Source organism: Geoalkalibacter ferrihydriticus DSM 17813 (assembly GCF_000820505.1).
In the GTDB taxonomy this organism is placed as follows: Bacteria; Desulfobacterota; Desulfuromonadia; order Desulfuromonadales; family Geoalkalibacteraceae; genus Geoalkalibacter; species Geoalkalibacter ferrihydriticus.
On the sequence record NZ_JWJD01000003.1, the window covers coordinates 115,344 to 345,506 of the forward strand.

204 protein-coding genes, 5 tRNA genes, 2 pseudogenes and 1 riboswitch (2 of these 212 running past the window's edge) are annotated in these 230,163 nt (G+C 58.5%); of the genes and pseudogenes, 155 read left to right on the forward strand and 56 right to left on the reverse strand.

The genetic code is table 11. The features are described from left to right. The 22 genes from lon to GFER_RS09625 form a co-directional block, all read left to right on the forward strand. On the forward strand, positions 1-1,448 hold the 3' portion of the coding sequence (gene lon / locus GFER_RS09520; RefSeq protein ID WP_074669515.1) for an endopeptidase La. It extends 970 nt beyond the left edge of the window; the window shows 1,448 of its 2,418 coding nt (coding positions 971-2,418); its start codon lies beyond the left edge, outside the window; its stop codon occupies positions 1,446-1,448. A 106-nt stretch (positions 1,449-1,554) separates the two neighbouring features. Continuing rightward, on the forward strand, positions 1,555-1,827 hold the full coding sequence (locus GFER_RS09525; protein ID WP_040098954.1) for an HU family DNA-binding protein: 273 nt from the start codon (positions 1,555-1,557) through the stop codon (positions 1,825-1,827). Positions 1,828-1,943: 116 nt separating this feature from the next. After that, positions 1,944-2,020 (forward strand) — tRNA-Asp (locus GFER_RS09530). 26 nt (positions 2,021-2,046) lie between these two features. After that, positions 2,047-2,122, forward strand: a tRNA-Val gene (locus GFER_RS09535). Between the two features lie 9 nt (positions 2,123-2,131). Beyond that, positions 2,132-2,208: transfer RNA gene (locus GFER_RS09540), tRNA-Asp, on the forward strand. A gap of 208 nt (positions 2,209-2,416) precedes the next feature. Then, positions 2,417-3,529 carry an SMP-30/gluconolactonase/LRE family protein gene (locus tag GFER_RS17705; RefSeq protein ID WP_052446252.1) on the forward strand — a complete coding sequence of 371 codons (1,113 nt, stop codon included), beginning with the start codon at positions 2,417-2,419 and terminating at the stop codon, positions 3,527-3,529. 118 nt (positions 3,530-3,647) lie between these two features. Further along, complete coding sequence (locus GFER_RS17710) at positions 3,648-4,469, forward strand: hypothetical protein (RefSeq protein ID WP_139172051.1); 822 nt, start codon at positions 3,648-3,650, stop codon at positions 4,467-4,469. 8 nt (positions 4,470-4,477) lie between these two features. Beyond that, positions 4,478-5,590, forward strand: a complete 1,113-nt coding sequence (locus GFER_RS09555; protein WP_052446254.1) for a cytochrome c3 family protein — start codon at positions 4,478-4,480, stop codon at positions 5,588-5,590. Positions 5,591-5,708: 118 nt separating this feature from the next. Beyond that, complete coding sequence (locus GFER_RS09560) at positions 5,709-6,917, forward strand: type II secretion system F family protein (RefSeq protein ID WP_040098963.1); 1,209 nt, start codon at positions 5,709-5,711, stop codon at positions 6,915-6,917. A gap of 54 nt (positions 6,918-6,971) precedes the next feature. After that, entirely contained in the window at positions 6,972-8,651 is a 1,680-nt protein-coding gene (locus GFER_RS09565) for a GspE/PulE family protein (protein ID WP_052446304.1), read from the forward strand. 4 nt (positions 8,652-8,655) lie between these two features. Continuing rightward, the gene (gene pilM / locus GFER_RS09570) at positions 8,656-9,582 is read left to right on the forward strand and encodes a type IV pilus biogenesis protein PilM (protein WP_040098968.1); all 927 of its coding nucleotides are present in this window, start codon (positions 8,656-8,658) and stop codon (positions 9,580-9,582) included. Next, positions 9,579-10,139 carry a PilN domain-containing protein gene (locus GFER_RS09575; RefSeq protein WP_040098970.1) on the forward strand — a complete coding sequence of 187 codons (561 nt, stop codon included), beginning with the start codon at positions 9,579-9,581 and terminating at the stop codon, positions 10,137-10,139. The genes pilM and GFER_RS09575 overlap by 4 nt, the downstream gene beginning before the upstream one ends. A gap of 1 nt (position 10,140) precedes the next feature. After that, on the forward strand, positions 10,141-10,710 hold the full coding sequence (gene pilO / locus GFER_RS09580; protein ID WP_040098972.1) for a type 4a pilus biogenesis protein PilO: 570 nt from the start codon (positions 10,141-10,143) through the stop codon (positions 10,708-10,710). Further along, positions 10,707-11,369 (forward strand): hypothetical protein, encoded by a 663-nt coding sequence (locus GFER_RS18915; RefSeq protein ID WP_052446255.1) that lies wholly within the window; start codon positions 10,707-10,709, stop codon positions 11,367-11,369. The genes pilO and GFER_RS18915 overlap by 4 nt, the downstream gene beginning before the upstream one ends. A gap of 79 nt (positions 11,370-11,448) precedes the next feature. After that, positions 11,449-14,007, forward strand: a complete 2,559-nt coding sequence (locus tag GFER_RS09590) for a cohesin domain-containing protein (RefSeq protein WP_052446256.1) — start codon at positions 11,449-11,451, stop codon at positions 14,005-14,007. Between the two features lie 14 nt (positions 14,008-14,021). After that, a complete protein-coding gene (locus GFER_RS09595) occupies positions 14,022-14,504 on the forward strand; it encodes a type IV pilin protein (RefSeq protein WP_279615529.1) in 483 nt (160 codons plus the stop codon). Between the two features lie 7 nt (positions 14,505-14,511). Beyond that, entirely contained in the window at positions 14,512-14,928 is a 417-nt protein-coding gene (locus GFER_RS09600; RefSeq protein WP_040098976.1) for a type IV pilin protein, read from the forward strand. 1 nt (position 14,929) lies between these two features. Then, complete coding sequence (ftsE, locus tag GFER_RS09605) at positions 14,930-15,595, forward strand: cell division ATP-binding protein FtsE (RefSeq protein WP_040098979.1); 666 nt, start codon at positions 14,930-14,932, stop codon at positions 15,593-15,595. Next, positions 15,588-16,484: a permease-like cell division protein FtsX gene (gene ftsX, locus GFER_RS09610; RefSeq protein WP_040098981.1), complete on the forward strand. Its 897-nt coding sequence runs from the start codon at positions 15,588-15,590 to the stop codon at positions 16,482-16,484. Before ftsE ends, ftsX begins: the two co-directional genes overlap by 8 nt. A gap of 6 nt (positions 16,485-16,490) precedes the next feature. Further along, entirely contained in the window at positions 16,491-17,633 is a 1,143-nt protein-coding gene (locus GFER_RS17715) for a murein hydrolase activator EnvC family protein (protein WP_082048005.1), read from the forward strand. A gap of 39 nt (positions 17,634-17,672) precedes the next feature. Next, positions 17,673-18,977, forward strand: coding sequence for a S41 family peptidase (locus GFER_RS09620; protein WP_040098983.1), 1,305 nt, complete (start codon positions 17,673-17,675; stop codon positions 18,975-18,977). 61 nt (positions 18,978-19,038) lie between these two features. Then, complete coding sequence (locus GFER_RS09625) at positions 19,039-20,025, forward strand: divergent polysaccharide deacetylase family protein (RefSeq protein ID WP_052446258.1); 987 nt, start codon at positions 19,039-19,041, stop codon at positions 20,023-20,025. A gap of 7 nt (positions 20,026-20,032) precedes the next feature. On the opposite strand, the gene GFER_RS09630 is transcribed toward GFER_RS09625, so the two are convergent. Next, positions 20,033-20,896, reverse strand: coding sequence for a ParA family protein (locus GFER_RS09630; protein WP_052446259.1), 864 nt, complete (start codon positions 20,894-20,896; stop codon positions 20,033-20,035). Positions 20,897-20,979: 83 nt separating this feature from the next. Here GFER_RS09630 and xseA point away from each other — a divergent pair, with 83 nt between their 5' ends. The 6 genes from xseA (at position 20,980) to GFER_RS09660 (ending at position 27,370) form a co-directional block, all read left to right on the forward strand. Next, positions 20,980-22,179, forward strand: a complete 1,200-nt coding sequence (gene xseA, locus GFER_RS09635) for an exodeoxyribonuclease VII large subunit (protein ID WP_040098985.1) — start codon at positions 20,980-20,982, stop codon at positions 22,177-22,179. Further along, on the forward strand, positions 22,176-23,033 hold the full coding sequence (locus GFER_RS17720) for a M23 family metallopeptidase (RefSeq protein ID WP_052446260.1): 858 nt from the start codon (positions 22,176-22,178) through the stop codon (positions 23,031-23,033). Before xseA ends, GFER_RS17720 begins: the two co-directional genes overlap by 4 nt. Before the next feature lie 87 nt (positions 23,034-23,120). After that, the gene (xseB, locus tag GFER_RS09645; protein ID WP_040098988.1) at positions 23,121-23,351 is read left to right on the forward strand and encodes an exodeoxyribonuclease VII small subunit; all 231 of its coding nucleotides are present in this window, start codon (positions 23,121-23,123) and stop codon (positions 23,349-23,351) included. A 46-nt stretch (positions 23,352-23,397) separates the two neighbouring features. Then, positions 23,398-24,288 (forward strand): polyprenyl synthetase family protein, encoded by an 891-nt coding sequence (locus tag GFER_RS09650; protein ID WP_040098990.1) that lies wholly within the window; start codon positions 23,398-23,400, stop codon positions 24,286-24,288. A 73-nt stretch (positions 24,289-24,361) separates the two neighbouring features. Further along, a complete protein-coding gene (gene dxs / locus GFER_RS09655; protein WP_040099514.1) occupies positions 24,362-26,254 on the forward strand; it encodes a 1-deoxy-D-xylulose-5-phosphate synthase in 1,893 nt (630 codons plus the stop codon). A gap of 270 nt (positions 26,255-26,524) precedes the next feature. After that, positions 26,525-27,370 (forward strand): ion transporter, encoded by an 846-nt coding sequence (locus GFER_RS09660; protein ID WP_082048006.1) that lies wholly within the window; start codon positions 26,525-26,527, stop codon positions 27,368-27,370. 81 nt (positions 27,371-27,451) lie between these two features. Here GFER_RS09660 and GFER_RS09665 read toward each other — a convergent pair whose 3' ends face one another. Beyond that, the gene (locus tag GFER_RS09665) at positions 27,452-27,640 is read right to left on the reverse strand and encodes a PLDc N-terminal domain-containing protein (protein ID WP_040099516.1); all 189 of its coding nucleotides are present in this window, start codon (positions 27,638-27,640) and stop codon (positions 27,452-27,454) included. 377 nt (positions 27,641-28,017) lie between these two features. Between GFER_RS09665 and sbtA the strand changes: the two genes are divergently transcribed. From sbtA to crcB, 4 genes are all read left to right on the forward strand, one after another. Continuing rightward, positions 28,018-28,329, forward strand: coding sequence for an SbtA family thio(seleno)oxazole RiPP natural product precursor (sbtA, locus tag GFER_RS19115; RefSeq protein ID WP_167334949.1), 312 nt, complete (start codon positions 28,018-28,020; stop codon positions 28,327-28,329). Between the two features lie 202 nt (positions 28,330-28,531). Beyond that, a complete protein-coding gene (sbtM, locus tag GFER_RS09670) occupies positions 28,532-30,112 on the forward strand; it encodes a thio(seleno)oxazole modification radical SAM maturase SbtM (protein WP_052446261.1) in 1,581 nt (526 codons plus the stop codon). Between the two features lie 189 nt (positions 30,113-30,301). Beyond that, positions 30,302-31,117, forward strand: coding sequence for a hypothetical protein (locus GFER_RS09675; protein ID WP_040098995.1), 816 nt, complete (start codon positions 30,302-30,304; stop codon positions 31,115-31,117). A gap of 187 nt (positions 31,118-31,304) precedes the next feature. Further along, complete coding sequence (gene crcB, locus GFER_RS09680) at positions 31,305-31,676, forward strand: fluoride efflux transporter CrcB (protein WP_040098997.1); 372 nt, start codon at positions 31,305-31,307, stop codon at positions 31,674-31,676. Positions 31,677-31,806: 130 nt separating this feature from the next. Here the strand turns inward: crcB and GFER_RS09685 are convergent, their stop codons facing one another. Further along, positions 31,807-32,922, reverse strand: a complete 1,116-nt coding sequence (locus GFER_RS09685; protein WP_040099001.1) for an OmpA family protein — start codon at positions 32,920-32,922, stop codon at positions 31,807-31,809. Positions 32,923-33,130: 208 nt separating this feature from the next. After that, complete coding sequence (locus GFER_RS09690; RefSeq protein WP_052446262.1) at positions 33,131-34,294, reverse strand: ATP-binding protein; 1,164 nt, start codon at positions 34,292-34,294, stop codon at positions 33,131-33,133. 167 nt (positions 34,295-34,461) lie between these two features. Here GFER_RS09690 and GFER_RS09695 point away from each other — a divergent pair, with 167 nt between their 5' ends. Then, entirely contained in the window at positions 34,462-36,156 is a 1,695-nt protein-coding gene (locus GFER_RS09695; protein WP_074669518.1) for a cation:proton antiporter domain-containing protein, read from the forward strand. 83 nt (positions 36,157-36,239) lie between these two features. After that, positions 36,240-37,940 carry a DUF6178 family protein gene (locus GFER_RS09700; protein ID WP_040099002.1) on the forward strand — a complete coding sequence of 567 codons (1,701 nt, stop codon included), beginning with the start codon at positions 36,240-36,242 and terminating at the stop codon, positions 37,938-37,940. 15 nt (positions 37,941-37,955) lie between these two features. Here GFER_RS09700 and GFER_RS17725 read toward each other — a convergent pair whose 3' ends face one another. From GFER_RS17725 to GFER_RS09715, 3 genes are all read right to left on the reverse strand, one after another. Beyond that, positions 37,956-39,632, reverse strand: coding sequence for a sensor domain-containing diguanylate cyclase (locus GFER_RS17725; RefSeq protein ID WP_052446263.1), 1,677 nt, complete (start codon positions 39,630-39,632; stop codon positions 37,956-37,958). An 88-nt stretch (positions 39,633-39,720) separates the two neighbouring features. After that, positions 39,721-41,442, reverse strand: a complete 1,722-nt coding sequence (locus GFER_RS09710) for a methyl-accepting chemotaxis protein (protein ID WP_040099005.1) — start codon at positions 41,440-41,442, stop codon at positions 39,721-39,723. A gap of 151 nt (positions 41,443-41,593) precedes the next feature. Beyond that, complete coding sequence (locus GFER_RS09715; protein ID WP_040099528.1) at positions 41,594-43,288, reverse strand: B12-binding domain-containing radical SAM protein; 1,695 nt, start codon at positions 43,286-43,288, stop codon at positions 41,594-41,596. 130 nt (positions 43,289-43,418) lie between these two features. On the opposite strand from GFER_RS09715, the gene GFER_RS09720 reads away from it, so the two are divergent. The 5 genes from GFER_RS09720 (at position 43,419) to GFER_RS09740 (ending at position 49,562) form a co-directional block, all read left to right on the forward strand. Then, positions 43,419-44,747: a radical SAM protein gene (locus tag GFER_RS09720; protein WP_040099006.1), complete on the forward strand. Its 1,329-nt coding sequence runs from the start codon at positions 43,419-43,421 to the stop codon at positions 44,745-44,747. Between the two features lie 37 nt (positions 44,748-44,784). After that, the gene (locus tag GFER_RS09725; protein WP_040099009.1) at positions 44,785-46,206 is read left to right on the forward strand and encodes a HAMP domain-containing sensor histidine kinase; all 1,422 of its coding nucleotides are present in this window, start codon (positions 44,785-44,787) and stop codon (positions 46,204-46,206) included. After that, the gene (locus GFER_RS09730) at positions 46,203-46,784 is read left to right on the forward strand and encodes a hypothetical protein (protein WP_040099011.1); all 582 of its coding nucleotides are present in this window, start codon (positions 46,203-46,205) and stop codon (positions 46,782-46,784) included. The genes GFER_RS09725 and GFER_RS09730 overlap by 4 nt, the downstream gene beginning before the upstream one ends. An 11-nt stretch (positions 46,785-46,795) precedes the next feature. Beyond that, positions 46,796-48,139 carry a sigma 54-interacting transcriptional regulator gene (locus tag GFER_RS09735; RefSeq protein WP_040099013.1) on the forward strand — a complete coding sequence of 448 codons (1,344 nt, stop codon included), beginning with the start codon at positions 46,796-46,798 and terminating at the stop codon, positions 48,137-48,139. Positions 48,140-48,713: 574 nt separating this feature from the next. Then, entirely contained in the window at positions 48,714-49,562 is an 849-nt protein-coding gene (locus tag GFER_RS09740) for a rhodanese-like domain-containing protein (protein ID WP_040099015.1), read from the forward strand. Positions 49,563-49,643: 81 nt separating this feature from the next. On the opposite strand, the gene GFER_RS09745 is transcribed toward GFER_RS09740, so the two are convergent. The 3 genes from GFER_RS09745 to GFER_RS09755 are packed head-to-tail and all read right to left on the reverse strand — an operon-like array spanning position 49,644 to position 53,022. Then, positions 49,644-50,423: a succinate dehydrogenase/fumarate reductase iron-sulfur subunit gene (locus tag GFER_RS09745; protein ID WP_040099016.1), complete on the reverse strand. Its 780-nt coding sequence runs from the start codon at positions 50,421-50,423 to the stop codon at positions 49,644-49,646. Then, positions 50,423-52,339: a fumarate reductase/succinate dehydrogenase flavoprotein subunit gene (locus GFER_RS09750; RefSeq protein WP_040099019.1), complete on the reverse strand. Its 1,917-nt coding sequence runs from the start codon at positions 52,337-52,339 to the stop codon at positions 50,423-50,425. The genes GFER_RS09745 and GFER_RS09750 overlap by 1 nt, the downstream gene beginning before the upstream one ends. Positions 52,340-52,350: 11 nt before the next feature. Continuing rightward, positions 52,351-53,022, reverse strand: coding sequence for a succinate dehydrogenase cytochrome b subunit (locus GFER_RS09755; protein ID WP_082048010.1), 672 nt, complete (start codon positions 53,020-53,022; stop codon positions 52,351-52,353). A 600-nt stretch (positions 53,023-53,622) separates the two neighbouring features. Here GFER_RS09755 and GFER_RS09760 point away from each other — a divergent pair. After that, on the forward strand, positions 53,623-53,955 hold the full coding sequence (locus tag GFER_RS09760; protein ID WP_040099021.1) for a hypothetical protein: 333 nt from the start codon (positions 53,623-53,625) through the stop codon (positions 53,953-53,955). A 34-nt stretch (positions 53,956-53,989) separates the two neighbouring features. Here the strand turns inward: GFER_RS09760 and GFER_RS09765 are convergent, their stop codons facing one another. Then, positions 53,990-54,928, reverse strand: coding sequence for a rhomboid family intramembrane serine protease (locus GFER_RS09765; RefSeq protein WP_074669519.1), 939 nt, complete (start codon positions 54,926-54,928; stop codon positions 53,990-53,992). A gap of 79 nt (positions 54,929-55,007) precedes the next feature. Between GFER_RS09765 and GFER_RS09770 the strand changes: the two genes are divergently transcribed. After that, the gene (locus GFER_RS09770) at positions 55,008-57,443 is read left to right on the forward strand and encodes a response regulator (protein ID WP_052446265.1); all 2,436 of its coding nucleotides are present in this window, start codon (positions 55,008-55,010) and stop codon (positions 57,441-57,443) included. Between the two features lie 16 nt (positions 57,444-57,459). Further along, a complete protein-coding gene (locus GFER_RS09775; protein WP_040099023.1) occupies positions 57,460-60,582 on the forward strand; it encodes an LVIVD repeat-containing protein in 3,123 nt (1,040 codons plus the stop codon). Here the strand turns inward: GFER_RS09775 and GFER_RS09780 are convergent. The 9 genes from GFER_RS09780 to GFER_RS09820 all read right to left on the reverse strand — a co-directional run bounded on the left by GFER_RS09780 (position 60,570) and on the right by GFER_RS09820 (position 72,881). Further along, a complete protein-coding gene (locus GFER_RS09780) occupies positions 60,570-63,089 on the reverse strand; it encodes a TonB-dependent receptor plug domain-containing protein (protein ID WP_040099025.1) in 2,520 nt (839 codons plus the stop codon). The two genes, GFER_RS09775 and GFER_RS09780, sit on opposite strands and share 13 nt — an antisense overlap. Before the next feature lie 47 nt (positions 63,090-63,136). Continuing rightward, a complete protein-coding gene (locus GFER_RS09785) occupies positions 63,137-66,352 on the reverse strand; it encodes a tetratricopeptide repeat protein (RefSeq protein ID WP_040099027.1) in 3,216 nt (1,071 codons plus the stop codon). Positions 66,353-66,811: 459 nt separating this feature from the next. Beyond that, complete coding sequence (locus GFER_RS17730; protein WP_052446266.1) at positions 66,812-67,720, reverse strand: hypothetical protein; 909 nt, start codon at positions 67,718-67,720, stop codon at positions 66,812-66,814. After that, positions 67,710-68,084 carry a cupin domain-containing protein gene (locus tag GFER_RS09795; protein ID WP_052446267.1) on the reverse strand — a complete coding sequence of 125 codons (375 nt, stop codon included), beginning with the start codon at positions 68,082-68,084 and terminating at the stop codon, positions 67,710-67,712. Before GFER_RS09795 ends, GFER_RS17730 begins: the two co-directional genes overlap by 11 nt. 144 nt (positions 68,085-68,228) lie before the next feature. After that, entirely contained in the window at positions 68,229-68,582 is a 354-nt protein-coding gene (locus GFER_RS09800; protein ID WP_040099030.1) for a hypothetical protein, read from the reverse strand. A 101-nt stretch (positions 68,583-68,683) separates the two neighbouring features. Continuing rightward, positions 68,684-69,697, reverse strand: a complete 1,014-nt coding sequence (locus tag GFER_RS09805; RefSeq protein WP_040099032.1) for a DUF481 domain-containing protein — start codon at positions 69,695-69,697, stop codon at positions 68,684-68,686. Between the two features lie 123 nt (positions 69,698-69,820). After that, positions 69,821-70,393: an acyl carrier protein phosphodiesterase gene (locus tag GFER_RS09810; protein WP_040099033.1), complete on the reverse strand. Its 573-nt coding sequence runs from the start codon at positions 70,391-70,393 to the stop codon at positions 69,821-69,823. Position 70,394: 1 nt separating this feature from the next. Next, positions 70,395-71,450 (reverse strand): GspE/PulE/PilB domain-containing protein, encoded by a 1,056-nt coding sequence (locus GFER_RS09815; protein ID WP_040099034.1) that lies wholly within the window; start codon positions 71,448-71,450, stop codon positions 70,395-70,397. Positions 71,451-71,537: 87 nt separating this feature from the next. Next, positions 71,538-72,881 (reverse strand): M23 family metallopeptidase, encoded by a 1,344-nt coding sequence (locus GFER_RS09820; RefSeq protein WP_139172059.1) that lies wholly within the window; start codon positions 72,879-72,881, stop codon positions 71,538-71,540. A 453-nt stretch (positions 72,882-73,334) separates the two neighbouring features. On the opposite strand from GFER_RS09820, the gene GFER_RS09825 reads away from it, so the two are divergent. Both GFER_RS09825 and GFER_RS09830 read left to right on the forward strand, forming a co-directional pair. Then, positions 73,335-74,471 carry a M20/M25/M40 family metallo-hydrolase gene (locus GFER_RS09825; RefSeq protein WP_040099036.1) on the forward strand — a complete coding sequence of 379 codons (1,137 nt, stop codon included), beginning with the start codon at positions 73,335-73,337 and terminating at the stop codon, positions 74,469-74,471. Beyond that, on the forward strand, positions 74,468-75,643 hold the full coding sequence (locus GFER_RS09830) for an aminotransferase (RefSeq protein ID WP_040099039.1): 1,176 nt from the start codon (positions 74,468-74,470) through the stop codon (positions 75,641-75,643). Before GFER_RS09825 ends, GFER_RS09830 begins: the two co-directional genes overlap by 4 nt. A gap of 9 nt (positions 75,644-75,652) precedes the next feature. Here GFER_RS09830 and GFER_RS09835 read toward each other — a convergent pair whose 3' ends face one another. After that, positions 75,653-76,960, reverse strand: a complete 1,308-nt coding sequence (locus GFER_RS09835) for a hypothetical protein (RefSeq protein ID WP_139172061.1) — start codon at positions 76,958-76,960, stop codon at positions 75,653-75,655. Between the two features lie 133 nt (positions 76,961-77,093). On the opposite strand from GFER_RS09835, the gene hrpB reads away from it, so the two are divergent. Then, entirely contained in the window at positions 77,094-79,613 is a 2,520-nt protein-coding gene (gene hrpB / locus GFER_RS09840; RefSeq protein ID WP_040099041.1) for an ATP-dependent helicase HrpB, read from the forward strand. 57 nt (positions 79,614-79,670) lie between these two features. On the opposite strand, the gene GFER_RS09845 is transcribed toward hrpB, so the two are convergent. Genes GFER_RS09845 through GFER_RS09855 form a run of 3 tightly spaced genes read right to left on the reverse strand, consistent with a single transcriptional unit; the run spans position 79,671 to position 84,372 of the window. Then, positions 79,671-82,622 (reverse strand): insulinase family protein, encoded by a 2,952-nt coding sequence (locus GFER_RS09845; RefSeq protein ID WP_040099044.1) that lies wholly within the window; start codon positions 82,620-82,622, stop codon positions 79,671-79,673. A 59-nt stretch (positions 82,623-82,681) separates the two neighbouring features. Continuing rightward, positions 82,682-83,182, reverse strand: a complete 501-nt coding sequence (gene purE / locus GFER_RS09850; protein ID WP_040099045.1) for a 5-(carboxyamino)imidazole ribonucleotide mutase — start codon at positions 83,180-83,182, stop codon at positions 82,682-82,684. Continuing rightward, a complete protein-coding gene (locus tag GFER_RS09855; protein ID WP_200889311.1) occupies positions 83,179-84,372 on the reverse strand; it encodes a 5-(carboxyamino)imidazole ribonucleotide synthase in 1,194 nt (397 codons plus the stop codon). The genes purE and GFER_RS09855 overlap by 4 nt, the downstream gene beginning before the upstream one ends. 231 nt (positions 84,373-84,603) lie before the next feature. On the opposite strand from GFER_RS09855, the gene can reads away from it, so the two are divergent. Next, positions 84,604-85,248 (forward strand): carbonate dehydratase, encoded by a 645-nt coding sequence (gene can / locus GFER_RS09860; protein WP_040099048.1) that lies wholly within the window; start codon positions 84,604-84,606, stop codon positions 85,246-85,248. Positions 85,249-85,324: 76 nt separating this feature from the next. Here the strand turns inward: can and wrbA are convergent, their stop codons facing one another. Together wrbA and GFER_RS19120 are read right to left on the reverse strand one after the other, a co-directional pair. Further along, positions 85,325-85,942 carry an NAD(P)H:quinone oxidoreductase gene (gene wrbA / locus GFER_RS09865; RefSeq protein ID WP_040099049.1) on the reverse strand — a complete coding sequence of 206 codons (618 nt, stop codon included), beginning with the start codon at positions 85,940-85,942 and terminating at the stop codon, positions 85,325-85,327. A gap of 77 nt (positions 85,943-86,019) precedes the next feature. Then, the gene (locus GFER_RS19120) at positions 86,020-86,235 is read right to left on the reverse strand and encodes a hypothetical protein (RefSeq protein WP_040099051.1); all 216 of its coding nucleotides are present in this window, start codon (positions 86,233-86,235) and stop codon (positions 86,020-86,022) included. 240 nt (positions 86,236-86,475) lie between these two features. On the opposite strand from GFER_RS19120, the gene GFER_RS09875 reads away from it, so the two are divergent. After that, the gene (locus tag GFER_RS09875; RefSeq protein ID WP_040099052.1) at positions 86,476-88,356 is read left to right on the forward strand and encodes an ATP-binding cassette domain-containing protein; all 1,881 of its coding nucleotides are present in this window, start codon (positions 86,476-86,478) and stop codon (positions 88,354-88,356) included. Positions 88,357-88,442: 86 nt separating this feature from the next. Continuing rightward, positions 88,443-88,901: a hypothetical protein gene (locus tag GFER_RS09880; RefSeq protein ID WP_040099054.1), complete on the forward strand. Its 459-nt coding sequence runs from the start codon at positions 88,443-88,445 to the stop codon at positions 88,899-88,901. A gap of 30 nt (positions 88,902-88,931) precedes the next feature. Here GFER_RS09880 and GFER_RS09885 read toward each other — a convergent pair whose 3' ends face one another. Further along, entirely contained in the window at positions 88,932-89,261 is a 330-nt protein-coding gene (locus tag GFER_RS09885; RefSeq protein ID WP_040099056.1) for a transcriptional regulator, read from the reverse strand. 63 nt (positions 89,262-89,324) lie between these two features. Further along, entirely contained in the window at positions 89,325-90,275 is a 951-nt protein-coding gene (locus GFER_RS09890; RefSeq protein ID WP_040099059.1) for an RsmB/NOP family class I SAM-dependent RNA methyltransferase, read from the reverse strand. A gap of 154 nt (positions 90,276-90,429) precedes the next feature. On the opposite strand from GFER_RS09890, the gene GFER_RS09895 reads away from it, so the two are divergent. Both GFER_RS09895 and GFER_RS18255 read left to right on the forward strand, forming a co-directional pair. Continuing rightward, positions 90,430-90,855: a TraR/DksA family transcriptional regulator gene (locus GFER_RS09895; RefSeq protein WP_200889312.1), complete on the forward strand. Its 426-nt coding sequence runs from the start codon at positions 90,430-90,432 to the stop codon at positions 90,853-90,855. 55 nt (positions 90,856-90,910) lie between these two features. After that, on the forward strand, positions 90,911-91,147 hold the full coding sequence (locus tag GFER_RS18255; protein WP_040099062.1) for a hypothetical protein: 237 nt from the start codon (positions 90,911-90,913) through the stop codon (positions 91,145-91,147). Here GFER_RS18255 and GFER_RS17735 read toward each other — a convergent pair. Then, complete coding sequence (locus GFER_RS17735) at positions 91,077-93,818, reverse strand: EAL domain-containing protein (RefSeq protein WP_052446269.1); 2,742 nt, start codon at positions 93,816-93,818, stop codon at positions 91,077-91,079. The two genes, GFER_RS18255 and GFER_RS17735, sit on opposite strands and share 71 nt — an antisense overlap. Before the next feature lie 145 nt (positions 93,819-93,963). Between GFER_RS17735 and GFER_RS09910 the strand changes: the two genes are divergently transcribed. Next, complete coding sequence (locus GFER_RS09910; RefSeq protein ID WP_139172065.1) at positions 93,964-94,866, forward strand: hypothetical protein; 903 nt, start codon at positions 93,964-93,966, stop codon at positions 94,864-94,866. Between the two features lie 5 nt (positions 94,867-94,871). Here the strand turns inward: GFER_RS09910 and GFER_RS09915 are convergent, their stop codons facing one another. From GFER_RS09915 to GFER_RS09925, 3 genes are all read right to left on the reverse strand, one after another. Continuing rightward, positions 94,872-95,384 (reverse strand): YcxB family protein, encoded by a 513-nt coding sequence (locus GFER_RS09915; RefSeq protein WP_040099067.1) that lies wholly within the window; start codon positions 95,382-95,384, stop codon positions 94,872-94,874. Beyond that, positions 95,381-98,380, reverse strand: coding sequence for a proline dehydrogenase family protein (locus GFER_RS09920; RefSeq protein ID WP_040099547.1), 3,000 nt, complete (start codon positions 98,378-98,380; stop codon positions 95,381-95,383). Before GFER_RS09920 ends, GFER_RS09915 begins: the two co-directional genes overlap by 4 nt. 80 nt (positions 98,381-98,460) lie before the next feature. Continuing rightward, positions 98,461-99,153 carry a pirin family protein gene (locus GFER_RS09925; RefSeq protein WP_040099070.1) on the reverse strand — a complete coding sequence of 231 codons (693 nt, stop codon included), beginning with the start codon at positions 99,151-99,153 and terminating at the stop codon, positions 98,461-98,463. Between the two features lie 201 nt (positions 99,154-99,354). Here GFER_RS09925 and GFER_RS09930 point away from each other — a divergent pair, with 201 nt between their 5' ends. The 5 genes from GFER_RS09930 to GFER_RS09950 all read left to right on the forward strand — a co-directional run bounded on the left by GFER_RS09930 (position 99,355) and on the right by GFER_RS09950 (position 107,266). Continuing rightward, entirely contained in the window at positions 99,355-99,867 is a 513-nt protein-coding gene (locus GFER_RS09930) for a nitroreductase family protein (RefSeq protein WP_040099072.1), read from the forward strand. Positions 99,868-99,965: 98 nt separating this feature from the next. Then, the gene (locus tag GFER_RS09935; RefSeq protein WP_040099074.1) at positions 99,966-100,967 is read left to right on the forward strand and encodes a YhdH/YhfP family quinone oxidoreductase; all 1,002 of its coding nucleotides are present in this window, start codon (positions 99,966-99,968) and stop codon (positions 100,965-100,967) included. A gap of 249 nt (positions 100,968-101,216) precedes the next feature. Continuing rightward, positions 101,217-101,996 (forward strand): enoyl-CoA hydratase-related protein, encoded by a 780-nt coding sequence (locus GFER_RS09940; RefSeq protein WP_040099077.1) that lies wholly within the window; start codon positions 101,217-101,219, stop codon positions 101,994-101,996. Between the two features lie 510 nt (positions 101,997-102,506). Continuing rightward, the gene (locus GFER_RS09945) at positions 102,507-103,766 is read left to right on the forward strand and encodes a metallophosphoesterase family protein (RefSeq protein WP_040099079.1); all 1,260 of its coding nucleotides are present in this window, start codon (positions 102,507-102,509) and stop codon (positions 103,764-103,766) included. Then, a complete protein-coding gene (locus GFER_RS09950) occupies positions 103,763-107,266 on the forward strand; it encodes a YhaN family protein (protein WP_040099081.1) in 3,504 nt (1,167 codons plus the stop codon). Before GFER_RS09945 ends, GFER_RS09950 begins: the two co-directional genes overlap by 4 nt. A 26-nt stretch (positions 107,267-107,292) precedes the next feature. Here GFER_RS09950 and GFER_RS09955 read toward each other — a convergent pair whose 3' ends face one another. From GFER_RS09955 to GFER_RS17740, 3 genes are all read right to left on the reverse strand, one after another. Next, entirely contained in the window at positions 107,293-107,946 is a 654-nt protein-coding gene (locus GFER_RS09955; RefSeq protein WP_040099084.1) for a DUF3793 family protein, read from the reverse strand. Positions 107,947-108,130: 184 nt separating this feature from the next. Continuing rightward, positions 108,131-108,544 carry a hypothetical protein gene (locus tag GFER_RS09960; protein WP_139172067.1) on the reverse strand — a complete coding sequence of 138 codons (414 nt, stop codon included), beginning with the start codon at positions 108,542-108,544 and terminating at the stop codon, positions 108,131-108,133. A 487-nt stretch (positions 108,545-109,031) separates the two neighbouring features. After that, positions 109,032-110,045, reverse strand: coding sequence for a SprT family zinc-dependent metalloprotease (locus GFER_RS17740; RefSeq protein WP_052446270.1), 1,014 nt, complete (start codon positions 110,043-110,045; stop codon positions 109,032-109,034). A gap of 475 nt (positions 110,046-110,520) precedes the next feature. Here GFER_RS17740 and GFER_RS18675 point away from each other — a divergent pair. The 4 genes and pseudogenes from GFER_RS18675 to GFER_RS09980 all read left to right on the forward strand — a co-directional run. Further along, positions 110,521-110,685 (forward strand): annotated as a pseudogene (locus GFER_RS18675) (IS5/IS1182 family transposase); the annotation flags it as partial. 93 nt (positions 110,686-110,778) lie between these two features. Continuing rightward, complete coding sequence (hemG, locus tag GFER_RS09970; RefSeq protein ID WP_040099090.1) at positions 110,779-111,318, forward strand: menaquinone-dependent protoporphyrinogen IX dehydrogenase; 540 nt, start codon at positions 110,779-110,781, stop codon at positions 111,316-111,318. Positions 111,319-111,329: 11 nt separating this feature from the next. After that, positions 111,330-111,776: a macro domain-containing protein gene (locus GFER_RS09975; protein WP_040099092.1), complete on the forward strand. Its 447-nt coding sequence runs from the start codon at positions 111,330-111,332 to the stop codon at positions 111,774-111,776. 78 nt (positions 111,777-111,854) lie between these two features. Continuing rightward, positions 111,855-112,367 (forward strand): O-acetyl-ADP-ribose deacetylase, encoded by a 513-nt coding sequence (locus GFER_RS09980; RefSeq protein ID WP_040099094.1) that lies wholly within the window; start codon positions 111,855-111,857, stop codon positions 112,365-112,367. 139 nt (positions 112,368-112,506) lie between these two features. On the opposite strand, the gene GFER_RS09985 is transcribed toward GFER_RS09980, so the two are convergent. Continuing rightward, positions 112,507-113,406, reverse strand: a complete 900-nt coding sequence (locus tag GFER_RS09985; protein WP_040099097.1) for an NAD(P)H-binding protein — start codon at positions 113,404-113,406, stop codon at positions 112,507-112,509. Positions 113,407-113,636: 230 nt separating this feature from the next. Between GFER_RS09985 and gloA the strand changes: the two genes are divergently transcribed. After that, complete coding sequence (gene gloA / locus GFER_RS09990; RefSeq protein WP_040099099.1) at positions 113,637-114,041, forward strand: lactoylglutathione lyase; 405 nt, start codon at positions 113,637-113,639, stop codon at positions 114,039-114,041. Between the two features lie 119 nt (positions 114,042-114,160). Here gloA and GFER_RS09995 read toward each other — a convergent pair whose 3' ends face one another. Beyond that, entirely contained in the window at positions 114,161-114,496 is a 336-nt protein-coding gene (locus GFER_RS09995) for a GGDEF domain-containing protein (RefSeq protein ID WP_040099102.1), read from the reverse strand. 105 nt (positions 114,497-114,601) lie between these two features. Between GFER_RS09995 and GFER_RS10000 the strand changes: the two genes are divergently transcribed. Genes GFER_RS10000 through GFER_RS10015 form a run of 4 tightly spaced genes read left to right on the forward strand, consistent with a single transcriptional unit; the run spans position 114,602 to position 121,429 of the window. Next, on the forward strand, positions 114,602-117,493 hold the full coding sequence (locus tag GFER_RS10000; protein WP_040099104.1) for a type I restriction endonuclease subunit R: 2,892 nt from the start codon (positions 114,602-114,604) through the stop codon (positions 117,491-117,493). Continuing rightward, the gene (locus GFER_RS10005) at positions 117,490-118,965 is read left to right on the forward strand and encodes a restriction endonuclease subunit S (protein WP_074669520.1); all 1,476 of its coding nucleotides are present in this window, start codon (positions 117,490-117,492) and stop codon (positions 118,963-118,965) included. The genes GFER_RS10000 and GFER_RS10005 overlap by 4 nt, the downstream gene beginning before the upstream one ends. Further along, the gene (gene rhuM / locus GFER_RS10010; protein ID WP_040099106.1) at positions 118,962-119,927 is read left to right on the forward strand and encodes a virulence protein RhuM/Fic/DOC family protein; all 966 of its coding nucleotides are present in this window, start codon (positions 118,962-118,964) and stop codon (positions 119,925-119,927) included. Before GFER_RS10005 ends, rhuM begins: the two co-directional genes overlap by 4 nt. 5 nt (positions 119,928-119,932) lie before the next feature. Next, a complete protein-coding gene (locus GFER_RS10015; RefSeq protein WP_040099108.1) occupies positions 119,933-121,429 on the forward strand; it encodes a type I restriction-modification system subunit M in 1,497 nt (498 codons plus the stop codon). A 421-nt stretch (positions 121,430-121,850) separates the two neighbouring features. Here the strand turns inward: GFER_RS10015 and GFER_RS19520 are convergent, their stop codons facing one another. The 4 genes from GFER_RS19520 to GFER_RS10030 all read right to left on the reverse strand — a co-directional run bounded on the left by GFER_RS19520 (position 121,851) and on the right by GFER_RS10030 (position 124,504). Then, a complete protein-coding gene (locus tag GFER_RS19520) occupies positions 121,851-121,979 on the reverse strand; it encodes a hypothetical protein (RefSeq protein ID WP_268746202.1) in 129 nt (42 codons plus the stop codon). A gap of 192 nt (positions 121,980-122,171) precedes the next feature. Next, positions 122,172-122,258 (reverse strand) — tRNA-Leu (locus tag GFER_RS10020). Between the two features lie 48 nt (positions 122,259-122,306). Then, complete coding sequence (locus GFER_RS10025) at positions 122,307-123,140, reverse strand: aminotransferase class IV (protein ID WP_040099111.1); 834 nt, start codon at positions 123,138-123,140, stop codon at positions 122,307-122,309. Continuing rightward, positions 123,137-124,504, reverse strand: coding sequence for an anthranilate synthase component I family protein (locus tag GFER_RS10030; RefSeq protein WP_040099113.1), 1,368 nt, complete (start codon positions 124,502-124,504; stop codon positions 123,137-123,139). The genes GFER_RS10025 and GFER_RS10030 overlap by 4 nt, the downstream gene beginning before the upstream one ends. Before the next feature lie 199 nt (positions 124,505-124,703). Between GFER_RS10030 and aroC the strand changes: the two genes are divergently transcribed. From aroC to GFER_RS10060, 6 genes are all read left to right on the forward strand, one after another. After that, positions 124,704-125,792, forward strand: a complete 1,089-nt coding sequence (aroC, locus tag GFER_RS10035; protein ID WP_040099116.1) for a chorismate synthase — start codon at positions 124,704-124,706, stop codon at positions 125,790-125,792. Beyond that, on the forward strand, positions 125,789-127,021 hold the full coding sequence (locus tag GFER_RS10040; protein ID WP_040099119.1) for an MFS transporter: 1,233 nt from the start codon (positions 125,789-125,791) through the stop codon (positions 127,019-127,021). The genes aroC and GFER_RS10040 overlap by 4 nt, the downstream gene beginning before the upstream one ends. Positions 127,022-127,088: 67 nt before the next feature. Continuing rightward, the gene (locus GFER_RS10045; protein ID WP_412171527.1) at positions 127,089-128,531 is read left to right on the forward strand and encodes a helicase HerA-like domain-containing protein; all 1,443 of its coding nucleotides are present in this window, start codon (positions 127,089-127,091) and stop codon (positions 128,529-128,531) included. A gap of 301 nt (positions 128,532-128,832) precedes the next feature. Further along, complete coding sequence (locus GFER_RS10050) at positions 128,833-129,588, forward strand: class I SAM-dependent methyltransferase (protein WP_040099123.1); 756 nt, start codon at positions 128,833-128,835, stop codon at positions 129,586-129,588. A 123-nt stretch (positions 129,589-129,711) separates the two neighbouring features. Then, positions 129,712-129,966, forward strand: coding sequence for a hypothetical protein (locus GFER_RS10055; protein ID WP_040099551.1), 255 nt, complete (start codon positions 129,712-129,714; stop codon positions 129,964-129,966). Between the two features lie 27 nt (positions 129,967-129,993). Then, positions 129,994-132,078, forward strand: coding sequence for a BCCT family transporter (locus GFER_RS10060; protein WP_040099126.1), 2,085 nt, complete (start codon positions 129,994-129,996; stop codon positions 132,076-132,078). Positions 132,079-132,130: 52 nt separating this feature from the next. Here GFER_RS10060 and GFER_RS10065 read toward each other — a convergent pair whose 3' ends face one another. Genes GFER_RS10065 through GFER_RS10080 form a run of 4 tightly spaced genes read right to left on the reverse strand, consistent with a single transcriptional unit; the run spans position 132,131 to position 136,560 of the window. Beyond that, positions 132,131-132,901 (reverse strand): ABC transporter ATP-binding protein, encoded by a 771-nt coding sequence (locus GFER_RS10065; protein ID WP_052446272.1) that lies wholly within the window; start codon positions 132,899-132,901, stop codon positions 132,131-132,133. Continuing rightward, complete coding sequence (locus GFER_RS10070; protein WP_040099128.1) at positions 132,891-133,847, reverse strand: FecCD family ABC transporter permease; 957 nt, start codon at positions 133,845-133,847, stop codon at positions 132,891-132,893. Before GFER_RS10070 ends, GFER_RS10065 begins: the two co-directional genes overlap by 11 nt. After that, positions 133,844-134,734: an ABC transporter substrate-binding protein gene (locus GFER_RS10075; RefSeq protein WP_040099130.1), complete on the reverse strand. Its 891-nt coding sequence runs from the start codon at positions 134,732-134,734 to the stop codon at positions 133,844-133,846. The genes GFER_RS10070 and GFER_RS10075 overlap by 4 nt, the downstream gene beginning before the upstream one ends. Then, entirely contained in the window at positions 134,734-136,560 is a 1,827-nt protein-coding gene (locus tag GFER_RS10080; RefSeq protein WP_040099133.1) for a TonB-dependent receptor plug domain-containing protein, read from the reverse strand. Before GFER_RS10080 ends, GFER_RS10075 begins: the two co-directional genes overlap by 1 nt. 34 nt (positions 136,561-136,594) lie before the next feature. Continuing rightward, a riboswitch (cobalamin riboswitch) is annotated at positions 136,595-136,731 on the reverse strand. Between the two features lie 502 nt (positions 136,732-137,233). Here GFER_RS10080 and GFER_RS10085 point away from each other — a divergent pair. Both GFER_RS10085 and GFER_RS10090 read left to right on the forward strand, forming a co-directional pair. After that, positions 137,234-138,565: an MFS transporter gene (locus GFER_RS10085; RefSeq protein WP_040099135.1), complete on the forward strand. Its 1,332-nt coding sequence runs from the start codon at positions 137,234-137,236 to the stop codon at positions 138,563-138,565. A 119-nt stretch (positions 138,566-138,684) separates the two neighbouring features. Beyond that, the gene (locus GFER_RS10090) at positions 138,685-139,584 is read left to right on the forward strand and encodes a DMT family transporter (protein WP_200889313.1); all 900 of its coding nucleotides are present in this window, start codon (positions 138,685-138,687) and stop codon (positions 139,582-139,584) included. A gap of 126 nt (positions 139,585-139,710) precedes the next feature. Here the strand turns inward: GFER_RS10090 and GFER_RS10095 are convergent, their stop codons facing one another. Continuing rightward, complete coding sequence (locus GFER_RS10095) at positions 139,711-140,418, reverse strand: MliC family protein (protein ID WP_052446273.1); 708 nt, start codon at positions 140,416-140,418, stop codon at positions 139,711-139,713. A gap of 138 nt (positions 140,419-140,556) precedes the next feature. On the opposite strand from GFER_RS10095, the gene GFER_RS17745 reads away from it, so the two are divergent. Further along, the gene (locus tag GFER_RS17745) at positions 140,557-141,258 is read left to right on the forward strand and encodes a PEP-CTERM sorting domain-containing protein (protein WP_052446274.1); all 702 of its coding nucleotides are present in this window, start codon (positions 140,557-140,559) and stop codon (positions 141,256-141,258) included. A gap of 145 nt (positions 141,259-141,403) precedes the next feature. On the opposite strand, the gene GFER_RS10105 is transcribed toward GFER_RS17745, so the two are convergent. Next, a tRNA-Ala gene (locus tag GFER_RS10105) sits at positions 141,404-141,479 on the reverse strand. A gap of 475 nt (positions 141,480-141,954) precedes the next feature. On the opposite strand from GFER_RS10105, the gene GFER_RS10110 reads away from it, so the two are divergent. The 28 genes from GFER_RS10110 to GFER_RS10245 all read left to right on the forward strand — a co-directional run bounded on the left by GFER_RS10110 (position 141,955) and on the right by GFER_RS10245 (position 175,095). Then, positions 141,955-142,551, forward strand: a complete 597-nt coding sequence (locus tag GFER_RS10110) for a type VI secretion system-associated FHA domain protein (RefSeq protein WP_139172071.1) — start codon at positions 141,955-141,957, stop codon at positions 142,549-142,551. A 4-nt stretch (positions 142,552-142,555) separates the two neighbouring features. Continuing rightward, positions 142,556-143,017: a type VI secretion system lipoprotein TssJ gene (gene tssJ / locus GFER_RS10115; RefSeq protein ID WP_040099139.1), complete on the forward strand. Its 462-nt coding sequence runs from the start codon at positions 142,556-142,558 to the stop codon at positions 143,015-143,017. A gap of 7 nt (positions 143,018-143,024) precedes the next feature. Beyond that, positions 143,025-144,359 carry a type VI secretion system baseplate subunit TssK gene (gene tssK / locus GFER_RS10120; RefSeq protein WP_161807402.1) on the forward strand — a complete coding sequence of 445 codons (1,335 nt, stop codon included), beginning with the start codon at positions 143,025-143,027 and terminating at the stop codon, positions 144,357-144,359. 6 nt (positions 144,360-144,365) lie between these two features. Beyond that, complete coding sequence (icmH, locus tag GFER_RS10125; RefSeq protein ID WP_052446275.1) at positions 144,366-145,124, forward strand: type IVB secretion system protein IcmH/DotU; 759 nt, start codon at positions 144,366-144,368, stop codon at positions 145,122-145,124. After that, positions 145,121-148,747, forward strand: coding sequence for a type VI secretion system membrane subunit TssM (tssM, locus tag GFER_RS10130; RefSeq protein WP_040099143.1), 3,627 nt, complete (start codon positions 145,121-145,123; stop codon positions 148,745-148,747). The genes icmH and tssM overlap by 4 nt, the downstream gene beginning before the upstream one ends. Positions 148,748-148,839: 92 nt before the next feature. Next, a complete protein-coding gene (tagF, locus tag GFER_RS10135) occupies positions 148,840-149,859 on the forward strand; it encodes a type VI secretion system-associated protein TagF (protein WP_040099145.1) in 1,020 nt (339 codons plus the stop codon). After that, positions 149,856-151,400 carry a type VI secretion system protein TssA gene (gene tssA / locus GFER_RS10140; RefSeq protein ID WP_040099146.1) on the forward strand — a complete coding sequence of 515 codons (1,545 nt, stop codon included), beginning with the start codon at positions 149,856-149,858 and terminating at the stop codon, positions 151,398-151,400. The genes tagF and tssA overlap by 4 nt, the downstream gene beginning before the upstream one ends. 82 nt (positions 151,401-151,482) lie before the next feature. Continuing rightward, positions 151,483-151,995 (forward strand): type VI secretion system contractile sheath small subunit, encoded by a 513-nt coding sequence (tssB, locus tag GFER_RS10145; RefSeq protein WP_040099147.1) that lies wholly within the window; start codon positions 151,483-151,485, stop codon positions 151,993-151,995. 16 nt (positions 151,996-152,011) lie between these two features. Beyond that, positions 152,012-153,547, forward strand: a complete 1,536-nt coding sequence (tssC, locus tag GFER_RS10150) for a type VI secretion system contractile sheath large subunit (RefSeq protein WP_040099149.1) — start codon at positions 152,012-152,014, stop codon at positions 153,545-153,547. Positions 153,548-153,689: 142 nt separating this feature from the next. Further along, complete coding sequence (locus tag GFER_RS10155; RefSeq protein WP_040099150.1) at positions 153,690-154,175, forward strand: Hcp family type VI secretion system effector; 486 nt, start codon at positions 153,690-153,692, stop codon at positions 154,173-154,175. Between the two features lie 34 nt (positions 154,176-154,209). Next, positions 154,210-154,671 carry a type VI secretion system baseplate subunit TssE gene (tssE, locus tag GFER_RS10160; RefSeq protein ID WP_052446276.1) on the forward strand — a complete coding sequence of 154 codons (462 nt, stop codon included), beginning with the start codon at positions 154,210-154,212 and terminating at the stop codon, positions 154,669-154,671. Next, positions 154,664-156,397 (forward strand): type VI secretion system baseplate subunit TssF, encoded by a 1,734-nt coding sequence (tssF, locus tag GFER_RS10165; protein ID WP_040099151.1) that lies wholly within the window; start codon positions 154,664-154,666, stop codon positions 156,395-156,397. The genes tssE and tssF overlap by 8 nt, the downstream gene beginning before the upstream one ends. Further along, positions 156,361-157,329, forward strand: a complete 969-nt coding sequence (tssG, locus tag GFER_RS10170) for a type VI secretion system baseplate subunit TssG (RefSeq protein WP_040099153.1) — start codon at positions 156,361-156,363, stop codon at positions 157,327-157,329. Before tssF ends, tssG begins: the two co-directional genes overlap by 37 nt. Positions 157,330-157,335: 6 nt before the next feature. Next, a complete protein-coding gene (gene tssH / locus GFER_RS10175) occupies positions 157,336-160,092 on the forward strand; it encodes a type VI secretion system ATPase TssH (RefSeq protein WP_052446277.1) in 2,757 nt (918 codons plus the stop codon). A gap of 67 nt (positions 160,093-160,159) precedes the next feature. Then, complete coding sequence (locus tag GFER_RS10180; protein WP_040099155.1) at positions 160,160-162,223, forward strand: type VI secretion system Vgr family protein; 2,064 nt, start codon at positions 160,160-160,162, stop codon at positions 162,221-162,223. Between the two features lie 26 nt (positions 162,224-162,249). Next, on the forward strand, positions 162,250-162,684 hold the full coding sequence (locus tag GFER_RS10185; protein WP_040099157.1) for a hypothetical protein: 435 nt from the start codon (positions 162,250-162,252) through the stop codon (positions 162,682-162,684). Positions 162,685-162,720: 36 nt separating this feature from the next. Then, positions 162,721-163,254 carry a DUF4150 domain-containing protein gene (locus GFER_RS10190; protein ID WP_040099159.1) on the forward strand — a complete coding sequence of 178 codons (534 nt, stop codon included), beginning with the start codon at positions 162,721-162,723 and terminating at the stop codon, positions 163,252-163,254. After that, positions 163,251-165,995: a toxin VasX gene (locus tag GFER_RS10195; RefSeq protein ID WP_040099161.1), complete on the forward strand. Its 2,745-nt coding sequence runs from the start codon at positions 163,251-163,253 to the stop codon at positions 165,993-165,995. The genes GFER_RS10190 and GFER_RS10195 overlap by 4 nt, the downstream gene beginning before the upstream one ends. Then, the gene (locus GFER_RS10200) at positions 165,992-166,780 is read left to right on the forward strand and encodes a hypothetical protein (protein WP_040099164.1); all 789 of its coding nucleotides are present in this window, start codon (positions 165,992-165,994) and stop codon (positions 166,778-166,780) included. Before GFER_RS10195 ends, GFER_RS10200 begins: the two co-directional genes overlap by 4 nt. Before the next feature lie 66 nt (positions 166,781-166,846). After that, complete coding sequence (locus GFER_RS18680; RefSeq protein WP_139172073.1) at positions 166,847-167,638, forward strand: hypothetical protein; 792 nt, start codon at positions 166,847-166,849, stop codon at positions 167,636-167,638. A 215-nt stretch (positions 167,639-167,853) separates the two neighbouring features. Beyond that, positions 167,854-168,708: a DNA ligase gene (locus GFER_RS10210; RefSeq protein WP_082048018.1), complete on the forward strand. Its 855-nt coding sequence runs from the start codon at positions 167,854-167,856 to the stop codon at positions 168,706-168,708. Between the two features lie 14 nt (positions 168,709-168,722). Next, on the forward strand, positions 168,723-169,964 hold the full coding sequence (locus GFER_RS10215) for a hypothetical protein (protein WP_040099170.1): 1,242 nt from the start codon (positions 168,723-168,725) through the stop codon (positions 169,962-169,964). A 14-nt stretch (positions 169,965-169,978) separates the two neighbouring features. Continuing rightward, on the forward strand, positions 169,979-171,034 hold the full coding sequence (locus tag GFER_RS10220) for a DUF2169 family type VI secretion system accessory protein (RefSeq protein WP_040099171.1): 1,056 nt from the start codon (positions 169,979-169,981) through the stop codon (positions 171,032-171,034). Continuing rightward, the gene (locus GFER_RS10225; protein ID WP_040099172.1) at positions 171,031-172,128 is read left to right on the forward strand and encodes a hypothetical protein; all 1,098 of its coding nucleotides are present in this window, start codon (positions 171,031-171,033) and stop codon (positions 172,126-172,128) included. Before GFER_RS10220 ends, GFER_RS10225 begins: the two co-directional genes overlap by 4 nt. A 189-nt stretch (positions 172,129-172,317) precedes the next feature. Continuing rightward, positions 172,318-173,454: a YedE family putative selenium transporter gene (gene yedE / locus GFER_RS10230; protein ID WP_074669521.1), complete on the forward strand. Its 1,137-nt coding sequence runs from the start codon at positions 172,318-172,320 to the stop codon at positions 173,452-173,454. Between the two features lie 26 nt (positions 173,455-173,480). Continuing rightward, entirely contained in the window at positions 173,481-173,693 is a 213-nt protein-coding gene (locus tag GFER_RS10235) for a sulfurtransferase TusA family protein (protein WP_040099175.1), read from the forward strand. Beyond that, the gene (locus GFER_RS10240; RefSeq protein WP_052446278.1) at positions 173,662-174,855 is read left to right on the forward strand and encodes an aminotransferase class V-fold PLP-dependent enzyme; all 1,194 of its coding nucleotides are present in this window, start codon (positions 173,662-173,664) and stop codon (positions 174,853-174,855) included. Before GFER_RS10235 ends, GFER_RS10240 begins: the two co-directional genes overlap by 32 nt. 12 nt (positions 174,856-174,867) lie before the next feature. Next, a complete protein-coding gene (locus GFER_RS10245) occupies positions 174,868-175,095 on the forward strand; it encodes a DUF3343 domain-containing protein (RefSeq protein WP_040099177.1) in 228 nt (75 codons plus the stop codon). Positions 175,096-175,233: 138 nt separating this feature from the next. Here the strand turns inward: GFER_RS10245 and GFER_RS10250 are convergent, their stop codons facing one another. Together GFER_RS10250 and GFER_RS10255 are read right to left on the reverse strand one after the other, a co-directional pair. After that, the gene (locus GFER_RS10250) at positions 175,234-175,623 is read right to left on the reverse strand and encodes a pyridoxamine 5'-phosphate oxidase family protein (RefSeq protein WP_040099179.1); all 390 of its coding nucleotides are present in this window, start codon (positions 175,621-175,623) and stop codon (positions 175,234-175,236) included. 24 nt (positions 175,624-175,647) lie between these two features. After that, entirely contained in the window at positions 175,648-176,523 is an 876-nt protein-coding gene (locus tag GFER_RS10255) for a MerR family transcriptional regulator (RefSeq protein WP_040099181.1), read from the reverse strand. 103 nt (positions 176,524-176,626) lie between these two features. On the opposite strand from GFER_RS10255, the gene GFER_RS10260 reads away from it, so the two are divergent. From GFER_RS10260 to GFER_RS10305, 10 genes are all read left to right on the forward strand, one after another. Then, positions 176,627-176,902: a hypothetical protein gene (locus GFER_RS10260; protein WP_040099183.1), complete on the forward strand. Its 276-nt coding sequence runs from the start codon at positions 176,627-176,629 to the stop codon at positions 176,900-176,902. A 1-nt stretch (position 176,903) separates the two neighbouring features. Then, positions 176,904-178,475 carry an ABC1 kinase family protein gene (locus tag GFER_RS10265; RefSeq protein ID WP_235264056.1) on the forward strand — a complete coding sequence of 524 codons (1,572 nt, stop codon included), beginning with the start codon at positions 176,904-176,906 and terminating at the stop codon, positions 178,473-178,475. Positions 178,476-178,481: 6 nt separating this feature from the next. Further along, entirely contained in the window at positions 178,482-178,853 is a 372-nt protein-coding gene (locus GFER_RS10270; RefSeq protein ID WP_040099185.1) for an SRPBCC family protein, read from the forward strand. A gap of 69 nt (positions 178,854-178,922) precedes the next feature. Continuing rightward, entirely contained in the window at positions 178,923-179,327 is a 405-nt protein-coding gene (locus GFER_RS10275) for a DUF2177 family protein (RefSeq protein WP_235264058.1), read from the forward strand. Positions 179,328-179,521: 194 nt separating this feature from the next. After that, positions 179,522-180,304 carry a DUF1295 domain-containing protein gene (locus GFER_RS10280; RefSeq protein WP_052446279.1) on the forward strand — a complete coding sequence of 261 codons (783 nt, stop codon included), beginning with the start codon at positions 179,522-179,524 and terminating at the stop codon, positions 180,302-180,304. 1 nt (position 180,305) lies between these two features. Then, a complete protein-coding gene (locus tag GFER_RS10285) occupies positions 180,306-181,586 on the forward strand; it encodes an NAD(P)/FAD-dependent oxidoreductase (RefSeq protein ID WP_052446280.1) in 1,281 nt (426 codons plus the stop codon). Next, complete coding sequence (locus tag GFER_RS10290) at positions 181,583-183,568, forward strand: DUF1365 family protein (protein WP_040099190.1); 1,986 nt, start codon at positions 181,583-181,585, stop codon at positions 183,566-183,568. Before GFER_RS10285 ends, GFER_RS10290 begins: the two co-directional genes overlap by 4 nt. After that, positions 183,565-184,134 (forward strand): DUF2878 domain-containing protein, encoded by a 570-nt coding sequence (locus tag GFER_RS10295; protein WP_052446281.1) that lies wholly within the window; start codon positions 183,565-183,567, stop codon positions 184,132-184,134. Before GFER_RS10290 ends, GFER_RS10295 begins: the two co-directional genes overlap by 4 nt. Positions 184,135-184,144: 10 nt before the next feature. Next, the gene (locus GFER_RS10300) at positions 184,145-184,717 is read left to right on the forward strand and encodes a chalcone isomerase family protein (protein WP_040099192.1); all 573 of its coding nucleotides are present in this window, start codon (positions 184,145-184,147) and stop codon (positions 184,715-184,717) included. A 2-nt stretch (positions 184,718-184,719) separates the two neighbouring features. Then, positions 184,720-185,193 carry a peroxiredoxin gene (locus GFER_RS10305; RefSeq protein ID WP_040099194.1) on the forward strand — a complete coding sequence of 158 codons (474 nt, stop codon included), beginning with the start codon at positions 184,720-184,722 and terminating at the stop codon, positions 185,191-185,193. Here the strand turns inward: GFER_RS10305 and GFER_RS10310 are convergent. Together GFER_RS10310 and GFER_RS10315 are read right to left on the reverse strand one after the other, a co-directional pair. Beyond that, positions 185,190-187,376 carry a PEP/pyruvate-binding domain-containing protein gene (locus GFER_RS10310; RefSeq protein WP_052446282.1) on the reverse strand — a complete coding sequence of 729 codons (2,187 nt, stop codon included), beginning with the start codon at positions 187,374-187,376 and terminating at the stop codon, positions 185,190-185,192. The genes GFER_RS10305 and GFER_RS10310 overlap by 4 nt on opposite strands. Next, a complete protein-coding gene (locus GFER_RS10315; RefSeq protein WP_040099195.1) occupies positions 187,354-187,815 on the reverse strand; it encodes a pyridoxamine 5'-phosphate oxidase family protein in 462 nt (153 codons plus the stop codon). The genes GFER_RS10310 and GFER_RS10315 overlap by 23 nt, the downstream gene beginning before the upstream one ends. Positions 187,816-188,199: 384 nt before the next feature. Here GFER_RS10315 and GFER_RS10320 point away from each other — a divergent pair, with 384 nt between their 5' ends. After that, on the forward strand, positions 188,200-189,519 hold the full coding sequence (locus GFER_RS10320; protein WP_082048021.1) for an erythromycin esterase family protein: 1,320 nt from the start codon (positions 188,200-188,202) through the stop codon (positions 189,517-189,519). 96 nt (positions 189,520-189,615) lie between these two features. Here GFER_RS10320 and GFER_RS10325 read toward each other — a convergent pair whose 3' ends face one another. Continuing rightward, on the reverse strand, positions 189,616-190,047 hold the full coding sequence (locus GFER_RS10325; RefSeq protein WP_040099197.1) for a hypothetical protein: 432 nt from the start codon (positions 190,045-190,047) through the stop codon (positions 189,616-189,618). Positions 190,048-190,265: 218 nt separating this feature from the next. On the opposite strand from GFER_RS10325, the gene GFER_RS10330 reads away from it, so the two are divergent. From GFER_RS10330 to GFER_RS10340, 3 genes are all read left to right on the forward strand, one after another. Further along, positions 190,266-190,541 (forward strand): rhodanese-like domain-containing protein, encoded by a 276-nt coding sequence (locus GFER_RS10330; protein ID WP_139172075.1) that lies wholly within the window; start codon positions 190,266-190,268, stop codon positions 190,539-190,541. 281 nt (positions 190,542-190,822) lie between these two features. Beyond that, positions 190,823-191,062 (forward strand): hypothetical protein, encoded by a 240-nt coding sequence (locus GFER_RS18685; RefSeq protein WP_139172077.1) that lies wholly within the window; start codon positions 190,823-190,825, stop codon positions 191,060-191,062. Between the two features lie 193 nt (positions 191,063-191,255). Continuing rightward, the gene (locus GFER_RS10340; protein WP_040099203.1) at positions 191,256-192,437 is read left to right on the forward strand and encodes a YbfB/YjiJ family MFS transporter; all 1,182 of its coding nucleotides are present in this window, start codon (positions 191,256-191,258) and stop codon (positions 192,435-192,437) included. On the opposite strand, the gene GFER_RS10345 is transcribed toward GFER_RS10340, so the two are convergent. Beyond that, positions 192,420-192,959, reverse strand: coding sequence for a TrmH family RNA methyltransferase (locus GFER_RS10345; RefSeq protein ID WP_040099205.1), 540 nt, complete (start codon positions 192,957-192,959; stop codon positions 192,420-192,422). The genes GFER_RS10340 and GFER_RS10345 overlap by 18 nt on opposite strands. Positions 192,960-193,298: 339 nt before the next feature. Between GFER_RS10345 and GFER_RS17750 the strand changes: the two genes are divergently transcribed. The 30 genes from GFER_RS17750 (at position 193,299) to ahcY (ending at position 219,331) form a co-directional block, all read left to right on the forward strand. After that, a complete protein-coding gene (locus GFER_RS17750) occupies positions 193,299-194,135 on the forward strand; it encodes a cation transporter (protein WP_052446284.1) in 837 nt (278 codons plus the stop codon). Positions 194,136-194,210: 75 nt separating this feature from the next. Next, positions 194,211-194,729 carry a DUF2318 domain-containing protein gene (locus GFER_RS10355; RefSeq protein ID WP_052446285.1) on the forward strand — a complete coding sequence of 173 codons (519 nt, stop codon included), beginning with the start codon at positions 194,211-194,213 and terminating at the stop codon, positions 194,727-194,729. A gap of 10 nt (positions 194,730-194,739) precedes the next feature. Continuing rightward, positions 194,740-195,897, forward strand: coding sequence for an ABC transporter permease (locus tag GFER_RS10360; protein WP_040099207.1), 1,158 nt, complete (start codon positions 194,740-194,742; stop codon positions 195,895-195,897). Between the two features lie 131 nt (positions 195,898-196,028). Continuing rightward, the gene (locus GFER_RS10365; protein ID WP_040099210.1) at positions 196,029-196,736 is read left to right on the forward strand and encodes an ABC transporter ATP-binding protein; all 708 of its coding nucleotides are present in this window, start codon (positions 196,029-196,031) and stop codon (positions 196,734-196,736) included. 13 nt (positions 196,737-196,749) lie between these two features. Then, positions 196,750-197,016 (forward strand): double zinc ribbon domain-containing protein, encoded by a 267-nt coding sequence (locus GFER_RS10370; RefSeq protein ID WP_040099212.1) that lies wholly within the window; start codon positions 196,750-196,752, stop codon positions 197,014-197,016. Beyond that, on the forward strand, positions 197,013-197,306 hold the full coding sequence (locus tag GFER_RS10375; RefSeq protein WP_139172079.1) for a zinc ribbon domain-containing protein: 294 nt from the start codon (positions 197,013-197,015) through the stop codon (positions 197,304-197,306). The genes GFER_RS10370 and GFER_RS10375 overlap by 4 nt, the downstream gene beginning before the upstream one ends. A 65-nt stretch (positions 197,307-197,371) precedes the next feature. Further along, on the forward strand, positions 197,372-198,121 hold the full coding sequence (gene kdsB, locus GFER_RS10380) for a 3-deoxy-manno-octulosonate cytidylyltransferase (RefSeq protein WP_040099216.1): 750 nt from the start codon (positions 197,372-197,374) through the stop codon (positions 198,119-198,121). A gap of 194 nt (positions 198,122-198,315) precedes the next feature. Then, complete coding sequence (locus GFER_RS10385) at positions 198,316-199,920, forward strand: CTP synthase (protein WP_040099218.1); 1,605 nt, start codon at positions 198,316-198,318, stop codon at positions 199,918-199,920. A gap of 1 nt (position 199,921) precedes the next feature. Beyond that, positions 199,922-200,752 (forward strand): 3-deoxy-8-phosphooctulonate synthase, encoded by an 831-nt coding sequence (kdsA, locus tag GFER_RS10390; protein WP_040099220.1) that lies wholly within the window; start codon positions 199,922-199,924, stop codon positions 200,750-200,752. A gap of 1 nt (position 200,753) precedes the next feature. Next, positions 200,754-201,725, forward strand: a complete 972-nt coding sequence (locus GFER_RS10395; protein WP_040099222.1) for a KpsF/GutQ family sugar-phosphate isomerase — start codon at positions 200,754-200,756, stop codon at positions 201,723-201,725. Further along, entirely contained in the window at positions 201,725-202,252 is a 528-nt protein-coding gene (locus tag GFER_RS10400) for a KdsC family phosphatase (RefSeq protein ID WP_040099224.1), read from the forward strand. The genes GFER_RS10395 and GFER_RS10400 overlap by 1 nt, the downstream gene beginning before the upstream one ends. A gap of 81 nt (positions 202,253-202,333) precedes the next feature. Then, positions 202,334-202,921, forward strand: coding sequence for an LPS export ABC transporter periplasmic protein LptC (gene lptC, locus GFER_RS10405; RefSeq protein ID WP_082048024.1), 588 nt, complete (start codon positions 202,334-202,336; stop codon positions 202,919-202,921). Next, positions 202,918-203,406 (forward strand): LptA/OstA family protein, encoded by a 489-nt coding sequence (locus GFER_RS17755; protein WP_052446286.1) that lies wholly within the window; start codon positions 202,918-202,920, stop codon positions 203,404-203,406. The genes lptC and GFER_RS17755 overlap by 4 nt, the downstream gene beginning before the upstream one ends. Further along, complete coding sequence (gene lptB, locus GFER_RS10415) at positions 203,403-204,128, forward strand: LPS export ABC transporter ATP-binding protein (RefSeq protein WP_040099228.1); 726 nt, start codon at positions 203,403-203,405, stop codon at positions 204,126-204,128. Before GFER_RS17755 ends, lptB begins: the two co-directional genes overlap by 4 nt. 110 nt (positions 204,129-204,238) lie before the next feature. After that, entirely contained in the window at positions 204,239-205,696 is a 1,458-nt protein-coding gene (gene rpoN / locus GFER_RS10420; RefSeq protein WP_040099230.1) for an RNA polymerase factor sigma-54, read from the forward strand. Between the two features lie 130 nt (positions 205,697-205,826). Then, on the forward strand, positions 205,827-206,375 hold the full coding sequence (gene hpf, locus GFER_RS10425; protein ID WP_040099232.1) for a ribosome hibernation-promoting factor, HPF/YfiA family: 549 nt from the start codon (positions 205,827-205,829) through the stop codon (positions 206,373-206,375). A gap of 88 nt (positions 206,376-206,463) precedes the next feature. Continuing rightward, positions 206,464-206,925, forward strand: a complete 462-nt coding sequence (locus GFER_RS10430; RefSeq protein WP_040099234.1) for a PTS sugar transporter subunit IIA — start codon at positions 206,464-206,466, stop codon at positions 206,923-206,925. Between the two features lie 12 nt (positions 206,926-206,937). Continuing rightward, on the forward strand, positions 206,938-207,912 hold the full coding sequence (gene hprK / locus GFER_RS10435; protein WP_040099236.1) for an HPr(Ser) kinase/phosphatase: 975 nt from the start codon (positions 206,938-206,940) through the stop codon (positions 207,910-207,912). Further along, positions 207,909-208,775, forward strand: a complete 867-nt coding sequence (gene rapZ, locus GFER_RS10440) for an RNase adapter RapZ (protein WP_040099238.1) — start codon at positions 207,909-207,911, stop codon at positions 208,773-208,775. Before hprK ends, rapZ begins: the two co-directional genes overlap by 4 nt. 3 nt (positions 208,776-208,778) lie before the next feature. Then, positions 208,779-209,180: a PTS sugar transporter subunit IIA gene (locus tag GFER_RS10445; protein ID WP_040099241.1), complete on the forward strand. Its 402-nt coding sequence runs from the start codon at positions 208,779-208,781 to the stop codon at positions 209,178-209,180. 72 nt (positions 209,181-209,252) lie between these two features. Next, a complete protein-coding gene (locus tag GFER_RS10450; RefSeq protein ID WP_040099243.1) occupies positions 209,253-209,741 on the forward strand; it encodes a PTS system mannose/fructose/N-acetylgalactosamine-transporter subunit IIB in 489 nt (162 codons plus the stop codon). A 1-nt stretch (position 209,742) separates the two neighbouring features. After that, positions 209,743-210,435, forward strand: coding sequence for a PTS sugar transporter subunit IIC (locus tag GFER_RS10455; protein WP_040099245.1), 693 nt, complete (start codon positions 209,743-209,745; stop codon positions 210,433-210,435). A gap of 7 nt (positions 210,436-210,442) precedes the next feature. Then, positions 210,443-211,195 carry a PTS system mannose/fructose/sorbose family transporter subunit IID gene (locus GFER_RS10460; RefSeq protein ID WP_052446287.1) on the forward strand — a complete coding sequence of 251 codons (753 nt, stop codon included), beginning with the start codon at positions 210,443-210,445 and terminating at the stop codon, positions 211,193-211,195. 16 nt (positions 211,196-211,211) lie between these two features. Further along, the gene (locus tag GFER_RS10465; protein ID WP_040099247.1) at positions 211,212-211,478 is read left to right on the forward strand and encodes an HPr family phosphocarrier protein; all 267 of its coding nucleotides are present in this window, start codon (positions 211,212-211,214) and stop codon (positions 211,476-211,478) included. Then, a complete protein-coding gene (ptsP, locus tag GFER_RS10470) occupies positions 211,456-213,243 on the forward strand; it encodes a phosphoenolpyruvate--protein phosphotransferase (RefSeq protein WP_040099248.1) in 1,788 nt (595 codons plus the stop codon). Before GFER_RS10465 ends, ptsP begins: the two co-directional genes overlap by 23 nt. 90 nt (positions 213,244-213,333) lie before the next feature. Continuing rightward, on the forward strand, positions 213,334-214,503 hold the full coding sequence (metK, locus tag GFER_RS10475; RefSeq protein ID WP_040099250.1) for a methionine adenosyltransferase: 1,170 nt from the start codon (positions 213,334-213,336) through the stop codon (positions 214,501-214,503). A 198-nt stretch (positions 214,504-214,701) separates the two neighbouring features. Continuing rightward, complete coding sequence (locus GFER_RS18265; protein WP_235264061.1) at positions 214,702-215,802, forward strand: mechanosensitive ion channel family protein; 1,101 nt, start codon at positions 214,702-214,704, stop codon at positions 215,800-215,802. Further along, on the forward strand, positions 215,799-216,854 hold the full coding sequence (locus GFER_RS10485) for a TIGR04283 family arsenosugar biosynthesis glycosyltransferase (RefSeq protein WP_235264062.1): 1,056 nt from the start codon (positions 215,799-215,801) through the stop codon (positions 216,852-216,854). Before GFER_RS18265 ends, GFER_RS10485 begins: the two co-directional genes overlap by 4 nt. A 168-nt stretch (positions 216,855-217,022) precedes the next feature. Next, positions 217,023-217,754 carry a hypothetical protein gene (locus tag GFER_RS10490; protein ID WP_040099254.1) on the forward strand — a complete coding sequence of 244 codons (732 nt, stop codon included), beginning with the start codon at positions 217,023-217,025 and terminating at the stop codon, positions 217,752-217,754. A gap of 164 nt (positions 217,755-217,918) precedes the next feature. Continuing rightward, the gene (gene ahcY, locus GFER_RS10495; RefSeq protein WP_040099256.1) at positions 217,919-219,331 is read left to right on the forward strand and encodes an adenosylhomocysteinase; all 1,413 of its coding nucleotides are present in this window, start codon (positions 217,919-217,921) and stop codon (positions 219,329-219,331) included. A 75-nt stretch (positions 219,332-219,406) separates the two neighbouring features. Here ahcY and GFER_RS10500 read toward each other — a convergent pair whose 3' ends face one another. From GFER_RS10500 to lptF, 3 genes are all read right to left on the reverse strand, one after another. Then, the gene (locus GFER_RS10500; RefSeq protein ID WP_040099258.1) at positions 219,407-220,261 is read right to left on the reverse strand and encodes an IPT/TIG domain-containing protein; all 855 of its coding nucleotides are present in this window, start codon (positions 220,259-220,261) and stop codon (positions 219,407-219,409) included. 186 nt (positions 220,262-220,447) lie between these two features. Then, on the reverse strand, positions 220,448-221,533 hold the full coding sequence (gene lptG / locus GFER_RS10505) for an LPS export ABC transporter permease LptG (protein WP_040099260.1): 1,086 nt from the start codon (positions 221,531-221,533) through the stop codon (positions 220,448-220,450). Further along, on the reverse strand, positions 221,530-222,714 hold the full coding sequence (gene lptF / locus GFER_RS10510) for an LPS export ABC transporter permease LptF (RefSeq protein ID WP_052446289.1): 1,185 nt from the start codon (positions 222,712-222,714) through the stop codon (positions 221,530-221,532). The genes lptG and lptF overlap by 4 nt, the downstream gene beginning before the upstream one ends. A gap of 205 nt (positions 222,715-222,919) precedes the next feature. Between lptF and rpsB the strand changes: the two genes are divergently transcribed. From rpsB to rseP, 9 genes and pseudogenes are all read left to right on the forward strand, one after another. Next, the gene (gene rpsB, locus GFER_RS10515; protein ID WP_040099262.1) at positions 222,920-223,711 is read left to right on the forward strand and encodes a 30S ribosomal protein S2; all 792 of its coding nucleotides are present in this window, start codon (positions 222,920-222,922) and stop codon (positions 223,709-223,711) included. A gap of 129 nt (positions 223,712-223,840) precedes the next feature. Continuing rightward, positions 223,841-224,752, forward strand: a complete 912-nt coding sequence (tsf, locus tag GFER_RS10520) for a translation elongation factor Ts (RefSeq protein WP_040099264.1) — start codon at positions 223,841-223,843, stop codon at positions 224,750-224,752. Between the two features lie 26 nt (positions 224,753-224,778). Next, on the forward strand, positions 224,779-225,504 hold the full coding sequence (gene pyrH / locus GFER_RS10525) for a UMP kinase (RefSeq protein ID WP_040099266.1): 726 nt from the start codon (positions 224,779-224,781) through the stop codon (positions 225,502-225,504). Positions 225,505-225,508: 4 nt separating this feature from the next. Next, positions 225,509-226,066 (forward strand): ribosome recycling factor, encoded by a 558-nt coding sequence (gene frr, locus GFER_RS10530; protein ID WP_040099268.1) that lies wholly within the window; start codon positions 225,509-225,511, stop codon positions 226,064-226,066. A gap of 33 nt (positions 226,067-226,099) precedes the next feature. Next, positions 226,100-226,282 (forward strand): annotated as a pseudogene (locus GFER_RS10535) (4Fe-4S binding protein); the annotation flags it as partial. Between the two features lie 149 nt (positions 226,283-226,431). Then, positions 226,432-227,178: an isoprenyl transferase gene (locus GFER_RS10540; protein WP_040099272.1), complete on the forward strand. Its 747-nt coding sequence runs from the start codon at positions 226,432-226,434 to the stop codon at positions 227,176-227,178. 7 nt (positions 227,179-227,185) lie between these two features. Continuing rightward, a complete protein-coding gene (locus tag GFER_RS10545; RefSeq protein WP_268746204.1) occupies positions 227,186-227,974 on the forward strand; it encodes a phosphatidate cytidylyltransferase in 789 nt (262 codons plus the stop codon). Between the two features lie 13 nt (positions 227,975-227,987). Next, positions 227,988-229,145: a 1-deoxy-D-xylulose-5-phosphate reductoisomerase gene (locus GFER_RS10550; RefSeq protein ID WP_040099276.1), complete on the forward strand. Its 1,158-nt coding sequence runs from the start codon at positions 227,988-227,990 to the stop codon at positions 229,143-229,145. Between the two features lie 11 nt (positions 229,146-229,156). Beyond that, positions 229,157-230,163, forward strand: the 5' portion of a protein-coding gene (gene rseP / locus GFER_RS10555) for an RIP metalloprotease RseP (protein ID WP_040099279.1). It continues 322 nt past the right edge of the window; 1,007 of the gene's 1,329 nt are visible here — the first part of the coding sequence; it begins with the start codon at positions 229,157-229,159; the stop codon falls past the right edge of the window.

Consider the following 230,163-nt stretch of genomic DNA (forward strand, 5'->3'; position numbering starts at 1 on the left):
AGGACGTGCTTGACGCTGATCACTATGGACTGAAGAAGGTCAAGGAGCGGATTCTCGAATATTTGGCGGTGCAGGCCCTGGTGAAAAAAATCAAGGGGCCCATTCTCTGCCTGGTAGGACCGCCGGGGGTCGGAAAGACCTCCTTGGGTCGGTCCATAGCGCGCAGCCTGGGGCGCGAATTTGTCCGCATTTCCCTTGGGGGGGTGCGCGATGAAGCCGAAATCCGCGGGCATCGCCGCACCTACATCGGTGCCATGCCGGGCAAGATCATTCAGAGTCTGCGTAAGTCGGGCTCACGCAACCCCGTGTTTCTTCTCGACGAAATCGACAAAATGAGCACTGATTTTCGGGGCGATCCTTCCTCGGCACTGCTTGAGGTTCTTGATCCTGAGCAGAACAATACCTTCAGTGATCACTTTCTCGATGTCGATTACGATCTCTCCAGTGTGCTGTTCGTGGCGACGGCCAACAACCTGTTTGCCATTCCACGCCCCTTGCAGGATCGCATGGAGATTATTCGCATTGAAGGTTACACGGAAGAAGAAAAACTCAATATCGCTGTCAAATATTTGATCCCCAAGCAGGTCGAGGCGCATGGACTGGTCGCCCAGCGGGTACGCTTCAGCGAAGGGGCGCTGCTCGAAATTGTGCGGCGCTACACCCGTGAGGCCGGAGTGCGGGGTCTGGAGCGTGAAATCGCCGCCATTTGCCGCAAGATAGCCCGCGAAACAGTCAAAAGCCGTGATAAGCGCAAGACTTTCAGCGTCTCACAACAACGTCTCAAGCATTATCTCGGCCCACAGCGTTTTGCCTATGGTCGGCGGGAGCAGGAAAGCCGGGTCGGCCTGGCAACGGGTCTGGCCTGGACCGAGGTCGGCGGCGAGCTGTTGACCATTGAAACCACGGTGTTGCCCGGACAGGGAAAGCTTACCGTGACGGGCAAACTCGGCGAGGTCATGCGCGAGTCGGCTCAGGCCGCCCTGAGTTATGTGCGTTCGCGCTGGGATGAACTGGAGCTGGAACGCAACTTTTACCACAAACTTGATTTGCACATTCATGTGCCCGAGGGCGCTATTCCCAAGGATGGTCCTTCAGCGGGCATCACTATGGCCACCGCTCTCGCTTCTGCCTTGACTGGACGGCCAATTGATCGTAGTCTCGCCATGACCGGTGAAATCACCTTGCGCGGCAGGGTGCTGGCCATCGGAGGGCTCAAGGAAAAACTTCTGGCTGCAAGGCGGGCCGGAATAACGCGGGTGCTGATTCCCGAGGACAACCGCAAGGACCTCGCTGAAGTCCCCGCAGGGGTGCTCAAGGCACTTGAAGTTATACCTGTGGCCCACATGGACCAGGTTCTGGAAATGGCTCTTCTGGAAAAGGTCGTGGAACATTCCGATGCGTCGACTGAAGAGCCTCTGGCAGGCGGTGCCGAAGCTCTTCACCATTAATCCCCCGGTGCTCCGAAAATTCTCTTGACACTGTTTTCGGACATCTGTTATATCTATCGCGTTTTGTCGGGGGGTTTAAATATCCTTAATGCATGGAGGTATTATTGTGACTAAAGCGGATCTCGTCAATGCGATGGCGGAAAAGTCAGGTTTGACCAAGGCGGAAGCCGAGCGCGCTCTCAAGGCTTTTACCGATGCCGTCGAAGACGCTCTGAAAGCCGGTGAAAAAGTGGCCCTGGTTGGTTTCGGCACTTTTGCCGTCGGTGAGCGTGCTGCTCGAACCGGTCAGAACCCCCAGACTGGTAAAAAGATCGAAATTGCTGCTGCCAAGGTGCCCAAGTTCAAGGCCGGTAAAGCACTGAAGGATGCGGTTAACTAGGTTTGGAGCTCTCCGATGTTCCTCCGACGTGGGGAATGCGGTTATGCTGAATGCGGCGAGTACACGCCTTTATTTCTTTCGAAGGCTCGCCGGGATGTGTTTTTGATGTTGGATACGGGGCTGTAGTAGAGTCGGTTACAACGCCGGCCTGTCACGCCGGAGGTCGCGGGTTCGAGTCCCGTCAGCCCCGCCACTAAAATAAAGCATTTCCAAAAATCAGGGCGAATAGCTCAGCTGGGAGAGCATCGGTCTTACAAACCGAGGGTCACAGGTTCGAGCCCTGTTTCGCCCACCATTTAATTCAGGGGCTGTAGTAGAGTCGGTTACAACGCCGGCCTGTCACGCCGGAGGTCGCGGGTTCGAGTCCCGTCAGCCCCGCCATTTATCAACAATAAGGCGATTTCCCCCCAGGGAGATCGCCTTATTGCTTTTCTGGCCCTTGACCTTCCTTGTAAGAATGTGATAATTAAAAAGAACTTGTAAAAATTCAGCTTCAACGTCAGGTCGCGCTGCGGGGTGTTGTGGCTGAGTGCTGGGGTGAATTTCTGCACCGCAGGTGAGTTTTTATCGGCAATGGTGCTTCGACCGCTTGGCTGTTGAACGCTATCAACTTTTCTTTGAGGGCAATTCCGTGGTGCCACGTTGGTTTTTCGCCGTGCTGGGGTGGGTGGGTTTGTTGCTGATTTTGCCGACACTCGGCTGCGGTCCGGTGTCGCACACGACCCAGTCCTGGACCCTGCCCGCCGCCACGGGCCCGCGGTGGCCCGCGCCACCCGCGCAGGAACGCATTCGCTTTCTGACCGCTGTTTCCGGCGCGGCCGATCTGGCCGGCGATCCGGGGCCTACGCAGCGGGCTTTCCGTTTTATTGCCGGCGAGACGAAGAATCAGATACCCCTGGTTAGCCCCTTTGCCGTGGCCGCCGATGGCAAGGGAGGCGTTTGGGTTTCTGACACGGGTGCGGCGGTGGTTCATTTTTTTGACTTGCTCGCGCGCCGGGCGAATCATTTTAGCCGTGTCGGTGAATTGGCGTTGGCGTCGCCTAGCGGCATTGCCTTCGACGGCCAGCGCAATCGTCTTTACCTTGCCGATGCGCAACTGGGGCGGGTGTTTCTGCTGGATCGCCAGGGACGTTCACAGGGCGAACTCAGGGCGCCCCAGGGCTTTGGTCGTCCGGGAGGACTGGCTCTGGACGCCGTTGGTAATGTCTATGTGACGGATGTGCTCAATGGCGTTGTGCAAATCTTTTCCCCCGAGGGGGTGCATATCCGTGCTCTTGGTAGCGCGCATGGCAGTGCCCGTCGTTTCAGCCGGCCGGTCGCGGTTGCGGTGAGTCGACAGGGGCATGTCGCGGTATTGGATGCCATGAATTTCCGCGTCGAAATGTTCACGCCTGACTGGCGCCCGCAAGCTTTGATTGGAGGGCTCGGCGATGGTCCCGGACGTTTTGCCCGGCCGCGGGGACTGGCCTTTGATTCACATGGGCATTTGTATGTCGCCGATGCGGCATTTGACAACATTCAGGTTTTTGACCTATCCGGTGAGCTGCTGCTGCATTTCGGCGGGCCGGGGAGTGAGCCGGGCCGATTTTGTCTGCCCGCCGGACTTGCAGTCGACGCCGAGGACCGTATATACGCTGTTGACTCCTGCAATTTCCGCATCCAAATCTTTGCTTATGTCGGCCCCGGGGATGAAGCTCGGTGAGATTTTTAGGGAAGGCTTGTTTTTTGCAGTGTTCTCTTTTTCAAGATTCCTGTTTGCGACCGGAGCATGGGGTTTCGGTACGCGGCATATTCTGCGCACTTGGGATGGACTTGGCGTCATGACACGAATCCTGTTCGGCGGCGGAGCCCTACTGATGCTTCTGGTGATGTCTGCCGCTACTGTGGCTCAGGCCGCCGCCGTCGACCCCAAAAGCCTGGGCTATCAAGGCGGTGCCAATTCCCATCCGCATAATCTTTCAAGCCTCAACACGAACGCCGACGGTATTCATGCGCCGCCGGGCGGCGAGGATCAGATCTGCAAGTTCTGCCATACCCCCCACGGGGCTTCCAGCAAGGGTCCCTTGTGGAATCGTCCCGACCCTGTGGGCCCCAGCGGTGACGGCAGTTTTCCCCTCTATGGGCAGAATTCAGGGCGTCTCGGCGAAATCGAGATCAATGAAATTCCCGCCGCCAAATACGGTGGAGAGGATTATCCTAACGGTTCCACGCGGCTGTGCCTGTCCTGCCACGATGGGGTAACCGCCATCGGCGAAGTTCTCAACGGTCCGCCGCTGGCTAGCCTCAGCATGTCGGAGCGCGGAACCATCGATCTTGATACCTCTCATCCGGTGTCTTTTGTTTACAATGAGGAGGTGTTGGCGGCGATCATGACCGTACCCAAGAAAGCCGACCAGTATACCTTGCCCGATCCGGCCCTGGGGATGCTCGATCGGCAGAATCGCATGCAGTGCACCACCTGTCATGATCCCCATTTTCACACTAAGGCGGGCTCGTACACCCTGCCCATGTGGCGCAATTACAGCACCTTTGAGAACGTTGATTACGAGGGGACCTGTTCCGCCTGCCATGTGGGAGGATCGAGCAGTTCCGGGCTGTTTCGCACGCCGGGTATCGGCGACAACCACTTTACTGCGCCATGAGTAAACTCTTGGGAATTTCCAGCCTCTTTTTTGCAGTCCTCGCAGGTGCGCTTCTTGTGCTGGCCGCCGGAGCGGATGCCGCACCCAACCGCGGCAGTCGCTTGAGTGGTGTGCATGGTGAAGAGGGGCTGCTGCCCAAATCCTGCCGCGCCTGCCACCGCGGCATGTCCATGGCCATTCGCGGCGAGGAAGAGGTTTGTCTCACCTGTCATGGCAGCGAAGTTGACCGGCAGCAGATGATAGCGGCTGATTTCCTGCGCGCCGGCGGCATTCGAGGGCGCATGGCCGATATCGGCGCTGAATTGCGCAAGACCTATAACCACCCGGTGTTGACCGTGCGCGGGGTGCATCGCAGTAGCGAAACCCTGCCTGAAACAAATCCCTCCGCACCGCGTCATTCAGAGTGCGTCGATTGTCACGCTCCCCACGACCTGACCCGCGAGGAGCCGTTTCGCGGCATCCCCGGCAAGCGGGTCGGCAGCTTTACCACCGATGTGACCCACGAGTATGAGTTGTGCTATCGCTGTCACGCTGAAAGTGCCAACCGCCCGGCGCGCTCGAGCAACAAACATGCGCTGTTTCGCACCACCAATCCTTCCTTCCATCCAGTGGAAGGCGAGGGCGCCAACGCTTATGTGATCAGCCTGCGCGAGCCCTATAAGGCACGCAAAACCCGTCCCGGCGAAATTTCCACCATCAGTTGTTCCAGTTGCCACGGCAGCGACGATCCGCAAGGGCCGCGCGGGCCCCACGGCAGCCGTTTCCGCGGCCTGCTGAAGCGCAATTACGAAATGGAGACCGGCCGCCCCGAATCCGATTACGCCTATGCTCTGTGTTACGGCTGCCACAGTCGCGGCAGCATCCTCGGCAACGAGAGCTTTCCCTACCATGCCCAGCATATCCAGGGTCGACCCGGAGTGCGCGATTCCGGCACGTCCTGCTATACTTGCCACGATTCCCATGGCAGCACCCGTTATCCGCATCTGATCCGTTTCAATGAGGATGTGGTGCGTCCCAACGCCTCCGGGCAACTGCGCTTCGATTCTCGCGGCGTTGCCTCGCGCCATGGCAGCTGCCTGCTTAACTGCCACGGCGTGGAGCATGCTCCGAAGTCCTATTGAGAGCGATTTGTTGAGAGTTCTCGGCCCGTTCACGCGTATGTCGCGGGTTCTGGCGCGGGCACTCGCCGGGCAGGATTTCGGTTTTCCTTTATCACGGTCTGTGGTACTTTTACGGACTATGCCTACCTTCAAATGTAAAATCGGCATGAGCGACGGACGGGTGGTCGAGAAGGAGTTCGAATCACCCAGCCGTCAGCTGCTTGCGGAAAGTCTGCAAGAGCAGGGATTTCACGTTTTTTCCCTGCGCAAAATTCCGTTCCAGTCCCTGCGACAGGCCGGCGCCATGGGTCCGCGCTTTTCCGGGCAACGTTTTCTTTCCTTTAACCAGGAGTTTCTGGTTTTGTTGCGCTCGGGCCTGCCGATCTTGCAAGTCCTTGACACGCTCATGGAAAAAATGGAAGTCGGCGCCGTGCTGGCGGTCTTGCGTGAAGTGCGCGAGGACATCAAGGGGGGCGGGTCTCTGTCGGACGCTTTTGAGAAATTTCCGCGCTACTTTCCCTACCTCTATGTGGCTTCCATCCGTGCCGGTGAGCGCACCGGCGACCTGCCGGTGACCCTGGCGCGCTATCTGGACTATCAGCGCCGCATGGAGGCGATCAAGGCGCGGATCCGCAGTGCCTCCTTTTACCCGGTCTTTCTCTCGGTGGTGGTAACGGCTGTGGTGTTGCTGCTGATGGTCTATGTGGTGCCGCGCTTCACGCAGATTTATGCCGACGCCCAGGTTGACTTGCCTCTTCTTACCCGGGTGGTAATCGCCCTGGCCGAGGGCCTTGGGCGCTACCTGCCCCTGGTTGTTTTGGCATCAATTGTGGCGTTTGTGGCTGGTCGAATTTTCGTGCGCTCGGAGCAGGGCGGCTATTTGCTGGATCGCCTCAAGCTGCGTGTGCCGTTTTTCGGGGCTTTGTTGGCCGATTATTCTATTTCGAGTTTTTGTCGCACTCTGAGCACGACCATTGCCGGGGGCATTCCGGCGGTGGAGGCCATGCGCATGTCGCGGGCGACCCTTAACAATCGCGTGCTTGAAGAGCGTCTGCTGGCCGCTACCCGCCGCGTTGAGGAGGGTATGGCCATTTCCGAGAGCTTTGAAAAAGCTGCGTTTTTCCCCAACATCGCGCTGCGCATGATCGGCGTCGGTGAAAGTACCGGGGCTCTGGCCGAAATGCTCAACGAGGTGGCCGATTACTATGAACAGCAGGTCGGAGTGCGCCTCGATCGACTTACCACGCTGATCGAGCCGGTGATGATGCTGGTCATGGGGCTGCTTATCGGTGGTATCGTGGTGGCGATGTATTTCCCTATTTTTCAACTGGCCGGCACGGTCCAATAGCAAGGTTCTCACGTGAAGTTCGAGCGAAAAAAAATCGGCGAGATCCTGGTGGAGATGGGAGCCTTGGCCCCCGCCCAGACGGAACTGATTCTGCAAAGAATGCAGACTTCGGGAAAAACCTTCGGCGAGACCGGAATGGAGGAAGGTTTATTCACCGACGAAACTCTCGCACAAGCACTGGCTCGCCAGTTTCATCTCGAATATATCGATCTTGTCGGTTTTACCCCCGATCCCGAGTTGCAGGCAACGCTGCCCCCGGGACTTGCCAATCGTTACCAGGTTCTGCCCCTGGAGCGGCGCGACGAGGGGCTGGTGGTCGCCATCAGCAACCCGACCGATGTCGGCACTCTCGATAGTCTCGAACTGATTCTCAATACCGGCCTGATCCTCAAGGTGGCCTCGCGCACCCGCATCAAACGGTTGCTTGAGCGCAACGCCGGCAGCCAGCGGGTGCTTCAGGAGGCTTCGGAAGATTTCAAGCTGCAACTGGTCAAGGAAACGGACAAGGGCGAAGAGGTGCTCTCTCTGGAGAAGCTCACCGCCGATACCAGCCCCATCATCCGCCTTATCGACTCGACTCTCTACGATGCCCTCAATCGGCGTGCCAGCGACATTCACATCGAATCCAATCTCGACGGGGTGGTCATCAAATTTCGCGTCGACGGCGTGCTTTACCAGGCGACCGAGCCCCTTGACGGGCGTTTTCAAAGTCCCATCATCTCACGTCTCAAAGTCATGAGTGAGCTCGACATCTCCGAGCGGCGCATCCCCCAGGACGGCCGTTTCAAAGTGCGGGTCGGTGGACGCTCCATAGATTTTCGCGTGTCCATCATGCCTAGCATTTTTGGCGAAGACGCGGTTATCCGGATTCTCGACAAGGAAACCATTGCCGCCGATTTCAAGGGGCTGACCCTGGAGATCCTGGGTGTTTCCGAGCGCGAAATCCAACGTTTCCGGCGTAAGATTCGCGAACCCTACGGGATGGTTCTGGTCACCGGACCCACCGGCAGCGGCAAGACCACCACTCTGTATGCCGCGCTGACTGAAATCAACACCCAGGAAGATAAAATCATCACCATTGAAGACCCTGTTGAATATCAACTCAAGGGCGTGGTACAGATTCCCGTCAACGAAAAAAAAGGACTGACCTTCGCTCGCGGGTTGCGCTCCATCCTGCGCCACGATCCCGACAAGATCATGGTCGGCGAAATACGCGACCCGGAAACCGCCCAGATTGCCGTGCAATCGGCGCTTACCGGCCATCTGGTGTTCACCACGGTGCATGCCAACAACGTCTTCGATGTGCTCGGGCGGTTTCTGCACATGGGCATCGACCCCTATAATTTCGTCAGCTGCCTCAACGTGGTCCTCGCGCAGCGTTTGGTGCGCAAAATCTGCCCTCACTGTCGTAAGGCGGTGGCTGCCGATCGCGAAGCCATCGAAGAGGCGGGGCTTGAATGGGAGAAATACAAGGGCGTGACATTTTACGAAGGCGAAGGCTGTAAGGAGTGCCGCGGCATGGGATTTCTCGGGCGCAGCGCCATTGTCGAGATGCTGGAACTCAACGACGAGCTGCGCGATTTGATTTTGAGCAAGGCGCCTGTGTCGCAACTCAAGCGCGCCGCAGCAAGCTTTGGTACGGTTTTTCTGCGCGAAGGAGCGGTGGAGAAGGTGCTTGAAGGCACCACCACCCTCAAGGAGATCAACCGCGTGACCTTTGTGGAAAGGAACTGAGTTCGTGTTGCGTCGCTGCTATCTCGGACTCAGCATCAATGCCGCGCGATTGCAGGCCGTAGCTCTGCGTCGGCAGGGTAAGGGGGTGCAGTTGCAAGGGGCGCGTGCCTTTGACCTCAAGCCTGGTGCCCTGGTCCCCTCCCTGCGCGAGGCCAATCTGAAGGATCCCGGCGCCCTGACAGAGGCCCTGGGAGAGGTGCTCGCGCCTCTTGCGGGACGTGAGGATCGTCTCGCAGTGTCTCTGCCCGATCAGGCCGGACGCGTGATGCTGGTGGAGATGGAAACGCCCTTTAAGACCAAGCAGGAGGGCCTTGAGATTCTGCGCTGGCAGCTCAAGAAGAGCCTGCCAAGCGAACTCAACGACATCTGCCTCGATTTTCAGGTGCTCAGCCGCAGCGAAACGGGTCGCCGGCGGGTGGTGGCTTCGCTGATGGAGCGCGCCGTTCTTGACCAGTATCAGGACGTGGTGGAGCGGGCTGGCTACCATGCGGTGCTGGTTGATTTTCACGCCTTCAATCTTTACAACTACTATCGCACCCGGGTCGATATGGGTGAGGATTTTGTTTTTATCGGTATCGAGGGCAAGGTGCTCAACGTGGAAATTTTTCAGGGCCGGAGCCTGGTGTTTCATCGCGTGCGCGACATTGCTGAAAATGCCGAGCAGGTGTTTCAGGAACTGAACCGGACGCTGGTCGGATTCCAGGGCGGATTGCAGGCGCTGCGTCGTTCCGCGGCCTATCTGCACACCGACTGGGAGACACGCGAGGTGCTGCGTGACGTTTTGACCTCGCTATTTGAAAAAGAGCCGCAATTGCTCTCTCCCCACCTCGAGCGGTTGCTGCCCGCGGCAGCGGATAAGTCGAAACTGCCCGAGGCGAGCATCGTGGATGCCGTTGGCGCCGGTGAGCGTCTGTTGTGGGGGACGGCATGAAGCTCAATCTTAATCTCGCCGACCGCGTCTACATCAACCGGCGCGCCCTGCATGGCGCCTATGTTGCCATCGGTGCTCTGCTCCTGGTGTTGTTGGTGGTCAATCTGCTGTTTTTCTCGCGCACCCGCGACGAGATCGTCGAGCTTGAGCAGCGCTTGAGCGAATTGCGTGAACGTGCCGGGGCGCGCGATGATGAGGGCGTGATTGACATCAGTCCGGCGGCGCAGCGGCAACTGCTCAGCGATATCGCCTTTGCCAACAGCATTCTCGAAAAAGACAGTTTCCGCTGGACGCAATTGCTTGATCGCCTTGAAGGATTGGTGCCCGACGGGGTTTCCATCCGCAGCATTTTGCCCGATCACCGCACCCGCTCACTCAACCTGACCGCCGTGGCACGCGGACTTGATGAAATGACGGCGTTTCTTGACAGGCTCCTGGAGTCGGATCAACTGCGTGACGTTTATCTGTTGCGCCAGGAACAGACCACCGTGACGGATTTCGCCGGGCGCGAGCGACAAGCTCTGCTTTTTTCCCTGACGTTGCGGGAGGCTTTCTGAGATGAAGGCAGCTGTTGTGCTCACCGCCCTGTGGCGGCAGAATCGGGTGGCGCCTGTCGTGCTCGCTCTGCTGCTGATGGCCAATATCGCCCTTTATCTGCTTGCCGCCCAGGCGCTTGCCCCTCGTGCCGGACAACTTCAGCAGCAACTTCTGCGACAGCAGGCCCAGTTGCGCGAACAGGAACAGCGCGGAGTAGACCAGGTTTCGCCTCGCGCCATCCACCGCCAGGGGCAACAGGATCTGGCCGCGTTTTTTGCCGCCATTCCTCCGCGCGAAGACTTGAGCCGACTGGTGGGCGAAATTTTTAATCTGGCGAACGAGGCGGGCCTCGCCATCGAGCGTATCACCTATGACCCGCAACGACTCAGGGAGGCTCCGCTGCTCGCCTACACCCTGGTTTTTTCGGTGAACGGCAGTTACGAGCAATTAAAGCGGTTCGTGTTTTCCCTGGAACACTCGCCGCGCATTATTGCTCTGGATGAGATTTCTTTTTCTGCCGGTGATGCCGCCCGGCGCACGACCACGCTTAACCTTCGTTTCACGACCTATTTTCAGGCGGACGACGCATGACGAGGCCCAAAAAAATTCTTGCAGTCTGCCTCGTTCTGCTGGTGCTGGCGGCAGGCTATGCCTGGTGGCAGACCCCGCGCCAACAGCAGCTCGGCGAAACGGCGACGACGGTACGCACGCCGGCCGTATCGCGCCGGGCAGCGACTCCCGCACCACCTCCCGTGACGGATGACGCGCGGTTGCGCCTGGAACTTCTCGAAACTGCCGCGGAAGAATTTCCCGGATTCCAGCGCGATCTCTTTGGGCCGCTCTTTGCAGCTCCTCCGGGGCCCCCGCCCGCGCCGCCCGCACCCCCCGTGCCGGCACCGCCGCCGCAACCCGCCGAGGCACCTGCGCCGCCGGAGCCCGTGGCGGTTGCGCCGCAGGTGCGCTTCAAGGTGCTGGGCTTTGTCGAGGTTGGCAAGGAGCGAACGGTATTTCTCGACCGGGACGGCGATGTTTATCTGGCGCGCGAGGGGCAAAGTTTCGGCCGGGATTTTCTGGTCACTGAGCTCAGCCGCGAGCGGCTGGTCATCGAGCAGCAGGGCCGGGCGCATCCCATCATCCTGCCTCTGGAAGAACCGTCCGGGGTCAGTGTTCTCGGCGCGCCGGGGGCTCCCGCCACGCAGCCCGGTGCTCCGCGCCGCCTGATACCGCCGCCGCGGCCGACCGGGCGCTAGTGTTCCGATTGAGGCGCGCTCTTGCGCGGCATGGATTTTTCTCGTTCAGCTTTCAACCTCAGGTAAGAGTGATGCCCTTATGACTATGTTGATATCCCCGATCTTTTGCAGGCCCCTGGCCCTCGCCCTGGTCGCCCTGATGCTGTTGAGCGGCTGTGCGGCAGGCCTCCCCGCCACCGCGCAAACCAGTGGAGATGAGCTGATGGCGCGCGGTCAGTACGACTTGGCCGTTGCGGAATATATTAAAGTCCTGGAGGCTGATCCGCTTAGTCAGCGCGCACGGCTCAAGTTGCAGGAAGCGAGTCTGCTTGCCGGTCGGGAGCACCATCGCCGTGGCCGCGAGCTGGCCGCGCAGGGACGCCTGACCGATGCCATCAATGAAATGCAAATGGCTTTAGCCTTTGATCCGTCTCTCGACATCGCGCGCCAGGATCTCGAAGGGGCGCGCCGCCAGATGCGTGCCGAGCGGTTGGTCGAGGATGCCGAGGAATTTTTTCGCGAGCGTAAATTCGTTCATGCCAAGCGGGTGCTCAATCGTGCCCTGGAACTTGCCCCCGAAAACCGGCGCGCCCGTGATCTTCTTGAGCGCGTGGAGCGCGCTCATATCACGGTCCTCGACGGGCACGAACTCGAAATCGTGTCGGACAAGCCCATTACTCTCAAATTTCAGGATGCCAACTTGCAGGATGTCTTCAATGTCCTGTCGCAGCTCTCGGGCATCAATTTTCTTTTTGACGAGGATATTCGCGGCGAGCGGGTCAGCGTCTATCTTGAAAATGCGACCTTCGCCCAGGCACTTGAGCTGCTGTTGAAGATGAAAGGACTCAATCGCAAAGTCCTCAATCCCAAAACGATCCTGCTCTATGGCAAGGGGCGGGACAAAGAGAAGCAATACGAAGATCAGATCATCCAGACTTTCTACCTGTCCAACATCGATGCCAAAAAAGCCGTCAACCTGCTGCGCACCATGCTGCAGTTGCGCCGCATCTTCGTTCACGAGGAGCTCAATGCGCTGGTCATCCGCGACTTGCCCGAGGTCATTCGTCTTTCCCAGCAGATTCTCGAGGCCGCCGATCGCGCCGACTCGGAGGTGATCTTCGATGTCGAGCTGATCGAGGTCAGCTACGGCGACGAGTCGCGTCTCGGCACCGAGCTCAGCGCCTATTCCCTAAGCCTGGGGCTGGGCCGCGACGGGCGCATCGTCTCCGACGGCCTGAGTCCTGGCGGCAATACCGACAACCTGGTGCGTAGCCTGTCGAGTCTCGACAGCTTCTACACGCTACCCTCAGCCACGTTCGATTTCGCCAAGACCCTGCAGGACACTGAAGTTCTGGCCAGTCCCAAGATCCGCGTAAAAAATCGCGAACGGGCCAAAGTGCATATCGGTAGCCGCGAGCCGGTGATCACCGTTACCCTTACCGGCGATACGCAGCGCTCGGACAACGTGCAGTACGTCGATGTCGGCGTTAAGCTCAACGTCGAGCCTATTATCCAGCTTGACCATACCGTGATTACCAACCTGAACCTCGAGGTGAGCAGTATCACCGACCGGCGCACCCTCCCGAGCGGCACTTCGGTCTTCACCATCACCACCACCAATGCCGAGAGCGTCCTGACTCTGCGCGACGGCGAACGCACGGTGATCGGCGGGCTGATCCGCGACGACAAGAGCAGTACCACGCGCAGCGTCCCCTTGCTCGGCGACCTGCCTTTGCTCGGCGCTCTTTTTACACATAGCCAGGATCGGGTGCAAAAGCGCGAAATTCTGCTGTCCATTACCCCGTACATCGTCAAGAGCCTGGAAATGCCCTTGCCCGAGGTGACAACCATCTGGTCGGGGGGCGAGGATGATTTTCGCACCGGCCCCAATTTCGGCTCTTTCATGCCCGATTTTGCTCCCGAACTTGAAAAGGCGAATCCGTCGTCCGTGCCACGCCTGGTTGAGCCGCGCCCCGTGCCCTTGCCGGTGCCCGAAGCGCGCAGGGAAACACCTTTGGAGATTCCTGAACCCGTTGCGCCGCCGGCGCCCGAGGTCGCTCCTCCTGTCCCGCGGATAACGCCGCCGCCGACCATGCCTGCACCCAGGCCGGCCGCTCCGGCCCCTGCGCCTGCGGTTGTGCCGCCTGCGCCTGCGGTTGTGCCGCCTGCGCCTCCGGCGGCAACTCAGGTTGCACCTCGCGAGCTTGAAGAAACCGCGGCCGCCCTCAGAGCCCTGCCCGGCGCGCCGCAATTCGGCCAGATTTTCCTGGCCGGTCCCGAGCAGGTTGCGCCGGGCGAGAGCTTCACCTTGACGGTAACCGTCTCCGAGGTGGAAAATCTCTACAGTGCACCTCTGTATCTGAGTTTCGATCCCGAGCAGCTCGAATTCGTTCGCGCGAGCGAAGGGGCTTTTCTTCGCCAGGGCCAGCGGCCGACCATTTTTACCACCAGTGTCGTGCGGCCGGGTACGGTCATCGTCGGGTACAAGCAGGGCACCAGCGATTCAGGCGCCTCGGGCGGCGGTGATCTTTTTACCGTTGAGTTTCGCGCCCGCGCCCGCGGAACGGCGCAGATCGAAATCGATCGGATCAATTTCCGCGACCCGGCGGGTGAGCGGATCCCGGTCGTTGCGACACCCAAGCGGTTGGAGGTTCGCTAAGACAGGTGATGGATATGCGGCAACGCTTGCAAGGACGGACCGGGCTTACCTTCATGGAACTGGTGCTGGCCATGGCGATTCTCTCGGTCCTGGCGGCTGTTACCATGCCCTTGTCCGAAATCGCAGTGAAGCGCGGTAAGGAAATGGAGTTGCGCCGGGCCCTGCGCGAAATTCGCAGCGCCATCGATGAATATAATGCCGACTGGAATCGGGCGGTGCGTGAGCAGCGCCATATCCCCGCCATCGATGAAACCGGTTATCCGGAAAGTCTCGAAGATCTGGTGAGCGGCATTGATTGGGGCGGGCTCTACCCTTTTGAGCGCAAGTATCTGCGGCGCATTCCCCGTGACCCCTTCGACCGCTGGGATGACGGCTGGGGCCTGCGCGCCTACGGCGATCCCCATGATTCTACCGTTTACGGCGGCGAGGATGTTTACGACGTTTATTCCCAAAGCGACGGGATCGCCCTCGACGGCACTCCCTACAATACCTGGTAAGGAAGCGATGCTCAAAAGATTTTGGTGTCACAGCAAGGGACGCTCACGCGGCTTCACCCTGATCGAGTTGATCATCGTTATGACCATCCTCGGTATCCTGGCGACCATCGCCGTGCCCAGCTATCAGCGCAGCGTCATCAAGGCCCGAGAAACCGCCCTGGCTGAAAATCTCTACCAGATGCGCCAGGCCATCGATGCTCACTTCGCGGATAATGCCAGGTATCCCGAAAGTCTCGACGATCTTATCCAGAAGCGCTACCTGCGCACCATACCTGTCGATCCCTTCACGCGCAGCGCCGACACCTGGGAGACGGTGGCGCCCGAACCCCTGGACACTGGAGAATTCGCCGAAGGCTGGGTATTCGATGTGTTCAGCGGCAGTGATCTGGTCGGACTTAACGGTATCCCCTATCGTGAGTGGTAGCATGATTCAGCTCTACAACGTGTGTAAGTCCTACATGAAAGACTCCGCCGCTCTGGATCAGATCAATCTTAAGATCGGCAAGGGCGAATTTGTCTATCTAACGGGTTCGTCCGGGGCCGGAAAATCAACCCTGCTCAAGCTGCTCTACGGTGGTGAGCGCCCCAACCGCGGGCAAATCCTTATCGATGGCCGCAATCTGACGCGCATGGGCGCACGCCAGTTACCCTTGATTCGACGTCGTTTGGGTATCGTATTTCAGGACTTCAAGTTGATTTCCACGCGCACGGTGTTTGAGAATGTCGCCTTTGCCCTCGAGGTGCAGGGGCGCAAGCGTTTTGAAATCAGCAAAAAGGTTTATGCCGCTCTCAAGAACGTGGGGCTTGAACACAAGCTCAACCGCCGGCCTCTTGAACTCTCCGGCGGCGAGCAGCAGCGCGTGGCGGTGGCCCGGGCGCTGGTGGTTGACCCCATTGTGCTGCTCGCCGACGAGCCCACCGGCAACCTCGATCCCGAAACCACCCTGGAACTGATGGAACTTTTCAAAAGCGCCAGCGCGCGTGGATCGACGGTGGTCATGGCGACCCATGACCGTGAGTTGATCCGGCGCTTTCCGCGCCGGGTGGTGACCTTGGATAACGGCCGCGTGGTGGATGACAGCCATGTTTGATCACCTGTTTTTTTTCCTTCGCCGGGCGCTGCGCAATATGCGCCAAAGCCCTTTTCTGTGCGTTGCCGCGGTGGCGACCCTGACCCTGTCGCTGACCATTGTCGCCTTTTTTGCCATCATCGTCTTCAATGTTGAAAAACTCACCGCCCGCTGGAGCGAGGAAGTTCAGGTGGTGGCGTATCTCGATGCCCCGCCCTCGGTTCAGGTGCTGGCCGCGCGGGCCGGGGAAATCAGCCAAATGCCAGGAGTGGCCGGGGTTGAAGTGGTGAGCCGCGAGCAGGCTTTTGAACGCTTTCGCAGCCGGTTGGGACAGCACGGAGATCTGCTTGACGGCGTTGATCCGCAGATCCTCCCCGCCTCATTGGAAATCGCCCTGGCGCCTGACTATCGCACCCCCCAAGGGGTGGAGGCGGTCGTCGCCGCCCTCAACGAACGTGGTGACCTCGGTGAGTTGCGCTACGCCCAGGACTGGCTGCAGCGCTTTGAGGCTTTTCTTGGGCTGCTGCGGGTGATGGGGCTGGTGGTTGGCGTCTTTTTGTTTTTCGCCACCCTTTTTATTGTCTCCAATACCATCCGCCTGACACTTTTTGCCCGTCGCGAGGAACTTGAAGTCATGGCTCTGGTGGGGGCGACGCCCATGTTCATCAAGTTACCGTTTGTTATCGAAGGCGCCTTGCAGGGATTGTGCGGTGGGGTGCTGGCGCTCGGCGGGGTTTATCTGGCCCATCTGCTGTTCTTGCGCGAAGGTCTGGGCACCCTGTTGTTTGCCGTCGGCGGGGCCGAGGTATTGTTTCTGCCCCCTGCTCATCTTGGCGCCCTTTTGGTTTTAGGCCTTTTCCTCGGAGTGTTCGGCAGCCTCGGCGCGTTGCGCAAGTTCGTGCGAATCTAAAAAAATATGCAACGTCTTAAACGAATACTTCTGTTGCTGTTTGTCAGCCTGCTGCCGCCTGTCATGGCGGCCTCGCAAAGTCTGGATGACAGCCGCAAAACCCTCGAACAGATTCAGGGCCGCATTCAGAGCACCACCCGCGCCCTGGAAGAAAAACAGGCCGGCGCGCGCTCTCTCGCCGCGGACGTCAAGGCGATGGAAGCCGATTTGGCGCGACTTAATCGCCAGATCAACGATCTCGAGCGTCGTGACCGCGAACTGCAGGAGCAGATTAAGGTTCAGGAGCGCGAATCCGCCGCCGCCCGGGGGCGGGTCGAGGAAGTGCGCTTGCAGGTCGAGCGCCGTCTTGTGGCTTTGTATAAGGAGGGCGAAAGCGGCCCCATGAGCATCCTTTTCGGCAGTCGTACTCCCGCGCGCATGGCCGAGGAATATGACTACATGGCCAGAGTGCTGAGCCACGACCGCGAATTGTTGGAGGATTTTCGCTTACGCGTGGCCCAGGCCGAAGCCGCGCGGCGCAAGTTGGAAACCATGCAGGCCGAGCAGCGCGCGGTGCTTGCCGGCGTAACGGATAGCCGTGTCGCCGCACAACAGGCCGCGGCTCTCAAGGGGCGCTTGCTGAGCCGTGTGAAACAGGAAGAAAAAGCACTTTCTCACCAGTTGGGCGAGCTGCGAGACCAAGCCGCGGAGTTGGCGCAACTGGTCAAAAAACTTGAATCCGAACAGGCCCGAAGGTATACTGGCGACGGTGTTTTCGCCAATTTGAAAGGGCGTTTGCCCTGGCCGCTCAAAGGTCCGGTGGTCCTTGGTTTCGGCCCACAGATCCATCCTGAACTTGGCACTCAGTTTGACAGCCAGGGTATCCATATCGGGGTGAGCGACGTCCGCCCGGTTCATGCCGTTGCCGACGGCCGGGTGGTTTTCGCCAACTGGTTCAAGGGGTATGGCAATCTGTTGATCCTCGACCACGGCGACAGCTATTACACTCTCTATGCACAAAACGCCCGACTGCTCAAGGGCGTCGGCGATGCGGTAAAGCGCGGTGAAGCGGTGGGCTATTCCGGCTTGCCGGGCACCAACGGCATCTATTTCGAGTTACGCCAGGGCGGTACACCGCAAAATCCCAGTTCCTGGCTTGGCCCGCCCTGAGCAGGTTGCCCGCTTCCATTGCTTGAAAAAGGAGTCAAAATGATCTTTCGCAGACGGTCGGTCATCGTTTTGTTGCTGGCCGCCCTGTTCGTAACGGGACTGGCCTCGACGGGCAAGTTCTATCGACTGGCCATTGCCGAAGCCCGCACCAGTGCGTATCAGGAACTTGATCTGTTTACCGATGTTCTGGCGCTGATCCGCCAAAGTTATGTCGAAGAAGTGCCCTTCAAGGATCTGATTTACGGCGCCATCAACGGCATGCTGGCTTCTCTTGATCCGCACAGTGCTTTCTTGCCCCCCGATATGTATCAGGAGATGAAGACCGATACCCGAGGTGAGTTCGGTGGCCTGGGCATCGAAATCAGTCTGCGCGACGGCATCCTTACCGTTGTCGCGCCCATCGAAGACACCCCCGCGCACCGCATCGGCCTGGAGGCCGGCGATCAGATTCTTAAAATCGAAGACCGTTTCACCAAGGACATGGGCATTATGGATGCGGTCAAACTCATGCGCGGCAAACCCGGCACCAAGGTGACCATCACCATCATGCGCGAGACCTTCGACAAGCCGCGTGAATTCACCATTACACGTGAAATCATCAAAGTCAGAAGCATTCGAGCGCATATTCTTGAGGATGGATTCGGCTATCTGCGTATTGCCCAGTTTCAGGAGCGCACCACCGCTGACCTGCACAAGGCCCTCGAACAGTTGCGCAAGGACAATCAGGGAAATCTCTCCGGGTTGGTGCTCGATCTGCGTAACAATCCCGGTGGCTTGCTCGACCAGGCGGTGGATGTCGCCGATGCCTTTCTCGCCGAAGGGCTCATCGTCTATACCGAAGGGCGTGAAAAAGCCAGCCAGTTGCGCTTTGCCGCAAAGAAATCCGGCAAGGAACCTGATTATCCAATCGTCGTACTGATCAACGGCGGCAGTGCCAGCGCCTCGGAAATCGTGGCCGGCGCCCTGCAGGATCACAATCGTGCCGTGGTCCTTGGCGTACCGAGCTTCGGTAAGGGTTCCGTGCAGACCATCGTGCCCCTGGGCGATGATTCAGGACTGCGACTGACCACCGCCCTCTATTACACGCCCAACGGCATTTCCATTCAGGCGCGGGGGATTACGCCCGACATTCTGGTGCACCCCCTGGGCGTAAAGGAAGCTCTGGATGCGGAGGATTTCCGTGAAAAAGATCTGGACAAGCACGTGAATGGACCGGAACCGGAAGACGACGAGCGCCGTTTCCAACTCGGCGAGCAAGATCGCCAGGACTATCAGTTGATGCGCGCCTTGGATCTTCTCAAGGGCTGGCAACTTCTTAAAAAACTTGATCTCACGGCGGCTTAGGCCGCCTGCAGGTTTCATCTTTCTGGAGGGGGGGATGCGATAATCCCCCCTTTTTTTCGTCATGGCAAAGAAAAAACGCGGCAAATCGCGGCGGCGTCCGGTTCGTAAACCGGCCTCCAGCGCACGGGAAATCAAAGTCTGGCTCGCCGTGCTTTTTCTGCTGGTTTTTCTGGTCGGCAGCATGGCGCTGGTGACGTTTCTGAGTGAGAAATTCCTGCCCGCCCCGCCGTCTGTCGTGCCCCAGATGGCGGCGCCTGGACCCGTCGCCCAACCGCCGGCATTGCAGCCCGCGCCGACCGAAGCGGCTGACCCGCCCCAGCCGCCACCGATCCCCGCCGCCGTACCCGTGCCGGAAAGTGTCGCTCCTGCAACGGATTTGGATTTTCGGGTCGCCATCATCGTCGACGATCTTGGTCAGGATCTGTTTTCGGCGCGGACCTTGTTGGACCTCGATCTGGCTTTGACCTTCGCCGTGTTGCCCGATCTGCCTCAATCGATGCGGGTCGCGCAGTTGGCTCACCAGCGGGGTCGCGAGGTCATTGTGCACATCCCCATGGAGCCTCAGGATTATCCGAAGAAAAACCCCGGCGTCGATGCGTTGCTTGACAGCCTGGATGACGAGGAGATCCTGCGACGCCTGCAGAGCCACCTGGACCAGATACCACAGGCTGTTGGCGGCAACAACCATATGGGCTCGCGCTTTACTCGGAATCGGGCAGGCATGCGCGTGGTCATGGCTGAAATGGCGCGCCGCGACTTGTTTTTCGTCGACAGCCTGACCACCAACGGTTCCCTGGTTCGACCCGTGGCAGCGGAGTTCGACGTGCCCTATGCCGTGCGGGATATTTTTCTCGACAACGTGCAGGATGTGGACAAAATTCGCCAGGAGTTGCGGCGGTTGATCCGCTACGCCAAGGCAAACGGCAGCGCCATCGCCATCTGTCACCCCTATCGGGAAACCCTCGAAGCCTTGCGGCTTGAGCAGGAGAGCTTTGCCCGTGAAGGGGTCAGGGTGGTGCCCGTGTCGCAATTGTTGCGGCGGGGCTGATCGAGAACTAAGCGGGGTTTTGCGGGGCAGGCGCCGTCTGATCGCGTTCTTCGTGGTTTTTGAGGCTCAGGGCGATATCCTGGGCGCGCAGACTGCGGGTTTTGAGCATGTCGGCATAAACCTGGCGGGCGATTTCGCTGAATTGGCCATGGACCTCGGTATTGCGGCCGTAGGTCAGTACCGGGTAGATGCGCCCTTCGGGGTTGGTGTTGAGGGATTCGACCTTGGGGCTTTTGGAGATGAAACCGTCCAGGCAGCGATAGCCGCGATTGATGGCATAGGCGCGCAGCAGTTCGTTGGTGTTCTTGAAGGGACCCTCGAAGCGGATGCGCGAGTCAATGAGGCAGGGCAGCAGGCGCAGAGTGCGTCGCGGCAGTCCGCAACGGTCGAAAAACTCATGCAGATGCCGGCAGTTTTCCAGAGACGGTGCGTCCTTGACCGGTACGATGACCCGGTCGGCGGCGAACAGGGCGTTGCGCGTGAGGATGTCGAGATCCGGGCGGGTATCGATGATCACAACCCCGGCCAGTGTCGAGGTTGCCATGACCAGGCCAAGATCGGCCACCGTGCGGGTTGCGCGGCGCAGTTCCTCGACGTCGCGCCAACTGGGAATGAACTGTACGCCGTACTGGCCGAGTTCCACCAGGTCTTCAGGCCGGGTTCCGGCGAGCAGTTCGCGTACCGTGCCGGTGGCGGCGGCGCGCCCGATGCGAAACATGCGGTCGACGCTAAAATGGTTGTCGAAGCTCAACAGGGTGACGGGCAATTCCTCGGCCAGGGCCTTGAGATAGATAGCCAGGTTGGTGGCCAGGGTGGTTTTGCCGACGCCCCCTTTTTCGCTTGAGATGGTGATTACATAGGGTCCCGTCATGGGGCGTTCTCCTTGGCGGTTTTGTGCCGCCTATATTGCGGCAAGCCGTCCTGACTGTCAATTCTTCAAAGAAATAACCAGCCATGCAGCAACCGCTTCCCATTCTGACCGTATCGCGTCTCACCGCTCTGCTCAAGGAGACGGTGGAGGACAACTTTGTCCGCGTACTGGTTGAGGGAGAAATCTCCAATTTCTCTCGCCCGTCTTCGGGGCACTTTTACTTTTCCCTCAAGGACGCGCGTTCCCAGGTGCGCGGGGTGATGTTTCGCGCCCAGAACCGGCTGTTGCCCTTCACACCTGAAGACGGCATGCAGGTGGTTTGCGCCGGGCGCGTTAGCCTCTATGAGCCGCGTGGGGAATTGCAACTGGTGGTCGAGGGCATTGAGCCCAAGGGTTTGGGTAGCCTGCAACTGGCTTTTGAGCAACTTAAGGCGCGCCTTACCGCCGAGGGCCTGTTCGATCCCGCGCGCAAGCGTCCCCTGCCGTCTTTCCCACGCTGTATCGGGGTGGTGACTTCGGCCAGTGGCGCCGTTCTTCACGACATCCTCAATGTGCTCCGACGGCGGGGCGCCGGGGTACGGGTTGTGCTGCGGCCCGCGCTGGTGCAAGGTGCAGCGGCCGCGGGCGATATTGTCGCGGCCATCGACGAACTCAATCGCCAAGGCGAGGCCGACGTGCTCATCGTCGGGCGCGGCGGCGGCAGCCTCGAAGATCTCTGGGCCTTTAACGAAGAATCCGTGGCACGCGCCGTCGCCGCTTCACGGATTCCCGTGATTGCCGCCGTGGGCCATGAAACCGATGTCACCATCACCGATTTCGCCGCCGATCTGCGTGCGCCCACGCCCAGCGCGGCAGCGGAAATGGTGGCCAAAAGCCGTCTTGAGCTTGAAGGCCATCTCGATCATCTGTGCCTGCGTCTGGGTGCGCAGATGCGTGCGCGACTGGCCCTGCTGCGCGAAAGGGTCAATGGTCTGGAGCGCCGTCTGCGCTCGCCTCGTCAACAGATCAGACAGTGGAGGGAGCACGAGCAGTATTTGGAAAAGCGCCTGCAGCGCGGGCTCAGCCAACACCTGCGGCGCCGCCATGAGCAACTGGCGGCCGCTGCCGCGCGCCTTGACGCTCTCTCCCCCTTGGCGGTGTTGGCACGCGGTTACGCGATTGTTTTGCGCGAAAAAGACGGACGCGCGGTGCGTGATGCGGCGCAGGTCGCCGTCGGTGAGGCCGTGCGGGTTCGCCTTGGCCAGGGACAGCTCAACGCCAGGGTTACGGAGGTGAAGGAATGAAGAAAATTATTTTTGCGGGACTGCTGGTTTTGCTTTTGGCGGCGACATCCGCCGCCGGTCAATTAACCCTGCGTCCGCAGGTTATCGACAACGGTGCTGCCGCCCTGCTGGTGTGGAAGGGGCCGACGCCCCTCTCCGGCGAAGCGCGCTTTGCCGACCAGCGCTTTCCTTTTGCGCCTCGCGCGGACGGTGCCGTGGCGCTGCTCGCCGCCGATCTTGATCTGCCCGCAGGCTCCTATCCGATCGAGGTGACTCTGGATCTGCCTGGAGCCGCGGGCCAGACGCACAGCCTGGTACTTGAGGTACGTCACCTTGAGCGTGCCGTGCAACGTCTGAGCCTGCCTCCCTCGCAGGTGACGCCCCACGAGCCAGAGGTGCTCGAACGCATTCAGCGCGAGCGGCAACGCTTTAACGAGATCTTCGCGCAAACCAGTCTGCCGGTTCTCTGGCAGGAGTTTCTGCGTCCCGTCGACGACCCCACCGGAAGTCCCTTCGGCGTGCGGCGCATTCTCAACGATCAGCCGCGTGCGCCCCATTCCGGTGTTGATTTCCGCAGTCCGCGCGGCACTCCGGTACGCGCCGCGGCCCATGGACGGGTGGTCATGGCTGGGGATTTCTTTTTCACCGGCAACACTGTGGTGCTTGATCACGGCGGAGGACTTTATTCCCTCTACGCGCATCTTGACAACATCGCCTGCGCTGAAGGTGAGCTGCTTGACGCCGGCGCCACTCTGGGGCGCGTCGGCAGTACCGGACGCAGCACCGGGCCGCATCTGCACTGGGGGGTGCGCCTGCAGAACCAGCGCATCGATCCTTTGGTTCTGGTGAACCTGTTGCCCGCTGAAAGTTCTTGACCCTGTTTCCGCCTGATTGCGATAATCGCAGACCTCTTGGCTCGTCAGCCTCTTAGAGTCTCGAACAACAGCGCCAAGGAGGATCCCATGACGGAAGTGGCTTTTGAAAAAGCCTTGAAAAATCTGGAGGCCGCGGTAGAGCGTCTCGAAAGCGGTGAACTGCCCCTGGAAGAAGCTCTGTCCTGTTTCGAGGAAGGCGTGCGCAGTGCCCAGCTCTGCCGCAAATCCTTGCAGGACGTCGAAGCCCGCGTCGAACTGCTGCTCAAGGAAAAAGACGGCAGCTTCACTCTGACGCCCATGGCGACTGATGAGGGATGAGCAGGGATGGCGCTTTTACTTATGACAGATGACATCGGGAGGAAACTTGGATATCAAAACCTACCTCAAGGATAAAGCCGCCCTGGTCGATGCCGCCTTGGATCGCTACCTGCCCGGAGCCGATACTCTGCCGGAGAAGTTGCATCAGTCCATGCGGTATTCGGTCATGGCCGGCGGCAAGCGCGTTCGTCCCATTCTGCTGCTTGCCTCGTGCAACGCCGTCGGCGGTGATGAAGCGGCCGCTCTGCCGGCGGCCTGTGCCCTGGAGATGATTCATACCTATTCCCTCATCCACGACGATCTGCCGGCCATGGATGATGACGATTTTCGCCGCGGTCGGCCCACCAACCACAAGGTTTACGGTGAAGCGACCGCCATTCTTGCCGGCGACGCCCTGCTTACCGAGGCCTTTGAGCTGCTCTCCGATCCTGAGATCAACCGCGAGGTTTCGGCCGAAACCCTGCTGCGGGTCAGCCACATCATCGCCCGTTTTGCCGGCTCCACGGGCATGGTCGGAGGGCAGGTGGTGGATATGGAATCCGAGGGCAAAGAGATTGATTTCCCCACTCTTGAGTATATTCACACACGTAAGACCGGGGCGCTGATGCTCGCCTCGGTGCAGTGCGGTGCTCTTCTCGGCGGTGCTGACGAGCAGGCGTTCGCCGCCTTGACTCGTTACGGCAGCGCGGCAGGACTGGCGTTCCAGGTTGCCGACGACATTCTAAACGTGATAAGCACCAGTGAAACCCTGGGTAAGACCGCCGGCAGCGACGCCGTGCGTGGCAAGGCCACCTATCCAGCCCTCATCGGGCTCGATGCCAGCCGCGGTCGGGCGCGCGAACTTAAAGAAATGGCCATCGCCGCCCTCGATCCTCTAGGCGAAAAGGCCGAGCCTTTGCGCGCCATCGCCCGCTTCATCGTGGAGCGCTCATCCTGATTTAGGGACGATGTTTGTCATCGCCCAGGTCGAACACAAGGTTCGCCCCTACCGTTTCAAAAAGAGGAATCGCATGAGTATTCTCGATGGTTTGACCTCTCCCGCGCAAATCCGGGATCTAAGTTTATCCAAGGTCGAAGAACTCGCCGCGGAGATACGCGATGAACTTGTCAGCACGGTTGCCGTCACCGGTGGACATCTTGCCAGCAACCTCGGCGTGGTTGAGCTGACCCTGGCTCTGCATCGCGTATTCAACACTCCGCGCGATCGTATCGTGTGGGACGTCGGCCATCAGGCCTACACCCACAAACTGCTCACCGGACGGCGCGAGCGTTTTTGCTCTCTGCGTCAATCCGATGGCCTCAGCGGTTTTCCCAAGCGCGAGGAAAGCGAGTACGACTGCTTTGATGTGGGCCACGCCAGTACCTCCATCTCCGCTGCCCTCGGGTTGGCCTGTGCCCGCGATATACTCGGCGGCAGCGAGAAGGTGGTGGCGGTCATCGGCGATGGATCCCTCACCGGCGGCCTGGCTTTTGAAGGTCTCAATCAAGCCGGGCATCTAAAGAAAGATCTCATTGTCGTACTCAACGACAATGAGATGTCCATCTCGTCCAACGTCGGCGCGATTTCTTCCTTCCTCAGCCGCAAGATGACCTCCGATTTGTTCGTGCGCTTCAAAAAAGAAACGCAGAACCTGCTCACCCATCTACCGGGCTTTGGCCGCGAACTGGTCAATCTGGCCCGCCGTGCCGAGGATTCCCTTAAGGGTTTTCTCACCCCGGGCATGTTGTTTGAGGCCTTCGGCTTCGACTATGTGGGGCCCATTGACGGCCACAACCTCGCCGAACTTGAAGAAACCCTGCAGAATGTTTCGCGCCTCAAGGGGCCGTCGTTGGTGCATGTCATCACGCGCAAGGGCAAGGGCTATGTCCCGGCGGAAGCCAACCCTTCTCTGTTTCACGGGGTCGGACCTTTCGATGCCGAAACCGGTGAGGTTCATAAAAAAGCTGCGGCCGCTCCGAGCTACACCTCGATTTTCGGGCGCACCCTGGTCGACATGGCCGAGGAGGATCCGCGGGTCATAGCGATTACCGCCGCTATGATCGAAGGCACCGGCCTGCAGGATTTCGCCAAACGCTTCCCCGAGCGCTTCTATGACGTCGGCATTGCCGAACAGCACGCCGTGACCTTTGCCGCGGGTCTTGCCTGCCACGGTCAGCGGCCAGTGGTGGCTATTTATTCAACCTTTCTGCAGCGTGCCTACGACAACGTGGTGCATGATGTCTGTCTGCAGAATCTGCCGGTGACCTTTGCCATGGACCGCGGCGGCCTCGTCGGAGCCGACGGGCCCACCCATCACGGCGTCTTCGACTATTCCTATCTAAGGCACATTCCCAATCTTACCTTCATGGTACCGCGCGACGAGGTGCAGTTACGTCGCGCCCTGGCCACCGCCATGGCCCAGGATGGCCCCTTTGCCTTTCGCTATCCACGCGGCGAATCCCAAGGGTTGGAGCTGCCCGAGAAAATCACACCGGCTCCTATCGGGCAGGGTGAGAAGTTGCGCGAAGGCAAAGACGGCGTGTTTTTCGCCATCGGTACCATGGTCGGTGAAGCCCTGGCTGCCGCGCAAGCCCTGGCTGAAGAGGGTGTGGATATGGCGGTGGTCGATGCCTGCTTTCTTAAACCTCTGGATCGCACCCTGCTCATGGCTGAGGCCCAACGTACCGGCTTCGTCGTGACCTGTGAGGAGAACGTCCTGCAGGGCGGCTTCGGCTCCGCGGTTCTCGAACTCTTTGAAGAAACCGCTGTCGATGCACGCGTCCTGCGTGTCGGCCTGCCCGATGCTTTCGTTGATCAGGGCACCCAGCAGGAACTGCGCGCTCGCCACGCCATCAATTCCGAAGGCATCGCCGAGCGTGTGCGCGCCGCCTTGGGGCGGCCGCCGCAGAGTGCCGCGGGGTAGGGTTTTTCCACACGGCTGTGTCTGCGGGCATGGCCGGTTTTTTTTGTAAATTTTCAGCTGCAATGCCCACTCGTGCCGCAATTGTGACCCGGAAGGCGACGGGCCTGATCTGCATGACAAACTTGACATCCAATGCGATTTTGCCGAACAAAAAACGACCTTATAACTGAGGTTTCCGGGAGCATCTCTTTTGGATGCCTGTTTCTCCAAGCACCCATCCTGCAGGTTCTATTATCGCTGGTTTTTCCACACATCGAGGTTATCTGATACATGGGAGCAGTTATTGACTCAGGCATGGGCTGGCGCGCCAGGCTCCATGCGAAAATCGAATCGCGCCTGGTGCAGCGTTTCATCATCGTGGTTATCATTCTTAATGGCGTCGTCCTTGGCCTTGAAACCGAGCCGCGAGCCGTCGCCCTGTTCGGCGGTGTTCTTGAAACTCTGGACCGGATCTGTTTAGGGATTTTCGTCGTGGAGATCGGCTTGGCCATGGTTGCCGGCGGCTTGCGCTTTTTTCGCGATCCCTGGCGGGTCTTTGATTTCATCGTGGTGGGGATTGCGCTGATTCCAGCCGCCGGCGCGTTTTCGGTGTTACGCAGCCTGAGGGTGCTGCGCGTGTTGCGCCTGGTGTCGGCCGCACCGCAGATGCGCTCCATCGTCCGGGCCCTGCTTTCGGCTATTCCGGGACTCAGTTCCATCTGCCTGCTGCTGATGCTGGTTTTTTACGTCGCGGCGGTTGTTGCCACCAATCTTTTCGCGACTTCGTTTCCGGAGTGGTTCGGCACCATCGGCGCCTCCATGTACACTCTGTTTCAGGTCATGACCCTTGAGAGCTGGTCCATGGGCATTGTGCGTCCAGTGCTGGAGGTTTATCCCTACGCCTGGCTGTTTTTCATTCCGTTCATCATGACCATGACCTTTACCATGCTCAATCTTTTTATCGCCGTGATCGTCAATGCCATCCAGACTCAGAGTGAAAGCGTGCAAGAAGAGCAGATCGTGAAGATCGAGGAGATCACCCATCAGTCGGAGTCCTGCCTGCATACCGATATTGCCGGCCTGCGTGGGGAAATCCGCGAGTTGAAAGAGCTGCTCGGACGCCGTGACCCTGGGTAGGCGGCGGTAAGGGTGGCAGAGCCTTCCCGGATCTGATCCTGAGAGCGCTCTGCCCGGATCGTTCCAAACCGGACACTGGGTTCAGGCATTTGATCGGCGCGGTCCGAAGAGCAGCCAGACAAGCACCCCCAGGACCGGGATCAGAATGACCGCCAGCACCCAGCCGACCTTGCTCCAGATACCGACAGGGCTTTGCACGACGTTGAAAATTGCATAAGCGACGAAGACTAGCACCACTAAGCCAAGAATCCCGCCGATTTCAGGTCCCATGGTTGCACTCTCCTTTCCTTGGGCGTCGATTTTGTCCGAGCAGGATAAAATGCCCAGAGTGTCACAATCCGTAAAATCTTCGGAAAGATGCACCTGCATCGCCTAGTTGCGTCGGAGCCTGCGGTGCATGCTGACCATTTGCCAATATTCTTCTTTCCTTATCCAATTATACCTTCTTTCAGATCCGAGCCCAGTCCAGGTCCGTTTTTCAGCAGGCGGCACAATGACAAAGCCGGCCGAAGAATACCTCGGGTGGGATTGACAAGCCTTGAGGGCGTGATAGAAGTTAAGCTGTGGCCATGTAAAAAACCTATTGTAAGCATTCAAAGCATAGGTTTTTTCAATGGATGCAGTTACTCAAGCAAGGGAGTTTGTGCATGAATGCCAAGGAGATGAAAAAAATCCTGGCCGGGCTGGGGATTGCGACCCTGGTGTCGGCCTCCGGCGTGGCGCTGCCCGGTGCGCTCCATGCCGGCAGCGGCTGAGGCGGCAAAGGCGACGGCACAGTTGGTGCCGACAAGGAAAAAAGTTCCGGGACCAGTGGTTGAGGCGCGCAGACAAACGGTGCCGTGAGCACTGACGACGACAAGAAGCCCGGAAAAGACACCGAGAAAGACGAACAAAAATCCGAAAAAGACAAGGACAAGGACAAGGACAAGGACGAAAAGAAAACCGGAAACAGTGGTTGAGGCGGGTCCAAGTAATGGGTGCCGTGTGTACCCAAAAAGTTTGGGTTAGAGAAGTCAAGTGACGCACTTTGGTTGATATGGAGCAGCTATTTAGCTCAACGTCACGCTCGCCGCGGCTTGCGGTGTCTGTTTACATTGACGCAATAGATGGGATTGGTGGTGGCTTGGCTGCCTCCAATTCTTTTTTTTGCGGGGATCGGTCATGTTCACCCGACTTAAAAAAAAGTTTCCGGCCTGTGCCAAAGCCCTCCCCGAAGCCTTTTGGCAACAGCGCGATGCGGGTCTTGCCGCGGCGGCGCAACGGGATGAGTTTCCGGAGCAGGTTCAACGTTTTATCTCCGCCACAGGGGGCGATGCGTATCTACCCGACCTTGCCCGGGTCGAGTTGGCGCAACAACGTCTGGAGTCCCTGCGCTGGGAACCACCTTCACCTGGCAACCTGGTGCGGATTAATCCGACGCTGACCCTGCTGGAAGTGGCGTGGCACCCGCTTTTGCCCTTGCTTGACGGCGTGGCGATTATCCCGGAATTTTCGCCGCGCATTCTGGCCTTCTGGCGCCATCCTCAAACAGGTGAGGCGCATCGAGCCGTGGCCCGGCCTCAGGATTTACTTGCTCTCAAGATCGTTGCCGAGCAGTTGGATCCCTTAGAGGTCGCTGCCGCAACCGGGCGCCCGGTAGGTACCGCGGATGCGGCGCTGGAGCAGGCTGTAAACCTGGGGCTGCTGCTTTCTCCGCCATCGGGTTTGCGGCGCAGCGTCGCCGATTTTCCCATTCCTGCCCAGACGCCCGAGATCTTTTTGCAGGCCGAAGTTTTCACCCTGCAATGGCATATCACGCACCGTTGCGATCTGCACTGCCGGCACTGCTACGACCGCAGTGTCCGCACCGAGGTCACGCTTGATTCGGGCCTGAAAGTACTCGATCAGTTGCGCGCTTTCTGTCTCAAGCATCATGTGGGGGGACAGGTTTCCTTCTCGGGCGGCAACCCCTTTCTCCATCCCGAGTTTTTGCAGCTCTATGAAGCCGCGCGCGACCGCAATCTCAACCTGGCCATCCTGGGCAATCCGGTGAGTGAGGAGCGCTTGGACCAGGTGCTACAAATTGCCAAGCCCGCTTTTTATCAGGTCAGTCTGGAAGGTTTGCAGAAGCACAACGATGAGATCCGCGGCGAGGGCAATTTTGCTGCCGTGTTGGATTTTCTCGATCTGCTAAAGCGCAAGAACATTTATTCCATGGTTATGTTGACCCTGACCCGGGCCAATATGAGTCAGGTTCTGGAGCTGGCCGAGTTGCTCCGCGACCGGGTTGACCTGTTTACCTATAATCGTCTGGCCATGGTGGGCGAAGGTGCCTGCCTTGAATCGCCCCTGGCGGACGAATATCGGACTTTTGTGCAGCAGTATCTGCGCGCCACACAATCCAACCCGGTCCTCGCGCTCAAGGACAGTCTCATCAATATCGAGCGCGAGCAGTGTGATCAGACGCTGTTCGGCGGATGTACCGGGTTCGGTTGTGGCGCGGCATTCAATTTCGTGTCCTTGTTGCCGGACGGTGAGGTTCATGCCTGCCGCAAATTCCCCTCGCTTATCGGCAGCATCCAACAGCAGACTCTCACCGAAATCTATGCATCGCCTGCGGCCCAGGCGTACCGGCGTGGTTGCGAGGCCTGTGCTCCCTGCCACCTGCGGGCGGTTTGCGGCGGATGTCTGGCCGCTGGCTGGGGACGAGGAGTTGATCCCTTCAAAGACAAAGATCCGGCCTGTTTTCTACCCCCCAACTAAAATCGCCCCCAAAAGATCCTTTATCCTTTCCTGAAAATTCCTCTACTTCAGTTCCCGCCGACCCCGGACGACACGTTGTCCTTCTCGCGCCGAGTGATATTGTTGATTCAGAAGGTCTAAAGCACTTCCCGCGGGTGGTTGTCAACAGGGACCCGCGTCGGATGGTTAAGCGATGATGGAGGTGTGGCCATGAAAAAAGCAGCCGTTCGCATGGTGCAGGAACTTTTACTCGATAAGGGTTTTGATCCGGGTCCGGTCGACGGTAAACTCGGCCCCGTCACTTACGGCGCAATTGAGCAAGCCCTGGAAAAAAATCCAAGCGGTCTGCCGAGCGGATGGCAGGCCTGGACGAGTCGCAGAAAAACCGTCGCTTTTCTGCAGTTGCAATGCAAGGTACGCGATATCGAGGTTGGCAAGATCGACGGATTCTGGGGTCCGCAGACTGATTTCGCGTCGGAATCTCTGGCTCACCTCCTCGAAAATGGAGAGTTGCCCCGTTCCTGGCGCGATGAAACGCCTCTTGATACAAACCCTAACAGCTGGCCGCGGCAACGCGAGGAAGATCTCATTCAATTTTTTGGAACGACCGGCGCCAACCAGGTTAAGCTCGTGCTTCCTTATCCTCATCGTTTATCCTGGAATCTACGCACCAGTGTCAATTCGTTCTCCTGCAATGCCAGGGTGCATGATAGCGCCAAGCGTGTCCTGCACAGGGTTCTCGACCACTATGGCATAGAGCGGATCAGGGAGCTTCATCTCGATCGCTGGGGCGGTTGTCTTAACGTGCGCAGGATGCGCGGCGGCAGCCGGTGGTCCATGCACTCCTGGGGCATCGCCCTGGACTATGACCCCGAACGCAACCAGCTTAAATGGGGACTGGATCGCGCGGTCTTTGCTCGGCCCGAATACAATGCCTGGTGGCGCTTTTGGGAGGAGGAGGGCTGGACGAGTTTGGGCCGCACCAAAAACTATGATTGGATGCACATTCAAGCGGCCAAATTATGACTTGGTGTCCAATTTTGCAGGTGCCAAGTTTGTTGACAGCCGGTGTTGAAAAAGCTAAATCTTGTGTCCCAATTGGTTCGTCCTGTATATTCATTCAAGGTTTATTTGCCCACTCTGGGCGGATGAAGATCAATCTGGAACAGCGGCTTGGTGGTGTATTCTACTCGCGCGCCGGAGGTTGCCGGGAGTGAAATTATTTTATATCGCCCTGTTCGGGGCTTGCGGTTGCGTGGCTCGTTATTGGGTTTCGCTCCGGGTATATGCTCTGGCGGGTGTCGGACTGCCATACGGTACGCTGAGCGTCAACATCCTCGGCTCTTTTCTCTTAGGATTGCTCATGGAAATAGAATGGCGCTCAGGCTTTTTATCGGCCGACTTGCGCACTGGTCTGGCGGTGGGTTTTCTTGGCGGCTTCACAACTTTTTCGACCTTTTCCTACGAAACTCTACGCCTCCTGGAAAAAGGCAACCTTGTGCAGGCGGGCGCCAATATTGTGCTGAACGTGGTGGTTTGCGTTGTCTTTGCGGGTTTGGGAATTTATTGTGCGCGACAGTTCTGAGGCGCTTTTCATGCTCAGGGGTCGCGTTTACGATTGACACAAAAACGTGAAAAAAGGTGGATATATGCAACAAGGGCCGGATCTCAGGGATCCGGCCCTTGTTGTATGTGGTGCTATTTAAAGGGTGCAATTACGGGGTCTGGAGTTCGACGCGACGGTTTTTCTCGCGACCTTCGCGGGTGTTGTTGTCGGCAATGGGCTGGGTTTCGCCGTAGCCTCTTGTAACCAGACGCTGGGCATTAATGCCGTACTGCTCGATGAGTGCTTTGCGTACCGCATTGGCGCGCCGCTCGGAGAGCCCCTGGTTGTATGCTTCAGTGCCGATGTTGCAGGTGTGCCCGGCCAGGATGAGCTGCTGGATCTGCGGATTGTTTTTCAAAAAGTTCGCAGCTCTCTGGAGCTCGGACTGGTGCTCGGGGCGGATATCGGCTTTGTCGAAATCGAAGTGGATTGCCAAGGTGAGTTCCACCCTCGGCGCGGGGGCGGGTGCCGGTGCCGGTGCCGGCGCAGGTGCTGCGGGGGCAGGTGCCGCGGCTGCTGCAGGTGCCAGAAAAACATTTTCGACGAATGCGGCCATATTCGCCTGAGAGGTAAGTGCTGCGGCAGTGGTGGCTGAGCCGCAGCCACTGGCCTTCGCAACTTTTTCCAGCAGGCTCAGGCCTTCGGGATCGTTTCCGATGGCCACGGTGTAGATGCACAGGCGGTCGCCCATTTGGTCCTTAATTTTTTTGGCCGCGGCGGGTGCGGTGTCCATCTGCAAGCCGTCGCTGACGACGATGATCGCAGAGTTGCCCGGTGCGTTGGCCAGATCCTCGCCCGCGGCTTCAAGCGCGGCGCCCAAGGGGCTGTTGCCGCCGGCATATTTGATTTTATTCAGCCCTTGCATGAATTCATTCTGGGAATAGGGGGCCATGCCGTAAACAAGCTCGGTCAAAAGACTGGATTGACGCTCGCTGTGCCCGAAGGTGCGCAAGCCGGCGTTCAAATCCAACCCCTGGGGGATGCTGCGATTGAGGCCTGCGGCAAAATTCTTGGCGGTCTGTAGCTCACGTTGGTTGCCGAGGCCCATGGACATGGATGCGTCCAAAATAACCTGAAAATTGTCAACCTTGGCTTGATACTGTGCGGAGGGAATGGCCGCGGCCGAAAATTCAAGGGGCTGGGCGGGCGCTTGGCGCCCAGCGCAGCCGGAGAAAAGGCTACCGGCAATTATGAGTAAAAGTGTAGTCCATACCGTCTTTTTCATACGTTCTCTCCTTGGTAAGAAAAGCATACTGATTTAATCTGGGCGGCTCATTAAAAGCCCTGACACGAATATTATAAGGTATTTATAACAGCTGCAAGGTTTTTTTCAATCCCTCACCAAAGTCTTTTTTCTTTGGCAGGCAATTTTGTGGTGCGGTTTTCGCGAAACACCCTGCCGTGCTTGCCATCGGAATGAAAACACTTATCTTTTAAAGGTGATTTGAATCCGTGAGATCAGGCATGCGCAGGGGCAGGGTGGCGCGAAAGGTCGTGCCTTCTTCGGCGGTTGAGGTGAAGGAAATGGAGCCGCCGAGATATTCCTCGGTGAGCAGGCGCATGCTGTAGGTGCCCAATCCACGTCCCGGCCCCTTGGTGGTAAAAGAGCGCTGGAAGAGTTGCAGTTGAATGTCTCTGGGAATGACGGCCGGATTGCGCACCCAGAACTCTATGCAGTCGTTGACCAGCGCACAGCCGGCACTCACCGTTTCACCTTCGCGACAGGCTTCGAGGGCGTTTTTGACCATGTTGCCCAGAACCCGGGCGATCAGGGTTGCATCACTGAAGAACCATGCATCGTCGCCGCTCTCGGTGAGGATCTGCTTGCCCTGCGCACTTGGATGACGACGATACATTTCGGTGGCCTGCAGGATCATGGCGCGGGTGTTGAGGGGCTCCAGCGAAACCTGAAGTTCGCGATTTTCGGCGGCCAGGAGGGTGCGCTGGGCTTTGATCTCGTCGACGATCTGCGAGGACGCCGAGTCCAGAAGGCGCAGCATTTCGTCGAAATCGGGATCATCCGGCTGCTCGACCAGTATCTGCGAAACCCCCTGGACGCTTCCAGCCAGATTGAGAATATCGTGAAAAAAAATGCGCTCGAGGGCCGAGCGGCGTTTTTGATTGCTGATGTCTTCAATGGTGAGGACGACGAAGCGCTGGCCTTCATGGAACAGAGGTGTGGTGTGGACGCGCAGATCAAGGGCTTGATGGTGCCCTTTTTCCTGGCGGGTCAGGCGATATTCACGGGAGTCCTTGCGGCCGTCCAGACCGCTGAGAATGGCGTTGACCGCCCCGCAGGTGCGACAGGCTTCGGCCGTGCCGCATCCAGCGGGCATGAGGTGCGCATTGGAGCAGCCGAAAAGCTCGCCGGGGCGCAGCCCGAAACCGGCATCGGTTCCGCCAAGGAATTCAAGCAATGCGCGATTGTTGAACACAATCTGTCGTTGGGCGTTGAGGATGGCGAGCAGGGTGGGCACGGCGTCCAGCAGTTCGCGGCTCAGGGTGCGCTGGGCAAAAAGGTCAGCCTGGGCAATAATCTTCTCGCTGTCGGCGCGTTCGGCCGGAGCATGGCAGGTGCTGAAGGGATGCATTTCCATGGTTCATTTTCTCCGCAGATTGTGTCATTTTAACGTCGCGGCCCTGGTCGCTGTCAAGCCTTCTAAGGTACAAACCCGTTACGGAAAAGTCCGCGCTTTGTCTTAAACGTTCCCACTGGAATTTTTGTTGAGTGTCTACACTGCCAGTCCCCGTTGGAGGCTCCGACATGGAGGTGTTGAGTCACCATGATGTGACAATTCTGTTGGCCGGATTGGGAGTTCTTCTGGCCACAGCGCGGCTCCTCGGCGAAATTGCGCGCCGTTTTCAATTGCCGGCGGTTTTCGGTGAAATTCTGGCCGGTATTCTGCTCGGACCTACGGTGCTGGGGACGCTTGCGCCGAATGTCAACGCTCTGCTGTTTCCCCGCAGTGGTGGCGGCGCCCTGCTGCTCGACGGCATCACCACCCTGGCGATCGTTCTGTTTCTTCTGGTCGCGGGCATGGAGGCCGATATCTCTACGGTGTGGCGCCAGGGGCGTGCGGTGGCCACCGTGGGACTTGCCGGCATCATGTTCCCCTTTGCCATCGGTTTTGGTGTGGCCTGGTACCTTCCCGAGACCCTGGGGCGCGAAGCCGGCGCCACACCTATGATTTTTGCCCTGTTCATTGCAACCGCCTTGTCCATCTCGGCCTTGCCGGTGATTGCCAGGACTCTCATGGACCTGGATCTTTATCGCAGCGACTTGGGTATGATGATTGTCGCGGCCGCTGTCTTCAACGATCTCATCGGCTGGATTATCTTCGCGGTGATTTTGGGCCTGATGGGCGTGGCAGGCTCTGATGCTTTTTCTATAGGCGCGACCATCGGCCTAACTCTGCTTTTTACTCTGATGATGTTGACCGTGGTACGCTGGTCGATTCACCGCATACTGCCGTGGATTCAGGCCCATGCCAGTTGGCCCGGGGGGCAGCTGGGTTTTACCCTTTCGGTGGCACTGCTCGGCGCGGCCTTCACCGAGTGGATCGGGGTGCACGCCATTTTTGGAAGCTTCCTGGTCGGCGTGGCCATGGGGGACACCCCGCACTGTCGGGAGCGCATCCGCGGCGTCATTGACCAATTCGTTTCCTTCTTTTTCGCACCATTGTTTTTTGCCTCCATTGGCCTTAAAGTCAATTTCATCGAGCATTTTGATCCGCTGCTGGTGGCGGTGGTCCTGGTGGTCGCCTGTCTCGGCAAGGTTTTGGGGTGCAGCTTGGGTGGGCACATGGCGGGATTGTCGTCGCGAGAATCCTGGGCCATCGGTTTTGGTATGAACGCCCGCGGCGCCATGGAAATAATTCTCGGCCTGCTCGCATTGCGCTTTGGTCTGATCAGCGAACCGCTGTTTGTCGCCCTGGTCATCATGGCCATCGTCACCTCGCTGATAAGCGGACCCGCCATGCAGAGCATTTTGCGTTTGAAAAGGCCGCGCCGCTTTATCAATTTTTTGCCGAGCCGGTGCATGGTACGGCTTGCCGCCCATGATCGCGACCAAGCCGTAATCGAGATGGTCCGCGCTCTTGGTTCCGTTGACGGTATTGCGACCGAAGCCATCATCGAAGCGGTTCAGGCGCGCGAACGTCTCATGGCCACCGGATTGGGCTATGGCGTTGCGGTCCCCAATGCACGCCTCAAGGGGTTGTCTCAACCAGTCATTGTTATGGGGCTGAGTATGAGCGGCATCGATTTCAACGCTCCCGACGGCAAGACGGCGCAATTTATCCTGCTGATTCTGACACCTGAGGATGACAGCGGGGTCCAGGTCGAAATTCTTGCCGATATTGCCCGAACCTTCCGCCGCCGCGAGTTTCGCCAGGCGGTCCTGAATGTTTCGAGCATGACGGAATTTCTTGCTCTGGTCAAAAGCACCGGCGATGGCTAAGAAGGTGCTCGCCTTGACCTGCCCGGCGCCCTGGATTACATTGGCACCAGCGATCCGCAATTTCCCATAAAGGCAACAGAAATATGACCTCTCGTGAACAGCCCGAAGGCAACGTCTCACGCGCGTTGCCCCTCATGCGCCACCAACCTGCCCTTTCTTCCTCCGATTTCAACGCACTGACCGTCGAGGAGCGTTTACGCCTGGTACGCAACGCCGCCGGGAAACAGAAGTATCAGCTACTGCTCAATGCCCATGACTGCCACGAGCTGGTGCAACGCCTACCTTCGCAAGAAGTGTATCTGCTGATCAAGGAGCTGGGCATCGAAGACTGTGTCGAGCTGCTGGCCATGACCACGACGGAGCAGATGACGGCTTTCTTTGACCTCGATCTGTGGCGGGGCGAAGAACTGGCTCCCCAGCCGACCCTGGAGTGGCTGGTCATCCTGCTGGAAGCCGGCGAAGGGAAGGTCATGGAAACCGCCCGGGAAATGGATTTCGAGCTGTTGACCCTGATGATGCAGAAATTCATCACCATCACCAGCGGCATCGAATCCCTGGTCGACGAAGACGCTTTGGCCGATGGACGCTCGGATCGCATCTACGAAATGGACTTTGCCGATTCGGAGAGCGCTAAAATCGTCGGTTACTTTCTCGATATTCTCTATCGCCGTGACCGGGACTTCTATTTGCTGCTGATGGAAACCGTGCGCAACGAAGTCGGCCCCAGCCTTGAAGATGCCGCTTATAATGCCCGTAGCTTGCGTCTGCAGGATCGCGGATTCCCCGACCCCTTCGAGGCTTTAAGCGTGTTCGCCTACTTGGCGCCGACCTCCTTCGCGGTTGAATCGCGCGCCAAGATCCCCTTTCGCGCTGCAGAGGAGGGCGCGGACGCGCCTGGTTTCTTTCTTGCCGAGCCTCCCGGCAATCTGCTCGGCGAAATTCTGTCGCGCGGTCTGGAGCCGGACGCCTGCTGGGAGCTGACCTATCTGCTCAACAAGGTGATGATTGCAGAGCGGATCGATGTTGGTGACCTGGAGCAGGTGCGGCAGAGCATGCAGCAGGTCTATCGCTACCTCAACATCGCCCTGGAGTCGCTTGCCGGCAACGATCTTGATCAGGCTATCCGTTGTTTTGACAACAGCTACTTCGAGTATCTGTTCCGGTTAGGTGTGAGCCTGACCCTGGATCTGAAAAAGCGCGCCGAGCTGTTACGCGCCACCCCGCATGCCTTTTATCTCGACGGCCCTTTCCGCGCCTTGCTGGAGGCCTTGTGCCGCAGACGGCCGCAGCTTTACGAGGGAACCCTCAGTGCCGATCGGGCGGGTGAGCGACCTTTTGCCGAACTCGACGAGGTGCGGCTTTGCGCGCAGTGGCTTGATCGGATAGAGACCCAATTGTGCCTGTTTGACGGGCGGCTGGGTTTTGATTTGCCCGACCCGCAGACTTGGGATCTGACGGGTTGCGTGCCGGAAAATCCCGAAGATGTGGGTCTCTCCGATCTGTTTCTGACCGCCCTGGCCAATCAGTTGTTGGGCCGGGATTTGGTGCCAGATGCTATCGGCCGGCGTGATCTTGAGATCTTATGGGAGCGGGTGACGCAAGACGGGCGGGTAAATCAGGAACTGCGGCGCGAAACTCTCGCCTGGGCCGAAAGTCTGAAGCCCGGTGCGGGAGAATTCGCCGCGTACTGTCTTGATCTGTGGGAAGAAGGGCTTTGCGCTCTGCAACGCAACGAGCTTGACCCGCGTTTTGTCGGAGGGTTGATCCTGAACTTATCCGCTTGAAAATCTGTGTCTTTTTCAGGCTACGCCGTCGCGCCCACGGCTCTTGACGTAGAACAGGGACTTGTCCGCAATAGCGAGCAAGCCTTCAAGATCGCCGGCATCCTCGGGGTAGCTGGCCACGCCGAAGCTGCACGTCAACTTAACCGCGGCACCCTGTTCTTTCAAATACGTCGTCTGGGCAATGTGCGCACGCATCTCGTCGGCCTTGGCAATGGCTGCGTTGCGGTCGGCGCCGGGCAGCACCACGACATATTCATCTCCGCCATAAGCTACGGCAAAGGCTGGTTTGGTCAGACAGTCGGCGATGGTTTGCGCCATTTCGGCAATGGCCTGGCTTCCCAGGATGTGGCCGTGGGTGTCGACGACCTGCTTGAAGCGATCGATGTCGATGAACAGCAGTGCCAGCGGTCGGTTGGCGGTGGCGCATTTCTCGAACTGGCGCCGCAGCCCCTGGTAGAGATAGCGTGCGTTGTAAAGTCCGGTGAGATCGTCGCGAATGGAAAGGGTGCGAAACTTTCTTTCGTTGCGCCTCAGTTCGGCTTCGGCCTGGGCGCGTTTCTCGTGATCGATTTCCAGGCGCTCGAGCATGTGATTGTAGGCACTTGCCAGTTGGCCGATTTCGTCGCTACCTTCAAGATTCAGGCGCGCCGAAAGTTTTTCTCCGGCGTGAATTTCGGAGATATGTGTCTGCAACTTGCCGATGGGGCGCGTGATCAGACGCCGGATAATGCAGAGATGGGCCAGGCTGAAAAGCGCGCCGACCAGCGCCAAACAGGTAAAAACGATGAGAGAGATGCGGCGGCTCAGTTGTTCAAGGATGCGCGGAAAGCGCACCTCAAGCAGCAGACTCGGCTGACCGTAAATATCTGGATAAGTCGTAAATACGGTAAGCATCTGCGATGTGTCGGGATCGCGGAAAAATTCCGGCGGCGAAAGATCGGCATCGTCGGCCAGGATGCGCTCAAATTCGGGGCTTTGCTGCAAAGCACGCAACTCGGGGAAGCCCAGGCCCGTTTCAAGATAATTGGTCAGTCGCAGGGATGTGGGCGGCAAATCTTTTTCATCGGCCAGCCACAGGCTGAAATTGACCCGGGTCTGTTCGACAAGGCGATTGACTTCTTCGCTGCCGAGCAAGCGCCCCATGATGACCGTGCCCTGACGCGGACCATGCCCCATGCTGGTGAGTATCGGGCTTGAGGCGATCTGCAACGGGCCCAGGCGGGTGGCGAGGATGCCGGAGTGGATTTCATGCAGGTTGCTGAAATTCAGCAAAGGGTGGTCGGCGGGCCAGCGCGTAACGGGCAGTCGCTGAAGATCAAGATCGCGGCCGGTCGAATGATCTTTCTGCCGCGCCCAGATGACCTCGCCGTCGTTGTTGATAAACAGCAGCAGATCTGTTCGGGTCTTGCTGAAAGTGGCCGCCGAGAGGTTGGTGATCTGAAATCGGCGGTTGCGGTCTTGCACGAAGCGGTAGGTTTCGTCCCAGTGCGCCCAGTCGGTAATGAGGATGGCCAGGTGCTCTGACTCGCGCTGGAGAGCCGAAGCCACCCGCATGAGATTGAGGCGGGCGACTTCTTCTTCCGCGGCCAGCAGCACCGGTCCGAGAAGCAGGCGTGTGGCTCCGGCGCCCGCGAGCACAAAGAGCAGGAAGAAAAAGATCATCAGCAGGATGATCCGATGTTGCAAACGCATGCAGATGACTCCCGCGGTAAGCATTCAGGCAGGAGCAACTATAGAGATAATTGCGTTTTTTTGCAAGGCGCACCGTACCCTGATAACGTCAGGATTCCAGCACCTGGGGACTTAATCCAAGGCGCACACTGCCCCAAGGCCGTCCACCCAGGGCAATGGGCATGGACAGATCGCAGAGAATCTCACCGGTATCGCGCATATAGGTTTGCAGGAGTAGCGCCTTGTCGTTCTGCGCGGCGCGCAGACCGGTAGGGTCTTTGTAAAGACGTTTGTCGCGGCTGTTGGCCAGGTCGGTCTGGGGGTCGCCGGTCAGGGGGTGTGCATAGCGGCTGTTGTGGGTCGGCGCATAGCCGTTGCGGTCCACACAGATCGCAAAGGCGCCGCCGGGCAGTTCATCGAGAAAACGGTCATAAATGGGCTGCAGGGCGGCGGCGAAGATTTCATCGTAGCGGGTCCGGTATTTCTGCGGGTTGGTTCCACCGATGGGCTGGTATTGGGTGTCGAAGACATCGCAGCCCTGACCCATGAGATTCTCCAGCGTCTGACGCGCCTGCTCGCGAAAGGCTGCGGCATGCTCGATCACCCCTTCAAGGGCACCTTCACCGGTACGGTAGGCGGCAACCGTTTCAAGCAGATTTTCCGTGGTGTGCTTGAGAGATCCGGTGGCTTGTTCGGCTGTTTGCATGAGCTCGCCAACGTCGCGACTCGCCTGGTTGATGGCGCCGACCTTGGCGTGGATTTCCTCATTGGCGGCCGAAAGTTCTTCCACGGAAGCGCTGATACCCTGTAGCTGGGCATCGTTTTCTTCAAAATCGCGCACCATGGTCTCAAATCCCGTGCAGGCGCGGCTGACCACCTCGCGGCTTTGATTGGCGTAACTGCTGATATCCTTGGACTGTTCGAGGGAAATGCGGATCTGCTCCAGCATGCCTCCGACCTTCTCTTCAATTTCAGTGCTGGCCTTGTCGACTTGGCCGGCGAGTTTTTTGACCTCGTCCGCCACGATGGAAAAGCCCTTTCCGGCCTGGCCCGCGCGCGCCGCCTCGATAGCTGCATTAAGGGCCAACAGGGATGTCTGGGCTGAGATGGAGCGAATCAGTGCAATGATTTTCTGGATCTGCTGGGATTCGTCATCAAGGCGGGTGACGGTCTGCTGATTCTCATCGACCCGAGCGCTCATACGATGAATATTCTCCGCCACTTCCGCGAGCTCGTCGGCCGTGGTGCGGGCCGATTCGAGATTGCGCGAAGTGGAGGTGCAGATACGTTGGGTGCGGTCGGCAATCTCATCATGGGCGGATTTGGATTCGTTGCTGCCCGCAAAAATATCCTGAGCCAAAACCTCCTGGTTGCGTGCATTGCTGGTGGCCGAATCAACGCGACTGGACAATTGGGCGGCATTGACGGCGATTTCCACGCCCATGCGCCGTACTCCGAGAAACATCTCGCGCAATTTCTGCAGGGCGGTATTGCAGTTATCCGCAAGGTCGCCAAGTTCGTCGACGCTCGAGGCGCGCAACCGGACCGCAAGGTTACCTTCGGCGCCGGCGATCTGTTTCAGGACTTGGTTGATGCTGCGCACCGGTCCCAACAGCAGATGGCGCAGAAATAGAAAATTCATCACGAACAGCAGCAGAACGCCGGTCAGCAACCAGGGGGCGGCCTCGGCGCCGCGTGGCCAGTAAAGAACCAGTGCGATGCTGAGCACTTGCAGCAGGAACAAAAAGGCGAAGTTGCCCGCCAGCTTTTTTGTCAGGGAATTAAAGAAATTCTGTTCGAGAAACCCATAGAATTCTCTGAATACGCTCATGTGTCTGCTCCCTGAATGCACTCCTCTGATCTCAGAAAAAGGGGTCGTGCACAATGGATTTAAATCGACTAATGTCTGGACTTTAACAGGAGTGGGCAGGAAAATCAAACATTGTTTTTGTGTGGCCTGGAATTTTCTTTGCTGCGTAAACTTACAGAGGTATCTCTTCGATTTTGAGGCCGGCACCGCTACGGGTGTGGTAAAGAAACAGCATGGGGGTGCGCTGGGGAAACTCGGGAAGGGCATGAAAGACGGCGGCGAAAAATTGTAGTTTCACACCCTGGCCGCGCAAGCTTTCATGGGCCGCGCGGACCAGGCGACGGACCTGCTGTTGCTCTGCGCAGCTGAGGTTCTGATCGAAAAAAGCCGGCGCGCCGGCCGTTGTCACCCGTTCGCAGCGCGCGTAATCACGGGCCAGAAGATCCGTCAGGCGACGCGGCGGCGACGGCGCGAATTCGTTAGCGATGAAGTGGCCGAGGTGCTCGAAGAGGCTGCGCTGGGCGACGGGCAGGCGATGCAGATCCTGGCTCCGCCAGAACCTCTCGAGGCGTTCCAGGCCTGCACCGAGGCTGCCGCAAATTTCACTCAGGCCATGGAGAAAACCGGCCAGGCGGTCCGCATTGTAGGTCAGGTCGAGAAGCCGGCTGATCCCGCGCAGTTTTTCCAGTTCGGCGAAGCTTAACTCGGCTGTGGCAAGCACCCGGTAGGGTGGATTCGGGTCATGGCGGATGCCCAGGGCTTGCGCCTGCTCGCGCAGAGGTGACCCGGGCAGCAGCTTGACGGCCTCAACCTGGAGGTGATGGGGACGCAGGGCCGCTACCCGGTCGAGCGAACTGAGAAAGGCGCGATAATTTTCGCCGGGCAGGCCCGCGATCAGATCAAGGTGCAGATGGATGTTGTCTGTCTCACGCAACGCGCGCACGTTTTCTTCAAGCTTTTTCAGCGAGACGCTGCGCCCGATGGCGCTCAGGGTCGCCGGCAGGGTGGACTGCACGCCGATCTCGAACTGGAACAGGTTCGGCGGGACTCGCCGCAGCAAGGCGAGGGTTTCGCCATCAAGAAGGTGCGCACCGATCTCAAAGTGAAACCGGCTTGCGCGGTTGTGCGCCAGGATGAAACGAAAGATCTCCCGAGCGCGGGCGGCGTCGTAATTGAACGTGCGATCCACCAGCTTGATTTGTGGCACACCCCGCGCCATGAGCAGCCCGAGGTCGGCGCGAATGCGTTCCAGGGAAAAGGAACGTACGTTGCTATCGAGGGAGCTCATGCAGAAGGCGCAGGTGTAGGGACAGCCGCGGCTGGTTTCATAATAGACCAGGCCACGGGAGAGATCGACCTGTCCGGCGGCGAAAGGCGAGGGGATGACGTCGAGGTCGGCCAGGGGTGGGGCGTGTGGGCCTTCTTCCACGCCCGCGGCCGAACGCCAGGACAGGCGCGGCACCTCCCCTGGCGGCTTGCCGTCGCGCCAGGCCTCGAGCAGGCCGCGCAAGGGAATTTCGCCTTCGCCGCGAACCAGGGCGCTGAGTCCGGGATGCCGGGCAAAGAGTTGAGGCCCGTCGAATGATACCTCGGGGCCGCCGATGACGGTACGAATATGCGGTGCCGCCGCGCGCAGGGCGTCGATGAGGTCAAGGGTTTCGCGGCGGTTCCAAAGGTAGACGGAAAATGCGACCACGTCGGGCTCCGCGGCAAGGAGTGCGGCGAGGACCTGTTCGCGCGGCTCATGGACGGTAAATTCCTCAATGAGGATGTCGCCGCAGGAGTTGCCGCAGTAGGCGGCCAGGCAGGGCAAGGCGAGGCTTGCATGAATGTATTTGCTGTGCAGGGTGGCCAGAATAGTACGCATGCCTGTCAGCATAAGCGAAGGCCGATGATGAGGTGAAGAAAAAAATCCCCTTACCACGTGTGGTGGTTTGCGGGTACAATGAGAAGTTAGAAAAAATCGGGAGGTCTGGTCCCGGAGGAAAGAAAATTTCATGAAGAAAAGCAAAACAATTCTCGCCGTAGTTGCGGATGAGCAGGGCGAGGTTTTCGAGCATCCACAGCTGCACATGGCCGGCATGAACGGTATGAGCCCCTGTCTGCCCCAGGCGCAGGAACTGATCCCTTTGCCCGAGGGCAGCCGCCTGTTTACCCTGCCGGGGGTGCCCCCCATCGGCTATGATCCTGGCAAGCAACGCTTTGTGACGAGTACCCGGCTGCCCCGTCAGTGGGGCGGCGCCCGGATTCAGGCGGTTTGCGCGTTTATGGCGCCGGCCTATACCCGCACCCTGTTGCCCGCGGCAGATTACGGGCGCAAGCAGCTTGTTTTGCCGCTGTGGGCCTATACGGCGGTCGGCTGGTGTGTTGAGGACGAGCGTTTTTACGTGGCGGCCGCGCGCGTCGACCGCAACACCCAATGGCAACCAGAGCATTTTGACGACCGCGAACTCGACCCCCTGGTGCGCAATCGGCTCCGCGCTCACCCGGACAATCGCCTGCTGGAACAGTTGGCACGCTGCGCGGTGGACTATCACTGCTTTGCCGCAAAAAATCTGTTCTTTGGCCGCTGGGAAGCGCCGCTGCCGACCTCGCCCGCTTGCAACTCGGCGTGTCTCGGGTGTCTCTCGTTGCAACCCGAAGCCAGCGAGTGCTGTCCCTCCAGCCAGGAGCGCATCGCTTTCGTGCCGACCGTTGATGAAATCTGTGGCGTTGCCGTTCCGCATCTGGAACAGGCGCAAAATGCCATTGTCTCTTTCGGCCAGGGCTGCGAGGGCGATCCCATCCTGCAGGCCGACCTCATCGCCTCGGCGGTGCGCCGCATGCGTGGCCAAACGACACGTGGGACGATTCATCTCAACAGCAACGCATCTCTGCCCGATGCCGTGGAGCGGCTTGCCGATGCGGGTCTCGACTCGATTCGTGTTTCTCTGAATTCCGTGCGCCCCGCTCTTTATCAGGCTTACCACCGTCCCCAGGGTTATGTGTTTGCCGATGTCGTCGAATCCTTGCGCCGCGCGAAACGCCAGGGGCTTTTCACCATGCTCAACTATTTGGTGTTTCCCGGAGTAAGCGATCAGCCCGCCGAAGTCGAGGCCCTTCTCGCCCTGCTTGAGGAGACCGGCGTCGATCTGGTGCAGTTGCGTAATCTCAGCATCGATCCGCAGGTCTATTGGCAGGCCATGGGGGAAAAGGAATCCGGAATGGGCATGAAGGCGATGATGGACCTGGTCAAGCAGCGCTTGCCGCACTTGCAATATGGTTATTTTAATCGCACACGGGAAAATTTTTTTCCACCCGGCTATGAAACCGACTGGCCGCTTTAATGCCTGAGGTTACAGCGAATCTTTCAGAGACTGCTTCATGAGTTTGTTGCGTCCCAAATCTTTTCAGGTGCTCATCGTCATCGGCTTCGGCGCTGTGCTCATGCCCTTGCTGGTCACCATGATCGCTGCCGAAATCTCCGTCAGTCGGTTGGTGGACAAGGGTACCGATGCCGTTTATCGCTCTGTTGCGGCGACTGACGGGGGCCGCATCATGCTCGAGCGTCTGGTCGAACTGGAACGCAAGTCGCGCCAGTACCAGGTGCTGAAAGATCCGCAGATTCTTTCCGAGGTTGCTGAAAAATACGACGAATTTTTAAGCTCTCTGGAACACCTCAAGGACCTCGCAGCGCCGCAGCAGCAGGAGGTTCTCGAACAGCTTCTGGTGGAGGCGGGCATTCTGGTGACGGCACTTCACCGGCCTGCCGGTGTCTCGACCGATCTTGATGCTTTCGGCGATCTCAATGAGAGGGCCAAGGCGGTTTATTTCAACAGCTATGATCTGATCGTGCAGGAAGTCGAAGCCATGCAGTCTCATGCCGGTCGCACTCAGATGGTGCTGTTGTGGACGTCACTGGCGCTGATTACGCTCACTATGGCGCTGGTGATGCTTTTTGCGCAATTGCTGGCGCGTCCCGTCAAGCAGATCAACAAGGGGATCAGCCGCATGGGGGCCGGCGATTATGAGCAGGCCATCAGCGTTGGAGGGCCCCAGGATCTGCAGTTTCTTGGCGAACGTCTCAATTGGCTGCGCCTGCGGCTGGGCGAGGTCGAGCGGGAAAAAGCGAAATTTCTCGCGCATGTCAGCCATGAGCTGAAAACCCCTCTGGCCTCTATTCGAGAAGGCTCCGAATTGATGATGGAGGAAATGGCCGGACCTCTGAACCCACAACAGCGTGAAATTGTTCACATCCTGCAGAAAAACAGCCTGCAGTTGCAAAAACTCATCGAAAATCTGCTTGGTTTCAGTCGTGGGCAAGCTCTTGGAGAAAACGGTTCGGTGGTTGATGTTCTGACCCTGGTGGAGGTGGTCATGGAAGATCAACGGGCCGCGGTACTGAAAAAGGAGCTGAAAATGCGTACCAGCCTTTCTCCCCTGCACCTTCAGGGGGATCAGGACCGGCTGCGAATTCTGGTGGACAATCTGTTGTCCAATGCCGTCAAGTTTACCCCGGTTGGCGGCGTTGTCGAGTTGAGCGTCGGCCGCGATGGGGACATGGCCCTGATTGAGGTTGGTGATTCGGGACCGGGCATCACCGCCGAGGAGGCTGAGAAGATTTTTCAGCCCTTTTATCAAGGGTGCGCTCCCTGCTTGAGCCATGTTCAGGGTACGGGTATCGGTTTGTCCATTGTCAGGGAATATGTCGCATCCCTGCGGGGAAAGGTCGCCGTAGAGCAGAGCCCCGCCGGCGGAGCTTTATTTCGCGTATGGCTGCCACTTGCAGTGGAGGACATATCATGAAATGCGTTGTTTCCTTGTTGATTATGATGCTGGTGATGCCGGCCGGAGGCTGTACCCTGGTCCAGGACAGTCTTCCGCGCTGGAGCCAGGAGGCTGAGCCTTTGCTGGAGCCCGTTGCATCCGATGCCGAGGATCCTTCTGAGGTCATGGACGGGCCTGTCTCTGCCAAAAGTGTCACAGCGAGCGATATCCTCATCTATCTGGCAGAATTTCAGAAATTGGACTCCGCGCCGCAGGCCGAGGAGTATCTAAGCCTGACCCGGCTTTACGAAGCCCATCCGGGGGAACGGGAGCGTTTTCAACTGGCGACGGTCCTGCTGATTCCCGGCAAGGGTTTCAGTAATGCTCACAAGGGGCGTGAATTGTTGCAGGGCTATCTGACGGAATCTCAAAAGAGTGAGGACCTTCAAGCACTGGCGAAACTGTTGGTGGCGCAAGTCGCCGAGCGGGAAAAAGTCGAAACACTTCTGGCTCGGGAGAAGGAGACCGCCGCGACCTTGGCACGCCAGTTGAATGAACTGCGCAACATTGAAACCATTATGCGACAGCGGGAGGTCAACGGCCGTCCCGGCCTGTGATATGAGTCATTATGAATTTGAGTAAAAAACGTATTTTGCTGGTTGACGACGATGAAGATCTTCTCCGGCTGCTTTCCATGCGGCTTACCGGCAATGGCTATGAGGTCAGTCTGGCCCAGAGCGGCGAAGAAGCTCTGGGCTTGCTGCCGGTTATTCGACCTCAATTGGTGATTACCGATCTGCGTATGGAGGGGATGGACGGAATGGGGCTTTTCGATGCCATCCGCAAGGCACACTCGTCTCTGCCAGTCATTATTCTCACCGCCCATGGGTCGATCCCCGACGCGGTTGCCGCCACCAAGCGCGGCGTTTTTACTTTTCTCACCAAGCCTTTGAACAGCCGCGAACTGCTGCGCGAAGTTGACAAGGCGCTGAGCCTCTCACCCGGAGGTGTCGGTGGGGAACTTGGCCAGGAATGGCGGCGCGAAATAATTACTCAGAGCCCTCTCATGGAAGATCTGCTGAGCAAGGCTCATCTTGCCGCGGCCAGTGGTTCGAGTGTGCTGATCCTGGGGGAAAGCGGCACGGGCAAGGAACTTCTCGCGCGGGCAATTCATCAGGCCAGTGCGCGTGCGTCCAAACCCTTTGTCGCTGTGAACTGCGGTGCGATTCCCGACAGCCTTCTTGAGTCGGAACTCTTCGGTCACACCAAGGGCGCTTTTACCGGGGCTGATCGCAACTACTCGGGATTGTTCCGCTCCGCTGATGGCGGCACCCTGTTTCTTGATGAAATCGGCGACATGCCCCTTTCCCTGCAAGTCAAACTGCTGCGGGTGTTGCAGGAAAAGCAGGTGCGCTCCATTGGTTCGGCCATCGCAACCAATATCAACGTGCGGATTATTTCCGCGACTCACCGGGTGCTGGAGGACGAAATTCAGGAGGGAAACTTTCGTGAAGACCTTTATTATCGACTGAATGTGGTTTCCCTGGAGCTGCCGACACTGGCCGAGCGGCGTGAAGATATCCCCCTTTTGGCCAATCATTTTCTGCAAAAATTCACGAGTGAAACAGGTAAAACCGTCGGTAGTTTTTCTTCCGAAGCCCTCGATGTACTGATCAGCGCCAGTTGGCCCGGGAACATCCGCCAGTTGGGAAACGTGGTCGAACAGGCCGTAGCTTTATCCACCAGCCATGTCATTTCCTCCGATCTGATCAACAACGCCATTCGCGAGACACCAGAAGACATCCCTTCCTTTGCCGATGCCCGGCGCCAGTTTGAGCAGGAATACCTTGTACAGTTGCTCAAGATTACCAATGGCAATGTCAGTCATGCCGCGCGCCTCGCCAAGCGTAACCGCACTGAGTTCTACAAATTACTCAGCCGTCATCATATAGTGCCGACACTTTTTAAATAATGTCGCTTTTCGACAACAGCTGCGATGGCGTTGACCCTCTGCGCAATGGGCTTGCTCTCAAGCCTGGGTGGTAAGATAAAATGACTGTGATAATAGATGGTTCCGAGAAATGGTCGAGAGATTTTTGTTTTTACTTGTTAGGGCAAGGAGCTTATGTGGATAAACAGGTGTAGCTTTCTGGCGACAGCGGATCGGTGCTAAACACCTTTTGAACAGGCGTCTTTTTTTGCATTCTGCGTAACCTGTTGAAAAATAGTTGGTTTCTTGGTTGGCATTTAGATTGCAATCACATTAGCCAGTTACGAAATTTCGGTTGCCACCTTGCCGGCAGGCTTAACGTCTCGCACTCGCAGGTCCCACAAAACATAAAGCAGTTGCATTTCCGTCCGGCGGGTTCTGCCCTACCGCTGGGCGGTTTTTTTTTGGTTGTGCGCCATTATGTTCACAAAACATGAACATTGGTTGGAGTGTTCTGTCTCTTCTCGTTTGACAGGCAAGAGGGAAATTTACATACTGGACGCAGATTGGGGTCAATCCAGGGGTTGGTGTCACGCGAATTTTTTCAGGGAAGTCCATGGGTGTCGTTGATATGTTCAGGCCTCTGTCCCTGTTGTCTGCACGGGAATTGCGTGGTTGGTTGCTGGACCAGCATCCGGATGACTATCTGTTGCTCGATGTGCGTCAAAAGCAGGAGTATAGCAGGGGACACCTGCCAGGGGCGATTTCCATGCCCCTGTGGGAACTTCCGGAGCGCCTTCGCGAACTCGATTTAAATCTGCCTCTTATCCTCTATTGCAGTTTTGGTTTACGCAGTCGCGCAGCAGCCGTCCTGTTGCACGGCGCAGGTTGTCGTGACGTCGCAATTCTCGAGGGAGGCTTTGCCGCCTGGCAGGGAGAGGTCGCCACCGGGCTTGACAGCCAGGTGCTGGGCGTTCTTGACACCTCATCCAATGAACGGTTTATTGCCGCTGCCTGGCTGCTGGAAGAGGGAACCGAGCAGTTTTATCTCAGGATTGGCGCCATTTGTGAACATATGGCCGTGGCTTTCCTTTTCGGTGAACTGGCCAAAGCCGAGGTTCAGCATAAAAAAACACTGTCCGGATTATATGAAGTTTTCTCCGGAAAACAAGCTGGAGAACATTTTGCCCTTGAACTTTTGCCACGCACGGAAGGAGAGGTCTTTATTGAGGGCGGCGTCCCCCTGCGCGAAGTGTGCCGCTGGGCCGAAGGCAGAAGTGCGCGGGAGCTGTTGGATCTGGCCATCGCACTTGAAACCAATGCCTATGACCGCTACCTCACTCTAAAACGGCGTCTGTCTGATGAAAACCTTCAGCGTATCGTCGAGGTTCTGGCGGGCGACGAACGACGACACTTGAAAAGACTGCTGGCTGCCTACGACGAAATGATTGAATCCGGCATCTGATGTGGGGCGGATCTGAATTGCAAAAAGAAACGGGGTGGTCTTCAGACCACCCCGTTTCTTTTTTGTGCCTTATCGTGGGCCTCAATCTGCCTGAGGCATAGCCTTAATCAATTCGCGGTTCATGCGCGCGATAAAGGAGACGCTGATTCCTTTCGGGCAGGCTGCTTCGCACTCATAATGGTTGGTGCAGTTGCCGAAACCTTCCTTGTCCATTTGCTCGACCATGGCTTTAACACGGCGCGCGGCTTCAGGCTTGCCCTGCGGAAGCAGCGCAAGCTGCGAAACCTTCGCCGAGGTGAAAAGCATCGCGGACGCATTGGGGCAGGCTGCGACGCAGGCTCCACAACCGATGCAGGCCGCGGCATCCATGGCGGCTTCGGCGTCGGGTTGGGGAATCAGAATCGAGTTGGAGTCGGGAACCCCCCCATTGTGGCTTTCCGTAGAGGTGGGACAACCGCCGGTATGGCAACTCACATACCCATAGGCCTGCATGATGCGCTCAAAGGCGGTCCGGTCGACAACCAGGTCCTTGATTATGGGAAAAGCCTTGGAACGCCAGGGCTCGATGTAGATGGCATCTCCGTCCTTGAAGGTGCGCATGTGCAACTGGCAGACAGTGATTTCTTCCTCCGGCCCGTGAGGAACGCCGTTAATGACCTGAGAACACATCCCGCAGATGCCTTCCCTGCAGTCATGATCGAAGGCAATAGGCTCCTTGCCTTTGCGGATCAATTCCTCGTTGACTTCATCAAGCATTTCAAGAAATGACGAATCGGGACTGACGTCCTTGGCTTCGTATTTCTCAAGCTTGCCCTTTTCGCCGGGCCCTTTCTGGCGCCAAACGTAGAGTGTCAGATTCATTATTTGTAACTCCTCACGGCAAGTTTAACGTTTTCGAACTTCAGGGGCTCTTTGTGCAACTCGGGTTCCTTATCGACCCCCTTGAATTCCCAGGCACCCACGTAGGCGAAATTCTCGTCATCGCGCATGGCCTCGCCGTCCTCAGTCTGGTGCTCGACGCGGAAATGGCCGCCGCAGGATTCCTCGCGATGCAGGGCATCTTTGACGAAGAGTTCGCCAAATTCGAGAAAGTCGGCGAGACGCCAGGCATTTTCCAACTGCTGGTTGAATTCAGCGCCGGAGCCCGTGACCTTGAGGTTGTTCCAGAATTCGTCGCGAATTTGAGGGATTTCTTTCAGCGCGGTGTTAAGACTCTCTTTGCTACGCGCCATGCCTGCGTTGTCCCACATGCACTTGCCGAGCTGGCGATGCAGTTCCGCGGGTGACTTCTTGCCGTTGATGGAAATTAGTTTTTTGAGCTGCCCATCGACATCTTCCCGGGATTTCTTGAACTCGGGATGATCGTCCTTGACCTGACCCGGCTTAACCCCTGCGAGGTAATTGGCGATGGTGTTGGGAATGACAAAGTAACCATCAGCCAGACCTTGCATGAGCGCCGAGGCGCCGAGGCGGTTGGCACCATGCACGGAAAAGTTGGCCTCGCCCAGGACAAACAGCCCGGGCACGTTGCTCATGCAGTTGTAATCGACCCACAGGCCACCCATGGAATAATGGGGGGCGGGGTAAATACGCATGGGCACTTTGTAGCCGTTTTCAGCCGTGATTTTTTCATACATCTGAAACAGGTTGCCGTAGCGTCCGCGAATCGTGTCTTCGCCGAGGCGCTTGATGGAATCGGCAAAGTCGAGATATACACCGCGGCCGCCGGGGCCGACACCGCGTTCGTCGTCGCACTGCTCCTTGGCAGCACGCGAGGCGATGTCACGCGGTGCCAGGTTGCCGAAGGAGGGATACTTGCGTTCCAGATAGTAGTCGCGCTCCTCTTCGGGAATCTGCGACACGGGTTTGCTGACATCTTCCTTTTTCTTGGGGACCCAGCAGCGACCGTCGTTACGCAGGGATTCGGACATCAGAGTCAGTTTGGACTGATGCTCGCCGGTCTGCGGGATGCAGGTGGGGTGAATCTGCGTATAGCACGGGTTGGCGAAGAAAGCGCCTTTTTTGGCTGCCTTCCATTGGGCGGTGACGCTGCAGCCCATGGCATTGGTGGAGAGGTAAAACACGTTGACATAACCGCCGGTGGCGAGAATGACCGCATCACCCCAGTAGGATTCGACCTCGCCGGTGACCAGGTTGCGGCAGGTGATGCCTTTGGCGACACCATCGACCACCACCACGTCAAGCATTTCGCGACGGGCGAACATTTTGACCGATCCGGCGCGGATCTGACGGCACAGGGCCGAGTAAGCTCCGAGCAGCAGCTGCTGGCCGGTCTGACCGCGGGCGTAGAAAGTACGGGAAACCTGGGCGCCACCGAAGGAGCGGTTGTCGAGGTAGCCGGCATAGTCGCGGGCGAAGGGCACGCCCTGGGCAACGCATTGGTCAATGATGTTGTTGCTGACCTGGGCCAGGCGCCAGACGTCGGCTTCGCGGGCACGGAAGTCGCCGCCCTTGACGGTGTCATAGAACAGGCGATAAATGCTGTCGCCGTCGTTGGGGTAGTTTTTAGCGGCATTGATGCCGCCCTGCGCAGCGATGGAGTGAGCGCGGCGCGGACTGTCCTGGTAGCAGAAGGCCTCGACGTTGTAGCCGAGTTCGCCGAGGGATGCGGCGGCCGCACCACCGGCCAGGCCGGTTCCGACCACCAGAACTTTGAATTTGCGCTTGTTGGCGGGATTGATCAGCTTCATATCGAAGCGATGCTTGTCCCAAGTCTTTTCAATGGGTCCGGTAGGACATTTGCCGTCGAGTATCACGATAGTTCCCCCTAGAGTTTGATCATGCCTACGAAAATGGAAATGGGAATGGCGATGTAGCCTACCAACAGGACGATCGCAATCCATTTGCCGGCAGTCTGAATGGTCGGCAGAGTGCGTGCATTGTTCAGGCCTGTGGACTGGAACATGCTGCCGATGCCGTGACTCAGATGCAGCAGCAAAAACACCATGGCGATGACGTAGGTCAGGGTGATAAAGAATTTCTGAAAGCTGAGGACCACCATGGCATAGACATCAAGGCGGCCGGCAGCATCAACGAAGTGAGAAATCTCGGGGTTCGTGACGCGCACGGTGAAATGCAGCAGGTGGTAAATGGTGAAAAGCAGAAGCACTAGACCGCTGTAAATCATGATCTGCGCAGCATAGCTGGTGCGAAGGTTCTCCTTCTGTGCGTACCCGACGGGACGCGCCAGCTTGTTCTCAAGCGTCAGCTTGAGGCCCAGCCAGATGTGCAGCAGGAAAACTCCCAGCATCACCAGCCGGAAGATCCACACAATCGGCCCCATGCTGTGGAGTGTGGCCGCATAGGCATTAATGCCGTCGGGCCCCGCGAAAATCGATGTGTTGCCGATGAGGTGGACGATGACGAACAGGACTAGAATCAGCCCCGTTGCCGCCATGGCGATCTTCTTACCCACCGAGGATCCAAATAACATTTGCATACCCATCATCCCCTGAAAAAGTTGACTTGCCTCTGCCTCTCCGACGCTTGTTCAGAGGGCACTCTCTCCGATAATAATCCTAATGTCGCCGGAACAGACCGGCGCCGAAAATCCATGAAATAGCGGCGGTGCCCGCCATGATGCGGGTGACCGGAAGTTGACCTGGAGTGCTTTTGCGTCCATGTCCATCAGGAAATGCCCGTGGCGAGCAGGGGGACCTGCAAAAAGCCATGTTTCATGACCGTTTTGCTCCCATTTTCCTTAGGGATTACGAGCCGTTAACGCCTCTTCAGAAGTAGACTGTATACACAATCCATCCTTTTCTAGCAGCCCATGACAAAAATGTCAATTTTTACTTTGATCCTTCGCGGGGCGCAGTGGAAAAAATTGTCCAACCACGGACAGGAAGGGTTTCTGCTAAGGTCGATGGATGAGCGTAGATGGGTTTTCTGTTTTTTCGCGCGGTGGGTGTGGATAAAAGAAAACAAATTCCCCTCATCTCTTATTTCTGCAAGAATGACAGATGGATCGTAGCCTGGATCAATGAGTTTCGAGCTGATTCAGGCATGCGCCGGAAATCGTGTGCAAGAGGAGGTATCAATGAAGGTTATTATCCACTGGGTGCGACTTTTTCTGCTGGCCGCGCTCCTGACGGCCTGTGCGGCCGGCGCCGGACAGCGCACCGCCGATCTGCTTGAGAAAGAGCATCAGGTCATGTCTGATGAAGAGATACGGGCTTATTACCAGAGTCTCAGTGATCAACTGGCGCGCGAGTCACGTGCGCTGCGCACCTCCGGAAATGTCGGATACGGCACCGGTTCCTTCGGCGTCGGCGCCACCCGAGGCATGGCCGATGAAGCACAGGTGCAAGCCTTGCGTGAGCGTTGGAACGAGGTGCGACAGGAACTGCGGCGCCGCGAACTGATGCCCTGAGCGTGCAGGTCTGGAGGTGAGGTGTGGGCGGTGGTCAGAAGCTGTGCCGCAATGCCAGAGTCCAGGCTGCGACAACAAGGGCAAGGGCGCCAAGGCCCGCCGACCAGCCGAATCTTGAATGGGCTGTTGGATGTGAAGCCCTGGGGTCGGGCACCAGATAGCCAAGGCCCAACCCGGCAAGAAAACCAAAGAGGTGGGCGCCGAGGTCGGTGTTTTCTCCGCCCGCGCCGAACATGGCCAGCAGCGCGGCTCCGGCCGCCAGGGGCAGAAAACGGCGCAGGTTCATGGCTTTGTCGCGGCGACGTGTTTCCATGGCGCAGAGAATCCCGATGGTTCCGAACACGGCTGTGGATGCTCCCACTGCGCGATGACTGCCGGTCTGCAGCCATGCGTTGATCAGGTTGCCGGCCATCCCGGAGGCGAGAATCAGCGCCCAGCCCCGGCCGAATCCCGTGACGGCGCACAGGCGCGCGGCGAACAAGCCGCCGAGGATCAGGTTGCCCGTCAGGTGCCGCCAGTCAATATGCAGGGTCAGGGCGGTGACGGTGCGCCACCATTGCCCGTTGCGGATGGCGGCCGCGTGAGCCGCGCCCTGTTCGTACCATTGCTCGGGGCGCAGGCCCAAGGGGCCCGGGTCAAGAAGGGTAAGATTGTGAAAGATGGCCAGGAGCAACAGAAGCGAGAGCGTTTCGCGGGTATGGTCGCGGGTTTGGATTTCCGTGTTTCTCGGCGGCCAGTGGCGGTTCTTTTCCTCGTAGGTGCGGATTTCGTATTCGGCTTGCTCGCGCTGCGCATGCGGCACCAGAATGGTCCACTCCCAACCGCGCCGCAGCACCCGGTGGGGAACCTGGCGTGCTTCCAGAACCAGAGACCAGGTTCGCACACGTGTTATCGAGAGGCATCGGCCCGCCTCTGGAAGGATCTCGGCTGGAACAATCTCATGTTCGTCTTCGGATGCAGGTGCTGTTGTCATTATTCGTTTCTTTTTTCTGCCGCGATTTGTTAGAATTCGTTTTTGATTTTATTCTTCTTGTGCGGCAGGATGCGTTTTAATGAGTCGTTTTTTTCGCGATGCGCCGATCCGGCAGAAGCTGAACGCCATCATCATGCTGACCAGCTCCGTGGTGCTGGTGCTCACCCTGAGTGCATTCATTCTCACTGAAGTCGTCACCTTCCGTCAAACTCTCGTCGACAAGACCTCTACCCTGGCCGAGATCATCGGTCGCAACAGCCGCAGCGCCCTGGTTTTCAGGGATTTTCTCTCGGCTGGAGAAACTCTCGCCTCGCTGAGTGCCGAGGACGGCATTCGGGCGGCCTATATTTTCGATTCCGATCATGCTCCCTTTGCCCATTATCTGAATCCGCGTCATTCCGGATTCGAGGAAAACGCCCAGGATCTGGCTCTCCCCAATGAAGACCTGCGCGTTCTCATACAGGACGGACGGCAGTCCCATCGCTTTACCCTGACCTCGCTCATTCTGCTGCATCCCGTTGCGATGGATGGTCACCAGGTGGGAACTGTGGTTCTGCAGTCCGATCTTCGTCAACTTTATCAGAGGTGGCAGTGGTTTGGTATCGGCGCTTTGCTGGTTCTCTGGTCGTCCATGCTTCTCGCCTACCTGATCTCATCGCGCCTGCAAGGATTTATCTCGCTGCCGATTCTGCAACTCCTCGGGGTCATGAACCGAGTGAGCCGGGAGCAGAATTTTCGGGTAAGAGCCCGGAAAGACAGTGAAGACGAAATCGGTGGACTGATTGAAGGGTTCAATGAAATGCTCAGCCATATCGAGCAGCGCGACCTTGAACTGGAAAACCATCGGCGCAACCTGGAAACTCTTGTTGATCAGCGCACCCTGGATTTGCGTCGTGCCAACGAAGAACTCCTGAAAACGGTGACCGCGCTTGAGCGGGCGAAAGAAGAAGCTGAAGCTGCCAATCGGGCCAAGTCGCAGTTTCTGGCGAACATGAGTCATGAAATCCGTACTCCGATGATCGGGGTGCTGGGGATGACGGACCTGCTTTTCCGCACCGATCTCGATGAGCGTCAGCATAGTCTGGCAGAAACAGTTTACAATTCCGGCGAAGCACTCTTGAGCATTCTCAATGACATCCTTGATTTCTCCAAAATTGAAGCTGGCAAGTTCGAGCTTGAACGGGTGGATTTTGACCTGCGCCAGTGCGTGGAGGACGCAGTGGAACTCCTTGCTGAAAAGGCTTTCGGCAAGGAATTGGAACTGGTTTGCCACATCGATGGAAAAACTCCGCGCCTGGTGTGCGGCGATCCCGGGCGTCTACGACAGATCCTGCTTAATCTGCTCGGTAACGCCGTCAAGTTCACCGCCGCCGGTGAGATCGTGGTGAGCGTGCGCACTCTTATGGAGGAGCGACAAAATACCTGGCTGCGTATTGAGGTACGTGATACCGGCATCGGCATCGCGCGCGAGGTTCAGGAACAGATCTTCGAGTCTTTCTCCCAGGCCGACAACACCACCGCCCGCCAGTATGGGGGAACGGGCCTTGGTCTCTCCATTGTCAAGCAGCTGGTGGAGATGATGGGCGGCACCGTCGGCATGGAGAGCGAACCCGGCAAGGGTTCGGTCTTCTGGGTCAATCTGCGTGTCGCCAAACGCGGCGGGCAGGAGGACGCGGCCAGTGTCGTGCCAAGCGAACTGGGCGGCCGCGAAGTTCTCGTGGTTGAGAATAATGAAGCGGCCTGCTCAGCGCTGGTTGATTCCCTGGCGGATCTGGGTCTGCGGGCGCAGACAGCGGCAACCCCGACCGCGGCCATGGACCTTCTGCGTCGCGCGGTCTCTGCCGGACGGCCCTATGCCCTGGCGCTCATCGATGAGAGCCTGCCTGGGCAGAGCGGTTTGCAACTGGCGGCAGGGATTCACGGCGGGCCTGATTTTGCCCAGACCCGGATTGTCCTGCTGTGTCCGCACCAGATGTGCGCTTCCGCGGATCAGCGTGTCGCTGCCGGCGTTGTCCGCACCCTGTGCAAGCCGGTGCGCGCGTCGCTGTTGCCGCAAACCTTGGCCGCTGCTCTGGCGGCGGCCCCGCTTCCGGTTGCGGTGCCGCGACCCACGCCGGTGGTGCCTGTTTTGGACCTTGCGGAGGACAGGGGCCAGCTTCCCCGGCGGATTCTGGTTGCGGAAGACAATCCCACGACCCAGCGGCTGATCGAACTTCTCTTCGAGGGCCTGGATTATCGCCTCTGTATTGTCGGCAGCGGCAGCGAGGCGCTGGAACGCCTTGCCGGAAGCCGTGCCGATCTGGTGTTCATGGATTGCCAGTTGCCCATTCTGGATGGCTTTGAAACCACACGCATTCTGCGTCGGCGCGGCTACCGCATGCCCATCGTCGCCATGACGGCTCACACCCAGAAGGACGATGTGCGACGCTGCCTGGACGCCGGCATGGACGATTTTCTTGCCAAGCCTTTCAGGCAGCAGGATTTGTTCAACATGCTCGATAAGTGGCTGAATTGATTTTAATCGAGAAATCATGAAGATTTTCAATAACATCCTGCTGCTGTCCGTGAGTTTGTTCGGGCTCATTCTGACACTGGCCGCGGCCTTGTGGCTGGGCGCCCATCAATGGCGGCAAGACTCCCGGCCCCTGGTGGTTTCATCCGTCGAAATTCTCCCCGCATCCGGCGAGGATACTCTCCGCCTGCGGCTTGAAGGACAGGGTTTTTCTTCTCGGACACAGGTCGCATTGACTCTTGACAGCGCGAATCGTCACGCTATTGTCGGCAGCCTCGAAACGCTCGGTATCCCCGGCACTCTGGAGCAGGTTCGCGTCCTTGGGAACCGAGCCTATCTTGCCAACAGCCGCTCGGGGATACAAGTGGTGGACATCAGCGATCCACGCCGGCCAAAGGTTCTCGGGGTGGAAAAAGAGGCCTTCAGATCCCCCTGGGATCTTAAAGTCGCCGGTGATCTGGCCTATGTTTCCGACAGCCGCCAGGGGCTGGTGATTCTCGATGTCTCCGATGCGACGCGCCCCCAGGCCGTCGGGCGCTTTGTGACCCCGGACGCCTGTTTCGGGCTGGCGGCCTCGCCGGCGGGCCTGGTTCTTCTGGCCCAGGGGAAAAAAGGGGTCTTGTTGCTCGATGTCAGCGATCCGCGCGCACCGCGCGAAATCGGAAGGCTCCCTTCTCTGGATTTCTCCTGGACCGTCGCGGTGCGCGATCATCTCGCCTTTGTCGCCGACAATCGCGGCGGATTGCGCATCTTCGATCTGCAAAATGCCGCCCAACCCCAATTGCTCGCACAGCTTGCAACGGAAGGAAATCTCCACTCAGTGGTTGTTCAGGAGGATTTGGTCTTTCTGGCCGACCAGAAGCGCGGATTGATTGTGCTTGACGTGAGTGATCCCGCAAAGCCGCGAAACTTGAGCGAATTGACTTTAGCCGGAATCGGCAGGGATTTGCAGGTGCACGGCGATACCCTGGCATTTGCCACACAGACGAACGGGGTGAAAATTGTGGATGTCTCAGATCCCCGCCGCCCGCGTAAGACGGGGTTTGTCCAGCCCCTGCGAACCGCGCGCGGCGTGGCTCTCAGCGACGATTTTCTGTTTGTAGCCGACAGTCGCCAGGGTTTGCAAGTGGCTGAATTGTCCCGCGCCAGAGCGGGCCTGAACGTCCATCATTCCCTCGGCGACATTGTCACGGCCTTGGCTCAGGACGGCCCGATCCTCTACGCCGGGATGCAAAACCAGGGTCTCCAGAGTTTTCAGCGCGATGCGGAAGACACGCTGGTCTCCCGCGGAACCTTTGGTAAGTCGTTTTCGGCGGTTCGCGACGGCGCCGTTGCCGGCGACTCTCTATTTTTGGCGACCGGCAATGATGGCTTGCAGATTCTAGACCTTGGCGAAGAAGGGCAAATGCGCCGGATCGGTCACCTGGTCGCCGGAGGGGTTGCGCACCGCGTGGTCCTGCTCGACGAGGGTCGTATCGCCGTGGTTGCGGCTGGGTTGGACGGCATTCAGGTGATCGATGTGGCGCGCCCGCGGCAACCCACCTTGATCCATCGTCTTGGCGGCCTCGGCAACTTGGTGGACCTGCTGGTCTGGCCGGGGGGAATGGCTGCCCTGGACGCTACCGGACAGGTGCATCTGCTGGATATCACGGATCCGCGGCAGCCGCGCTTAGGTGCCTCGGTGAGCCTGCCGGATATCCTGCGCGGTCTGGAACTTCACGGGGACACCTTGTATGTTATCGGCGAGGGAAATCACCTCTATCTGATCGATATTCGCGCGCCGCGGACCTCGCTCAAGAAAGTTGCCCTGGCTGCCGGCACAAAGCCCCGCAGTCTGGGGATTTCCGGAGACCATCTCTATTTGCTTGCCAAGTCTGCGAAGCGCTTCACTTCGCAACTTCTGATTTTCGATCTCGCCAGGCAAGGGATGCCGTTTCTGGTGAAGCGCATCGCCCTCCCGGGACAGCAAGAGTTTCTTCGCATTTTCGATGAAACTCTCTATCTTTTGCCGGGAGGCACTCTGCAGGTCTGGGATATCGCTGAACCTGCAGAGCCGCGCGAGGTCAACGCGATGGCTATTGGAGGTGGGACTAGGGATCTGGTGTCGCTTGGTTCGGGAAACTTGAAACTTCTTCTGGGGCGCATGGGCATTCGGCGTCTGGATGTCTCTGATCCCCATGCGCCGCGCCTGGTGCGCACCTCGGTCGATAATATCAGCGAGGTGATAGGTCTGGAGGCCAGAGGCGAACATCTGCTGGTTCTCGACCGGACATCGGGGTTGCATGTTTTAACGCGCGACGACTCGGGTGGTTTGTTGCCTCTCTCCACTCTGGGATTTCCGCAGAATTTGCGCAATTGGCACGTCGATGCAACCCATGCCCATGTTTTAGACGCCGGCGGTCGCCTGTCCGTGGTGGATATCCGCCGACCGGAGTCCTTGCAATTAGCGGCGGAGATTGATCTCGGCACAGCCGATCTCAGTGGCTTGGCCGTGCGCGATAATCTGGTCTACCTGGCGGCCGGGGCTGCCGGGGTGCAGGTATGGGATATCCGCCTTGCGGAACACCCGCGGCTGCTGCAACAGCATCAGTTGCCCTGGCCCCGCAGTGTTTTTGCCTCGGCGCGGGATCTGGTTTTGGTGGACGACTACCTTCTGGTTGCCAACGGTGATGCCGGTCTTGGCGTCTTTGCTCTGGCGGACGCTGGGGAAAAACTGCACCTGGTCGGAAGTCTGCCCCTCGCGGGTTTTTGCCGCAGAATCAAGGTCCAGGACTCCCTGCTGCTCATCGAGGCGCATCAGGCCGGCTTGCATGTTGTTGACATCCGCGAGATCAAGCGTCCAGAGTGGGTCGTGACTGTCCCGACGCGCACTGTGGTTCGCGATTTCTTCTTTGAGGGTGAGGATTTGTGGCTGTCCGAACATGCCGGAATCAGCATCCTTTCCCTGCCCATCAAGTCTAAGCGCCAGTCTGTGCGGGGTCGCAAAAACCTGGTCGTGGATTTGCCTGTTCCCGCGCGGCCCGGCAACTATAACCTCTCGGTACGCCGTGGACCCCAGTCCGTGGAGTTGCCCGGGATTCTAACCTTGTCGGCACCTGCGGCAGCAGAGGGAGGACTTTCCGCCGTATTTCAGAAAGAGTAGCCCACCCCCGCCCAGAACTGCCTGCCGAGTTCGTAGCTGTCCGGCGTTTCTCCCGTTGTGTAGCTTTTTCCTTCCTGGTGTCTGGCATTGAGGACGTTGAATACCTCCAGGGTGAAAGTCACCTGATGGCTCCGCCCCAGGCTCTGGGTCCAGGCCAGGGCGCAGTCGAGCGTGACGGCCGCATCCTGTTTGACCACCTCGTAGGCATTCGTGGTTATTTTGGTCTGCTCGCCGGTAATCGGATCGAACGCGCCAAAACCGAGGAAATAGTCCCTGTCCGTGATTTGGATCTGCCTGTAACTGCCTCTGTATTTCACGACCGGGGAAATGCTGAGACGATCGAAAAATCGCCCGGTGTAGGCAAGGTTGACGATCACCGGTCGGTTGAAGTTGTCCTTGGGCATCTGCGCAAGGGGGATGAGTTTGCCCGCGAAAATCACCTGGGTGTCCAGGTCTTCCAGATCAAATGTCTTGTCATAGCTGTCATTGGAGGTTTTCGACTCCTGCCAGAAGGCGTTGAACAAAAGATAATGGCGCCGCCATGACCTGTCCCATTTGATCTGAACCGACCGGAATTCACTTTTCCCATTGTTGTTGAGTCTCCAGTAGACAATTCCGTCGGCTTGCGCATCGCCTCTGTGCCGTGCAAATTCATTTCTGCTTTGTCGCTCAAGGTACTTGAGGTTAAGGTAGCCGCCCATAAAGGCCTGATCGATTCCGACCATATACTCGTCTGAGTAAGGCGTCTTGAGATCTTCAAAGCTGTAGGAGACCTTGGTGCCGTCGGTGCTGGCTTCCCAATCCTGAAGTATGTTTTGGTGGGTCCCCCTCTTTTCGATAGAGCTCGGCCTTCGCCCTTCCCGCAGCTTGTTGGCCAGGAGAGCAGCGCTGTAATAGCGGTTGTATCCCGAGGACAGGACCGTTCTGCGGTTTCCGAAAAGGTCGTATTGAAGCAGGGTCCTGGGTGAGACATTGAGGTTTTGCTGAAAATCGTCGTAAGAGCCCCTGAGACCAAACCTGAGCCGCAACCGCCACGCGCTCCAATCGTCTTCGAGATATGCGGAATAGTCATTGATCGCAGCGCTGACATCCGAGGCCGGCGTGAGGGTGCGACGGCTGAAATATTGCTCGCTGTCCACGCAGGTCGCGACATCGCCATTGCAGTTGACCTCTGGCGCCCAGACGGCATCCTGATAGGTCGCTGCGTCAGTCAATCGATGAAAGCGCCCGGTTATGTGGCTGTAGCGCAGACCGTAGCTCAGCCTATGGATGCCAAGCATTTCAAATCGGCCTGGGGTGTGGTCAAGACTGACACTCACCGCTTCCTCTTGCTTGTCGATGCTCCCCCAGCCCCCTTCGTTGCTCAGGGGCTGCCTGAGCTTTCCACTTGCGTCTGTTGCCAGGGGGAGCTCAAACCCCCAGGGTTTGTTGGGTGAGGCGAGCCAGGCCTTGAAGTCCGTGGGAGCATTGCGACTGTTTTCGGAATAGGAATAATTCGCCTGGAATTTAAGTTGGTTGTCATCCCTTGCCCGGTGGTAGGCGGCGGCGGCAAAATATCCCCCGCCTTCGACGGTAAAATAGCTGTTCCTGGTGTTTTTGGTGAAGTGCCTTGCGGTGTAGGGTGCGTAGGCGCCGCTGAACTCCAGGTGGCTTGAGTCGTCCAGGTAGTGAACGCCTTTGAGAAAGAACGTCTCGGACTTTCTCTCCTGCTTCTTCCATCCGCTGAAATATTTTACGGGGATGCTGGATTCAAGGCGTTTGTAATTCACCAGAAGGCCGGTATCCTCCGTCACCGGAACATTCAGCGTCGTTGAAAAGTGGTGTTTTTCGAACCTGGGTTGCAGATCGACGTTGGCCGTCCCTCCGGTCGCCGCTGGTTTTGTGTCATCAGTGAAAAAATGCGTCCAGCTTGAGCGGGTTGTTCGGTAGGAGATGTCGCCACCGAAACTCAGCCCCGGGTTTTTGGTCTTGACCTCCACGATCCCGCCCATGAAGTTGTCATAGGAGGCGGGCACATTGCTGTCATAAACCCTGAGGCTTTCCACGATGGATGTATCCACGAAAAATTTCTGCGCATGCCCTGACACATCGGCGGCCAGGTAGGCATTGCCCTGCCCGGGATCAAGCAGACTCGAATTGCTCATCCCATCGAGAAGGAATAGATTCTGATAGGGTTTGCCGCCGGAAATGGAAACTTCGGCAGGGGCGATTTCACCGGCCGTGGCGGCGCTTCTATAGCTCTCGCTGAACTGAACGGAAGGGAAAATCCTTAGAAGATCCGTCACATCTCCATGCCCCTGGGGGAGTTTTTCGATAAATGGCGGTGGAATCTGTGTGCTTCCGGAATCCTGTTCTTGCCGCCTGGCCCGCACTTCGACATCTTCAAAAACCAGAACTTCCTCCTCATCAAGAGCAGGGCTGGTCCTCTGCGACAGGCTCTGCCCGTCGCTCTGCGCGGCCTGAACGCTCAAAGCGGATAAGGCGGCAAAAACAAGGGCGGCCAGCACCGCCCCCGCTTTTGCTCTTAGGGGAAAGAATCGGAGGACCAACTTCATCAGTCGGCGTGAAAGGGGGTGAGATCGACCGTGTCCGGCTTGCCGTCCCCGTCGCTGTCATCGTCGAGCTCGAGCCCGGAAGCGGCGATCTGCTCAGGACTGGCCCAGGGCACGAAAAAGTCCGGCCTGCCATCTTTGTCGGTATCCACAAAGGCGAGGGGTGAGTCGGGAAAGTCATCAATGCTGGTGACGTGTTTGGCGATGTCGCGAATGGATGAATTTCTCTCAGGCACGGTGGCATGAAGGCGTTGCGCTGCCGCGTAAGCAAGATCCACCAGCCCGAGCCTGGCATAAGTTCTGACGATATTGGCGTAGGCGGTGGTCCTGCTATTGTCCGCGGTAATCTGCTCTGCGGCCTCGATGGCGAGTTGCAACAGGTCTTTGGCTTTTTTCAGATCCGGAACCTTGCCGTACTCCAAGGCGATGTTTCGGAGCGCCGTCGATTCGTCTCTGGCACGAGTATTGTCGATCGTACCCGAAGCATGAATCTCCAGGGCGTGACGCGTCGCTTCTTCCAGATAACCGCTCATGCCGGCATTGTCGCCGCGGAAAAAGAAGTCTCTGGCAATGCCGAGAGAGTACTCCGAGCGCTCCTTGGCGTCGGTTATCCCGGAGGAATCGACTGTTCTGGCCTTGTCGAACAGCGCAGCGGCATCTGGTTGATAACCCATATCATGGAAAAAATAGCCGATGGTCGCGTAGGACTTGGACTTGATAAACGAGGCGGGCAGGGTGTCGACATACTCCTCGGCGCTGAGCAGCACCGCGGCGGCTTTGTCCTTAGCGCCAAGGCGGGCATAGGCATGAGCGAGTTTCACATAGCCGCGCTCCAGGTAGCGGCTGCCGGCCATGGTCGTTGCAAATGAGACCAGGCTTGCGGCCTCATTGATGTTATGGGTGACGTAGTAGACAACGGCCTCATCGATTTTGCCGCGAATATAATCCAGGGCTTTTTCCGCCAGAAGGCTATCGCCCCGTTCCAGCGCATGAACCGCCAGCCCGGGATTGCTTTGATTGAAGTAGGCATAGGCGTCAATGTAGCTGTGATTGACGGAAAGATTCGAGAAATCCGCCGCCAGAGGATTCTGCTCTTCGTAAAAGGCTCGCGCGGCGGAAAAATCCTCTTCCGCCAGGGCGATCATGATCCCTCTGAGGGCGGCGTACCTGCCGGTGATCGCTACCGCGCCTTTGTCCACATCGATCTGATTTAGAACTTCAGAAATTGCCGCATCCAACCCCCCGGCCCAGCAGACGTGACCGGCAATCGTGCCGTAATAGGTCGAACCCATCCACTGAAACCCGCCTCTGTTGTCCTGGGTCCATTCCTTCAGAGCCTGTATTTCGGCAAAGAGGTTCATGACCTCATTTTTGATCCAGGCGTCGTTGGCGCTGTCGGCAAGGTCACGATAGAAGCCCATGGCCCTGGCATAATAAACCATGTGCTGGGCATAGGGGTTGGCATTTGTCGGCGACGGATTGATCTCTAATTTATCTACCAACTCGACAAAATAGGCGATGCCGGCGAGGGCCTCCGCTTTTTGATTTTCGGAGATAAGGTCCTCGATGAGATGCTGCTGCCCGCTGATCAGTCTTGCATGCAGGGTAAAGCGGGTTGGCGTCCCGGAGTTGTCCAGCCGCGTGACTTCGCCCAGCAGCCATTCCCGCAGCGCCCTGGCTTGGGAAAAGTTCCCCAGCTGGGTGTATCGGTTGGCGACCAGGATCAATTCATCCACCAACTCGTCGGATAACCCCCGGTTTTGTGCGATTTCCCTGAATCGCGACTCAGCTTGGGAAAGATAGTCAAAGGCAAGCTCTGCGGAATAGGCAGCGCTATGACGACCGATATGGCTGTAAGCCGTTGCCCTGTTGAGGGAGCTGACAATATAGGCATCGGCAAGTGCCGCCGCCCGTTGGTGCCGCCCCTGTGCGGCGTAGTATTTGACGATTTCTAGGTAGATTTCATCGTTCATCGCATCGTTGTAGATCGCGCTGATGAGCGTTCTTGCTTGGTAGCCGCGGTCCAGATTCGAATTGAAATAGTACTCGGCTCGCTGAGCATTATCGTTGCCGAGGGGGGCCGCAAGAGGGACACTGGCCACCTGCACTCTTTCTTGGGCAAGGTAGCGCAGCGCTTCAAGGAATGCCTCCCCTTCCTGTCCTGGGGGAACGATGACCGCAAGTTCAGCGGCGAAAATTTCCCGGTTCAGATAGTTCGTATAATCGGCAAAGAAGGCGTTGCTGTAGGCGACAAATCTTGCCAGCTGTGAAATGCTGAAACCTTCGATGGGAATTTCGCCGGCAAGCTCTTCTACCTTGGTATAAAGAGCCGTGACGTTTTCCGTGTACGTGTCAGAGACTGTTTCAGGCAGATCGACGATGATGGCATTGAGGGCTGCGGTAAACGCCGCCAGCTTTTCCGATCCGGCAATCATTCCCATGACCGCGGCCGGATCTCCAGAAAAGCCTCGCAGGCGCAACGCGGTCGCCGCGATGGCGTCCATTTTTGCGGAATAGTCTTCCGCGAGGGATGAATCATGGAAAACTTCTTCGAGAAATGGTCTGCGCAAATTGCCGCCTTGGTCAAAAAGCGGTTGCAGCGCCAGCTCTTCTCCCATCCGCGCGAAGGCATCCTCCGAGCCGCCCAGCTCGTTGTAGGCAAGGGCGATTTTGACCAGAAGATAGGACACCTTGAGAAGTTCAGTATTCTCGGTCGGATCTGCGAGGAGATTCGTATGCCCTGAAAGTCCGAGGGCCGTTCTGAGGTCACATTCTTCGACGAATGGGTTCAGAATGCTGGTAACGGGGGAAACAACGATTTCACCGGAATGGCCGGAAAAAGCCTGAAGGGGACTTCGCAGGGAAATGGACTCGAAGCTGGTGCCGTAAACGGTGTCAATTCCGCCGTGGGTCACAAGATAATAGTCGGAAAGATCGGAAGTCTTCCGGACTGCCAGGGTGAAACGGCCATCGGCACCCGACCAGGTGTTATTGCAGAGTTGGGTTCCGGCGGCGCCGCAGATTGCCGCAAGGCTGCCGTCGCTCGTTTTTCTGAGCTCTAGCCTTGCATCTCTGATTGCCGGATCGGTGACGATGCCTGAAATTGTGCGCGTATTTGAATTGTCCTCACCTTCCAGGGGGCCATCTGAGCCTGAGCCACCACCGCAGCCAGTGACGAAGAGGGTGATGGCGATTGAAAAGAGAATCAATTTCTTCATTGTGTAAATAACTCCATTGCGTCATGGGCTTGTCGTGGGGGCCGAGCTTTTCTCCGCGGGCAAGCCAAACAACGCCTATTGGTCAAATGGCGACAGCGGGAGTCTGCGGCGAGGGGCAGAAGCTGTGCCTAGGGGGAGTACTCCATTGGAAACGAATAGAAATCAGAAATCTGAAGGCTAATGTCTGTTGGGTTTTGCAAGAATCATGCAAGGTTCAGTCGCAGTGTCTGGCAGGAGGTAGAAGGTGACATCTGTGTAATTTCTGCTGCAATATGGCAGATCAACACAGAATAGGTCAAGTCCTGGAAAATTAAAGAACATCGGGCGCAACCGTTCAACTGCAACGTCTGACAATGCCATAGGGTGCGGTGGTTGAGTGCTGCCGCAAATATTTGGGCCGCAGGCGAGCTTTTGCCGCACCCTGTGGCACCTGTTGAATCCTTACCCTTGGGCCGTCGTTTAATCGCCGTTCAGGTCAAACTCAGGATAGTTTCGGGCCAGACACACGGGGCAGTAACTGTGAGAGAAATTCGATTCGGAGCGGGCGCTGATGTACTCTTCCATCGCTTCCCATTGGTTGTTTTCATTGCGGATTTTCTTGCATACGCAGCAAACCGGAAGCAGGCCGCTCAGGACTTTGATTTGCGCGGACTTGCTCTGAATGATCGCTGAGGTCTTGCGCAGCAGCGTGAATATCACCAGAAAAATCGAACCCAGAATGGCGCTGAGCAGGCCGGCGACCGCCAGTACCAGTTTGCGCACGTCCTGACGGTAATGGGAGACATCCAGATAGATCTCATAAGAACCGATGATGTGGTCGGTTCCGTCATCGATGGGGATGTATGTTTCAACCACGTCGATATCCAAGCGCAGTTCTTCCTGCAGATCCCAGAATTCGCCTTTATGTCCGATGTTTGAGCGGACCTTTCCCGTCAGGGCTTCTGCGAGGGCGCGGTTCTCTGTGTCGATACGGTCAATGATGGCGTAATCGTTGCTATATACAATGCGTTTGTCGGCATCGTAAATTTTTATTTTAGCGACATTTAAGGCCTCGAGCAAGGGGCGCAGACGGGCATCGAAATCATCGAAATCCGTTGTGGCCAAATCAATGCGTGGATGACCGTCCGGGTCATAGTGGGTCAGCGTGGCGCGATCCTGTTCCAGCAGGGTCTGGGTGATGCGTACCGCATAGCCCTCGGCATCGGTGCGGATGTAATTCTGGAAGGTCAGGTAAGTGCCGAACGTCGAAAGAGTCAGGATGAAGAGGTAAGACAAGGCTGCGGACATAACGAAAAACCGCAGAAAGCGCAGGTTGATGCGCTCATCGCGCAAGGTGATAGGGGAGGGCTTCTGCGCGTCAGGGGTCATTTCGGCGGTGATCGGTGGGAGGTTTTTCTTCGTTGTCGGTGAGGGGCGGCTCCGTTGCCAGAAAATCATAATGGCCGATCCCCTGAATGAGCAGGACGCGACAGACGCCCTGCCCGGCGTTGGAAACACGATGCGGCTCACCCGGAGGCAGGGTTGCCGAATCGCCCGGCCGGTACAGTCGGCCCTCAGGAGCCTCTCGGGTCTGTAGGCGCGCTGCACCCTCAAGGCAATAGAAGGTATCGCTGACCAGGGAATGCATATGCCAGGGGATTTCCTCCCCGACGGCCAGGGTCATCTCTGAAACACGCAGATCGTCTGTCTGCGCAACGACTTTTTTCGCACTGATTTTGTAGGGTTGCGCCATGAAGGTTAATTCCTGAGGAGCAATTCTGCTGCAACGCTCAGTCGCGCGACGGCCTGCTGTGCATGCTCAATACAGCTGCATTTCTGAAAAAAGCCGAGCCCTGCGAGAGGTTCGCAGCGCTCAACGATAGAATTTCGGCCAAACCTAGGGTTCGATGACGTTGCCGCGCGTTTCCACGTCAAAGATGGTCATGATGGACTCGGCACTGAAGGGGCAGGTCTGATCCTCCTTGCCGGGCCGCTCCCACACGATTAGTTCACCATCTTTGTGTTTTTCGCGGCGGACCCTGTCAGGAACTTTCGAGGTGAGAGTTTCCCACATGGTTTCCGTATCAATGAGCTCGAACCCTTCAAATTCATCTTCCTCGCGGGCATTGTCGAGAAATCGGTCGATGAGGTCGTAATCGACGAAATCATTTTCGCTGCGCCACCAGCGGATGAATTTATCCTTGTCGGTACGCGTGCGTTCGATTCCCTGAGCGATGTCCAGTCCGTTCATGTTTTTGCCTCCCTCGTCACAGTCTGAATTCGATATGTTTTCAGTATAATCGGTCAGATGTGGAGTGCAACACCCTTAGCCCAGGATCTCACGGATTCAGGTTAGAAAGAGTATTGCAGGGCGACAGTGGTTTTGGAGTCATCCTTTTTAACCCCTGGGGCAGGGTCACTGTCCCTTTCCCAGATATTGTTCAGGCGCAGGGACCAGTTTGCACTCAGCGAAGTGATCAGGGCGGCGTCGTTGCGCAAGGTGTACTCACCGCCTTCCTCCAGGTGCGGATAAAGTATGAAGGTGTCGGTGAAGCGCAACCAGGATGTAAACTGATAGCGAAAGACCGCCGCCAGACGGGCGGTCATCCATTGTTCGTCCTCGCCCTCGACACGATCTTCGGAAAAATAGGCGATGCCGGCCTCGACATCCAGGCCTTTGCGGGCGTCGTCCCAAATCTGATAACCAACACCCGGTCCTACCACCGCCCGCAAGTTGAGATCCTTGAATTTATCCTTGAGCAGTTCCGCGCTGAGCAGGCCGTAGAATCTGGAAGTGAAGAAATAATCGTATTTCATCGCACCATAGGCGTCGCGGGTGGTCAACTCGTTGTCTTCTTCGGCGTAATTGTAAAGAAAGGAGAGGCTGAAGCGGTCATCGAGACTGCGGCGCACGGCATTGGCACCGAAAGAGAGGCTCATGCGGTCGGTGTTGCCCGCCTGATGGGTGCCGCCGAGAAAAATGTTCCCATTCCAGGTAATGTCAGGCACGTTGAGGGAGCGTACCCGGTCCCAGGCAATGACTGTTTCGCCGCGTTCTTCACCGGCGAGGAGAATGACTTGCCCGTCGCGGGTCGCGAGGCGGCCTTTGAGTACTTCGGTTCCTTGAAAACGCACAGTTACCGGAGTGTCTGTTTCTATCGAAAGAATCTGATCGAAATTCACCAGGATTTTGCTGGCGTAGGGAGTGGCAATTTGCAGTTGCCCGTCCTTGGCGTCGACCACCGTGCCGGTGATGCGATCTCCGTTTTTCAGCGTGATTTCATCTGCAAATGACGCGCAGGTCAGTGAGCCGAACAGCAGGATAAAGGTCAGGAGAAACGTGGGGAAGTGGAGTTTTGTTAACATGCTTATGGGATCCTTTCCATCGTTGGCAAAAAAGATTAAAATTCAAAGGAGTTTAGCAAGATTCATCTGCAGATCAAATGTAAAAGAAGGAAAGCCTCACGGCCTGCGCGTCAAAGAGTTTTTTTAGGATGGCACGCAGAATCGGCGCGCGTCGCTAAGAAATCCGCGACAGTCGCTGCCCAGTTCATCATAGTTTGCGAGAAGGGCCGAAAGCCCTTGTGCGAGAGGCGTCGGCCGGGAGAGACGCGCGGCAAGCCTGTGCAGAACCCGCTCAACAGTAGCCGTCTCTCGATAGGACAGGAGCCAGTTGTGTTTGATCATGCGCGGCGCGACGTCTTGAAGGCCCGGCGGCAGAAGTGCAAAATGCTCCTCAAGAAGCTGGTAAACCCGAGCGGCAAATGTTTCCAGGGGGAGAGGGTGATAGTGCTGCCAGGTTCGCGCCAGAAAATGGTCGTAAAAGACATCGACGAGGATCCCTTTGCAATGGCCAAAGCTGTCGTCAAGCCGCCTTTTGCTCTGGCGGAAATGCACGTTTTTTTGTGCATAGGCATCGACCTGGCGATGCTGGCGAATGCCGGCGCGGATTTCAGGGGAGAACTCCTCGCCAAGGGAACCCTTGATGAAATCACCCATGAGATTGCCAAGCAGGCCCCCCGGGCTACCGTCGGAGAGGTAGAGATGCACGAGATAGTTCATGTCAGGTCATCAGGATCTTGTTGCGCAGAATCAGGATATCCAGCGCCAGGGAAGCTTTTTGCACGACCTTCTGCAGATCGAAGAACGCGTCCTTGAGTTCCGGCGAATTATCGGAAACGTACAGAATGCAGACGACCCTGTTCTGTTTGACGATGGGGATCAGCAGGGTCGTTTCCGGAAGTTTAACCTGTAGTGCCTGCCGGATCTGGTTGTTGGCGGGAGAGTCGGGAGGCGTGCCGAGATAAAAGCTGCGGGTTTGAACCACGGTCTGCAGAACGGAGGGCTGGTCCAGAGGAATAGCGAATTTTTCAAAACCCGCCGCCGGTTTTTCATGGACATGCGCCTGCCAACCGCTGAAGCTCTGCTCACGCACCAGGAAAAGGGCGGTTTTTTCAAAAAAGCGGCCCACATATTCCATGACCAGAGCGGCAATCGCATTGCGATCCTTGACATCCGCCAAGGCTGATGAGAGGTGATCGATGGAGTGCCTGGCGACACTTTCGCGCCAGCGACGCGAGTCCTCGCGTTTGATGTCCGGAACCGGACCTGAAGTCTCTTGGCCGTCTTTCTTCAAGCGCCCTTTGCGCTTGAGCACCTGCTTGATGACCGGGATATAGCGCTTGTCCCGCTCGATGCCGTAGTGTTTTTCCAGGGCCAGAACCAGACTGACCTCGGGGGCGACCATGGGGCGGATGGCAAGACCGGTAATGAAGCCTATTTCGTCTACCGCCCGCAGGTCGCCGGGGTCCATCATGACCAGATGCAGGCGTTTTTTCTCCTGGTGAAAAGGCACGACCTTGTATTTGTCGGCCAATTCAACCGTCATCAGATTGATTGTGCCGGCGGGGATTTCGAGGAGTTGTTCACTGCTGGTATAGGGCACATGCAGTTTGCGGCTGAGCAGGCGGGCGACATCCTCCTCTTCGACGAGCCCCATTTCGATGAGGTTGGTGCCCAGTTTGCCGCCGAAAATAGTTTGAAATTTAAGCGCTTCGTCAAGCTCGTTCAAGGTAATCAGGCCGGTTTGAACCAACAGGGTGCCGAGCTTTATGGCCATGGTCATGTCTCCGCGGGAAATTAACTGTTCAGCATGCACCGCAGGTCGCGGCGGGTGCGGCAGAGATAAGAAAGGATTTTGTCGGCCTCAGGGTTGCTCCGCGGATTTTGATTCGGCGAGGCGCGCCTGGCGCTTTTCCGTCTCAGCCAGTTGGGCCAGCAGGGGGGCGGCTACCGCCTTGAACTCAGCGAGATTTTGGGCGGGCACGGCTGGCCCCGAAGGCGGTCTGATTCTCTGCGGATTCACCGGTTCGCCGTTCCTGGTCATGCGGAAACACAGATGGGGGCCGGTGGCGAGACCCGTGGCGCCGACGTAGCCGATGACTTCGCCCTGTTTCACCTGTTTGCCCTCTTTCATGCCTTTAGCGAAACGGCTCATATGCAGATACATGGTGGCGTAGCCGTTGGCGTGACGGATCTGGATGTAATTTCCATTCGCGTTGGTGTAACCGATGCGCGAAATGGTGCCGTCACCGACAGTCATTATGGGAGTGCCGGTGGGAGCCGCGTAATCGATGGCGGGATGCGCCCGCCAGGTTTTGGTTACCGGGTGGAAGCGGCGCATGCTGAATCCGGAGGAAATGCGGGTAAACTCCAGGGGCGCCCTGAGAAAGGCTTTTCGCAAACGGTTGCCTTCGGGGTCGAAATAGTCGGCCGGGCGCTCACCGTCTTTGAAAAGAACGGCGCGGTGAAGTGTGTCTTGATTGGCGAATTCGGCTGCGAGTATCCGGCCATAGCCTGCCTGCTCGCCGTCGCGAAAGCGTTTTTCCACCAGAGCCTTGAACGAGTCGCCTTCGCGGATGTCGCGGATGAAGTCGATGTCCCAGGCAAAAATGTCCGCCAGGTTGATGGCCAGTTCGGGGGATTCGCCGATGGCCGCCACGGCATTGAACAGACTGGAGTTGATCGTGCCGTGAATCACCTCGGTATCAAGGGTGTAGGGAATAGGTATGCGGCTGATTTCGAATTTTTCGTTGGATTTGCGAATGAGCAATTGTTCGTCGCGATTGATCTCGTATAGAAAACTTTCAAAGTCGCCTTCTTCCAGGCAGAGTTCGTAGGGCTGTCCGGCGCAGATTCTCGTCAACGGAAAAATCGCTCGGCTTTTCTGGGCCAGACGGTGAATTTCCTGAGATGTCAGATAGTCGCCGAGCAGGGCGGTGAGAGTGTCGCCGGGAGTGATGATGCCGGAAATTGTTTCGCGATGGATTTCCAGCTCCGCTGGTGTTTGTGCGCCCTGCGCGGCGACCGCTGGCGAAGAATCGGGTGGTGTGTCGGGAGCGACTCGGGCTTCCGTCTGGGTGATCGCGGCGCGATAGAAAAAAAGTCCGGCGGCTATCGCGACACATAAGAGCAGCAGCAGCGATGGCAGATGTTTGCGTCCGCCGCGTTTGCTGGAAGAGCTGTTGGGCGGATTATAATCCATGTTCATAACTGCAAACCTTGCAGAAAAAATTAAAAATTCGCCTGCGGCTCAGACATTCACCGCGACACTCAAACGCCATGCCCTGCGGCGAAATTGGGCATTGCAGCGGAATAGTTACCGAAAATAACGTAGACAAGAGGTGTTTATCGTCGCGCTGCTCTGGCGTGGAATCCGCCGCATCTTAGCAGTTTGAAGGGACTATTGTCCAGTCTGGATAAGTTTTCATGTTTGCCGCCTGGGGCTTTCTTTCTGTCTGCAACTGGGGTAAAAGATAGGCATCCATGTATTTATTTTTGCAGCTGTTCAGCATGCGCCGCAGGGCGCGGCGGCATCGCTTGCGGCAAAAACTCGCCTGCGGCTCAAACATTTGCCGCGGCACTCAACCGCCACGCCCTGCGGCGCGATTGGCAATGCGGCTGAAAAGTTACGTTTTTTCCCATTGTTCTACGAGGCCTGTGCATGATCAACCATACACGTATCAGCGAAGAATTTGCCCGTCTGGCCGCCATTGCCAGCCCCTCTTTTGGTGAGGGAGAGATCTCGCGCTACCTGCGCGAACGCCTCACCCGGCTCGGCGGCGAGGTGAAATTTGATGATGCCGGCGCGCGCATCGGCAGCGAAAGCGGCAACCTGGTGGCCTATTTCCCGTCTCAAGGACGTGATTGCGCCCCCTTCATGCTTTCGCTGCACATGGATATGGTTGAGCCGGCCATGGGGGTGGTGCCGGTTCTGTGTGACGGGGTTTTCACCAGTGCCGGAGACACGGTGCTGGGAGCCGACGACAAGGCCGGCATCGCCGAGGTCATCGAGGCTCTTGAAGTCATGCATGAGCAGGGCATTGCCCGCGGTCCGGTGGAGGTCGTAATCACCGTCTGCGAAGAGGTGGGCCTGCTGGGCGCCAAGCACCTGGATTTCTCTCTCATCAAAAGCCGCCGGGGCTTGGCTTTGGATACCTCCGGGGTTGATCTGGCCATTCACCGCGCGCCCGCCGGCAACAAGCTGCGCATCGAGGTCATCGGGCGCGAGGCCCACGCGGGAATTTCTCCCGAAAAGGGACTCTCGGCCATTGAGGTGACGGCCCGCGCCATCGCGCGCATGCGCCTCGGGCGGGTCGATGAAGAAACCACGGCCAATATCGGCACCATTCACGGTGGTCAGGCCATCAATATCGTGCCCCGCCAGGTGGTGGTGGAGGGTGAGGCGCGCAGCCATGATCCGCAACGACTCGAAGCCCAGACCGAGCACATGATTCAATGTTTCCAGGATGCCGCGCGGGAGCTGCGGCGCGAGATCGAAGGGGTTCTGGTCGCCCCCGAGGTGCGCTGGGAAATCATTTCCGATTATCCGATGATGAACGTGCCTCTGGACGCACCCATGGTTGCTCTGATACGTGAGGCCGCAGCGGCTCTGGGGCAGCCCCTGACGGTGCGTTCCGCCGGCGGCGGCAGCGACGCCAATATCTTTAATGCCCAGGGCATCGAAACCCTGATTCTCGGCACGGGCATGACCAACGTGCATACCGTGGACGAGTCGGTCAGTGTCGCCGACATGGCGCGGGTGACCGAACTGCTGGTGGAGACCCTGCGGCGGGCATGAAATATTCCATCAATCCCCATATCCGCGAAGTCGGCTTTCCGCCTATCTCTGAAGTGTGGGATTGGGTGAACGCGGGCCGTCATCCCCAGGATCGGCCCTTGATCGACCTGTGCCAGGCGGTGCCGTCCTATCCGCCGGCGCCGGAGCTGGTCGCGCACCTGAAGGGCCTGCTGGACGACCCTGCTCTTTATCGCTATTCCGCCGACGAAGGCCTTCCCGAAGTCCGCCAGGGGCTGTGCGCGTACTACCGGCAACGCTACGCCGCCGAAATGACCGCCGACCATCTGTGCCTGACCATCGGCGCCAGTCAGGCCTTCTGGCTGGCCGTGGTGACCCTGTGTCGTCCGGGGGACGAGGTGGTGGTGGCCGTGCCCTACTATTTCGACCATGTTATGGCGCTGGATATGCTCGGCATCCGCAGCGTCTTTGTGCCCTTTGACGAAGAGCGCGGCGGCGTGCCCGACGTGCGCGCCCTGGCCTCGCGCATCAACAGCCGGACCCGCGCGCTGCTGTTGGTGACCCCGAGCAATCCCACCGGAACCGTGTCGCCGCCGGAGGTTCTCGCTGAAATCTTTCAGCTGGCCAAGAAAAACGACGTGGCTCTGATTCTCGACGAAACCTACGGCGAGTTCATCCCTGGCGGCGTTCGACCCCACGACCTGTTCACCGATCCCGACTGGGATGATCATTTCATCCACCTCACTTCCTTCGGCAAGACCTTTGCGCTCACCGGTCTGCGCGCCGGGGTGCTTGCCGCTTCTCCGGATTTTCTCCACCAGGCCCTCAAGGCGCAGGACACCATGGCGGTATGCGCGCCACGCATCACCCAACACGCCATCCTTTACGGCGTGCGGCATCTTTCGGACTGGGTGGCGGCCAATCGCGAGCGCATGCAGCGCCGGCATGAACTGTTTGTCGAGCAGTTCCGCGGCCCGGGCAACCCTTTTCGCCTGGTGACGGGTGGCTCGTTTTTCGCTTGGGTGCGCCATCCCTTCCCCGGCCATACGGGACGCCAGGTGTCGCGCCTGCTGCTGGAAGAGGCGGGGGTTTTGACTTTGGGCGGGGAAGTTTTCGGACCGGGGCTGGCCTCCTATCTGCGCATCGCTTTGGGCAATCTTGGTGAAGAAGGGATCAGCGAGGCGGTGCGGCGCTTTCGGGAGTTCAGCGTTTAAACCGTGATTTCAGCGCCGCTCGATGCTGTGCAGGCGCCCGTTTTCCAGGCGTACGACAAATTGCGGCCATTCGGGGTTGAAGAAAATGTGCGAGGCCAGGGAGTTGTTTAGGGTTTCGGCACGCCCGATGCGCTGTGGGGGGTGCCAGCTTCCCTGGCGACGCGCGAGAAAAATCTCATCGTTGATCGCGCTTGACGACGGCCCATGGCTGTGGCAAGAGGCCTCCTCGAACATCACCCAGAGTCCTTCCTCCACGGCCAGGCCGAAGGGCCGAACCCGTTCGGTGTAGGCGGGCAGGGCGACAAAAGATGCGCTGCCGTCCCCGGCAATTTCGGCAATGCTCAACTGCGCCCCTTTGGCGAAGATATGCGGCTTAAGTGGTCCGTTCGCGGGAATCGGACAGACACCGCCGAGCAGGCTGCCTTCGCCGTCGGTGATCTGGAAAATTCGCTGTTGGGAGTTTTGATATCCGAGCAGGATGAGTTTGCGCTCCAGATCGGGGACCGCCGCGAGATAGGGGAATTCGGCTTCGGGTGCGTGGAGACCCTGACGGCGGTCAATAAAGGCTGTTTCGATGCGCTCGACCCGCAAGCCCTCTGGACCTTCCTCCAGGCGGATGGCGCTGATTTCACGGTAGCTGTCACGTTTTAGGAAGGCCCAGATGCTGCCGTCCGCCGGATGCTGAACCAGGGCCCAGCGGGTGGCTACGGGATTTCCCGCCCGTCCCGGAACCCGCAAAGGAGCGAGGGTTGTCACTCGTCCTTCGGGATCGCGGTAAATAAAGCCGACTTCCAGGTGGCGATCCTCATGGTAGGTGAACTGGTGCCAGACCCCGACCAGCCCACCATTGGCCAGAGCGATCAGTCCCCCCGGGCGGGTGTCCTGATCGCCGATGGCGGTCTCGCTGACCAGCGACAGGCGCTCAGGGGCTGCGCCCGCGCCTGTCAGGTGGTAATGGCGCAGATGTGTGCGCCCCAGGACACCCGACCAGAGCCAGAAATCGTGGGGCGTGGCAAAGGCATAGCCGGCATGGGCCCGATCGTTGGGGCCCAGACTGCCCGGCAGCCGCAGGTGGCTTTCCCAGCCTGCGCGATCCTGGATATATAGCCAGTCCTGTCCGCGCGCGTCGTGATAGGGCAGGGCCGAACGATGACCCCACACCGCCAGAGGCCCCAGCCCCCAGGGCAGAAGGTCATTTTCCGCCGCGGGATTTTCAATCGCGTAGGTGGCTAATTCCGGCTGTGCCTGCGCTTCTCCCCGTGCCGGGCACGGATGGGCAAGGATCAGGACCAGCGCCAGAAGATTTGCACTGCGCAAAATCTTGAACCTGATAGTCGTTTTTTTTTCCCGAGGGTACATTTTTTTCCGCTGGTAAAAATTTCTGAGACAACAACCCGACAAATTAAGTGTACCTCCTTCGGATAAAAGTTTCCTTGCCCGAGTCTGATTTATGGAAAAAACCTCCTTGCCCATTGACCTTGTTTTGCCCCAGTTACGCCAGGCGCTTGCTGCGCGGGATGCCGTTGTCCTGCAGGCACCGCCCGGCGCGGGCAAAACCACCCGTGTGCCCTTGGCGTTGCTTGACGCGTCCTGGCTGGCGGGACGCGGCATTCTTATGCTCGAACCCCGTCGTCTGGCGGCGAGCAATGCGGCGCGCTACATGGCCGCGCTGCTGGGGGAGAAGGTCGGCGAAAGGGTCGGCTATACCATCCGCTTCGAACGTTGCGTTTCGCCTCGCACACGCATCGAAGTCGTGACCGAGGGCATTCTTACCCGACGTTTGCAATCCGACCCGGCTCTGGAGGATGTAGGGCTGGTGATTTTCGACGAATTCCATGAGCGCAACCTGCATTCGGATCTGGCCCTGGCCCTGTGTCGCGATGCCCAGCAGGGTCTGCGCGAGGATCTGCGTCTGCTTGTCATGTCCGCAACCCTGGATGCCGAGCCGGTGAGTCGCCTGCTCGGTGATGCGCCCTTGATCACCAGCGCGGGACGCAGCCATACCCTCGACATCCAATATCTAAACAAAGATCCCCAGGGCCCTGTAGCGGAAGTCACGGCGCGCGCGGTGCAGCGCGCCCTGGGTGAAACAGAAGGGGATATTCTGGTTTTCCTGCCCGGTGTAGCAGAAATCCGGCGTTGTCAGGGCTTGCTGGCGCAATCTCTCGCCGCGCACCAATTGGAGCTTTGTCCCCTGTACGGCGAGCTGTCTTTTGCCGAGCAGGAGCGCGCCATTCTGCCCGGCGCGCGGCGCAAGGTGGTACTGGCCACCAACATTGCCGAAACCAGTTTGACCATCGAGGGGGTGCGGGTAGTGGTCGACAGTGGTCTGGCGCGACAGGCGCGCTTTGAGGCGGCAAGCGGTTTGACGCGCCTGGAAACGGGACGTATCTCCGCGGCCTCGGCCAAGCAAAGGGCTGGGCGTGCGGGACGACTGGGGCCGGGAGTCTGCTATCGCCTGTGGAGTCCGGCAACCCAGGGTAGCCTTTTGCCCTTCACCCCGCCGGAAATCCGTCACGCCGATCTTGCGGAACTGGCCCTGGAATTGGCGCGCTGGGGGATTGTTGAGGTGCAGAGTCTGAGCTGGCTCGATTCTCCGCCTACCGGCACCCTGGCCGGGGCGCGCGCGTTGCTGCGCGAGTTGGGCGCTTTGGATGCCGGGGGGCGTATCACCGCGCACGGCTTGGCGCTCAGTGATCTGGGCGCCCATCCGCGCTTGGCCAATCTCATGCTGCGTGGTCGCGCTCTCGGGGTTCCTCGACTGGCCTGCGACTTGGCGGCGCTGCTTGCCGAGCGCGACGTTCTGCGTGGCCTGGGGCAGCCCAGCCACGCCGCCGATTCGGATTTCTCGGCGCGTATTGCGGCCTTGCTGCGGCGGCGCGACGCCGACCAAGGGGTGCCGATCGGCGTAGACGAGGGTGCTTTGCGCAGTGTGAAGCGCGCGGCACGCTATTGGCGTAAACGCCTGGGCGGCGGCGAAGATAGGGAAAGCGTTTCCGTTGATCTGCTGGGGAGACTGCTGGGGGCGGCCTATCCCGACCGCATCGCGCAGCGGCGCGGCGCCGAAACGGATCGTTATCTCTTGGCCAACGGGCGCGGCGCACGTCTGTCACGGCATTCGGCACTGCAATCACCACCTTTTCTGGTGGCGGTGGAGATTTTCGGCGGCCAGCGCAGCGAAGGTGAAATTCGTCTGGCCAGCCGTTTGACGCGCGAGATCATTGAGGATGAGTTTGCTCATCGGCTAGTCTGGCGACGCGAAGTGCACTGGAGCGAGCGCGAGGAGCGGGTGGTTGCGCGCGAAATTCAGGGGCTGGAGGCGCTGGTGTTGCGCGAGCGCAGTGTTGCGCCAAGCGCAGAAGAACAGTCTGAGGCACTGCTTGAGGGAGTGCGCCGTCTGGGTTTGGATGCCCTGGGTTGGACGAAAGAAAGTCGGCAGTTTCTGGCGAGGCTGGAATTTGTTGCCCGCGCGGATGCAGAGGGTGGCTGGCCCGAGGTCTCGCCGGAGGCCCTGCTTGAACGCCTCGACACCTGGCTCGCGCCTTTTCTTGGTGCTTGCCGCAGCCGTGCCGACCTGGCGCGGCTTGATCCCCTGACGGCCATGCACAGCCTGCTTGACTGGTCGCGGCGCCAACGTCTGGAGCGCCTGGCCCCCACCCACCTGGAAGTGCCCAGCGGCTCACGCATCCGGCTGGACTACCAGGCAGATGGCCCGCCGGTACTTGCCGTCAAGCTGCAAGAGCTTTTCGGCCTGGCGCAAACCCCGCGTCTGGCCGGAGGGCGGGTGCCGGTACTCATCCATCTGCTCTCGCCCGCCCGGCGGCCCCTGGCCGTGACACAGGATCTGTGCAGCTTTTGGGACAACGTCTATCCCGAGGTAAAAAAGGAGCTGTCCGGCCGTTATCCCAGACATCCCTGGCCTGATGACCCCTGGAACGCGACCGCGACACGGTTTACGAAACGCAAATGAAAAATAAAAACCGTTTTTCTCCGCGTTCTCAGCAGCCTCTGCGGTGAGAAAGAATTTTCAGATCCTGCGAATCTCCAAACCTTCCTCGCCCAACTCTCCATTGGCCTTTTGCAGGAGATCTTCTCCCGCGAGCACCGAAACGGCGCTGCGCGCGCGGCCTTCAACCAGATAGGTTTGCGCCAGACGCTGCAAGGTGGCCCGATCCGTCGCCAGAACCTTGCGGCGTAAGTCCTGGCGCATGTCCAGGGTCAAGCCCTGGCGGGTATTGGCAAATTCGCGGAAGCCGCGGCCCCCGGGAGACAGGGGCTTGTCGAGATCGGCAAAGACTGCCAGAATCGCCTCTTTAATATCCTGGTCGTTGAACCGTCCGTCTGCCGCCCAGTGTGCCGCCTCGTCGTAGACCCGCAGGGTGCGTGACAGGTGGGGGTCGCGGTAGGAGAGCAAAGACATCAGACCGGTTTCCGGATTGGCCGAAGCCATGCCGCCATAGGCACCGCCCTTTTCCCGAACTTCGCGATGCAGGTAGCCTGCGCGCAGCAGTTTGGCCAGGACCAGCAAGCCGCCGCTGTCATCGTGGGTATAAGGCGCAGTGGGGAACACCCGGGTGACGAAAGAGACCGGTACCGAAGCGATCACCCCGAGGCGCGCCGGTGTCGCGGTAAAAGCCGGGGCGTTCGCTGCTTTTTGCGTTCCTTCCGGGATGCTGCCGAGAAACGTACCGAGCGCTGGCCGCAGCTCTTCAAAATGGCGTTCTTCAGCAACCACCGCGCAGCTCAAATGATTGCGGCGCAGCAGTTCGCCGGCGATAGTCTGCATGCGCGCGGCGAACTCCTCCAGGGCGTCATCCTTCAATTCTGCCGCCTTTTTCGCCAGGGCGATCAGCTCCAGTCCCGACCAGGTTTCCCGCAGGCGCGCGGCCGGGCTCAGGCTGGCCGCGGCGGCACGGGCGGCGTAACTGTGCCCGGCCGAGGGGATGGAGTTTTCCAGGGAGGTTTTGATCTGGCCGAGGACTGTGCGCAGGCGCTCTTTGTCGCTGAAATCGGGGGCGGAGAAAATATCCGCGAGGATAGCGAAGAGTTTGTCCTGATTGCGCACCAGCGCTTTGCCGCGGATCTGCACCAGAGCCTGAAACTGTCTGGGGTCCTCGGGGTTTTCGAGAACCTCCGTCGATGCGGAGATGCCACCGGTGCCGGCTTCGATGCGTTCGGCCATCTCCATGTAGTTCAGCCCCGCTGCGCCAATCTGGGTGAGCAGGGAGCAGAATAGCGGCAGGTAGGGCTGATGAGCGGGGTCAAGCGTTCCGGCATCAAGATGGGCAATGAAATAACCGATGCCGTTGGTCGGCTGATCGAACCACTGCACCGGCAGGCCGTTTTGCGTGCCGCGGGTCGAAGGCACCGATGCTTCCTCGGCGGGGATGTCGCTGAGTTCCAGGGTCGGCAGACAGGAGAGATCTTCCTCGGCTTCCTGAGCCTCCTTGAGACGGCGTGCCTGCTCGATGATTTCCTGTTCTTCCGCAGGGGTCAGTTTTTCCCGGATTTCCGCCAGACGCGTCGCGGTCTGCTGCTCTTCCCGCTGTTTCTGCTGGGGGTCGGGACGCAATGTCAGGGTGACGCGGTGCGGGTTGTCGAGTAGGTGGCGCCGGATGAGATTTTCAAAGAAAGGTCCGCCGTCCAGCTCTTTGCGCAGCCGGTCAAGGTGAGTCGCGATCTGCAGCGGCGATACAGCATCGGCGCAGTGCATCCAGGGACCGAGCATACGCATGCACAGCATCAGGGGATAGGGGTAGCTGTCGCCGGTCACTTCCCGGTGCCCGAACTCGAAGCGATGAATCACGCCCTCGATACGCTCGCGCGAGAAACCCTTGCGTGCGACCTCGGCCAGGGTGTCAAGCACGACCGCCTCGATGGCCTCGGTCTGTTCGGGATCGGTCCCCTGCAGGCCAGCGGCGAACAATGTGGTGCGGTAGTCGTCATGGTAGCCTGATCCCGGCGCCAGATTGGTGCCCAGGCGCGAATCGAGCAACGCCTTGTACAGGGGTGCCGCCGGATTGCCGAGCAGCAGAACCGAAAGCAGATCCAGCGCCAGCCGCTCAAAGCTGTCGGAAATGTCGCAGGTCAACCAGGCCACCTGTACCATCGAGCGTCGCTCCATGGGTTCGTCCTTGGCGACAGGAAAAGTTTCAGTGCTGCGCCGCGGCGCATCGTAGCGCTGTTCGGGCTGCACCTTGGAGGCGACGGTGCGTGGCTCAAACTCGGCCAGGGCGCGTTTTTCGATGGTTTTGAGGTGGTCTTGCAAGGGCAGATTGCCGTAGCTGAAAAACCAGGCGTTGCTCGGATGATAATAGGCGGCATGGAAGTCCATCAGAGCCTGGTGGGTCAGATCGGGGATTTCGGCAGGTTCGCCCCCGGAATTGTAGTGGTAGGTCTGGGTGGGAAACAGGTGCCGGTTAAGGCGGCGTCCCATGAGAGACGAGGGGTCGGCCATGGCCCCTTTCATCTCGTTGTAAACCACCCCTTTGAATTCAAGCGGTGATGTCGGATCCTCGGGATCGGCGAATTCGAGGCGATGGCCCTCCTGGCGAAAATTCATCTCATCCAGGCGCGGAAAGAACACCGCGTCGAGATAAATATCCATCAGGTTGCAGAAATCTTTCTGGTTCATGCTGGCGAAGGGATAGAGCGTCCAGTCGCTGGAGGTCAGGGCATTCATGAAGGTGTTGAGACTGCGCCGCAACATGGAGAAAAAAGGATCGCGCACCGGGTAGCGGCGTGAGCCGCACAGGGCCGTGTGTTCAAGTATGTGGGCGACGCCGGTGGAGTCCCGGGGCGTGGTGCGCAGGCCGATGGCGAACAGGTTGTTGGGATCTTCATTGGCCAGATGCACCATGTGGGCACCGGTTGTCAGGTGCCGCAGTTCAACGAGGGTGATGTTGATCTCGCGCAGCAGGGTTACCGCGGTGACTTCGAAACCGTGCAGGCGTTCACCGACGCGGGGTGTTTCAGGCATGAAAAAATCCTTTCCAGAAAAATAGGTAAACAAAGTTAATGTTGCAGGACAAATCCGATTTAGTTCTGGTTTTTCTTTTCCAGTGCCGCTGCCTTTTCCAGCACCCGCGCTTCCTGCTCCTCCATGTAGCGAAGGACGGCCTGGCGGATCTGCGGGTGTTTGATGCCGAGGATGCGCGCGGCGAGAATGCCGGCGTTGAAGGCGTTGTTGATGGCAACGGTCGCCACCGGCACGCCCCCTGGCATTTGCGCAATGGAGAGCAGTGCATCGAGGCCCTGCAGGGTGGTGGCATTGACCGGGACGCCGATGACCGGCAGCGGCGTGAGGGCGGCGACCATGCCGGGCAGATGGGCGGCGCCGCCGGCTCCGGCGATGATCACGTCCAGACCACGCTGCTGGGCGGTCTGCGCATATTCATACATCCGTTGCGGGGTGCGATGGGCCGAGACGATGGTTATTTCATAAGAAACGCCCAACGCCTTGAGGGCCTCTGCGGCTTTTTCCATGACCGGGAGATCCGAATCGCTGCCCATGATGATACCAACTGCTGGCTGGTTCATGCTTCCTCCGACCCGATGATATGGAGAACAGATTTGAGTTTGTCGGCCTTGGCGAGGGCCTGATCGATATCCTGATCGACGATGACGGCGTGCCCCATTTTGCGCATGGGCCGCACCTGCTCTTTGCCGTAAATATGGATTGTCGCACCTTCGATGGCCATGGCATCTTCGAGCCCGACGATGCAGGGTCGACCGTTGGCGCCGGGGGCGCCGAGCAGATTGACCATCACCGCCGGGACAAGCAGTTCCGTCGAACCCAGGGGCAGCCCGCTGATGGCCCGCAGATGCTGTTCGTACTGGCTGGTCACGCAGGCTTCAATGGTGTAGTGACCCGAATTGTGCGGGCGCGGAGCGACTTCGTTGATCAGAATTTCTCCGGATCTGGTCAGAAACATTTCCACGCCGAAGACGCCACGCAAACCTTCAAAAGCCTGTGCGGCCTGCATGGCCAGTTCCTGCGCCCGTGCGGTCTGCTCGGCACTGATGCGGGCCGGCGCGAGAAGCAGATCCAGCAGATTGGAACGGTTGTCGAAAAGCATTTCGACCACCGGATAGCAGCGCACCTCTCCCCCGGCGCCGCAGGCCACCATCACCGCCAGTTCCTTGTCGATATCGACCATGCTCTCAAGCATGGATTCGCCCGTGTACGCCTGGGCGGCTTCGGCGGCATCGCGCAGAACGAAAACGCCCTTGCCGTCGTAACCGCCGCGCCGTGCCTTCTGCACCAGGGGAAAACCGAACTCTTCCATAAGGGTCGGATCGGGCTTGTCCATGCGCTCAAAGCGTGGCACGGGCAACCCGGCCTGCTCGAGAACCAGTTTCTGATGAAGCTTGTCCTGAATAATTTCCAGAATGCCGGGAGAAGGATGGATGGTGTGGCCGGCAAGCTCGAGCCTGCGCATTTCGCCGGCATCGATGTGTTCGATGTCGTAAGTCGTCACCTGACAGCCTGCGACCAGTTCCTGCAGTTTTGCGGCGTCAAAATAGCCGCCGGTCACCTGGCGTTCGGCCAACCGTCCGGCCGGAGCATCGGGGGCCGGATCGAGGACGTCGATGGAGAAGCCCAGTTTACTTGCTTCCAGGGCCAGCATCTTGGCCAGCTGACCGCCACCGATGATTCCCACACGCATGAGAGGGTAAGGATGGCGGCTGGCCGTGCGCGGCGTTTTTTCCCAATTCATATCTGCCATGTTGAATATGATCGTCTCCCTTTTTCTTTGACTTTGCTATTGTAGAGCTTTTATATAGTAAAAAACGCGAATAACGATAGGGTAAATAGCGCGTCTGTGATCGGCGGGATCAAAAAGCCCGAAACGCACCTTTTACCATTTTCAGAACGTAGAAGCAATTGCCGAGGGCGGCTGGATGCCGATTCGATTGGTACTTCGGCGTATACTTTCGCACAGTGAAAGGAAAACAAAGTGAAAAAACTTCAAGATCTCTTTGACAAAAACCGTGAATGGGCCGCGGGGCGCACTCGCCTTGATCCTGATTTTTTCGGGCGTCTCAGCCGCCAGCAGGCGCCCAAATACTTATGGATCGGCTGTTCCGACAGCCGTGTACCGGCCAACGAGATCGTTGGACTTGATTCCGGCGAACTGTTTGTGCACCGCAATGTGGCCAATGTGGTGGTGCATACCGATTTCAACTGTCTGTCCGTTATCCAGTACGCCGTCGAGGTGCTCAAGGTCGATCACATTATCGTTTGTGGCCATTACGGCTGCGGCGGCATCAAGACTGCCCTGGGCGGCAGTCAGTTCGGGTTGATCGATAACTGGCTGCGCCATATCAAGGATGTTTACACCCTGCATCGCCGCCGCCTTGATGAAATCACCGACGAACAAGAGCGCCTCGATCGACTGTGCGAAATCAATGTCGCCCAGCAGGTGGCCAACGTCGCGCACAGCACCATTGTGCAGAATGCCTGGACGCGCGGCGATTCCCTCAGTGTTCACGGCTGGATCTATTCCCTGTCCGACGGCCTGCTCAAAGATCTCGGACTGAGCGTCGATGGCCCCGGGCAGGTGCCGGTCATTTATCGTATGGGCGAGGGTGATTGCTGCTGAAGATGGCCGACGAAGTTTTTTCCATAAAAAAAGCGCCCGCGCAGGGCGCTTTTTTTATGGGTGCTGAGAAAACCGCTCAGCCTTTGAGTTTTTTGGCGATCTGCGCCACATGGCGGCCCTGGAAGCGGGCAATGGCCAGCTCGTTTTCGCTCGGTTGGCGCGAGCCGTCGGCATCGGCCAGAGTGGTCGCGCCGTAGGGCGTGCCGCCGGTGATTTCACTCATGTTGAGCAGGCGCTGTTCGCTGTAGGGCACGCCGACGACGATCATGCCGAGATGCAGCAAGGTGGTATGAAAACTGGTAATGGTGGTTTCCTGGCCGCCGTGCTGGCTGGCTGTCGAGGCAAATACGCTGCTGACCTTGCCGACCAGAGCGCCGCTCATCCACAGCGACGAGGTCTGGTCAAGGTAATTGCGCATCTGCGCCGCCATGTTGCCGAAGCGCGTCGGCGTGCCGAAAATGAGTGCGTCGGCGGCGGCCAGATCGTCGACCTTGGCTGTGGGGACATGGGCAAAAGCCTCACGCGCCTTTTTCGCGCCGGATTTTTCCAGGGCCTCATCAGGCACCAGTTCCGAAACTTGGAGCAGATTGGCCTCGCACCCGGACACCTCGCGCACGCCTTCGGCGACGGCCTCGGCCATGCGGTAAACGTGGCCATACATACTGTAAAAAATGACATTGATCTTGACGCTCATAAAGCCCTCCTTTTGTGATTTTTCATCGGGTTGCCCATTCTGATTCCCGCATGCTCCATGCTTTTTGGCGCTCTTGGTCAGGTTTCCGCTTCTCCCGCCAGCGGCGTCGGATTGCACAGGCTCTTCTCTTCATTGGCGCGGGCGCCGCAGTTGAAGCAGGCAAAGCGCGGCTGGTCGGTCCGTTTGCGGATCTCTTCGGTGCGGCCGGCCGCGTTGAGGGAGCAGATGTGCAATGGATGACCCTCCAGGTTAGTGCAGAGGTTGTCTTCGGTGGTGGGGTATTTTCGTGCCATGTATTTTGACCTCCAGCTGTCTGTTTTTCCTTAAAAAAACATAGCGTAAATGGCGCGGAAGTCCACCCGCCCTAGTTGTTTGCCACAAAAAATGCGGACTTGTCGCCTGTTTCCGGATATCTTAGTATTCGCTCTTGCTCGCTATTCGGGCAAAATGCCTGTCCTGCGGTGCATGATGAACAGATATTTTTTTAGTTTTGTTTTTATGGAGACTGAATTAGCAATGTGCAGGAACTTATTATGGCTCTGATCACCCTTCACCAGTTGTCCCTGGCCTTTGGCGCGGCGCCCCTGCTCGATGAAGCAACCCTGGCTATCGGCGAGCGTGAGCGCATCTGCCTGCTGGGCCGTAACGGTGCCGGTAAATCGACCCTGATGCGCGTGATCAATGGCGATCTGCCGCCCGATGCGGGCGAGATCATGCGCCGTCAGGGTCTGCGTACCGCACTGGTGGCGCAGGAAGTCCCCGCGGGGATTGAAGGCAACGTTTTTGACGTGGTGGCTGGCGGACTTGGGGAGCAGGCCGCCTTATTTGCGGCTTTTCATCGCGTCAGCCGCGGATTGGCACAGGAAACCTCGCCGGAATTGCTCGACGAACTCGGACGTTTGCAGAAACGTCTGGAGGAAACCGGCGGTTGGGAATTGCATCAGCGCGCCGAACAGGTCATCAGTCACCTGCAATTGCCGGCCGAAGATCAGTTCGCCACGCTCTCTGGCGGCCTCAAGCGTCGCGTCATGCTCGGCCGCGCCCTGGTGGCCGATCCCGATATTCTGTTGCTCGACGAGCCGACCAACCATCTGGATCTCGAAACCATCGCCTGGCTTGAAGACTTTCTCCAGCGGCGCGACAAGACGCTGGTCTTTGTTACCCACGACCGTGCCTTTCTGCGCCGCGTGGCGACCCGTATCGTCGAACTGGACCGCGGCCACCTCTCAAGTTGGGAGTGCGACTACGACACCTATCTCGTGCGCCGCGAAGAGCAGCTTGCCGCTGAAGAAAAGCAGCGGGCCGAATTCGATAAAAAACTGGCCCGTGAAGAAGCCTGGGTGCGTCAGGGCATTAAAGCCCGCCGGACCCGCAATATGGGGCGGGTGCGTGCCTTGCAGCAATTGCGCGCCGACCGCCGCGCCCGCCGCGAGCGCAGCGGTACAGCCGCCCTGCAGGTGCAGGAGGGCGAGCGCAGCGGCCGCATGGTGATCGAAGCCGACAACATCTCCTATGCCTGGGATGAACAACCGCTCATTCGTGATTTTTCCACCTCCATTTTACGCGGCGACAAGGTGGGCATTATCGGCCCCAACGGCTCGGGAAAAACCACCTTGCTGCAACTGCTGCTCGGTGAACTTGCGCCCGAGCAGGGACGGGTCAAGCACGGAACCAATCTGCAGATCGCCTATTTCGACCAGTTGCGTACCCAGCTTGACGAGAACCGCACGGTGCACGAAAATGTCGCCGAAGGCAACGACTGGGTCGAGGTGGGTGGCCAACGGCGTCATGTCATGGGTTATCTGCAGGACTTTCTTTTTCCCCCTGAACGCGCCCGCTCCCCGGTGCGCACCCTGTCCGGCGGCGAACGCAACCGCCTGTTGCTGGCCAGGCTCTTTACCCGCCCTGCCAATCTGCTGGTGCTCGACGAGCCGACCAACGATCTGGATCTCGAAACCCTCGAACTGCTCGAAGATCTGCTCGTCGAATTTTCCGGCACGGTGTTGCTGGTCAGCCATGATCGCGCCTTTCTCGACAATGTGGTGACCAGCACCCTGGTGCTTGAAGGAGAAGGGCGGGTCGGAGAGTACGTCGGCGGTTACGAAGACTGGCTGCGCCAGCGTCCCGCGATCCCCCTGCCGGAAAAAGCCGAAGAAGCCAAGCCTGAGCGGCGCTCCCCCAAGGAGCGCCCGCGCAAGCTCAGCTTCAAGGAGAAAAAGGAGTTGGAGGATCTGCCGCGGCGCATCGAGGAACTGGAAAAAGAGCAGGCCGAAATCCATGCCCGCCTCTCCGATCCCGCATTTTACCGCGCCGGCGGTGGCGATTCGGCCGCCATGCAGGCGCGGCTGGCTGCCGTTGAGGACGCATTGGCTGTCTGTTACGGACGCTGGGAGGAGTTGGAGGCGTTGGCATAGCCGACAACCCTGAGGTTGGGGTTTTGTGCGTTGAAAATTGATGGGAGATTTGCCGGGCACAACAGGTTGTCCGCAGGAGTGGTGGAATGAAAAAAAAAGACGCAGGCAAGACGGCCCAGGCCTATACCTACGCAAACCACGCCATCAACGGCCTGATCGGCTATGTGGCGTATGTTCTGGCGTTCATCATCATCGTGAAACTTGTTCAAGCTCTGGTCGGGGCCGAAGAAGCCAGCGAAATGATGCCGCTCTATGTGTTTTTTTATATCGGCGGCGCCACCCTGATCTCGACGTTTTTTGTGATGAAAAAAGTCAAGCACGACACGGGGATTGCAAAACAGAAAACAACTCTTCTGATGATTCTCGCGGTGTTGAGTTTTACGGTGCAGTTTGTCGTACTTAATGTTCTGACCCGCGCAGGCATCCTCAACATCGAAATCCTGATTTACTTTTCGGTGTTGGTTCTGCTGCTCCATATCGTTGCCAGCTACAGGTTTTACGACAACCTGTCCTCCGGTCGCAACGCTGCAAAGCGCAGGCGTTAATCCCACTACAGCCTTATTTCTGGTTTTTTGCTATTCCCGGACAATTCGAAAGAGCGGATCGCTGATCGCTTCCTTGCGGCACATCGGGCATTTGCCAGGGGGCGTGAGGCGTTCCCGTTTGGCGAAGACAAAGCCACAGGAGCGGCATTCAGCAGGCGTTGTTTCGAGTTCTTCATCGCCAGTCTGAAGGCTGCGGCGAATATGGTCGAGGTGGCTGTAGACGTCCTTTTCGCGGATGCCCAAGGCCGCTGAGATTTCCTTGGCCGAGAAACGGCCGTCTCTGAGCAGGGCGCTGAGGGCGTGGCGGATGGTTTCGCGGGCCACGGGCGGCGTGGTCGGTTTGCGCGGAGAATTCGCCATTGATCCTGACTCCTTGATGACGTCGGTTCGGTCAGAGCTCAGACAAGGCCGTCTCTCCCTGTTTTAATCCGCTTTACGGATTTTCGCCAGATAAAACCCGTCCATCATCCCATCCGGAAGCACGCGCAGGGTGTTGGCCACCTCCGGGCGTAACTCCTTGCCCTGCCAGCTGGTCAGGCCCGCCTGCAGATTGTCGATGGCAGGCGTCCAGGGCACGATCACCGCGTCCTCATTTCTGCGCAGCAGGTTATGCACTATCTTCTCGTTTTCTTCGGGCGAAAAGGAGCAGGTGCAGTAGACCAGGGTGCCGCCCGGTTTGAGGGCGGTCCAGGCGGCGGCAATGAGGCCTTTCTGTTTGCGCGCCGTTTCCTTGACCTTGCGCGGACTCCAGTGCCCCCAGCTTTGCGGATCAAGGCGCGTAAAGCGCGCTTCGGACGAGCAGGGTGCATCGAGCAGTATGCGGTCGAACATCTGCGGGCATTTGCGCCCTACCAGGCGACCGTCCATGAGAAAGGCGCGGGCGATGGCAACGCCCTGCTGGTCAAGATTGGCTTTGAGACGGAAAAATCGCGGCTTGATGGCCTCGACCACCGAGAGGCGTCCTTCGTTGCCCATCAGCGCCGCAATCTGCGAGGCTTTGCCGCCGGGCGCGGCGGCGAGATCGAGAACCGTCTCACCGGGCTGGGGATCCAGGGCCAGGGGCGCAAGCATGCTGGCGAGATTCTGGATGTAGAGACGCCCCTCGTAGAAGGCCGGTGTTTCAGTCAGCGCCCGCTTGGCCTCGTGGGCCAAGGCGAAAGCCTCGGGACACCAGGAGATGGGCCGCGGCGCGAAACCGGCCTGTTCCAATTCCGCGCGCAACTGCGCGGCGCTGGTTTTGATGGTGTTGGCGCGGAAGGTTACCGGCTTGACGGCGGCAAAGCTGGCCATGACTTGTTTGTGTCGCGCGACGGGCACGACTTGGGCCAGCAGGGCGGTGAATTCCTCGGGCAGTTCGGGCAGGGAAGGGGACATGAATCGACTTCCGAAACGAAAATGTCTATCTGCCGCTACCATACGGCAAGTGCCAATGAAAATCAAAAATTTACATCCTGCCAACACAGAAGAAACGTTTTGGGGGTTTAATGCCGTTGGTGATCTCCCCATACCTTAAAGAAAGGAGTCTATTGTGGGCAAAGGTGAAATGAGCGGCTACCGACCCAGCGAGCAGGAACCCTACATGCATCCACGTCAGTTGGCTTTTTTTCAGGAGCGACTGCTGAGTTGGCGGCGGATGCTACAAAGTGAGGACTACTTAAGCCTCCAGCGGCTGCGGCGCGAAAAAGATCGCAGTTCGGACCCCATCGACCAGGGTGTTCAGGAAAGCGAGCAGCACTTTGATTTCGAGCAACGTTGTCGTAACCTTAAGCTTTTGGAGCAGATCAATGCGGCCTTGGAGCGGATCGAGGAGGGCACCTACGGTTTTTGCGAAGAGAGCGGGGAGGAGATCGGCCTGCGCCGCCTGGTGGCCCTGCCCCTGGCTCGATGTTCTATAGAGGCGCAGGAATCGATCGAGCGCGCAGAGCGTTTTCGTCGGCAGAATAATCTGGGTTGACTAACCTTGCCCTCGGCGTCTGTAATGCTGCAAATCATTGATTGATGAGCAGGATATGGGCGCCGTGGCCTCTCTCAAGGGTTTTACGTTCTCTGGATTTTTTGCCTGGCTGCTGTGGTGCCTGGTGCATATCCTGTCGCTGGTCGGATTCCGCAAGCGGGTGTTCGTCGTGTTCTCCTGGCTATGGTCCTATCTCTCCTTTACCAAAAGCGCCCGGCTCATCACCGGCGATTCGCGAGATGCTGATCCTTCGGTGGAGAAGACGCCTGTGCATCCCAAAAAGCGCGATTGAGAGCGGCTCGATGTTCTTCTCCGCGGGCTGATTTTTGCTCGGCATCGATTTTTAGCAGATCTTCCAGGGCCGTCGGCGGCAGCGGGCGGCTCAGATAAAAACCCTGCATTTTTTCGCATCCCTTGTGTTTCAGAAAGGCCAGTTGATCAGCTGTCTCAACGCCTTCGGCAACGACCTTCATGCCCAGTTTGTGGGCCAGTTCGATGATCGCATCGATCAGGGTGGCATCGTTGGCGTCATGGGTGATGCCGTCGACAAAAGTGCGATCGATCTTGAGCTCATCGATGGGCAGGCGCTTGAGGTAAGCCAGGGAGGAGTAGCCCGTACCGAAATCATCGAGCGCGATGTTGACCCCCATTTTTTTTAGGGCACCGAGCTTGCTCACACTTTCTTCGATATCCTGAATAAGAATGCTTTCGGTAATTTCAAGGGTTAATAGCGAACTGTCAAATGCGTTGTCGGAAAGAATTCTCTGGATTTTTTCCGGCAAGTTCTCACGATAGAACTGCCGCGCCGAGATGTTCACCGCCAGTTGCAAGGGACCGAATCCGTCCGCTTCCCACTGTTTTGCCTGACCAATGGCGGTTTGCAGCACCCAGTCACCGGTGGGCACAATCAGGCCGGTTTCTTCGAGGATGGGGATGAAGTCGGTTGGTTCCACCAGCTCATGGGGTTCTTTTTGCCAGCGGATCAGCCCTTCAATGCCGACGATGCGACCGTCGTACAAATCAATCTGCGGTTGGTAGTGCAGCAAGAATTCATTCCGCTCCAGGGCGCGGCGCAATCGGGTTTCCAGATCAAGGCGGTTGCGGATGCGTAAATCCATCTCGCCGGTAAAAAATTGAAAATTGTTTTTCCCCAGTTTCTTCGCCTGATACATGGCGGTATCCGCATTTTTCAACAGAAGGTCGGCGCCATGGCCGTCGTCCGGAGAGAGGGTTACGCCGACGCTGGCTGTGATGAACAATTCCTGTCCGCTCAACAGGAAAGGGATCCCGAATTCCTCAAGCACCTTTTGTGCGATTTTGCCCAGCCCATCAGCCGAATGGACCTCGGCGGCAAGAATCACGAATTCGTCACCGCCCAGGCGCGCAACGGTGTCCATCCGGCGTACGCTGCCACATAGCCGCTGTGCCACCTGCTGCAGGAGCAGGTCGCCTGCCGTGTGGCCCAAGGTATCGTTCACCATCTTGAAATTGTCGAGATCAAGTAGGAGCAGGCCGATCCTGTCTCCATGGCGGGATTGCTGGGTCAGCGCCTGCTCCAGGCGGTCGCGGAGCAGGTTGCGATTGGGTAGGCGCGTCAAGGGATCATGGGTGGCCAGGTATTCCAATTCTTCGGTGCGCTTCTGGACCCGACGCTCCAGGGTTTCATTGGACTTGGTAATCTCACTGAATTTTTCCTGAAGAACCTCGCCCATGGCTTTGAAATTGCCGATCAATCGATCGATTTCAGTTATGCGAGTTTCGGGATAGTCAATTCGGGCGCGGTCGTTGATGCGGGCCGGAAGGTTGGTGGTCGCTCGTGAAAGCTGAAACAAAGGGGCGGCAAGCCAGCGCGAAAAAAACAGGGCGTTGATCAGCGCTGCGATGATCAGGGCGAGAAATAAGGCCAGTGAGCCTGTCTGGCGCTGGAGCAGGCGGTGCTGATGGGGCGCAAGGGGCATTTCGATCAGCAGGCGCAACTCCGGCGCCGATTCAAGGAGAGATTCCCGGACCAGGGAAGAACGCTGTACCCGTTGCCAGAGAGGGATGGGAATGTCCGAACGAGGCATGGCGCGGTATATGCCGGCCGCTACAGGCAGTTTATCGCTATTGTAGAAGGGGTCGTGAATGTCTCCGGCAGGGCGGATAGCCGGGTAGGAACTGGCAAGGACGCCGCCCCGCACATCGCAGACACTGATGATTATTCCCTCGGGAATCGCCGCGCCCAGATCGACGAGAATCGCGCCGAGGGCCTGGGTTTCCTGGTCCTGGCCCAGGGCCAGAGCGATTTCCAGGGGCGCGACTCGCGCGATGTCTTCAATCACCTTCAGTGCATTTGCATGGCTCTGGTTTTCCATCATCCGGCCATTGAGGATCATGACAAGGATGGCAGGGCCCGCCACCACCGCCATCAACAGGTTGAAGATAACCTGGCGCAGGGAGATCGACTGTAGCCTTTTTCGTAACCCGACCAGGGCGGCGACCACCGGAATGTTGAGCAGCAGGCTGGCCACCAGGGCATTGGTGACGCCGATGAGCCAATACATCATGGCCGCGGGCAAAGTGCCCCCGAGGCCGGCGCCTTGCACACCGAGAAAAAACAGGAAAATTAAGGGAACGCCGAGTAGAGTCCAGTAGATGGCGCTGAAAAGCACCAGATTCGGAGCGTTGGGATTGCGGCGCAGCAGCAGTCCGATGGCGAGGGGCTCAAGGGTCAGCCAGATAAGGGCAAAAGGGTGATGAAAGAGCCAGATGGTGGGCGATGCGGCGATGAGCGCCGCGACAACACTCCACAGAAGGCCATAAACACGCAGGATCACCAGCACCGCAATGCTGCCGAAAAGGTAATTGAAGCCCATGAACAGGCGTGGCGCAAATATGTTTCCCACCAGCCCCGCTGTTATGAGAACCAGAAGGATCAGCGCAGGTTTTAAAGAATATTTTTCGGCCACGGCAGGCAAGATCATGCAGGGCTCAATGGTTGGTTGTTTAGGCGAGATAAGATTATTCTTATTTTAAAGTCTCTTGAGAGGATGTCAATCTCCTTTTCGATCTATGCCTTTGGAGTATTTTCCAGCTTTTACCCACGGGCAAAAGGTGTATAATCCGCTCATGCGACGCGTACTTGTTTTTCTGATCCTCGTGATTCCCCTTTTTCTTCCCGGGTTTTTTCCGCCGGCCCTTATCGGCGCGGGTGAATATTTGCGCGCCTCGGCGCAAACTGTGATCCTGAACGAAGACGAGCCTCATTCTGAGCGAGAAGATTCCGGCCTGCGTTTCGGGCCGACGACCTTGCCGCGGACCGCGCCGGTGGTTCCCGCGACTCAGGGTGACCAAGGCGAATCTCCACAACGTCCCGGCGCGGACGATTTGTCCGCGCCGCAAGAATTCATTCCCCCTGAGCCACGCACCCCGCAGCGCTTGCCGACACCTGCGCAACGACCTTCCTCTATGCCGGCGCCACCGGCCGCTGAAATGCTCTCTTTTCCCAGCCCTTTGGAGTGTCTTGCCCAGGCCGATGCAAACAAAAGCCTGGACGCCCGGCTGGATCTGGTGCGCAAGCCCGTGGGCGACAGGGTTCAGCAGCAACCGGCGGTGGCTGTGGCCGATGGCGAAACGTCTCTGTATCTGCACTTTCCTACGCTTGACGGCAGTGAGTCGCCCAACCTGGTTCTGTCCGATCTGAGAATGCAGCGCTTGTCCAAGGAAGAAGGCCGGTGGGTGCTGGAGGCTGTGCCGCATAACGACATCTGGGAAGCCAAGGTGTTTGTCATCGGTCAGGGGAAAATGTGGCAGGTGCCGGTAGTGGTCACGCCCCTGCGCGACATCGACTTCGACGGCAATGGTCGTATCGACGCGGCGGACTATCGGCTTTTCCGTCAGGGTGATCCTTTTGATGCGCAGTTTGATCTCAATGGTGACGGTGTGCGCGATGTGATCGATGAGTTCATCTTTCTGGCCAACTATCTGCTCAGCACTGATGCGCAGGCACCGGGTGCCGCACAGCGGCGCTGATTGGTCTATTCTCCGTTAAACTTTTTTATCCCGCTGTGGTCAAGAAACCGCTGAAGAATCGAAGCCGTGGCATCGGTGAGTGCCTCTTGGGGCACGAAGAAAAACGCGTTCCGGTCGGTGTAAAGCATGAAGCCTGGTTCAACAATCCGGTAGCCGTGAAAGTCCTTCCAGCCTCTCTCACTGTGCTGGGTGCCCGCCCTGACGCTCATGGCGTCGTTGGTCAGGCGCACCTGAATGCGCCCTTCGAAGAGTGGCCCTTTGCGGGCCGAAGCCATGGACTTGAGAAGGAAGAGATGCTTTGACAGCACGCAATAAAGACCGCTTGCCAGAAATGCGGCACCGATCCAATTGTTTGCGGCGGGCACACCTACCATAAAAGCACCTATTGCCGAGAGTATCGCGCCGTAAATAAAGCGCATGCGAAAAAAAGCCTGATGCTGATAGTGGGCATAAAAAAAACGGCGCCACATCTCTTCGGTCAGATTGTATTCCAGAACAATCGCATTTTCCTCCGTCATTCTTCTTCCCTTTTAATCTGAGGTGGTACAAAGCCACGCCTGAGGGTGTTCTCCGTCACGCAGCGTGAATCCATGAAATGCAGCAGGTAGTCGGCGCCGCCGGCCTTGGTGCCGGTACCCGAGAGGCCGAACCCGCCGAAGGGCTGGCGCGCGACCAGGGCGCCGGTGATGCCGCGATTGAGGTAGAGGTTGCCGACGCGAAATTCGCCGCGCGCGCGCTCCAGATGGGCGGGGCTGCGACTGAACACCCCGCCGGTCAACGCCTGGGGCGGGGCGTTGGCCCAGTGCAGAGCCTGGTCGAAATCGTCGGCGCGCATCAAGGCCAACAGGGGCCCGAATACTTCTTCGCGGGCCAGGCGATGCTCGGGACGAATGCCTTCGACCAGGGTGATGGGGACATAAAACCCCGGTCCTTCCGGAACCTTGCTCTGATAGACCAGTTCCCCCTCTTGCCGGGCCAGCTGGATGTATTTCTGGATTTTTTCCACGGCCGCAGGCTCGGCGACCGGTCCCATGAAGAATGCTGGATCCTGCGCCGGGCCGATGCGCAGAGAGCGCGCCGCCTGCACCAGACGCTCACGCAAGGCGGTATAGACCGCATCGACTACGATCAGCCGCGAACAGGCGGAACACTTCTGCCCCTGAAAACCAAAGGCCGAGGCGAGAATCGCCGGTATCACCTCATCGAGGTCCGCATCCTCATCGACGATCACGGCGTTTTTGCCGCCCATTTCCGCCACCACCTTCTTCACCTGGCGCTGCCCCGGGCCCAGGGCCGAGGCTTTGTGCAGGATGCGCAGGCCGACTTCCTGCGAGCCGGTAAAGGCAATCAGGCTGACTGCCGGATGCTCTACCAGCAGATCGCCGATCTCGGCGCTTGATCCCGGCACATAATTAAATACTCCGGCGGGCAATCCGGCGTCACGCAAAATTTCCTGCAGGGTCCAGCCGATGACCGGCGTCAGGCTGGAGGGTTTGTAAACCACGGTGTTGCCCGTTACCAGGGCGGCAGCCACCATACCGCAACTGATCGCCAAGGGAAAGTTCCACGGCGCGATGACTGCGGCCACGCCCCTGGACTGGTAGAGCAGGCGGTTGTCCTCGCCGGGCAGGGAGGCAGGTTGGGGTGGATTGTCCAGGCGCAGCATCTCGCGCGCGTAATATTCGAGAAAATCAATCGCCTCGCATACGTCGGCATGGGCCTGATCCCATTGTTTGCCGATTTCAAAAACCTGCCAGGCGGCCAGTTCGAAGAGGCGCGCGCGCGCGGCTTTGGCGGCGCGTATCAGAGAAGTGGCGCGTTCGGCCGCCGCCGTGTCGCGCCAGCCGGACAGGGCGGCCTGGGCGGCGGCCACTGCCTGGTCGATCTGCTCCGGGCCGGCCTGGCTGACTTGGCCGACGATCTCCTCGGGTTGGGCCGGGTTGACGGAGGGCCGGGTTTGCCTGGTCGCCAAATTCTGCCCGTTGATGAACAGCGGGTAGGTGGCGCCGAACTTTTCGCGCACCTGACTCAAAGCCTGGGCGAAAGCGGCGCGTTGTGCGGGGCGGGTGAAGTCGACACTGGGTTCGTTGCGGAAAGGGCGCAGCAGCCCCAGAGGCGTTTTTCGGGTCTGCCGGCCGAGGGTGCGTTGCCGCAACAGGGTGCGCGGATCGGCCAGCAGGTGATCCATGGTTTCGCCTTCGACGAAACTCTGGCGCAGGAAGGATTCGTTGGCCGTGTTCTCCAGCAAACGGCGCACCAGATAGGCCATGCCCGGCACCATTTCGCCCGAGGGGCAATAGAGCCGCACCCGACCGACCAGTCCGCGTACGGCCTGCCGCACCGGCTCGGCCATGCCGTAAAGAACCTGAAACTCGTAGCGGTCTTCAGGAACCCGCAGCAAGCGCGCCATTTCGAGCACCGCGGCGATGGAGCGGATGTTGTGGGTGCCCACGGCCAGATCACAGAGGTCGCTGTGTTCTAAAATTTTGTAGGCCAGTTTTTCAAAATTGGCGTCCGTCGCCGCCTTGTCAGTGAAAACCCGCTCCGGCCAGCCATGCTGAGCGGCGAGCACGGTTTCCATGTCCCAATAAGCGCCTTTAACCAGACGGATGTTGAGGTGCAGACCCTTCTTGCGCGCCCAGGTGAGCAGCAGGTCTAGATTTTCCTCGGTTTCCCGGTGATAGGCCTGCAGCACGATGCCGAGATGGGGATATTTGGGATATTTTTCGCGCAGGCGGCGATAAACGGCCAGGGTGATATCCTTGCTGTGGTGAGATTCCATGTCGATGCAGAGATAGCCCCCGACCGCCTGGACCTGGACGTAGATCTGCTCCAGGCGCGCGGTGATGGCGTCGACGGAGCCGTTGAAGTCCTGGGGGTTCGTCTGGGAGTAGAGGGCGGTGGGCTTGACCGACACGTTGATTTTGGGCGCGTAACCCCAATCGCCTCCCGGGCCCTCCAGGGAGGGTCTGAGGGGTGGCCAGTTCTTTTGAAATTCACCCAGGCGCCTGAGCAGATGGATGTAGGTGGCTACATACTGCTCGGCTTCTTCTTCACTGACGGTGGCCTCGCCCAAGGCATCCAGGGTAAAGGCAAAACCTTCCTGGCGCAGTTTGCCCAGGCGGCGAAGCGTCTCACCGGAGGTTTCGCCGATGATGAACTGGCGTGCCATCTGGCGGATATTGCGTGCAATGAAGCGGCGTAGCACCGCTGCCCCCAGGTGACCGGTGACGCCCGAGGTGCGCAGCCCCCAGCGCAGAAAATCGGGTAGATCCTGCAATTGTCCGAAATATTCCTGTAAGTGGCGCTGCAGGGTCTCACCGCTCCGGAGGCTGGGAAACACATCGATAAAGCGAAACATCTGGACTTTGAAATCTTCCCGGCGCATGCACCAGTCCAGAACTTTTCCCGCCCAGAGTTCGCGGTTGAAAATTGAAGGCTTGCGGTGGGCGACGGTGGCAAAAAGTTCATGGCCGCGTTCAAGAATGCGGTCGTTAAGTTCGTTTTCGTTCATGGCATGCCTCGGCGGCGATATCAAGAGGTTGAAAATGCGATGCTTTTGAGCCATCTGGGAATTTCGCCCCAGAAATGAACTCAGTTGAGATCAAAAAGAAGAAACCGCGCCTTTTCCCGTGCTGCCAACTTCAGGGAACCTTCCTCGCTTAGCGCTGCTCCGTCACCGCTTTCCAGCAGCTCAGCATTCAATTCCAGACGCCCATCCACCAGTTGCAGCCAGGCATGGCGGCCAACGGCGAGGGAAAAGTCGATTTTATCGCCGGTGGGCAGATGTCCGTAATAGGCGCGCACATCCTGGTGCAGCACGGCCGAGCCTTGGCTTGCGTCGCGCGAGGCGATGAGTTGCAGGCCCGGCTTAGCCAGATCAAAGGATTTTTTTTCGTAGCGCGGACTCAGCCCCTGGCGCTCGGGAAAAATCCAGATCTGGAAGAAATGCACTTCCTCGTGTTCCGACGGATTGTACTCGCTGTGGCGGATGCCGGTGCCGGCGGAAAACATCTGCAGTTCGCCTGCCCCGATTTTTTCGCGGTTGCCCAGGTTGTCCTGGTGCTCCAGGGCGCCGCTGATGACGAAGGAGAAGATTTCCATATCGCGGTGTTCGTGCATGCCGAAGCCGCCGCCTGCGGCCACGCGGTCTTCATTGATGACCCGCAACTGGCGAAAACCCATGTGCTGCGGATCCTGATAGGTGTGGAAAGAGAAGGTGTGGCGGCTTTCCAGCCAGGATTCGCGGCCAAGCCCGCGTTCTTGAGATTTGCGGATGCGGATCACGGTCAGCCTCCTTGGGTGCCGGCCCACCAGTGGGCCGTTTGGTCCGGATAACCTCCCGGACGAGGGATCGGTCAGGTTTTTTAAAGGTTATCCTGCGGGTAACCTATGTCAATGCCGGGAAAACGGGCTGACGATATGCTATTTGTCTGTTAGGGTAAAGGCATTGACTAACCCTTCAGGTGGATGAGGAGGAAAACGCTTATGAGTCTCAAGGAAATTCTTTACCGACGCAGTATTCGCAAGTACACCCCTGAGCTGGTCAGCGACGAGGATATGGAAGAGCTTTTGCGCGCCGCCATGGCCGCGCCCTCGGCGGGCAATGCCCAGCCCTGGTATTTTGTGATTCTCACCGAACGCCGGCTGCTGGAAGCCATCGCCGATTTTCACCCCTACGCCGCCATGGCGCGGCATGCGCCTGCGGCGATTCTGGTGTGCGGCGACCCGTCCCTGGAAAAATACCCCGGCTTCTGGGTGCAGGATCTGAGCGCCGCGGTGGAAAACCTGTTGCTGGCGGCTCAGAGCAAGGGCCTGGGTGCTGTGTGGGTGGGGATTTATCCCACCGAAGAGCGTGTGGAAAAAATGCGCGAACTGCTCGCCATCCCTCCGAATATCATCCCCTTCGCCCTGGTGCCCTTCGGCCATCCGGCGGAAACCAAACCGCCGGCCGAACGCTTTAACCCAGCTCGTGTGTTTCGCAACGGCTGGAGCGGCTAAAGGGATGAGGGTGGCCACCCGCATTGTTTTTGATCTGCGCTGATCCGCTTGGATCTGCTTCCCATTCTTGATTCTTTACCATCCAAGGAGAAATGCCCATGTCCGAAACGACTTTTAAAGCCATGATCGTCGAAGAAGCCGAGCCGAAAAAATTCACCCGCCGTATCGGTGAGCGCAAAATCAGCGATCTGCCGGACGGTGATCTGCTCATCCGCGTGCATTATTCATCGCTCAACTTCAAGGACGCTCTTTCGGCCACGGGCAATAAGGCCGTGACCCGCAAGTTTCCCCATACGCCGGGCATCGATGCCGCCGGCGAGGTGGTCGAGTGCAGCTGCGGCCGCTACCAGCCCGGCGATCAGGTGCTGGTGACGGGCTATGACCTGGGCATGGAGACCGACGGCGGATTCGGCCAGTACATTCGCATTCCCTGTGATTGGGCGGTGAAGCTGCCCGACGGGCTGAGCCTGCGCGAGTCCATGATCATCGGCACTGCCGGTTTCACCGCCGGCTTGTGCGTGTGGAAGCTGGAGCAGGCCGGCGTGCAGCCCGACGCGGGCGATATACTGGTGACCGGTGCCAGTGGCGGCGTGGGCAGTATCGCCGTGAGCATCCTGGCCAGGCTGGGCTATCGTGTGGTTGCTGTGACGGGCAAGACCGCCGCCGCAGATTTTCTAAAGACGCTGGGAGCTGCTGAGGTCATCGGGCGCGAGGCGGTCCTCGAAGGCGCCGAGCGGCCCATGATGAAAGAACGCTGGGCGGGGGTGGTGGATGTCGCCGGCGGCGATCTGCTGGCGGGCGCCATCAAGGCGACCCGCTATGGGGGCGCTGTGACCTGTTGCGGTCTGGTGGGCTCACCCGATCTCAACATCAATGTCTTTCCCTTTATCTTGCGCGGGGTGAGCCTGCTCGGCGTTGATTCGGTGCAGTGTCCAGCAGAACCGCGCCTCGCCGTGTGGGAAAAGCTCGCCGGCTTGTGGAAGCCTGAGCACCTTGAGGAAACCGCAAGTGAATGCGGCCTGGAGGAACTGGAAGAAAAAATCCAGGCCATTCTCAAGGGGCAAATCAGGGGGCGCACCCTGGTCAATATGAAAGATTGAATCGGAGTAACTGTTCAGCATGCACCGCAGGGTACGGCGGCATCGCGTGCGGCAAAAACTCACCTGCGGCTCAAACATTTGCCGCAGCACTCAACCGCCNCGCAGGGTACGGCGGCATCGCGTGCGGCAAAAACTCACCTGCGGCTCAAACATTTGCCGCAGCACTCAACCGCCGCACCCTGCGGTACTCTCGGACGTTGCCGAATAGTTACGAATCGGAAAAGATTTCGAGGCGCAAGGAGACTTTTCATGAGTGATCTGGTTTTGTTGGATGTCGCGGAAGGGATTGCCACACTGACCGTCAACCGTCCCGAAGTGCTCAACGCCCTCAATGCTGAATTGGTGCAGGATCTGCGCGGGAAACTTGCTGTTCTTGACAGCGACAAACGCGCGCGGGTCATCATTCTCACCGGCGCCGGCGACAAAGCCTTTGTCGCCGGCGCAGACATCGGCGCCATGCGCGATCTCGATCCCCTTGCGGCCCGTGAAACCGCGTTGCTGGCCCAGGAGTTTCTCGCCGACATCGAGCGCTGCGCCAAGCCGGTCATCGCCGCGGTCAACGGCTATGCCCTGGGTGGAGGCTGCGAACTGGCCATGGCGTGCGACCTGCGTGTCGCCTCGGAAAATGCCCGCTTCGGCCAGCCCGAAATCAATCTCGGCATCATTCCCGGCTGGGCGGGGACCCAACGCCTACCGCGCCTGGTGGGCAAGGGACGTGCCCTGGAGATGATTCTCACCGGTGACTGGATCGATGCCCGGGAAGCCCTGCGCATCGGCCTGGTGAACCGGGTCGTACCCCAGGGTGAGCTTCTGGCCGAGACCCGTAAGCTGGCCGGGCGGATCGCTGAGAAAAGCCGGATTGCGGTGCGTTTGTGCAAGGAAGCGGTGATCAACGGCCTGGAGATGGACAGCCTGCGCGCCGGGCAGTACGAGGCCGATCTCTTCGGTTTGTGCTTTTCCACACACGACCAGAAAGAAGGGATGACGGCTTTTCTTGAAAAGAGAAAGGCTGAATTTCAGGATTCGTGAACAATTAGAGAACTCTGAACGTTTGGCCGGAACCGGGACGAGGATGTTATACTAATAACTGATGGAGCAAGAATCCCTCTGATTCTCCAACCGAAAGGGGGTGTTATCTGTGAAACGTCTGGCGAATTTGCTGGTCACTTCTCTTATGCTGGTCGGATTGGCCGGGTGTGCCGCTATGGCACCGCCGGATGCTGATACCAGAGTTCAATGTCCGGCCTGCGGTTATGAATTTGAAGTTCCGAAACATCACAATTGATTTTTTTTTGTAACTGTCGAGTCGGCACCGCAGACTGCTGTGCGAGTGGGCATTGCAGCTGAATAGCTCACTTTTTTCTACTTGTTTTTAAGGCCCGGTTCTCATGCCGGGCCTTTTTGATCGCGAAATTCCGGGACTGCTGATTTTTAGCAGGGGGCCCGGGAGATATTGATTGCTCATGCAACAGCAGATTTGCATCCGCCGGCGATATTTGCGAAACTGCGGCTTGTTCTGAGTCTTTTTGCGGAGGGGCCATGTTTCGCTTTATTCACGCCGCCGATATCCATCTCGACAGCCCCCTGCGGGGCCTGGAAGTCTATCCCGACGCGCCGCTGGAAGAAATCCGCGCCGCCACCCGCCGTGCTTTCGACAATCTTGTCGGCCTGGCCCTTGAAGAACAGGTGGACTTCGTGTTGCTGTGCGGCGATCTCTATGACGGCGATTGGAAGGACTACAACACCGGTCTGTATTTCGCTCAACGCATGGGTCGCCTGCATCAGGCCGGCATCCGCGTATTCATCGTCTCCGGCAATCATGATGCCGCCAGCCATATCACCCGCCATCTGCAACTCCCCGACAATGTCCATGTCTTTTCCACCAAAAAAGCACAGACCGTGCATGTGAAGGAGCACGGCCTGGCCCTGCATGGTCAGGGTTACGCCCACCGCGCGGTCAGCGACAACCTGGCTGCCGACTATCCCCAAGGCGAGGCGGGCTGGTTCAACATCGGCCTGTTGCACACCGCCCTCAACGGCCGCCCCGGGCACGAGCCCTATGCGCCCTGTTCCCTCGACCAGTTGCGCGCCAAGGGCTATCAATACTGGGCGCTGGGCCATGTGCACCAGCGCGAGGTGGTGAGCGAGGCACCCTGGGTGGTCTTTCCCGGCAACATCCAGGGTCGCCACATCCGTGAAACGGGCGCCAAAGGCTGTACTTTGGTAAGGGTGGCCGACGGCGAAGTGACGGACATCGAGCATCGCGCCCTCGATGTGTTGCGCTGGACACGCTGCGATGTGGATCTGAGTGCAGCCGAGAACGAGGAGGAGGTTTACGGCCAGGTGCGCGCTGCCCTTGAGGAAAATAAACTCCAGGCCGAAGGACGCACCCTGGCCCTGCGCCTGATTCTGAGCGGGCGCACGCCCGTGCATGCACTGCTGCAAAAGCATGTCGCCCATTGGGTGGAGGAAGTTCGCGGCCTTGCCGCCACCCTCGGCGATCTGTGGCTGGAAAAGGTGGGTTTCGCCACCCAGGCGCCCGACGGCGGCGCGGATTTGCTCAACGAGGATTCTCCCTTTGCCGGACTGTTGCGCTCCCTGGCGGATGTGCAGCTCGATAATCACCGGCTCTACGACCTGGTGCCGGAGCTTGAAGAGCTGCGCAACCGCCTGCCTGCCGAACTTCTCGGCGGCGCGGATCCCTTTGACCCGACGCAGCCCGCGCAGTTCGCCGAATTGCAGCAGGACGTGCGCGAATTGCTGCTGGCGCGCCTGCTGCACCAGGGGAGGGGCGTATGAAGCTGACGCGCCTCGAACTCAAGGCCTTTGGTCCCTTTACCGGCCAGGCACTTGAGTTTGCCGGCCCGGAGCCGGGTCTGCACATTGTCTTCGGGCGCAACGAGGCGGGCAAGAGCAGCTCCCTGCGCGGTCTCAAGGCTTTGCTCTACGGTTTTCCCGAACGCACCACCGACAACTTCGTGCATCCCAACGAACAGTTGCTGGTGGCTGGGTGTCTGCACAGCGCCGATGGGCGCGCGCTTGTTTTTCAGCGGCGCAAAAAACGCAAGGCCGATCTGCTCGACGCCCGGGGCGAGCCTCTGGATGCGGGGGTGCTTGCGGGCTTTCTTCACGGCATCGAGCCTGCGGTGTTCGACGCTCTGTTCGGTATCGACCATGAAACCCTGGTAAGCGGTGGGCAGGATATTCTCGAGCAAAAAGGTGATGTGGGGCGCTCCCTGTTTGCCGCGGGTACCGGCATCGCCTCTTTGCGTCGTATCCTCACCGAACTTCATGAGGAGAGCGATGCCCTTTACAAGGCGCGTGGCAGCAAGCCGGAAATCAATCAGGCTCTCGCCGAATTCCGAGAGAGCCAGAAAAACCTGCGTGAAGCCAATCTTGCAGGCAGCGACTGGAAGAAACATCAGCAAGCTCTGCAAGACGCGCAAAAAGCGCTGGAAAAGCTGCGCGACGAGCAACGCCGTTGTGAGCGCCGGCGCCTGCATCTGGAGCGTCTGCGTCAGGCTTTGCCGCAACTGGCCCAACACCAGGCACTGCGCGTGCAAATCGCGGCGCTGGGCGAAGTCGTGCCTCTTCCCGAAGATTTCAGTGCGACGCGCCGCCGTTTCCAGGAACAGAAACGCGCCGCCGAACAGCGCCTGTTGAGCGCCCGAAAGCGCTTGGCGGAGCTCAACCAGCGCGTCGCCGGCCTGCGACCGCCGCAAGCGATTCTCGATCAGGCCGAAAGCGTCGAGGCGCTTGCGCTGCGCCTCGGCGAATACCGCAAGGGCCTGCAGGATCGTCCCGGCCTCGAAGGGCGTCGCCGCCAGCTTAAATCCGAAGCGGCCGATCTGTTGCGGCAGATTCGCCCCGACCTGCCCTTGGAGCAGATCGAATCCCTGCGCCCCATGCTCGCTCGGCGCAAGACCATCCACCAACTGGGCGCGCGGGCCGAAGCCCTTGAACAGAGCTGCCGTGGCGCCGAACGTCAGGTCCAGCAACTGTCCGACGAAGGGCAAAAGCTTCGCCAGGCTCTTTCCGGGCATTGCGCGGCGCCTGATTTCGAGGCTTTGGAAGATAGCTTGAGGCGGGCCCTGAAGGCTGGGGATCTCGACGAAGATCTGCATGAGCGCCGTCGTCTTGCGGCTCTGGATGAACAGAGCCTCAACGCAGAACTCAAGCGCCTCGGGCTCTGGAGCGGTCCCTGGCAGGAACTGCTTGAGCTGTGCCTGCCCGCGGCGGATACTCTCAGTCAGGAAGAAGAGCGGCTGCGCCGACTTCGTGACGAGCAGGAACGCCTGCGCCGTCGTCATCAGGAGTTGCAGTCCGAGCAGCGGCGACTACTGTGCGATCGGGCTGAAATGGAGGCGGGCGGCGAACTGCCCTCGGAAAAGGATCTGGCGCAAATCCGTGACAGTCGCGACCACGGCTGGCACTTGCTGCGTCGCCATTGGCTGCAGGGTGAGGATATCGCTGCCGAGGCGCGTGCCTATCATGCCGAATTGCCCCTGCCCGACGCCTTTGAGCAGGCCATGGGCAAGGCCGATGACACAGCTGATCGCTTGCGTCTTGAAGCCGCACGGGTTCACCAGTATGCGGCGCTGGTCTCGCAGACCGAGGCCGTGCAGGAAGCCATCTCCCAGGTGGAACGCGAGGAGCAGAGCCTGGCCGAGGCTCTGGATCTTTTTCAGCAGCAGTGGCGTGACCTCTGGGCGAGGTGCAGCATCAGTCCTCGCTCTCCCCGGGAAATGGCCCTGTGGTTGGCGGGAGTTGAGAAATTGCGGTTGCGCGTGGATGCCTGGCAGCGCGCCTGCGCAGAGTTTGAAGACCGCCGCCAACGGCGCGACCTGCTGCGTCGGGAGTTGCTCAAGGAACTCGCGCGCCTTGGCGAAACGAACAATTTTGCCGGAGAGGAACTGGCCGCAGTTGTGCGCCATGGGCAGAAGGTGGTGCGGCGTCTGGAGCAGAGCGCGCGCCAACAGACCGATCTCGCCGTGCGCCTCAAGGATCTGGAGACGTCTCTGCAACACGCCATTGCCGAGCGCGACGAAGCCCGCCGCGCCCTGGATGCCTGGCGTGGTCAATGGCGCCGTATTCTTGCCGATCTCGGCCTGCCCGGCGACGCTTTACCCGGCGAGGCCGACGACTTTCTCGAAACCCTGCAGAAATGCTTTGAACATCTGCGCCAGGCCGACGATTTTCACAAGCGCATCGAGGGCATCGACCGCGATGTCCAGAGTTATGCCGCCGCAGTGCGGGCGTTACAGACGCAGATCGCGCCCGAACTCGGGGACCTTGCGCCCGATCAGGCGATGGTGCAGATGCAGTCTCTGGTGAACCGGGCGCGGGAGGAATACAGCCGTCTGCAACAGCTTGCCGAGGATCGCCGTCAGCTCGATGAGGACAGTCACCAGGCCGAAGCCGAGCTGCGCGCCGCCGGGGACGAACTGAAACGGCTGTGTCGACTGGCGCGTTGTGCGGGAGAGGAAACCCTTGATGAGGCAGAGCGTGCCTGGGCGGAGCATCAGCGTCTGCGTGAGCGACTGCTTGATGTGGAGGCGCGCCTCATGCAAATCGGCGAGGGATTGAGCCTGGCCGATCTGGAAGAACAGGCGGCGCAGGTCGATGCCGATGAACTGCCGGCGCGCATCGCCGATCTGGAGCGCGAGGTGAGTGAGCGTCTCGATCCGGAAATCAGTCATCTCAATCAACTCATCGGGGAAACGCGCACCGAACTTCAGCGCATGGACGGCAGTTCCCGCGCCGCTCTGGAAGCCGAACACGCCGAGCGCACCCTGGCCCGCCTGCGCCGTTTGGTCGAACGCTATGCGCGTCTGCGGATCGCGGCCCAGGTGCTGGACAATGAAATCGAACGCTACCGCGCGCAGAACCAGGATCCGCTATTGAGTATCGCCTCGCGCCTCTTTGCCCGACTCACTCTTGGCGGCTTTGCCGGTCTGCGTGCCGATGTCGGCGATCAGGGCCAGCCGATTCTGGTCGGCGTACGCGCCGACGGCACGCGCCTGCCGGTCGGCGGCATGAGTTCCGGCACCCGCGATCAGCTCTACCTCGCCCTGCGTCTCGCCTCCCTTGAATGGCGCCTGGAGCAGCACGAAGCCATGCCCTTCATCGTCGATGACATCCTCATCAACTTCGACGACGAGCGTTCGCGCGCTACGTTGGAGATTCTGGCGGAACTGGGACGGCGTAATCAGGTGATTCTCTTTACCCATCATCGACAGGTGGTGGAAGCGGCACGGGGGATCGGCGATGAGGGGCGGGTGTGGGTCCATGAGCTGTGAGCCTGGATCAGGCTCGATGAATACGCTCATGCGGCCCGGGCGAGCTTCAAGCATTCAATGGGATCGGCGCAGCTGGTCAGGCGCTGGGCCATGCGGCAGCGACAGTTGAGAAACTCTTCCGCCAGGCGCAGGCTTTTTTCCGGGGCCCCGAAAATTTTCCAGGGGGTTCGCCCGCTGCTGGTGGGCAGTTCCGCCCAGCCCATGAAACCGGCAACGTCCTTGAGCGGATAGCCGAGCAGCGCCCCGATTTCATGGGGAAAGGGCGCGCTCTGAATACGCCTTTGCATTTCGTCCAGAGTGTGTTCCACATCGGCGGTATGGGTATGCCCGGCCTTGGCAAGGAAGGCTCTGACGTTGGGGCGTGCAAGGGTTTGCTCCAGGGCCCTGCGATGGTAGATGAAGAGCAGCACGGACTGACCGCGCTCCATGATCTCGCGGAACTCAAGGCCGCTTTGTCTGAGCAGGCAGGCGCCGTGACTTTTCCATAGCGTATAGAGGTTACGACCGCAATGGCGAGAGCGGTTGGGCATGTTGATGAGGTTTGCCGGCTTTGCCCCTTCGAGAATCTCGGCGGTTTCAAGGGCGAGAAACGACGCGATGCATTGCTTCTCATCGATGAAGAGATCGGACATTTCGTGCCAGGAAGGACGGCGTTGCCGGGTGGATCTCTGTTGCTGCATGAGGCACTCCCTTGCTGGAGGGCGTAAAAAACAGCCAGGTAAAATTGATTTTTGTTTTCAACTGGAAGGCGGAACTGTTCTCTGAAAGTCATATTCAACTATGTCAATCTAGTGAAATTGAAAACTGGTGTCAATCAAAATTTATCATAGTCATTCAGAAGGGCGGTGTTTCTTTCGGTAGATCTCATGCCCGGAGGGCACTCAGCAGAATGCCGAGCAGGCCGAGAAGGATCAGCATCCCGCCAATGAACCCGCACAGCCTTCCGCGAAAGTAGGCAGGGGCGGTCAGGACAATACAGAACAGAGGGATGATGAGAATGTAGAGGACCGAGGATGCAATCAGTCGAGCGACAGGCAGACCCAGCAGTATCCCCTGGATAAGGGCCACCAGAACGTATCCGGCCAGAAACGCCGTCATAACGCTGGCGAATTGACGAACGCGCAGCACGGTTTGGTCGCAGGCACTGACGAGAAAATCGCGCGGCAGCAGGGAAGACAGGCCGATGAAGATCAGAGCGGCAAAGAGAAAGACGCCGAGAATCTCCGGAGCGATCAGGCCGGAAAAGATCTGGCTCGCCAGTGCTGATTCAGGATGCACCCCTAAGAAAACAACTGGCCATAGCCAGTGAAGCAAGCCGATAATCAGGCCGCAGAATCCGAAGAAAAATATATCCTTCCGCAGAAAAGACCAAAACGCCCGAGCCGCATCCTTTCCCGCCGGAAGCGCTTCGCGCCACGCGGGTTCACATCCCTCCAACCGCCGTCTGATCCAATTTCCAAAACTCATAGCAAATGCATCCTCCTTGAAATAAAGTAACTGTTGCGCATGCACCGCAGGGTGCGGCGGCACTGTCGGACGTTGCAACTGAAGTTACAAATCAAATAATGCGGCCCAGGTTTTTTCCCAAAACGCGTCCGGGACCATTTTTTCAGTCATAGGAAAATCATAACGGGGATAAGAGCGAGAGCAACGACCTTTTGTGCATTTTGTTGATTCGGATTGTTTGAAAGCTGTTGCGCATGCACCGCAGGCCGCGGCGCAATGGGGCGTTGCTGCTGGATCCTTAGGATTTTAAGGAGGGTTGTTACAGAAGCTGGTCTTGGAAGCGCAGCGTTTCGCCGCAGGTTTTGCAGCGGTAGGTACTTTTTCCCCGGCGGATTCGCTGGTGACGGATGCTGGTCAGGCGATGCTCGCGGCATTTGCAGGTGTAGATAAAGCGCCGTTCCACCAGGCGGGCCGCGGTCAGAGGCAGGCAGTGGGTGCGCTGCGGAGTCAGCCCGAAGCACGCGCGCATCACCTCCTGCCATTCGGGTCCGTGGGGTTTTGGTCCTGGGCCGAAGCGTGCCGCGACGATCAGGTGGGCCACCTCGTGGGGCACGGTGTCGGTGAGCATTTCCTGGGGATTGAGCAGATAAGCCTCAAGGTTGACGCGCAGGCGGAAGTCTCCTGCCCGCTTCTTTCTTCCCACCTTGTGCAGGCGCCAACCCGCCTGGCCCGCCATTTTCCCGCGCAAGGAAAAATCGATCTCCACCTGAGCCGGTTCGCTGATTCCGTAGTGGTTGCGGGCTTTTTCCAGGGCGGCTTCTGCCGCGTCGCGGATCAGCGTCATGGCCTGACGAACCTTTTGCACCTGCTGATCCCTCTCGGCGGACGCCACCGGCGGCGCAGGGGTGACAGGCGTTTCCCGGGGGATGGACAACTTGTGCGCTACGATGCTGCGGGGCTCTTGTCCCGGGGCGGCATAGCTGAGACTGGCGTCGGCGCGCAGTTCAAAGCCGAGGTAGGACAGGGAATCCGGCGCTGGTGCGCCCGGGTCCGGACTCTCTTCAATGGGATTGAAGCAGGCGAAGGTGCCTTCCAGATCGGCATAAATGCCGGCGAAAACGAATCTGGGTGCGACTCGGCCTTTAAGTATTTCGCCCTGTGCCTCTTCTGGATGGGTAAAAACCAGGGTATCTCCTGGTTCCAGGGAGGTTCCGCAAAAGAGCCCAAGCTCGCGAAGGTCAAGATGTGGCTTCTGGGCAAACTCCAACAGGTAACCGCCATCGGTGGCGGTCAGGGTATAATGCATGCGGCGCTGAATCTTTCCGTCAGGCATAAAAAAGCTTTGCCTCAAATCCTTGGGGAACAGCCGGAATTCATGTGCGGGGCCATCCTGCAGATGGAACCCTCCGGCAGGACAATCTACCTTCAAAACCCCGGAAAGTCTATCTTGCGAAAGAGCGCGGTCCCTTTCCTGGATCGGTGATTTTCCTTCTCAGGGCTTTCATCCGTGGTGTCTCTGTCGGCGGAAAGGGGTGGTCGCGGCAGGCCCTTATATGTCAGACTGATGGCTTGCGGTGGGAAGTCGCCTGAGCACAAAGATCAGGGGGGATGCGGGCAAAAAAAATCCCCGCTCACGGAGGGGGTGTGGGCGGGGGAATGACCGCCTCTCGGCGATCGTAGATGAGCTTTTTTTACCAAGCTAGGGCCTCTCACGTCAAGGACAAATTTTGTCATTCAGCCTTTTTTGCGCAATGTCATGTCTTTGCGTTTCATTGTACTGCAGAATCTGGCCACATGGCTTGATGCCGCGCATCCGTAAGCGCGTCGAGGAGGTGTTCGGTTGGGTCAAGACCATCGGCAATTTGCGCAAGAGCCGCCAGCGGGTCGCGGCCAACCTTGACTGGTATTTCACCTTGGCCATATCGGCCTACAACCTGGTGCGCCTGCGAAATCGCACGGCTTCCGAGGCGTAGAGCGCAAAAAGAGCGTCCAGGCATGCTGCAACGCCTCGCATCGGGGAACAAAAGGCAAGGAAAACCGAAGAAACAGGAAGGGAATGAGTTGGTATGAAAAGGATTCTGATTCTGTACATGAGCCGCGGGGGTCACACGGCCCGCATAGCCCGGACCCTCATGGAGAGCATTCTGGCGGCAGGCGGTGACTGCGACATGATGGACCTCGTTGAAGCCACTCATGAAGGAGTAGAGTGGGATCGGTACGGCGCCGTGGTTCTCGGAGCCCCGGTTTTGTACGGTACTTACCACAAATCAGTGTTTGACTTCATTCGGACCCATCAAGCCGCACTGGAAGCGCGACCCAATAGCTTTTTCAATGTTTCCGTGGTTGCCAGAAATCCACTGAAGGCGACGGTCGAAGGTAACCGCTACATGCAGAAATTTCTTCAGCTTTCTGCGTGGAAACCATCGAATTTAAGGGTCATTGCCGGCAAGGTTGATTACCCCTCCTGGGCCTGGTACGACGTATTGATTATTCAGCTGATCATGAAAATTACCAAGGGCCCTACCGACAAAAGCACGGTCATTGATTACACCGACTGGGAGGATGTGCGGGCCTATGCACAACAAATACTTCGACTTGGCGACTGAAAATATTAAGGATGCATGAAATAACCGGCAACATCTGGGATTTTCTGGATCAGGCAATCATCGTCGTCACCACCAATTGCGGGGTCGACCGACGTGGTCGCGCCGTTATCGGACGCGGCTGCGCCCGCCAGGCTCTGGAGTATTTTCCAGATCTTGCCGAGCATCTCGGGCGTTTGCTGCAGGAGCAGGGAGCGCGGGTGCATGATCTCGGCAAGGGGCTGGTAAGTTTCCCCGTTGAAGAGACCGCCTGGTCACTTCCCGATCTGCGACTGATCAGACAATCGGCGCAGCAGTTGCGTGATCTCGCCGACCAACAGGGCTGGACAAAGATCGTTGTCCCCCGCCCCGGTTGCGGAGGCGGCGGTCTCGACTGGCATGCTGTAAGGCCGGTGCTTCAGGAGTATTTTGACGAACGTTTTTACGTCATCAGCATCGTAACCAGGGTGTCGGGATGTTGAATCGCCGGCCTCTGATAGAGTAAAGAAAAGACAGGCTGAAACTGGGGTGACATCCAGCCCGAAATGAAAGGAGGCTTTATGATTCGCGCCATTCAGGAAGACATTACCACGCTGAAGGTTGATGCCATCGTCAACGCCGCGAACTCATCGCTTTTGGGTGGTGGCGGGGTGGATGGTGCAATACATCGCGCCGCCGGGCCGGACCTGCTGGAAGAATGCCGGACACTTGGAGGTTGCGAGACGGGGGACGCTAAAATCACCAAAGGATATCAGTTGCCCGCGCGATACATCATCCACACCGTTGGACCGGTTTGGCATGGTGGTGACAAGGGCGAACCCGAAGCCTTGGCAGCCTGTTACCGACGCAGCCTGGAACTGGCGAAAGAATACCAGGTCAAGTCCATTGCCTTTCCCTGCATCAGTACCGGCGTTTATCGTTTCCCGGCCGAGCGGGCTGCACAAATCGCCGTGAAGACGGTGCAGAGTTTTTTGTCTGAACCCTCAAGTGTGCAGGAAGTTCTCTTCTGCTGCTTTTCCGAGGCTGATCTGCAGACTTATCGGAAGCTGCTGGCAGCATCTGATAACGCCTGATGTTATCTTCGCACCGGAGCGTATTTCGTGAGGGTGCGTGGTCTGTTTTGAGCAATTCCGACAATCCGCAAGGAGGGGAACTGCGGTGACAGACAAGCCTGGCGGCGGCGAAATCAGGCCGTCGTTGAGGCCTCTCTGGTCAGCGCCCCTTTATTGCGCTACGAACGGCTTCATCGTAAGGCTTGAGGTGCAGGGGAATTATGTCAAGTATCGAGTTGTCTCGGCATATCACCTCGTTTTTCAGGCCTTCTATCAATGGCATGGAAACCGAAGGCGGCACCGGGGTTATTAAACCGACCCAGTAAGAAGAGAGCTTGGGAGTAAGCACCGGCACCGGCAAAATGTAGAGTTTCTTTCCTTCGATGTCGGCGAATCGCTCCATCATCTCTTTGTACGTAAGGACCTCCGGTCCGCCGATATCGAAAGTTCGACCGGCCGTACGTTCATCCGCGAGGCAACCAGCCAGGTAGCTGATGACATCGTCGACCGCTATTGGTTGGCAGCGGGTGCTCACCCAGCGTGGGGTTATCATGAGCGGCAGCCTGGTCACCAGTGACCGGACCATTTCAAAGGATGCTCCGCCGTCACCAATAATGACGGCCGCCCTGAGAAAGGTGGTGCTGAATGCGCCTTTTTTGAGTATTTCAGCAACTTCGAGACGACTTTTAAGATGCTCGGAAAGGTCATCCCCCGTTTCTCCCAGTCCTCCCAGATAGATCACGCGCCGCAGATGAGCCCTGTTAGCTGCCGTTACAAAATTATCAGCTGCGTCACGATCACGCCGCTCAAAGCCGGTTCGGCCGCCCGACATGGAATGCACCAGGTAATAAGCTGTATCTATGCCGTCCAAGGCTTGTTCCAAAGTTTCGGGCTTAAGCATGTCGCCCTGAACAATCTCGGCACCCTCCGGCATCGCGGTCGTCGTGCGTCGAACCATGCAGCGCACCGAAAAGCCGTCATCAAGCAGTCGTTGTGTCAAACGTTTGCCGATGAAGCCGGTGGCTCCGGTAATCAGGACTGAACCCTGGGACTTTTCCATGTTCTGTCATTCCTTTAAATTTATGTGTTAACTTTACCCTGAAAAAACCATGTCGGCAGAGTGTTTATGGTGACAGGCTGGTGGCGCTGGAAAGATTTTGGCAATCTGCACAAGCTTCTCTGTCCCGCTTGTGTATGATGTTCTCCATCATCGCCGTAATCCGGACGGCCTGTCAATCGAGGAGGCGCCCAAACGCCAATATAAACCTTGCACTTTAAAAGGAGTCCAACATGTCTAAAAAAGGTGAGTTCCGCGTTCTGCACACAATGCTGAGGGTCTTCGACCTTGAGCGCAGCCTTGATTTTTACACTCGGATTCTGGGGATGAAGCTGTTGCGAAAAGACGATTATCCCGGTGGTGAATTTACTCTGGCCTTTGTCGGTTACGGCGATGAGGCGTCTCAGTCGGTGATCGAATTAACCTATAACTGGGACCGGAAGGAGCCTTATGTGATCGGCGACGGCTTTGGCCATATCGCCATCGGCGCCAGGGATATTTATACGTTGTGTGATGAGCTGAAGGCGGCCGGAGGAAAGGTGGTTCGCGAGCCTGGGCCGATGAAGCACGGCTCCACCCATATCGCATTTATTGAAGACCCGGACGGTTATAAGATCGAGCTGATCCAGGTCGACTGAAAAGCGGCTGTTACCAACCCGGCATGATTGGCGAGCCGTCAGTACCGAGGAGGCGAGAGGTTTTGAGTTCGCCCTCAAGGCTGCGCCGGGATCTTCTGCAACCTCTGTAACACGTAGTCTTATGTGGTTGACGCTTCAGGTGGTTGTCCCGGCGGTTCTTTGATATCGACACCTGATTCCGGCCAGGTGGCCAGCACTATGCTCCCGCGCCCTTGAGCCTTGCCACGGTACATCAGTGCGTCGGCTTCGCGCACGGCGAAATCCACGTCCTCTGGCGGTTCGGTGAAAGTAACCGCGCCGATGGTGACCCCCACGGCCCAGCGGTCGCAGACCTCGGCGGCGAGAGTTGCAGCGATGCGCTCCAGAGATACGCGTGCCTGTTCTGCGACTGTGTCCGGCATGAGAATTCCGAACTCATCCCCGCCCAGGCGTGCTGCCACGTCGGTGCGGCGCACGCCAGGGTTTTCCTGATAGGCAGGAGGGTTGAGATTTGTTAAGGTCAGCCTTTGGTCGATTAATCATCCAGCCTGCGTACATTCTCGCCCTTTAAGGAGTGGCATGTGTCGCCATCCGAACAAGAAGCACGACAACAGATTGATGCCCTGCTGACCCAGGCCGGTTGGCTGGTGCAGGATGCCGGCGCCGTGCATATCCATGCGGGGCAAGGGGTTGCGATCCGTGAATTCCCGTTGCCCGGTCATGGCTTTGCCGATTATCTGTTGTATGTCGACGGCAAGGCGGCCGGGGTTATTGAAGCAAAAAAGACCGGAACAACCTTAACCGGCGTCGAAACCCAGGCCGACAAATACACCAAGGGGCTGCCTTCCGGCTTGCCCTGCTGGCACAATCCGCTGCCTTTTTCCTACCAGTCCACCGGCGTGGAAACTCGTTTCACCAACGGTCTTGATCCTGATCCCCGCTCACGCGGTGTGTTTGCCTTTCACCGGCCCGACACCCTTGCAGACTGGTTGGAAGGGGGTAGGGGCGCATTGCATGCGCCCACGCCGTCGATCAACGTGGGCGCACATCAGTGCGCCCCTACGGACACGCCTATCGCGGCGGATTCCGTCCACCCGATCTGGCGACCTCCGACCTTTCTCGCCCGCCTGCAACAGATGCCCGAACTTGTTACCGCGGGGCTGTGGCCGGCGCAGATCAAAGCAATTACCAACCTCGAAGAATCTTTGAGAGCCAACCGCCCACGGGCGCTCATCCAGATGGCCACCGGCAGCGGAAAAACCTTTACCGCCATCAGTTTCATTTACCGCCTGATCAAATTCGCCGGAGCCAAGCGAGTGTTGTTTCTGGTCGATCGCGGTAATCTCGGTCGTCAGACCCTCAAAGAGTTTCAGCAGTACGTCTCGCCTTACAACAACTTCAAGTTCAGCGAGGAATACATCGTCCAGCGTTTGACCTCCAGCACCATCGACACCACCGCCCGCGTCTGCATCTGCACCATTCAACGGCTCTACTCCATCCTCAAGGGGCGCGATTTGCCCGAGGATCTGGAAGAAGAAAATATCAACGGCGGCAACGGATTATTCCGTGAACCCGATCCCATCGAGTACAACCCGGCGGTTCCCATCGAAACCTTCGACCTCATCATCACCGATGAGTGCCATCGCTCTATCTACAACCTGTGGCGGCAGGTCCTGGAATATTTTGACGCCTCCCTCATCGGCCTCACCGCCACGCCGAGCAAGCAGACCTTTGGCTTCTTTCAGCAGAATCTGGTGATGGAATACGGCCATGAGCAGGCCGTGGCCGACGGGGTCAACGTCAATTACGATGTCTATCGGATCAAAACCGCCATCACCGAACAGGGTGGTCAGGTCGAAGCAGGCTACTATGTCGATAAGCGCGACCGGGAGACACGCGCCGTGCGCTGGGAACAACTCGACGACGATTTCCAGTACGATCCCAACCAGCTCGACCGGGACGTGGTCGCCATCGACCAGATCCGCAAGGTCATCCAGACCTACCGCGATAAGCTCTTTACCGAAGTCTTCCCCGGCCGCAGCGAGGTGCCCAAAACCCTGATCTTCGCCAAGGATGATTCCCACGCCGAAGACATCGTTAAAATTGTCCGCGAGGAATTCGGCAAGGGGAACGATTTTGCCCAGAAGATCACCTACCGCACCACCGGAGCCAAGCCGGAAGATCTGATTGCGTCCTTTCGCAACAGCTACAACCCCCGCATTGTCGTCACCGTCGACATGATCGCCACCGGCACCGACATCAAAGCGGTCGAAGTGGTGTTTTTCATGCGCAGCGTCAAATCCCGCGCCTATTTTGAACAGATGAAGGGACGTGGAGTGCGCATTATCAACGACAACGACCTGCAAGCTGTCACTCCCGATGCCGTCACCAAGGATCATTTCGTCATTGTCGATGCCGTGGGTGTCTGCGAACAGGATCAGACCGATTCGCGCCCCATGGAGCGCAAAAAGAACATCAGCTTTGAAAAGCTGCTCCAGGCGGTTGCCTTCGGCAATGCCGAAGTCGATGTGATATCATCCGTCGCCGCACGCCTGGCCCGGCTGGAAAAGAAACTCACTCCCGCAGAACAACAACAGGTTCAGGAGTTGAATGGCGGGAGAGCCTTAAAATTCCTGACCGGCGATCTGGTCGCCGCCCTTGATCCGGATCGACATCTTGCCGCCGCCCAGGAAATCTTCGGCCAACAGGAGCCGGATGAAAAGCAGGTCCGTCATGCAGCAACGCAACTCATCAGCGAAGCGGCCAAGCCTTTATGCGATCCGAACCTGCGGGAGCTGCTGCTGGCGATCAAGAAGAAAAACGAGCAAATCATTGACACTGTCAGCCCTGATTCGGTTATCTTTGCCGGTTTTACCGAGGAAAAAGCCCAAAGCGTGATAGCTTCCTTCGAGCAGTTCATCGCCGATAACAAAGACGAAATCACCGCCTTGCAGGTGCTTTACAGCAAACCCTACAAACAGCGGCTGCGCTTTGAAGATGTGCGTGAATTGGCGGAAAAGCTGGTCGCCCAGGTGGAGCAATTGCGGATTTACCAAACCCATCCGCAAGGCTGGGAAAAGCGCGTGCCGGATGAATTGTGGGCCGCTTATCAAAAGTTGCAGGCAAGCAAGGTGCGCGGAGCTGCCGGTAATCATATTTTGACCGATCTGGTGTCGCTGGTGCGTTTTGCCATGCAGCAGGATAATGAACTGGTGCCGTTCCCCGAGAAAGTACAGGTTAATTTTCGGGCCTGGGTTGAGAATCAGCAGGCGAGTGGCAAGAGTTTTACCGCTGAACAGCGCAAGTGGCTGGAGATGATCCGCGACCACATTGCCGCCAATTTGCAGATCGAAACGGATGATTTTGACTTTGCGCCCTTTGCGCAGGCGGGTGGGATAGGGAAGGTGTGGCAGTTGTTTGGGGATGATTTGAGTAAGATTCTTGATGAGTTGAATGAGGTGTTGGCGGCGTGAGTCTTAAACAAAAAGAACTCCCAACAACTCTGGCACGTTGGAAAGTGCCTGATAGCTGGGAATGGGTCACAATATCTGATGTTGGACAAGTCATTACAGGCAATACACCACCGACATCCGACAAGGATAATTATGGGAATGACGTTCCTTATGTAAAGCCTCCAGAACTTGTGGATCGTGGAATTCGGGTAACTCCTAATGGTTTGTCTGAAAAGGGGGCTGCCATTGCGAGGGTTCTTCCCGCAGGCGCAGTACTTGTCTCTTGCATTGGTGGCCTTGGAAAAACAGGTCTTGCAAAAGTGCCACTTGCTTTCAATCAGCAAATTAACGCAATTATTTTCAATGAATGCGTCATGCCTGAATATGGATTTTACTATACTCAAACTTTAAAAAAATGGCTCCAAGGGGTTTCTTCTGCGACTACACTCTCTATAGTAAATAAGGGTAAATTTCAGAGGGCGCCATTTCCTTTTGCTCCTTTGGAGCAACAAAAAGGGATAGTCGCGGAAATCGAAAAGCAATTCTCCCGTCTCGACGAAGCCGTCGCCAATCTCAAGCGCGTCAAGGCCAACCTCAAACGCTATAAAGCCGCCGTCCTCAAAGCTGCTGTCGAAGGCAAATTGACCGAAGAATGGCGTCGTAGGGGCGACGCATGCGTCGCCCGGTCCATGGGCAATGATCAGGGCGAGGCATGCCTCGCCCCTACGCAACCCATCGAAACCGGTGCCGAACTGCTGCAACGCATCCTGGCCGAACGGCGTGAGAAGTGGCAGGGGCGGGGGAAATACAAAGAGCCGGTTGCGCCGGATACCAGTGGTTTGCCGGAGTTGTCGGAGGGATGGGTTTGGGCGAGTGTGGATCAAATCACCACCGAACTTATGAACGGGTACGGAAAGCGTGCACAGGCAGCAGGATTTCCTCGAATAGTTCTGCGGCTAGCAGACATTTCAGAGGGGAAAATCAGCTTTAATAATGTACGCCGCATTAATTGCGAGGTAGATGAAATTCTCAAGTACAAGTTGGAGAAGAACGACCTCCTGATTTTGCGGGTCAACGGCAGTCCGGATTTGGTTGGAAGATTAGTATTAGCTGAACAACTTTCAGAAGATGTCCTTTATTGTGATCATTTCATTCGAGTGAGATGCGTGTTTCCTATAATTGCGGGTTGGCTCAGAAATTATTCCGATGCTGAACGATATCGCAAGTTCATAGAACACAAAAAAGTTTCAAGCGCTGGCCAGAACACGATTGCGCAAGGTGCGCTGAAAACACTCCCAATTCCTCTCCCCCCCCTCGCCGAACAACACCAAATTGTCGCCGAAGTCGAACGCCGCCTCTCCATCGTTGCCGAGGCCGAAGCCCAGGTCGACGCCAACCTGCGCCGCGCCGAGCGCCTGCGTCAATCCATCCTCAATCAAGCCTTCTCCGGCCAACTCATAACACCGGATTGCTGCGAGGTGGAAACGGCATGAGCGACGTCGTCATCTATCAAGCGGAAGACGGAAAGACCCGCCTGGAGGTCCAGCTAGAGAAGGAGACAGTGTGGCTGAGCCAGTCGCAGATGTCTGAGCTTTTTGGGCGGGAGCGTTCGGTTGTAACAAAGCACATTAATAATGTCTTCCGTGAGGGTGAATTGGACAAACAAAGTAATGTGCAAAATATGCACATTGCAAATTCAGACAAACCCGTTGCGTTCTATAACCTTGATGTCATCATCTCCGTCGGTTACCGGGTTAAATCGCAACGTGGTACCCAGTTTCGCCAATGGGCAACGCGCCTCCTGCGTGAGCACCTGGTCAAAGGTTATACCCTCAATGAACAGCGCCTGAGTGAAGAAGGCTCCAAGCTTCGTGAAATGCAGCGCGCCATCGACTTGCTCTCACGAACACTTTCCAATAAGGAAATGGTTGATAACCTCGGTAAAGAGGTTCTTCAGGTAATCACCGATTACGCCTACGCCTTGGCCACCCTGGATCGCTACGACCACGGGACGTTAGCCATCGAGGAGACGACCCGCGAGACGCTGCACGTCATCGACTATGAACAAGCGATCGGCATCGTCCATGCCATGAAGGGAGAGTTCGACGGGCTGTTCGGCATCGAGAAGGATCAAGGGTTCAAGAGCGCCCTTGGTACCATCTACCAGACCTTCGACGGCAAGGAACTTTATCCCAGTGTCGAGGAAAAGGCCGCCAATCTGCTTTATTTCGTGGTCAAGAATCACGCCTTCAGCGACGGCAACAAGCGTATCGCCGCCGCCATCTTCATCTATTTTCTCGCCGGCAACGGTATTCTCTATCGCCCCGACGGCTCCAAGCGCCTGGCTGACAATGCCCTGGTGGCACTGACGCTACTCATCGCCGAAAGCCGACCTGAAGAAAAAGAGACCATCGTTAAAGTCATCGTCAATCTCATCAACCGGAGCAACGATTAAATTTTATGACCCCCGCAGCTATTGTCAGCAAACTCTGGAACTTCTGTAACGTCCTGCGCGACGATGGCATGAGCTACGGCGACTACGTCGAACAGCTCACTTACCTGCTGTTTCTAAAAATGGCCGACGAGCGCACCAAGCCGCCCTACAACCAGCCGAGTTCCGTGCCTGCCGAATGGGCCTGGCCGAACCTGATCAAAAAAGACGGCGACGAGTTGTTCGACCACTACCGCCACACCCTGGAAAACCTCGGCAACGAAAAGGGGCTGCTCGGGCTGATCTTCACCAAGTCGCAGAACAAGTTTCAGGACCCGGCCAAGCTGCGCCGCCTGATCGTTGATCTCATCGACAAAGAAAACTGGTCGGTGATGAGCGCCGACGTCAAGGGCGATGCCTATGAAGGGTTGCTGGAAAAGAACGCCCAGGATACCAAATCCGGTGCCGGGCAGTATTTCACGCCGCGTCCACTGATTCAGGCCATGGTTGATGCCGTTGCTCCCAAACCCGGCGAAACCATCTGCGATCCGGCTTGCGGCACCGGTGGTTTTCTGTTGGCTGCCCAGGATTATATCGTCCAGCATCATCCCCACATGACAAAGGACGAGCTCAAGCAGCTTAAAGAGGGCACCTTTCAGGGCTGCGAACTGGTGCAGAGCACGGCGCGGTTGTGCGCCATGAATCTGATGCTGCATGGCATCGGCGGCAACGGCAGTCGTCTGCCGCTGACGGTGGGAGATTCTCTAGCTGCTGATCCGGGTGATCGCTACGATATCATCCTGACCAATCCACCCTTTGGCAAGAAAAGCAGCACCACCATCGTCGCCGAGGACGGCAGGGTGGCCAAGGAAAAGGAGATCATCGAGCGCGACGATTTCTGGGCAACCACCTCGAACAAGCAGCTCAATTTCATCCAGCATGTCAAAACCCTGCTCAAGCAGAACGGTCGCGCCGCCGTGGTGGTGCCGGACAATGTGCTGTTTGAGGGGGGCGCAGGGGAAACCATCCGCCGCAAACTGCTGCACGAATGCAACGTCCACACCCTGCTGCGTCTGCCCACCGGCCTGTTCTACGCCCAGGGGGTCAAGGCGAACGTGCTCTTCTTCGACCGTAAACCGGCTAGCGAAACACCCTGGACAAAGAAGCTGTGGATTTACGATCTGCGCACCAACATGCACTTCACCCTCAAAACCAATGCGCTAGGGCGCAGTGATCTGGATGAGTTCGTTACCCTTTACCATGCCGGCAATCTCCGCCAGCGCGCCACCACCTGGAGCGAGGACAGCCCCAGCGGGCGCTGGCGTTGTTACGACTATGCCGACTTGATTGCCCGCGACAAGGCGAGCCTGGATCTCTTCTGGTTGAAGGATGATTCGCTGGAGGATTCGGATAACTTGCCGGAGCCGAGCCTGCTTGCCGCCGAGATTGTCGCGGATCTAGAGGCGGCGCTGGAACAGTTTCGACTCATTGCCGAGGATTTGGGTGAGTCCGAGCTGGAATCTTGAGCAGGGGTTCGAATGCCCCCGGGCATGCGTTGCGAAGGGGGGCCTTGCTTCGGTTTGGTAATTAAAAACCAGGGATGGCAACAGGTAAACAACAACTGGTCAATAGAATGGGCCGATGGGACTCCCTAGTCCGACGGATAAACTTTCCAGGATTTACCTTTATATCTGCCAACGGGACGATATCTTCTGAAAACTTGATGGCCATGACCACACCTCCTCTTGACCATTTAGTAGCACCTAAATAAAGGTACGTCAAGAGCACCTATAAATCCCAAATCCACCGCCACCGCGGATGGCAGCGGCCTTGAACCTCAAAAATCATGAGAAAAAGATAAGAGTTCGAGTCAAACGCAATCTGAAATGATCTCAGAGACCCTTCTGCGCGTGCTCCAGTGGATTATTCGGTGGATTTTGCGCGCACTTAATCCCTGGCTTGGCGAACTCCGGCCGCCTGGACAAGATCAAGGTAGGTTGGAAGTCCCGCCAGGGCCGTCATGCCTGAAGTCACGCTGTGCTCTTGGTACTGGAATGGAAGAATGCCTTGAGCCATGATTGCTTCACCTCGTTGGTGATAGATTCTTGGTCGCACAAGCATTCTATCTTCCCGGTTTATCTGGGCCAACGAGGTTTTTCTATTTTTTTGATGGTGGATCAGGGTGGGACGAGTATGGAGTGTGGTTAAACAAAAAGCCCCGATTTCTCAGGGCTTTTTGTTTATATTGGATGTTGTCGGAATATTAAGTGGTGGGGGCGGTCGGAGTCGAACCGACATGGACTTGCGTCCGCTGGATTTTGAGTCCAGTGCGTCTACCAATTTCACCACGCCCCCGTTTTAGGTAGCAGAGGGAACGGATTATAAAGATAACCGGGGCACGGGTCAAGCAGGAGTTTTTGTCGCAATGGCAGAAAGTAGGCTGTTCCACATTCGGCCGCCGCCGACGGGTTGGTTTTCGATGCGGGTGACGGGCAGGATATCGATGAGAGAGTTGGTCAAAAAGACCTCCTCAGCCTGCATCAGCTCCTCGCGGGAGATGGCCGCTTCGCGGCTATCGAGCCCGAGGCGGGCGGCGGCTTCAAGGACTTGGCGGCGCATGATGCCGGCGAGGACCAGTTCGCCGGCGGGGGGGGTGATCAAGGCTCCCTGGCGCACAATGAAGAGATTGGATGTGGCGCCCTCGATGACCTCACCCTGCTCGGTTACGAACAAGGCTTCGCGTACCCCTTTGAGCCGCGCGTGATTTGCGGCGAACAGGCAGTCGGCGTAATTGCCGCGTTTCATTTGCGGCAGATGGGAGAGCGGGTTGACCCGGCGGTTGGGGGCAAAAACGCAGGCCACGCCGGTCTGGCGCTCCTGGGTGGTGGGTTCCTCGGTGGGGAACGCAATGATGACGAAGCGCGCCGATTTGGATGGCGGATACTCGAGGCTGTCGAAGCTGCCGCGGGTCAGGGTCAGGCGGATGCGGGAAACCGGTGCGGTGAGGCGCGGAATGGTGCGCTCCAGGGCACTTTCAATGCGTTTGCGGTCGCAGGGAAAATCAAGCAGGCGGGCGGACATCTCCAGGCGATCGAGATGCTCGCTGACCCGCAGAATCTTGCGATCGCAGGCCTTGAGGGTTTCAAAAAGGGTCTCGCCGAACTGAAAACCGCCGTCGTCAACTGGTAGACGTGCTTCACCCGGCTCAAGAAATCCACCATCAATATTGACAATCATGACTGCCCCTCCAGGGCTTTGCGCAAAGCTGCGCCTTTGGCCAGGCATTCAGCCCATTCGTGTTCGGGATTCGAATCGGCGACAATACCGGCTCCCGTCTGATAGGTCAAGCGCTTGCCGCAGCGTTGAAAGGTGCGAATCAGAATGTTCCAGTCCATCTCGCCGCCGGCGCTGATGTAGCCGGCGCTGCCAGTGTAAGTGCCGCGCCCCACAGGTTCGAGTTCCTCGATGATCTCCATACAGCGCTTTTTGGGGACGCCGGTAATCGTTCCCCCGGGAAACATGGCGCGCAGTAGTTCGAAGGGCCCACAATCCTCGCGTACCAGACCGCGCACGTTGGAGACAATGTGGGTGACATGCGAGTAGCGCTCGAGCACCATGAACTCATCCACCTCCACGCTGCCGGCAGTGCACACCTTGCCGAGGTCGTTGCGTTCGAGATCAAGAAGCATCACATGCTCGGCGCGCTCCTTGGGGTGGCCGAGCAATTCGTTTCCGAGCAGCACATCCTCTGGAGGAGTATAGCCGCGCGGACGGGTTCCTGCAATCGGTCGTGTTTCAGCCAGACGTCCGTGCAGCGAAACCAGGCGCTCGGGGGACGAGGAGATGATTTCGACCTCCGGGGTGCGCAGGTAGCAGGCGAAGGGCGAGGGATTGACTCTGCGCAGATGGGCATAGAGGTCGGTGCCGGGCGCAGCGGTGTGTCCGTCGAAACGGCACGAGAGGTTGGCCTGGTAGATGTCGCCTGCGGCAATATAGTCCTGGGCGCGGCGCACCCGGTCGATAAACTCCTCGCGGCTGAGGACCGGTGCGAGGGGCGACGTCGCCAGGGGCCGCGGATCGACCAGGGGCTGGTCGCAGGCAATCTTGATGCGGCGGGCGAGTTGTTCGAGATCGCAGGCCTGATCCAGCGCGGCCAGAGTCAGGCTGTGCGCGGCATGATCGTAAACCGCGGTGACATCGACCCAAGCCAGCCACAGGGCCGGCACGGGCAAGTCGCGGCGTGCCAGGTGCGGCAGATCCTCGATCCAGCGCGCCAGGTCATAGCCGAGGTAGCCGAAGAAGCCGCCGGGAAAAGGAGTCTTTTCACAGCTCTGGGGCAAGCGCCGCGCGGCCAGAACCTTCTCCAGCGCCACGAAGGGATCGCCAGGCAAAAAGCGCGTTTGGGCGTTTTCAAATTGGGCCAGGCCCTGTTCATCAAGACGGAAAATATCGCGCACGCGCAACGGCAGAATGCTGAAGCGGCCGGTACGGGGCGTGGGGTTGAGACTTTCCAGGAATCCCGGACCCTGCGGACAGAGCTGCAGGTAGAGGTGCAGGGGATCGAAATGATCGAGGGGCAAGGTCAGGGTAATAGGCGTCATGTGCGGCAAAGAGTCTGAGGCTCCAGGGACAAACGGGGTGCATGGAAACAGGGGTACCCGATTACGGGAACAGGAGGAAGATAGCGCAATTCCATGACGCTGCCAAGACCCGCCCCTTTCCAGGGGAAAAAATGTTTATGCATGTCGGACTTTTTCCCTTAACATTATTGCTAAAATTTTTTCCAAGGAGCCGCAATCCATGTCGAGCACGTTTGGTACGTTGTTCAAGGTCTCAACCTTCGGAGAGTCTCACGGCAAGGGGGTTGGAGCGATTATTGACGGCTGTCCGCCGGGGATGGAGCTGCGCGCGCAAGACATCCAGGTGCAGCTTGACCGCCGCCGTCCGGGGCAGAGCAAGATGGCCACGGATCGTCAGGAAGCCGATCAGGTATCGATTCTCTCCGGTGTGGAGTTCGATAGGACTCTGGGTACACCCATCGGTCTGTTGGTGGCGAACAAAGATCAGCGGCCCGGCGATTACGGCGAGATGGATCAGGTGCCGCGTCCTTCTCATGCCGACTACACCTATCAGATGAAATACGGGATCCGCGCTTCCAGTGGTGGGGGACGCTCCAGTGCGCGCGAAACCATCGGCCGGGTTGCGGCGGGAGCGGTGGCGGAGAAGTATCTGCGTGAGACCTGCGGGATCGAGATCATCGCCTGGGTCAGCGCGGTGGGACGCATCGAGGCCGCCGGCGTCGACAGCGCACGGGTGACGCGCGAGGAAGTCGATGCCCATATCGTGCGTTGTCCGGATGTGGGGGCGGCTAAGGCCATGGAGGACGAGATTTTACAAGCCCGCGGCGAGCATGATTCCATCGGCGGGGTGGTCAGTTGCGTGTGCCGAAAGGTGCCGACGGGGCTGGGCGAGCCGGTTTTCGACAAGCTCGAGGCGCTGCTCGCTCAAGCCATGCTGTCCCTGCCGGCGAGCAAGGGCTTTGAGATCGGGTCCGGGTTTGGCGGGGCGCGCATGCGCGGTTCACTGCACAATGATCCCTTCGTGCGCAAGGGCGAGCGGCTGGGTACCCTGACCAATTACAGCGGCGGGGTGCAGGGCGGTATCAGCAACGGCGAGGAGATCCTGTTTCGGGTGGCGTTCAAACCGGTCGCCACCATCGGCCTCGCGCAGACCACGGTGACCATGGATGGCCGCGAGGTGGTGTTGGAGGCCAAGGGCCGCCATGACCCCTGCGTGGTGCCGCGTGCGGTGCCTATTGTTGAAACCATGACCGCCCTGGTGCTGATGGATCTGCTGTTGCGCCAGCGCTCACGACAGGTCAACTTTTGAGTTCTTTTGCCGAACGACTCTCCCCGGCACGCCTGGTGCTGCTCATGTGCACGGTGGAGATTCTGAGCATGACCGGATTTGCCACCTATCCGGCGCTGCTTTTGGTGATGCAGGGGCAGTGGGGGCTGAGCAACTCTGAAGCGGGTTTGATCAGTGGAAGTTTTTTTGCCGGATATATGATTGCAACACCTTTTTTGGTCGGCATGACCGATCGCATCGACACGCGGCGTATCTATCTTCTGGCCACCGCCCTTGCCGCCCTCGGCAGTCTGGGTTTTGCCCTGTGGGCTCAGGGAATGCTGACGGCCATGTTTTTCCAGGCGGTGGTCGGCGCGGGGCTCGCCGGCACCTATATGCCGGGATTGCGTCTGCTGACGGATCATTTTCGCGGACCGGTGCCCAGCCGCGGCGTGGCTTTTTATACCGCAACCTTTGGCCTGGGTACCACCGGCTCATTGTTGCTGGCCGGGGCGCTGGAGCCGGTCGGCTGGCAATGGGCCTTCGTCGTGGCCGCACTCGGCCCCCTGATTGCCGGACCGATGGTGCTTATCAGTTTTCCCGCACGTCCACCCCAGGCCAGTGGCGCGCCCCCTGGTCTGCTCTTTGATTTTCGGCCCGTATTCCGCAATCGCGAGGCCATGAGCTATATCTTCGGTTATGCTGCCCATTGCTGGGAATTGTTCGGTCTGCGCTCCTGGATGCCGGCGTTCTTTGCTTTCAGCATGGGGCTGACCGCCACTCAGGGCGGCTTCTGGTTTGGTGCTGCCGCCCTGGCCGCATGGGTCAATATGATCGGACCCCTGGCGAGCATCCTCGGCAACGAAGTCGCGGTCAAGAAGGGTCGGCGGCGGTTGGTGTTGTCCACCATGGCCGGCTCCGGGGTTCTGGCCTGCCTGGTCGGATTCAGTGCGCCCTTGCCGCTCATCATCGTGTTCACTCTCATGACAATCTATTTTTTGTTTGTCATGGGCGATTCGGCCGCCCTGACGGCCGGATTGGTTGCCGCCGCCGAACCGGGGCGTAAAGGGGCGGCCATGGCCCTGCACTCCCTGATGGGTTTTGGCGCGGGGTTTCTTGCTCCGCTGGCGTTTGGATTGGTGTTGGACCTTGCGGGCGGCAATGAATCGGTGACCGCCTGGGGACTGGCCTACGTCGCCTTGGGTTTCTGGTCTCTGTTTGCTGTCGTGGCCGCGTTGCTGCGGCGCTTCTCCCGAAAAGGTTCTATTTGACAAACGTTGTGGGTCATTTACAGTCAGCTGATGATAATCGATTCTTTCCGGGAGGTTGAGCATGGGCATGGCAGATGATCTCTGGTGGCTGGGGCGCGGCGAGCATGACATTTCATTGTTGCCGGCCATGGCTAATCGCCACGGGCTGGTGGCAGGCGCGACAGGCACCGGGAAAACCGTGACTCTGCGTGCCCTGGCCGAAAGTTTCAGCGACGCCGGTGTACCGGTGTTTCTTGCCGATGCCAAGGGTGACCTTTCCGGGTTGGCGTTGCCGGGGGGCGATCATGCCAAGGTCGTCGAGCGGGTTCAGGGGATGGCTCTGGGTGATTTTGCCTTTCGCGGCTATCCCGTAGCGTTCTGGGATCTGTTCGGGAGCGCGGGGCATCCGGTGCGGGCGACGGTTTCCGAAATGGGGCCGCAGCTTTTGGGGCGCATTCTTGGGCTCAACGACACGCAAAGCGGTGTACTCAATGTGATTTTCCGCGTTGCCGATGACCAGGGGTTGCTGCTTCTCGACCTCAAGGATCTACAGGCCATGGCCGCCTTTGTCGGCGAGAATGCCGCGCAGTTCCGCACCCGCTACGGCAACGTCTCCACGGCGAGCATCGGCGCCATACAGCGTTGCCTTCTGGCCCTGGGCGATCAGGGCGGCAACGATTTTTTCGGCGAGCCGGCTCTGGATCTGGACGATCTGCTCAAGACTTCGTCGGACGGTCGCGGAATCATCAACATCCTTGCCGGCGAACGCCTCATGCGCTCGCCGCAGCTTTACGCAACTTTTCTGCTCTGGCTGCTCGCGGAACTGTTTGAACGCCTGCCCGAAGTCGGCGATCCGCCCAAACCGAAGTTAATCTTTGTTTTCGATGAAGCGCATCTGCTGTTCAAAGATACGCCCGCCGCCCTGGTCAGCCAGATCGAGCAGGTGGTGCGGCTGATCCGCTCTAAAGGCGTCGGCGTCTATTTTGTCACCCAAAACCCCACCGATCTGCCCGACACGGTGCTCGGGCAACTGGGTCTGCGCATTCAGCATGCCTTGCGAGCGTTCACACCGCGCGATCAGAAAGCGGTGCGGGTGGCCGCACAGACCTTTCGCCCCAATCCGGCCCTCAACGTCGAACAGGTGATCACCGAACTGGGGGTTGGTGAGGCGTTGGTCTCGTTGCTTGACGGGCGCGGCACACCGACGCCTGTGCAGCGGACTCTGATTCGTCCACCACGCAGCCGTATGCTGCCTCTCAGCCCGACGGAGCGCATCGCAGTGCTTGCGGCCTCGCCCTTTGCCGGCCGCTACGAAAAAGCCTTCGACCGTGAATCCGCTCACGAAATTCTTCAGGCGCGCGCCGCTCAGGCCCCCCTTATGGACAAGGCACCCAAGCCCCAGTCGCGCGGTCGCCAGAGCGACGACATGATGACCGCCCTGGCGAAAAGCGCGGCTCGCTCCATCGGCAGCAACGTCGGTCGCCAGGTGGTGCGCGGCGTACTCGGTGCGTTGTTTGGCGGCAAGCGGTGAGGATGGTTGGTTAAGCCCTAGAAAAAAGAGCGTTACCACCTGTCTGGCGATGCGGCCCTGGCGACATTCTGCGGGTTCAGGGCGGATATTTTGACATTCCTTTTTCAATCCGAGCTTTGAATGTCCGGAATAACTCATCGACTCTACCCCCTGCCGGATGCGCCACCGGCAAGTGTGATGCCCCTCAGGGCAGGTATTTTGCGGGGAAAGGGCCACCGTTTCGCTTGGGCTCTAGGCTAGGGCGGCGGTCTGGGGACGACCACTTCCGGTTAATTGAGCAATTCGTCATGGAGGTCAGCGGATGACGGGCTTCAAAGATCATTTTTCTGCTTCCGCGAGAGAATATCGCGCCTTTCGTCCCACCTATCCGACCGAGCTTTTCGAATGGCTGACGCGCCTTTCTCCGGGCCGCGATGCGGCTCTGGATGTGGGTTGCGGCAACGGCCAGGTGGCAGTGCTCCTTGCCTCCCATTTTCGCAAGATTTTTGCGGTCGATCCGAGCAGCGAGCAGATCCGCAATGCCATTGTGGCCGAAAACGTCGAATATCATATCGCACCGGCCGAGGCGACGGGACTGGCCGAAGGTTGTGTTGATCTGGTGGCAGCGGGGCAGGCCCTGCACTGGTTCGATTTTGAGCGCTTCTACCCGGAGGTGCGTCGCGTGGTGCGTCCCACGGGTGGCGTTTTTGCCGCGTTCACTTACGGACTCATCCGCATGGGGGGGGGCGTCGATGCGGTTATTGACCAGTTCTACCATGAGGTGCTGGCCGATTACTGGCCGCCGGAGCGGCGCCACGTGGACAGTGGGTACCAGTCCCTGCCGTTTCCTTTTCCCGAGATCGAAGCACCCGCCTTTCAACTGGTCGAAACTTGGGATTTGCCGCGCCTTGTGGGGTATTTGACCACCTGGTCGGCGGTCAACAAATATCGACAACGCACCGGCAGCGACCCCATACCTGCAGTGGAGACGGAATTGAGGCGAAGTTGGGGGACCCAAGAGGCGCGCGTGGTGGGCTGGCCGTTGGCGCTGCGGGTGGGGCGGGTGAATCAGAATTGATCTATGGTTGACACCCTCGGCTCACTCACTGAGAGGCCTACGCGCTTGGCGGTATCTGCTGTAAGGATGAGGCGCAAGGTGCGGGATACAGTGAACTGTGCAGCAAGGCTTATCGGTGAGCGAATGAAGCCAGAAGCGGATCAGGCCTACATTCCCATATCCTGCAGTATTCACGATGAGCTGCTTGCCGCCGTCATGGCGAAAGAGCCGTGCGAGCTTGACTGTTTGTCGGAGTCTGGGACAATGACACGGATTTGCGGCCGGATCGTGGATGTCTATAGTCGCGTCGGGGCGGAATATCTGCAACTCGAGGACGGCACGACCCTGCGTCTGGATCGCCTTCGCAAATTCAACGGAAAATCCGTACACCCCGCCTGATCGGCCGGCCTTTCAACAGGAGAAGCGATGTCTGCTTTTAGAGGTAAAATTCCCTCCACAATCCTAATTCCGGTTTTTGCTCCCGCCGTAATCGTTACGCTTCTCTTGGTGATCGGAACCATCAGCAACCCAGAGTTGGCCGGTGAGTTTTTCGCCGCCATGCTGAGCTTTATCACCAAGACCTTCGGCTGGTTCTACATGTTGTCGGTGGCGATTTTCCTGGTTTTTATCGTCACTGTTGCCTTTTCGCGCTGGGGAGGGATCAAACTTGGCCCCGATCACGCGGTGCCCCAATACAGTTTCCCCGCGTGGTTCGCCATGCTGTTTTCCGCCGGATATGGGATTGCGCTGTTGTTTTTCGGTGTCGCCGAACCGGTGCTGCATTATGCCGCGCCACCCGAGGGGGCGGCCGCGACCGTTGACGCGGCCAAACAGGCAATGCAGATCGCCTTTTTTCACTGGGGCTTTCATATCTGGGCCATCTACGGATTGGTCGGGCTGGTGCTGGCTTATTTCTCTTTTCGCCACGGTCTGCCCCTTTCCATGCGCTCGGCCCTGTTTCCCCTCATCGGCGAACGAATCCATGGTCCCATCGGACATACGGTAGATACTTTCGCTATTCTCGGCACCCTGTTCGGCATCGCTACCACCCTCGGACTTTCGGTGACACAGATCAACGCCGGCATCAATTATCTGTGGCCGGCAATCCCGGTTAACGTTACGGTGCAGGTTGTCGCTATAGCGGTTATTACAGCCGTCGCTCTGATTTCAGTCGTCGCAGGTCTCGACAAGGGCGTCAAGCGGCTCTCCATCGTCAATATGACCCTGGCCGTGTCGCTGATGCTGTTTGTCTTTCTCGTCGGGCCGAGTATTTTCATCCTTGAGACGTTTTTGCAGAATACCGGCAGCTACCTGAACGGAATCATTGCTCGGACCTTCAATTTGCAGGCCTACAGCCGCTCGGACTGGATCGGCAACTGGACGCTTTTCATCTTCGGCTGGACCATCGCCTGGGCGCCCTTCGTCGGCTTGTTCATCGCCAAAATCAGTCGCGGGCGCACCATCCGCCAGTTCGTTTTCGGGGTCATGTTGGTGCCGTCCGTTTTTACCTTTCTGTGGTTCTCCATCTTCGGCGATACCGCCTTGCATTTGATTATGGTCGAGGGCTATACCTCTTTGGTTACGGAGGTTCAGGCCGACCACGCCTTGGCTTTGTTTAAACTTTATGAATTGTTGCCTTTTTCCGCCATTACTTCATTTTTGACCGTGGTTCTCATCATTACCTTTTTCGTGACATCCTCTGATTCCGGCTCTCTGGTCATCGATTCTTTGGCTTCGGGCGGAGCGCTGCAGACCCCGGCATGGCAGCGCTCTTTCTGGGCCATCATCGAGGGAGTGGTTGCCGCAACGCTTCTGGTTGCGGGGGGGCTCAGCGCACTTCAGGCCATGACCATCGCCAGTGCTCTTCCCTTTGCGGTTATTATGCTGATTGCCGCCGTCGGCATGTGGCGGGCCCTGGTCATCGAGGGGCATACCGAAGCAGGCCTGCATGCGCACATGCGCCGTGCGCACCACGCCGGCCCCGCTGAGCGCGGGCGGTGGAAAAAACGTCTGGCGGGCCTGGTGCGGTTTCCGAGCCGCGAGGAGGTCGGGACGTTCATCGAGACACGGGTGGTTGCCGCCATGAAGCATGTTCAGCGCGAGTTGGATGAGCAGGGGTGGCCCGCGGATATTTTCTATGATGCCGAGATCGGCCGGACCTATATTGAAGTGATCATTGAGGGAGAGATTGATTTTATCTACGAAATTCGCATGTGTGAGTATTTGGTGCCCTCATTCGCCTACCCGGAGATGGAGCGCAGCGAGGACGATATCCAGCATTATTATCGGGCGGAGGTTTTTCTGCGTCGCGGCGGCCAGTCATACGATATCTATGGTTATGACCAGCAGGAAGTCATCGACGATATTCTTGACCAGTTTGAGAAATATCTGCACTTTCTGCATGTCTCGCCGGGCAGCCTGCCGTGGAAAATGCAAGAACACGACGAGATGCTCAATGTGTCGGCAGGCGAAGAGCAGGGCCCCAAGGATTCAGCGGCTGAAAAGCCGTAAAGGGTCTATCTCTACGCCCTGGGAAGGAGGGAGATGCAACACGTTGTGTGGATTACGGGCGAAAGAAAACCCCTGCCGGGTGGAGATCCCTGTCGTCTTTTTGGAGGTCGAAAAGTTCGGCTATCAGGCTTTCGGTCAAAACGGCGTGTGGCGCCCCCTGGGCGATCAGGGCTCCTTCCTTCAACGCCAGCAAACGATCAAAACGCCGGGCCGCAGCCATGTCATGCAGGGACATGAGAACCGTCACTCCGGCGGTTTCGGTAATTGCGCGCAAAAGCCTGAGCAGCTCGGCCTGAAATTTGAGATCCAAACCCGCCAGGGGTTCGTCGAGAAGCAGGCATCGAGCACCCTGCACCAGGGTCATGGCAATGAAGGCGCGCCGCAGTTCACCACCGCTTAATTGGCCCAAATGGGCCTGCTCTTTGTGCTCGAGGCCGACGATGCGCAGAGCTTTCTGCGGCGCAAGAGGTGGCATGTCGGAGCAGGGATAGGTTCCCATGCGCACAAGTTCGGCGACGCGAAAGGGCAGATGGACATCAAGGTTTTGAGGCAGGTAGGCCAGGCGGCCTGCCCTCTGCCGGTCACTGAGAGATGCAAGGGGGCGGCCGTCGAGTAGGATTTTCCCGGCCCAGGGCTTGAGCAGACCCGCGGCCAGTCGCAGGGCCGTCGATTTGCCCGCGCCGTTGGCTCCGATGAGGCCGATCAACTCGCCCGGCGTGGCTTTAAAAGAGAGATCTTCGATAAAGGTGTCCCCACCGAATCCGAAGCACACCTGCTCAAAGACCAACAGTGCTTCGGCCTGCCTGTCGTTTCTAAAGTCCATAGCCCTTTTTCCGCAGAATGATCAGAAAGCAGGGGGCCCCGATCAGGGCCGCAATGACACCCGCCGGAATTTCCAGCGGCGCAGCAAGGGTGCGCCCGGCGCCGTCAGCCAGACACAGGAGCGCACCGCCGACCAGGGCTGCGGCCGGCACGCTGATGCGTGCGTCGGATCCGACCCAATGACGGACGGCATGAGGCACCAGCAGACCGATAAAGCCGACCGTGCCTCCCAGGGAAATGGCGGCGGCGGTCATCAGCGACGCGGCGATGAACAGCAGCAGCCGCTCTCTACCCGGTGAGAAGCCGAGCCCGTGGGCGATCTCGTCCCCTAGGGTCAAGGCATTGAGACCTTTGGCGCGAATCAGGGCGAGAGTCAAGCCTGCGGCGATGAGGACGGCGCCGGCAGGAACCAGCCTCCAATCAGCCATGGAGAGATCTCCCGACATCCACAAAATCGCCCGCTTGAGTCCGTCGTTGCTCGAAACGGTCATGACGAGCAGAAGCAGGGCCGAGAAGAAAAAGCCTATGCCTATGCCGCCCAACAGCAAGCGATCGGGTCTGAGCCCCTGGGGGCTGCGACCCAGGGCGGCGACCGCGACGCAGGTGAGCAGTGCTCCACCAAAGGCCAGAATGGGCACCGGCAGGGGCAGGGAGGTTGCCGTCATCAACCCGAATGCCGCAGCCAGAGCCGCGCCGCTCGATATTCCCAGAACATAGGGGTCGGCCAGAGGGTTTCGAAACACTCCCTGGAGGATGGCGCCCGAGGCCCCGAGGGCCGCTCCCATGAGAAAGGCGACGAAAGCGCGGGGCAGGCGCAGGGCGACAAGGATATGCCAGTCTTGGGGCCTTATGTCCAGGGGATTGATGAAACGCGGCCCGCTCAGCACCGATAAAAGCGTGACGAGCAGCACGGCCCCGGCCAATGCGGCTGTTTTGGCTGGGCTCATGGGGGTGCGTGCTCCCGTCGTTCGCTGAGGGCGTGGAACAAATCGGTGATGCCTTCGGCAATCCGTGGCCCGGCGCGGTACAGGGCGTCGTCGACGAAAATGAGGCAATCTTCCCGAATCGCCCCAAGACTGCCGAGGCGCTGCATGAGTCCATCAGCGAGGGACGCCGTGGCTCCTTGGCCCTGACCGAAAATAATCACGTCGGGCTTGCGGCGCAGAACCTCCTCGACGGAAAAGCGAGGGTAGTTGACCCCGGTGCCTGCGGCGATATTGTCAAATCCCAGGAGTGTGAGCGTATCGTCGACAAGGGTATCGGTTCCGGCGACGATAAGGGGCTCGGGCCAGATGACGAATAACGCACGCTTGCGGTCAATTGTTGAGACGGTTTCGCCTGCTTGGGCATGGCGCAGAATGGTGTGTTCCAGGTTCTGCGCCAGATGCTCTGCCGCAACCGCGGCTTGGAGAACCTTACCCAGGTCGCGGATTCCCTGGGGGATATTTTCCATGCGCCGGGCGGTGAAAACATGGGTCTTTACGCCGAGGCTTTGGAGCCGCAGCGCCACCTCACGCGGATTGCCATCCGTGGATAAAACGACCATGTCCGGCTTAAGAGCCAGAATCGCCTCCAGGGATGGGTTGGACATGCCGCCCACCTGGGTTCGGTTGCGCGCCTGCAGCGGCCGGTCGCAGAAAGACGTGACGCCCACCACCTGCTCGCCGAGTTCCAGGGCAAAAAGAATTTCGGTCATGGCTGGAGCCAGAGAGACGATGCGCTGCGGCGCAGCGGCCTGGAGTGGCGCGCAGAGAAGCACGAAGGCCGCGCACAGGTAGGCTGTGCGCAGCACACCGGCGCCAAATCTGCTATTTTTTCTGATGTTTTTTCCCATCAGAAGCCTGCCTTTAGGCCGCCGAAGGCGGCGAAGCCCGGCGTGCCGAAATCGCCGGCCACCTCATAACTCTTGTCAAAAAGATTGTCGATGCGGGCAAAGACGCTCAGTGACCTGGTCAGGGTGTAGGCGCTCCGCAGATTGACGAGTCCGTAGGCTGAGAGGTCGCGCCCGATGAAGGGGTCGAGCCTTCTGGAAACATAAATGTGCTCCACTCCCAGACTCAGTGCGGCGAAAGTGTATTCCACGGACGACACCACTTTGGAACGCGGACGCAAGGCTAGGCGCGATTGGGTGTCAACGTCGAGGGCATCAAGCCAGGTATAGGAGCTTTTGATCAGCACGGCGTCCATAGGTCTTGCCATGGCTGTCAATTCCAGCCCCTTGACGCGCGCCCGGCCGATATTGTCCGCCGTGAAGGTGGCGAAGTTGGTTTGGATGAGATTGCGGTAGCGCTGCTGAAACCAGGTAGCGCCCAGGGTGAGACGTCCGGCGAAAAAATCCTGTTCAATGCCCACATCCCAGGCCGAACTTTTCTCCGGCTTAAGGTTGGGGTTGCCGTAAAAAGGATAGAACAGTTCGTTGAGAGAGGGCGCGCGAAAGCCGCTGCCGTGGTTGGCTCTGATGCGCAGATCCCGGGGGCGAAAATGGTAAAGCGCCCCGATGCGGTAGGTGAGCTCGTCGCCGAAGGTTTCATGTTTGTCGTAACGCAACCCCGCGTCGAGGATCAGGTTTTCATCCAAAAGCCGCAGTTTGGTGTTGGCATAGCCGGCTTTGTTGTCCACCGCCTCATCGAAGACATCTTTGTTTTCAGCGGCTTCGCGCCGATAGGCGAATCCTCCGCTGAGAGTCAGCCGGTCGAGATCCAGAACGTGCTGCCAATCAAGCTGGTGGGTGGTGGTATTGATGCGGGCATTGTTCCATAAGGTGTCTGGGTCTTCGGATTTCAGCCGTTGTCCTGCCAGGGACAAGCCCAGCGTCTGTTCATAATTGTCCAGAAGAAAAATCTCGCCCCTGAGGGCGACTAGATAGTCGTCGCGCTTCTGGATCCAGTTCAGGGCGTCCACCATTCCCACGCCCGCTTCGAAGCCGTCGAGCTCGGAACGGTCGTGGACGTAGCGCAGGTTGAGATCGAGGCCAGTGCGGGCCGATGGGGCAAAACCCAGCCTCGCGGAAAGCGTGGTGTTTGTATAGGCGTCCGGCTCCGTGCCGCTGCGTGCTGCGGAGATGCCCTGGGTGTCGAGCCAAGTGGCACTGAACCGGTAATCATGGCGATCTGTGCCGCCTGAGAGAGATCCCGACGCCTTGCGTGTGGAAAACGAGCCGGCCTCCACAAGGAGGGCTGTCTTGGGTGGTCCGACTACCTTGCGTGTAATGATGTTGACGACGCCGGCCATGGCTTCCGAGCCGTAGAGAGTGCTTTGCGGTCCCTTGAGGATTTCGATCCGCTCGATATCGTCGGTAAGAAGTCCGCCGAGGTCCGCCGCGCCGGTGGAAGGACTGTTCACCCGCACGCCGTCGACCAGCACCAGCACCTGGCGGCCGTTGCCGCCGCGTAGTAACAAGGTAGCGTTTTTTCCGGCTCCGCCGTTTTGCACCAAGAAAAGGTCCGATTGGGTTTGAAGCAGCTCGGTGACGAAGGAAGTTCCTCGTCTCTCGATCTCATCGCGGGAGATGACCGTCAGGGATTGAGGTACGTCGGCCCGCGGCTCGTCCCATCGGGAGGCTGTGACGACGATTTCCGGAAGATTGAAAGTCTGGGCTTGGGCCAAAGCCGGGGTGGAGAAAGACAGGACGAACAACAGGCGGATGATGCCCTTGAGCATGGATTAACCTCCCTCGAAGTTGTCGGACGGCGCGGTATTCCGGCTCAGGGCGACCTACTGACCCGCCTTCCCAGGAGAAATCCCAGTGGCTGTACCCATGCGATCAATGCGTGGGTGGGTGTTCGTTCCCATTACGGCTGCGGGGCAGCGGGGGCTTTGCACCCCTCTTCCTCACATCCGTCCGTTTTAAAAATTGATTGAAACTTGATTTTTCCCTCGGGAAATCCGGGGGACTTCTGTTGATAATCAATTTGCCGGCTACTGTCAATGGAGGGGATCGATTTTTTCCGTCTTTAAGCCGCGGGGCGGAAATGGATTCGCGGGCTTCGTCAGAGACAAAAAAACGAACATCCGAGATCCGGAAAAGTTGATCGTAATTTTTCATCCTTGCCAAAATTGAAGCAAAGACCGTCGTTGGTTAAAATTCCAAAGATTTCATAAAAATCTTTGGAATTTTATTCCCCCATGATCAGCGGGCGAGAAGGGCGAGCTCCTGAAGAAGAAAATGGCCGATCTCAAGGAAAATTTGATATCTTCAAATGCATAGGCCTTACCCCACGGTTGTGCGCTTCCTGCTTAACTTGTCCGTACACTGCACGGTTTTGCCCTTGTTCTGATTTTGGCGCGGCCAGGAGCCAGGCTGAACAGTAGCGACGCATAATGAAAGGCTCTCATGGAGACCGAAAAAGCTTCAAAAAAAGAAATCTTCGGCTGGGCGATGTTCGACTTCGCCAACCAGGGTTATACCCTGCTCATCATCACCGTATTTTTCGGTGATATCTTCACCCGCATCATCGTCGGCGATGCCGAAAACGATTACCGGTTGGGCAATCTGCTGTGGAGCATCGCCCTGTCCCTCAGCTATCTGCTGGTGGTCTTTACCGGCCCGGTGTTCGGCGCCATCATGGATTTTACCGCCACGCGCAAGCGTTTTCTTTTTGCCAGCTATCTGCTCACCGTCTTTGCCACGGCTGCGCTGTATTTCGTCGCACCGGGCTATGTACTGCTCGGCATGGTGCTACTGATTGTTTCCAACTACGCCTATGCCATTGGCGAGTCCTTCATCGCGAGCTTTCTGCCCGATCTCGGGCGTCCCGAGGATTTGGGCAAGATTTCCGGATTCGGCTGGGCCCTCGGTTATGTGGGCGGCTTGGTGGCCACTGCCTTTGCCCTGCTGTTTCTGGGCGAGGTCAGTGAGGAAAACTTCTCGCGCATTCGCTGGGTCGGCCCCTTCGCCGCTGGTTTTTTCCTGGTGGCGGCGATCCCCACTTTTCTCTGGCTCAATGAGCGCGGTCGCCCGCGGCGCCTGAAAAAATCGAACACCTATCTCGCCCTGGGGTTGCGCCGGGCATGGCGGACTTGCAAGGGACTGAGAGAATTTCGTGATCTGGCGATTCTCATGGGATCGATCTTTTTTGCCATGTGCGGCATCTATATCATTATCGCCTTCACCTTCATTTATGGCGCCCAGGTGATTGCCTGGGATGAGCATGTGCGGGTGCTGATGTTTGTGGTAGTGCAGATCACCGCCACTCTTGGCGCGCTGGGTTTCGGTTTTCTGCAGGACCGCATCGGTGCCAAGCTGACCTACGCCCTGGCCCTGGCTTTGTGGATTGTCGCCATCACTTTGATCTACCTGACCCCGGCTCTGGCTGCCTGGGGGCAGGATAGCTTCGGGGTGGAGTGGCAGGCGCAGTATGTCTTTCTCGTCGTCGGCGTTTTCGCCGGTACCTGTCTAGGGTCTACCCAATCGGGCGGCCGGGCGCTGGTCGGGCTGCTTTCGCCCAAGCGCAAGGCGGCCGAGTTGTTCGGTTTCTGGGGGTTGTTCAGCAAGGCTGCCGCAATCGTCGGTCTGATCGGCATCGGTTTGCTGCAGGCCGCCTTTGGTCTGCAGGCGTCCATACTGTTCTGTGTTGTTCTATTCGGTCTGGCGCTGCTGGTGGTGCTGGGCGTCGATGAGGCGCGCGGCCGTAAGCGGGCACAGGAGAAACGGCATCAGGAGTGAAAAATGAGTTTATTTAAAGACCATTTTTCCGCAGCAGCCGATAATTTACTTTATTGCTTAAGAGTGTCCCTCCTTCCTGTTGCGGGCCGTCTTTATTTCATCATGGAATGGGAGATCAAATGATGGGCGCGAGTACAGCTTTCGTGGCGCTGGCGGCTCTTTTCTGGGGGTTATCCGGCGGGATCGGCGGAATTCTTATGGCCGATGGCTGGGATGCGTTCGTCGTTTCATTCTACCGGGGCATGATCGGACTGCTGTGCGTCCTCGTCTGGCTAATGCTGCGCCCGCAGGGCAGTGGCCTGGCAAATCGCCGGTTATGGTTCTGGTCGGCGATTGCCGGTCTCGGCGTCGCCGGCAACTTCTCGTTCTATTTCGTGAGCATAGGGCAGGGAAGTGTCGCGGTTGCGGCTACGTTGATGTACTGCGCCCCCGTGTTCGTGTATCTCGTGTCATTCGCTCTCAAACTTGAAAGACCGACCGCGCTGAAGTGGGCCGCGATCGCGGTGGTGATGCTTGGCATCGTGTTGCTGACACAGATTTACGACATCGGTGCGAGCGGCGTCACGGCGATGGGGGTGGGCGCCGGGCTGCTTTCCGGGCTGTCCTACGCGATATTCATTTTCGGCTTCAAGTATGCGGCGCCGCACGGCAGCCCGCAGGCGATTCTCTCAATAGCGTTTGCGGTCCTTGCCCTCATCCTGATCTGGCCGGGTGATGCCGACCAGATGGTTGCAGCCCTGACCACACCGGATTGGCCGTTGTTCGCGGCGCTGGGTGTGTTCGGCGCGGGATTGTCGTTTGTTCTTTATATCATCGGCCTGAATCATACTGCCCCGGCCGTGGCCTCAATTGTGGCAATGGTCGAACCGGTCACCGCGTCGCTGTTCGGCGTCGTGGTTTTAAACGAAAACCTGGTTGTTCCGCAAATTTTGGGTATGGGGCTGATATTGGTCACAGTGACCGCGCTGAGTGTAAATTCGAGAACCGCACAGCCACCTGCCGATTTAACCTCTCGCTGATTGTTATTGCATGAACTGCTCAGTCGGGTATATGTCGGCTGTTTGCAAACGACTTTGCGAGGCAATGGTGGGGGGGGCGAAACGATAAATCTGCCCCTTATGTCGCCTGAGCTTCAAAAAGGCTGTTCAGTCAGAAAAATAGCGTCCGCAACCGCGCAGGGTTTCTGCGTTGATCCGCAATTCCGCGGAGGTCTGGAAGAGTTCGCCGCTCATGGTGTCGCGGCAAGGTTCGCGGCGCACACGCAGTTCGGCGCGAGTCTGGTTTGTCTCACCGATAAAGTATTGCGTGTCGCTCATCTCATCGCGGATTTGGCGGGTCGTCGGGAAACGCAGTTCGTGGCGACCATAATCGAGCAGCAAGCGCATGCCCGCGGCCTCCCCCCGGTCGAGCTCAACAACCCAGCCCGGTTCCTGACCGACCCCACGAAATCTAACGCCGCGACGGCGCGCCTCCGCCCAAGGAGAAGGCGCCTCGGTGCCCTTGCATTCCAGCGATGCGCCACCCTCCAGGCTCAGCAGAGCCTCTTTTTGCCCCTTGTCCCAGAATTCATTGCCGACTTCATCGGCGTAACGTGCCCCGGACGCTGCAACCACCGGCGCAAGCCGCAGATCGCCCCGCGGCAGTACTAGAATCATCATATCGCCATCGGCAAGCGCCGCGATGCGCAGATCGCCGCACTGGTAAGCCTGGCCTGCAGGTTGTGCAGGCTCCGGTAGAGTTTCCCGGCTGCTGTGGTGCGAGAGATTCTGGCAGGCCGAGAAGATAAGGATTGTTGGAAGGAGGAGAATCGGATAGGGGCGCACGGTAGAACCTCCAAAAAAAATTTTGCCCAAGGAAAAGTTTTTCCTGGATAAATTAAAGGTTAATGGTTAAAAGGATTGTGAACTGGAAATGTAAAAAGGGGAGGTGCAGGCGGAAATTTTTCCATCCCTGTTGATGATCTGAAATTCTTCGCGCAAAAGGAGGATGTCATGGCAAAAAGTTTAAAATTCTGGGCTATGAGTTGTCTGCTGTGGGTGATGACCATTTCTTCCGCGCAGGCGGCACCGTTTCTGTTCGAATATCGCTTCAACGTCAACGGTACCTTTTATGGCAACTACTTTGATGAGCCGCTGGATACTCTCCCGAGCTATTTTGATGTATCTGGTTTTGATTTTACTACCGGCTTGGGTACGATCGACATCCGCTTTTTTCCTGGTGTCGCGGGGAATTATTACATTTCGGCTTTTTTTGACCATGAAATCGACGAACAGCGGAACACATTTTTTAACGAGTATGCGGAGGTGAGTGGAACGCCAGCTCCAGGTCAGACCTATGAGGTCGACGAGCCGGGTTACGAGTTCGGCGATATCTACGACAACTTTTTCGCCGGTACCCTGGACAATACAAATGCCATTTCAATTGCTGAATTTCCCGCAGGCGAGGACGTTTCTTTAGCCCTGGCGTGGGATTTCTCGCTGCTGGCGGGTGAGTTTGCCGTTATTCAGTTCATTCTCAGTGAAAACCGCCCGACGTCAGGTTTTTTTCTGACCCATGCCGATCCGGACAGCGAATACGAATTTTACGCGTCCAGTACTCTGGACGTGATTCCTGAGCCGTCCACCCTGGTCTTGGTTGTTTTCGGCCTCGCTGGCTTGGTGGCCTGGAGTCGTTGCCGCAACGTGACTAAATAGAATCGTAAAAGCAAACTTGATTAAACAATCCGCCGGTCAGGCGCGGGCGATATTCTATCCACGCCAGGGCGGCGAAAGTTCTATACTGCTCTTCGTGAAAAAGAAAAAGGGGTCAGCAGAATTTCTGCGACCCCTTGTTTTCTTTTGGTGGAGCTAGGCGGGATCGAACCGCCGACCTCTTGAATGCCATTCAAGCGCTCTCCCAGCTGAGCTATAGCCCCTCAAACGAGGCCTGTTTATAGCAAAAGCCCTAAGGCCGAGTCAACAAAATTTTTCGGTGCCCTGATTCTTTGCCGTCGGCAAAATGAAAACCGCGATTCCTGCCTGATTCTGCCGCCGAATGATTTTAGGACAATAGGGGATGGCCTTTATTGGGGAGAAAAGAGATCGAAATTGTCTTGAAATTAAGAAGGTTTTTTTGTTTTGACACGGGTCGGAAGCTATGCTAATTACTCGCCATGTAATTTTCTAATGAGTCTATGCGGGCTCTTGTGCCAGATTCGAGGGGATTTTGAATGGTTGTTTTTTTATTGATTTAACCTGGGGGGGACCTGCCGCCGTTAATCGGCGTTATCCGCACACAACTCCCGTTTAACCTGTCAAATCACTCACGTTTGCTTTGTCATTGGAATTTTTTTCTCCCGACGGTTTTTTCAGTCGTCGCGGGACGTTCTATGTCTTGAGGGGGTACCAGTTATGGTCCCGAAAAAAAAGCCTGTGTCCAGGCGTGCGGCCGCCGCGTCGACGGCACTCCCGTCTCAATTGCCGATATCGCAGAAGCGCGCCGCCGCCCGGATTCCCGCGCAAGCCCTGATCGTGGGGCTGGCGCGCATGATCGAGGGGCTGCGTTGCTTTGCCGATGAGTTCGGCCTGGCCCAGCGCCGCGTTCTCGGCAGTGCCTGGGAGGAGTTTCAGGGTCGTTGCGCCGAAGACGTATTGCGTGCCTGGCTGCGCGACGAGGACGAAGGTGCGCAGCGCATTCAGCGCTTGTTTGACGACCTCATGGGCCATCAGATGGCGCTTCTCAGCGGCGTGGAGGGCGTGGCGCGCGAAGCCGCCGCGCACTTCAACCCGCGCCAAGTTGAGCAGGGTACGCCGCGCCTGCTGGGGATGCGCCCGGGCGCTTGGCGCAACTACTGCCGTTATTACCGGGAACTGACCGCCAACGATCATCATCTTCACCGCACCCTGGTTCTGCCCGGGTTCGTCACCGCCTATGTCCGGGCTCGCGAGGCGCGTCGCGAGTCTGCGTCAATCGCGTCCCCGGGCTTGCCCCCGTCCTCGAGGAGTTAATTTTATGTTGCGCGTTTTTTTTCTGCTTCTCTGTACCTTGCTGGTATCGGCAAATCTGGTGGGCTGCGCCGATCCTCAGGTGCGGGTCGGTTTGTCTTCGACCGCCAATCTCAATCTCAACGATTTCGACGAGCCGCTGCCGGTGGTGGTACGTGTCTATCAGCTCAATGACGACGCGGATTTTCTCAAGGCCGATTTCTCCGATCTGTGGAAGGACGATCTGAAGGCACTGGGCAATTCGTTGTTGACCCGCGACGAGGTGGTGATGAACCCCGCCGCGCAGATGGTGCTGGAATATCCGCGCCATGATCAGACGCGCTTCGTGGCGGTGATGGGTGTGTTCCGCAAGCCGGGAGAAAACAGTTGGCGCGATATTCAACCCGTGGCGGACGGATTTATTTCCGGACGCTTCGCCAGCAAGGTGAGGGTTCATTTCAAAGGCAATACACTGGAAATGGTCGACTGAGATGAACATGGATGGTTTGCGTAAGATTGTCTGGGCTGAAGGCGTTTTTCTCGGCCAGCAGCACTTCCAGCAATGGGACCGCTATCAGGAAATGGTGCAGGGGCTCTTCGCCCGTAGCCTCAATCCACTCACCTGGGGGCTGCTTGAGCTGCGAATCGATCCCCCGGCTCTGGAGAATGGGCGTTTACGCGTGGAGCGCTGTCTGGCCCTGCTGCCTGATGCTCGCCTGGTCTACTATGACGCAGGCGTCGACCCGCCCCTGATGTGTGAACTCGGCGGGCGCGGGGGCGAGAGCTTTGAGGTGTATCTGTGCTTGCCCGGAAATCGTCAGGTGAACGGAATTTCCGGCTATTCCGGCAAGAGCCATCTGTGCGCCTGGCAGGCGGATTACCGCGAAGTAGCCGATGAGTACGATGGAGGCCGTAGCCGCGAAGTGCTGCTCGCGCGGCCCAACCTGTTGCTGTTGAGCGCGGATCAACCCCGCGACGCCTTTACCGCCTTGCCCATCGCGCGGGTGCTCAACGAGGGTGACGGCACCTATCGGCTGCTGCCCGAATTCATCCCGCCGGTGGCGCGCATCGGGGCGTCGGCACGTCTTGGGTCACTGCTGAGCGGCATGGTGGAAATCGTCGGTGCGCGGCTGCGCGCTCTAAACGAACGCAAGAACGCTTTTGGGGGGGGCGCCGGGGAATTCGCCCAGGCCGATCCACTGAATTTTCACCTGCTTCAGATTCTCTCGGGCGCCTGGCCGCTGTTGCAGCATTTCCAGCACAATCCCGAGCTTCACCCCGAGTTTCTGTATCGCAGCCTGGTCCCGGTGCTGGGCAGCCTCAAGGCATTTGCCGGTGGCGACAGCGGCGAAATCCCTGGTTATCGGCATGAAGCCTTGGAATCGGTGTTTCCTCCGTTGACCGCGCTCCTGGAAAAGCTGATGGATGTACAGACCCGGCAACGCAGTGCCGCGGTGCTTCTCGAACGCGAAAATGAATGTCTGTGGCGGGCCGAGGGGCTTGCTCCCGATCTGTTGCAGCGGGCGACCTTTTTTCTCGAAGTCGATCATGGGGGCGACGATCCCAACTGGATTAGCGATTTCGCGCGTCAGGTCAAGGTCGGGCCGCGTAGCGGCATCGAACTCATGGTGGCTTCGGCCCTGCCGGGGGTGCGCCTGGTGCATACCCAGCGGCCCCCCGCGCAGATGCCGGTGCGCAGCGGCTGCGAATATTTCCGCCTGGAGTCGCGCGGCGACTTCTGGAACAAGATGGTCGATGAAGGATCGGTCGCGGTGTTTGTGTCCCACCCCTTTGCGCAAGCGGCGGTGGCTTTGGTGAGCGTGCAGGAGTAAGCGGGAATGGAAGCACAAAGGGAAACAGATCGTGTCAATGCACTGCTCGAGTGCAGCCAGATGCTTTTCAGCCTGGTGGCGCCGCTGCGCGGCGGCGCGGGCGCGCCGCTTCCGGATGAGGATTTCCGCGACCGGATCCTGGCCGGGTTTGACGCCATGGAGCGCATGGCCTTTGAGCGGCAGATCGGCATGGTCATTCTCAAAGATGCCAAATATGCCCTGGCCGCCTTTGTCGACGAAGCCGTGATGACCAGTCCCTGGGCGAACCGCATGACTTGGATGAGCCGCCCCTTGCAGCTTGAGATGTTCGGCGATCATGTTGCCGGCGAGGGCTTTTTTGAGCGTCTCGCCCAGCTACGACAAGGCGGCGAGCCGAATCTTGACCTTATCGAGCTTTACTATGTTTGTCTGCAACTGGGCTTCGAGGGGATCTACAAGGTGCGTGGCCTGGAACAGCTGATGGCTTTGCAGGTGGATCTGCGCAGTCAGATCGAGGGATATCGCGGGGTGGCCGACCCACGTCTCGCGCCCCAGGGTGTGCCGCGCGAAGGGCTGTTCACCCGGGTGCGGCGCGAGGTTCCCTATTGGGTCGTGACGGTGGTCACGGTCGCGGTGATCTTTTTCGGCTATGTGGGTTATGCCTATACCATCAATCGCATGGCCGCGCACAGCGTCGTGCAGATGGAGGCAGAGGGCAGAACCGTGCAGCAGTTGGCCCTGGATCAGCGGCGAGGACCGGCAGTGGCCGAGGAGGTGGCGCCATGAAAAGTTTTCTGCTGTTGCTGCAAGGTTATCTGCTCGGCCGCACCGGAAGCCGGGTGGTCGGCGTGCTTTTGCTCATTTCCCTGGTCTGGTGGGCCGGTCCCTATGTGGGGCTGACCAATGAGACCCTGCGCCTGGGGATCATTGTTGCGATTCTGCTCCTGATCCTGCTGGCCTGGGCGGTACGTCTGTTGCTGGTGCGCCGGCGCGCGGGGCGTTTTCAGGCAGAACTTCAGGGGCAGAGCGGCGACGTGGAGGATGATCGTCGTTTCGAAATCGAAGAACTGCAAAAGAAAATGAATGACGCCGTCGCCACCCTCAAGGCGTCCGAGCTGGGGGTGAGTCATCGCGGCAGCGCCGCTCTTTACGCCTTGCCCTGGTTTATGATCATCGGTCCGTCAGCGGCCGGCAAAACCACCCTCTTGCGCCATTCCGGACTGCACTTTCCCTACGCCGAGGAAGGCGACATCGATATCCGCGGCTTTGGCGGAACGCGCAACTGCGACTGGTGGTTTTCCAACGAAGCCGTGCTGCTCGACACCGCCGGTCGTTACACCACCGAGCCCGGCGACCATGGGGAGTGGAAGGCATTTCTCGCACTGCTGCGCAAGCATCGTCGACGCATGCCTATCAACGGTGTGCTGGTGGCCATCAGCCTCGAAGATCTGCTGACCAGTGATCAGGCCGCAACCGCCCAACATGTCAAGATCATTCGCGATCGCATCGATGAACTGACCACCGACCTGGGCTGCCTGGTGCCGGTCTATCTGGTTATCACCAAATGCGACCTGCTGCATGGGTTCGTCTCCTTTTTTGAAGATCTCAGCGAGCATGATCGCAATCAGGTGTGGGGGGCCTGGCTCGGAGAAAATGCGAATCCCGAAACCCTGGTGGAGAATTTTCACAACCATCTTAAGGAACTCTATGAGCGTCTGTGCGCCATGCGCCTGCGCAAGCTCTCCATGCAGCGCCGCTTCGCCGCCAAGGCTCTGATCCATGAGTTTCCCGCCGAGTTTCAGGTTGCCGCGACGCGCCTCGGTGAATTCGCGCGTCTGCTCCTGAAGCCTAATCCTTACCAGGAAACACCGCGTTTCTGTGGTGTTTATCTGACCAGCGCGACTCAGGAGGGCACCCCCCTGCAGCGCATTCTCGGCAACCTGCGCCAGGCTTTCGGTTACGTCGAGGAAAACGCCCCGGCAAAGCCTGAAACGACGCGCAGTTATTTCATCAAGAAAGTTTTTCAGGACATCATTTTCGCCAATGCTCAAGCGGGTATGAAGACCCGACGGCGCGAACTGTTGGCGCGTCTGCTCAAATCAACCTGGGTGACGGCATCACTGGCTCTGATTGCAGGCAGTTTCATGGTGCTGAGCACTTCGCTGACCAGCAACACTCTGCTCGTGCAAAGGGGCAGCGCGGCGGCGGAGCAGGTCCGCGCTTCGCTGGTCGCCGCCGAGCCCCAACCACGAGAGGTGCTTGAGGCGCTGGATGCGTTGTTTGCCCACTATCGCGATCTGCGCGATTACGAACGCAAGCTTCCCTGGCACCTGGTACTAGGTGTCTATCAGGGAGGGGTGCAAATTGACCCCAGCCGTCGGCTGCTGCTCGAAGGGCTTGAGTTGAACTTCTTCCAGCCTGTGGCAAGAGCCCTTGAGTTTCGCCTGGAAAATCAGATTCGCCAATGGGAGACCTTTGACGAAAAGGGGCGGGAGAAGATTCGCCGGGATTTTTATGAAGATCTCAGAACCTATCTTATGCTGGCCCAGCCCGAGCACCTGGATACCGATGCGGCGCTGCCCCTGCTGACCAGAGTCTGGCGCGAGGAACTGACCCGCGGCCTGCCTCAGGACGCGGAGAAAAATTTCGTGTCTGATGAACGCCTGGGTGAGCTGGCGGCGTTCTTCCTTGCCCATCTGCATCAGCAGAACCCTGCGCAATGGGCCGTGGCTCCCTGGCCGGCGCGCGAGACCGTTGTCGAGCAGGCGCGCGAGCAATTGCGCACTCCGCCCAACGCCCAGCGCCTCTATGCGCAGATCATCGGCAAGGCCAAAACGCAGGTCAATCCGCGTACACTGGAAGATCTGATTCGCGGCTACGACTTCGGCCTGCTAAACAGCAGCTTCACGCTGCCGGGGGTTTTTACCGAGCGGGCATGGCGCGAATTCGTGCGGCCGGAAATCGCTCAGGCTGTACGCGCCGCCAGTCGCGGCGACTGGGTGATTGGCTTGCAACGCGATCCCGAGGTTGAGGAAGAAATTGAAATGAGGGCCCCGAACGGGGAGTACACCAATCCTGAACTGGCAACGCGTTTGGAGAAGGAAATTCGTCAGATCTATTTTGCCGATTACGCCGAAGCCTGGTTCGGACTGCTGGAGTCGGTACGCATCGCACCCTTTACCTCCCTGGAGGATGCCTCGCGCAAGATTCTGACCCTGGCGCGCAGCGACGGACCAATCGGCGAACTGATGCGGGTGGTTTCGCGCAATATCAATCTGGCGGACGGCGTAAATCCAGGGATTGAGGCTCTGGCCGCAGCCGTGGAGGATGAACAGCGCGCCACGCGCAACCTGGTTCCCGAACTTGATGGCCCCTTGCGCGATTTGCGTAAATTCTGCGATCCGGCCGACAAGATGACCGTCAGTCTGTTGGTGAACCAGTATCTGCTCGCCATCTCTGCCATGCAGGGCGAAATCGAGCGCCTTGGTGCTGCGGTGGATGTGCCGCGCGAAGCGGCCGGTTATGCCGCCAACATTCTCACCGGTGGCGGCGCGAGTTCCGAACTCTACAAAAGCTGGGTGTCAACCACCAGCCTGCTGGGCGGAATTGAAGCCCGCACCCGGCGGGTCGCCGGCAACCTGTTGATGGCTCCTTTGCGCCAGAGTTGGCAGGTGATTCTTGGCCAGACCCGTAAGGATCTTCAGCGCAGTTGGCGAAACAGCGTTTATGCGGCTTACGGGCAGAAGGTTGAGGGGCGTTTCCCCTTTTCCGCCCAAGGGCGCGATGCGGCGCTGGTCGATGTCACTGATTTCTTCCGGCCCGAGGACGGGGTTTTGTGGGACTTCGTCAACAACAATCTGGCTCCCTTTCTCACCCGGGAACGCAACGGCTGGCGCCAGAAAACCTGGCTGGATCAGGGGCCGGGCTTTAATCGCAACTTGCTGAGCGGCCTCGAGCGGGCCCAGCTTATCAGTGCAAGCCTCTTTCGGCGCGGGAGTGACGAGCCCGAAGTACAGTTCTACCTTTATCCCATGCCCAGCCGTGGCTTGAGCGAGATGTACCTGGAAAGCAATGGTCAGCATTACCGCTACCGCAACGAGCCTCAGGAGTGGCGCCAATTTCGCTGGCCTGGCGACATGGGGCGCCTGGGTGCCAGGATTCATGGGTTGACGGGCCTCGGTACCGGCCGCGCGGAGCTCGGCTTCGAAGGTGTCTGGGGGATCTTCCATTTGCTTGACAGGGCCGATCTGACAGTGGAGAGCGGCACCCATTATCTGAGTGTCTGGGATCTCGATGATGGCAACGGCAGACCGGTGACGGTTCAGTTCCGCATTCGCGCCGACCGGGAGAACAACATTTTCGAGCGCGGCTTGTTTTCAAAGTTGAATTTGCCTGAGAGCATTTTTTAGCAAGCGAAACAATGGCTCGCAGATCGAATCGGGAGAGACGGGATCAAGGCAGCTAATGTCTTTAAATTTTCGATTTTTTCTTATGGATTGTCATGTTCGGATTGTTCACGCGTAGCGCCAAAATATCCTCGACGGCGCGCAACCGCGACCAGCACGGCTGTTTCGGCAAAATGCCGATTCACCCTGATTTTATTCGCCACGGTGTGCGGGCGCGGGAGGTGGTGGGGCTCGAGAACTGGGTGCAGGAAGGTGTCGGGCTGTTTTCCCGCCGTGGTCCGGGCGGAGGAACTGAGCCCCTGGTTTCTTTTCCCCGGCATCATCTGGTCATGAACGGCGGCGAGCAGGACCGCACCTTGGTCGGCACCCTGAGCGCAAGTCGCGACCGCAGTGGCCGCGCTTATCCCTTTGTCGTTTTCAGTCTCGCCGATGCCTCCCTGTTCAGTGAGATGCAGGCGGCCGTGCCTCTGGCCTTCGATGAGTTTTTCCAGTGCAGCACCGAGATCCTAGCCGCACCTTGGAGCCAGGAGCCGGTATCGCTGCTTCTTGATCGTATCGACGGCCTGCCCACGCGCGACCTGAGCCTGACCCGGAGGCAGTTGCTCGAACGCCAGATTGCCCTGCTCGGTGACATTCCCATGGGCCGTTTCTGGGCCGAGGCTTTTCCCGGCCAGGCACCCTTGCGCCAAGGGCTGTTCGAGGCGCTTTTCAGTGCCCTGCGCAGCGCGGCGCGACGCGGACCCGGGCGCGTCACCTGGGGCTTGAGGCTGCCGCTGGGGAGTGGCGCAACTCTTTTGCCGACGGTGGTTTTTTGGGTGCAGATGGTGGAAGCGATTCTCGAGGAACGTCATTGGCGGGCGCATTATTTCTGGCATGGCGGTCATCATGAACAACCGGGTTGTCTGACGCTTTTTTTTCGGCCCTTGGCGGCGTCGCTCTTTTTGTGGCTGATGCCGGGCCATAAGGATGAGGCGGGTTTGTTCGACCTGCGCCGGGAAATGACTCAGCGCTCGGATGTGAGTTGCCCCCCGGAATTGGCGCGCATGCTGTGCGATGATGATGTCTCAATGCTCGATCTGCTTTATCGCGCCGGTCGCCGCGAGGTGTTGCTATGAGCGTACAGGCGACGGCCTCTACCCTGAGTGAATCTCCCCTGCTCGATGCGGTGCGCGCGCCTTTGCCCAACGGGGGTGAAGATCCGCGCTACAGCGATGAACTATTACAAGCCAAGCGCGAAATCGACAAACTCAAAAAAAACAATTACACCCTGGCGCATAAGCTCTGTTGCGAACTGCTGGCCCGGCAGGGCAAGGATTTGAGGGTTGCGGGCTATCTGCTCATGGCTGCTCTGGGCCGCGATGGACTGCCCGGTCTGCTGGAAGCGGCCGAAGGCTACCGCTACCTGCTGGAACATTTCTGGGATGCATGTCACCCACGCAAGGACAGCCAACGTCTCGGTGCCTTGAGCTGGCTTAACGGCGCGCGGCTCGAATCCATGGCGCGGGACGCGGGACGCACGGCTACAGTCGAAGAGATGAACCAACTGCGGCGTTGCGTTGATGAGATCAACCGCCTGCTGCGTGCCCGCCTGGGCGATGAATCGCCCCAGTGGCGAACCCTGGACGGCTGGCTCAAAGCCAAACCGCCAACGCCCCAGATCGTATCCGCGTCGGTGCCGCAGGCCACTGAGGTTCCGGCGACGCCTTGCGCTCCCGTGCCCGAGGAGCCGGCGCCGCAACCCACGGCAAAAGAAGAACCGCTTGTCAGCTCGGAGCGCGAGGCTTTTGCTATGACCCGCACGCTGAGCAATTACTTCCGCGAACAGGGGAATTGGCGGCAAGCCCTGGCCTTCACCCGCGCCCTGCGCTGGGGTGCTTTGGTCTTGCCGCCTCACGAACAGGGCCGCACCCGGGTGCCGGCCCCGCGCGCCAGCGCCCTGAGCGCTCTGGAGAATCAGCGGCAGACCGGTGACCCTGCTGCGCTGCTGCAACTCTGCGAGGCTTTGTTTCTCGAACCAGGCGGCCAGTTCTGGCTTGACCTGCAATACCTGTCCCGGCAGGCGGCCAAGGCGTCCGGGCGTGACGATTTGCAGAATTTTATTGAAGATCAGACTCAGATCCTGCTGCGGCGTCTGCCCGCTCTGGTAGCCCTGTGTTTCGACGACGGGCGGCCTTTCGCCGATCCCGCCACCCGTGGCTGGCTTGAAGACCTGTGCGCCGAGGGTGAGCGGCAGCCCGAGGTCGCTGCCAGGGATGCGTGGGACGAGCAATTGGCGCTGGTACTCAAAACCGCCCGCGATCTGGCAGCGCAAAAAAAACTCAGTGACGCCTTGGATTTGTTGCGCGACCTGCCCGCCCAAACCGAAACCCGTCGTCTGCGCCTGCATCTGGCCCAGACCGCTCTCTGTCTGCAAGGCGGTCGTCCCGACGTGGCGCTGCACTTGGCCGAAGTTCTGGAAGAGCAGGTCGACGCCTTGCATGTGGTTCTCTGGGATCAGCCGCTGGCCCTCGAAATCTGGCGCCTCGCTCTGGATACCTTGCAACAATGCGTTCGTAAGGCTCCAACCGAAGAAAAGGCGGCCATGGAAATTAAAATTCACCGCCTGCGCGCCCAGATCTGCCGCACGGACCCCGCCGCCGCGGTCAAATGGTTGTAATTTATAAAGGTTTTGTCTGCCTTCATCAGATGTGATCCGTGTCCCATCAAGACTTTTGCGCTAACCAACAAGGAGACCCTCAATGGCCGACAGTTTTCAGAAAGAAATCCCCAAGGCGCGCGTCAACATCGCCCTCGACGTCGAAACCGGCGGCAATCGTAAAAAGGTCGAGTTGCCCTTGAAAATGCTGGTGGTGGGTGATTTCACCAATGGCAAAACCACCGGGCGCGTCGCCGAGCGTGAGCGCACCAACATCAACAAGAACAACTTCGAGGCGGTGCTGCGCAACATGGCTCCCGAGGCGCGCTTCGCGGTGCCCAACGAACTGACTCGCGACGGCGAGGAGATCGCCGTCAATCTCAAGTTCGATTCCATGAAGTCCTTTCATCCCGACCGGGTGGCCAATCAGATCCCTGAAATGCACAGCATGATGGCCATGCGCAACCTGCTCAAGGATCTCAAGGCCAACCTGCTGGATAATGCCGGCTTTCGCAAGGAACTCGAGAAAATCGTCAAGGATCAACCGGAGCTTGCCGCGCTTAAAGGGCAATTGGAAGAGATTCTCGGTCCCGTGCCCGCCGCCGGCGGCGAGTAAAAGGAGAGACAAAATCATGGCAATTCAGGAAAGCGCTCAGGCAAGAAACCTCGTCACTGAAGAAACCTTGGCACCCGGCGCCTATGAGCGGTTATGCAATCTGGTCGACATTGCGCCCCTTCAGGAAACGGTGGCGCTGGAAACCTTCGCCGACGCCGGCAAGCTGGCCGATATCACCCTCAACAAGCGCCTCACCGCCGCCATCCAGGTGTTTCTCGATCTGGCTGCGCGCAGTCACAATCGCGTCGAGCGCATCGACAAGACCCTGCTCGATTCCTATATCGCGCAGATCGACGAAACAATCAGCCGTCAACTTGATGCCGTTCTTCATCATGCGGAATTTCAGCGCATCGAGTCCTCATGGCGTGGCCTGCAGCATCTGGTCGAGCGCTGTGACTTTCGCGCCAATATCAAGCTCGAACTCCTTGACTGCCGCAAAGATGATCTGCGCGATGATTTCGAGGAGGCCCCCGAGACCGTGCAGACCGGCCTCTATCGCCACGTCTATGTCAACGAATACGACACGCCGGGCGGCCAGCCCATTTCGGCGATGATTGCCAATTACGAATTTGAGAACACGCCTCAGGACGTGGCGCTGCTCACCGATGTTTCGCGGGTGGCGGCCAGTGCCCACTGTCCTTTCATCAGTTCGGTGGGGGCGCGCTTTTTCGGTAAGGAGAGCATTGACGAACTGCCGAAAATCCACGATCTCGCCACCTACATGGAGCGTGCCGAGTATATCCGCTGGCAGTCTTTTCGCGAGTCCGAGGACTCACGCTACGTCGGCCTGGTGCTGCCGCGCTTCCTGCTGCGCCTGCCCTACGGCGCCGAGAGCAATCCGGTGCGTACGTTCAACTACGAGGAAAACGTGCGCGCCGAGCATCATGGCAACTACCTATGGGGTAACGCGGCCTTTGCCTTTGCCGCCAACGTCGCGCGCTCCTTTGCCGAAAACGGCTGGGCGGTGAATATCCGTGGCCCCGAATCGGGTGGCAAAGTCGAGAATCTGGCCATTCACAATTACGATGCCGGCCAGGGCTTGCAGAGCAAGATTCCCACGGAGATTCTCATCCCCGAAACCCGCGAGCTTGAATTCGCCAAGCTTGGCTTCATTCCCCTGAGCTACTACAAAAACAGCGACTATGCCTGTTTCTTCTCGGCGGATTCGGTGCAGAAGCCGGCCGAATATCATACCCCCGACGCGACGGCCAACGCGCGCATCAACGCGCGGCTGCCTTATATCTTTCTGGTGTCGCGTATTGCTCACTATCTTAAGGTGCTGCAGCGCGAAAACATCGGCACCACCAAGAGCCGCCAGACTCTGGAAAACGAACTCAACGGCTGGCTGCAGACCCTGGTGACCAAGATGAAGGACCCCGAACCCGATCTGCTCGCCACCCATCCCCTCAAGGATGGGCGTGTGGAGGTTGAAGAAATCGCCGAAAATCCCGGGTTTTTCAGTGTCAGCCTGTATATCATCCCCCATTTTCAGATCGAAGGGGTGGACGTACGCCTCAATCTGGTGGCGCAAATGCCGCGGGCGGAGAAGTAGGTGAATCGGTAAGGGTTCCGCAGCCCCGGCGTCAAGGGCTGCATGAACCTTCGCCGCGGAAGAGTAGCACCGAGAGTTTGCAATGTTTTTCAATTCCCGGAGATGGTCTTCGGGACATCAACCCAAGGAGGAAGAACAGAAAATGGCAATTCCGGCTTACATGTGGATCAAGGACGATCAGGGTGCGCAGATCGAGGGCCCCATCACCGTGCAGGGACGTGAGCAAAGTGTCGAAGTGCTTGGTTTCGATCATGAACTGCGCATCCCCACCGACAACGACACGGGCGCTCTCACCGGTACCCGCAAGCACGAGCCTTTTAAGTTCACCAAGGCTTTCGACAGCTCCTCGCCTTACATGTACAAGGCGTGCAGCAATGGTCAGACTCTCAACGAACTGCTGCTGCGCTGGTACCGCATCGATGACACCGGCACCGAGAAAGAGTACTTCCGTCACAAGCTCGAAGGGGTAAAGATCACCTCCATCAAGCCCACTATGCACAACGTCAAGGATCTGGACAAAGAACGCTATCCTCACCTCGAAGAGGTTTCGGTGCGCTATTCCAAGATCACTTGGACCTACGTCGACGGCAACATCGAGTTCAGCGACTCCTGGACCGAAGGCCGTTAGTCTTTTTATCTGACATGTTATGCCGGGGTGCACCATGGCACCTCGGCAGTTTTTTCCGCATACGGATTGTTTTATCTCCATGACTCTGGCTTTGTTCGATATTCTGACCGGCTCACCGCCGGCACAGGGCGTCAATAGCGCACGCGCAACCCTGGACAGTGTACAGCAGCATCTGCACCGGTTGTTCAACGCCCGGCGTGGTTCGCTGGTACATCTGCCTGATTACGGTCTGCCGGATCTGGGCGCGATTTATGAGAATCTGCCTTATTCGGTGGTCGATCTGGCGCAGCAGGTTCAGCACCTCATCGAGAGCTTCGAGCCGCGCTTGAGCGCGGTGCAGGTGCGCCAGCTCGGCACGGTGGGGGACGACCGGCGCATTCGTCTGGAGATCAGCGCCCGCCTTGATAGGCTGGGCGAAGTGGGGTTTCAGACGGTGTTTGAAAGCGCCGGTCTTGCTCAGGTCCGGGGCCGAACCGGTGGAGGCCGCCATGCGTGAATATTACGAAGCGGAGATGCGCCTGTTGCGCGAATCGGCGCGGGATTTCGCCAAGCTTTATCCCGAGCAGGCGGCGATGCTCAATATCGATGAGCTGCGTGACCGCGATCCCTACGTGGAGCGTCTGCTGGAAGGCATGGCCTACCTTTGCGCTCATGTGCGGCGGCGTCTTGACGACGACGTGCCCGAACTCTGCGAAGCTCTGCTCAATCAGCTCTGGCCTCATTTCCTGCGGCCCTTTCCCGCGGCCACCATCGTTGAATTTTCGACCCGTCCCGGACAATTGCAACAATCTCAGACATTGGCGCGCGGCGCCTTGCTGATGAGCGCCCCGGTGGGGACGGACAAGGTCATCTGCCGCTTCCGCACCACCAGCGAGGTGCATTTGCAGCCTCTGCACCTGAAGCGCGTGCATACCGAGGAAACCGCGCAGGGCGCGACGCTGTTGCGGCTGCACTTTCAACTTGACGCGGGCCTCGAGGCCGAGACCCTGAATCTCGAACGCATCAAGTTTTACCTTCATGCCGATGCCGCCCTGTCCCTCAAGCTCTATCATATGCTGGTCGCAGGGATGAGCCGCGCCGAGATCCGCTTTCCCGATCTGTCTGCCCAGCCCGCACAGAACCTCGGCGCGCAGGAATGTCTGGCGCCTTGTCATCTGGGGGGCGAGGATCTGCTGGTGCCGGGAGTCGGGCGCAGCTTTCTCGGCTACCATCTGCTGCAGGAATATTTCTGCTTCCGCGAAAAATACCTGTTCGTCGAATTGCGCCAGCTTGGCCGTGTACACTGGCCGCGCGGTTGTCAGAGCTTTGAAATTCAGCTGACTCTCGACGGTCAGCTGGAGCGCGAAGAGCGCCTGAGCCGCGAGCATCTGCGGCTGCATTGCGCACCAGCGATCAACCTGTTTGAGACGGCCGCCGAGCCGGTCCGCCTGACCCATCGACGCAGCGAGTATCGTCTGGTGCCCGACGCCGCTTCTATCGAAGGGGTCGAGCTTTACAGCCTAGATGAAGTCGTCGGCATCGATGCCGCAAGCGGCACGCGCCGTGCCTACCACCCCCTGCACAGCTTTCGTCACAAGGGTGGAGCGGGGCGTTTCTATCAATTGGCGCGGCGCGGTCAGGGAGGGGAAAGTCCCGCCCATTCCCTGGCGTTGGGCGGCATCGAGGATTTCAGCAGCGAGACGCTCTCCTGCGGGATCACCGCCTGCAACGGCGATCTGCCGCGCCGTCATCTGCAGGAGGGGGGCTTGAATCTCGCAACCAGCGACATGCCTTCCTTTCTGCGTTTTGCCAATCTGTTGCGTCCCGCCGCGCGGCTGCAGCCGCCCGGCCGTCGGGATTTTCGTCTGACCCTGTTGTCGCACCTGAGTCTCAATCTCGCCTCCCTGGATTCCCCCGAAGCCTTGCAGCATCTGTTGCGGCTCTACGACTGGAGCGGCCGGGAGCAGAACCAGCGGCGCATTGCGGGCATCTGCGAGCTGCAGGTGCAGGCCCGCAACCGCATTCGCCATGGGGGCCTGTTGCGCGGGATCGAGGTGCGCATCGGCGTGCGCGAAGATCATTTTCTCAGCCGTGGCGACGCTTACCTGTTCGGTGAGCTTCTGCACGTGTTCTTCAGCCGGTTTGCCTCGCTCAATGTGTTTGTGGAAACGGTGCTGGTGCTGCAACCCTCGGCTCAGGAGCTGCGATGGCAACCGCTGTTCGGCGACAACTCGCCGCTCTGATCCGCGAGCTGGAGGCCGAGGGTGCGTCGTTTGAATTCTTTCAGGCGGTGCGTCTGTTGGAAGTGGCCTCCAGCGTGCGCAGCGGCGCAGGCGAATGGCCGCAGGCCGCGGTGCGTCTGCGCGCGGCCCCGGAACTCTCGTTTCCCGCCGCCGATCTGCGCCGCGCCTATCTTGACGATGACGGAACGATGGTGCTGGAGGCCAATTTTCTCGGTCTCTACGGCGTCGATGCGCCACTGCCCGCCTATTTCTGGGAAAGCGTGGCGCGTGACGAGGAGGATGGGCAATGCCTGCGCGCCTTTCTCGATCTGTTCGGCAGCCGTCTGCATGAACTGCTGTATCTGGCCTGGAAAAAGACCCGCGCCCATCTGTTCGACGGCAACGGCACCAACCTGCTTGAGGATTATCTGCTCGCGCTGTCCGGCGCGCCCCTGGCTCAACGGCGCGATCTGGCCATGGCTTATGCCGGCGGATTTGGTCGGCGGGTAAAGGGGGGCGCGGCCCTTGCCGGCATACTGCATGAGCAGTTGCAGGTGCCGGCGCAAGTCGAAGAATTCGTGCCCTGCTGGGTGGAGGTCGGAGCGGTTTCTTCCCTCGGACGCCAGGGCATGACTCTGGGCGAGGATCTGGTTCTCGGCGAGCGTGTGCTCGATGTCGGCCGCAAGATCAATATCCTGCTCGGACCCCTGTCCGAGGCGCGGGCCCTGGAACTTTTCCCCGGGCGAAGCGGGGCTGGGGATTTCAGGGATCTGGTGGATGGCTATCTGGAGCCGACCCTTGAATATGACGTGATTTTTCTGGTGGAAGCAGAGGTTTCTGAGCGGAGCCTGGGACGCGACCCCATTCATCTCGGCTGGACGAGCTGCCTGGGGACACCGGTCGGGGATCGGCGCAGGATTCGTCTGGCGGGCAGTGCTTATGGAAGAGGATGAGAATTCATGGACAATCGACAGCTTCGTTCATTGCTTGAGCGGCTCAACGATCATTGCGTCACTGCTTTGGAAGGTGCGGCAGCCTTTGCCGCAACGCGCGGTCACTCCGAGGTGTGCATCGAGCATCTGTGCGTAAAGCTTCTGGAACAGGGCGGTGGCGATTTCGACCGTATTCTGCATCATTGCGGCGTCGATCTCGATGCTTTCTGGCAGGCGCTGCTTGCCGCTCTCGCCCGTCATCCTGCCGGACCGGCGGGCAAACCGCTGTTCGGCGCCGCTCTGCAGCAATGGCTGGAGCGTGCCTGGCTTGCGGCATCGCTGCACTATCAAGCGCAGCAGATCCGCTCGACGGCGCTGCTCGATGCCCTGTTGAGTCTGGCGCCGGCGCTACCCGCTGAAACCTTTGCCCTGCTCGACGGGGTTTCGCTGGAGACCCTGCGCAAGGATTTTGCCCGCATCTGTGCCGGCTCCGCAGAGGAAAAGACGGCTGTTTCCGCACCTGTTGCCGCAAAGGCCACGGGCGCGCCTGGCGCCAAATCCGATCCAGGTGGTGCGACGTCGTCCCTTGCGCGCTTCACGGTGGACATCACGGCGCGCGCCGCTGCCGGCGAGATCGACCCGGTGCTGGGACGCAGTCGCGAAATTCGCTTGATGCTTGACATTCTCGCGCGGCGGCGCAAAAACAACCCCATCGTGGTCGGCGAACCGGGCGTGGGTAAGACAGCGGTGGTGGAGGGGCTGGCGCTGCGCATCGTTGCCGGCAGCGTTCCCGAAAGTCTGCGCAAGGTGCGCCTGCTGGCGCTGGATCTGGGCCTTCTGCAAGCCGGGGCCGGGGTCAAAGGCGAATTCGAAAAGCGCCTCAAAAATGTCATCGACGAGGTCAAGGAATCCCCCGATCCTATCATTCTTTTTATCGATGAGGCTCATACCCTCATCGGCGCGGGCGGCGAAGCGGGCTTGGGCGATGCCGCCAATCTGTTCAAACCTGCTCTGGCGCGCGGCGAGTTGCGCACCATCGCCGCCACCACCTGGAGCGAATACAAAAAATATTTCGAGCGCGACGCCGCCCTGGCGCGGCGCTTTCAACTGGTCAAGGTCGACGAGCCCGGTGAGCAAGCGGCCATTGCCATGCTCAGCGGGCTGCGCGATCTTTACCAGCAGCATCACGGTATCCTCATCACCGACGACGCGGTGGCCGCTGCCGTGCGCCTGTCCATGCGCTACATCACCGGGCGTCAATTGCCCGACAAGGCCATCGACCTCATCGATACCGCGGCGGCGCGTCTGTGCATGGCGCAGGCGGCGGTGCCTGCCGAAATCGATGCCGACCGCGAACATGCCGCCTATCTGCAAGGGCGTCTCGACGCCCTGGCGACCGAGGAAGCTCAGGGCTTGCAGCGCCAAGCCGGGTTGCTGGCGACTTTGAATGCTGAACTGGAGGAAACCCAAGCGCGTTTGCAACAAACCGAACGGCAGTGGCTGGCCGAAGGCGATCTGATCCGGCAGGTGCGTCATCAGCGCGAAGCCCTGCCGGGCGACGCTGAGGGAAAGACCGCCAAGGTGATCGATCTGCGCCGTGCCGCCGACCAGACTCTGCGGAAACTCAAGGACATGCAGGGTGAGAGTCCCATGCTTCAGGCCGAAGTCAACGGCGAGGCCATCGCCGCCGTGGTGGCCGACTGGACCGGGGTGCCCGTGGGACGCATGCTGCGCGACGAACTCGGCACTCTGCTGCACCTGGAAGAAACTCTGGCCGCGCGGGTGGTGGGGCAGGAGGAGGCTCTGGCCGCCATCGGTGAATCCCTGCGTTGCGCCAAGGCCGGCCTGCGACGGCCCGAGGCGCCTCTCGGCGTGTTTCTGCTGGCCGGACCCAGCGGCGTGGGTAAGACCGAAACCGCGCGCGTTCTCGCCGAACAACTGTTCGGCGGCGAGCGGTTTCTGATCACCATCAACCTGAGCGAGTACCAGGAGGCGCACACCGTCAGCCAGCTCAAAGGTTCGCCGCCCGGTTACGTCGGTTACGGCGAGGGCGGCATTCTCACCGAGGCGGTGCGTCAGCGCCCCTATGCCGTGATCCTTCTCGACGAGGTGGAAAAAGCCCATCCCGACGTGATGAATCTCTTCTACCAGGTCTTCGATCGCGGATTCATGCGCGACGGCGAAGGGCGCGAGATCGATTTCAAGAACACGGTGATTCTCATGACCACCAACCTCGGCGCCGAGGAGATCACCGCCCTGCACTGTGCACAAGACGAAGACCTGAGTGCAGAGGAAGAAATCTCCCCACTGGGCATCGCGGCCCTCGACGAGGCCATCCGTCCGACCCTCACGCGGCATTTTGCGGCGGCGCTGGTGGCGCGCATGCAGGTGGTGCCTTATCGGCCCCTGGCGTCCGAAGCCCTGCAGCGCATCGTCGCTCTCAAGCTCGATGAAACGGCGCAGCGCCTGCAAGCCGCCCATGGCATCGAGCTGCGCTGTGCCCCCGAGGTGCTGAACTATCTCGGCGAGCGTTGCCGCCAACCGGCCACCGGCGCGCGCTTCATCAACGCCCTGCTCGAACAGCGCCTGTTGCCCGGCATTGCCCGTAGTCTGCTGGGCTACCTGGCAAACGACGACATGCCCGACATTCTCTCTTTGGAAATGGATGAGCAGGGGGATTTGGCGTGTGTGTTTGCTGATCGGGTCGCCGAAATTCCGGCTCTTTTTACCTCCGAGGCCGCTGAGTGCGCTGAGGAAAATCTTGAGAAAAGCCAATCCCTGTAATTGGATTTTCTTCGCGCGCTCTATGTACTTTGCACTGAAATGAACGTGTTGAAGGAGGGGATCATCCATGTCTCTGATGTCAGATATTAAAAGTGCCTTGACGCCGTCAGCCAGCGCCAGCCAGTTTTTTTTCCGCGTACAGGGCGTGCCCGACGGCACCCTGGCGGTCAAGGATTTTACCGGCAAGAATCACGGGCTGTCGCAGGACTACCGTTTCCAGATCAACCTGATCTCCGCTACGTATCTCTCCGAAGGCCTGCCCGTGGGACGCAAGGGGGCACTGGATCTGTTCTGGCAGGGGCGCACCCTGGCCGTGCATGGGGTGGTGTGCGAGTTTTCCTATGTGGGCGCTGCAGCCGGCGGGCACACGTATCTCGCCCAGTTCGCCTCACCCCTTTATCCCCTCAAGCTGACCCGCGACAACCGAGTGTTTCTCAACACCACCGCTCCCCAGATCATTGAGGATGTGCTGCAAGGCGCGGGCTTTGGGGACTCTGAATATGCCCTGGAGCTTCAAGGCGATTACCCTCTGCGCGAGTTCGTGGTGCAGTACGATGAGAGCGATTGGGATTTTCTGCTGCGTATCTGTGCCCAGGTCGGGATTTTCTTCCGCTATTCCCAACAGGATGAGGGCGCCTGCGTGACCTTTCACGACCGGGTGGACGATCTGCCCGCCACGGCGTGCGGCGAACTGCTCTACGAAGTCCACAGCGGTACACGGCGGGGGCGCGAAACGGTTTTTACCCTGCTCGCCAGGGCGCAACTGCTGAGTGCGGAGGTCGACCTCAAGGATTACAACGATCAGACCCCCGAGGCTTATCTGCGCACCTTTGCCTCCTCCTCGGGCGGCGCGGGGCGCGACTATCGCTACGGCGAACATTTTCTCGATCTTGACGAAGGGGAAAAACTGGCCCGTCTGCGCCAGCAATTGCTCGACTGGCAGCGTCACTCGCTGGTGGCCGAAACGGACTGCCGCGCACTGGCCCCGGGAGAAATCCTCTCCATCGTCGGCCATCCCGACGCGACGCAAAACGGCGACTATCTCATTGTCGAAGTCGAGCACCAGGGCGATCAGCGTGCCGGTTTTGCGTTCGGCGAATCCGCCAAGGGCATGACCTACCGTAACAAATTGCTGCTGATTCGTGCCGGTACACCTTACCGTCCGCCTCTTGCCGAGGCGCGCCGCATGCACGGACTCTTGTCGGCGCGCATCGAAACGACCGGCGGCGAATATGCCCATCTCGACGAGCAGGGCCGCTATCGTCTGCGTACCGACTTTGATCTCGGCGAGGCCGCGCCCGGTGAAGCGAGCCATGGCGTGCGCATGGTGCAGCCTTACGTCGGCAGGGACTACGGTTTTCACTTTCCCCTGCACGCCGGCACCGAAGTGGTGATCTCCTGCATCAACGGCGATCTCGACCGGCCGGTGATCCTCGGCGCCCTGCCCAATCCCGATACGCCCACGCCGGTGACCAGTGCCAACCGCACGCAGAACATCCTGCGCACCTGGGGCGGCAACGAACTGCTCATGGAGGATCGGGCGGGCCGGGAAAAAACCGAACTGTTCACCCGCGAGCGTAAAAATATCCTGAGCCTCGACGCCGACCGCGACGGTCACCAGGTACGCCTGGCCAGCGAAGAGGGTGAGATGGAACTCTACGCCGCCAAAACCCTGCTGTTCGAGTCGGGCGATACGCAGAGCGTCGAGGTGGGTAACGACCAGATCGTCACCGTGGAAAACGCCCAGCGCCTCATGACCCGCAACGGCGAAATCGCTCAGCAGGCGGCCACCGACATCCGCATGAAAGCGGGCGATAACATCCTGTTTCAAACCGAGCGGGAGGATATCGAAATCCGCAGTGGCCGCGATCTGGTGGCCGAAGTCGGACGCAGTCTGTCCATGGAAGTGCGTGGCGCCGATTTCGACCTGCAGGTCAGCAACGGTAAAATCAGCATCAGCGCGGCGCGCGCCATCACCGTCACGGGGCAGGGCGGCGGCGCCATTCGCATCGGTCAGAGCGGCGGCGGCATTGAGATCACACCCGGCGGTGACGTGATCATCAGCGGTGGCAGCGTGGATGTGAATGCCGGGGCGATCAGCCTCAAGGGCGGCAAGATCGGCAGCAATTGATTAGGAAAAGGAGGATGGATAGGATCATGTCCCATAATATTTTACAATTCAAGGGCAAGAATGAGGCTGTTGCAGGCCGCTGCTTCCTTGCAGGGGTGGCCGCAGAAGAAAAGGGGCAGGCACTTACCCTGCTGCTCGGCGACGGACGGATCCGCGAGGTCTTCGCCCATTTGAGCGAAGTGCCCGTGCTTAAAAGCGGCGATCGCGTGTTGGTGCAGGAGGTCGCCGAAGGGCTGGTGATCACCGGGCGCCTGCGTGCGCCGGAAGAAGGCCCGCGGCCGCTGGTGCGCGATGCCTCCGGGCGCATCGTCCTTGATTCCACCGCCGGGGTGCGTCTGCAGGCCGGCGAAGCCTGCATCGAGCTGACTCCCGACGGGCGCATCCACGTCGACGGCAAGGAAATCTACAGCATCGCTTCGGGCCGCATGCGCCTGCAAGGCACGACGGTGGAGATCAACTGATATGCCATGCCGTAATTACGGCCCAGGAGGCAGAGCATGAGCAACGTCCTGTTCAACGGCCGCACCGCCGTGCATGCCGGAAGCGGCGGCACTCTGACCACCATCGATGTGTGCCGCACCAAGATCGGCAAGAAGATCGTCAATATCGCCTACACCAACATCGCGCGCAGCAGCGATGCCGCGCAAACGGCCGCCACGGTGTTCATCAACGGCCATCCCGTGTGCCATCAGAAGAGCATCTTCGCCGTGAGCAGCGGCGATGAGCCCGGTGATCGTCTGGGCATTGTCTCCAACACCATCAAGGGCAAGGCCGAATTCATCACCGCCTCGTCCAATGTGTTCATTGAGGGCGTGCCGGCTGTGCGCCAGGGGGACATGATGGTGTCCAACAACGGTAACACTGCGCCCATGCCGCTCATGCAGCCCGGCGCGGCGCCGACCTCGAACCTTGCACTGGGGGATTTCGATGAAGCCGAACAAACCCGACGCCCGGATCGCGTGGATTACGGCCAATTCGGCGCGCAAACATCGTTGATCAAAGGCGAACCGGAAGGAGAGCAGGGCTCATGAGTCGCCAACACCGCCGCCTGGCGCGCTACATCGACGGCGAGGGCGACGCCGCCCAGCGCTACCGCGAACTGGTCATCGACGATCTCAACCCCGGCACGCAAAAGCTTTCCCTGGTCATGCGCGATCTGGCCTTCAGCAACTATTCGCCCGAAGACCGTGAATTCATCGTGCTGCCCCTGGCCTCCGCGGCGCCCACGGTGCCCACAGATGCCCCGCGTCCCTCCTGCATCGAAGAGTATCCCAACTTCGTCATCCCCATCATCCCCAAGCGCTACGCCACGCCCGAGCCCGACCAGACTCGAGCGCAAGAGCTGCGCAAAGGCTGGCTCTACGTTTACCGCAACGGCTATCTGTGGCGCGAACTCGAAGTCCTGGCCCACGGCCACACCCGCGACGTCAACCTGCGCCGCCACCAGGGCAAGGACGAGCGGCCCGCCAGCGGCGAAACCGACAGCCGCGTGATCATCCCCTACAAAATGGCCGGTCGCCATCAGCAAATCGAAATCGCCTATTCGGAAGTGCAATGGAGTTGGGCGCGCATCAACGCATTAGGCGGCATGGACACCGATCCCAAGGAAGAACCACGCCTGCGCCCCGACACGTCCAGGCCGCAGATCAGCAAGGAAGAAGCCGCCGCCATGCGCCGCGCGCGCATGCAGGACTTCACCGCCGAACTCAGACGCTTCATTGCCGGGGAGGACACCGAGAACATTCAGAGTGTTGAAAACTGCACGGAGGAGATCTATTCGCTGCACCTGCATCGCTTCAGCAAGCTGCCGGTGGTGTATGTGCATGATCCCATCGGTGTGGCCAAGGATCTGGCGACGGAGGTTTTCATCCGCAGGAACGAATATCTCCAAGGACGAAATCAGGCCGCCGAGGAGGCGGGAAGCAAGCATGCCATGGCGGAAATTGTCTTTCAGATGGGCCTTGGCTCCAAAAAGGCCGCCGATCTTGTCGATATGGACGAACTCAGATATCTTCTCAAGTGGGATCGGCAGATCGCGCATCTGCATGCCCTGGAAGAGGCCGCCGTAGCTCTGGGTGAATATATCACCCGGGCGCCCGTTGCGGGCTGCCCCGATGTCCATGTTTCCATGCAGGACTACGACGAGCACACCTCCGTGGAAAACCTGCTGCGGGGACAACTTCTTTCCAGCGAACTGGTCGGCCATCTGATCTATGGGGAGGGGCAGCAATATCTCGGCAAAAGTCTCAACCAACCTGATCATTTCCTGGTCGGTGCGTTGAACCCGCCCCAACGAAAAATTGAAATTCTCGGCAAGAACACCAACACAGTCGCCGAGTTTTTTGAAAACCTCGCCGCAGGGGCCCAGAGCGATCCGGCGTTGGAAAAGGCGGTGTTCGAGCTCTTCGCCAGGATCATCGAGCAGATCTCCGACGGCGAATACACCCTTGCGCAAGGCAACTTCGATCTGGCCCCGCTGCTGGCGGGAAGCGCAGCTGCAGGCGCCAAGGGCGGGTATCTGAGCAGCAGCTTCACGGTGCTGGCGCGCGGGCGTTTCGATGTGGCCCAATGGGTGGTAGTCAAAAAGGGTCTCTCCAGCCAGATGGCCTTAACTCTGGGGCGTTCCATGGAATGGCTGCAGGCCAACCAACCGCTGATCAAGCTCAATGCCGTGCGTCTATTCGCCGTGCTGGAGGTGATGAATCTGGGGAAGGCTGTTGCAGGGATTGAAAAAGGTAAGTTTGGGATTGCCGAAGCTCGATTTGCAGCGGCATCTGCAACCATCATCAGCCTCGGCTTCACCTACCTCAAGGATGTCAAGCAGATTGGCGCCGGGTGGGACAATAAGGCGTTGCCGCTGTGGGAACAGCAACTTCTCACCAAAAAAAGGATTTTCGTCGCCGGTGGCGCGCACGGTTTCGGATTCGTCGGCAATGTGATCATCGTCGCCCTGGCCTGGAGCGATGTCTGGGCCGCCTACAAGAAGGAGAACACTGGAGGCGCGGTGGCCGCCACCGTCGCCGCGTTGGGCTCGACCATCCTGGCCGCCGCCACCACCCTGGGCGGACTGGTCGAGATGAACACCCTGCGCACCCCTGGCTTTACGGGAGCGCAGGCGGCCCGTGCCGCCGCGTATGGCAAGGCGAGGGTTCCCCTGACCCGTTATTTCCAGATAAGCCGCGTCGGCGCGGGAACCTTCATCGGCATCGCTGTTTTGGTGGTCGGGGGTGCGCTCATGTACTATTTTTCCCGAACCCCCCTGGAGCATTTTCTTGCCCGCGGTCCCTTCGGCAAAGACAAAGACAAACGCTATCATGGGGCCACGGAGTTTCAAAGCTGGAGTGATGACGCTATCGCCGAGGCCAGGCTTTTCAACCTTCTGTTCAGCCCGACCCTGGACCCGAGCCTGGAGCGCAGCAGCAATGGTTATAGGGTCGATCTCAGAATTCATCTGCCCCTGCTGTTCGAAGGCAAAACTCGCATCGACTACAGGCTTTATGGCCTGCCGCCCATGGGGTTCCACAAACCCGCCGAGAAAAGAGTGATCCCGCCAAGCTCCCAAGGGCAGTTGGTGACGAATCCGGACGGCTCCCATACCCTGAGGCTGAGCTACGATTCCGAGGCCATCAAGGGCTTTGTCACCTATGAAGCCCAGGCGCTGGTCGATCTGTACGGCGACGGCAGCCAGGTGCTGCCCGTCAATATCGAAAAAGCCTCTCTCGCCGGTCACGCGCCGGTGGTGATGGAATTCCCCGAGGCCCTGCAGTTATGAGTGAACAAAAAAAGACCAGCAGCCGCATGACCCCTGCAATCGCCGCCCGCTACCGGCGCACCCTGGAGCTTTTCGAGCTGTCCGAGGCCGGGAGGCAGCGCACCTACTCGCCCCCCATGCCCTTTGAGGTTCCGGAAGATGCGCCGGGGTGGGGAAGTATAGGCTGGTTGGGTTATCACCAAGCACTGCTCACCCCCGAGCGCTATTACGGCAAAACCATCATCAGCAAGGCGCGCGTTTGGAGCTTTACCATGATTATGGCAGGGGGTGGGGCAGTCATATTTTTGGGTCTAGGATTGGCCCATCTCTATCACAATAGTTTTATGTTAATTATCTGGCTATTCGCCGGATTGTTAGCACTTGCATGTCTTTTCTCCCGCCGCAAAGCGCGCACCGCCGACCGCAATGCCTGTCATATTTTCGAGCGCCAGACGGGCAAAGTGTATCTCTACCGGTGCGATGAACCGCACCGGGTGGTGAATTTCTACGACCTGCATTTCTCCACCACCGGCATCACCACCTCGGGGCTGGCGTCGAGTTCGCGGCTTAACATCGATGTGCCCGATTCGGAGACGGGAGAACTTGATTCCTTCGGCGGTTTTTTTCTGCCCACGCCGGAAGAGGCCCTGCGGTTCTGGTACGCGCTGGTGCGTTACATGGATCGCGACTGGCCCTTCGATGAGCGCGACCAGGAATATTTTCATCAAATCGAAATGGAAAAGAAAAAACACGGTTTTCGCGTGGAAGGCGTGCGCCATCCCGACGGCAGAGTGGAGTGGATTTGAGAACCAAAAACGGGACAGGCTGCTTTTGGGAAGGTGAAACTGCCCTGAATTCTGGAGGACAACCTGATGACCTTTATCGATTTCATCCACAAATACATGAGTTTAGTTGACCGTGTCCGCAGCACAAAAAAATGGTTGCCGGCCAAATATCAGGGCGGCGATGTGACAGTTCTCAACCGTACCAGCGTCCACTGGCCTGATACCCCACAACTGGACGACAATAGATATGTTTATAATAAAACTGCAGGAGATGTCATCGCTGCTGCGTGGGCTGGGTTTGGGTTGTTCGTCTTAATTGCTGGAGTCCTGCCTGGCGGCTGGTTTTTGATCAATTTGCTTGGCATAGCAGGACCAAGTATCAATATGCCATCATGGATGTATTGGCAGGTTTTAGTTTTTGTTTTTTTTGTTACTTTCTTCCCCATCCCCGCCATCCTTCTCTCCTTCGTCTACCCCTTCAAGCGCCCCAAGGAGCGTTTGCTGATCTGGGATCGTGAAAACGGCACCGTAACACTCCCGCCGCGCTTCTGGGGCGAGCCTGAGGTGGTCCCCTTCAAGGATCTCAAGGTCAAGAAGATCCGCAATATCGGCTCTTTCGTTCAATTTCATGTTCTTGCCGCTTTTCGTCCCAGCGACGGCCAGCCCATCGAGTTCGGTCTGCTCGGCGACAATGACAAGGACTGGGCTTTCTTCTGCTGGTACATGGACAAAACCCGACCCCTGCCATCGGGCGAGGTGTTCGACCCTTACCGCGAACGCGATGAAGAGCGGCGCAAGGGGGAACTGGCCGGGCGGAATGGGTGGGAGTTGCGGGATGTGAGTGAAGTGTTGCAAGAACTCGAACTTTTGGCCTCTTGACCTTGACGGCGCACACCTGGAATGTTGCATGCGAAAAATCAATGGGCGATAGACGGATCACCCTCATGTTTTTTGCCATGCCGATCTTGCCATCCGCCAGATGTTGAAGCCGACAGGCAGGGGCGAAAGCCGACAGGCTTCAAGGTGGGGAAGGATGCCGCATCCAATCGGTGGATGAATTCTATTTTCTGTGATTTGAGATTTTTTTAAGTGATATGACGACAAAGATAACTCCTCGCCAGATTCCTTTTTTTCTGATGTTCATTCTGAGCTGGTTCGCTGTCGCCTCGGCTGTCTGGGCCGGGCAGATGCTCCCCCAGGCTTATTCGGCGCAAGTCGATGTGTCCGGTTGGTTGATGAGCGAAAAGCTCGATGGGGTTCGAGGACGATGGGACGGCCGGGAGCTTCGCTCCAAAAACGGGCATCTCTTTCGTCCGCCGGAGGCATTTATACGTGGGCTGCCGGATTTTCCTCTGGAAGGCGAAATCTGGGGCGGACGGGAAACTTTTGGGCAGACTGCGGCGGTGGTGCAAAGAGCCAGAGACGATGAGGGATGGTTGGGGTTGCAGTTTGTCATCTTCGATGTGCCCGCGGCCGAAGGTGGTTTTACGGATCGCATCGCCAAAGCCCGGGCGTGGTTTGCCGCCCACCCTTCGGACTATGCTTTCGTCATTCCTCAGGTGCCCGTACGGGACCGGGCGCATCTTCGGGAGGAGCTCCGACGGGTGGAGAGCCTCGGCGGCGAGGGGCTGATCGTTCGCAAGCCCGACGCCCTTTATCTGCCGGGGCGCAGCACCGAGATTCTCAAAGTGAAAAACTATCAGGATGCCGAGGCGCTGGTGATTGCCCACTTTCCCGGAAGCGGCAGAAACACCGGCAGGCTTGGCTCTCTGCTGGCGGAGTTGCCGGATGGAACGCGGTTTAAGGTCGGCTCTGGATTCAGTGACGCGGAGCGGGAAAATCCGCCTCCCGTCGGTGCGATCATAACCTTCAAATATTATGGATTTTACCCGTCGGGGATTCCCAAATTTCCCTCTTTTCTGCGTCTTCGCCAGGATCAGGATCTGTAGAAATTAATTATCCCATGAATCAGGACTCGAAAATCACGGCCTCCGTTTCCTCGACCTACGCGCAAAACCACTGGGATTGCGCCATAGCTCTGTTTCGCCAACGTCAGTCGTTGCTGGCGGCCTCGGAGATGGACGCTGCGGTAGTGGCCCGCATCGAGATGACTCTGCGGGTGCATCTGCACGTTCTGGCCCGCAGCGACTGGTCCGAACCGCACGCGGACAAGGCCGCACCGGTGTTTGTCAGCCTGGCGCGCCGCTTGAGTTCGCCTGATCCTGAGATGCGGCAGGAGGGCACGGCGCGGGCTTGCTCTTTGTTGAGCGACGGCGGCGAGATGGGGAAGGGCGCTTTTGTCGCGCTGACGTTGCTGCCTCCCGAGGATAATGCCAGGCTGCTTGATCTCTATCGTGATCACCACGGGCTGCGAGCGCAGCTGTTTGACCTGTGGCGTGAACAGGGTCGGCGCGTACCTACGGGCCTGCTCAATCGGGCGGAATTGCAGGGACGTGACGAGGCGCTGCAGGAGGCGGCTCTGGCCTACGCAGCAAGCCGCCCCGAAATCGGTGTCGCGGTGTTTCATCCCTACTATCGCGGGCTCCTGAGCGGATCCGCGTCCCCCTGTTCCGGGCGCCTGACGGCCCAGGCCCTATGGGGCGCCCTGGTGCGTGGAGAGCAGGATGTGGCCCCGGCACTGCGCCGCGCCGTGGAGCAGGAAGCGGAACCCCAGACCCGCTTTGCCCTGCTACGCTTGGCCGCTTTGAAGGCGGATCGGGAGGTGCTGCCGGTGCTGCGCCGTTTGTTGACGGAACGCCCGGCGCAAGGGGCGCGCCTGTTGGCTTTGCACGGCAGCCTGGAGGCCGTCGATATGCTGGTGGAGGCGCTTTTTGATCCGGCGACCATGGATGCCGCCGCGCGCGCCTGGCCATGGATCAGCGCACAGGCCTTGCCGCACAAAGCGCGTTTGCAGGTGGTGGGCGCCGAGGGCGGCCAGGGGTTGATGCCCGACGGCGAAGTCGCCCGCGCCTGGTGGGCGCAGCAGCGCAGCGCTCTCTCGCCCCAGGATCGCCTGCTGTTTGGTGCGCCCCTGAGTCGATCGCGTCTGCAGGCTCTGGCTTTGAGAAAGGCCGGAGACGCCGGGCGCGATCTTCTCGATCTGCTGGCCTTAAGTCTTCAGCGGCCCCTGGGCGTCAGCGCCCATGCCGAGCAGGCGCAGCGCCGCGCTTGTCTGTACAATCTCGCTGAATCCAGAGAACGATAAGGGTTAAATCTTCTATGTATCAACTCGACAACCGCAGCACCTGGTCCGCCGGGCTCTATCCCGGCTGGAATCGCGAGGGGCAGCGCCAGTTCACCCTCGTCATCAAGGCCGGATTTTCCTTTGATGCCCAAGGGCGCCTGACGCCATTGCCGCCGCCGGCTATCGAAGAGGCGGATCGCTATCGCGGCGAACCGGGGCGATCCAGCCTTGTTGCCGCCTGCGAAACCGTGCCCTTCAAGCAGGGGGGTGAGTTGCTGCTTTACGGAACCGCCCAGGCGCCGGGCGGCGGGCGCACGGTGGGCGAAGTTGAAATCAGCCTGCGGCGCGGGGAGGGTACGCCTTGGAGCAAGGCGTTGCGTGTATTCGGACGTCGCTCCTGGAAAACCCGGCTGCTGCTGGCCGTTCCCGGAGATCCTGAACCCCTTGCCGCCGTGCCCTTGATTTATGAAAACGCCTACGGCGGGTGCGATCCCGGCGATGGCGAGAAAATTTTTGCTCCCAACCCCGCAGGGCGCGGCTACAGCGAAAAGGGCCACCGCCTCAAGGGGCTCGAGTTGCCGCAGCTTGAAATCGGCCCGCGCTTCATCGCCAGCCCCGCCGCGCGACCCGCCCCGGCCGGTTTCGGACCACTCTCGCCCTTGTGGGAACCGCGCCTCGGCGCCTCTGCGACGCTCGATGCAGATGCCGTCCTTCACGGCGGTTGTCCCTGGGGGCGCGAGGTTGCGGCCGATCTGTTCAATGCCGCGCCTCCGGATCAACGCTTTTCCGACCCCTTTCGCGGCGACGAATGCATCACTTTGCGCGGCCTTGTCGCCGCGGCGTCCCAAGGTGTTCCCCTGCATCTGCCGAGTTTGCAGCCGGACGCGCGTCTGCTGAGGGCCAGGCAGGCGCAAAATCTTCAAACTTGCTGCGATACGCTGGTGATCGATGCCGATGCGATGCACCTTTATCTGATCTATCGTGCCGCACTTGCGTGGGATGCAAGGCAAAGCCCAGGCGGATCGGTCCTGGTGCGTGACCTCGATTCCGGCGAAAACGCCCCGGCGGCACCGACGGAGGCCTGGATATGAGCACAAGCGCTATCGCGGCGAAGAAATCCGCTAAGCCAGGCGATGCCGCCCCGGCCCTGGTCGTAAGTGCTCTGGGTGTCTGCTGCCGATCCGGTGATCAGCCCTTTGCGCTGTTTGGCGCCGTTGCCACCCCTATGTCCGGTGCCGAGGCGGATGCGCAGCTGTCGCTTGCGGTACCCGAAGGCGAAGAAGACGCGCAGGTTCTGACCGCGCGCGTTGCGGCTCTGGGCGATCACGAAGATCCCCATGAGCGCATGGGACTGCTTGCCGAGTCCGCCTTGGGCCAGGCCCTCAAATCTCTGCCTGAAGAATTTAATTGGGAAAGGCTGCTGATTCTGACCCTGGTGCCTGATGGGCGCAACCCACGCGCCTTGACATCGCCTGCCCTCCAGCAACTGCACATGGATTTGAGCCGTTTGCGCGCTGGGCTGAGTCGTGCCGTGTTTCGATTTGTGTCCTGCGCGGATGGAGCGGTTTCTCACCTGCAGGCCGTTTGCGGGGAGATGAAGCAGGGGAAATGGCGCGCGGTGCTTTTCGGCGGAGTGGATTCGCTGATTGATCTGGTGACCTGCACCCTCCTGGCGCAAGAGGATCGCATCGCCACCACGCACAACAGCGAGGGTCTGGTGCCGGGCGAGGGGGCGGCCTATGTGCTGCTGCAACAAGAACCGGCAAGTGCTCCTCTGGCGCGCCTGGCCGGCATCGGCTGCGCCGTCGAGCCCCATGCCGGTGCCGCCGCCGATAAGCGCATGACCGGCCTTGCCGCAGCCATCGCGGACTGCCTGGCGGGGCGGCGCCTGTCCCCTTCATCCCTGGACTGCGTGGTTGCGCCCCACGACGGCAGCCTGAGCGGTGCCCTGGAATGGCATCAAACCATCGAGACTTTATATCCACGCCGCGAGTCGGCGCCACGCAACTTTGAGGTGCTTTTGCCGTATCGCAGCTTCGGCGAATTGGGCGCCGCTGCTCTGCCGATGGACCTGGTCCTGGCCTGCGCCCGCTTCGAGTTCGACCATCCGGTTGTCAGGCGGGTCATGGTTTGCGAGACGGGTGATTTTGCGCAGCGCGGTGCGGTCCTTCTGCTTTCTCCCTAACTCATCACTCGCCGCGCCGCCCGCGGCTTTGAGATTTTGCCCGCCTTCGCTTCAGAGACTCCGAATTTTACCCCGCATTGAGTATACCGATAACCGGTGCCGAAAAAATCCAAATTATCTATTGGATATTTGCATTTTCAGTCACTTATAATCCCGCAAAAATTACCGTGGAAAAGCTGTCGCCCTCGGATGATCCTCAGGGAGTCAGGTTTTTTCGGACTCAGGAGAGTTTCTGTCATGAAATATTTTTTTGCCTCACGCAAGGGAATCATCACCACCGGCATCGTCATCGGGATTCTTGCCCCGGTGCTGCAGTATCTCGGCAATCCCAAGAACATGGGGATCTGCGTCGCTTGTTTTGAGCGCGACATCGCCGGTGCTTTAGGCCTGCATCGGGCCGCCGTGGTGCAATACCTGCGGCCGGAAATCGTCGGTATCGTCCTGGGGGCCATGGTGGTTGCCTTACTTGGGCGGGAATTCAGGGCGCGCGGCGGGTCATCGCCTTTGATCCGCTTTTTTCTCGGTGTATTTGCCATGATCGGTGCCCTGGTGTTTCTCGGTTGCCCCTGGCGTGCCCTGCTGCGTCTGGCCGGCGGGGACTGGAATGCCGTTCTCGGTTTGGCGGGGTTGGCGGGCGGCATTTATGTCGGGACACTGTTTCTCAAGCGGGGCTATACGCTGCATCGTGCCCACTCCTATCCCTCCAAGGCTTCGGGATTCGTCATGCCCGCCCTGATGCTCGGGCTCTTATTTCTGGTGATGTTTGAGGTTTCATTTGGCGAGGGGCTGCCCATCTTCTTCAGCACCCAGGGCCCGGGAGCCAGTCGTGCGCCGCTTTTCATCAGTTTGATCGCCGGTCTGGCGTTCGGTGCCCTGGCGCAGCGCAGCCGCTTCTGCACCATGGGTTCGTTGCGCGACCTCTTCATCAGTCGCGACCTGCACTTGTTTTACGGGGTTGCGGCCCTGGTGTTGACCGCCTTTGCCGTGAATTTGGTCCTGGGACAGTTTTCACCCGGCTTCACTGGTCAGCCCATCGCCCATAATCTGCATGTTTGGAATGTGCTGGGGATGGTTCTGGCGGGATTGGCCTTTTGTCTGGCCGGCGGCTGTCCCGGGCGGCAGCTGATTCTTGCCGGTGAAGGCGACGGCGATGCCGGGGTGTTTATCCTGGGCATGCTGGTGGGAGCGGCTTTCAGCCACAATTTCGCCATGGCCAGCTCGCCCGCCGGCGTCGGAGGGTTTGGGCCCTGGGGGGTGGCGCTCGGTTTGCTTTTCTGTCTGACCATTGGCTGGGTGATGACGGAAAAGCGTAGAAAAACCGCTTGATTCAACAGTTACGGAGAGAAAAGATCATGGCAAAGAAAATTGTCGATGCACGTGGGCTGTCTTGCCCGCAACCGGTCGTTTTGGTGCTGCAAGCCCTGAGCGAATCTCAAGAACCCTTCGATGTGATTATGGACGCAGGAGCCTCTTGTGATAACATCCGGCGGACGCTGGAAAGCAAGAAAATCACCTTTGATATCCGAGAAGAAAATGGAGATACCGTTTATTCCGTTAAACGATGACGGGATTTATTTCGACAACGCGGCCACCAGCTTCCCCAAACCTCGGCTGGTGGTGGATGCGGTGCACGATTTTTTGACCCAGGTCGGCGCCAATGCGGGCCGCTCGGGTCATTATCTTTCGCAGCAGTCGGGCGAGTTGGTGTTCCGCACACGGCGGGCCCTGGCCGGGTTGTTCGGCCTCAGAGATCCCATGCGGGTGATTTTTACCGCCAATACCACCGAGGCGCTCAATCTCGCCATTTTCGGATTGTGTCGGCGCGGCGATCACGTCATCACCGGGCCCCTGGAACATAACAGCGTCATTCGCCCCTTGCGTCATCTCGCCGATCAGGGAGAAATCGCCCTCACGGTGCTGAAAACCGATGGTCAGGGGCTTATCGACGCGGATGATCTCAGGCGGGCCCTGCGGGGCAACACCCGCTTGCTGGCCCTGTGCCATGCTTCCAACGTCACCGGTCACATCCAGCCTCTGGCGCCTCTTGGCGAGGTTTGTCGGAAAAACGGAGTGCTGCTGCTGGCCGATGCCGCCCAATCCGCCGGCATCGTCGATATCGACCTGCGCCGTGACGGCATCGACCTGCTTGCCGTCGCCGGGCATAAGAGCCTCTACGGGCCCACCGGGACCGGCGCGCTGTTGCTGGGCGAGGATGTCGATCACCGGTTGCTTAAACCCCTCAAGTTCGGCGGTACCGGCAGTCTTTCCGACCAGATGACCCAGCCTGAATTTCTCCCCGATCGGCTGGAGTCCGGGACCCTCAACCTCGCCGGGCTGGCCGGATTGCAGGCCGGCATCGGCTGTCTGCGCGATCTGCCCGGCGGCCTCGACGCCATTCTGGCTCAAAAAAATCATCTGGTGCGTTACTTTGCCGAGGGTTGCCGACAGCAGCTGCAAGCCATTGACTTTTGCACGGACCTGACACGCTCCAACACCGGAGTTGTCGCATTCAATTTGCCCGCAGTGGACAATGCGCTGTTGCAGGAAAGATTGTCCGAGAGATACAAGATTTGCGGGCGCTCGGGGTTGCACTGTGCGCCTCTCGCCCATCAGACCCTGGGAACCTATCCACAGGGCAGCATGCGTTTTTCCTTTGGCCTGTTTACCCTTGAGAAAGAAATCGACAGGGCTATCGACGCCTTGTGGGAGATTGCGCGAGACTTCTGAGTTGGAGACACAATGAGCAGCAAGGATACTTTCGTCGTTTTGTTTCATTCCAACAATCATGTTTTCTGGGCCCAGGAGGTGTTCAAGGAGCAGGGCGTTGATCATCGTATCGTGCCGGTTCCGCGCCACCTGAGTTCCGATTGCGGGTATTGTATCCGCGCCGCCCGTGACCTGAAAGAGGCAATTGTCGCCCTGCTGGCCAAAGAAGGCGTTGAAGTTGACCAGGTGGTCGACGAATGAAAGTTGCCGGAACCTCCAGCCTTGCCTTTGCTTGAGTCCCGGCCTCTCGTTGTATCTACCTTAGTTCTTTCCGGTTTTTCGTCCGGTTTTTCCTTTTTTCATTGACCTGCCACCCGATGCTGAACCGTTCGCCCCCATTCACTCCGTTCCGCCATCGCCGATCAGAGGCAACAGTTTCTCCAGCTGAAAATAGACGATGAATTTCGGTCCCCTGGCCTGGTCTTCTTCTGGTGACAGGCAGCGCCTGGTCATTTCCTGCAGCAGTTCCGGGTCGGCGTCTTCGCGGAGTTTTTTCAGGAACAGCCGGACTCCGCGATAGCCAGGGCCGCTTTCTCTGAACAGATAGGCGGCGTAAGGATTTTGCTGCAGGTTGTGGTGAGTCAGCCGCTCCCGCATGATCATGGCGATGGTTCCGTCGGCCAGGATGTGGGGGCGGGCATAAATAGCCGAATCGACCCGCCCCTCCCGGTCCGCTGTCGACAACACGCCCGTTCCTTGGCTGGTCGCGAAATAGTTTCTCAGGTCCATTCTCTTCTCCTTTTCTGCTCAGGGTTATTTTCCTGGTACCGGGCGGAAATATTGCCGGCACAGGTTGGGAATTTTTTCCAGTTCGGTGCAGATGACCAGGTTCCGCATCCGCATCCTGCCCCGTATGCCAATGCCCCCCGCCAAAAGCTTGATCTTTGGATCGAGAATCCGTCGCAAGCCGGCCAGATCCTGCTTGGCCTGCCGAGCCGCATAATGGGCGCTAAATGAGAGAGCGACCGCCTCGACCTCCAACTCCGCCGCCAGGGCAGGCACTTCTGCAAGGGGCAGCTCTTCATTGACCAGCAGGCAGTCGAACCCCTGGGCCTGAAACAAGGCCGCCGCCATCAGCAGGCCGAGCTTATGCCGTTCGCCACTGAGGGTCAGAAACAGGATGCGCGTCGGGTCCTCACTTTGCGGTGACACCGCCAGGCGAGCCTTGAGCAGCTCTTCCAGCCGATCGGAAACCAGATGCTCCCGGGCAATCGTCAACCAGCCCTCGGTCCAGCCGCGATCGAGGGTTTGCAGCAAGGCAACGGCAAACTCCTGAATAAACCTCTCCAGCCCCAATTCCTCCAAGTGCAGCTGCAGGGTCCGGCGCATCTGCTGGGCCGGCAGCTGGGCGGTCAGGCGTTGCAATTCGCTATCCATCGGCAAAGCCTGGTCAAGCTTCTGCAGCAGCAGCTCCTGCCGGGCGAGCGCATCCAGGGCAAATATCTGGGCGGGGCGCATGCCGAAATTTCGCAGCTTGACCACCACCCGCAGCTCTTCGGCCTGCTTGGATGAATAGCTGCGATGTCCGCGGCTGTCGCGCTCCGGCACTGGGCAACCGTAGCGCCGCTCCCAGATACGCAGAGTGTCGACGCCAACACCAAGATCATTGCTTAGTTGCTGAATAGTCATTTATTGTCCTAGACAAAGTAATTTTCATTTGTATAATAACTACAAAGAACAATTTTTCAAGAAGAAATTTTCACTTCAGCGAGGAAAAATAATGGAAAAGCCAATGGATAAAAAACTCGAGCAACTCTTTTACGCCGTACTCGGCGGCGCACTGACCGTGAAAGAAAAACTGGAGGCCAACAATGAAGAGGCCAAAGCCTGGCAGCAGAAAAGCGAGGCCCACGCTCGGGAGTTTTTCGATGAACTGGCCGAGCGCGGCGAAAGCGAGAAAGAAAAATTCAAAAGCAGCCTCAAGGAGACGCTCAAGGAACTGATCGCTGAAATGAACCTGGCGACCAAAGACGACCTTGAAAAGCTGAAACAAGAGCTGGAGAAGTGACTTGATCCGCCGTTTTTTTATCGCCCTCTATCTTTGCCGGCCGCAGCGCAGCTACGGGATATTCCGCTTTCTGATCACTGTGTTCCTGCTGTTTCGCCGGCGGCCAAACTGGTTGCTCTGGCGGCCGCTGGAGCCGGCGGCGCTGGTGGGAACGGTCCGCTCTCTCGGCGCCAGTTTTCTTAAGCTGGCGCAGGTGCTGGCAACCAGGGCCGATTTCTTCGATGAAGACTACCTGCTGGAGTTGCGCCAACTCCACGACCGGATGCCTGCGATGTGCGAAATCCATCGTGAACGGGCCTTCCGGCGGGCATTTCCCGATCCCGAAGTGTTCAGCGTTTTCGATCAGGTTCCCCTGGCGAGTGCCTCCATCGGCCAGGTACACAAGGCCACCTTGCGTAAAAGCGGCGAGGTGGTGGCAGTGAAGCTGTTGCGGGACAACATTCAATTCCAGGTCCGGGTCGACATTTTGTTGCTGACCCTGTTCCTGAAAGTCCTTCGCCCCCTGTTCACCGATCAGACCCGCAACTCCATCGAAGCGGTGCTGCAAGCCTTTAGTCGGGTGATCAAGCAGGAAGTGAGCATGCGGCAGGAGCTGGCCAATCTGGAACTCTTTCGCCAGGTCTATGGCGCATCGGGGGTACGCTTCCCGGTTCCTTATCCGGATTACTGCTCCGATGACGCCCTGGTGATGAGCTTCGAGGAGGGGGTGCGGTTCGACGATGTGGCGGAGATGGCCAAGCTGGAGGTCGGGTTTGCCGAACTGATGCAGCAGCTGGTGACGTTTTACACCGAACAGATGCTGGTTAAGGGTTTGTTTCATGCCGACCCCCATCCGGGCAATCTCCTGGTCAGCCCGGCCGGCGAGCTGATTCTGCTCGACTTTGGCATGGTCAGCCGGATTCCCCAGAGCATGCGCATGGCGATGATCTACGCCGTCAAGGCGGCCTATGAGCGGGATTTCGACCTGCTGGTCAGCGCCACGCGAAAAATGGGGATTCTCACCGAGGAATCCGACCCTGCAGCCTTGAGCAGCGTGGCCGAACAGCTGTTCGAAATCTTCGACAGCGTCCATCTCGATGCCTCGAGCATGCAGGAGCTGGCCTTCGGAGTGCTGGATGTGCTCCATGATCAGCCGTTCAAACTCCCCCAGGATGTCATCTATGTTATGCGGGTCAGTTCGCTGATCGAAGGACTCGGCACCCGGTACATCGAAAACTTCAACGGCATCAAGGATGTTCTCCCGATTCTGCGGCACAACCTCCCCCGCGCGCTGGGAGAAGATGGCATTTCGCTGGAGACGCTACGCCGGGAGTTTCTGCAACTGCCAATGACAGCCATAAAAACCCGCAGGCTGGTGGAATTGGCGGAAAAGGGGGAACTGGTGGTGCGGATGGCCCAGGCGGATCGGAAATATCTGCTGGTGCGCCTGGAGAATAACCTGCGCGCCCTCGGCTGGCTGCTATTCTTTTTGGCCATGGGTTTCTATTTCCAGAGGGTGCCCCAGCCCTGGGCAACGCCGCTCTCGGCGGCTTTCCTGATGATCGCACCCCTGACCTTGCTCAAGCGGAGGTGAATCTGTATGCAAATGACCAAAATCATCAACGCGCCGCAGGAGAGGGTGTGGGAAATCCTCACCGACACCCGTCTCTGGCCCCTTTGGGGTCCATCGATCAGCGCGGTCGACTCTCCCCGGCGCTATCTTGTCACCGGCCTGCAGGGGCGGGTAAAAACTGCGGTCGGGCTTTGGCTCCCCTTCGAAATCACCCGCTTCGAAGCTCCCGACTACTGGCATTGGAGGGTTGCCGGCATTCCCGCCACCGGCCATCGGGTCACCCGTCGCGCCGCCGGCGGTTGTGAATTGAGCTTTGAATTCCCCTTATGGGCTGGACCCTACGCGCTGGTCTGTCGCCGGGCCGCCGAGAACATCGCCCGTCTGGCTTTGGAAATTTGAGCGGCCGGCAAACCGCATCCTGCTTCAGGGCCGTCCGGCAGCCATGGCAGGATTTTGAGGAGAACAGTGATGATTCTTTACTATCTCAAACTCTACCTGCTGACGATTCCGGTTTTTTTCGTTATCGACCTGCTATGGCTGGGGGTGGTCGCCAAGAATCTCTACCAGAAAAACCTCGCCCACCTGCTCAGCCCGACGGTCAACTGGCCGGCGGCATTGCTGTTCTACTTCATCTATATCGCCGGGATTATTCTGTTTGCCGTAAGGCCGGCCCTGGCCGGGCAATCTCTTTCTCAGGCAGCGCTCTGGGGCGCTCTGTTCGGATTTTTCACCTACGCCACCTACGACCTGACCAACCTGGCGACGCTGCGGGATTGGCCGATCAATGTGGTGATCATCGATATTGCCTGGGGAACCCTGCTTTGCACCCTGGTGGCAAGCGTCAGTTATCTCATCGGGCGTTGGCTCATCTGACGTCTCGGCATGGAGAGAATCATGAAATCCATAATTAAAAGTCGGTTACTGCTTGTTTTAAGCCTGGGCCGATCCGTACTGAATCGGTGGATTCAGGGTAAGACCAGCGAAGCTGTTTCGAGGTGTATCTGCAGCAGCAGGCTTCGGACGTGCGACGACCGCAACCGATTCGAGCGTAGCTGGAAGAAAAGCTCATGACTATTTACGTCTTTGCCCTATTGCTGCTGCTGGCCTTTATGACCCTGGTCTTTCTCCTCGCCCTGCGGCTGAAGGACAACAGCATCGTCGATGTCGCCTATGGCCTGGCTTTTGTGCTGGTCGGCTGGAGCAGTTACCTGATTTACGGCAGCGGTCATGGGCGGCAGCTGTTGATGCTGGGATTGGTGACACTCTGGGGATTGCGCCTGGCCGGGCATATCCGCCTGCGCAAACGGGGGGAGGCGGGGGAGGATTTCCGCTACCGCCAGTGGCGCCGGGAGTGGGGTAAAACCTTTGTCTGGCGAAGCTTCCTGCAGATTTTCATGCTGCAGGGGGGAGTGGTTTTTGTGGTCGGCCTGCCGCTGATGCTGGTGATCTCACAACCCGGCGGCCCCCTTGGCCTGCTTGACCTGCTTGGAGTTGGAATCTGGCTGTTCGGCTTCGGCTTTGAAACGCTGGGCGACTGGCAGCTGCTGCGCTTCAAGCAGAACCCAGCCAATAAAGGGCGGATCATCCAGAGTGGACTCTGGCGTTTCACCCGCCACCCGAACTATTTCGGCGAGGCGACCCTCTGGTGGGGGATCTGGCTGATCGCCCTCGGTGCCCCCTACGGAGCCATCGCCATTCTCAGCCCACTGCTGATCGATTTTCTGCTGCTGAAGGTTTCGGGCATTCCGATGCTGGAAACCAAGTACCGGGAACATCCCGAATTTGCCGCCTATCGGCAGCGCACCAACGCTTTTTTCCCCTGGCCGCCCAAGGCGGGAAACGGAGAGTGACGTGACTGAAAGAATTGCACCCAACCAGAAGATCGCCGTCATCGGCGGCGGGGTGGCAGGAATCGTGACTGCCTATCTGCTGCAAAAGCAGCACCGGGTCAGCTTGTTTGAACAGAATGACTACCTCGGCGGCCACACTAACACCATCGAAATCACCGAAGGTCCGGATGCCGGAATGGCGGTCGATACCGGCTTCATTGTGCTAAACGACGCCACCTATCCACTGTTTCAGACCTTTCTCGCCCGGCTCGAGGTTGCCACCCGGAAGGCTGAAATGTCGTTCGGTTTCCAATGCCTGCAGACCGGCCTGGTCTATGCCGGCAACAACCTCAACGGTCTGTTCGCCCAGCGCAGCAACCTGGTCAGCCCAAGTTTTTTTCGCTTTCTGCTCGAAATCGCCCGTTTCGGCCGTACAGCCAACGCCGATCTCGCCGCCGGCCGGGTGCCTGAGCTGACCCTGGGCGACTACCTGCGCCAGGGGCGCTTTTCCCCCTTCATGATCGACAACTACCTGCTGCCGATGGCGGCGGCGATCTGGTCGACACCGGCCCTGCGGGTGGCCGACTTCCCGGCCGCGGCCTTCCTGCGGTTTTTCAGCAATCACGGTCTGCTCTCCTTCCGTAACCGGCCGCAATGGCGAACCGTGGTTGGGGGCAGCTTCGCCTACGTCAAAGCGTTCCAGCAGACCTTCAGCGGTCAGATCCACCTCAAGGCCGGGGTGGAGAAGGTGTTTCGGGACCGGGAGGGCGTGCGGCTGCAATTCGCCGACGGCAGCGCGCAGCGTTTCGATCAGGTGGTGATCGCCTCCCATGCAGACCAGGCCCTGCGGATGCTCGGCGACCCGAGCGCCGAGGAATGGCGGCTGCTCTCCGCCTGGAGCTATCAACGCAACCACACGGTGCTGCACAGCGATGCCTCCCTGCTGCCGAAACAGAAGGCCGCCTGGTCGGCCTGGAATTTCACCCGGGAGGCACCTGGCGCGCAGGACCAACCGGTGTTTGTGAGCTACTGCATGAATCTGCTGCAGGGGCTGCAGGCCCATCAGGATTACTGCGTGACCCTCAATCGCCGCCAGCCCTTGCGGCCGGAGACGGTGATCGCCGAATTCGACTATGAACATCCCCAGTACAGTTTTGCCGCCCTGTCCACCCAGGCGCAGCTCCCCAACCTAAACGGCCGGCGCCGCAGCTGGTTCTGCGGCAGTTATTTCGGCTACGGCTTTCACGAAGACGCCGTCCGCTCGGCTGTCGCCGTCGCCGCCGACTTTGGAGCAGGGTTATGAAATCGTTGATTTATCAGGGGGTCGTCAGCCATGCGCGAATGACACCGCTGAGCCACAGCTTTCAATATCCAGTCTATTTCTACGCCTTCGATCTCGATGAACTGCCCGAACTGGCAAAGGGCAACCCCCTGTTCGGCTACAACCAGCTGCGGCCGGTGGCGATTCACGACCAGGACTATCTCCATCCCGGGAACGCCACCCTGCGGGACAAGCTCGGCCGTGTGCTGCGGGAGGCCGGCTTGAGCGCGGCCGTTGACCGTGTCGTGCTGGTCACCGCCGCCCGCTTTTTCAACTATGTCTTCAATCCGGTGAGCTTTTTCTACTGCTACGGCGAAGGGGGCAAGCTGCTCTGCGTGCTGGCCCAGGTCAACAACACCTTTGGCGAAATGCACCTCTATCTGCTCGCCGAACCCCAGAGCGCAACCGCGGCCGGAGCGCGGGTATTCGTCGCCGACAAGCAGTTCCATGTCTCGCCGTTTTTTCCCCGCGAGGGGGAGTACCGGTTCCAGGTCAGCGAGCCGCAAGAGCGCCTCGACAACCAGATCCACTATTACCAGGCGCAGCAGCTGGCCTTCATCGCCCGCCTGCAGGGAGAGGCGCAACCTCTCACCACCGGCAATCTGCTGCGCACCATCCTCAAACACCCCTTGACCGCCGTCCTGACCATGCCCCGTATTCTCTGGCAGGCGGCCCGACTCTATTGGCAAAGGAGGCTTCCCGTGTTTACCAAACCGGTTCCCGATCATGCCATGACCATTCGTCCCGTGGCCCCGACCCTGCTCGACCGGCTCGGCATGACCCTCTGTTTCCGCTTCCTCTCCCGCCTGCCCCAGGGGGAGTTGCAACTCTTCCTCCCTGACGGCAGCCTCCAGCGCTTCGGCCGCATTGGAGCAAAACCCAGCCTGCAGCTCGCGGTGCGGGAATATCGTTTTTTCCGCCGGATCATGCTCTCCGGGGATATCGGCTTCGGCGAAGCCTACACCGACGGCGACTGGAGCTGCGACGATCTCCCCGGCCTGCTCACCCTGCTGGCCGCCAACGAGGCGGTGCTCAATGACCGCAGCCTGGTGACCGCCTGGGTCGGCCGCTGGCTCAACTATCTGCGCCACCTGCTGCGCAGCAACACCATCCAGGGCAGCGCCCGCAACATCCGCGAGCACTACGACCTGAGCAACGACTTTTTCGCCAGCTTCATCGACCCGAGCATGACCTATTCCTCGGGCCTGTTCGCCAGCGAAACCGATACTCTGGCCCAGGCCCAGCAGCGCAAAATCCAGTCGATCATCGATCAGGCCGGTCTCGACAGCGAGGATCATGTTCTGGAGATCGGCTGCGGCTGGGGGAGTTTCGCCATCGAGGCGGTGCGGCAAAGCGGCTGCCGGGTCACCGGGATTACTCTTTCCAAAGAGCAGCTGCAGTTTGCCCGCCGGCGGGTGCAGGAGGCGGGATTGAGCGATCGCATCGAGCTGCAGCTCCGGGATTATCGCCATATCGAAGGTCGTTACTCGAAGATCATCTCCATCGAGATGCTGGAAGCGGTCGGCCATGCCGGCCTCAAATCCTTCTTCGCCGCCTGCGATCGGGCCCTGCTGCCTGGGGGCAAGGCGGTGATCCAGGTGATCACTATTCCGGATCGCAAATATACCGCCTACCGCCACAGCTCCGACTGGATCCGCAAGCATATCTTCCCCGGCGGCCACCTCCCCTCGGTGGGGGCGCTGGCCCGGGCGATGGCGGCCGCATCGAGTCTGAACATCCAGAGCTTACAGCATTACGGCCTCGACTACGCCAAGACTCTGGTGCACTGGCGGCAGACCCTGCTGAGCGAGCGCAAGCAGATCACCCAACTCGACTACGACGACCGGTTTTTGCGCACCTGGGATTATTACTTCGCGTACTGCCAGGCCGGCTTTAACGCCCGCATCATCGACCTGGCGCAATTGGTGCTGCACAAACCGGGGCAACCTCTGGAGCGGCCGTGATCTCGGCCACGGCGGGAAAAATCGTCAATCTCGGCCTCTATCAGCTCGGCTGGTTATGCTGTGTACTCGGCGCCGCCTGGGTTTATCCGCTGCGCGGTGCCGTGGCCGCGCTGCTGCTGATGGCTGTACACTTGCTGCTGGCGACATCGCGGCAGGCGGAATTAAAGCTGATGCTTTGCGCCTGCCTGCTCGGAACCGTCGTCGACAGCGCCCAGCAGGCTCTGGGGGTCTTCAGTTTCAAGACCGATCCGGCCTGGCCTTTCTGGCTTCCCCTTTGGGTGTTGGTTATCTGGGCGCAGTTCGCCACCTTGCTCCATTACGGCCTGCACTGGCTGACCGGGCGCCCCCTGTTGGCGGCGGGTTTCGGCCTGGTCGGCGGGCCGCTGGCCTACTGGGGGGGCATCAGCCTCGGGGCCGCCAATTTCGGCGACAATCTGGGTTTCAGTTACGCCTCCTTGGCCCTACTCTGGGCCCTTGTGATGCCGCTGCTGGTTTGGCTCAGCCACCGATTCGATGGCCGCGAAGGGCGCTATCGCTGGCCGGGCGGAAAACTTCTCCAGCGCTGAAGGAGTGACCATGAACAACCGACTGTCCGCAACGCTCTGGCTTTTCGCCATAGGTCTTGTTTTGCAGGCCTCCAGTCTCCAGGCCGCGGAGATCAAAGGGGTCACGTTTGCCGAGCGGCATCTGGTCGATCAGACGGAACTGAGGATAACCGGGATGGGGGTGCTGACCTGGGCACTGCTGTTCGATGTCTATGTCGGGGCGTTTTATTTACCAAAAGGGATGAGCGGGGAGCGTTGGGCCGAGGATGTTCCCAAGCGCCTTGAGCTCTCCTATCTGCGCAGTATTTCCGCGGAGGATTTCTCCCGGGCTTCGGACAAACTGCTCCGGAAACAGCTCCCGCCGGGGCAGTATCAGGCGCTGGCAGAACGGCTACAAGAATTTTATCGCCTGTTCCGCGACATCCGCCCCGGGGATCGTTACAGTCTGACCTATACCCCGGCCGCCGGCACTGAACTGCGGCTCAACGAGGAATTACTCGGCGCGGCTCCGGGGGCCGATTTTGCCGTCGCCTACTTCGGCCTCTGGCTTGGGCCGGAGCCCATCGACAAGGGGTTTCGGGATCGATTGCTGAAAGGAGGTTAACTATGCAAAGCATCAGAGTGGGCGATAAGGCCCCGGAATTGTCACAACCAGACCAGAATGGGAATATGGTGAGCCTGGCGGATGCGCGCGGGTGCAAAGCGGTGGTGCTGTTTTTCTATCCCGCGGATGAATCACCAATCTGCACCAAGGAGGCTTGCGCCTTTCGCGATGCCTACCAGGATTTCACCGAGGCCGGAGCGATGGTGATCGGGATCAGTGCCGACTCCCTCGACAAACACCAGAGTTTTGCCAGCCATCATCGTTTGCCCTTTCACCTGCTCAGTGATGCAGACGGTGGTTTACGCAAAGCCTTCGGCGTACCCAAGTCCCTCGGCGTGCTGCCGGGACGGGTGACCTATGTGATCGACCGGCAAGGGGTGGTGCGGCATCTGTTCAGCGCCCAGCTCGCCGCCGACCGCCATGTGCAGGAAGCTCTGCAGACCGTGCGGTCCCTGGCCGGCAAGGCCAACGATTAGCCTTCTTCTGTGTCATCCAGCTCCTTGCGCAACCCGGGTTTCGGACCGGACGGGGAGAGGCGACCGGAAGTGGCGGAGAAAAAGACCAGCCCGAGGTAGCCGTCGAGGGTGATGCGGTCGCCGGTGCGGATCAACTCGGCCGCCGAGGCGATCCCCGAGACGCAGGGGATGCCGTATTCGCGGGCGATGATAGCGCCGTGAATCAGCATGCCACCGCGGCGCTCGATGATCCCGGCCGCCAGGGGCACGACAAAGGTCATGGCCGGATCAATGGCGTCGCAGACCAGGATCTCCCCGGCGCGGAACCCGGCCAGATCCTGCGGGCGCTGAATCACCCGGGCCGTTGCCGTCGCCAGCCCGGGGCTGGCCGGCTGTCCCTGCAATTGCCGGGCACTGACCACACCGAGGGATGGCTTCCCGGGGGAGAGCACTGGGCTGCTCAGGCCCCTGCCCGCCTCTGCCCCTGGGGCCAGAACCTGCCGCAGAATTTGCACCTCCCCCCGCTGCAGCCGCCTTTGCCCTTCCTCCTCGGCCCGCTGCAATTCCCGGGCGATTTTCTCCAGACTGAGGTTGTCATCGTCACGCAGACGGTAACTGGCGCGGCCGATCTCCAGCAGCTCTTCGGCCTGACTGCGCTCCTCGGCGCAGAAATGCCGGCGATAGCGCTGCTCCAGCTCGCGATTGCCGCCGACCGCAGCGCTGATTGGCTGCCGAGCCATTTCCAGCAGCAGCTGCAGGGTCAACTCGGCGGGCAGGCCGATTCCCTCGGCCTGCTCCCTGAGCTGCAAGGCGAGGGGTTCGGATAGCTGTCGGAGTTGGGTCAAGCCACCGGCAAGCTGTTGCTGCTCGCTGCGGATCAGAGTCGCAAGCTCCGCCAGCTTGCGGTTTCTGCTGACCGCCCTGAATTGGCCGCCGCGCAGCAATTCCATGAACTCGAAGGGGTCTTCCGGCGCCAACGCATCGTTGTAGAATTCTCCGAACAGCCGGATGCCGTGGGCCATGGGGATGCAGTCGCTGCGGTAGGCCTCTTCCCAGTGGTTGCGTCGCTGCCGCCGACGCTCGATTTCTCCCGCCAGGGCCTCATCGCCCAAAGCCTGCAGGTCGATGGTCGCCAATCCCTCGGCGTCCGCTTCCATGCCGGGCAGGATGTCCTGCTCAATGCGGGTTTGTAGCTGTTTGAGATTGGCCAGGCCGCGATGCAGGGTCAGGTACCAGCGGCGCGGGTCGCTCGAGTTGCTGTTTGCGGTGGTAATCGGCCGCGCCTGCAGCAGCACCAGTCGCTCCCCCTGCCAGGTCCATTCCAGGTCCTGGGGCTGCCCCAGTTCCCGCTCCAGGGCGAGGGCCGTCGCGGCCACCCGGGTCACTTTCCCCGCCGTCAGGGCCGGCGTTTGCTGCTCTTCTGCCGACAAGGCAACCCGCTGCAGACCAGTTCCCCCGGCAACCAGTTTGCCCGCCCGGTCGCCAGGGCGGTAATGCACAATCCCCTGATCCTGGCGATCCAGCTCCCAGAAATCGGGTTCGATGCTGCCATCGACCAGACCCTGATTGAGGCCCTTGACGGCCTCGACTGCAACCCGGCCCGGGTCGGTCGGGCTGCAACTGAAAGCGACCCCCGAACTCTCGCCGGCGACCAACTCCTGCACCAGCACCGCCATCGAACTGCGGTCGATGGCCAGTCCCAGCTCCTGACGATAGAGCAGCGCCCGGTCGGACCAGAGGGACGCCCAGACCTTGCGCACCGCGAGCATTTGCTGTTTTTTCCCCCGGATATTGACGAAGGAGTTGTGTAGCCCGGCGAAGGAGGCGGTTGGCGAATCTTCACCGGGCGCCGAGGAGCGAATCACCAGCGGCCGGGAGCCGAACATTCCGCCCACCGCCGCTGCCAGTTCCCCCTCCAGCGCCGCCGGCAGGGCAGTTTTCAGAAACAGACTGCGGATGCGCAGGGCAGCGTCCCAGAGTTCCTCCCAGCGCATCTGGGAAAAGTCCTTGCGTCCCAACTCCATCAGGATCAGGGCATCGAGTCCGGTTTCTTCAAGGTAGCGACGATAGGCTTTGGTGGTAATGGCCAGGGAGAGAGGGATCGGGTAGCCGAGTCGCTCCAGGTGAGCCAACGCGGAGGCCTTGCCGCCGACCTGCAGGGCCAGGGCCGGGGTTATCTGCTCAAGGGCAAGGGTCAGGGCCATCGAGGACCAACTCCATCACGTCCTGAAACCGGCGCACCAGGCTGTAACGCTGCACCGAAATCCGGCAGAGCGCACAGCCTGGCGAGGAAACGAACTCCTTCAGCATCGGGTGCTTGGCGAAAAAGATCGCTCGCATCCCGTCCTGCTCCTCGGCGGGAACCTCCCGGGCGGTGCCGAAGGCAGTCAAAGCGGCGGCGATACGGAAATCCTCCGCCCGGTTGCTGCGGTTATCGATCAGCAGGCTGACCCGCTGATCGACGCTGAGGTTGGCATATTTGCGGGTGGCCCGGTGGGTGGCGAAGAGCAGCTGCTTCATATCGGCCGTCGCCGCGAACCCGACCAGAGTGGTATAGGGGTGGCCTGCAGCGCTGGTGGCCAGTACCCCGAGATTCTGCTGTTGCAGCAGTTCATGAATCAGTTTCTGGAGTGTGTCGTCCATCGAAATTTCCATGGCCCCTGCCTGGTTAAAGCAACTTGGCTAATTCAGCCAGCTGCTTCTTATTGTCGGGAAAACCTTCCTGCATAAAGCCGACGATCCTTTGCCTGTCGATGATATAGGTGGTCCGCCGGTTGCCATAAAGGCCTTTCAGGTTGCCATCGTCGGCGATCAGCCAAAAAATGAGGTCATATCAGTCTCTTCAAAAGTAGGTTCGGTTTTTTGAATATATTTAACTGGATCCGTGAGATCCGAACGGGCAAAGGCGCAAGTCATTGACCTGTCGCCTGTCCTGATTTAGCCTGATGGCAGGATTTTATCCTGTTTTAGTTCGATTCTCGCCCCCCTGCTATTCCAGACTGAACTTACTGCATTGGAGGACCCAAGATGCGCTGTTCCGTGCTTTTTACAACGATTTTACTCTTACTTTTCTGCTTGTCCATCGCGCAGGCCAAGGATCAGACTCCTGTGGAGCTGCTGCGTGCCCAGGCCATCCCCATAAAAAGTGCCGATGATCTCGATTCCTTGGTGCGGTCTGCGAAGGACCGCTCTCTGGTTCTTCTCGGCGAGGCCTCCCACGGCACCTCGGAATTCTATACCTGGCGCGCCGCTCTCAGTCGCCGACTGATCGAAGAGTCGGGTTTTCGCTTTATCGCCGTCGAGGGAGATTGGGCCAGTATCTATAAACTCAACCAGTACGTGCGCGGCCGGACGGCCGAAGGCGAGAGTGCGCGCTGCATCATGGAAAGTTTCAATCGTTGGCCGACCTGGATGTGGGCAAACCGGGAAACGGCCGAACTGATCGAGTGGCTGCGAGCCTATAACGCCGAACGCCCCACCAAAGAGCAGGTGGGGTTCTACGGCATCGATGTTTACGGGCCTGAGAGCTCCATGGGCAAGGTGCTTGAATTGATGAAGGATGCGTTGCCGGCGCTGGCGGATGAAGCGCGGGCCGCCTACGCCTGTCTAGGCCCCTTCGGGGAGGATTTTTCGCACTATGCGCGCTCCGTTGCGAGGGGCGGCCGCTCCTGCGAAGTCGAAGCTCGCCACGTGCTCGGCATGATCCGCGCCGCGCGAGGCAATCTGGTGGACGAGGATCGGGATGCTTATTTCAACCTGAAACAAAATGCACTGGTGGTGAAAAACGCCGAACGCCATTATCGCGCCATGCCGGCGCAGGGCCCTGCATCCTGGAACCATCGCGTGGATCACTTCTATTTTACCGTGGAGCGCCTGCTCGCTCATTACGGCGCCGGTGCCCGGGGCATCGTCTGGGCGCACAACACCCATATCGGCGATGCCCGGGCAACGGCCATGGCGCAGCAGGGCCAGCGCAACATCGGCCAGATCGCCCGTCAGCGTCTGGGTGCGGAGCAGGTGCTGGCCGTGGGGTTTGGAACCCATCGCGGCTCGGTGATGGCCGGCCTGAGTTGGGGTGCGGAACCCCAGGTCATGGCGGTGCCGCCGGCGCGGGAGGGCAGTTTCGAGGATCTGTTGCATCGGACGGAAAAATCGCGATTGCTGCTGCTGTTCAGCGATCCGCAGGACTTCACGGCGTTGCTTGAGCCCCTCGGCCACCGCGCTATCGGCGTGGTCTATGACCCGCGTCGCGAGAGGATCGCCAACTACGTCCCGACTCTGGTGCCGCTGCGGTACGATGCGTTTATTTATCTGGAAGAGACCAGGGCGCTGCAGCCGCTTCAATAAGCTGGCATACAGCGCTCTGGAAAGGAAGGATTTCAGGCGTAGTCTTTCTGCGGTGCCAGGGAGTCCCGGCACCTATTGAAGGTTGCTCTCGGTGCTTTATCCCCTGAGCATCTGAGTTCGGCGCCGCTTCTCGGCGTAATCGTATTCATGGCTCATGCGCCAGACGAAAACCACGCGTCGTCGCGTCGCCGGTAGACGGCTCAGGGCCGTCGCACAGGCAACCACCACCCAAAGGATGGCGCCGGCGTCGTCGTAGTTGAATCCGAATTGCCGCTGGGTCAGATTGTAGCCGAGGTGCAGCAGGAAACCAAAAGCCAGGGTGAAGAGGCTGATGCGGGCCATCAGGCGCAAAATGATGCCGGGTTTGATGCGCCCGGTGTGGGTTTTGTCGGCCAAGCGCTGCCAGCGGCTGATGTAGAGACCATGTACGCAGACGGCGAGCGCGATAAGGCTGTCGATGAAGCGGATGATGAGATAGCCGGCGATGATCCCCCACGCCAGGGCGATAAACGCTGTGAAAATATCCATTTGTGGCTCCTTCGGTGCATGGTCGCGGGTTTCCGTCGAGCGATTTTCGCCTCGTATGATGACCCAACGGGTGTTGAAAAATCAATGAAGGAAATGCCGCTCAACGGATAAAGTATTATTTTTAGCGCTCGATATTCTTGACCTAATTCCTTGAAGACTTGCGGGGATATGTTTTAATTGGTGCCGACAATTCATAGAAAGGAGGAACCGTTATGCGGATGAAATTGAAAGCGCTGCTGGTGGTGCTTGTGGCTCTGATCTTTGTGGGCTGCAGCACGACTTACACAGAAAGTCAGAGCGTGCCGCGCATGAGCGTGGCTGAGCTCAACGAGCGTTTGGGCGAGAGTGATTTGGTCATCATCGACAATCGGACCCCCGGCGAGTGGGAGCGCACTCAGATTAAAATTGCCGGCGCCGTGCGTGAAAATCCGGGCAGCATTAACTGGGCCGGGATGTACGCCAAGGGCAGCACTTTGGTGCTGTATTGCGCTTGACCGCGCGAAGGAACCAGCGCCAGTGTGGCGCTGCAGTTGATGAACCGCGGCTTTACCGATGTGTATGCCCTGCGCGGTGGCTGGGATGCCTGGCTCCAGGCGGGCTATCCGACAGAACCTAAATGAGAAAAAGTCCACTCCTGGCTGCACCGGGTCCGGCTCTGGTAGGGCCGGACCCGTTTATTTTTTTCACCGTGGTTGTAAAAGTCGAAAGCTTTTGGCATAATGCTTATGTGAAAATTTTAAGAAATAGCTTTCTTGTCGTGGAGACAAAAAAAATCATGACGCGTCGTGACATTATTCTGCAGATTCTTGCCGAGGCCTCCGGTCGAGCTGCTGATGACGCTCAACCGCTTTTTGATGCCATGGTGGCTGAAGAGATGATCTGCAACGTTGATCTGGAGGAGGAGTTTTCCTCGGATCTGGCCTTGGAGATGTTGCAGGCGTTTCGCGCCGAGTTGCCGGGAATTCGGCGTTGGTTGTGCGAAGCAGGTCTTATTCAGGATTGTGGTCACGCCTGAGGTTGACTTTTTCACTGATTTTCTCGTTTGATTCCTTTCTGTTTGTTAAGTTTCCCCAAAATTCCTGCCGAGCCCTTTCTTCGCCTTGCTCTTTTGCATTTGCGGCCTTCTTTGTGGGGCAATCTGATGCATGACAAGGATTTGCCTTGGTGAATATCCTCTGGCATAGTTCTCTCTTCGCCGGGAGGAGATCATGAAGGGAAAAAACAACATCCGGGCTATTCTGTTCGGTGGTTTTCTGGTCCTGCTCATCGCCATGGGTATCGGACGTTTTGCCTATACGCCCCTGTTGCCGCCGATGATGACGCAGTACGCGTTCGGTGCCGATGAGGCGGGATTGCTCGCCTCCCTCAATTATTTCGGCTATCTGGTTGGAGCCTTTGTGGCCGGCGCACTGTGTCGGCTTGTGGGTGAGAAGTACCTGCTGGTTGCGGGTTTGGTTCTGTCGGTGGTGACGACGATCGGCACGGGGCTGACCCTGTCCTTTCCTGTGGTCGGAGCACTGCGGTTGATGGCCGGTCTGGCCAGTGCGTTTTGTTTTGTCGCCGCCTCGGGGGCGGTTCTCAACGCCTTGGCGCGGGAAGGTCGCGATGGGCTTGCCGGCCTGTTTTACGGCGGAGTCGGCTTCGGCATCGTGCTGGCGGGGCTTTTAGCCGTGCCGCTGGTGGAACACTTCAATGCCTCGGGAGCGTGGATCGCGCTGGGGCTGCTCAGTCTGCTTCTGCTCTGGCCGGCGCGCGGGTTGCTCAGCGCCAGCGCCCGTAGCGGCGGCCAGGAACGGGCCGTCAAGGCGCCGCTGCCGCGTGGCGGTCGTTTTTATCGACTGGTGGCGGCTTACGGTCTGCAGGGTTTCGGTTACATCATCACCGGAACCTTTCTGGTGGCTGCCGCCGGAACGGTTTTTGATGCTGCCGGCGCCGCCGGGGTCTGGATCGTGGCCGGCTGTGCCGCCGTTCCTTCGGCTTTTCTTTGGTCGCAGGCGGCGCGCCGTTACGGCGCTCTGCGTTCTCTGATTGCGGCCTATCTGCTGCAGGCTCTGGGCATCGCGCTGCCGGTGTTTTTTGCGCACCCGGCCGGGGTGGTTGTCGGCGCCCTGCTTTTTGGCGGCACCTTTATGGGGATTGTCGGTATGGCCCTCTCAGCCGGCGGTAATCTGCTGCCCAGCGGTCGCGCCCGGGTTATCGGCCTGATGACGGGCATCTACGGTATCGGACAGATTGTGGGTCCCGCTTTGGCGGGTTTTATGGCCGCGCGTACCGGCAGTTTCGATGCGTCGCTGCTGGTTGCCGCGGCAGCGGTTTGCGCAGGCGGGCTGTTGTTGTTGCCTGATGCCTTGCGTGCCGATCATCGGCCATCTTCAGCCGTTACTCCCTGAAAGCATTTGGTGTCGCACGTATTCATACATGACGATGGAAGCGGCAACGCTGACATTGAGACTCTCCACGGCGCCGAACTGAGGGATGCTCAGGGATTGCAGGCCAGGGTAAGCGCTACACTCAAAACTTTGACCAAATTCCTCATGACCGAAAATAAAGGCGCTGCGCGGCGGGAGCTTTGCCTTATGCAGGGGTGTTGCCGCTGAGGGGTCGAGAACAAACAGGTGATAATCCTGCTCCGTAAGGGCGGCATGGCAGGTGCCGAAGTGATCGTGGAATCGCGCCGGAACCTTGCGGAACGAACCTTTGGCCGGCGCCGGGTCAAAAATTTCGATGCCCACCAAATGCACCGCGTGGGCGCCAAAGGCCTCGGCACTGCGGAAGATCTTGGGGATGTTGTAACCGCTTTTGAGATGATCGAGAACGATGATCATCTCATGGATGCCTGGACTTGCCAGCAAATTGCGGCGGCGCTCTTTTTCATAGCGCTGCCGTATGTTTTTTCGGGACGTACCGGTCACGCTGCTGCTCCTTCCAGGGTGTTCAGGGGGGAACTGATACACCATTAGAGTACGGCTGATTATTGCAGGCAAGTGCAAAATCGGCTCTGGAATTTGAAGAATATTCCACACAGGGTTCAGAATTTTCTACAGCCGGATGCTTCGCAACCTCTTGGTCGCTCTTCTGGTATCGTGTGATTTCAGTGAGTTAAGGGGGTCTGGAAGGTTGGCACGGAAACTGATAGGAATACTCCCGGTAGGCATGGCGGTCGCATGCGAGCGTATTGCGACAAATCCTGCACTCAAAGATTACAGCATACCGACGATCAAAAGACAATTTACGGAAAGGGCCTCTTCAGCATGAAGTCGCGTTTACTCATCTCTGTGTTCATGGTGCTGATTGCGGTGGTTGCCGCGGTGGCGGTTCTCGGACAGCGCTCCCCCAAAGCCTCTGCCTATGCTGAGCTTAAGGTCGCCAACATGACCTGTGGCGCCTGCATCGGGCGGGTGCAGAAGGCGGCGCGGGATTTGCCGGGGGTCGGCTCCGTTGAGGTGAACATTGCCGCAAAAAGCGCGCGCGTGGCCTTTGACCCGCAACGTGTTGAAGGCGCGCAGATCGCCGCGACGGTGACCGCGGCCGGTTATCCGGCACAACTTATCAGCGTGGTCGATGCTCAGCAATTGCAGGCGGCGCAGCAGGCGCAACAGAAGCTTGCAGCCAAATACGTGGGGCAGATCGGCGAGCGCCTGGTGCCGCGCGAAGAATTCGATCAGCATCTGGCGCGACTGGCCGCCGGGTCGCCCATGGGGCTGCAGTCCCCCGCCATGGCGGGACAGGTCTGGCAGCAGTTGGTGCAGCGTGAATTGCTGCTCGCTGACGCAGCTGCGAGCGGCTTGGTCGCAAGCGAGGACGAGGCGCGGCAGGAATTGCATACCCTGCGCCAGGCGATGACGGATTTCGAGCAACGGGCCACGGCGCGCTTCGGCAGTCTTGAGGCGTTTCTCGAGCGTCTAAAGGATGATCTCACCATCCGTCGGCACCTTGAGCAAAACGTCACCAACGGTGAACAAAATCCCCGCCTTCGCCAGTTGCTGGTCGAGCAGCGACTGCAGGAGATCGGAGCGCGGATTCCGGTCAAGGCTTTTGATCCGGCACTCAAGGCGGGCGGGGGTGGCTGCGGCGGCTCCTGCTGCTGAGGCCGTGCGCGAATTCGCTGGAGATTTTTTTAATTTTGAAAATTTTTACAACTAGGCCGAAAGGAGTTTCAGACAATGACGGAACGTCAGGAAAAGAAAGCACAATTTCAACAGCCGGAAAACAGCAAGAGGTCTTTACTCGTGGTCGCCGCCCTAGTGCTGGTCGTGGTGGTGGCCGTAGGGGCCTGGGGCTTGCTGGGCGGCGGCTCCGGGGGGTACCCGGTGGTTGCCGCGCAAAACGGTATGGTGAGTATCCCCGAAGCCCAGGTTAGTGACGGTCAGGCTCATTTCTTCAGCTACCGCGAGGGTGACGCGACTATCAACTTTTTTGTGCTCAAGAGCAACGACGGGGTGATTCGCGCCGCCTTTGATGCTTGTGATGTCTGCTATCGGGACAAATTGGGCTATCGTCAGGATGGCGACTCCATGGTCTGCATCGCCTGCAACCAGAGCTTTGCCTCGGATCAGATCAATGTCCTCAAGGGTGGCTGCAATCCTGCGCCCCTGAACCGGGTCGTACGCGACGGCCAGGTGCTGATTGCCGAAGCCGACATCAAGGCGGGCTCCGGGTATTTTCCTTCTTCGACACGATAAGTGATAAACAATGACTCTCAAAACCATAGCTCTGAATAATCTGCGCCGGCGTAAGGCGCGTATGGCCTTTCTGGTGATCGGTCTGCTCGTGGGGATCGCCACGGTTGTGACGCTGGTGTCGCTGACCGAAGCCCTGACCATGGAGACCGAGCACAAACTCGACCAATATGGCGCCAACATCCTTATCACGCCACGCAGCGATGATCTTTCCATCTCTTACGGCGGCATTACCGTGGGCGATGTGGCCATGCAGTACGAACCAATCCGTGAGCAGGACTTGCCCCTGATCCGTACCATTCCCGAACGGCGAAATATCGCCGCGGTGGCGCCCAAAGTTCTCGGCGCGGTAACGGTGAACGAGCAGCGGGTGGTGCTCATGGGCGTGGATCGCGAAGTGGAATTTCATCTCAAGCGCTGGTGGGTCGTTGATGGGCGTGCTCCGGCTTCCGATGACGAACTGGTGGCGGGCAGCGAAGTCGCTGCGGCCCTCGGGTTGAAGATGGGCGATATCGTGCCGATCAACGGACGCAGTTTTACTCTGACGGGTATTTTGCAGCCCACTGGCTCGCAGGATGATCGCATGCTCATCACCTCCTTGGTGCCGGCCCAGGAACTCTTGGGCAAACAGGGCCAGATTTCGCTGATTGAGGTCGCCGCCCTGTGTGCGGACTGTCCGGTAGAGGAGATCGTCGAGCAGATCGCAGAAGTACTGCCTTATACCCGCGTCATCGCTCTGCAGCAAGTGGTTGCCAGCCGTATGCACGCCCTGGATCAATTTCGTTTGCTGTCTTTGAGTGTGGCCGGGGTGGTGGTGTTTATCGGTGCCCTGGTGGTGTTTGTCACCATGATGGGCTCGGTTAACGAGCGCACCCGTGAGATCGGGATTTTCCGCGCTCTGGGATTCCGGCGCGGCCATGTGGTCGGCCTGATTCTGATGGAAGCTTTTGTCGTGAGCCTGATTGCGGGCATACTCGGCTACCTCTCTGGCATCGGTCTGACCAAGGCGCTGCTGCCGTTTCTCGCAACCGAGCACCCACACTTCGATTTAAGCCTGCTGCTCATGGGCGGCTCAATTCTGCTGGCGGTGGTGGTGGGTGCTCTGGCCTCGCTCTATCCGGCCCTGCACGCCAGCCGCATGGACCCGACCGAAGCCCTGCGGGCTCTTTGAGGACCGACGACCAGGAACAACCTATGGGGGACGCAGATCAAATCCGATCAAACCGGATCAAGGCGGATAGAGAAAGGATTTGATGGATTCCTAACAACTGACCAAGGACTAATGGAAAAGGACAACCTTTCATGTCTTTCATCGAAATAAGCAATCTGACCAAGATCTACGAAAGCGATGCCGACCGTGTCGAGGCCTTGCGTGGTGTCGACATCCAGGTCGAGGAGGGAACCTTCCTTGGCGTGATGGGGCAGTCGGGATCGGGAAAGAGTACTTTCTTGTCGATCCTCGGCGGCCTCGCGCATCCAAGCGCCGGGCGCATTATCGTTGATGGCATTGATCTCTATGCGCTCTCGGGTGAAAAACTCGCTGACTTTCGCCGTGAATATCTGGGTTTTGTGTTTCAAGCCTTCAATCTGATCCCCTATCTGACCGCTATGGAGAATGTGATGCTGCCGCTGGCGGTCAAGAAGATGTCTGCGACCCAAAAGCGCTCCCAGGCACTGGATGTGTTGGAGCGGGTCGGGTTGGCCGGGCGCGCCTCCCACCTTCCATCACAACTCTCGGGTGGTGAACAGGAACGGGTCGCCGTGGCGCGTGCCCTGGTCAATCGTCCACCGCTGCTGCTGGCCGACGAACCAACGGGCAGCCTTGACACAGCAACGAGTGAGGAAATCATGGATCTTCTCACCAGCCTCAACAAAGAGGGGCAGACGATTGTCATGGTCACCCACGATCAGGAAAACTGCCGCTATTTTCACCGCAGGGTGTTGCTGCGCGACGGCCTGGTTGTTTCCGACGAGAGCACGGGCTTAGCGAAATCCTCCTCGGCGGCTTGAGAGAGGTTCTGTTGTGGTTTTGATTTTTCTCCTCACCTTTGCCGGTCTCGGCTACCTGATTCTGACCGAGATTGAGCGGCGTGAACGTTCTGCGACAACGTGTGCGGAAATCCTGTGCGACTGTGGTCAGGCGGTGCAGCGCGATTGGCTGGTCTGTCCGCGCTGCTCGCAGCTGTTGCGTGTCAGTTGCGCCTTCTGCGGTCGGCTCAAGGCCAGGTTGCTGCGCTTCTGCCCGTCCTGCGGCAGTGCCGCACCTTGCGCCGAGGAGGATGCGGCATGAGGCGGGGGAGAGGCATGCTGATTCTTGCGGCAGTGGTCCTGGTCACGGTGGTTGCCTACAATTCCTGGCTGTATTGCTGGGGCCGCTGCACGCTGGAAAACCTCACTCGTTTGAGCTTGCCGGGCGGTCTTTTGCTGGCGGGCAACGGCGTCGCGCTGGCCATTCTGATTTTTCTGAAAATGGCTCCCACGCACCGCTTGGCGCTGCCGCGCTGTCGTTGCGGTGTCCCCATCGAGGAGGACTGGCGGTTTTGCGGCCATTGTGGCGCGGACCTCAAAAAGGACGCATAGCTTGACAGTGTGCCGCCGATTTGATTAGGCTCAGGGCATCTCGCCAGCAAAGGATGCCCTCAGCCATGAACGTCACGGCAATCATTCCCGCTCGTTACGCGTCAACGCGTTTTCCCGGCAAGCCCCTGGTCGATATCCTCGGCAAGTCCATGATTCAGCGAGTCTACGAGCGTGTCAGCGGTGCCCCTGGCATCGATCGGGTGCTCGTCGCCACCGATGATCGGCGGATTTTTGATGCGGTGCGCGCTTTCGGCGGTGACGCCGAAATGACCCGCGACGATCATCCTACCGGCACCGATCGGCTGGCGGAGGTCGCCGCGCGCATCGACGCGGATCTGGTGGTGAACGTGCAAGGGGATGAGCCTCTTATCGATCCGCTCATGATTGAGGCTGCTCTGGCGCCCTTGCGCGATGATGCGACCATTGTCATGGGTACGCTTAAGACACCCATCAGCACGGTGGACGAATTCCTCAATCCCAATGTGGTTAAAGTGGTGACCGACCGTCGGGGCTTCGCTCTGTATTTTTCCCGGGCCCCCATCCCTCATCCCCGCGATCTGTCCACTGACCTGGAAAGTGTGCTGCCGCAAATCGCCCCTTACAAGCATGTGGGGCTCTATGTTTATCGCCGCGACTTTCTGCTGCAATATCCGCGCTTGCCCGCGACTCCCCTGGAAAATCTTGAAAAGCTCGAACAGCTGCGGGCTCTGGAGCATGGTTTCCGCATCCGCGTGGAGGAGACCGCCCTGGGCACCCTGGGTGTCGACACCCCGGCTGATCTGGATCGGGTGCGTCTTGCTCTGACCCAGGAATGAGATCGTTTTTCTCCCCGCTTTCTCGCCCCCGGAAATGGGGGTTTTCTTTTTTTCCGGTGACGTGTAGAATCACGCATTTGATCTCTTGCGATTGCTCATCGCGGCAAACTAACCTGTTGAATACACAAGATCGATGGGGAACCAGGGTAGGCCTTTTCCCCCCCTTATAAGTTTCAGGTTCAAAGGATTGATCCATGAAGACCAAGTTTATTTTTATTACCGGCGGCGTGGTATCGAGCCTCGGCAAGGGGCTGGCGGCCGCTTCCATCGGTTCGCTGTTGGAGGCGCGCGGCCTTAAGGTGTCCATGCAGAAGATGGATCCCTATATCAACGTCGATCCGGGCACTATGAGCCCTTTTCAGCACGGCGAAGTGTTCGTCACCGATGATGGCGCGGAAACGGACTTGGATCTTGGGCACTATGAGCGCTTCACCACCGCGAACCTGACCCGCAAATCGAACTTCACCACCGGCCAGATCTACGATTCAGTCATTCGCAAAGAGCGCCGCGGCGACTATCTCGGCGGCACGGTGCAGGTCATTCCGCATATCACCAACGAGATCAAGCTTAAGATTCTGGAGAACGCCAAGGATGCCGATGTCGCCATCGTCGAGGTCGGCGGCACCGTGGGCGATATCGAATCGCTCCCTTTCATGGAGGCAATTCGGCAGTTCCGCACCGATCGCGGCGCGGAAAACGTTCTCTATATTCATCTCACCCTGGTGCCTTATATCCCCACCGCTGGTGAACTCAAAACCAAGCCCACCCAACACAGCGTCAAGGAACTGCGTGAAATCGGTATTCAACCCGATATCCTCATGTGCCGTTGTGATCGTGAAATCCCTCGTGACATGAAGGCCAAAATCGCTCTGTTCTGCAACGTCAGAGAAGAAGCGGTGGTCACCGCCCGCGATGTGGAAACCATTTACGAAGTGCCCATCGCTTATCACGAGCAGGGACTGGACGAGCGGATCATCGAGTGCCTCAACATCTGGACCAAGGCGCCTGATCTTTCTTCCTGGCACCGTATCGTCAAGCGGGTTAAGGAACCGGCCACGGAAACCACCATCGCCATCGTCGGCAAATACGTAGAACTCAAAGAAAGCTACAAGTCGCTGACCGAGGCGCTGATTCACGGCGGGATCGGCAATGATTGCCGGGTGCTGCTCAGCTATGTGGATTCGGAAGCTTTGGAGCGCCATGGCGTGGGCGACAACTTTTCCGGAGTTGACGGAATCCTCGTGCCGGGAGGATTCGGCGAACGTGGCAGCGAGGGCAAGATTGCCGCCATTCGTCATGCCCGCGAGAACAACATTCCCTTTTTCGGTATCTGTCTGGGGATGCAGATGGCGGTGGTCGAGTACGCGCGCAATGTCTGCGAACTTGAGGATGCCTACTCCACGGAGTTTCGTGAAGAGGCGAAAAATCCCGTTATCCATATTATGGAAGTGCAGAAGAAAGTCACTCGCAAGGGCGGCACCATGCGTCTGGGCGCCTATGACTGCGTACTTGGCGAGGGCACTCTGGCGCAGCGTATTTACGGCAAGAAGGAAATCAGCGAACGGCACCGCCATCGTTTCGAGTTCAACAACGCCTATCGGCAGAAACTTGAAAAATGCGGGTTGGTGCTCTCCGGCAACAATCCCGCTGCCGACCTGGTGGAAATCGTTGAACTGGCCGAGCACCCCTGGTTTCTCGCCTGCCAGTTTCATCCGGAATTCCGGTCGCGTCCCATGGATCCCCATCCACTGTTCGAATCCTTTGTCGGTGCCTGCCTGAAGCAGCGCGAGGTGGTCTGAGATGAACGTACGTGAGATTCATGTCGGAAATGTCACTTTCGGCGGTGGTCGACCCTTGGTTCTTATTGCCGGACCCTGTGTGATCGAAGAGCAGAGCCTGACTCTTCGGATTGCCGAGTACCTCAAGAAACTTACCGACGAACTGGGTATCGGGCTGGTGTTCAAGGCCTCCTATGACAAGGCCAATCGCACCTCCATCGGCTCTTTTCGCGGCCCCGGGATGGACGAAGGGTTGGAGATCCTGGCGAAGATCCGCCGCGAGTTCGACGTTCCGGTCGTTTCCGACGTGCATGACATCAGCCAGATTTCAGCGGCTGCCGAAGTCCTCGACATTCTTCAGATTCCTGCCTTTCTTTCACGTCAGACCGACCTGTTGCTGGCCGCGGCGCGCACCGGGAAAGTTGTCAATGTCAAAAAGGGGCAGTTTCTCGCCCCCTGGGACATGGCTAACGCGGTCAAGAAAATCGAGGAGGCGGGCAACAACCAGGTGCTGCTCACCGAGCGCGGCGCCTCTTTCGGCTACAACAATCTGGTGGTCGATATGCGCTCCCTGGTGGTGATGCGCGAAACCGGCTGTCCGGTGGTTTTCGATGCCACCCATTCGGTGCAGTTGCCCGGCGGCGCCGGCACCAGTTCGGGCGGGCAGCGCCAGTATGTCGGGGCTCTGTCCCGGGCCGCGGTTGCGGTGGGCATCGACGCGCTGTTCTGGGAAGTTCATGAAAACCCCGACGCGGCTTTGTGTGATGGTCCCAACAGTCTGCCGCTCGATGGTTTGCGGCCCATGCTGCATGAAATCCTAGCGATTGACGCTCTTGTCAAAGGGAGGGCCTGATATGGACGCTATTCTCAAAACCGCCCGCCACGTACTGCGGGTTGAAGCCGACGCCATTCTCGCCCTAGAGGACCGCCTTGATGAGCGCTTCGAACGGGCGGTGGAGATGGTTCTGGCTTGCCAGGGGCGGGTGGTGATTACTGGTATGGGCAAATCGGGACTCATTTGCCAGAAGATCGCCTCTACGATGGCCTCCACGGGTACCCCGGCGCTCTTTCTGCATCCCGCCGAGGGTATTCACGGTGATCTCGGCATGCTGATGAAGGGCGATGTGGTCATTGCGATTTCCAATTCGGGAGAAACGGAAGAGATCACCCGCATTCTGCCGATCATCAAGCGCATGGGGCTGCCTCTGATTACCCTTAGTGGAAATGTGCGCAGCACTCTCGGCCGCGCCGGCGATGTCTCCCTGGATATCTCCATCAAGGAAGAGGCTTGTCCGCTGGGTTTGGCCCCCACTGCCAGTACCACCGCGACCCTGGCCATGGGCGATGCTTTGGCGGTAACCCTGCTGGAGCGGCGCGGTTTTCGCGAGGAAGATTTCGCCCTGTTCCACCCCGGCGGCGCCTTGGGTAAGAAACTTCTGCTGCGCGTCGAAGATGTCATGCACAGCGGGGCAGACATTCCACTGGTGAGCGAATCTACCCTACTTAAAGAGGCGCTGTTTGAAATCACCAGCAAAAAACTTGGTGTGACCGGGGTGGTCGATGCGCAGGGCAACCTTGCCGGAGTGTTTACCGACGGGGACCTGCGCCGTCGCATTGAAGACGGCTTTGATATTCTCAATGCGGCCATCGGCACCATCATGAGTGCTGATCCTAAGCGCATTTTGCGCTCCAATCTCGCCGCCAAGGCCCTGCAGCGCATGGAAGAACACTCAATTACCTCGCTGTTTGTGTTCGAGACGGACGAAAGCCGGGTGCCGGTGGGTATCGTTCATATTCATGATCTGCTCAAGGCGGGGGTCGCTTGATGGAAGCGCGTTGTCGCAAAATCCGGCTGTTGCTGCTCGATGTTGACGGTGTGCTGACCGACGGGCGCATTATTTACGACAACAACGGTGTTGAGAGCAAAGCGTTCGACGTCAAGGACGGCCATGGCCTCAAACTGGTGCAGCGCGCCGGCATTAAGGTGGGCATCATTACCGGCCGCCAGTCCCAGGTGGTTGCACATCGGGCTGCCGAACTGGGCATTGAAATCCTGCGGCAGGGCGCCAAGGATAAACTCCCTCCTTACCAGGAAATTCTGGCCCAACTAGGCTTGCGTGATGAAGAAGTCGCCTACGTTGGAGATGATGTGGTGGATCTGCCCGTGCTGCGCCGTGTCGGCTTAGCGGTGACGGTGCGGGATGCCGTTGATGACCTCAAACCCCTGGTTCATTATGTGACGCAGCGTCCCGGGGGGCGTGGAGCCGTGCGTGAGGTTTGTGATCTTATCCTGAAGAAATCCCAACGATGGGAGTCTGTGGCGGGGCGTTATTTCTCGTCCGAGGAGGGTTGATTCTTGTTTTCAAATTTCGTGCCAAGCTTTGGTTTTTCGCCTTTACAGGAAACCGGGGCGGTGCTAGACTGACCCTTCAGGATGATTAGAAACCTCCAAATACGTCATGCATTGGTTCTGGCCATCGTTGCACTGCTGTTGGTTCTCGGTGTGCTGGTTTTCCGGAATCTTCCGCGCGGGACGCTGGAAGACGACATCGCGGCTCCGCTGCTGGATGCCGATCTTGCTTTGCAGACCTTTGAGTACACTGAGACCCGTGCGGGGCTTCGCCAATGGAGCATCGAGGGGGATGCCGCGGGATTTCGACAGGTGAGCAACGAAGCCCTTATTGAAAATCTCAGGGTCTTTTTTTTCGATGAGTCGGGTGAGGATGTGGAAGTCACCCTGACCGCCAGGCATGGGCGCATCGACATCGATGCTCGGGAGTTGCGGGTTTGGGAAGATGTGGTGGTGCGCGGCGGCGACGACTATACCCTGTACACCCAGAGTCTCGAATATCAGGACGCTCAAAAACTTGCCGTCACCTCAGATCCGGTGCGGATTGTTTCGCGCGGCTTCGATATCCGCGGGCACGGCTTGCGCATGGATGTGGTTACGCGCCGCGTGGAGATACTGGCTGACGTCGAGGCCCTCATTGCACCGAACTTCATCGACACTGGGACACCATGAAACGCTGGGCTGTTTTGCGCGGAATGTTTGCTTTGTTGGTTGCTGTGGCCACTGCTTTCGTAAGCGTGGCTGGTGCCACGGACGAGATGCCCATTGAGATTACGTCCGAGCGTATGGAGGTGCTCAGCGCACCGCGACGGGTGGTGTTCAGCGGCGAGGTGGTTGCGCGCCAGGCCGATGTGGTGATGTATGCTGATCAGATGAAAGTTTTTTTCCGCGAGGGTGAGGATACGGTTTCGCGCATTCTGGCCGAGAGCCGGGTGCGCATCGTTCAGGGTGAGCGCACCGCTACCGGTGAAGCCGGAGTCTTCTTTCGCGATGAAGGCATCGTGGTGCTCACGGGGGACCCCCGCGTTTACCAGGGCAAAGATTTTGTCGAGGGCGATGAAATTACGGTCTATCTCGAGGAGGAACGAAGTGTTGTGAAAAGTCGCGAAGGCGTTCCCGCTCGGGCGATTTTTCATCCGCGGGAGAAGTCTCCGTGAGCCATCTCCTCAAGGCCCAGGGCCTGTGCAAGGCCTACAAAGGGCGGCAGGTGGTGCGAGATGTTAATCTGGAGCTGCGATCTGGTCAGGTTATCGGACTGCTTGGGCCCAACGGAGCCGGCAAGACGACGTCTTTTTACATGGTGGTCGGGCTGACGCGGCCGGACCAGGGACGTATCCTATTCGACGACAAGGATATCACTGCCTGGCCCATGTATCTGCGTGCTCGCTCGGGGATCTCCTATCTTCCCCAGGAGGCATCGGTTTTTCGTAAAATGACTGTCGAGGATAATCTTCTGGCGATTCTTGAGACCCTTGGCCTGTCACCTGCGGAGCGACGTAACCGCTGTGATCGACTCCTTGAAGAATTCGGCATCACGCACATTGCACGCAGTCAGGGTTATGCTCTTTCCGGCGGAGAGAGGCGCCGCGTGGAAATAGCCCGGGCCCTTGTGCTCGACCCAGCGTTCATTCTGCTTGATGAACCTTTTGCCGGTATCGATCCGATTGCGGTCATTGATATCCAGAAAACCATCAGCCATCTGGTTGGTCGCGGCATCGGCGTGCTCATCTCCGATCACAACGTGCGAGAAACCCTGGGGGTCTGTGATATGGCCTACATTCTCAGCGAGGGGCGGATTCTGGAATACGGCACGCCTGTCGAGATCGCAGCCAGTCCGCGTGCCCGCCAAGTCTATCTCGGGGAAAGCTTCTCCCTGTAAGGTGGTCGTTTTCGACTGCCCTGTTGCGGGGCAGCGTATTTTTGCTGGCCTTTGCCGATAAATCAGGTTTAAATGGTAATAAATATTAAGGAATTGATCAGGTAACGATTATGGCTCTGGAAATCCGTCAACAACTCAAGTTGAGCCAGCAACTGGTGATGACTCCTCAGTTGCAGCAGGCAATCAAACTGCTGCAACTCTCGCGTATGGAACTCATCGATCTGGTTCAGCAGGAGTTGGAGGAAAATCCGATACTCGACGAGGGACAGGAAATCGTCGAAGAGAAAGAACTCGCCGAAGAGCCCGCCGCCTCGTCTCAGGAAGGGGGCGCGGAAGAGGGTGGTGATGATCTCCCCGAGGTCAAGGGGGATAAGGAAGGCCTTAATGACATCGATTGGCAGACCTATCTTGAAGGCTACAATCTCGGAGGGTCGGTCGCCGATTCCTACGAGGAAGATGACGACCGGCCGTCCTACGAAAACCTGTTGACGAAAAAGAATACCCTCACCGACCATCTGTTGTGGCAGCTCAATCTTTCTCGTTTCGACGATCAGACCCGCCAGATTGCCGCGGAAATCATCGGCAACCTCGACGAAGACGGTTTCTTCAAAGCGACTCTGGAAGAGGTTGCCGGCGCGACCGCGACCACCCCGGAGCGCGTTGAAAAGGTGCTGTCGTTGGTCCAGGAATTTGATCCGCCCGGAACCGCCGCTCGCAATCTGCAGGAGTGTCTTCTTTGTCAGGTGCGGGTGTTGGGGATGGCCGGTTCCTTGGTCGAGAGTATTTTGCGCGACCATATTCATGATCTGGAAAATCGCAAGTATCCCGCCATTGCCAAAGCTCTCGGGGTGAGTCTCGATGAGGTATTGGAGGCCACCCGCATTATTTCCAATCTCGACCCCCGCCCAGGGCGCCAATACAACCAGGAAGATGTGCAGTACATTACCGCTGACATTTTTGTTTACAAGATCGGTGATGAGTTCGTCGTGGTGCTCAATGACGAGGGTCTGCCCAACCTGCGCATCAACGCCTTCTACCGCCAGGCCATGACCAACGATTCCCTGGTCGACGCTAAGGCCGGTGAGTACATTCAGGAAAAGCTGCGCAGTGCGGTGTGGCTGATCAAAAGCATTCATCAGCGGCAACGCACCATCTATAAGGTGACGCAAAGCATCGTTAAGTTTCAGCAGGCATTTTTCGAAAAAGGGATCGACCACCTCAAGCCCCTGGTGCTGCGCGACGTGGCTGAAGACATCGAAATGCACGAATCGACCATCAGTCGCGTGACCACCAATAAATACGTGCAGACTCCCCAGGGTCTGTATGAGTTGAAGTTTTTCTTCAACAGCGGTATTCACACCACCGGAGGCGACTCCATCGCGTCGGAAAGCGTCAAAAGCCGCATTCGGGATCTGATCGCCGGCGAAAACATCAAGAAGCCCTACTCGGATCGCAAGATTGTCGAACTGCTGGAAAAAGACAATATCAATATCGCCCGACGCACCGTAACCAAGTACCGTGAAATGCTCGGCATCGGCTCGTCCACCGAGCGAAAAAGACTCTTTTAGATCCAACGATGAGTGATGAGGATAGTCTTTGTTATTTGTCATTTTTTGATCAATCGGCTCAGGCAGGTTATACTTCAACTTAAAGATATCTCGACAGAGTGCGGGATAGTTAAAACATCAGGAGGAATTTATGCAGATTGCCGTGACTTTCAGGCATATGGAAGCAAGTGACCCTTTGCGTGGTTATGTCGAGGAGAAACTTGAGCGTGTAAAAAAGTATATCGACGAGCCTGTCGAAGCTCAGGTCGTGCTGAGCGTGGAAAAGAAGATCCGGCATCGTGCCGAGGTGGCTTTGACCGCCAAGGGCATCACCATCAAAGGCTCTGACGAAACAAACGATATGTATGCTGCCGTCGACGGCATGGTCGACAAGGTTGAGCGCCAGCTCAAGCGTTACAAAGAAAAGATCAAAAATCACAAGCCTTCGTCCGGCCGTGAGCGCACCGTGCAGAAAACCGTCTTTGCTGCGGAAAGCATCGACGAAGGGCAGGGCGCGCCGTCTATTATCCGCAGTCACAGCTTTCCTGTGAAGCCGATGTCGGTGGAAGAAGCCGTGATGCAGATGGATCTGTTGCAAAAAGAATTTCTGGTTTTCACGGATGACGAGTCCGAAGCGATTAATGTTGTCTATCGCCGCAGGGACGGAAACTACGGACTGATTATTCCGCAAACATCCTAAACTGTCGACGTTTTTGGCCTTGGGGGGGAAGGGCATAATGCCACTCCCCCCCTCGTATTTTTCAAACGGCAGGTAACCACTGGCACTTATGAAAATTTCTGATCTGCTCAAACCCGACGCACTGGTCGCCGATCTCAAGGCAACTGACAAGAATGCACTTTTGGAAGAGCTGACCGCAGCTCTGGTGCGGGTGGAAAAGGGGCTTGACCGCAGCCTTGTGGTTGATGTGCTCAAGGAGCGGGAGCGGCTCGGCAGCACCGGCATCGGCGACGGCGTAGCCATTCCCCATGGCAAGCTTAAAAATATCGACCACCTTATGCTGTCCTTCGGCCGCAGTCTCGAGGGTATTGACTTTGATGCCATGGATGGTCGTCCGGCGCATCTCTTCTTTCTGCTTATCGCTCCGGAAGATTCCGTCGGTATTCACCTCAAGACCCTGGCGCGGATTTCCAAATTGCTTAAAACCCCTCAGGCCCGCGAGCGTCTCATGCAGGCAACCGACGCCGGGGACATTTACCGGATCATTGTGGCCGAGGAAGCCAACCTCTGAGAGCCAGGTCTTATGGCGGAACTGAGTATTCAAGAACTGCTCGGAGAAGACGAAGCCGGGCTCGATCTGGAACTGCTGGCCGGTGAAACCGGATTGAGCAACAAGATCAGTGTTCCACGCATTCAGAAACCCGGGCTTGCTTTGGCCGGTTACACGACGAACCTTCATCCGGATCGCATACAGGTTCTCGGTTCAACGGAACTTACTTACCTGGAACAGTTGCCGCGGGATACCGCGATGCGCAATCTGGCGGCGCTGTGCGCACTGAATATTTCCTGCCTGATCATCACCAAGGGGCAGGAGCCGCCGGATATCCTCGTTGACGAGGCCGCCAGGCGTGGGACGCCGCTGTTGCGCACCCACCATCAGAGTTCAATTTTCATCTCCCTCATCACTAAATTTCTCGAAGAGCGTCTGCTGCCCTCCACCATCACCCACGGCGTGCTGGTGGATGTGCTGGGCGTCGGGGTTTTGCTTATGGGCAAGAGCGGGATCGGCAAGAGCGAATGCGCTCTTGATCTGATTCTGCGCGGGCACCGCCTGGTGGCCGACGATGTGGTGCGGGTGCGTTCGAAACTGCCTGCGGTTCTGTTCGGCGAGGGCATGGACCTTTTGCATCACCATATGGAGATCCGTGGCCTGGGGATTATCAACATCAAGCATCTTTTCGGGGTGGCCGCCATCCGTGAACGGAAAAAGATCGATCTGGTGATCGAGCTGGTGCAATGGGAAGACGGTCAGGAATATGATCGGCTTGGCCTCGAAGAAGAAACGACCACCCTGCTCGGCATCCAATTGCCCATGCAGCGAGTGCCGGTGCGCCCGGGGCGTAATATTACCACCATCGTTGAAGTTGCTGCCCGAAACCAGCTTCTCAAGGAAATGGGTTACCATAGCGCGCGCGAATTTCAGGATCGTCTCGAGCAGCGCATGGCCGAGACGGCCAGACTGCATTCACATACCATCATTGGAGACAACCTGGAATGAGCAGCAAAAGGATTCTGATCATCACCGGTCTTTCAGGTTCGGGCAAGTCAAGTGCCGCACGGGTTCTGGAGGATGAGGGTTTTTTCGTGGTGGACAACCTGCCGCTGGTGCTCCTGCCGCGATTTCTGGACTTGACCGAGCACGGTGTGCGCTTTACCCCCGATGTCGCTGTGGTCATCGATATCCGTAACCGTGATTTTCTGGCGGATTATGAGTCGACGCTGAAGACCGTGCGCGAGGCCGGCTATCCCGTTGAGATACTGTTTTTCGAGGCGAACGACGATGCCCTGATCCGGCGCTATTCGGAAACTCGTCGCCGCCACCCATTGGCGAAGCAGGAAGGTGTGCCCGAAGGCATTGCCCGGGAACGTGAGTTGATGTCAGGTTTCAAACGACTCGCTACGGTGGTCTGTGACACCACGGGACTCACCGTTCACCAATTGCGCGATCAGGTCTTGGAGACGGTTCTCGGCCGCAGTGGTCAGATGCCCTTGGTGGTGAAGGTGCAATCCTTCGGCTTTCGCTATGGCATTCCCATCGAGTCGGACCTTGTCTTTGACGTTCGTTTTCTTCCAAACCCGCATTTCATTGAGGAATTGCGCCCCTTGACCGGCCTCAACTCCGAGGTGCGCGGGTATGTCGTCAAGCAGCCGGCCTGTCAAGAATTTCTCAAGAAATTTCAGGATATGCTCAAATTCCTGCTGCCCTATTACCGGCAGGAGGGAAAGAGTTATCTAACCTTGTCCATCGGATGCACCGGTGGGCGGCACCGCAGTGTTTCCCTTGCCGAGGAAATGCGGCCCTTTCTCGCCGGGCAGGGGTTTGTGGTGGAAATCAGTCATCGCGATATAGAAAAGGGGTAAGCCATGATCGGACTGGTGATTGCCACCCATGCCGGGTTGGCCCGTGAACTGCTGCTCGCTACGGAAATGATTGTCGGCCCCGTGACGCAGGCCAGAGCAGTCGGCATTCAGCGCGAGGATAGTGTGGAGGAGGTTCGCGGCGCCCTGGCCGATGCAATTGAAGCGGTTCGCGCGGGCGATCAGGGCGTACTGATCATGACGGATCTCTTCGGCGGCACTCCGTCCAATCTCAGCATTTCTTTTCTGGATCCCCAACGCATTGAGGTGTTGACCGGAGTTAATCTGCCCATGGTTCTTAAATTTTTCAACAGTCGTGACGATCTCAATGTCACCGAACTGGCCGGACAGCTCAAGGCCTATGGCCAGCAGAGCATGGCTCTGGCCAGTGAGTTTCTCGAACGTTGAAATTTGCCGCGGATGGAAAACCCCTTTCCCGATGTTCTTCCGAGAATCCCGCAGGAGCAGGATGGTAGTGCTATGAACATTGTATTGGCGCGCATCGACAATCGTTTGATTCATGGGCAGGTGCTGGAGGCATGGATTCCTTTCACCCATGCCAACTGCATTGTGGTCGCCAATGACGAATTGGAAAAGCCCTCTCTGCGGCGGGCTATGATGGAAGCCTCGGTACCGCGTAGCATTAAGGTCATCATCGGTGGCGTTGACGAGGTGTGTCGCCGTTTGCGTGATGAGGTGCTCGACAACAAAAAGATCCTGTTGCTTTTCGCCAGTTCGAATGACGCATTGCGTGCCCACCGGGGTGGTCTGCATTTTAAAGAACTCAATCTCGGCAACATGCATGAGGCACAGGGTAAATACCAGCTTTCCTGCACGATCCATCTGGATGAAAAGGATATAGAAAATCTCGCCCTGCTCGAGGCGGAAGGCGTTGAGATCGTTTCGCGTTGCGTTCCCGCAGACCGTGGACAGCAATGGAAAAAACTGATTCGAAGCATGCCCGGTTGATATGCCCTGGAGCGAATTTCTTATAGGTGCCCTGGCTGCGATTGTGCTGGGCCTTGACCGAACCGCAGTCGGTCAGTTCATGGTGTCGCGACCTATTGTGGCGGGGCCCTTGACGGGTTGGCTGATAGGTGATCCCCTCGTGGGTTTGCAGGTCGGCGCCCTGGTCGAGCTGTTGTGGTTGGGACGGCTCCCCGTCGGTGCCGCCATCCCGCCCGACGACACCCAGGTTGCGGTCTCCAGTACTGTTTTGGCCATCGCTGCCGGCAGCCGCTTGCCGGTGGACGGCGCCCTGGTGATTTTGTTCTGTGTGCTGGCGGCCATGCCGTTGGCCAAAATTGGTCAGATTTTCGATCGTTTGGCGCGCAACGTCAATGCGCGTTTGGTCAAGCAGGCTGAGGGTGATCTGGCAGCCGGGCATCTTAAGAACCTGGAGCGCCGGCATCTGCGGGGGCTGGTGCATTTTACCGCAGCCTCGGCCGGAACCTATGTTTTCATTACGGTACCCGGATGGCTGGCGGTGCTGCTGGCTGGTGAAATCCTGTTGCCGACCCTGGGCAAGGTGGAGGGTTGGCTGTTGCTGGCCTTTCCCTTGGTGGGAACCGCCACGATTCTGGGTACAATGAACGTGAGCCGCTCTCTGACTTTGTTTACGGCCTCATTTACGACCGTATTGCTGCTGCTGTGGTTGCTCTAGGCGAGCCATGAAAAATAAGAACCTACCTTTTTCAATTCTCTTGCGTACCCTGGGCCGCACTTTTTTGCTGCAGGCCAGTTGGAGCTTTGAGCGCATGCAAAGCCTGGGAGCGCTCTATATCATGGCACCGGCGCTGCGCTATCTCTACCAGGGACAGGATCTGGAGGAGGCCTTTCGCCGCTACATGGTCTACTTCAACACCCATCCATTTATGGCGCCTCCCGTGCTCGGGGCCACCCTGGCTTTGGAAGAAGGTCAGGCGCGCGGCGAAGATTTGCCCATTGGCCCTGTTGAATTTCGCGAAATGGTCATGGCGCCTTTTGCCGCCATCGGCGATGCCTTGTTCTGGGGTGGGTTTCGGCCCTTGGCGGCAGTGGTTGCCCTGTTTTTTGCATTCAAGGGTTCGTTGTGGGCGCCCGTGATTTTTGTCGTTTTGTTCAATCTGCCCCACCTCTGGTTTCGCTTCGGGGGGCTGATGCGCGGCTATTTCAGCGGGTTGCGGATGGTTGAGGTGGTTCAGCGGCGGCATTTACCCGATTGGGCGATTCGGGCCAAGGAGGCGACTGTGGTTTTGCTCGGCGGACTCTGCGCCTACCTGACCTTGGTTTCTCTGGGTCGTGAAGGGGTTGCTTTAGGCTGGGGTCTGTTGTTTTTGCCCATGGTGGTTTTTCTGGGATGGTTGACGCGCAAGGGTGCCTCCAACCTGCTCCTGATTCTGGCAACAACCGGCGCGCTGCTTTGCCTGGGGCTTTTTTTGTGAGGGAAAAGGGACTTTCATGATTCAGAAAGATTTCATCATCAAGAATAAATTGGGGTTGCATGCCCGTGCAGCGGCGCAACTGGTGCAGACCGCAAACCGCTTTCGCGCTGATGTGATGGTCGGCAAGGATGGCATGGAGGTCAACGGTAAAAGCATTATGGGAATCCTGATGCTGGCGGCGGCGCAGGGGTCGACGATCAATGTGATGGTCGATGGTGATGATGCCGAGGAAGCTCTTCTGACTATTGGAAAATTGATTGATGACGGATTCGGAGAAAAGTAACCTTCCGCCCGATACCTTTCTTGTCGGCCTCGGAGTTTCTCCCGGCATTGCCATCGGCAAGGCCTTCTTGTTCAATCGGGCGCGGCAGAATCTGGTTGACTGCTATGTGCCGCCTGAATTGGTTCCGGGGGAAGTGCAGCGTTTCCGCACCGCGCTGAAAGAATCGGCCCGGCAGCTGCAGGATGTTAAAGAACGTGTCAGCTCACCGGAGTTGCGCGAGCATCTCTATATCATCGACACCCATCTTCTCATTCTCGAAGACGATATGCTGGTGCGCGACACGATCAACCAGATCGAAGGAGAAAAACTCAACGCCGAGAGCGCGCTACGCCGGACCCTCGATAAATTTCGCGAATTTTTTAATTCCATTGAAGACGAATATCTGCGTGATCGACGCAGCGATATAGATTCCGTTGGTGAGCGCCTGCTGCGCAACCTGCTCGGCGAAGGGCAGCGCAGCATGTCGGAAATCGAGGAAAAAGCGGTGGTTGTGGCCCATCAGTTGTCGCCGGCAGATACCATGCAGATGGATCGTGACAAAGTCATCGGTTTCGTCACGGATGTCGGTGGGCGTACCTCGCACACGGCAATTCTGGCCCGTTCGCTTGAAATCCCCGCGGTGGTCGGTCTCGATAATATCAGTTCCCTGATCCGGCAGGAAACGTCAATGATTATCGACGGCAATGCCGGCACGGTAATCCTCAACCCCTCTGCGGAAACCTTCAAAGAATACTTGAACAAAAAGCAGGCATATGAATACCTCGAAAAAGAGCTCGAGGTTTATCGTGAGCTTCCGGCCCAAACCCTTGATGGCCATCGGCTTATATTGCGTGGCAACGTGGAGCTTGCCCGTGAGGTGCCTGCGGTATTGGCTCACGGCGGGGCCGGCGTTGGTCTGTTTCGCTCTGAATTTCTGTTTCTGAACCCCGGCCAGGCGCCTGGCGAGGACGAGCAGTTCGAGATTTATCGTGAGCTTGCACAGAAGATGATTCCCGAACCTGTAACGATTCGCACCCTGGATGTCGGCGGTGATAAGTTTGTTCCCGAAATCAATCTTTCGGAGGAAGACAACCCGGCCATGGGGCTACGGGGCGTACGCTTTTCCCTCAAGGAGCACAATCTGCTCATGACGCAGTTGCGGGCGATTTTACGCGCGTCTTCATTCGGGGAGGTGCGGGTCATGTTCCCCATGATCAGCGGCGTCGATGAAATTCGCGCCTGCAAGGATCTGCTGCGCCAGGCCTGCGCCCAGCTTGATGAGCGTAACCAGAGCTATGATGCGGACATCAAGATCGGGATCATGATTGAGACGCCTTCGGCGGCTCTGATTGCCGATTTGCTCGCACCCGAAGTCGACTTCTTCTCCGTTGGAACCAACGATCTTATTCAGTATTGCCTTGCAGTGGATCGCGGCAACGAACATGTGGCCTACCTTTACGAACCGCTGCATCCGGCTATTTTGCGCGCCTTGAAAATGATCGGCGATGCCGGTCGCAAGGCCGATATCGAGGTGGGCATGTGTGGAGAGATGGCGGGTGAGCCGGTCTATGCTTTAATTCTGCTGGGACTCGGTTTCAACGAACTGTCCATGAATGCCGCCTGTATTCCGCGCATGAAACGCATTATCCGTCAGGTACGTCGGCAGGATGGCGAAGAACTTTTGGCGCAACTGCTTGACTTGCCTAGGGCGCGAGATGTCAGCCGTTTTGTCGAAGAGGAGATGGCGCGGCGATTTCCCGGCCTTTTCGGTCCCCCGGAAATCTGATAACCCATTAAATTGTCTTGACTTTTTTTGTGAACTGCATTATTTCCTGAAACTCTTGTGTCTTACCCTAGTTATAAAGGAGAGCGTTTCATGCCCATGACCGATTTTCTCTTTACCTCTGAGTCGGTGACTGAAGGCCATCCCGACAAGGTGTCCGATCAGGTGTCCGATAGCATCCTCGATGCCATCCTGACCCAGGATCCCAAGGCCCGGGTTGCCTGTGAAACCCTGGTTACGACGGGCCTGGCCATGATCGCCGGTGAAATTACCACCACCGCGCGCATCGACTATCCCGAGGTCGTGCGCGCGGCGATCCGCGAGATCGGCTATAACGATTCCGCCATGGGTTTTGATTGGGAAACCTGCGCGGTGCTTACCAGCATCGATCGCCAGTCGCCGGATATTTCCATGGGCGTGACCGAAGGCGAGGGCCTCCACAAGGATCAGGGCGCCGGGGATCAGGGGCTGATGTTCGGCTATGCGTGCAACGACACCCCCGAACTCATGCCCATGCCCATCATTTTCGCCCACCGTCTGACCAAGCGCCTCGCCGAGGTGCGCAAATCCGGGCTTCTGACTTTTCTGCGTCCCGATGGCAAATCCCAGGTGTCCATTCAGTACATCAACGACAAACCGATTCGTGTTGACGCAGTGGTGGTTTCTTCCCAGCACGCTCCCGAGGTCACCTATGAAACTCTGCGCGAGGGAATCATCGAAGAAGTCGTCAAGAAGGTCATTCCGGCAGAGCTTCTCGACGAAAAAACCAAATACTTCATCAACCCCACCGGGCGTTTCGTCATCGGCGGTCCCATGGGTGACTGTGGCCTGACGGGACGCAAGATCATTGTCGATACCTATGGTGGGCAAGGCTCCCATGGCGGCGGAGCTTTTTCCGGCAAGGATCCTTCTAAGGTCGACCGTAGCGCCTCGTACATGGCCCGCTACATCGCCAAGAACCTGGTGGCCGCGGGGCTGGCCGACAAGTGCGAAGTGCAACTGGCCTACGCCATCGGCGTGGCCGAGCCCGTGTCTGTCATGGTCAACGCCTTCGGCACCGGCAAGATTCCCTCCAATGACATTGCGCGCGTGGTGCAGGAGGAATTCGATATGCGGCCGCGCGCCATTATTGAAAGCCTTGATCTGCTGCGTCCCATTTACCGTAAAACCGCAGCCTATGGGCACTTCGGCCGTAACGAGCCGGAGTTTACCTGGGAGCGGACCGATCGCGTCGAGTCCCTGCGCAAGCGGGCGCGCGTCTAACCTTTTGTCGTACCTCCCGACGGGCCCTCAGCGGCCCGTTTTTTTTGTGTGAATGTTCATTCGGTGCGGCCTGTGGCGCGATTGGGCATCGCGGCTGAAGTTACTTTTTTCGGCTGGGCGATCCTAATCCTTGCCGATGGCGGCAGAAGCGCTATCATTTCTTTGTTGGTTTAAGATTTCATCAGAAAGGAGACAACTGTGGAGACGGATGGTTTTGGTTTCTCGGCTTTGTTTTTTTCTCTCGTTTTGCTCGGCCTCGCGGTTTTTGCCGGCTTGGCCCTGCACAAAGGCCTCTTCCGGTTGCTGCGCCAGTTAAGCGCCAAAACTAAAAGCCGCTGGGATGACGCACTGGTGAAGCATCTCGCCGCTCCGGCGAAGTGGCTGCTCCCCCTGTTTCTTTTGTTGCTGGTGGCTCCCGGGCTGCGTCTGCCCGAACAGGCGAGCAATATTCTCAGTCACCTGTTTGGCTTGGCTTTTATCGGCGGTTTTACCTGGCTGCTGGTGGCGGCCCTCTTTGTTCTGCGGGATGTCGTCCTGCACAAGTTTGATGTGGACGCCCAGGACAACCTGCGGGCGCGCTCCATGCATACTCAGATCAATGTGCTGGTCAAGGTGGTTCTGGTTGTTATTGTGGTCGTTGCCGTCTCGGCCATGCTCATGACCTTTGAACCGGTGCGACAAATCGGCGTGAGTCTCCTGGCTTCGGCTGGTATCGCCGGCATCATTCTTGGTTTTGCCGCGCAGAAAAGTCTGGCGACTTTGTTTGCCGGAATTCAGATCGCCATAACGCAGCCCATCCGTCTAGACGACGTGGTCATCGTCGAAGGCGAATGGGGTCGTATCGAAGAGATCACCCTGACCTACGTGGTTGTTCGTATCTGGGACCTGCGGCGACTGGTGGTGCCCATTACTTATTTTATTGAGCAGCCTTTCCAGAACTGGACCCGGGTGACCGCCGATCTTCTCGGTACGGTGTTCATTTATGCCGATTATAGAATTCCCGTGGCCGAAGTGCGTGAGCAACTGCATGTATTTCTTAAGGAGTCTCAGTCCTGGGATGGAAAGGTCTGGGGCCTGCAGGTGACCAATGCCACTGACCGCTCGGTGGAATTGCGGGCGCTCATGAGCGCCGTGGATGCCTCTGTCGCCTGGAATCTGCGGTGCGAAATTCGTGAGAAACTTCTTGCCTGGTTGCAAACCAATTACGCTGAATGTCTGCCGCGTGTGCGCACTGAAATCGAGGGTGAGGTTGCCGACGCTCTGGCCGGAGCCCGGGAGAAATCAACCGCCGAGCAGTGAACCCTGAACTTTCCATCGTTATTCCGATCCTGAATGAGGCCGGGGGACTGCAGTCTCTGGTCGACATGCTCGCCGAACAGCAGGGCTGCACATTCGAGGTCATTTTCTGCGACGGGGGATCCGAGGATGGGTCCCCCGCGCTATTGCGCACTCTGGGCGCGCAGACCCCCTTTGCATTTCGGACAGTGAACAGCGGTCCAGGGCGGGGACGGCAAATGAATGTCGGCGCCCGCTTCGCAAAGGGCGACTTCCTCCTGTTTCTTCATGCCGATAGCCTGCTTCCCGATCCGCGCGCACTTGCCGAGAGCCTGCAACGCATGCGACGGGAACATGTGCGGCGGGGGAACCATTGTTTTGCCGGACGCTTCGCTCTGCGCTTTTCCCTGACCAGCCATAAGCAAAATTTCGGTTATTTCTTTTATGAAGAGAAGGCGCGGTTGAATCTGTCCGGCTGTATTCATGGCGATCAGGGCATGCTCTTGCCGCGTGCTTTTTTCGAAGAGGTCGGCCCCTTTGATTCAGAACAACCGATATTTGAGGACGAAAAGCTCGCAGCTGCGATTGCCCGCCGAGGTGTCTGGATTCTCTTTCCGGCGGAGATTGTCACTTCCGCCCGCCGTTTTGAGCGTGAGGGTCTGCGAGAGCGCCAAATACTCAATGCGCTACTGATGAATTTTCACCACATCGGCTGGACTCCTTTTTTTCGCCAGGCCCCTGAAGTTTATCGGCAGCAGGCTGCCGGCCACCGGCTCGATCTACTGCCCTTCTTTCTCTGCATCGATAATCTGCTGCGTGCCTTGCCGCAACCTGAGCAGCGCCGCCTTTGGCAGGCAACGGGGCGTTATGTGCGCTCCCAAGCCTGGCAGTTGTCCTTTGCCTTTTTGACCGGGGTACGTTATGTTCTCAAGCGCCCGCATCGCCTTCGGAGTTGGGGGGAGAGCTTTTGTGCTCTTTGGGAGCGTTGCACCGATTTTCCGCCCCTCAATCGCTTCACCGGGGCTTTGGTAAGAATCTGGTTTCGCCACACTCTTAAACGTTTACAAAAGTCCTGAGGGTCTGGCTGCCGGTGCAGAGGGTGGAGATTGTGGACGCACTACCGGCGGCGATGGTAAATTGAAGCATAGAGGTCGTTTTACAGTATGCGCCCCAGCTCGCAGAGCGATTAGGTATTGCAGCTGAACAGTTTCAAAAAGAGAAAAACGTGTAAGCGGGAGGTTGAGATGAAAACACTTATAAAAAACCTGGCGCTGGTCTTTGCGGTGGTCGTGGCAAGTGCCGCTTGTACTCCTTACAAGAGCCAGGAGGTAGGATTTCGGGTGCCTAGCGCCAATCCCAACATGCAGGTGATCGGCGGGGCGCAGGTGGCTGCCGAGGCCTATCGTGACAAAAGCGCCGCGCGTGCCGCTTTTGGTTTTGACATCGTGAGTGCCGGCATCCAACCCGTTCAGGTTGTGATTGACAACCAGGGTGGCAGTGCTTTGCGCATCGTGCCTGAGCAGACCTTCCTCATTGATGATCAAGGCTACATGTGGAATATTCTCGACAGTCGCGCCGCCTATGAGCGGGTGGAAAAAAGCGGTGAATATGCTCGCATCGCTCGCGGTGCCGGGCGGGGCGGAATGCTCGGTGCTGCAGGTGGCGCGTTGGTCGGAGCGGCCATCGGTGTCGTGTCCGGAGAGAATGTCGCATCCGCGGCCGGCAAGGGCGCTGCTCTGGGCGGTGCCGGTGGAGCGGTAATCGGGGGCGGGCATGAACTAGGCAGCGATGAAGCCGGGCGCGAAATTTCGCGGGATCTGAGCAATAAAGAGCTGCGCAACCGGCCGGTGGGGCCGGGTTTTCTCGGCCGCGGTTTTCTGTTCTTCCCCGCCGAAGCGGGCCAGCCGCGGCAACTTCGGTTGCAGATGTACGATATCGATAGCGGAGAGGTCCATACCCGCACCTTTGCGCTGTAGACATTTAGGGACCGAACTTCCACGGCGCTCGGCGCGAGCGGGAAAAATCAGTCTGCGAAATTATTCATCGAATGCTTGAACAGGCCTTTCGCCGCTCGGCGCAAGGCCCTTTGTATCCGTCTGTTTCAACCGAAGATATTTATTCAACCAAGGAGAATGAACTTATGGAAAGGGCCGCTGAATCCGCCCAGGATTTTATCGTCACAGATCTGAGCCTCGCCCCGTGGGGCCGCAAGGAAATGAACATTGCCGAAACCGAAATGCCCGGCTTGATGGCCATTCGCGAAGAATACACCGCGGCCAAGCCACTGAAGGGGGCGCGGATTGCCGGCTCCTTGCACATGACCATCCAGACGGCGGTGCTCATCGAAACTCTTACCGCTCTGGGTGCCGAGGTGCGTTGGGCCTCCTGCAACATCTTCTCCACTCAGGATCATGCGGCTGCAGCCATTGCTGCTTCCGGCGTTCCGGTATTTGCTTATAAAGGTGAAACCCTTGAGGAATACTGGGATTTCACCCATCGTATTTTCGAATGGGCCGATGGCGAGACGGCCAACATGATTCTCGATGACGGCGGCGATGCGACCTTGCTGCTGCATTTGGGCAGTCGCGCCGCATCTGACCCTTCTCTCATCGCCAATCCTACCTGTGAAGAGGAAGAATATCTGTTCGCCGCCATCCGCAAGCGCCTCAAGAGCGATCCTCAGTGGTATGCGCGGGTTTGCGGAAACATTCGTGGTGTTACCGAGGAAACCACGACCGGGGTGCACCGCCTGTATCAGATGCACAACGAAGGCCGGCTCAAGTTTCCCGCCATCAATGTCAACGACTCAGTGACCAAATCCAAGTTCGACAATATCTACGGCTGTCGCGAGTCGCTGATCGACGGCATCAAGCGTGCCACGGATGTCATGATTGCCGGCAAGGTTGCAGTGGTGTGCGGTTACGGCGAGGTCGGCAAGGGCTGTGCCCAGGCCTTGCGCGGCTTGCAGGCTCAGGTCTGGGTGACGGAAATCGATCCCATATGCGCCCTGCAGGCGGCCATGGAAGGCTACAAGGTGGTCACTATGGAATACGCTCGCGACAAGGCGGACATTTTCGTGACCACGACCGGCAACATCAACGTCATTACCCACGACCACATGAAGCAGATGAAGAACAACGCCATCGTCTGCAATATCGGCCACTTCGACAACGAAATCGAGGTAGCGTCCCTGCGTCAATACACCTGGGATAACATCAAGCCCCAGGTCGATCACATAATCTTCGCCGACGGCAAGCGGATCATCCTGCTCGCCGAAGGACGCCTGGTGAATCTGGGCTGCGCCACGGGGCATCCGAGTTATGTCATGAGTTCCTCATTCGCCAATCAGGTCTTGGCGCAGATCGAGCTGTGGACCAATCCCGAGCAGTACCCGGTGGGGGTCTACATCCTGCCCAAGCATCTCGACGAAAAGGTTGCGCGCCTGCAACTCACCAAACTCGGCGCCATGCTCACCGAATTGACCGATCAACAGGCGGCCTATATCGGGGTTCCCAAAGAGGGTCCGTACAAAAGCGATCACTATCGTTATTGATTACGGAAGAGATCGGACTGCACAGAAAAAGCCCTGCCGTAAGGCGGGGCTTTTTCTGTGCGGGGAATAACTTTGCTATGGGATGGTCGCGGTGAAAACCGCGCTCTGTTCACCGCCTGGATTGACGATCTGCAGAGCGACCTGGCGTGGTTCGCGACTGACGGGGTAGCGGGTGTAGTGCAGGGTGCGACAGTCGATGACCTGAACGAATTCGGTGCTGGGACGCATGGCGGAAACTCCGCGAATCACCTCACCATTGACCAGCAGCCGGGAATTGAACTGGAAGTTTTTTCCGCTGATGATCACCTCGTAGTAGTTGACCTGGTCATCACCGATGGTCACGGACTGGATTTCGGGAATGTTGCTGACCTGGAGGCTGTGCGCAAGGGACGCTTTGCCGCTGGGGCTGACCACCTGGACCCGGTGCATGCCGCCGGGCAGAGGGGGCAGAAGGAAGGAGATTTCCTCCGCCCCGACCGACTCCACGGGAACTGCTGCCTCGTTCACCAGAACCTGAGCCCCGGGCTGGAAATAGCGGCCGCTGATCACGACCTGGCGTTCGTCCTCGTGGGTGCATTCGTCCATGCGCGTCGGACTCAAGCCCTGAATCCAGGGAGCGGGCTCCACCATACGAAACGTAAAACCGGCAGGCGAGGTGTCAGCGGCACTGCGCGCCAACACCAGATAGTCTCCTTCGGGCAGAGCCGGCGCGGTAAAAACCAGGCGATTGTTCTCGTGTTGATCCGGCAGGAGAATCTCACTGCCGAAGAGAATTTCGACGTCGGTGGGAAAGGGTCCGCCTGTGATCGCGACCCGTGCGCCGGGTTCTCCAGCCGACGGCGAAAGGGAGCGGATTTCAAGGGCGCCTGCTACGGTTGTCCAGACGGCGCAAAGAAGCAGGCTGTAGAAAACAATCAGAACATTCTTCATCGGCGTTCACCCTTGGTTTGCGATGTAATCCTGTTCAGCGTGCGGCGCGGGCCGCGGCTGCATCGTTTGCGGCGCGGACATTCACCGCGGCACGTTGGGGCGTTGCATCTTGCTCGGTTCGGTTTTTATTGTGATTTTAGCTTAGCAGACCATGCCGGTGTGGCAACTCAAGGCCCTTTTCCTGGTTCAGTTCATGCGTTCGGCCAGAAGCAGCCAGGTGCCGAAGAGTAAAAACAGGATGTTGACGCTCCAGGCCGCGGCCGGTGGTGGCAGCAAACCGGCATAGCCCATAGCCATGCTGACCGCATGCAGCATGTGATAACTGAACCCGATGGCCACGGTCAGTGCGACACCCAGGGCGACGCGGCTGTTGCGTCCCTTTTGCAGGGCAAAGGGGATGCCGAGGAAAGCCATGATCAGGGTGGCGAAAGGCGTCGCCAATCGGTTGTGCATGTCAACGGTGAAACGACGAGGATCGTAACCTTCGCTGCGCAGCACCGCCGCGCGCTGTTTAAGTTGTCGAAAATTGAGTTCCTCGGATTCGATGCGCGCACTGCGAAAATTCTCCGGTCCTCTGCTCAGGGGCAGGGAGGTATTGCTCAGGCGCTCGGCGGAGAGTAATTGGCCACCGCCCGGGGAAAAGCGAAAATGCTGAATTTCCGGAGCCTCCCAGGCTTCACCGGTATGTTGGGTCTCGGGGGCCTCGATGCGCTCGACAAGGCGGAATTCTTCGTCAAACCGAAACAGGGAGACTCCTTGCAGCCGATCTTCCTCGGGCTGGACCAGGCGCACGTTGATGATGTGATCACCCTCGCGCAGCCACAGGCGATCAAGTTTATACATTACGGCCGGTCGGCCGTGAACGCGCGTTTCCCATATTTCGTTGGTGGTTCTGACACTCAGGGGCACCAGCAACTCGCTAAGCAGCAAAATGAGCAGGGAAATGAGCCCCGCAGTGCCCAGGAGTGGCGCGGCAATGCGTAGCAGGCTGACTCCGCCCGCCCAGAGGGCGGTCAGCTCACTGGTGCGGGAGAGCCCGCCAATGGTCATGAAGGCACCCATGAGGACCGCCATGGGCGCGATCTGTACCGCGATCAGTGGAACCTTTGCGGCGAAATAGACGAAATAGATCTCCAGGGGGACCCGCTGTTCCAGAAGATTGTCGACTTTTTCGAAAAAATCGACCAGCAGGTAGAGGCCCACGAAGGCCGCCAGGGACAGGCCGAATACCTGGAAGAAGCGGCGCAGGATGTAGCGGTTGATTAGATTCACCGCAGCCTCCTGGTGCGCCAGCGGGTGGCCAGGCGCCGCCCCCATTCATCCAAGCGATCAAATACGGCCAACCTTTTTTCCTGTGCCGTCATGCGCAGCAGGGCAATGCCCGCAGCCAGAAAGGCCAGATTGGGCACCCACATGGCCGCGACCGGCGGCACCAGGCCTTCCTGTCCCAGTGTTTCGGCAAAGGAGAAGATCAGGTAATAGGCGAGAAAAACGCCCAGGGCCAGAGCGAAGCCGCCTCCCCGGCTGGAGCGTTGCGACTGAATGCCTAGTGGAATACCCACCAGCGCGAAGAGCAGGGGAGCCAGGGGCATGACCAGACGTTGGTGGCGTTCCACTAGCAATTTAAGGCGGTTTTCTTCGTCGGCCTGTTCGATCGCCCGACTTAGTTCGGCCAGTGTCATTTCGCTCTCGCGTTTTTGGCGTTCGCGAAAATTGCGCAGTTCCTGCCCAAGATCGAGTTGGATGTCATAGTTGTCAAAATCGATGATCTGGTAGACGCTCTCGTCCCTGCGCTCAAGAAGACGATGAATCGCCCCCTGCTGCAGACGCAGGGTCAGAGTAAAGGCCTGTTCATCGGACAGGGCGCGACCGCTGCGTGCCAGGATGACAGCCGGTTCTTTGCCGACACGCTCGTCGGAAATGAATAAACCCTGCATCACCCCGCTACGCTCGTCAATGCTGTTGGCATAGAGCACCAGCCCGTCGAATTCATCATTGAAAATCCGGGGCTCCACTCCAACGGTGGCACGGGCGTGGGCGATTTCGAAAACCTGATCGCGAAACGCCCGCTTGCCCTGAGGCTGGGCGTAGAAAGTCAGCAAGGCGGTTAGGGTTGAAACTGCGACCGCCAGCACCATGACAGGCTTGGCCATGTCGTAAAGACTGACTCCGGAAGCCTTGAGCGCGACAATCTCGGCGTCGGCCGAAAGACGACCGAAGCCGAGAAGAACAGCTAGTAAAAAGGCCAGAGGCAGGGTCAAGACAAGGAAAGAGGGAAGTAGGAGCGCGAATAGCTTGAGGATGTCGGAGAGGGGCACACCCTTGTTCAGCACCAGTTCGACCAGCCGCAATAGGCGTCCCATCAGCAGGACAAAGGTAAAAATCATCACCCCGAGAAGAAAGGGGGCGAGGGTTTCCCTGAGAATATAAAAATGGCGTTTGTGGAAGGGCATGGCGAGCCATCTTAATCGAGTTGTCGGCAGCTTGTAAACTAGCAAATGCCCCCTTTTTCTCTTGCTCTTGCTGCTGGGCCCATGCTATACACTCGTGGTTATTTAAAACGCACGTTCCCGGAGGTCTTTGTGGGTGCCGACTCGTTCGGTCACGAAGGGCAAGGAAGGGGGCGGAGGCAAACAACCCGTATCAGGAGATCAAGACATGGCCCAAATCAGTATGAAGCAGCTTCTTGAAGCCGGTGTGCATTTCGGACACCAAACGCGCCGCTGGAACCCCAAAATGAAGCCGTATATCTTCGGGGCGCGTAACGGCATCTACATTATCGATCTACAGAAGACCGTTCGCTATTTCAAAACCGCCTACAGCTTTCTTGCCGAAACCGTCAAGAACGGTGATAAGGTTTTGTTCGTCGGTACCAAAAAGCAGGCCCAGGATGCCATTCAGGAAGAGGCATTGCGTGGCGGCCAGTACTTTGTCAACAACCGCTGGCTCGGCGGTATGCTCACCAACTTCGTCACCATTAAGGGTAGCATCGATCGCCTCAAAAAGATTGAGGCGATGGCGGAAGACGGCACCTACGATCTATTGACTAAGAAAGAAGTGCTCAATCTCGAGCGCGAAAGAGTCAAGCTGGAAAGAAGTCTCGGCGGGATCAAGACCATGACCAAGGCGCCCGGAGCGCTGTTCGTGATCGATCCCAAAAAAGAGCACATTGCCGTCAAGGAAGCTCGCAAACTCGGTATCCCCGTGGTGGCTGTGGTCGACACCAACTGCGATCCTGACGATATCGACTATATCATCCCCGGCAACGATGACGCCATTCGCGCTATTCGCCTGTTTACCTCACGCATGGCCGATGCGTGCGCCGAAGGTGCGCAGGCCCGTGAAGCCATGCTGCGCAGCGAGGCCGAAGGCGCTGACGCCGGGCAGGAAGCCGCCGATGCTGAAGCCGTTGCTGCGGAAGTCAAGGCAGAGCCTGCTGCTCAGGCTTGATCCCTTGTCTCTTTGATGTTTTTCAAAAGGCGGTTTCTGTGGAAGGAACCGCCTTTTCCCATCCTATCGCAATTGTTTTTCACACACATTTCCGACGGCTGTGGCCGTCCACGATTGGGAGGTTGACCTGTGGGTATTACTGCTTCGATGGTTGCCGAACTGCGCGACAAGACCGGCGCCGGCATGATGGATTGCAAGAAAGCTCTGACCGAGGCCGGCGGCAATATGGAAGAGGCTGTCGATCTGCTGCGCAAGAAAGGCCTTTCCGCCGCCGCCAAGAAGTCCGGCCGGGTGGCCGCCGAAGGGTTGATTGCCGCCGCCGGTGAAGGTGCAAGCGGGGTGCTGGTTGAGGTTAATGCCGAAACTGACTTCGTTGCTAAAAACGATGCATTTCAGAAATTTACCGCTGCCGTTGCCGAGGTGGTGCTGCGCGAGGCTCCCGCTGATGTCGAGGCGCTCAAGGCCCTGGCTTTTCCCGGGACGGATCGTAGTGTGGGCGAAGAGTTGACGCACCAGATCGCCACCATCGGGGAAAATATGAATATCCGGCGCTTTGTTCGATTCGAAGCGACTCCCGGCGTGGTCGCTTCCTATGTCCACGGTGGTGGAAAGATCGGCACCCTGGTGGAACTGAAAACCGAACAGGATCAGTCCGAAGATGTTCGGTCTCTGGCGAAGCAGTTGGCCATGCATGTGGCCGCAGCCAATCCCCAGTACCTGGTGCGCGATGAGGTGCCCGCCGATGTGCTTGATCGCGAGCGTGACATCATGGCGACTAAAGCCAAAGAGAGTGGCAAGCCCGACAACATCATCCCCAAAATCGTCGAGGGTCAGCTCAATAAATTCTATGGGGACATCTGCCTCACCGAGCAGGCCTATGTGATTGATCCCGACCAGAAGGTCGAGCAGGTTGTCAAGGCTCTGGCCAAGCAACTCGGCGTCGATGTCAAGTTGACCCGTTTTGCTCGCTTCCAACTCGGCGAAGGCCTGGAAAAGAAGGCCGATGATTTCGCGGCCGAGGTTGCGGCTCTGACCAAGTAATCCAACTCCTGCCGAAAGGTGATGACATGGCTGCAGCAGACCCCAAGTATCGTCGCGTCCTGCTCAAGCTCAGCGGCGAGGCTCTGGCCGGCAATCAGGGCTATGGGATTGATCCTGAAGTAATCGCCGGAATTGCCGCGGAGATAAAGGAGGTTATCGACCTCGGCATTCAAGTCGCCCTGGTGATTGGGGGCGGCAATATTTTTCGCGGGGTTGCAGCCGCATCCAAGGGCATGGATCGGGCCAGCGCCGATTATATGGGCATGTTGGCCACGGTCATGAACAGCCTGGCATTGCAGGATGCCATGGAGCGCGCTGGGGTGGTGACCCGGGTTCTTTCGGCGATTGAAATGCGCGAGGTTGCCGAGCCTTATATTCGACGTCGAGCCATGCGCCATTTGGAAAAGGGTCGCGTGGTCATTTTTGGTGCCGGCACCGGCAATCCTTATTTCACCACCGACACCGCCGCTAGTCTGCGCGCCATGGAAATCAATGCCGAAATCATTCTCAAGGCGACCAAGGTCGACGGTATTTACAGTGCCGACCCCAACCAGGACAAGGATGCGGTCAAGTTTTCCACCCTGACCTATCTCGATGTCCTCAAGAAGGGTCTGCAAGTAATGGATGCGACGGCTACCTCGCTTTGCATGGACAACGACCTGCCGATCATGGTATTCAACCTGACGGTTCGCGGAAATATCAAGCGTGCAATCATGGGCGAGAACATCGGCACCATTGTCAAGGGAGGATAGTCATATGTACGATGATATCATCAAGAAAACCCGCACCGGCATGGACAGGGCCATTGACGCCCTCAAGAAGGAATTCACCAAGGTGCGTACCGGTCGTGCCTCGACGGCATTGCTCGATGACATTCGTGTCGACTACTATGGGACGCCGACACCGCTGAACCAGGTCGGATCCTTGACCGTTCCGGAACCACGCATGATCACCATTCAGCCGTGGGAAAAAAACCTGATTTCCGAGATCGAGAAAGCCATTCAGAAATCAGATTTGGGCCTCAATCCCAGTTCCGATGGCCAGTTGGTACGCATCGCTTTTCCGCCCCTGACCGAGGAGCGTCGCAAAGAGATGGTTAAATTGACCAAGCGCATGGGCGAGGAGGCCAAGATCGCCATCCGCAATGCCCGCCGCGATGCCAATGAAGCCCTCAAAAAGCTTGAGAAAGGCAAGGAGATTTCCGAAGACGATCTCAAGCGCGGCGAAAAGGACGTTCAGGATTTCACGGACCAGTATGTCAAAAAGGTTGATGAGATGGTTTCCAGCAAGGAAGCCGAAATCATGGAAATCTGAAGGGCGAAAACGGATTCCGAACGAACCCAGTCACGGGCAAAGGAGAGACCAATGGCTTTTAAGATTACCCAGGACTGTATTGCCTGCGGAACCTGCGTAGACAGTTGCCCAGCGGACGCTATTATAGAAAAAGGTGAGAATTTTACGATTAGCGGCGACTGCACCGAGTGCAGCGCGTGCCTTGACGCGTGCCCGGTCAGTGCCATCGCTGAGTGATTTTTCGCTGGTGCGGGGCGCAGAGTGCCCCGCACCACATTTTATCAACCCCTTCAGTTTTCCTATGGTTCTTGTCTCCTGCCTGTTTTCGTGCTAGCTTTATCCCCTTTGTTTCACTGCAATAAAATTTCTTTTTGCGAGCTTTTCTGATGTATCTACCTCGGCATCTGGCGATCATAATGGACGGCAATGGTCGTTGGGCAAGGCAGCGGGGGTTGCCGCGCATTCTTGGGCACCAGCAGGGCGTAGATGTTGTGCGCGGTATCGTCGAGGAATGCTCGAAGCTCGGCATCTCCTGGCTGACCCTCTATGCCTTCAGCTCTGAAAACTGGGGGCGTCCTGAAGAGGAAGTCGAGGCCCTCATGGGGCTTCTTGTCAACTATCTGCGCAACGAACTGGATACGATGCTCAAGCACGGTATACGCCTCAACGTCATTGGCGATATCGGGCGCATGCCCTTGGCTGTAGCGAAAATGTTGCAGGAATCAATGGAGCGGACCAGAGAGCAAAAGGGCATGGTTCTGACCCTGGCCCTCTCTTATGGCGCGAGGGATGAGATAACGCGGGCCGTACGCAAAATAGCCGCTGCCGCCGCGTCCGGCGAAATCACTGCTGACCGAGTTAGCGAGCAGATGGTTGGCGATTACCTGGATACCGCGGGACTTCCTGATCCCGACCTGCTCATCCGCACCAGTGGAGAGATGCGCATCAGCAATTTTCTGCTGTGGCAACTGGCCTATACCGAACTCTATTTCACCGAGGCTTTATGGCCGGATTTCAAATCGGACCACTTGCGTCAGGCTCTGCACGAGTATAATCGCCGCGAAAGGCGCTTCGGTCTCACCGGGGAACAGATGAAAAAGGAAGGTTCCAAGGAGGAAGGGGGGCGTCATTAAACAGCGGATCCTTACAGGAATTATCGCGCTGCCGGCGCTGCTTCTTTATATCTATTTTGCCAACCCGTTTTTCTACCGGCTCTTGATTCTGGTGGTTGCGGGCTTGGCGCTGCTGGAATTTTACCGCATGGTATTGCCGGCGGAGCGCAAACAAGAACAGCTTCCGGCGGTGGCCGGAGGGGTCCTTTTCGTTCTGTTGACGGCGACCGGCAATGCCACGGCGATTCTTGCCGGCATGAGTTTGCTGTTGCTGTTCTGGGTAGGCTGGTTTTTGTTCAATTTTCGCGACTTGAACAGCGTCATTCACCATCTGGGGTTGATTTATCTGGGGATTTTTTACGTGGGCCTGCCTCTCGGCCTGCTCGCGGCACTGGGGGATGTTCCCTGGGGTCGGCAATGGGTATTTTTTATTTTGCTGCTGGCCATGGCCAGCGATACGGCGGCCTATTTCATCGGCGTAACCTTTGGGCGGCGTAAACTCTATCCGGCCATCAGTCCCAACAAAAGTATTGAAGGCGCCTTGGGTGGCCTGGCGGGGGCTCTGATCGGTGCCGTGGCGGCAAAGTACTGGTTCTTCCCTGTGCTTTCCGTCTGGGAGTGTTTGCTGCTCGGTCTCCTGCTCGGCCCGTTGGCCCAGATCGGCGATTTAGCCGAGTCCATGCTTAAGCGCAGCTTTGGAGTGAAGGATTCCGGGCATCTGATTCCCGGCCATGGCGGCATTCTTGATCGGTTGGACAGCCTGCTTCTGCTGTTTCCGCCGGTTTATTTCTTTGCCCTGCTTCGCGGGTTCGGGTGAGACGGTCGATCATATGAAAAATCTTGTTGTCCTTGGCTCAACCGGCTCGATCGGCGTCAATACACTGAATATCGTCGCGGCCCACCCTGAGCGCTATCGTGTTGTCGCGTTGACGGGCGGCAACAATATCGAGCGTCTCGAAGAGCAGATCCGCGCATTTCGCCCGCAACTTGTCGCAGTCATTTCCCAGAGCCAGGCGGCTTTGCTGCGGATGCGCCTGGGCGCCGATTCGCCTGAAATACTTCACGGGGTCGAAGGGTTGATTGCCTGCGCCTCTCACGGCGAGGCACAGATGGTGGTCTCGGCCATCGTCGGCGCTGCGGGACTGATCCCGACCATGGCCGCCATAGAAGCCGGCCATGACATAGCTCTTGCCAACAAAGAAACGCTGGTCACCGCAGGGCCGCTCGTCATGGCGCGGGCGGCAGCGCGCGGAGTGCGGCTGGTGCCGGTGGACAGCGAGCACTCGGCGATTTTTCAATCTCTGGTGGGGCACCGCAAAGGCGATGTGCGACGCCTGATTCTGACAGCCTCCGGTGGTCCCTTCCGTGAACGCTCCCTGGCGGAGCTTGCGCAGGTGACGCCCGCCGATGCCCTGCATCACCCCAATTGGTCCATGGGCCGCAAGATCACCATCGATTCGGCCACCATGATGAACAAGGGGCTGGAGGTGATCGAGGCGCGCTGGCTCTTTGACTTGCCCGCAGAACGCATTGACGTACACGTCCATCCACAAAGCATCGTGCACTCCATGGTGGAATACATTGACGGTTCGGTGATTGCCCAGATGGGGATTCCCGATATGCGCACGCCCATCGCCTATGCCCTGTCTTACCCCGAACGCTTTGCCCTGGAAATCCCACAACTTGATCTGTGCAGGATCGGGCGTCTGACCTTTGAGCAGCCCGACCTGCAGAAGTTTCCCTGTCTGAAGCTCGCTTACGATGCCTTGCGCGAGGGGGGGACGGCCCCCACGATTCTCAACGCGGCCAATGAGGTGGCGGTGGAATCTTTTCTGCGCGGCGACATCACATTTCTTAACATCGGCCGGGTCATTGCCGCGGTGCTTGAGGCACCCTGCGATCATCGGCTGGAACATGTCGACGACGTTCTCAGGGCGGATCGCCGAGCACGCACGCGCGCGCTCAAGATCATCGAGGCGATTGCCTGAGTGGAGGTTTTATGGTGACAGTTATTGCCGGAATTATCATGCTCGGAATTCTGGTGTTTATTCACGAGTTGGGTCATTTTTGCGTAGCCAAGATGGCCGGCGTCAAAGTTCTTAAGTTCTCCCTCGGCTTCGGCCCGCGCCTGGTTTCGCGTAAGTGGGGTGAAACCGAGTACATGATTTGCGCCGTGCCTTTGGGCGGGTATGTGCAGATGCTCGGCGAGGGCAGTGGCGAAAACGGCGAAACCGGTGAGCTTACGCCCGAAGAGCGCGAGCGTTCCTATGCCGCCAAATCACCCTCCAAGCGCCTGGCCATTGTCGCCGCGGGGCCGCTGATGAATCTGGCATTGCCTTTTCTGGTGCTTCCCCTGGCCTACATGATCGGGGTAAGCATGCCGGCGTTTCTTGAGGCCCGCCCCTGCGTCGGGTATGTCGTTGCCGACAGTGGCGGTGACGCAGCCGGTTTCGCGCCCGGCGACTGTATCGAGAGTATAAATGGCCAGGCTGTTGCCAGTTGGAGCGACGCCAACCGCAAGATGATCAACTTTGCCGGGGATGATCTGGCGTTTGAGATTCAGCGCGGAGCCGAATCTGTGTTGCTGCGGATTCCGGCTAAAGAGGGGCATCTGGAAACACAGGCGTTGGGTTTGTTCCCCGCTCAGGAAGCTCGGATAGGAGGACTTGCCGCGAATATGCCGGCCGAGGAAGCCGGTTTGCGGGAAGGCGATCTGATCGTGCAGGTGGGCGATGAACCGATTCGCTCCTGGTATGATCTGCGTACCGCCATACAGAGAGGCCAGGGGCAACCGCAAAACGTCACCGTCGAGCGCAACGGCGAGCTTTTTGACTTTACTCTCACCGCGCAGCGAGGGGGCCGCGAAGACGACTACCTTATCGGCATCGCGCCTGCTCAAGACACGGTCACCAAGCGCTACGGACCTGGCGCCGCATTTGTTGCCGGGGGCGCGCGCACCGTTGAACTCATCGACCTGACTTTTGTTTTTATTCAGAAATTGTTCAG

What these genes read in the sequence shown, in the direction of transcription:
- GFER_RS17710 (WP_139172051.1), top strand. Translation starts at nt 3,648, where the DNA reads ATGACACGAATCCTGTTCGGCGGCGGAGCCCTACTGATGCTTCTGGTG.
- GFER_RS09560 (WP_040098963.1), top strand. Translation starts at nt 5,709, where the DNA reads ATGCCTACCTTCAAATGTAAAATCGGCATGAGCGACGGACGGGTGGTC.
- GFER_RS09565 (WP_052446304.1), top strand. Translation starts at nt 6,972, where the DNA reads ATGGGAGCCTTGGCCCCCGCCCAGACGGAACTGATTCTGCAAAGAATG.
- GFER_RS09575 (WP_040098970.1), top strand. Translation starts at nt 9,579, where the DNA reads ATGAAGCTCAATCTTAATCTCGCCGACCGCGTCTACATCAACCGGCGC.
- pilO (WP_040098972.1), top strand. Translation starts at nt 10,141, where the DNA reads ATGAAGGCAGCTGTTGTGCTCACCGCCCTGTGGCGGCAGAATCGGGTG.
- GFER_RS18915 (WP_052446255.1), top strand. Translation starts at nt 10,707, where the DNA reads ATGACGAGGCCCAAAAAAATTCTTGCAGTCTGCCTCGTTCTGCTGGTG.
- GFER_RS09590 (WP_052446256.1), top strand. Translation starts at nt 11,449, where the DNA reads ATGACTATGTTGATATCCCCGATCTTTTGCAGGCCCCTGGCCCTCGCC.
- GFER_RS09595 (WP_279615529.1), top strand. Translation starts at nt 14,022, where the DNA reads ATGCGGCAACGCTTGCAAGGACGGACCGGGCTTACCTTCATGGAACTG.
- GFER_RS09600 (WP_040098976.1), top strand. Translation starts at nt 14,512, where the DNA reads ATGCTCAAAAGATTTTGGTGTCACAGCAAGGGACGCTCACGCGGCTTC.
- ftsE (WP_040098979.1), top strand. Translation starts at nt 14,930, where the DNA reads ATGATTCAGCTCTACAACGTGTGTAAGTCCTACATGAAAGACTCCGCC.
- ftsX (WP_040098981.1), top strand. Translation starts at nt 15,588, where the DNA reads ATGTTTGATCACCTGTTTTTTTTCCTTCGCCGGGCGCTGCGCAATATG.
- GFER_RS17715 (WP_082048005.1), top strand. Translation starts at nt 16,491, where the DNA reads ATGCAACGTCTTAAACGAATACTTCTGTTGCTGTTTGTCAGCCTGCTG.
- GFER_RS09620 (WP_040098983.1), top strand. Translation starts at nt 17,673, where the DNA reads ATGATCTTTCGCAGACGGTCGGTCATCGTTTTGTTGCTGGCCGCCCTG.
- GFER_RS09625 (WP_052446258.1), top strand. Translation starts at nt 19,039, where the DNA reads ATGGCAAAGAAAAAACGCGGCAAATCGCGGCGGCGTCCGGTTCGTAAA.
- GFER_RS09630 (WP_052446259.1), bottom strand. Translation starts at nt 20,896, where the DNA reads ATGACGGGACCCTATGTAATCACCATCTCAAGCGAAAAAGGGGGCGTC.
- xseA (WP_040098985.1), top strand. Translation starts at nt 20,980, where the DNA reads ATGCAGCAACCGCTTCCCATTCTGACCGTATCGCGTCTCACCGCTCTG.
- GFER_RS17720 (WP_052446260.1), top strand. Translation starts at nt 22,176, where the DNA reads ATGAAGAAAATTATTTTTGCGGGACTGCTGGTTTTGCTTTTGGCGGCG.
- xseB (WP_040098988.1), top strand. Translation starts at nt 23,121, where the DNA reads ATGACGGAAGTGGCTTTTGAAAAAGCCTTGAAAAATCTGGAGGCCGCG.
- dxs (WP_040099514.1), top strand. Translation starts at nt 24,362, where the DNA reads ATGAGTATTCTCGATGGTTTGACCTCTCCCGCGCAAATCCGGGATCTA.
- GFER_RS09660 (WP_082048006.1), top strand. Translation starts at nt 26,525, where the DNA reads ATGGGAGCAGTTATTGACTCAGGCATGGGCTGGCGCGCCAGGCTCCAT.
- GFER_RS09665 (WP_040099516.1), bottom strand. Translation starts at nt 27,640, where the DNA reads ATGGGACCTGAAATCGGCGGGATTCTTGGCTTAGTGGTGCTAGTCTTC.
- sbtM (WP_052446261.1), top strand. Translation starts at nt 28,532, where the DNA reads ATGTTCACCCGACTTAAAAAAAAGTTTCCGGCCTGTGCCAAAGCCCTC.
- GFER_RS09675 (WP_040098995.1), top strand. Translation starts at nt 30,302, where the DNA reads ATGAAAAAAGCAGCCGTTCGCATGGTGCAGGAACTTTTACTCGATAAG.
- GFER_RS09685 (WP_040099001.1), bottom strand. Translation starts at nt 32,922, where the DNA reads ATGAAAAAGACGGTATGGACTACACTTTTACTCATAATTGCCGGTAGC.
- GFER_RS09690 (WP_052446262.1), bottom strand. Translation starts at nt 34,294, where the DNA reads ATGGAAATGCATCCCTTCAGCACCTGCCATGCTCCGGCCGAACGCGCC.
- GFER_RS09695 (WP_074669518.1), top strand. Translation starts at nt 34,462, where the DNA reads ATGGAGGTGTTGAGTCACCATGATGTGACAATTCTGTTGGCCGGATTG.
- GFER_RS09700 (WP_040099002.1), top strand. Translation starts at nt 36,240, where the DNA reads ATGACCTCTCGTGAACAGCCCGAAGGCAACGTCTCACGCGCGTTGCCC.
- GFER_RS17725 (WP_052446263.1), bottom strand. Translation starts at nt 39,632, where the DNA reads ATGCGTTTGCAACATCGGATCATCCTGCTGATGATCTTTTTCTTCCTG.
- GFER_RS09710 (WP_040099005.1), bottom strand. Translation starts at nt 41,442, where the DNA reads ATGAGCGTATTCAGAGAATTCTATGGGTTTCTCGAACAGAATTTCTTT.
- GFER_RS09715 (WP_040099528.1), bottom strand. Translation starts at nt 43,288, where the DNA reads ATGCGTACTATTCTGGCCACCCTGCACAGCAAATACATTCATGCAAGC.
- GFER_RS09720 (WP_040099006.1), top strand. Translation starts at nt 43,419, where the DNA reads ATGAAGAAAAGCAAAACAATTCTCGCCGTAGTTGCGGATGAGCAGGGC.
- GFER_RS09725 (WP_040099009.1), top strand. Translation starts at nt 44,785, where the DNA reads ATGAGTTTGTTGCGTCCCAAATCTTTTCAGGTGCTCATCGTCATCGGC.
- GFER_RS09730 (WP_040099011.1), top strand. Translation starts at nt 46,203, where the DNA reads ATGAAATGCGTTGTTTCCTTGTTGATTATGATGCTGGTGATGCCGGCC.
- GFER_RS09735 (WP_040099013.1), top strand. Translation starts at nt 46,796, where the DNA reads ATGAATTTGAGTAAAAAACGTATTTTGCTGGTTGACGACGATGAAGAT.
- GFER_RS09740 (WP_040099015.1), top strand. Translation starts at nt 48,714, where the DNA reads ATGGGTGTCGTTGATATGTTCAGGCCTCTGTCCCTGTTGTCTGCACGG.
- GFER_RS09745 (WP_040099016.1), bottom strand. Translation starts at nt 50,423, where the DNA reads ATGAATCTGACACTCTACGTTTGGCGCCAGAAAGGGCCCGGCGAAAAG.
- GFER_RS09755 (WP_082048010.1), bottom strand. Translation starts at nt 53,022, where the DNA reads ATGCAAATGTTATTTGGATCCTCGGTGGGTAAGAAGATCGCCATGGCG.
- GFER_RS09760 (WP_040099021.1), top strand. Translation starts at nt 53,623, where the DNA reads ATGAAGGTTATTATCCACTGGGTGCGACTTTTTCTGCTGGCCGCGCTC.
- GFER_RS09765 (WP_074669519.1), bottom strand. Translation starts at nt 54,928, where the DNA reads ATGACAACAGCACCTGCATCCGAAGACGAACATGAGATTGTTCCAGCC.
- GFER_RS09770 (WP_052446265.1), top strand. Translation starts at nt 55,008, where the DNA reads ATGAGTCGTTTTTTTCGCGATGCGCCGATCCGGCAGAAGCTGAACGCC.
- GFER_RS09775 (WP_040099023.1), top strand. Translation starts at nt 57,460, where the DNA reads ATGAAGATTTTCAATAACATCCTGCTGCTGTCCGTGAGTTTGTTCGGG.
- GFER_RS09785 (WP_040099027.1), bottom strand. Translation starts at nt 66,352, where the DNA reads ATGAAGAAATTGATTCTCTTTTCAATCGCCATCACCCTCTTCGTCACT.
- GFER_RS17730 (WP_052446266.1), bottom strand. Translation starts at nt 67,720, where the DNA reads ATGACCCCTGACGCGCAGAAGCCCTCCCCTATCACCTTGCGCGATGAG.
- GFER_RS09795 (WP_052446267.1), bottom strand. Translation starts at nt 68,084, where the DNA reads ATGGCGCAACCCTACAAAATCAGTGCGAAAAAAGTCGTTGCGCAGACA.
- GFER_RS09800 (WP_040099030.1), bottom strand. Translation starts at nt 68,582, where the DNA reads ATGAACGGACTGGACATCGCTCAGGGAATCGAACGCACGCGTACCGAC.
- GFER_RS09805 (WP_040099032.1), bottom strand. Translation starts at nt 69,697, where the DNA reads ATGTTAACAAAACTCCACTTCCCCACGTTTCTCCTGACCTTTATCCTG.
- GFER_RS09810 (WP_040099033.1), bottom strand. Translation starts at nt 70,393, where the DNA reads ATGAACTATCTCGTGCATCTCTACCTCTCCGACGGTAGCCCGGGGGGC.
- GFER_RS09815 (WP_040099034.1), bottom strand. Translation starts at nt 71,450, where the DNA reads ATGGCCATAAAGCTCGGCACCCTGTTGGTTCAAACCGGCCTGATTACC.
- GFER_RS09820 (WP_139172059.1), bottom strand. Translation starts at nt 72,881, where the DNA reads ATGAACATGGATTATAATCCGCCCAACAGCTCTTCCAGCAAACGCGGC.
- GFER_RS09825 (WP_040099036.1), top strand. Translation starts at nt 73,335, where the DNA reads ATGATCAACCATACACGTATCAGCGAAGAATTTGCCCGTCTGGCCGCC.
- GFER_RS09830 (WP_040099039.1), top strand. Translation starts at nt 74,468, where the DNA reads ATGAAATATTCCATCAATCCCCATATCCGCGAAGTCGGCTTTCCGCCT.
- hrpB (WP_040099041.1), top strand. Translation starts at nt 77,094, where the DNA reads ATGGAAAAAACCTCCTTGCCCATTGACCTTGTTTTGCCCCAGTTACGC.
- GFER_RS09845 (WP_040099044.1), bottom strand. Translation starts at nt 82,622, where the DNA reads ATGCCTGAAACACCCCGCGTCGGTGAACGCCTGCACGGTTTCGAAGTC.
- purE (WP_040099045.1), bottom strand. Translation starts at nt 83,182, where the DNA reads ATGAACCAGCCAGCAGTTGGTATCATCATGGGCAGCGATTCGGATCTC.
- GFER_RS09855 (WP_200889311.1), bottom strand. Translation starts at nt 84,372, where the DNA reads ATGGCAGATATGAATTGGGAAAAAACGCCGCGCACGGCCAGCCGCCAT.
- wrbA (WP_040099049.1), bottom strand. Translation starts at nt 85,942, where the DNA reads ATGAGCGTCAAGATCAATGTCATTTTTTACAGTATGTATGGCCACGTT.
- GFER_RS19120 (WP_040099051.1), bottom strand. Translation starts at nt 86,235, where the DNA reads ATGGCACGAAAATACCCCACCACCGAAGACAACCTCTGCACTAACCTG.
- GFER_RS09875 (WP_040099052.1), top strand. Translation starts at nt 86,476, where the DNA reads ATGGCTCTGATCACCCTTCACCAGTTGTCCCTGGCCTTTGGCGCGGCG.
- GFER_RS09880 (WP_040099054.1), top strand. Translation starts at nt 88,443, where the DNA reads ATGAAAAAAAAAGACGCAGGCAAGACGGCCCAGGCCTATACCTACGCA.
- GFER_RS09885 (WP_040099056.1), bottom strand. Translation starts at nt 89,261, where the DNA reads ATGGCGAATTCTCCGCGCAAACCGACCACGCCGCCCGTGGCCCGCGAA.
- GFER_RS09890 (WP_040099059.1), bottom strand. Translation starts at nt 90,275, where the DNA reads ATGTCCCCTTCCCTGCCCGAACTGCCCGAGGAATTCACCGCCCTGCTG.
- GFER_RS18255 (WP_040099062.1), top strand. Translation starts at nt 90,911, where the DNA reads ATGGGCGCCGTGGCCTCTCTCAAGGGTTTTACGTTCTCTGGATTTTTT.
- GFER_RS17735 (WP_052446269.1), bottom strand. Translation starts at nt 93,818, where the DNA reads ATGATCTTGCCTGCCGTGGCCGAAAAATATTCTTTAAAACCTGCGCTG.
- GFER_RS09910 (WP_139172065.1), top strand. Translation starts at nt 93,964, where the DNA reads ATGCGACGCGTACTTGTTTTTCTGATCCTCGTGATTCCCCTTTTTCTT.
- GFER_RS09915 (WP_040099067.1), bottom strand. Translation starts at nt 95,384, where the DNA reads ATGACGGAGGAAAATGCGATTGTTCTGGAATACAATCTGACCGAAGAG.
- GFER_RS09920 (WP_040099547.1), bottom strand. Translation starts at nt 98,380, where the DNA reads ATGAACGAAAACGAACTTAACGACCGCATTCTTGAACGCGGCCATGAA.
- GFER_RS09930 (WP_040099072.1), top strand. Translation starts at nt 99,355, where the DNA reads ATGAGTCTCAAGGAAATTCTTTACCGACGCAGTATTCGCAAGTACACC.
- GFER_RS09935 (WP_040099074.1), top strand. Translation starts at nt 99,966, where the DNA reads ATGTCCGAAACGACTTTTAAAGCCATGATCGTCGAAGAAGCCGAGCCG.
- GFER_RS09940 (WP_040099077.1), top strand. Translation starts at nt 101,217, where the DNA reads ATGAGTGATCTGGTTTTGTTGGATGTCGCGGAAGGGATTGCCACACTG.
- GFER_RS09945 (WP_040099079.1), top strand. Translation starts at nt 102,507, where the DNA reads ATGTTTCGCTTTATTCACGCCGCCGATATCCATCTCGACAGCCCCCTG.
- GFER_RS09950 (WP_040099081.1), top strand. Translation starts at nt 103,763, where the DNA reads ATGAAGCTGACGCGCCTCGAACTCAAGGCCTTTGGTCCCTTTACCGGC.
- GFER_RS09955 (WP_040099084.1), bottom strand. Translation starts at nt 107,946, where the DNA reads ATGCAGCAACAGAGATCCACCCGGCAACGCCGTCCTTCCTGGCACGAA.
- GFER_RS17740 (WP_052446270.1), bottom strand. Translation starts at nt 110,045, where the DNA reads ATGCCTGACGGAAAGATTCAGCGCCGCATGCATTATACCCTGACCGCC.
- hemG (WP_040099090.1), top strand. Translation starts at nt 110,779, where the DNA reads ATGAAAAGGATTCTGATTCTGTACATGAGCCGCGGGGGTCACACGGCC.
- GFER_RS09975 (WP_040099092.1), top strand. Translation starts at nt 111,330, where the DNA reads ATGCATGAAATAACCGGCAACATCTGGGATTTTCTGGATCAGGCAATC.
- GFER_RS09980 (WP_040099094.1), top strand. Translation starts at nt 111,855, where the DNA reads ATGATTCGCGCCATTCAGGAAGACATTACCACGCTGAAGGTTGATGCC.
- GFER_RS09985 (WP_040099097.1), bottom strand. Translation starts at nt 113,406, where the DNA reads ATGGAAAAGTCCCAGGGTTCAGTCCTGATTACCGGAGCCACCGGCTTC.
- gloA (WP_040099099.1), top strand. Translation starts at nt 113,637, where the DNA reads ATGTCTAAAAAAGGTGAGTTCCGCGTTCTGCACACAATGCTGAGGGTC.
- rhuM (WP_040099106.1), top strand. Translation starts at nt 118,962, where the DNA reads ATGAGCGACGTCGTCATCTATCAAGCGGAAGACGGAAAGACCCGCCTG.
- GFER_RS10015 (WP_040099108.1), top strand. Translation starts at nt 119,933, where the DNA reads ATGACCCCCGCAGCTATTGTCAGCAAACTCTGGAACTTCTGTAACGTC.
- GFER_RS19520 (WP_268746202.1), bottom strand. Translation starts at nt 121,979, where the DNA reads ATGGCTCAAGGCATTCTTCCATTCCAGTACCAAGAGCACAGCGTGACT.
- GFER_RS10025 (WP_040099111.1), bottom strand. Translation starts at nt 123,140, where the DNA reads ATGATTGTCAATATTGATGGTGGATTTCTTGAGCCGGGTGAAGCACGT.
- GFER_RS10030 (WP_040099113.1), bottom strand. Translation starts at nt 124,504, where the DNA reads ATGACGCCTATTACCCTGACCTTGCCCCTCGATCATTTCGATCCCCTG.
- aroC (WP_040099116.1), top strand. Translation starts at nt 124,704, where the DNA reads ATGTCGAGCACGTTTGGTACGTTGTTCAAGGTCTCAACCTTCGGAGAG.
- GFER_RS10045 (WP_412171527.1), top strand. Translation starts at nt 127,089, where the DNA reads ATGGCAGATGATCTCTGGTGGCTGGGGCGCGGCGAGCATGACATTTCA.
- GFER_RS10050 (WP_040099123.1), top strand. Translation starts at nt 128,833, where the DNA reads ATGACGGGCTTCAAAGATCATTTTTCTGCTTCCGCGAGAGAATATCGC.
- GFER_RS10055 (WP_040099551.1), top strand. Translation starts at nt 129,712, where the DNA reads ATGAAGCCAGAAGCGGATCAGGCCTACATTCCCATATCCTGCAGTATT.
- GFER_RS10060 (WP_040099126.1), top strand. Translation starts at nt 129,994, where the DNA reads ATGTCTGCTTTTAGAGGTAAAATTCCCTCCACAATCCTAATTCCGGTT.
- GFER_RS10065 (WP_052446272.1), bottom strand. Translation starts at nt 132,901, where the DNA reads ATGGACTTTAGAAACGACAGGCAGGCCGAAGCACTGTTGGTCTTTGAG.
- GFER_RS10070 (WP_040099128.1), bottom strand. Translation starts at nt 133,847, where the DNA reads ATGAGCCCAGCCAAAACAGCCGCATTGGCCGGGGCCGTGCTGCTCGTC.
- GFER_RS10075 (WP_040099130.1), bottom strand. Translation starts at nt 134,734, where the DNA reads ATGGGAAAAAACATCAGAAAAAATAGCAGATTTGGCGCCGGTGTGCTG.
- GFER_RS10080 (WP_040099133.1), bottom strand. Translation starts at nt 136,560, where the DNA reads ATGCTCAAGGGCATCATCCGCCTGTTGTTCGTCCTGTCTTTCTCCACC.
- GFER_RS10085 (WP_040099135.1), top strand. Translation starts at nt 137,234, where the DNA reads ATGGAGACCGAAAAAGCTTCAAAAAAAGAAATCTTCGGCTGGGCGATG.
- GFER_RS10090 (WP_200889313.1), top strand. Translation starts at nt 138,685, where the DNA reads ATGATGGGCGCGAGTACAGCTTTCGTGGCGCTGGCGGCTCTTTTCTGG.
- GFER_RS17745 (WP_052446274.1), top strand. Translation starts at nt 140,557, where the DNA reads ATGGCAAAAAGTTTAAAATTCTGGGCTATGAGTTGTCTGCTGTGGGTG.
- GFER_RS10110 (WP_139172071.1), top strand. Translation starts at nt 141,955, where the DNA reads ATGGTCCCGAAAAAAAAGCCTGTGTCCAGGCGTGCGGCCGCCGCGTCG.
- tssJ (WP_040099139.1), top strand. Translation starts at nt 142,556, where the DNA reads ATGTTGCGCGTTTTTTTTCTGCTTCTCTGTACCTTGCTGGTATCGGCA.
- tssK (WP_161807402.1), top strand. Translation starts at nt 143,025, where the DNA reads ATGGATGGTTTGCGTAAGATTGTCTGGGCTGAAGGCGTTTTTCTCGGC.
- icmH (WP_052446275.1), top strand. Translation starts at nt 144,366, where the DNA reads ATGGAAGCACAAAGGGAAACAGATCGTGTCAATGCACTGCTCGAGTGC.
- tssM (WP_040099143.1), top strand. Translation starts at nt 145,121, where the DNA reads ATGAAAAGTTTTCTGCTGTTGCTGCAAGGTTATCTGCTCGGCCGCACC.
- tagF (WP_040099145.1), top strand. Translation starts at nt 148,840, where the DNA reads ATGTTCGGATTGTTCACGCGTAGCGCCAAAATATCCTCGACGGCGCGC.
- tssA (WP_040099146.1), top strand. Translation starts at nt 149,856, where the DNA reads ATGAGCGTACAGGCGACGGCCTCTACCCTGAGTGAATCTCCCCTGCTC.
- tssB (WP_040099147.1), top strand. Translation starts at nt 151,483, where the DNA reads ATGGCCGACAGTTTTCAGAAAGAAATCCCCAAGGCGCGCGTCAACATC.
- tssC (WP_040099149.1), top strand. Translation starts at nt 152,012, where the DNA reads ATGGCAATTCAGGAAAGCGCTCAGGCAAGAAACCTCGTCACTGAAGAA.
- GFER_RS10155 (WP_040099150.1), top strand. Translation starts at nt 153,690, where the DNA reads ATGGCAATTCCGGCTTACATGTGGATCAAGGACGATCAGGGTGCGCAG.
- tssE (WP_052446276.1), top strand. Translation starts at nt 154,210, where the DNA reads ATGGCACCTCGGCAGTTTTTTCCGCATACGGATTGTTTTATCTCCATG.
- tssF (WP_040099151.1), top strand. Translation starts at nt 154,664, where the DNA reads ATGCGTGAATATTACGAAGCGGAGATGCGCCTGTTGCGCGAATCGGCG.
- tssG (WP_040099153.1), top strand. Translation starts at nt 156,361, where the DNA reads ATGGCAACCGCTGTTCGGCGACAACTCGCCGCTCTGATCCGCGAGCTG.
- tssH (WP_052446277.1), top strand. Translation starts at nt 157,336, where the DNA reads ATGGACAATCGACAGCTTCGTTCATTGCTTGAGCGGCTCAACGATCAT.
- GFER_RS10180 (WP_040099155.1), top strand. Translation starts at nt 160,160, where the DNA reads ATGTCTCTGATGTCAGATATTAAAAGTGCCTTGACGCCGTCAGCCAGC.
- GFER_RS10185 (WP_040099157.1), top strand. Translation starts at nt 162,250, where the DNA reads ATGTCCCATAATATTTTACAATTCAAGGGCAAGAATGAGGCTGTTGCA.
- GFER_RS10190 (WP_040099159.1), top strand. Translation starts at nt 162,721, where the DNA reads ATGAGCAACGTCCTGTTCAACGGCCGCACCGCCGTGCATGCCGGAAGC.
- GFER_RS10195 (WP_040099161.1), top strand. Translation starts at nt 163,251, where the DNA reads ATGAGTCGCCAACACCGCCGCCTGGCGCGCTACATCGACGGCGAGGGC.
- GFER_RS10200 (WP_040099164.1), top strand. Translation starts at nt 165,992, where the DNA reads ATGAGTGAACAAAAAAAGACCAGCAGCCGCATGACCCCTGCAATCGCC.
- GFER_RS18680 (WP_139172073.1), top strand. Translation starts at nt 166,847, where the DNA reads ATGACCTTTATCGATTTCATCCACAAATACATGAGTTTAGTTGACCGT.
- GFER_RS10210 (WP_082048018.1), top strand. Translation starts at nt 167,854, where the DNA reads ATGACGACAAAGATAACTCCTCGCCAGATTCCTTTTTTTCTGATGTTC.
- GFER_RS10215 (WP_040099170.1), top strand. Translation starts at nt 168,723, where the DNA reads ATGAATCAGGACTCGAAAATCACGGCCTCCGTTTCCTCGACCTACGCG.
- GFER_RS10220 (WP_040099171.1), top strand. Translation starts at nt 169,979, where the DNA reads ATGTATCAACTCGACAACCGCAGCACCTGGTCCGCCGGGCTCTATCCC.
- GFER_RS10225 (WP_040099172.1), top strand. Translation starts at nt 171,031, where the DNA reads ATGAGCACAAGCGCTATCGCGGCGAAGAAATCCGCTAAGCCAGGCGAT.
- yedE (WP_074669521.1), top strand. Translation starts at nt 172,318, where the DNA reads ATGATCCTCAGGGAGTCAGGTTTTTTCGGACTCAGGAGAGTTTCTGTC.
- GFER_RS10235 (WP_040099175.1), top strand. Translation starts at nt 173,481, where the DNA reads ATGGCAAAGAAAATTGTCGATGCACGTGGGCTGTCTTGCCCGCAACCG.
- GFER_RS10240 (WP_052446278.1), top strand. Translation starts at nt 173,662, where the DNA reads ATGGAGATACCGTTTATTCCGTTAAACGATGACGGGATTTATTTCGAC.
- GFER_RS10245 (WP_040099177.1), top strand. Translation starts at nt 174,868, where the DNA reads ATGAGCAGCAAGGATACTTTCGTCGTTTTGTTTCATTCCAACAATCAT.
- GFER_RS10250 (WP_040099179.1), bottom strand. Translation starts at nt 175,623, where the DNA reads ATGGACCTGAGAAACTATTTCGCGACCAGCCAAGGAACGGGCGTGTTG.
- GFER_RS10255 (WP_040099181.1), bottom strand. Translation starts at nt 176,523, where the DNA reads ATGACTATTCAGCAACTAAGCAATGATCTTGGTGTTGGCGTCGACACT.
- GFER_RS10260 (WP_040099183.1), top strand. Translation starts at nt 176,627, where the DNA reads ATGGATAAAAAACTCGAGCAACTCTTTTACGCCGTACTCGGCGGCGCA.
- GFER_RS10270 (WP_040099185.1), top strand. Translation starts at nt 178,482, where the DNA reads ATGCAAATGACCAAAATCATCAACGCGCCGCAGGAGAGGGTGTGGGAA.
- GFER_RS10275 (WP_235264058.1), top strand. Translation starts at nt 178,923, where the DNA reads ATGATTCTTTACTATCTCAAACTCTACCTGCTGACGATTCCGGTTTTT.
- GFER_RS10280 (WP_052446279.1), top strand. Translation starts at nt 179,522, where the DNA reads ATGACTATTTACGTCTTTGCCCTATTGCTGCTGCTGGCCTTTATGACC.
- GFER_RS10290 (WP_040099190.1), top strand. Translation starts at nt 181,583, where the DNA reads ATGAAATCGTTGATTTATCAGGGGGTCGTCAGCCATGCGCGAATGACA.
- GFER_RS10300 (WP_040099192.1), top strand. Translation starts at nt 184,145, where the DNA reads ATGAACAACCGACTGTCCGCAACGCTCTGGCTTTTCGCCATAGGTCTT.
- GFER_RS10305 (WP_040099194.1), top strand. Translation starts at nt 184,720, where the DNA reads ATGCAAAGCATCAGAGTGGGCGATAAGGCCCCGGAATTGTCACAACCA.
- GFER_RS10310 (WP_052446282.1), bottom strand. Translation starts at nt 187,376, where the DNA reads ATGGCCCTGACCCTTGCCCTTGAGCAGATAACCCCGGCCCTGGCCCTG.
- GFER_RS10315 (WP_040099195.1), bottom strand. Translation starts at nt 187,815, where the DNA reads ATGGACGACACACTCCAGAAACTGATTCATGAACTGCTGCAACAGCAG.
- GFER_RS10320 (WP_082048021.1), top strand. Translation starts at nt 188,200, where the DNA reads ATGCGCTGTTCCGTGCTTTTTACAACGATTTTACTCTTACTTTTCTGC.
- GFER_RS10325 (WP_040099197.1), bottom strand. Translation starts at nt 190,047, where the DNA reads ATGGATATTTTCACAGCGTTTATCGCCCTGGCGTGGGGGATCATCGCC.
- GFER_RS10330 (WP_139172075.1), top strand. Translation starts at nt 190,266, where the DNA reads ATGAAATTGAAAGCGCTGCTGGTGGTGCTTGTGGCTCTGATCTTTGTG.
- GFER_RS18685 (WP_139172077.1), top strand. Translation starts at nt 190,823, where the DNA reads ATGACGCGTCGTGACATTATTCTGCAGATTCTTGCCGAGGCCTCCGGT.
- GFER_RS10340 (WP_040099203.1), top strand. Translation starts at nt 191,256, where the DNA reads ATGAAGGGAAAAAACAACATCCGGGCTATTCTGTTCGGTGGTTTTCTG.
- GFER_RS17750 (WP_052446284.1), top strand. Translation starts at nt 193,299, where the DNA reads ATGAAGTCGCGTTTACTCATCTCTGTGTTCATGGTGCTGATTGCGGTG.
- GFER_RS10355 (WP_052446285.1), top strand. Translation starts at nt 194,211, where the DNA reads ATGACGGAACGTCAGGAAAAGAAAGCACAATTTCAACAGCCGGAAAAC.
- GFER_RS10360 (WP_040099207.1), top strand. Translation starts at nt 194,740, where the DNA reads ATGACTCTCAAAACCATAGCTCTGAATAATCTGCGCCGGCGTAAGGCG.
- GFER_RS10365 (WP_040099210.1), top strand. Translation starts at nt 196,029, where the DNA reads ATGTCTTTCATCGAAATAAGCAATCTGACCAAGATCTACGAAAGCGAT.
- GFER_RS10375 (WP_139172079.1), top strand. Translation starts at nt 197,013, where the DNA reads ATGAGGCGGGGGAGAGGCATGCTGATTCTTGCGGCAGTGGTCCTGGTC.
- kdsB (WP_040099216.1), top strand. Translation starts at nt 197,372, where the DNA reads ATGAACGTCACGGCAATCATTCCCGCTCGTTACGCGTCAACGCGTTTT.
- GFER_RS10385 (WP_040099218.1), top strand. Translation starts at nt 198,316, where the DNA reads ATGAAGACCAAGTTTATTTTTATTACCGGCGGCGTGGTATCGAGCCTC.
- kdsA (WP_040099220.1), top strand. Translation starts at nt 199,922, where the DNA reads ATGAACGTACGTGAGATTCATGTCGGAAATGTCACTTTCGGCGGTGGT.
- GFER_RS10395 (WP_040099222.1), top strand. Translation starts at nt 200,754, where the DNA reads ATGGACGCTATTCTCAAAACCGCCCGCCACGTACTGCGGGTTGAAGCC.
- GFER_RS10400 (WP_040099224.1), top strand. Translation starts at nt 201,725, where the DNA reads ATGGAAGCGCGTTGTCGCAAAATCCGGCTGTTGCTGCTCGATGTTGAC.
- lptC (WP_082048024.1), top strand. Translation starts at nt 202,334, where the DNA reads ATGATTAGAAACCTCCAAATACGTCATGCATTGGTTCTGGCCATCGTT.
- GFER_RS17755 (WP_052446286.1), top strand. Translation starts at nt 202,918, where the DNA reads ATGAAACGCTGGGCTGTTTTGCGCGGAATGTTTGCTTTGTTGGTTGCT.
- rpoN (WP_040099230.1), top strand. Translation starts at nt 204,239, where the DNA reads ATGGCTCTGGAAATCCGTCAACAACTCAAGTTGAGCCAGCAACTGGTG.
- hpf (WP_040099232.1), top strand. Translation starts at nt 205,827, where the DNA reads ATGCAGATTGCCGTGACTTTCAGGCATATGGAAGCAAGTGACCCTTTG.
- GFER_RS10430 (WP_040099234.1), top strand. Translation starts at nt 206,464, where the DNA reads ATGAAAATTTCTGATCTGCTCAAACCCGACGCACTGGTCGCCGATCTC.
- hprK (WP_040099236.1), top strand. Translation starts at nt 206,938, where the DNA reads ATGGCGGAACTGAGTATTCAAGAACTGCTCGGAGAAGACGAAGCCGGG.
- rapZ (WP_040099238.1), top strand. Translation starts at nt 207,909, where the DNA reads ATGAGCAGCAAAAGGATTCTGATCATCACCGGTCTTTCAGGTTCGGGC.
- GFER_RS10445 (WP_040099241.1), top strand. Translation starts at nt 208,779, where the DNA reads ATGATCGGACTGGTGATTGCCACCCATGCCGGGTTGGCCCGTGAACTG.
- GFER_RS10450 (WP_040099243.1), top strand. Translation starts at nt 209,253, where the DNA reads ATGAACATTGTATTGGCGCGCATCGACAATCGTTTGATTCATGGGCAG.
- GFER_RS10455 (WP_040099245.1), top strand. Translation starts at nt 209,743, where the DNA reads ATGCCCTGGAGCGAATTTCTTATAGGTGCCCTGGCTGCGATTGTGCTG.
- GFER_RS10460 (WP_052446287.1), top strand. Translation starts at nt 210,443, where the DNA reads ATGAAAAATAAGAACCTACCTTTTTCAATTCTCTTGCGTACCCTGGGC.
- GFER_RS10465 (WP_040099247.1), top strand. Translation starts at nt 211,212, where the DNA reads ATGATTCAGAAAGATTTCATCATCAAGAATAAATTGGGGTTGCATGCC.
- ptsP (WP_040099248.1), top strand. Translation starts at nt 211,456, where the DNA reads ATGACGGATTCGGAGAAAAGTAACCTTCCGCCCGATACCTTTCTTGTC.
- metK (WP_040099250.1), top strand. Translation starts at nt 213,334, where the DNA reads ATGCCCATGACCGATTTTCTCTTTACCTCTGAGTCGGTGACTGAAGGC.
- GFER_RS10490 (WP_040099254.1), top strand. Translation starts at nt 217,023, where the DNA reads ATGAAAACACTTATAAAAAACCTGGCGCTGGTCTTTGCGGTGGTCGTG.
- ahcY (WP_040099256.1), top strand. Translation starts at nt 217,919, where the DNA reads ATGGAAAGGGCCGCTGAATCCGCCCAGGATTTTATCGTCACAGATCTG.
- GFER_RS10500 (WP_040099258.1), bottom strand. Translation starts at nt 220,261, where the DNA reads ATGAAGAATGTTCTGATTGTTTTCTACAGCCTGCTTCTTTGCGCCGTC.
- lptF (WP_052446289.1), bottom strand. Translation starts at nt 222,714, where the DNA reads ATGCCCTTCCACAAACGCCATTTTTATATTCTCAGGGAAACCCTCGCC.
- rpsB (WP_040099262.1), top strand. Translation starts at nt 222,920, where the DNA reads ATGGCCCAAATCAGTATGAAGCAGCTTCTTGAAGCCGGTGTGCATTTC.
- pyrH (WP_040099266.1), top strand. Translation starts at nt 224,779, where the DNA reads ATGGCTGCAGCAGACCCCAAGTATCGTCGCGTCCTGCTCAAGCTCAGC.
- frr (WP_040099268.1), top strand. Translation starts at nt 225,509, where the DNA reads ATGTACGATGATATCATCAAGAAAACCCGCACCGGCATGGACAGGGCC.
- GFER_RS10540 (WP_040099272.1), top strand. Translation starts at nt 226,432, where the DNA reads ATGTATCTACCTCGGCATCTGGCGATCATAATGGACGGCAATGGTCGT.
- GFER_RS10550 (WP_040099276.1), top strand. Translation starts at nt 227,988, where the DNA reads ATGAAAAATCTTGTTGTCCTTGGCTCAACCGGCTCGATCGGCGTCAAT.